Annotated in this window: 196 protein-coding genes, 1 tRNA gene and 2 pseudogenes (1 of these 199 running past the window's edge); 91 read left to right on the forward strand and 108 right to left on the reverse strand. The window is 37.4% G+C overall.

All coding sequences use genetic code 11. The features are described 5' to 3' along the window. Window positions 1-1676 carry the 3' portion of an acyl-CoA dehydrogenase family protein gene (locus JKA74_RS02715; RefSeq protein WP_317193548.1) on the forward strand. Its footprint begins 568 nt before the window's first position, so 1676 of the gene's 2244 nt are visible here — the last part of the coding sequence; the start codon falls outside the window, past its left edge; the stop codon is at window positions 1674-1676. A 614-nt stretch (window positions 1677-2290) separates the two neighbouring features. Here JKA74_RS02715 and murA read toward each other — a convergent pair. Then, entirely contained in the window at window positions 2291-3598 is a 1308-nt protein-coding gene (gene murA, locus JKA74_RS02720) for a UDP-N-acetylglucosamine 1-carboxyvinyltransferase (RefSeq protein WP_201429621.1), read from the reverse strand. Between the two features lie 3 nt (window positions 3599-3601). Continuing rightward, window positions 3602-4240 (reverse strand): DUF4290 domain-containing protein, encoded by a 639-nt coding sequence (locus tag JKA74_RS02725; protein WP_201429622.1) that lies wholly within the window; start codon window positions 4238-4240, stop codon window positions 3602-3604. A gap of 234 nt (window positions 4241-4474) precedes the next feature. Between JKA74_RS02725 and JKA74_RS02730 the strand changes: the two genes are divergently transcribed. From JKA74_RS02730 to JKA74_RS02755, 6 genes and pseudogenes are all read left to right on the forward strand, one after another. After that, window positions 4475-6334 (forward strand): M1 family metallopeptidase, encoded by a 1860-nt coding sequence (locus JKA74_RS02730; RefSeq protein ID WP_201430168.1) that lies wholly within the window; start codon window positions 4475-4477, stop codon window positions 6332-6334. Window positions 6335-6430: 96 nt separating this feature from the next. After that, window positions 6431-7525 carry an MFS transporter gene (locus JKA74_RS02735; RefSeq protein ID WP_201429623.1) on the forward strand — a complete coding sequence of 365 codons (1095 nt, stop codon included), beginning with the start codon at window positions 6431-6433 and terminating at the stop codon, window positions 7523-7525. A gap of 86 nt (window positions 7526-7611) precedes the next feature. Continuing rightward, complete coding sequence (locus tag JKA74_RS02740) at window positions 7612-8106, forward strand: GNAT family N-acetyltransferase (RefSeq protein WP_236587480.1); 495 nt, start codon at window positions 7612-7614, stop codon at window positions 8104-8106. An 88-nt stretch (window positions 8107-8194) separates the two neighbouring features. After that, on the forward strand, window positions 8195-9100 hold the full coding sequence (locus JKA74_RS02745) for an AAA family ATPase (RefSeq protein WP_236587481.1): 906 nt from the start codon (window positions 8195-8197) through the stop codon (window positions 9098-9100). Between the two features lie 5 nt (window positions 9101-9105). After that, window positions 9106-10431: a hypothetical protein gene (locus JKA74_RS02750; RefSeq protein WP_201429624.1), complete on the forward strand. Its 1326-nt coding sequence runs from the start codon at window positions 9106-9108 to the stop codon at window positions 10429-10431. A gap of 395 nt (window positions 10432-10826) precedes the next feature. Further along, window positions 10827-11200: pseudogene (locus tag JKA74_RS02755) on the forward strand (endonuclease domain-containing protein). Between the two features lie 127 nt (window positions 11201-11327). Here the strand turns inward: JKA74_RS02755 and JKA74_RS02760 are convergent. From JKA74_RS02760 to JKA74_RS02785, 6 genes are all read right to left on the reverse strand, one after another. After that, on the reverse strand, window positions 11328-12380 hold the full coding sequence (locus JKA74_RS02760) for an acyltransferase family protein (RefSeq protein WP_201429625.1): 1053 nt from the start codon (window positions 12378-12380) through the stop codon (window positions 11328-11330). 25 nt (window positions 12381-12405) lie between these two features. Further along, window positions 12406-12999, reverse strand: a complete 594-nt coding sequence (locus tag JKA74_RS02765) for an ankyrin repeat domain-containing protein (RefSeq protein WP_201429626.1) — start codon at window positions 12997-12999, stop codon at window positions 12406-12408. 378 nt (window positions 13000-13377) lie between these two features. Continuing rightward, on the reverse strand, window positions 13378-14025 hold the full coding sequence (locus tag JKA74_RS02770; RefSeq protein ID WP_201429627.1) for a hypothetical protein: 648 nt from the start codon (window positions 14023-14025) through the stop codon (window positions 13378-13380). 1 nt (window position 14026) lies between these two features. Then, on the reverse strand, window positions 14027-14545 hold the full coding sequence (locus JKA74_RS02775; protein ID WP_201429628.1) for an RNA polymerase sigma factor: 519 nt from the start codon (window positions 14543-14545) through the stop codon (window positions 14027-14029). A gap of 373 nt (window positions 14546-14918) precedes the next feature. Beyond that, window positions 14919-15125 carry a helix-turn-helix domain-containing protein gene (locus tag JKA74_RS02780; protein WP_201429629.1) on the reverse strand — a complete coding sequence of 69 codons (207 nt, stop codon included), beginning with the start codon at window positions 15123-15125 and terminating at the stop codon, window positions 14919-14921. Window positions 15126-15128: 3 nt separating this feature from the next. Further along, entirely contained in the window at window positions 15129-15683 is a 555-nt protein-coding gene (locus tag JKA74_RS02785) for a DUF2975 domain-containing protein (protein ID WP_201429630.1), read from the reverse strand. Window positions 15684-16030: 347 nt separating this feature from the next. Here JKA74_RS02785 and JKA74_RS02790 point away from each other — a divergent pair, with 347 nt between their 5' ends. The 10 genes from JKA74_RS02790 to map all read left to right on the forward strand — a co-directional run bounded on the left by JKA74_RS02790 (window position 16031) and on the right by map (window position 25059). Further along, a complete protein-coding gene (locus tag JKA74_RS02790; protein WP_201429631.1) occupies window positions 16031-17791 on the forward strand; it encodes a DUF6119 family protein in 1761 nt (586 codons plus the stop codon). A 128-nt stretch (window positions 17792-17919) separates the two neighbouring features. Then, window positions 17920-18711 carry a hypothetical protein gene (locus JKA74_RS02795; protein ID WP_201429632.1) on the forward strand — a complete coding sequence of 264 codons (792 nt, stop codon included), beginning with the start codon at window positions 17920-17922 and terminating at the stop codon, window positions 18709-18711. 66 nt (window positions 18712-18777) lie between these two features. Further along, window positions 18778-19674 carry an SRPBCC family protein gene (locus JKA74_RS02800; protein WP_236587482.1) on the forward strand — a complete coding sequence of 299 codons (897 nt, stop codon included), beginning with the start codon at window positions 18778-18780 and terminating at the stop codon, window positions 19672-19674. A 205-nt stretch (window positions 19675-19879) separates the two neighbouring features. After that, window positions 19880-20296 (forward strand): hypothetical protein, encoded by a 417-nt coding sequence (locus tag JKA74_RS02805; protein WP_201429634.1) that lies wholly within the window; start codon window positions 19880-19882, stop codon window positions 20294-20296. A gap of 564 nt (window positions 20297-20860) precedes the next feature. Then, the gene (locus JKA74_RS02810; RefSeq protein WP_201429635.1) at window positions 20861-21406 is read left to right on the forward strand and encodes a hypothetical protein; all 546 of its coding nucleotides are present in this window, start codon (window positions 20861-20863) and stop codon (window positions 21404-21406) included. Window positions 21407-21691: 285 nt separating this feature from the next. Further along, the gene (arr, locus tag JKA74_RS02815) at window positions 21692-22135 is read left to right on the forward strand and encodes an NAD(+)--rifampin ADP-ribosyltransferase (protein ID WP_201429636.1); all 444 of its coding nucleotides are present in this window, start codon (window positions 21692-21694) and stop codon (window positions 22133-22135) included. A gap of 305 nt (window positions 22136-22440) precedes the next feature. Then, a complete protein-coding gene (locus tag JKA74_RS02820) occupies window positions 22441-23109 on the forward strand; it encodes an FMN-binding negative transcriptional regulator (RefSeq protein ID WP_201429637.1) in 669 nt (222 codons plus the stop codon). 37 nt (window positions 23110-23146) lie between these two features. After that, window positions 23147-23596, forward strand: a complete 450-nt coding sequence (locus JKA74_RS02825) for a GNAT family N-acetyltransferase (protein WP_201429638.1) — start codon at window positions 23147-23149, stop codon at window positions 23594-23596. A 126-nt stretch (window positions 23597-23722) separates the two neighbouring features. Further along, window positions 23723-24205 (forward strand): Gmad2 immunoglobulin-like domain-containing protein, encoded by a 483-nt coding sequence (locus tag JKA74_RS02830; RefSeq protein WP_201429639.1) that lies wholly within the window; start codon window positions 23723-23725, stop codon window positions 24203-24205. Between the two features lie 89 nt (window positions 24206-24294). Continuing rightward, window positions 24295-25059 (forward strand): type I methionyl aminopeptidase, encoded by a 765-nt coding sequence (gene map / locus JKA74_RS02835; RefSeq protein WP_201429640.1) that lies wholly within the window; start codon window positions 24295-24297, stop codon window positions 25057-25059. A 49-nt stretch (window positions 25060-25108) separates the two neighbouring features. On the opposite strand, the gene JKA74_RS02840 is transcribed toward map, so the two are convergent. Next, window positions 25109-25480 (reverse strand): hypothetical protein, encoded by a 372-nt coding sequence (locus JKA74_RS02840; protein ID WP_201429641.1) that lies wholly within the window; start codon window positions 25478-25480, stop codon window positions 25109-25111. Window positions 25481-25729: 249 nt separating this feature from the next. Here JKA74_RS02840 and JKA74_RS02845 point away from each other — a divergent pair, with 249 nt between their 5' ends. Then, window positions 25730-26983, forward strand: a complete 1254-nt coding sequence (locus JKA74_RS02845) for a porin family protein (protein ID WP_201429642.1) — start codon at window positions 25730-25732, stop codon at window positions 26981-26983. A 198-nt stretch (window positions 26984-27181) separates the two neighbouring features. Then, window positions 27182-28519: pseudogene (locus tag JKA74_RS02850) on the forward strand (IS5 family transposase). A 393-nt stretch (window positions 28520-28912) separates the two neighbouring features. Here the strand turns inward: JKA74_RS02850 and paaD are convergent. The 5 genes from paaD to JKA74_RS02875 form a co-directional block, all read right to left on the reverse strand. Then, complete coding sequence (gene paaD, locus JKA74_RS02855) at window positions 28913-29398, reverse strand: 1,2-phenylacetyl-CoA epoxidase subunit PaaD (protein WP_201429643.1); 486 nt, start codon at window positions 29396-29398, stop codon at window positions 28913-28915. 815 nt (window positions 29399-30213) lie between these two features. After that, a complete protein-coding gene (gene paaC, locus JKA74_RS02860; protein WP_201429644.1) occupies window positions 30214-30969 on the reverse strand; it encodes a 1,2-phenylacetyl-CoA epoxidase subunit PaaC in 756 nt (251 codons plus the stop codon). A 3-nt stretch (window positions 30970-30972) separates the two neighbouring features. Further along, complete coding sequence (locus JKA74_RS02865) at window positions 30973-31611, reverse strand: phenylacetic acid degradation b (RefSeq protein WP_201429645.1); 639 nt, start codon at window positions 31609-31611, stop codon at window positions 30973-30975. Between the two features lie 46 nt (window positions 31612-31657). Continuing rightward, complete coding sequence (gene paaA / locus JKA74_RS02870; RefSeq protein ID WP_201429646.1) at window positions 31658-32656, reverse strand: 1,2-phenylacetyl-CoA epoxidase subunit PaaA; 999 nt, start codon at window positions 32654-32656, stop codon at window positions 31658-31660. Window positions 32657-32680: 24 nt separating this feature from the next. Further along, window positions 32681-33265, reverse strand: coding sequence for a TetR/AcrR family transcriptional regulator (locus JKA74_RS02875; protein ID WP_201429647.1), 585 nt, complete (start codon window positions 33263-33265; stop codon window positions 32681-32683). A gap of 752 nt (window positions 33266-34017) precedes the next feature. On the opposite strand from JKA74_RS02875, the gene JKA74_RS02880 reads away from it, so the two are divergent. Next, window positions 34018-34485: a nuclear transport factor 2 family protein gene (locus JKA74_RS02880; protein WP_201429648.1), complete on the forward strand. Its 468-nt coding sequence runs from the start codon at window positions 34018-34020 to the stop codon at window positions 34483-34485. Window positions 34486-34534: 49 nt separating this feature from the next. Here JKA74_RS02880 and JKA74_RS02885 read toward each other — a convergent pair whose 3' ends face one another. The 4 genes from JKA74_RS02885 to rpsF all read right to left on the reverse strand — a co-directional run bounded on the left by JKA74_RS02885 (window position 34535) and on the right by rpsF (window position 36604). Further along, entirely contained in the window at window positions 34535-35338 is an 804-nt protein-coding gene (locus JKA74_RS02885; protein WP_201429649.1) for a metallophosphoesterase, read from the reverse strand. A 172-nt stretch (window positions 35339-35510) separates the two neighbouring features. Continuing rightward, window positions 35511-35954 carry a 50S ribosomal protein L9 gene (gene rplI, locus JKA74_RS02890; RefSeq protein ID WP_201429650.1) on the reverse strand — a complete coding sequence of 148 codons (444 nt, stop codon included), beginning with the start codon at window positions 35952-35954 and terminating at the stop codon, window positions 35511-35513. A gap of 24 nt (window positions 35955-35978) precedes the next feature. After that, a complete protein-coding gene (gene rpsR, locus JKA74_RS02895) occupies window positions 35979-36236 on the reverse strand; it encodes a 30S ribosomal protein S18 (protein WP_188459759.1) in 258 nt (85 codons plus the stop codon). Beyond that, window positions 36233-36604: a 30S ribosomal protein S6 gene (gene rpsF / locus JKA74_RS02900; protein WP_201429651.1), complete on the reverse strand. Its 372-nt coding sequence runs from the start codon at window positions 36602-36604 to the stop codon at window positions 36233-36235. The genes rpsR and rpsF overlap by 4 nt, the downstream gene beginning before the upstream one ends. Window positions 36605-36748: 144 nt before the next feature. Here rpsF and JKA74_RS02905 point away from each other — a divergent pair, with 144 nt between their 5' ends. The 3 genes from JKA74_RS02905 to JKA74_RS02915 all read left to right on the forward strand — a co-directional run bounded on the left by JKA74_RS02905 (window position 36749) and on the right by JKA74_RS02915 (window position 39559). After that, window positions 36749-37195, forward strand: a complete 447-nt coding sequence (locus tag JKA74_RS02905; RefSeq protein ID WP_201429652.1) for a hypothetical protein — start codon at window positions 36749-36751, stop codon at window positions 37193-37195. Between the two features lie 48 nt (window positions 37196-37243). Continuing rightward, complete coding sequence (locus tag JKA74_RS02910; protein WP_201429653.1) at window positions 37244-37546, forward strand: hypothetical protein; 303 nt, start codon at window positions 37244-37246, stop codon at window positions 37544-37546. A gap of 159 nt (window positions 37547-37705) precedes the next feature. Beyond that, complete coding sequence (locus tag JKA74_RS02915; RefSeq protein WP_201429654.1) at window positions 37706-39559, forward strand: PAS domain-containing protein; 1854 nt, start codon at window positions 37706-37708, stop codon at window positions 39557-39559. Between the two features lie 147 nt (window positions 39560-39706). On the opposite strand, the gene JKA74_RS02920 is transcribed toward JKA74_RS02915, so the two are convergent. Further along, a complete protein-coding gene (locus tag JKA74_RS02920) occupies window positions 39707-40927 on the reverse strand; it encodes an acyloxyacyl hydrolase (RefSeq protein WP_201429655.1) in 1221 nt (406 codons plus the stop codon). A 165-nt stretch (window positions 40928-41092) separates the two neighbouring features. Between JKA74_RS02920 and JKA74_RS02925 the strand changes: the two genes are divergently transcribed. Then, entirely contained in the window at window positions 41093-43693 is a 2601-nt protein-coding gene (locus JKA74_RS02925; RefSeq protein WP_201429656.1) for an ATP-binding protein, read from the forward strand. On the opposite strand, the gene JKA74_RS02930 is transcribed toward JKA74_RS02925, so the two are convergent. The 4 genes from JKA74_RS02930 to JKA74_RS02945 form a co-directional block, all read right to left on the reverse strand. Further along, window positions 43668-45038: a sigma-54-dependent transcriptional regulator gene (locus JKA74_RS02930; RefSeq protein ID WP_201429657.1), complete on the reverse strand. Its 1371-nt coding sequence runs from the start codon at window positions 45036-45038 to the stop codon at window positions 43668-43670. The genes JKA74_RS02925 and JKA74_RS02930 overlap by 26 nt on opposite strands. A gap of 77 nt (window positions 45039-45115) precedes the next feature. Then, a complete protein-coding gene (locus tag JKA74_RS02935) occupies window positions 45116-45448 on the reverse strand; it encodes a PepSY-like domain-containing protein (protein ID WP_201429658.1) in 333 nt (110 codons plus the stop codon). 658 nt (window positions 45449-46106) lie between these two features. Beyond that, the gene (locus tag JKA74_RS02940) at window positions 46107-46472 is read right to left on the reverse strand and encodes a hypothetical protein (RefSeq protein WP_201429659.1); all 366 of its coding nucleotides are present in this window, start codon (window positions 46470-46472) and stop codon (window positions 46107-46109) included. A gap of 737 nt (window positions 46473-47209) precedes the next feature. Then, a complete protein-coding gene (locus JKA74_RS02945; protein ID WP_201429660.1) occupies window positions 47210-48139 on the reverse strand; it encodes a coiled-coil domain-containing protein in 930 nt (309 codons plus the stop codon). A 90-nt stretch (window positions 48140-48229) separates the two neighbouring features. On the opposite strand from JKA74_RS02945, the gene JKA74_RS02950 reads away from it, so the two are divergent. Next, window positions 48230-48859: a TPMT family class I SAM-dependent methyltransferase gene (locus JKA74_RS02950; RefSeq protein WP_236587483.1), complete on the forward strand. Its 630-nt coding sequence runs from the start codon at window positions 48230-48232 to the stop codon at window positions 48857-48859. Here JKA74_RS02950 and JKA74_RS02955 read toward each other — a convergent pair. Both JKA74_RS02955 and apaG read right to left on the reverse strand, forming a co-directional pair. Beyond that, the gene (locus JKA74_RS02955; RefSeq protein WP_201429661.1) at window positions 48843-49622 is read right to left on the reverse strand and encodes an O-methyltransferase; all 780 of its coding nucleotides are present in this window, start codon (window positions 49620-49622) and stop codon (window positions 48843-48845) included. The two genes, JKA74_RS02950 and JKA74_RS02955, sit on opposite strands and share 17 nt — an antisense overlap. Before the next feature lie 3 nt (window positions 49623-49625). Further along, entirely contained in the window at window positions 49626-50012 is a 387-nt protein-coding gene (gene apaG / locus JKA74_RS02960) for a Co2+/Mg2+ efflux protein ApaG (RefSeq protein ID WP_201429662.1), read from the reverse strand. A gap of 91 nt (window positions 50013-50103) precedes the next feature. On the opposite strand from apaG, the gene ung reads away from it, so the two are divergent. Next, a complete protein-coding gene (gene ung, locus JKA74_RS02965) occupies window positions 50104-50778 on the forward strand; it encodes a uracil-DNA glycosylase (RefSeq protein WP_201429663.1) in 675 nt (224 codons plus the stop codon). A 2-nt stretch (window positions 50779-50780) separates the two neighbouring features. Here the strand turns inward: ung and JKA74_RS02970 are convergent, their stop codons facing one another. Continuing rightward, window positions 50781-52235, reverse strand: a complete 1455-nt coding sequence (locus JKA74_RS02970; RefSeq protein WP_201429664.1) for a leucine-rich repeat domain-containing protein — start codon at window positions 52233-52235, stop codon at window positions 50781-50783. Window positions 52236-52416: 181 nt separating this feature from the next. Here JKA74_RS02970 and gyrB point away from each other — a divergent pair, with 181 nt between their 5' ends. From gyrB to JKA74_RS03025, 11 genes are all read left to right on the forward strand, one after another. Then, window positions 52417-54378: a DNA topoisomerase (ATP-hydrolyzing) subunit B gene (gene gyrB / locus JKA74_RS02975; RefSeq protein WP_201429665.1), complete on the forward strand. Its 1962-nt coding sequence runs from the start codon at window positions 52417-52419 to the stop codon at window positions 54376-54378. A gap of 312 nt (window positions 54379-54690) precedes the next feature. Then, the gene (locus JKA74_RS02980) at window positions 54691-55476 is read left to right on the forward strand and encodes an SH3 domain-containing protein (RefSeq protein WP_201429666.1); all 786 of its coding nucleotides are present in this window, start codon (window positions 54691-54693) and stop codon (window positions 55474-55476) included. 281 nt (window positions 55477-55757) lie between these two features. Further along, window positions 55758-56471, forward strand: a complete 714-nt coding sequence (locus tag JKA74_RS02985) for a Crp/Fnr family transcriptional regulator (RefSeq protein WP_201429667.1) — start codon at window positions 55758-55760, stop codon at window positions 56469-56471. Window positions 56472-56623: 152 nt separating this feature from the next. After that, window positions 56624-58111 (forward strand): copper-containing nitrite reductase, encoded by a 1488-nt coding sequence (gene nirK, locus JKA74_RS02990; protein WP_201429668.1) that lies wholly within the window; start codon window positions 56624-56626, stop codon window positions 58109-58111. A gap of 5 nt (window positions 58112-58116) precedes the next feature. Beyond that, complete coding sequence (locus tag JKA74_RS02995; protein ID WP_201429669.1) at window positions 58117-58911, forward strand: formylglycine-generating enzyme family protein; 795 nt, start codon at window positions 58117-58119, stop codon at window positions 58909-58911. Between the two features lie 11 nt (window positions 58912-58922). Beyond that, entirely contained in the window at window positions 58923-59540 is a 618-nt protein-coding gene (locus JKA74_RS03000; protein WP_201429670.1) for an SCO family protein, read from the forward strand. Between the two features lie 111 nt (window positions 59541-59651). Then, window positions 59652-60107 (forward strand): OsmC family protein, encoded by a 456-nt coding sequence (locus tag JKA74_RS03005; RefSeq protein ID WP_201429671.1) that lies wholly within the window; start codon window positions 59652-59654, stop codon window positions 60105-60107. Between the two features lie 184 nt (window positions 60108-60291). After that, window positions 60292-61029, forward strand: coding sequence for an iron-sulfur cluster repair di-iron protein (gene ric, locus JKA74_RS03010; RefSeq protein WP_201429672.1), 738 nt, complete (start codon window positions 60292-60294; stop codon window positions 61027-61029). A 336-nt stretch (window positions 61030-61365) separates the two neighbouring features. Beyond that, window positions 61366-62325, forward strand: coding sequence for a quinolinate synthase NadA (nadA, locus tag JKA74_RS03015; protein ID WP_201429673.1), 960 nt, complete (start codon window positions 61366-61368; stop codon window positions 62323-62325). Then, window positions 62322-63851, forward strand: a complete 1530-nt coding sequence (nadB, locus tag JKA74_RS03020; RefSeq protein WP_201429674.1) for an L-aspartate oxidase — start codon at window positions 62322-62324, stop codon at window positions 63849-63851. Before nadA ends, nadB begins: the two co-directional genes overlap by 4 nt. Before the next feature lie 101 nt (window positions 63852-63952). Then, entirely contained in the window at window positions 63953-64423 is a 471-nt protein-coding gene (locus JKA74_RS03025) for a hemerythrin domain-containing protein (RefSeq protein WP_201429675.1), read from the forward strand. Between the two features lie 43 nt (window positions 64424-64466). On the opposite strand, the gene JKA74_RS03030 is transcribed toward JKA74_RS03025, so the two are convergent. Next, window positions 64467-64901: an RrF2 family transcriptional regulator gene (locus JKA74_RS03030; RefSeq protein ID WP_201429676.1), complete on the reverse strand. Its 435-nt coding sequence runs from the start codon at window positions 64899-64901 to the stop codon at window positions 64467-64469. Between the two features lie 30 nt (window positions 64902-64931). After that, window positions 64932-65348 (reverse strand): 6-pyruvoyl trahydropterin synthase family protein, encoded by a 417-nt coding sequence (locus JKA74_RS03035; protein ID WP_201429677.1) that lies wholly within the window; start codon window positions 65346-65348, stop codon window positions 64932-64934. A 358-nt stretch (window positions 65349-65706) separates the two neighbouring features. Here JKA74_RS03035 and JKA74_RS03040 point away from each other — a divergent pair, with 358 nt between their 5' ends. The 7 genes from JKA74_RS03040 (at window position 65707) to ccsA (ending at window position 75587) form a co-directional block, all read left to right on the forward strand. Then, the gene (locus JKA74_RS03040; protein ID WP_201429678.1) at window positions 65707-67818 is read left to right on the forward strand and encodes a ribonucleoside triphosphate reductase; all 2112 of its coding nucleotides are present in this window, start codon (window positions 65707-65709) and stop codon (window positions 67816-67818) included. 145 nt (window positions 67819-67963) lie between these two features. After that, window positions 67964-68137, forward strand: a complete 174-nt coding sequence (gene nrdD / locus JKA74_RS03045; RefSeq protein ID WP_201429679.1) for an anaerobic ribonucleoside-triphosphate reductase — start codon at window positions 67964-67966, stop codon at window positions 68135-68137. Further along, window positions 68118-68813 (forward strand): anaerobic ribonucleoside-triphosphate reductase activating protein, encoded by a 696-nt coding sequence (locus JKA74_RS03050; RefSeq protein WP_201429680.1) that lies wholly within the window; start codon window positions 68118-68120, stop codon window positions 68811-68813. The genes nrdD and JKA74_RS03050 overlap by 20 nt, the downstream gene beginning before the upstream one ends. A 105-nt stretch (window positions 68814-68918) precedes the next feature. Continuing rightward, a complete protein-coding gene (nrfH, locus tag JKA74_RS03055; protein ID WP_201429681.1) occupies window positions 68919-69575 on the forward strand; it encodes a cytochrome c nitrite reductase small subunit in 657 nt (218 codons plus the stop codon). Beyond that, window positions 69572-71065 (forward strand): ammonia-forming cytochrome c nitrite reductase, encoded by a 1494-nt coding sequence (nrfA, locus tag JKA74_RS03060; protein ID WP_201429682.1) that lies wholly within the window; start codon window positions 69572-69574, stop codon window positions 71063-71065. Before nrfH ends, nrfA begins: the two co-directional genes overlap by 4 nt. A 23-nt stretch (window positions 71066-71088) precedes the next feature. Beyond that, window positions 71089-72432, forward strand: coding sequence for an alginate export family protein (locus tag JKA74_RS03065; RefSeq protein WP_201429683.1), 1344 nt, complete (start codon window positions 71089-71091; stop codon window positions 72430-72432). Continuing rightward, the gene (ccsA, locus tag JKA74_RS03070) at window positions 72432-75587 is read left to right on the forward strand and encodes a cytochrome c biogenesis protein (RefSeq protein ID WP_201429684.1); all 3156 of its coding nucleotides are present in this window, start codon (window positions 72432-72434) and stop codon (window positions 75585-75587) included. Before JKA74_RS03065 ends, ccsA begins: the two co-directional genes overlap by 1 nt. 553 nt (window positions 75588-76140) lie before the next feature. Here ccsA and JKA74_RS03075 read toward each other — a convergent pair. The 8 genes from JKA74_RS03075 to JKA74_RS03110 form a co-directional block, all read right to left on the reverse strand. Continuing rightward, window positions 76141-76590: a hypothetical protein gene (locus tag JKA74_RS03075; protein WP_201429685.1), complete on the reverse strand. Its 450-nt coding sequence runs from the start codon at window positions 76588-76590 to the stop codon at window positions 76141-76143. Between the two features lie 66 nt (window positions 76591-76656). Continuing rightward, window positions 76657-76911, reverse strand: coding sequence for a cytochrome C oxidase subunit IV family protein (locus JKA74_RS03080; RefSeq protein WP_201429686.1), 255 nt, complete (start codon window positions 76909-76911; stop codon window positions 76657-76659). Window positions 76912-76936: 25 nt separating this feature from the next. Further along, window positions 76937-77536, reverse strand: a complete 600-nt coding sequence (locus JKA74_RS03085) for a cytochrome c oxidase subunit 3 (RefSeq protein ID WP_201429687.1) — start codon at window positions 77534-77536, stop codon at window positions 76937-76939. Then, a complete protein-coding gene (locus tag JKA74_RS03090; protein ID WP_201429688.1) occupies window positions 77527-78492 on the reverse strand; it encodes a DUF438 domain-containing protein in 966 nt (321 codons plus the stop codon). The genes JKA74_RS03085 and JKA74_RS03090 overlap by 10 nt, the downstream gene beginning before the upstream one ends. Window positions 78493-78494: 2 nt before the next feature. Further along, complete coding sequence (locus JKA74_RS03095; protein ID WP_201429689.1) at window positions 78495-80258, reverse strand: nitric oxide reductase activation protein NorD; 1764 nt, start codon at window positions 80256-80258, stop codon at window positions 78495-78497. Window positions 80259-80433: 175 nt separating this feature from the next. Further along, window positions 80434-81210 carry a CbbQ/NirQ/NorQ/GpvN family protein gene (locus tag JKA74_RS03100; protein WP_201429690.1) on the reverse strand — a complete coding sequence of 259 codons (777 nt, stop codon included), beginning with the start codon at window positions 81208-81210 and terminating at the stop codon, window positions 80434-80436. Between the two features lie 122 nt (window positions 81211-81332). Next, on the reverse strand, window positions 81333-82715 hold the full coding sequence (locus JKA74_RS03105) for a cbb3-type cytochrome c oxidase subunit I (RefSeq protein ID WP_201429691.1): 1383 nt from the start codon (window positions 82713-82715) through the stop codon (window positions 81333-81335). Between the two features lie 36 nt (window positions 82716-82751). Next, window positions 82752-83204, reverse strand: a complete 453-nt coding sequence (locus JKA74_RS03110) for a c-type cytochrome (protein WP_201429692.1) — start codon at window positions 83202-83204, stop codon at window positions 82752-82754. Between the two features lie 417 nt (window positions 83205-83621). Here JKA74_RS03110 and JKA74_RS03115 point away from each other — a divergent pair, with 417 nt between their 5' ends. Further along, entirely contained in the window at window positions 83622-85433 is a 1812-nt protein-coding gene (locus tag JKA74_RS03115; RefSeq protein WP_201429693.1) for a hypothetical protein, read from the forward strand. Window positions 85434-85546: 113 nt separating this feature from the next. On the opposite strand, the gene JKA74_RS03120 is transcribed toward JKA74_RS03115, so the two are convergent. The 8 genes from JKA74_RS03120 to JKA74_RS03155 form a co-directional block, all read right to left on the reverse strand. Next, window positions 85547-88579 carry a TonB-dependent receptor gene (locus tag JKA74_RS03120; protein WP_201429694.1) on the reverse strand — a complete coding sequence of 1011 codons (3033 nt, stop codon included), beginning with the start codon at window positions 88577-88579 and terminating at the stop codon, window positions 85547-85549. A gap of 76 nt (window positions 88580-88655) precedes the next feature. Continuing rightward, on the reverse strand, window positions 88656-89843 hold the full coding sequence (locus tag JKA74_RS03125) for a FecR domain-containing protein (RefSeq protein WP_201429695.1): 1188 nt from the start codon (window positions 89841-89843) through the stop codon (window positions 88656-88658). 130 nt (window positions 89844-89973) lie between these two features. Continuing rightward, a complete protein-coding gene (locus tag JKA74_RS03130; protein WP_201429696.1) occupies window positions 89974-90543 on the reverse strand; it encodes an RNA polymerase sigma factor in 570 nt (189 codons plus the stop codon). A 300-nt stretch (window positions 90544-90843) separates the two neighbouring features. Then, a complete protein-coding gene (locus tag JKA74_RS03135; RefSeq protein WP_201429697.1) occupies window positions 90844-91818 on the reverse strand; it encodes an alpha/beta hydrolase family protein in 975 nt (324 codons plus the stop codon). A gap of 19 nt (window positions 91819-91837) precedes the next feature. Beyond that, the gene (locus tag JKA74_RS03140) at window positions 91838-92314 is read right to left on the reverse strand and encodes a GNAT family N-acetyltransferase (RefSeq protein WP_201429698.1); all 477 of its coding nucleotides are present in this window, start codon (window positions 92312-92314) and stop codon (window positions 91838-91840) included. After that, the gene (locus tag JKA74_RS03145) at window positions 92311-92682 is read right to left on the reverse strand and encodes a hypothetical protein (RefSeq protein WP_201429699.1); all 372 of its coding nucleotides are present in this window, start codon (window positions 92680-92682) and stop codon (window positions 92311-92313) included. Before JKA74_RS03145 ends, JKA74_RS03140 begins: the two co-directional genes overlap by 4 nt. A 12-nt stretch (window positions 92683-92694) precedes the next feature. Further along, on the reverse strand, window positions 92695-93312 hold the full coding sequence (locus JKA74_RS03150; protein WP_201429700.1) for an MFS transporter: 618 nt from the start codon (window positions 93310-93312) through the stop codon (window positions 92695-92697). Continuing rightward, on the reverse strand, window positions 93309-93656 hold the full coding sequence (locus tag JKA74_RS03155; protein ID WP_201429701.1) for a PadR family transcriptional regulator: 348 nt from the start codon (window positions 93654-93656) through the stop codon (window positions 93309-93311). Before JKA74_RS03155 ends, JKA74_RS03150 begins: the two co-directional genes overlap by 4 nt. A gap of 123 nt (window positions 93657-93779) precedes the next feature. Here JKA74_RS03155 and ppk1 point away from each other — a divergent pair, with 123 nt between their 5' ends. Together ppk1 and JKA74_RS03165 are read left to right on the forward strand one after the other, a co-directional pair. Continuing rightward, window positions 93780-95894: a polyphosphate kinase 1 gene (ppk1, locus tag JKA74_RS03160; protein WP_201429702.1), complete on the forward strand. Its 2115-nt coding sequence runs from the start codon at window positions 93780-93782 to the stop codon at window positions 95892-95894. A gap of 49 nt (window positions 95895-95943) precedes the next feature. Then, window positions 95944-97830 carry a DUF4139 domain-containing protein gene (locus JKA74_RS03165; RefSeq protein WP_201429703.1) on the forward strand — a complete coding sequence of 629 codons (1887 nt, stop codon included), beginning with the start codon at window positions 95944-95946 and terminating at the stop codon, window positions 97828-97830. A gap of 114 nt (window positions 97831-97944) precedes the next feature. Here the strand turns inward: JKA74_RS03165 and JKA74_RS03170 are convergent, their stop codons facing one another. The 7 genes from JKA74_RS03170 to JKA74_RS03200 form a co-directional block, all read right to left on the reverse strand. Beyond that, the gene (locus JKA74_RS03170; protein WP_201429704.1) at window positions 97945-98370 is read right to left on the reverse strand and encodes a hypothetical protein; all 426 of its coding nucleotides are present in this window, start codon (window positions 98368-98370) and stop codon (window positions 97945-97947) included. A 92-nt stretch (window positions 98371-98462) separates the two neighbouring features. Then, a complete protein-coding gene (yidC, locus tag JKA74_RS03175; RefSeq protein ID WP_201429705.1) occupies window positions 98463-100316 on the reverse strand; it encodes a membrane protein insertase YidC in 1854 nt (617 codons plus the stop codon). Window positions 100317-100326: 10 nt separating this feature from the next. Next, on the reverse strand, window positions 100327-101961 hold the full coding sequence (locus JKA74_RS03180; RefSeq protein WP_201429706.1) for a CTP synthase: 1635 nt from the start codon (window positions 101959-101961) through the stop codon (window positions 100327-100329). Between the two features lie 143 nt (window positions 101962-102104). Further along, window positions 102105-102848 (reverse strand): hypothetical protein, encoded by a 744-nt coding sequence (locus JKA74_RS03185; RefSeq protein ID WP_201429707.1) that lies wholly within the window; start codon window positions 102846-102848, stop codon window positions 102105-102107. 9 nt (window positions 102849-102857) lie between these two features. Beyond that, entirely contained in the window at window positions 102858-103481 is a 624-nt protein-coding gene (gene rsmG / locus JKA74_RS03190) for a 16S rRNA (guanine(527)-N(7))-methyltransferase RsmG (RefSeq protein ID WP_201429708.1), read from the reverse strand. A 2-nt stretch (window positions 103482-103483) separates the two neighbouring features. Further along, window positions 103484-104098 carry an RNA polymerase sigma factor gene (locus tag JKA74_RS03195; RefSeq protein ID WP_201429709.1) on the reverse strand — a complete coding sequence of 205 codons (615 nt, stop codon included), beginning with the start codon at window positions 104096-104098 and terminating at the stop codon, window positions 103484-103486. Next, window positions 104089-105207, reverse strand: a complete 1119-nt coding sequence (locus JKA74_RS03200; RefSeq protein ID WP_201429710.1) for a glycosyltransferase — start codon at window positions 105205-105207, stop codon at window positions 104089-104091. The genes JKA74_RS03195 and JKA74_RS03200 overlap by 10 nt, the downstream gene beginning before the upstream one ends. A gap of 89 nt (window positions 105208-105296) precedes the next feature. Here JKA74_RS03200 and tgt point away from each other — a divergent pair, with 89 nt between their 5' ends. Genes tgt through JKA74_RS03220 form a run of 4 tightly spaced genes read left to right on the forward strand, consistent with a single transcriptional unit; the run spans window position 105297 to window position 110280 of the window. Next, complete coding sequence (gene tgt, locus JKA74_RS03205; RefSeq protein ID WP_201429711.1) at window positions 105297-106427, forward strand: tRNA guanosine(34) transglycosylase Tgt; 1131 nt, start codon at window positions 105297-105299, stop codon at window positions 106425-106427. A gap of 13 nt (window positions 106428-106440) precedes the next feature. Next, a complete protein-coding gene (locus JKA74_RS03210) occupies window positions 106441-107514 on the forward strand; it encodes an LptF/LptG family permease (protein ID WP_201429712.1) in 1074 nt (357 codons plus the stop codon). Then, window positions 107511-108422, forward strand: coding sequence for a DMT family transporter (locus tag JKA74_RS03215; RefSeq protein ID WP_201429713.1), 912 nt, complete (start codon window positions 107511-107513; stop codon window positions 108420-108422). Before JKA74_RS03210 ends, JKA74_RS03215 begins: the two co-directional genes overlap by 4 nt. 13 nt (window positions 108423-108435) lie before the next feature. After that, a complete protein-coding gene (locus JKA74_RS03220) occupies window positions 108436-110280 on the forward strand; it encodes an AAA family ATPase (RefSeq protein WP_201429714.1) in 1845 nt (614 codons plus the stop codon). A 29-nt stretch (window positions 110281-110309) separates the two neighbouring features. On the opposite strand, the gene ispE is transcribed toward JKA74_RS03220, so the two are convergent. Together ispE and JKA74_RS03230 are read right to left on the reverse strand one after the other, a co-directional pair. Continuing rightward, the gene (gene ispE / locus JKA74_RS03225) at window positions 110310-111104 is read right to left on the reverse strand and encodes a 4-(cytidine 5'-diphospho)-2-C-methyl-D-erythritol kinase (RefSeq protein WP_201429715.1); all 795 of its coding nucleotides are present in this window, start codon (window positions 111102-111104) and stop codon (window positions 110310-110312) included. An 80-nt stretch (window positions 111105-111184) separates the two neighbouring features. Beyond that, complete coding sequence (locus JKA74_RS03230) at window positions 111185-111994, reverse strand: enoyl-ACP reductase FabI (RefSeq protein WP_201429716.1); 810 nt, start codon at window positions 111992-111994, stop codon at window positions 111185-111187. Between the two features lie 294 nt (window positions 111995-112288). Between JKA74_RS03230 and JKA74_RS03235 the strand changes: the two genes are divergently transcribed. Further along, a complete protein-coding gene (locus JKA74_RS03235; RefSeq protein WP_201429717.1) occupies window positions 112289-113071 on the forward strand; it encodes a DUF4197 domain-containing protein in 783 nt (260 codons plus the stop codon). 96 nt (window positions 113072-113167) lie between these two features. On the opposite strand, the gene JKA74_RS03240 is transcribed toward JKA74_RS03235, so the two are convergent. Next, on the reverse strand, window positions 113168-113665 hold the full coding sequence (locus JKA74_RS03240; protein ID WP_201429718.1) for a hypothetical protein: 498 nt from the start codon (window positions 113663-113665) through the stop codon (window positions 113168-113170). Window positions 113666-113686: 21 nt separating this feature from the next. Beyond that, on the reverse strand, window positions 113687-114838 hold the full coding sequence (locus JKA74_RS03245) for a zinc-dependent alcohol dehydrogenase (RefSeq protein ID WP_201429719.1): 1152 nt from the start codon (window positions 114836-114838) through the stop codon (window positions 113687-113689). Window positions 114839-115014: 176 nt separating this feature from the next. Here JKA74_RS03245 and JKA74_RS03250 point away from each other — a divergent pair, with 176 nt between their 5' ends. The 3 genes from JKA74_RS03250 (at window position 115015) to JKA74_RS03260 (ending at window position 118709) form a co-directional block, all read left to right on the forward strand. Then, entirely contained in the window at window positions 115015-115731 is a 717-nt protein-coding gene (locus JKA74_RS03250; protein WP_201429720.1) for a DUF3891 family protein, read from the forward strand. Window positions 115732-115932: 201 nt separating this feature from the next. Further along, the gene (locus tag JKA74_RS03255; RefSeq protein ID WP_201429721.1) at window positions 115933-117879 is read left to right on the forward strand and encodes a hypothetical protein; all 1947 of its coding nucleotides are present in this window, start codon (window positions 115933-115935) and stop codon (window positions 117877-117879) included. Beyond that, window positions 117879-118709 carry a DUF2490 domain-containing protein gene (locus JKA74_RS03260; RefSeq protein WP_201429722.1) on the forward strand — a complete coding sequence of 277 codons (831 nt, stop codon included), beginning with the start codon at window positions 117879-117881 and terminating at the stop codon, window positions 118707-118709. The genes JKA74_RS03255 and JKA74_RS03260 overlap by 1 nt, the downstream gene beginning before the upstream one ends. A gap of 111 nt (window positions 118710-118820) precedes the next feature. Here JKA74_RS03260 and JKA74_RS03265 read toward each other — a convergent pair whose 3' ends face one another. Both JKA74_RS03265 and JKA74_RS03270 read right to left on the reverse strand, forming a co-directional pair. After that, window positions 118821-119303 carry a DUF4293 domain-containing protein gene (locus JKA74_RS03265; protein WP_201429723.1) on the reverse strand — a complete coding sequence of 161 codons (483 nt, stop codon included), beginning with the start codon at window positions 119301-119303 and terminating at the stop codon, window positions 118821-118823. A 251-nt stretch (window positions 119304-119554) separates the two neighbouring features. Then, a complete protein-coding gene (locus tag JKA74_RS03270; RefSeq protein ID WP_201429724.1) occupies window positions 119555-120055 on the reverse strand; it encodes a DinB family protein in 501 nt (166 codons plus the stop codon). A 232-nt stretch (window positions 120056-120287) separates the two neighbouring features. Here JKA74_RS03270 and JKA74_RS03275 point away from each other — a divergent pair, with 232 nt between their 5' ends. The 3 genes from JKA74_RS03275 to JKA74_RS03285 all read left to right on the forward strand — a co-directional run bounded on the left by JKA74_RS03275 (window position 120288) and on the right by JKA74_RS03285 (window position 123212). Continuing rightward, window positions 120288-120824 carry a DinB family protein gene (locus JKA74_RS03275; RefSeq protein WP_201429725.1) on the forward strand — a complete coding sequence of 179 codons (537 nt, stop codon included), beginning with the start codon at window positions 120288-120290 and terminating at the stop codon, window positions 120822-120824. A 59-nt stretch (window positions 120825-120883) separates the two neighbouring features. Then, window positions 120884-121852, forward strand: coding sequence for a helix-turn-helix transcriptional regulator (locus JKA74_RS03280; RefSeq protein WP_201429726.1), 969 nt, complete (start codon window positions 120884-120886; stop codon window positions 121850-121852). 157 nt (window positions 121853-122009) lie between these two features. Then, window positions 122010-123212 (forward strand): Gfo/Idh/MocA family protein, encoded by a 1203-nt coding sequence (locus JKA74_RS03285; protein ID WP_201429727.1) that lies wholly within the window; start codon window positions 122010-122012, stop codon window positions 123210-123212. A gap of 109 nt (window positions 123213-123321) precedes the next feature. Here the strand turns inward: JKA74_RS03285 and JKA74_RS03290 are convergent, their stop codons facing one another. The 13 genes from JKA74_RS03290 to JKA74_RS03350 all read right to left on the reverse strand — a co-directional run bounded on the left by JKA74_RS03290 (window position 123322) and on the right by JKA74_RS03350 (window position 135158). Then, window positions 123322-124926 (reverse strand): PepSY-associated TM helix domain-containing protein, encoded by a 1605-nt coding sequence (locus JKA74_RS03290; RefSeq protein ID WP_201429728.1) that lies wholly within the window; start codon window positions 124924-124926, stop codon window positions 123322-123324. Further along, a complete protein-coding gene (locus tag JKA74_RS03295; RefSeq protein ID WP_201429729.1) occupies window positions 124923-125234 on the reverse strand; it encodes a hypothetical protein in 312 nt (103 codons plus the stop codon). Before JKA74_RS03295 ends, JKA74_RS03290 begins: the two co-directional genes overlap by 4 nt. A 2-nt stretch (window positions 125235-125236) precedes the next feature. After that, on the reverse strand, window positions 125237-125566 hold the full coding sequence (locus JKA74_RS03300) for a hypothetical protein (protein WP_201429730.1): 330 nt from the start codon (window positions 125564-125566) through the stop codon (window positions 125237-125239). Window positions 125567-125571: 5 nt separating this feature from the next. Continuing rightward, complete coding sequence (locus tag JKA74_RS03305) at window positions 125572-126306, reverse strand: DUF4198 domain-containing protein (protein WP_201429731.1); 735 nt, start codon at window positions 126304-126306, stop codon at window positions 125572-125574. Window positions 126307-126545: 239 nt separating this feature from the next. Continuing rightward, a complete protein-coding gene (locus JKA74_RS03310) occupies window positions 126546-127523 on the reverse strand; it encodes an ion channel (RefSeq protein WP_201429732.1) in 978 nt (325 codons plus the stop codon). A gap of 30 nt (window positions 127524-127553) precedes the next feature. Further along, window positions 127554-128570: an SDR family oxidoreductase gene (locus tag JKA74_RS03315; RefSeq protein WP_201429733.1), complete on the reverse strand. Its 1017-nt coding sequence runs from the start codon at window positions 128568-128570 to the stop codon at window positions 127554-127556. 2 nt (window positions 128571-128572) lie between these two features. Next, window positions 128573-129184: a hypothetical protein gene (locus tag JKA74_RS03320; RefSeq protein WP_201429734.1), complete on the reverse strand. Its 612-nt coding sequence runs from the start codon at window positions 129182-129184 to the stop codon at window positions 128573-128575. A 33-nt stretch (window positions 129185-129217) separates the two neighbouring features. Continuing rightward, a complete protein-coding gene (locus JKA74_RS03325) occupies window positions 129218-130498 on the reverse strand; it encodes an amylo-alpha-1,6-glucosidase (RefSeq protein WP_201429735.1) in 1281 nt (426 codons plus the stop codon). A 51-nt stretch (window positions 130499-130549) separates the two neighbouring features. Then, entirely contained in the window at window positions 130550-132118 is a 1569-nt protein-coding gene (locus tag JKA74_RS03330) for a vitamin K epoxide reductase family protein (RefSeq protein ID WP_201429736.1), read from the reverse strand. 9 nt (window positions 132119-132127) lie between these two features. Continuing rightward, window positions 132128-133246, reverse strand: coding sequence for an NAD-dependent epimerase/dehydratase family protein (locus JKA74_RS03335; RefSeq protein ID WP_201429737.1), 1119 nt, complete (start codon window positions 133244-133246; stop codon window positions 132128-132130). A 331-nt stretch (window positions 133247-133577) separates the two neighbouring features. Further along, entirely contained in the window at window positions 133578-133940 is a 363-nt protein-coding gene (locus tag JKA74_RS03340) for a hypothetical protein (protein ID WP_201429738.1), read from the reverse strand. A 168-nt stretch (window positions 133941-134108) separates the two neighbouring features. Beyond that, window positions 134109-134912 (reverse strand): SDR family NAD(P)-dependent oxidoreductase, encoded by an 804-nt coding sequence (locus JKA74_RS03345; RefSeq protein WP_201429739.1) that lies wholly within the window; start codon window positions 134910-134912, stop codon window positions 134109-134111. 172 nt (window positions 134913-135084) lie between these two features. Then, window positions 135085-135158, reverse strand: a tRNA-Pro gene (locus JKA74_RS03350). A gap of 240 nt (window positions 135159-135398) precedes the next feature. On the opposite strand from JKA74_RS03350, the gene JKA74_RS03355 reads away from it, so the two are divergent. The 7 genes from JKA74_RS03355 (at window position 135399) to JKA74_RS03385 (ending at window position 155030) form a co-directional block, all read left to right on the forward strand. Further along, the gene (locus JKA74_RS03355) at window positions 135399-135992 is read left to right on the forward strand and encodes a YciE/YciF ferroxidase family protein (protein ID WP_201429740.1); all 594 of its coding nucleotides are present in this window, start codon (window positions 135399-135401) and stop codon (window positions 135990-135992) included. A gap of 62 nt (window positions 135993-136054) precedes the next feature. Next, complete coding sequence (locus JKA74_RS03360) at window positions 136055-136498, forward strand: PA2169 family four-helix-bundle protein (RefSeq protein ID WP_201429741.1); 444 nt, start codon at window positions 136055-136057, stop codon at window positions 136496-136498. Between the two features lie 87 nt (window positions 136499-136585). After that, the gene (locus tag JKA74_RS03365; RefSeq protein ID WP_201429742.1) at window positions 136586-138418 is read left to right on the forward strand and encodes a flavohemoglobin expression-modulating QEGLA motif protein; all 1833 of its coding nucleotides are present in this window, start codon (window positions 136586-136588) and stop codon (window positions 138416-138418) included. 29 nt (window positions 138419-138447) lie between these two features. Next, window positions 138448-139497 (forward strand): glutathione synthetase, encoded by a 1050-nt coding sequence (locus JKA74_RS03370; RefSeq protein WP_201429743.1) that lies wholly within the window; start codon window positions 138448-138450, stop codon window positions 139495-139497. A gap of 280 nt (window positions 139498-139777) precedes the next feature. Beyond that, window positions 139778-144445 (forward strand): hypothetical protein, encoded by a 4668-nt coding sequence (locus JKA74_RS03375; protein ID WP_201429744.1) that lies wholly within the window; start codon window positions 139778-139780, stop codon window positions 144443-144445. After that, window positions 144442-146418: a fibronectin type III domain-containing protein gene (locus JKA74_RS03380; RefSeq protein WP_201429745.1), complete on the forward strand. Its 1977-nt coding sequence runs from the start codon at window positions 144442-144444 to the stop codon at window positions 146416-146418. Before JKA74_RS03375 ends, JKA74_RS03380 begins: the two co-directional genes overlap by 4 nt. A 137-nt stretch (window positions 146419-146555) precedes the next feature. Then, on the forward strand, window positions 146556-155030 hold the full coding sequence (locus tag JKA74_RS03385; RefSeq protein ID WP_201429746.1) for a T9SS type A sorting domain-containing protein: 8475 nt from the start codon (window positions 146556-146558) through the stop codon (window positions 155028-155030). A gap of 66 nt (window positions 155031-155096) precedes the next feature. Here JKA74_RS03385 and JKA74_RS03390 read toward each other — a convergent pair whose 3' ends face one another. The 3 genes from JKA74_RS03390 to JKA74_RS03400 form a co-directional block, all read right to left on the reverse strand. Beyond that, the gene (locus JKA74_RS03390; protein ID WP_201429747.1) at window positions 155097-155384 is read right to left on the reverse strand and encodes a hypothetical protein; all 288 of its coding nucleotides are present in this window, start codon (window positions 155382-155384) and stop codon (window positions 155097-155099) included. Window positions 155385-155410: 26 nt separating this feature from the next. Next, window positions 155411-156274 carry an SDR family oxidoreductase gene (locus JKA74_RS03395; protein ID WP_201430172.1) on the reverse strand — a complete coding sequence of 288 codons (864 nt, stop codon included), beginning with the start codon at window positions 156272-156274 and terminating at the stop codon, window positions 155411-155413. A 469-nt stretch (window positions 156275-156743) separates the two neighbouring features. Beyond that, window positions 156744-157988, reverse strand: coding sequence for a sensor histidine kinase (locus tag JKA74_RS03400; RefSeq protein ID WP_201429748.1), 1245 nt, complete (start codon window positions 157986-157988; stop codon window positions 156744-156746). 413 nt (window positions 157989-158401) lie between these two features. Here JKA74_RS03400 and JKA74_RS03405 point away from each other — a divergent pair, with 413 nt between their 5' ends. After that, entirely contained in the window at window positions 158402-158800 is a 399-nt protein-coding gene (locus JKA74_RS03405) for a PRC-barrel domain-containing protein (protein ID WP_201429749.1), read from the forward strand. A 269-nt stretch (window positions 158801-159069) separates the two neighbouring features. On the opposite strand, the gene JKA74_RS03410 is transcribed toward JKA74_RS03405, so the two are convergent. Next, complete coding sequence (locus JKA74_RS03410) at window positions 159070-159594, reverse strand: CinA family protein (RefSeq protein WP_201429750.1); 525 nt, start codon at window positions 159592-159594, stop codon at window positions 159070-159072. A gap of 259 nt (window positions 159595-159853) precedes the next feature. Here JKA74_RS03410 and JKA74_RS03415 point away from each other — a divergent pair, with 259 nt between their 5' ends. Next, on the forward strand, window positions 159854-160357 hold the full coding sequence (locus tag JKA74_RS03415) for a hypothetical protein (RefSeq protein WP_201429751.1): 504 nt from the start codon (window positions 159854-159856) through the stop codon (window positions 160355-160357). A 750-nt stretch (window positions 160358-161107) separates the two neighbouring features. Here JKA74_RS03415 and tnpA read toward each other — a convergent pair. Next, entirely contained in the window at window positions 161108-161560 is a 453-nt protein-coding gene (gene tnpA / locus JKA74_RS03420) for an IS200/IS605 family transposase (protein ID WP_201430173.1), read from the reverse strand. A gap of 606 nt (window positions 161561-162166) precedes the next feature. Between tnpA and JKA74_RS03425 the strand changes: the two genes are divergently transcribed. Further along, complete coding sequence (locus tag JKA74_RS03425; RefSeq protein WP_201429752.1) at window positions 162167-163570, forward strand: sigma-54-dependent transcriptional regulator; 1404 nt, start codon at window positions 162167-162169, stop codon at window positions 163568-163570. A 96-nt stretch (window positions 163571-163666) separates the two neighbouring features. Continuing rightward, entirely contained in the window at window positions 163667-165004 is a 1338-nt protein-coding gene (locus tag JKA74_RS03430) for a cation:proton antiporter (protein ID WP_201429753.1), read from the forward strand. 132 nt (window positions 165005-165136) lie between these two features. On the opposite strand, the gene JKA74_RS03435 is transcribed toward JKA74_RS03430, so the two are convergent. Beyond that, window positions 165137-165580, reverse strand: a complete 444-nt coding sequence (locus JKA74_RS03435; RefSeq protein ID WP_201429754.1) for a hypothetical protein — start codon at window positions 165578-165580, stop codon at window positions 165137-165139. Window positions 165581-166092: 512 nt separating this feature from the next. On the opposite strand from JKA74_RS03435, the gene JKA74_RS03440 reads away from it, so the two are divergent. The 5 genes from JKA74_RS03440 to JKA74_RS03460 all read left to right on the forward strand — a co-directional run bounded on the left by JKA74_RS03440 (window position 166093) and on the right by JKA74_RS03460 (window position 169321). After that, complete coding sequence (locus JKA74_RS03440; RefSeq protein WP_201429755.1) at window positions 166093-166287, forward strand: hypothetical protein; 195 nt, start codon at window positions 166093-166095, stop codon at window positions 166285-166287. 99 nt (window positions 166288-166386) lie between these two features. Beyond that, window positions 166387-167331, forward strand: a complete 945-nt coding sequence (locus JKA74_RS03445; protein ID WP_201429756.1) for a manganese catalase family protein — start codon at window positions 166387-166389, stop codon at window positions 167329-167331. After that, window positions 167328-168041 carry a DsbA family oxidoreductase gene (locus tag JKA74_RS03450; protein WP_201429757.1) on the forward strand — a complete coding sequence of 238 codons (714 nt, stop codon included), beginning with the start codon at window positions 167328-167330 and terminating at the stop codon, window positions 168039-168041. The genes JKA74_RS03445 and JKA74_RS03450 overlap by 4 nt, the downstream gene beginning before the upstream one ends. Window positions 168042-168268: 227 nt before the next feature. After that, window positions 168269-168646, forward strand: a complete 378-nt coding sequence (locus JKA74_RS03455) for an SPW repeat domain-containing protein (protein ID WP_201429758.1) — start codon at window positions 168269-168271, stop codon at window positions 168644-168646. 147 nt (window positions 168647-168793) lie between these two features. Beyond that, window positions 168794-169321, forward strand: coding sequence for a YciE/YciF ferroxidase family protein (locus JKA74_RS03460; RefSeq protein ID WP_236587484.1), 528 nt, complete (start codon window positions 168794-168796; stop codon window positions 169319-169321). Between the two features lie 324 nt (window positions 169322-169645). On the opposite strand, the gene JKA74_RS03465 is transcribed toward JKA74_RS03460, so the two are convergent. The 6 genes from JKA74_RS03465 to JKA74_RS03490 form a co-directional block, all read right to left on the reverse strand. Beyond that, on the reverse strand, window positions 169646-169873 hold the full coding sequence (locus JKA74_RS03465) for a hypothetical protein (protein ID WP_201429759.1): 228 nt from the start codon (window positions 169871-169873) through the stop codon (window positions 169646-169648). Window positions 169874-170303: 430 nt separating this feature from the next. Continuing rightward, a complete protein-coding gene (locus JKA74_RS03470; protein ID WP_201429760.1) occupies window positions 170304-171260 on the reverse strand; it encodes a succinylglutamate desuccinylase/aspartoacylase domain-containing protein in 957 nt (318 codons plus the stop codon). A gap of 96 nt (window positions 171261-171356) precedes the next feature. Beyond that, on the reverse strand, window positions 171357-172772 hold the full coding sequence (locus JKA74_RS03475; protein ID WP_201429761.1) for a type III PLP-dependent enzyme domain-containing protein: 1416 nt from the start codon (window positions 172770-172772) through the stop codon (window positions 171357-171359). Window positions 172773-173061: 289 nt separating this feature from the next. Further along, complete coding sequence (locus tag JKA74_RS03480) at window positions 173062-175254, reverse strand: ATP-binding protein (RefSeq protein WP_201429762.1); 2193 nt, start codon at window positions 175252-175254, stop codon at window positions 173062-173064. A 154-nt stretch (window positions 175255-175408) separates the two neighbouring features. After that, window positions 175409-175855, reverse strand: coding sequence for a response regulator (locus JKA74_RS03485; protein WP_201429763.1), 447 nt, complete (start codon window positions 175853-175855; stop codon window positions 175409-175411). Between the two features lie 28 nt (window positions 175856-175883). After that, window positions 175884-176450, reverse strand: coding sequence for a helix-turn-helix domain-containing protein (locus tag JKA74_RS03490; RefSeq protein ID WP_201429764.1), 567 nt, complete (start codon window positions 176448-176450; stop codon window positions 175884-175886). 599 nt (window positions 176451-177049) lie between these two features. Here JKA74_RS03490 and JKA74_RS03495 point away from each other — a divergent pair. The 3 genes from JKA74_RS03495 (at window position 177050) to JKA74_RS03505 (ending at window position 179666) form a co-directional block, all read left to right on the forward strand. Further along, a complete protein-coding gene (locus JKA74_RS03495) occupies window positions 177050-177205 on the forward strand; it encodes a lmo0937 family membrane protein (protein WP_201429765.1) in 156 nt (51 codons plus the stop codon). Window positions 177206-177415: 210 nt separating this feature from the next. Further along, window positions 177416-178309, forward strand: a complete 894-nt coding sequence (locus JKA74_RS03500; RefSeq protein ID WP_201429766.1) for a YihY/virulence factor BrkB family protein — start codon at window positions 177416-177418, stop codon at window positions 178307-178309. A gap of 187 nt (window positions 178310-178496) precedes the next feature. Continuing rightward, window positions 178497-179666 (forward strand): baeRF3 domain-containing protein, encoded by a 1170-nt coding sequence (locus JKA74_RS03505; RefSeq protein WP_201429767.1) that lies wholly within the window; start codon window positions 178497-178499, stop codon window positions 179664-179666. 406 nt (window positions 179667-180072) lie between these two features. Here the strand turns inward: JKA74_RS03505 and JKA74_RS03510 are convergent, their stop codons facing one another. Next, window positions 180073-181044, reverse strand: coding sequence for a type I phosphomannose isomerase catalytic subunit (locus tag JKA74_RS03510; protein WP_201429768.1), 972 nt, complete (start codon window positions 181042-181044; stop codon window positions 180073-180075). A 153-nt stretch (window positions 181045-181197) separates the two neighbouring features. Between JKA74_RS03510 and JKA74_RS03515 the strand changes: the two genes are divergently transcribed. The 7 genes from JKA74_RS03515 (at window position 181198) to JKA74_RS03545 (ending at window position 191289) form a co-directional block, all read left to right on the forward strand. Continuing rightward, window positions 181198-181617: an HYC_CC_PP family protein gene (locus JKA74_RS03515; RefSeq protein ID WP_407659037.1), complete on the forward strand. Its 420-nt coding sequence runs from the start codon at window positions 181198-181200 to the stop codon at window positions 181615-181617. A gap of 102 nt (window positions 181618-181719) precedes the next feature. Next, on the forward strand, window positions 181720-185541 hold the full coding sequence (locus JKA74_RS03520) for an efflux RND transporter permease subunit (protein ID WP_201429770.1): 3822 nt from the start codon (window positions 181720-181722) through the stop codon (window positions 185539-185541). A 150-nt stretch (window positions 185542-185691) separates the two neighbouring features. Beyond that, window positions 185692-186045: a four helix bundle protein gene (locus JKA74_RS03525; protein WP_201429771.1), complete on the forward strand. Its 354-nt coding sequence runs from the start codon at window positions 185692-185694 to the stop codon at window positions 186043-186045. Further along, on the forward strand, window positions 186042-187517 hold the full coding sequence (locus JKA74_RS03530) for a TolC family protein (protein ID WP_201429772.1): 1476 nt from the start codon (window positions 186042-186044) through the stop codon (window positions 187515-187517). Before JKA74_RS03525 ends, JKA74_RS03530 begins: the two co-directional genes overlap by 4 nt. Window positions 187518-187626: 109 nt before the next feature. Continuing rightward, window positions 187627-189408 carry an efflux RND transporter periplasmic adaptor subunit gene (locus JKA74_RS03535; protein WP_201429773.1) on the forward strand — a complete coding sequence of 594 codons (1782 nt, stop codon included), beginning with the start codon at window positions 187627-187629 and terminating at the stop codon, window positions 189406-189408. Window positions 189409-189652: 244 nt separating this feature from the next. Beyond that, the gene (locus JKA74_RS03540) at window positions 189653-190309 is read left to right on the forward strand and encodes a DUF3347 domain-containing protein (protein ID WP_201429774.1); all 657 of its coding nucleotides are present in this window, start codon (window positions 189653-189655) and stop codon (window positions 190307-190309) included. A gap of 209 nt (window positions 190310-190518) precedes the next feature. Further along, window positions 190519-191289: a PepSY domain-containing protein gene (locus JKA74_RS03545; protein WP_201429775.1), complete on the forward strand. Its 771-nt coding sequence runs from the start codon at window positions 190519-190521 to the stop codon at window positions 191287-191289. Between the two features lie 27 nt (window positions 191290-191316). Here JKA74_RS03545 and JKA74_RS03550 read toward each other — a convergent pair whose 3' ends face one another. The 13 genes from JKA74_RS03550 to JKA74_RS03610 form a co-directional block, all read right to left on the reverse strand. After that, entirely contained in the window at window positions 191317-193332 is a 2016-nt protein-coding gene (locus JKA74_RS03550; RefSeq protein WP_201429776.1) for a sensor histidine kinase, read from the reverse strand. Window positions 193333-193816: 484 nt separating this feature from the next. Beyond that, complete coding sequence (locus tag JKA74_RS03555; protein ID WP_201429777.1) at window positions 193817-194188, reverse strand: hypothetical protein; 372 nt, start codon at window positions 194186-194188, stop codon at window positions 193817-193819. 11 nt (window positions 194189-194199) lie between these two features. Beyond that, window positions 194200-195642 (reverse strand): SusD/RagB family nutrient-binding outer membrane lipoprotein, encoded by a 1443-nt coding sequence (locus JKA74_RS03560; protein ID WP_201429778.1) that lies wholly within the window; start codon window positions 195640-195642, stop codon window positions 194200-194202. 12 nt (window positions 195643-195654) lie between these two features. Next, the gene (locus tag JKA74_RS03565; RefSeq protein WP_201429779.1) at window positions 195655-198876 is read right to left on the reverse strand and encodes a SusC/RagA family TonB-linked outer membrane protein; all 3222 of its coding nucleotides are present in this window, start codon (window positions 198874-198876) and stop codon (window positions 195655-195657) included. Window positions 198877-198890: 14 nt separating this feature from the next. Beyond that, complete coding sequence (locus tag JKA74_RS03570) at window positions 198891-199880, reverse strand: phosphotransferase (protein WP_201429780.1); 990 nt, start codon at window positions 199878-199880, stop codon at window positions 198891-198893. Between the two features lie 16 nt (window positions 199881-199896). Further along, window positions 199897-200817, reverse strand: coding sequence for a nucleoside hydrolase (locus tag JKA74_RS03575; protein WP_201429781.1), 921 nt, complete (start codon window positions 200815-200817; stop codon window positions 199897-199899). A gap of 41 nt (window positions 200818-200858) precedes the next feature. Then, window positions 200859-201602, reverse strand: a complete 744-nt coding sequence (locus JKA74_RS03580; RefSeq protein WP_201429782.1) for an ABC transporter ATP-binding protein — start codon at window positions 201600-201602, stop codon at window positions 200859-200861. Continuing rightward, entirely contained in the window at window positions 201602-202375 is a 774-nt protein-coding gene (locus JKA74_RS03585) for an ABC transporter permease (RefSeq protein ID WP_201429783.1), read from the reverse strand. Before JKA74_RS03585 ends, JKA74_RS03580 begins: the two co-directional genes overlap by 1 nt. Next, on the reverse strand, window positions 202365-203219 hold the full coding sequence (locus JKA74_RS03590; protein ID WP_201429784.1) for an ABC transporter permease: 855 nt from the start codon (window positions 203217-203219) through the stop codon (window positions 202365-202367). The genes JKA74_RS03585 and JKA74_RS03590 overlap by 11 nt, the downstream gene beginning before the upstream one ends. After that, window positions 203209-204432 carry an ABC transporter substrate-binding protein gene (locus tag JKA74_RS03595; protein ID WP_201429785.1) on the reverse strand — a complete coding sequence of 408 codons (1224 nt, stop codon included), beginning with the start codon at window positions 204430-204432 and terminating at the stop codon, window positions 203209-203211. The genes JKA74_RS03590 and JKA74_RS03595 overlap by 11 nt, the downstream gene beginning before the upstream one ends. Window positions 204433-204496: 64 nt before the next feature. Beyond that, window positions 204497-205195, reverse strand: a complete 699-nt coding sequence (locus tag JKA74_RS03600) for a TIGR04282 family arsenosugar biosynthesis glycosyltransferase (protein WP_201429786.1) — start codon at window positions 205193-205195, stop codon at window positions 204497-204499. A 173-nt stretch (window positions 205196-205368) separates the two neighbouring features. Next, window positions 205369-206391 carry an endonuclease/exonuclease/phosphatase family protein gene (locus tag JKA74_RS03605; RefSeq protein ID WP_201429787.1) on the reverse strand — a complete coding sequence of 341 codons (1023 nt, stop codon included), beginning with the start codon at window positions 206389-206391 and terminating at the stop codon, window positions 205369-205371. Window positions 206392-206406: 15 nt separating this feature from the next. Further along, window positions 206407-207411 carry an endonuclease/exonuclease/phosphatase family protein gene (locus JKA74_RS03610; protein ID WP_201429788.1) on the reverse strand — a complete coding sequence of 335 codons (1005 nt, stop codon included), beginning with the start codon at window positions 207409-207411 and terminating at the stop codon, window positions 206407-206409. Between the two features lie 149 nt (window positions 207412-207560). Between JKA74_RS03610 and JKA74_RS03615 the strand changes: the two genes are divergently transcribed. The 3 genes from JKA74_RS03615 to JKA74_RS03625 all read left to right on the forward strand — a co-directional run bounded on the left by JKA74_RS03615 (window position 207561) and on the right by JKA74_RS03625 (window position 213455). Next, window positions 207561-210275: a TonB-dependent receptor gene (locus JKA74_RS03615; protein WP_201429789.1), complete on the forward strand. Its 2715-nt coding sequence runs from the start codon at window positions 207561-207563 to the stop codon at window positions 210273-210275. Between the two features lie 61 nt (window positions 210276-210336). Next, window positions 210337-211344 (forward strand): choice-of-anchor J domain-containing protein, encoded by a 1008-nt coding sequence (locus JKA74_RS03620; RefSeq protein WP_201429790.1) that lies wholly within the window; start codon window positions 210337-210339, stop codon window positions 211342-211344. A 2-nt stretch (window positions 211345-211346) separates the two neighbouring features. Continuing rightward, window positions 211347-213455 (forward strand): choice-of-anchor J domain-containing protein, encoded by a 2109-nt coding sequence (locus tag JKA74_RS03625; protein WP_201429791.1) that lies wholly within the window; start codon window positions 211347-211349, stop codon window positions 213453-213455. 126 nt (window positions 213456-213581) lie between these two features. Here JKA74_RS03625 and JKA74_RS03630 read toward each other — a convergent pair whose 3' ends face one another. From JKA74_RS03630 to JKA74_RS03670, 9 genes are all read right to left on the reverse strand, one after another. After that, window positions 213582-213956 carry a methylglyoxal synthase gene (locus JKA74_RS03630; protein ID WP_201429792.1) on the reverse strand — a complete coding sequence of 125 codons (375 nt, stop codon included), beginning with the start codon at window positions 213954-213956 and terminating at the stop codon, window positions 213582-213584. Window positions 213957-214061: 105 nt separating this feature from the next. Next, on the reverse strand, window positions 214062-215273 hold the full coding sequence (gene argJ, locus JKA74_RS03635; RefSeq protein WP_201429793.1) for a bifunctional glutamate N-acetyltransferase/amino-acid acetyltransferase ArgJ: 1212 nt from the start codon (window positions 215271-215273) through the stop codon (window positions 214062-214064). Between the two features lie 9 nt (window positions 215274-215282). Continuing rightward, entirely contained in the window at window positions 215283-216317 is a 1035-nt protein-coding gene (gene argC, locus JKA74_RS03640) for an N-acetyl-gamma-glutamyl-phosphate reductase (RefSeq protein ID WP_201429794.1), read from the reverse strand. A gap of 61 nt (window positions 216318-216378) precedes the next feature. Beyond that, complete coding sequence (locus tag JKA74_RS03645) at window positions 216379-217578, reverse strand: aspartate aminotransferase family protein (RefSeq protein ID WP_201429795.1); 1200 nt, start codon at window positions 217576-217578, stop codon at window positions 216379-216381. Between the two features lie 81 nt (window positions 217579-217659). Next, the gene (gene argB / locus JKA74_RS03650; RefSeq protein WP_201429796.1) at window positions 217660-218478 is read right to left on the reverse strand and encodes an acetylglutamate kinase; all 819 of its coding nucleotides are present in this window, start codon (window positions 218476-218478) and stop codon (window positions 217660-217662) included. A 181-nt stretch (window positions 218479-218659) separates the two neighbouring features. Then, window positions 218660-219664 carry a ligase-associated DNA damage response exonuclease gene (locus JKA74_RS03655; RefSeq protein ID WP_201429797.1) on the reverse strand — a complete coding sequence of 335 codons (1005 nt, stop codon included), beginning with the start codon at window positions 219662-219664 and terminating at the stop codon, window positions 218660-218662. Window positions 219665-219674: 10 nt separating this feature from the next. After that, window positions 219675-220130 carry a MarR family winged helix-turn-helix transcriptional regulator gene (locus JKA74_RS03660; protein ID WP_201429798.1) on the reverse strand — a complete coding sequence of 152 codons (456 nt, stop codon included), beginning with the start codon at window positions 220128-220130 and terminating at the stop codon, window positions 219675-219677. 56 nt (window positions 220131-220186) lie between these two features. Further along, entirely contained in the window at window positions 220187-221410 is a 1224-nt protein-coding gene (locus tag JKA74_RS03665; protein WP_201429799.1) for a chorismate-binding protein, read from the reverse strand. Window positions 221411-221412: 2 nt separating this feature from the next. Further along, window positions 221413-221838 (reverse strand): hotdog fold thioesterase, encoded by a 426-nt coding sequence (locus JKA74_RS03670; protein ID WP_201429800.1) that lies wholly within the window; start codon window positions 221836-221838, stop codon window positions 221413-221415. Window positions 221839-221887: 49 nt separating this feature from the next. On the opposite strand from JKA74_RS03670, the gene JKA74_RS03675 reads away from it, so the two are divergent. Beyond that, window positions 221888-222562: a histidine phosphatase family protein gene (locus JKA74_RS03675; RefSeq protein ID WP_236587486.1), complete on the forward strand. Its 675-nt coding sequence runs from the start codon at window positions 221888-221890 to the stop codon at window positions 222560-222562. A gap of 169 nt (window positions 222563-222731) precedes the next feature. Next, the gene (locus JKA74_RS03680; protein ID WP_201429801.1) at window positions 222732-222998 is read left to right on the forward strand and encodes a hypothetical protein; all 267 of its coding nucleotides are present in this window, start codon (window positions 222732-222734) and stop codon (window positions 222996-222998) included. A gap of 39 nt (window positions 222999-223037) precedes the next feature. On the opposite strand, the gene JKA74_RS03685 is transcribed toward JKA74_RS03680, so the two are convergent. The 3 genes from JKA74_RS03685 to JKA74_RS03695 form a co-directional block, all read right to left on the reverse strand. Next, complete coding sequence (locus JKA74_RS03685; RefSeq protein WP_201429802.1) at window positions 223038-224387, reverse strand: short-chain fatty acid transporter; 1350 nt, start codon at window positions 224385-224387, stop codon at window positions 223038-223040. Then, window positions 224388-225395 carry an acyl-CoA reductase gene (locus tag JKA74_RS03690; protein ID WP_201429803.1) on the reverse strand — a complete coding sequence of 336 codons (1008 nt, stop codon included), beginning with the start codon at window positions 225393-225395 and terminating at the stop codon, window positions 224388-224390. It abuts the gene before it with no gap. A 173-nt stretch (window positions 225396-225568) separates the two neighbouring features. Beyond that, on the reverse strand, window positions 225569-228058 hold the full coding sequence (locus JKA74_RS03695) for a DUF5686 and carboxypeptidase regulatory-like domain-containing protein (protein WP_201429804.1): 2490 nt from the start codon (window positions 228056-228058) through the stop codon (window positions 225569-225571). Window positions 228059-228400: 342 nt separating this feature from the next. On the opposite strand from JKA74_RS03695, the gene JKA74_RS03700 reads away from it, so the two are divergent. Together JKA74_RS03700 and JKA74_RS03705 are read left to right on the forward strand one after the other, a co-directional pair. After that, window positions 228401-228751 carry a 4Fe-4S binding protein gene (locus JKA74_RS03700; RefSeq protein ID WP_201429805.1) on the forward strand — a complete coding sequence of 117 codons (351 nt, stop codon included), beginning with the start codon at window positions 228401-228403 and terminating at the stop codon, window positions 228749-228751. Window positions 228752-228868: 117 nt separating this feature from the next. Further along, window positions 228869-230665, forward strand: a complete 1797-nt coding sequence (locus JKA74_RS03705) for an SLC13 family permease (RefSeq protein ID WP_201429806.1) — start codon at window positions 228869-228871, stop codon at window positions 230663-230665. Window positions 230666-230686 lie beyond the last annotated feature (21 nt).

The following is a 230686-nucleotide window of genomic DNA, read 5'->3' on the forward strand; positions in this document are numbered from 1 at the left end:
GCTGGGCATTCCCTAAAGCATATGGTGGCAAAGAGGATATGGAAGGCTATTTCACTATTATGGAAGCCTTGAGCTATCATGATTTGAGCCTGGTGATCAAGTTTGGTGTGCAGTTTGGGCTTTGGGGTATGAGCATCTATTTTTTAGGTACAGAAAAGCACCATCAGAAATATTTAAAAGATATCGGTACTTTGGAATTGCCCGGTTGCTTTGCAATGACAGAAACCAACCATGGATCCAATGTTCGGGGATTGGAAACGACAGCTACCTATAACCATCAGGACCAGACATTTACCATCAACACACCACATAAGCTGGCGCGAAAGGAATATATTGGTAATGCTGCTATGCATGGTCAAATGGCCACTGTTTTTGCTAAATTGATGATTGACGGAGAAGATTTTGGTGTTAACACATTTGTGGTGCCACTTCGGAGTAAATCAGGTGAAATTGTAAAAGGGGTAAGCATTGAAGACTGTGGGCGGAAGATGGGTCTCAATGGTGTGGATAATGGACTGATTGGATTTAATGAGGTGTTGATTCCTAAAGAAAATATGCTGGATCGTTTTGCAAAAGTAAATGATGCGGGAGAGTTTGAAAGCTCTATTTCAAGCGATAATAAACGTTTTTTTACAATGTTAGGGACTTTAGTAGGAGGGCGAATTGGTATACCACGCTCAGCGTTATCAGCTGCTAAATCAGGACTCACTATTACTATTAGGTATTCCAACGAACGCATGCAATTTGGCCCCGAGGGAGGGAAAGAGGTGCCTATTCTCAACTACCGCATGCACCAGCGCAGACTGATGCCACCCCTGGCTAAAAGTTACGCTTTGCACTTTGCATTAAAATATGTAACAGAACGCTTCTTAAACAAAACTGAGGAAGAAGCCAAAGAAATTGAAGCCCTCGCTGCGGGAATAAAAGCCTATACAACATGGTTTACAACAGCCACTTTGCAAGAGTGCAGGGAAGCTTGTGGTGGTAAAGGCTATCTGTCGGAAAATAGAATTGATGACCTGAAAAATGATTCTGAGATATACACCACCTTTGAAGGGGATAATACAGTTTTAATGCAACTGGTTGCCAAAAGCAGGCTTTCCGAATTTAAGGAGGAATTCAGTGATATGAATATCTTCACCATGTTCAATTATGTAGTCAGTCAGGCAAGAACCAGCGTTACCGAAAAGAATCCAATTATTGTGCGCAGCACTGACGAAGAACACTTGCTTGATTTTGACTTTCATATGAAAGCTTTTACTTTCAGAGAGCGGGAAATAGTAGCTTCTTCGGCCAAGAGGTTGAAACGGCATATTGATGAAGGTATGGATTCCTTTGATGCATTTAATGTAAGTCAGCACCACCTGGTAAATGTAGGCCTGGCGTATATAGAAAGGGTTGTGTTGGAGCAATTCCAGTTGCAGATAAATAATACCAAAGACGAAGGTTGTAAAAAAGTCCTGACCCAGCTTTGCCAATTATATGCACTACATACCATCGAACAAAATAAAGGTTGGTACCTGGAGCAAGGCTATATGGAGGGTGTAAAAACCAAAGCAATCCGCAAAACTGTCAATCAACTATGCTGGGAAATAAGGCAGGAGTCTATAGCACTTACTGATGCTTTTGGTATTCCTGAGAGTTGCTTAGCTGCCCCAATAGCTATGAGGAAATAATTGGTTTGTAAAATACTTAATTCCTCCTGCGTTTGTAACACAGGGGATTTTGATTCACAATTTTATCGGACTTAGCAAATGCCAAAAGTCGTATTTCGCATCTCCGGAAAGCATTGTAAAGCCGTGGTTTGTGATTTTTAATCCAGAACAGACCTAGGCTGTTTGCGTCATAACCAACAGATTGCTTCTCATGAATTCCGTGGACACGGAATAACATGCTCGCAATAACCAGTGGAGTTGAGCCTTGGTCGATATTAAAGACCTAAGCTGTTATATTTCCCTTAAACGAGCTCCCTCTCCTTGGGAGAGGGTTGGGGAGAGGCTTGATTCAGGATTAACACCTTAATCCTCTCTTTTCCTTTAATAATATTAGCAAACACTTTGTTATTGGGAATAAAAGCTTGGAACCTGATGCCTGACGTTTTCAACGTACCAACATCGAGCGCATTGCTCACGCACTAATACAATACTCATACAAAAACCCAGTCGTAATATTTTAGAAAACTGAAATTAGAGCGTATTTGCGAGCGCAGCAAACTTTCTCAGCTTCTCTCACAGCCGTGGTTCGTGTCTCACGAACCACTTTTATTCCTTCCAAATACTAACCACTTTAATTAATCCACCCTCTCAATCTTGGCACCCAAAGCATTCAGTCTTTTATCAATGTTTTGATATCCCCTGTCAATTTGCTCCACATTGTGGATGGTACTTTCCCCATCAGCGGATAAAGCAGCTATTAATAAAGAAACACCGGCTCTAATGTCTGGAGATGTCATAGAGATACCCCGTAAATTAATTTGTCTGTTGAGCCCGATAACGGTGGCTCTGTGCGGATCACAAAGAATAATTTGCGCACCCATATCAATTAATTTATCTACAAAGAATAAACGGCTTTCAAACATTTTCTGATGCACCAGCACCGTGCCTTTAGCCTGCGTGGCAACTACCAATACTATACTGATTAAGTCAGGTGTAAATCCTGGCCAAATAGCATCGGCTATGTTCATAATTGAACCATCAATGAAAGTCTCTATTTCATAACTTTGCTGGCTCGGAATGAAGATGTCATCACCTCTGAATTCCATCTTAATGCCCAATCGCTTAAATGTATCAGGAATTATTCCCAGATGCTCTAACCCCACATTTTTAATAGTGATTTCTGATTGGGTCATAGCTGCCAGGCCAATGAAACTACCAATCTCAATCATGTCGGGCAACATAGTGTGTTCCGTTCCTTTCAGTTCACTTACTCCTTCAATATGAAGCAGGTTAGAACCAATTCCTGTGATTTTGGCTCCCATTCGGTTCAGCATTTTGCAAAGTTGCTGCAAATATGGTTCACAGGCGGCATTATAAATAGTGGTTTTTCCCTCAGCAAGACTGGCGGCCATCACAATATTGGCTGTTCCGGTCACAGAAGCTTCATCCAAATGGATGTAGGTTCCTTTTAAGGCAGAAGCATCAATATGGTAGAAGCTGCTTTTATTATCAAACAAAAATTTGGCGCCTAATTTCTCGAAACCTATGAAGTGGGTGTCAAGCCTTCTTCTTCCAATTTTATCACCGCCCGGTTTGGGTATCATGGCTTTACCAAATCTGGAAAGCAATGGACCCAAAAGCATAATGGAACCTCTTAATGAAGCTGCTTTTTGGGTATACTCTTTTGTTCCGAAGAATTCTAAATCGATGTTTTCAGCTTTGAATTGATAAGATTCCTCACTGAGTTTTTTGACTTCCACACCTAAATCACCTAAGAGATCAATCAGTTTTACAACATCAATGATATTGGGTATTTTATGGATGGTGACAGTTTCAGAAGTGAGTAAAACAGCACATAGAATCTGTAATGCTTCATTTTTTGCGCCCTGAGGGGTGATTTCACCGGAAAGCTTCAGCCCTCCGGTAATTTTGAATGATGCCATTGATTAGTTTCTTCTTTTTTTGTAATTCTGTTTTTTGCCTTTGTGGTTGCTACTGACAGGTCTTGGTCTGCTGGTGTCCTTATAGATCACATCAAAAGCATTGTTTTCTTTTACTTCTTTAATGTCCACACTCAATCTTCCTTCAGAAAGTTGCTTGATATTGTCTGCTACAGCTTCTTCCGTTACATTGTCACGATTCCAGGTGCTATAGAAAGTTTTCATCAACCGGCCAATATATAAAATGGCTGCATTTTTTTCTTCCCCTTCTTCCAGCGCAATCGCTTTTTCCACCAATAACTCCACGTTTCTACCGTAATGCTTAAATTTTACTTCGTTGGTGGTATATTTTACTCTCTCTGGTTTTCTTCCTAAAATATCTTTGGCAGGCATGGGGTAGGGACTTTCCACATCCAGGTCGAAATTCGACATGATGAATAAGTCATCCCAATACTTCTGCATATTTTCCTGATTGACATCCTTTGGGCCATTGCTCAGTTGTTTAATAAGGTCTACTACAGTATAGGCCATCTGCGTCCTGGTTTCTTTATCTTCTACCGTATGAAGATGTTTCACCAGCATCTGAACATTGCGTCCATATTCCTTTAATTTCATATCAGGTCGTTGCGTATTGTAATCTAACATAGTTTTTTCCTGTTAACTTTAACAAAGTTAGAAAAATAGAAATAAATAATAGCCTAAACAAAGGTGGACTTTCTTAATTAAAGTAACTTATTCCTATTATTTCTGAATCATTAACGATAATTTCATAATTTTTTTATCTGTTCATCAGGTAAATAGCCATACTTACATAATTTTAATTGGGGAATTAAATGGAATTGTTCATTTTTAAGTTTTAAAGAATATTAAATAATTATGATGAAAATAAAAATAGCAGCATTGATGGTATTGAGCGTGTTGGTTGCTAACACTGCAACAGCTCAAACTGACAGATGGCAACAGGCCATTAAATATGAGATGGAAATAGACATGAATGTTGAAACCCATCAGTTTACAGGAAAACAGAAAATTAAGTACACCAATAACTCACCGGATACATTAACAAGGGTGTTTTATCATTTGTATTTTAATGCTTTCCAACCCAATAGTATGATGGATGTACGTTCCAGAACTATTATGGATGCTGATCCACGTGTTAGCTCAAGAATTGCAGGCCTATCCGAAGATGAAATTGGATACCAGAAAATTAATCAATTGAAGCAGGATGGTAAAAAATTAAAATATGAAGTAGTAGGTACTATTTTGGAAGTGGAACTTGCCAAACCTATAATGCCAAATTCTACGGTTGATTTCTCCATGGATTTTGAAGCTCAGGTTCCTGTACAAATCAGAAGGACTGGAAGAGATAATGCAGAAGGTATTGCCTATTCAATGGCACAATGGTATCCTAAAATGGCAGAATATGATTACCAGGGATGGCATGCAAACCCTTATATAGGTCGTGAATTTCATGGTGTATGGGGCGATTTCGATGTGAAAATCACTATTGATAAAGATTACATTTTGGGCGGTACCGGTTATGTTCAAAATCCTAACGAAGTAGGACATGGTTATCAAAAAGAAGGCGTGAAGCCCGGAAAAGGAAAAAATGACAAACATACATGGCATTTTAAAGCCCCTAAAGTAATTGATTTTATGTGGGCTGCTGATCCTGATTACACACATGAAACCGCACAAGTGCCGAATGGACCTACATTGCACTTCCTTTATCAGAAAAATGAAAAAACTACTGAAAACTGGGAAAAACTTAAGGATTATACCATTAAAGCATTTGAATACGCCAACAAAACCTTTGGTAAATATCCTTATGAGCAATATTCTGTGATACAAGGTGGTGATGGTGGTATGGAATATCCTATGGCTACATTAATCACGGGAGAAAGATCCTTGCCTAGTTTGGTAGGTGTTACAGTGCATGAAATGTTCCATAGCTGGTATCAGGCAGTTTTAGCCACCAATGAATCATTGTATGAGTGGATGGACGAAGGGTTCACTTCTTTCGCTTCTTCCGAAACGATGAATGTAATTATGGAGCAGGGACAGGATAATCCACAGGCTGGAAATTACCGAGGCTACAAAGCTTTGGCAGAAAGTGGCTATGAAGAGCCTATGAGCACCCATGCAGACCATTACCATACAAATTTCGCCTATGGAAGAGCTGCTTATTCTAAAGGTGCAGTATTCTTAGGTCAGTTAAGGTATATTCTGGGTGAAGAAGTATTCTATACAGGAATGCGCAGATATTTTAACGAATGGAAATTTAAGCATCCTAATGATAATGACTTCATCCGTATTATGGAAAAGCAGTCCGGACTGGAATTGGATTGGTATAGGGAGTATTGGGTAAATTCTACCAAAACAATTGACTACGGTGTTAAATCTGTATTGGATGCTGAGGGCAAAACATTTGTGACTCTGGCGAAAATAGGAAAAATGCCAATGCCACAAGAAGTGACAGTAAACTTTAAAGATGGTAGCAGTCAGTTGTACTATATTCCTTTACGTATTATGAGGGGCAACAAATCTTTTTCAAAAGACAAAAATGTTAAAATATTAAATGATTGGCCCTGGGTGAACCCGTCATATACTTTTGAAATAGACCGTGCTGCTTCACAAATTGAAAGTATTGAGATAGATAAAAACAACGGAATGGCCGATTTAGAACCGGCTAATAACACCATTAATATCGAAGAGCATTTAAAAGCTACTTTTGAGTAAGTAGAATAGAGAGTATTTCAATAAAAAGTCTTTACCTGAAAATCCGGTAAGCGCATTCATTGCGTAACTTGGTCGAACGGTAAAGACTTTTTTATTATGGTACAGGTACAAACACAAAATACTACTATTCAGTGGAAGCAAATGGCCAGCTTATTGGCTTTATATGCTTCAGTAATTATTGGTTGGATCGCCTATCATCGCTATCAACCAGCATTACTGGCTTCCTTTGGTTTGCAACAATACAGCTCATTTTTGGTATGGGCACAGGGAATTATCCTGGTACTTACACCACCACTTGCTGGAAAGCTGGGTGACATGTATCGCAATAAATTTGGCAACAGATTAAGGATTATTACGCTGGGAGTGAGCTTTGCTGCCATGATTTTTATGACCGTTGCCTTTACGCTATTGATCAATCCCGGGGATTGGGTGTTGTTTGTTTTACCAGTATTAATTGTTTTATGGCTCTTTGCCATGAGCCTTTTCACCAGTCCGGCTATTTCCATGGTGGAATTATTTTCTCCCTCCATCAAATTGCCACTTACTGTTGCTGCTTTGACTATCGTTGCAGATTTGCTTTATTCATTGGAACCGATAATTGTCGACATCATCGATTTTCTTGGAGGCGCTTTAACTTTCGCTCTTGGTGGTGTAATTGTCTCCATTTCTGGTTATTTGCTACGGAAAAATTCACTGGATTCCTTTAGTGAAAATAAAGAGCAAAGGCCTGACGAAGTAAAACCAAAATCCAATTTGTGGATTGTATTGTTGGTGGGAATGGGCTTAGGCTTGGTATCCGGCATTGTGATTGAAATCTTCCCGGAATTTCTGGATAAACTAAACACAACAGTAGGCATTAGTGGCAAATGGTTAGTGTCTGTTTTATTGATAGTCACCGCTGTTTTCTCTATTCCGGCCAGTATTTATGTGCAAAATAGAAGTCTTTCCAAAAACCTGGTCATTTTCTTATCATTGACAGCTTTGACATTGACAGGAATATTTCTGATTGAAAATAGAATGGTATTACTGGTCTTGTTGTTTGTTTTTGCTATATTTTATGCGGTAATCAACGTATGTTCATTGCCATTGGCATTGCGCAATACAAGTGTTGAACATAAAGTGTTTGGAGTGGGGATCTTTTTCTGCGGATTTGAAATACCAAATAGCATTATTGATATAGCGATGATATGAAAATGGATTGGATTAGCAAAAACTGCTTCAAAGGGGAAACGCTTTTAGCTTTGAGAGCTTAGCCGAATGACTGTTCAATAAAGTGGATGAATAATATGATATATAGAGATGCTACTATTGAAGATATAAATCACTTACAGATTATCAGGAATTCTGTAAAGGAAAATATTCTATCTAACCCGGATCTGGTGACTATTGATGACTACAAAGAATATTTATCAGTAAGAGGGAAAGGCTGGGTCTGCGAAATTGATGATTTGATAGTAGGATTTGCAATTGCAGATCTTAAGGATAGCAATATTTGGGCTTTATTCCTTAGATCGGAATTTGAAGGAAAAGGTATTGCTTATGAGCTACATAAACTTATGCTTGATTGGTACTTTTCCAATGGGAAGGAAAAAGTGTGGTTGGGGACATCACCTAATACCAGGGCAGAAAAATTTTATAGAAAAAGAGGGTGGAGAGAAACTGGATTGCATGGTGAAAGCGAAATTAAATTTGAGATGACCAGAGAAGATTGGTTAAACAAAAAGCTTAAAGATGTTTCTGGAAATGCTGCACCTGATCAGGCGGAAGCATAAAATCACCTCGAACCCTTGAACTTCCGTCAAACAATTGGATATTTGTCCATTAATGAACTAAAATTGTAGCAATCAGTTTTATTACACTATGGCAGAAACAACTCATTGGACAGGATCAGCTAGATACCTATGCGATCCGGCATTGGCCCAGGCATTTCACATGGCAAGATCACTTGGAATGCCACTTTTGATAGAGGGTGAACCCGGAACCGGTAAAACCGATTTACCAATCCATTATGCAAAAGACCGGGGACTTGATCTGGAAGTATATCCTGTAGGTTCCAAAAGCAATATTGAGCAATTTGTAGCACGCTTTGATCATGTAAAGTATTTGCGGGATTCTCAGATTGAAATATTGAACGCGCAACGGGAAGAAAAAGGATTGTCAAGTAAACTCACTACTGGCGATCGAAATCCTGAATCCCTGGCAGATTATGTAGTAAAAGGACCGGCCGCTATCGCCTACAGCAAACCTCATTCGGTTTTGCTGATTGATGAGATCGATAAAGCACCCAGGGAGTTTCCCAATGACTTATTATATGCCCTGAGTCATCGAAAATTCATCATGCCTGAATCCGGTGAGGTAATTGAAATTTCCGAAGAGGAGATGCCGGCTATCGTGATTACCTCCAATCGTGAACAGGAACTCCCTACTGCCTTTAAAGGTAGATGTATCTATCATTACATTGATTTTCCGGATAAGGAGGTAATGGGAAAGATCATTGAAAAACACCATCCCGGACTGGATGAACAAGTGGTTCGGGTGGCACTGGATGTTTTTTACCATTTACGGAGATTGGGCTTGGAAAGAGCTCCTACGACACGTGAAATACTCAACTGGTTAAAATACATGGGTGATATCGCTCCAAAGGAGGCCGTGAAAAAAATTGAGGGACTGGAAGGAATAGGTGCCTTAATCAAAACACAAGCCGATATGGAGAGGATTAATCGTATGATTGGTGCTGACAATGCTGCTTTTGGAAGTCTTAATTAATTGATATGCTAAGTTCCCTTCCTGAAAAATTTCGAGCTCATGGTTTAAAAGCAGATTTACGCACTTTGCTTTTACTTCGGAAAGCCATGCAAAAAGGGTTGATCAAGACATTAGGAGATATTTATAATGTCTTAAAGGGAATTATTGTAAAAGAACCGGCAGATATTGGTCCGTTTACAAAGGCTTATTACGAATACTTTCTTCATGTGCCGATTGCACCGGGTCAAACGCTACAGGATGCCATCCTTCGCTCTGAGACATTTGCCCAATGGAAAACCCAGTTTTTAGATGAGGCCGATCGTGATTTTACGGATGAAGAGCTGGTCAATACTTTTCTGGACCAGGTACACCTTACAAGCTACGATATAAAAGAGGTCATCTCAGGCAAGGAAATATGGGACAAGGACAACCCCGATCAGGTAGACAGCGATCCTGAGGATAATGATAGTGAACCCACCGAAAGAGTGCTGGATAAAATGGCTGACTATTCTGATTTGTCGCTGGAAGAGTTGCTTGAGCGAATGGAAAAAGTCCGCCAGCAGCAGAAAACGCAACATGGAGGAGGAAGTCACTGGATTGGTACAGGTGGTATTTCTCCCTACGGCCATGGAGGAGCTGCCAAAAATGGTGTCCGTGTGGGAGGCCAGGGAGGCGGAAAAATGGCCAGGAAGGTGATGGGTGACAAAAACTATTTCCCTATTGACAGAGATGCTTTGCTTAATGATAATAATGTAGATGCAGCTCTGGCTTCCATTAAGGGAGTGATAGAAGAAAGTGCCACAGAAAAACTGGATGTGCCTCAAACGATTAAATCAGGTTTAAAACGTGGTGGATTATTTATTCCGGAAATGTCCAGCGAGAAAAATGAGGAATTAAAAGTCATCGTGCTTATAGATAACGGAGGCTATTCTATGGCTCCTTATGTGAGAAGTGTGCAAAACCTTTTCAGGAAAATGAAGACACGCTTTGCTCATGATTTAGAAGTGTACTATTTTCACAATACGGTTTACGATCGGGTTTTTACAGATGAGCGAAGAACTAAATCCATATCGATTGAAAAGCTTTTAATGCACAATAAGTCGTACAGGGTCTTCATGATCGGTGACGCTGCCATGGCACCATACGAGTTAAACTCTTTAAGTATTCACAATTTAAAAGCTATAGCACATAAATTTAAAAAGTGCGTTTGGCTTAATCCTGAACCACTTAGGTACTGGCCACATACTTACACAATTCAGGTCATGAAGCAGCTAATTCCCATGTTCCCTTTGACTCCTGCGGGAATAGAACGTGCCGTAAGAGCAATGAATGCTAAAAGTACTGAAGGGTAAGCTACTTCAAAATAAAATTTTCAATAACCATCTGGACTGTGTCTTTTTTATCAAGTACTTGCAATTTTTGAACCGAAGATCAAAAGGAATAATTTGAAACTGATATTTTGATAAGACTTCGGATTTTCTAACTCATCCCGACCCCCGCCAACTGGCGGGGCCCACCCTTCTCTTTTACTGAAGAGAAGGGAATACTGGAAACAATCACTGTGAAATCTTAAACTTTTTAAATAATAGAAAACACGTTACTCGATAGGAGATTCCTCCCCTCTATTCTCGGAAGAGAGGGGAAAATTTATCTAAGATAAATTAGGGGTGAGTTCATATTCTGAAATTTGAATAAAGGTTTGTAAAATAAGACAATATTAATACATTAGTATTTTAATATTTGCGATATGGTTCACAAAAGAACAATTTTATTAGCAAGAGAATTACGGAAAGCCCCTACTGAAGCAGAGGATATTCTTTGGAAATATTTAAGAGGTAGAAAATTAAATCAACTTAAATTCTTAAGGCAACATCCTATTGTTTATGGTGGTAATAGTAATAGGGAAGATTTTTTTGTAGCAGATTTTTATTGCCATGAAAAAAAATTAGTGATAGAATTAGATGGAGGAATTCATAAAGAACAAAAAAATATGATAAGGGCAGAGATCAAATATTGAGTGAATTAGGAATTCATGTATTAAGAATGAAAAATGAGATCATGGGAAAACCTGAAGAGGCCTTAAAATCAATAAATGAATTTATCTTTTATAATAACTTATAGTTATTGCTGATTAAAGTTTTTAAATACAAAACAACCATTAATCCCCTCCTCCTCTTTTACTGAAGAGAAGGGGATATTAGCCTGCCAGCCTTAGTTATTGAATTACAAAAAATTCTAACAAGCCCTATCACTTCATTCTCAATCCAAATAAAGGCCTTAGGAATTTCACTCTTCTGATGATAAATTCATAAGTAACAAAACAACCCATTCCTGTGAACAACAAAACCAAAATGAATTGTAATCGGCTGTCAATATCTAATGGAAATATTAACAATGAGCCAAGGAACAGAAATATCATATGAAGAATATATACCGGGTAGGCAGCCTGGCTTAAATAGTTGAGCACTTTTCCGGGTCGGTTGAGGTATTTATAACCGAACGCAAAAACCGAGATGATCCAGAAAATTGACTCAATCGACAACAGAAAAGCAGGAACCCGCATCTGGAATTGGAACAATCGGTAGGAGTAAAGCCAAACAGCAGCAAGGATAAAAAGCCATCTCCATTGAAGGAGCATCTTCCAGAAAGTGTCGCCACTCAACACAAAACAAAAGCCAAAGAAAAATGCCAGCAGCCCCAGGAAAAATCCGTGCCAGGTCATAGCATACATTTCGTATGGAGTGGGATTCACCCACAATGCCTCTGCAATGAAGGTAGCAAAGACAAAGATTAAACCTAACGGATTGCTGAATACCTTTTTAATCAGACTGACTAGCCTTCCATTTTCATGAATTTTTAAGTAAAAGAAAAGTGGTGATAATATGACTACATACACAAAGATGTTGCCCAAAAACCATAAATGCCCCGGGTTATCACTGTAGTTCAACTCCCAATGGTAGTAGTATTGCCAAATGAATACACTGATGGGAACAATGAAAAACATCCCAAACAGAAAGGGAAGCAGTATTCTGCCTGCACGTTCCTGCAATAATTGTTTCCAGTTTCGCTTTTGAATAGCAAAATAGACGCCCATACCGGATAAGAAAAACAAAAGCGGTATTCTCCATACATTCAACATGGACATAGGAATCCAGAGTGATTCCCAGGGGTTTTCATTAGCAATAAATCCTATCATAATTCCCCAGGACTGGAATCCTATGGCTACATGATAAACTAAGAGTAATCCTATGGCGATCACTCTTAGCCAATCGATGTCATATCTTCTGCTTATTGGTAACATATTTGGGAAGTTGAGAGCTCAAAAATTATTTAAGCATGGCGGCTATTTCAGGCCTGGTTTTTTCAATGTAAGCGTAGTCCAGTTTGAGTCCCATAGGCGCGAGCATTTGCCCCATCATGTCATAAGAACTCTTCAATTCGCTGAAAGGACCTGCTACCGATTCATAAGCTGTACTTTCATATTTATTCCTGATTGTTTTATCAGCACCTTTGTCCAGTAACATTTTGACAATTTCCGGTCGGCAGAAGAATGCCGCTGTATGAAGTGCAGTAGATCCTTCATTATTTCGGAAATTGATATCTGCATCTGCTTCAATGAGAATTTTGGCCATTTCTGTTTTTCCAAACAAAGCAGCACTGATCAGTGGACTTGAACCTCCATAGGGATCCTTTTCATTCAGGTTACTGCCTGCTGCAATATGTTGCTTCAGTGCATCACTGTTATCCGTAAGCACAGCCGTATGGATATCAACTGCCGGGGCTTTGGTTTCCGAATCCGAGGATTGTTTTTGTTGAGTAAAACCCTTTTGATCGCTACAGCCCAGGGTTACTAATAATGTCAATAAGCATACAAGCTTGAATGATGACGTTTTTACAGAATTGTTTTTGTTCGTTTTCATAATTTTCAGTGTTACATATTATTTATTAATTGGATTTATTTGTGTCAATATTTATTGTTATGCGATAAGAATTCACTTCATGAAAAAATGTATTTTTTATGCATGATGCATACCCACTCGTCCCCAAGGACGAAAGCGGGTGGGCAGACAAAAATCCGGGCAGAGTTGGGTTTGTGTGGTGAGGATATTTTTGTTCCCGCCATGCGGGAAAAAAAGATTAAAAGGAAAATCAGATGGCTCAAGGTATAAGAAAAGTACAAATACCTGCTACTAAGGTACGTTTCTGCGATTTTCATAATAACAGTTTCTATTGTTAATTAAAGCTTATTTTTTTCTTGTAAAACCGGACGATAGATAGTGAGAATGAGCACGTGCTCATTATTTATCTTCTTTTTTATAGTCTTCAATCTCCTTTAAGAAATCCATTGCCTTCTGCAATTTCTCAGCACCAAAATGCTTATTGGACAGTTTTCGCCATTTGTCCGAAGGGTTTTTCATGGACAGTTTCCGGAAAAGGTAAATTGCCAGGAAGCTGAAAAACGCGACTACTACGATCTGAATACTCCATAACACCACTCCACCATTTTGCACCAGCTCCTCAGTGTACCACCAGGTGCAGAAGAAAGGAGCTTGCAGCAATAACACCCGACCAGCTTGTGTATAGGAAGTGTAGACTTGGGCCAACTTCTGCTGTGTTGCAGTAATGCTTTCGCTGATATCAATCTGGCTGAGAATAATAATGTGCCGTAAATAAAGGAGCACAGCAAAAACATTGAATAGTATAATAGCTCCTACGGATATCGTAAAGTAAATATTGTCGCGGGTGTGGTAAACTAGAAAGCTCAGGAAGAAAATCCAGACCAGGCCAAGCAGCATCACCAAAATGTGGTTTCGGATGAAGGATTGTATTTTAGAGCCGGCTTTTTCAGACTGCAATTCATGCAACTGTTGTTTATTGATGGCTAAAACCTTTTCGATTTTGCTATCGTACGATTTCCATATATTTTTTAATTCTGATTCGTTCATGTCATTGGTCGGTTAATAAGAATTTCCTTCTCAATTTGTCTTTAATGCGGGCGATTTTAGTAGAAACATTGGTTTCGCTAATCCCCAGAATTTCACCTATCTCCTTTTGATTTTTGTCTTCCAGGTAAAGGATCATCAGTGCCCTGTCCATCTCTTTTAGCTCAGCGATAAAAGTTTGAAGCTGATGGAACTGTTCCTCTTTTTCCGGAGGCTCATGTTCAGCAATGATATCTACCAGGCTTCCCGATAATTCAGTAGTGAGTTTTTTCCGCGTGACATCTTTCCTGTAAAAAGATATAGCCACGTTTAAAGCTACTCTGTAGGTCCATGTAGAGCGTTTGACAGAATGATTGAAGCTGCTGAAGGATCTCCATAGCTGAATGATAATCTCCTGTACGAGATCTTTTCTATCCTCCGCATCTCTGCAATAGGAATTTGCTACTTTGAAAATAATTCCTTTATTGCCCTCAATAAAAGTGTCAAAATCGAAATTGTCCGCTGTGTTGATTGTATTCCCCATATTTAACTAAGGCTTAACAGCAGTCTTTGTGTGCATAAGTAGCAGCCGAAGATTTCTGGTAGTGGATTGTTGAGTTCTGAATACTTCATATACTTCCATTTGATTTATTCTATTATTCGCAGCTACTCACGAAATCTCACACTTATCACTAAAATATTTTTTAATAAGCCGATTAGGACTGAGCCAATGCTATTAAGTTAAGACAATTTTCCTTCTCCCATCAGCTTGTCCCGACCAATCGGGAGAGAAGGATGAAAGGTTGAGGTTTAATAAAAGCTTAACTTAATAGCATTGAGGACTGAACAGAAAGCTATCTCAAGGTTTATGAACAAAGTATAATCCCGCTATTAGGTTGTAATTTTGCATCTGAATATTACTCTTCCGAATACTCTAATAAATCCCCCGGCTGGCAATCCAGCACTTTGCAAATAGCTTCCAGCGTACTGAATCGAACGGCTTTTGCTTTTCCGGTTTTAAGGATGGAAAGATTGGCCAGCGTTAAATTCACTTTCTCTGAAAGTTCATTCAGTGACATTTTCCGCTTGGCCATCATCACATCCAGGTTGACAATAATTGGCATGATTTATACAGTTAATTCGTTTTCAGATTGGATTTCAATTCCTCTTTTTACAATTTGGGCAATTACAAAAAGAATAACCGCCATAAAAAGCCATACATCAGCTCCTGCCATGTGTAATGACTGCAGATCGGCTGTTTTTAATCCTTGTTTAGTTAACCATACATAATAATTAATCCCGGAATAAGAGAACAAGCCGATAGCTAAAGCCAAATAAGATAACTGTAGCATGAAACGCCTTAGATCTAAACTAAAAGGTTGAGATAGATTGAGCTTCTTTTCCGTAAACAATTTTACAATTAGGTAAAACATAATGGCCTTTAACACTGCGACAATAGTCATTGTAAACGTAATGACAAAGAAATGTCCGGAATCATAGTCGTAAAGCCTTGATAAATCTGCTCCTTCCCAAAAATTATTTGCACCAAGCGGATTTATCACAAGTGTAATAAAAGTATTGACAGCAATTCCGCCTGCTTCAATACATAGGCCAATAAAAATGAGCCACGAAAGTATTTGCAATACTTTCAAAATCTGTTGGGTTGTGATTTTAATCTCCATATTTATTCAGTAGTTTAAAAATTATAATACAAATATCAATTAATATTTATTGAAAAACAATAAATTTAGTCTGAATTTCGATAAATTTATTTTTATTAAGGTGTTTTTAGCCACAATATGCCAAACCACTACCTACATTTAGGTATTTTGCATTGCCTTTCGATGAAAAGTTAGGATATATTAGAGAAAGGAAGTAGGTTGAAAACTTTAAGGTGCCTGGCACAAGAAGAACTGTTTGTAAGCATTGATAAACGTTGTTGTCGGGTGTAGGAAAAATATAAAGGAGATATATTTACCTTGAGGTGCACGTATTTAAATGTTATGCTCAATAGATAGACACAAATAATATGATTCATTCAAATCATCACGACATAAAAGTCTATCAGATTAATACGAACTTTTACGAGTTCAATAACTTATCTAGCTCCCAAGAAATAGTAGAGCATATAATTAAGGATCACAAAGAGAGATTCGAAACCCCATATGAACTGGAAGATCAGCGCTCAAGTTTGGAAATTGAGCCAATAAATTATTCACTGTATGTTTTCAATGAAGTAGACAAGGAGTCTATATGGAAGAACTTTCTTCCTAAGGAAATTACAGAGCAACATGATTTTAGTATACAGAGTACTTCCTTCGCTCTTTTTATTCTGATTGAATCGGAGATTTTTGCTCTTATTGGTGGTAAGGGAATTTCTGTGATCAAGAAATTTATAAATCACTCCTTTGGTCTTGACTTATATGAGAAAATATCTGATCCAGAGAATGACGTTGTACATTCTCAAATGTCACGTGGGGTTACTGGTAATTTAACCTCTGAACAGAAAACCTACAGGAATGAGCAAAAGCTTATCGATTCATTATCAATAGGAAGAGTTCCTAACAAATTTTACTTGTTGCTCAGGCAAGATTTAAAAGACTCAGTATTTGATTTTATTGATTTTGATGATGAAAGTGTTTATTTGGAAATCGGGTCTTCATTTTGTCTTAAATGGAGATTGTCGTTCAAACAGACTCATGAATTAATATTAAAATTGGTTGAAATCCAGAAAAATGGAACAGGTAAACCTTTAAGTAGATTTGAACGTGTCAGAGATCCTAAATTTTGTAAGGATAGCTTAGAAATGGCTCTTTATGATCATTTAAGGAATGATATGGTAAGGATAAGTACGACAGGATCCACAACTTCAAATAACTTGGATTTTGACTTTGTTCATCCGCAAAAGCTAAACCTGTTTTATGAATGCGATATTTATTCAGCTTATACAAAAGGAGCTAAAACTCCATTTTTCGAGACACGAGATCGCACAAAATTGTATTATGAAATTCTGAAATATCTCTATGACATTGTTGATCAGCATGACGCTTGGAGTTTTATAAAGCATTTGTCGGGAGTTAGAATAAGGGGTTTTGTAGGTGAAGAGAAAAAAACAGAGGCAATGTTTATTAATCATCTAACTTGCGAGATTTCTGTAAATAATAGTCCTTACTTTCTAATTGACAATATTTGGTACAAGGTTAGAGGAGATTTTATAGATACCATTAATGATCAATGCAGTTCAATGCTTCAATCAAATGAGTTGAGTCCCAACCCGATGACCAAAATCTGGTCTAAAGATATGGATGAAGGAACGTACAATTTAGAATATCTAAAAGAAGAAAATTTTACTGTTCTCGATAAGATGCTAGGTCAAAATATTGAGTTATGTGATTTACTTTATGAAACAGATAGTAATATCTACTTGATCCATGTAAAAGAAGGTTTTGATGCCAAAATCAGAGATGTAACTAATCAAGTTTCTATTTCTGCTAATAGATTATGGAACGATGTGAAATCTGATTTTCATTTCGTAGATGCAGTCTACAAGCGGTATTCGGAAAGTGCTAATTTTGGCTGCGATCCCATTTCTAGAGACGATTTTCGTTTAAAATTCAAAAAAGACATTGTATATGTTATTGCCTTTTGTCACAACAAAATCAATAAAAAGGTTGCTGAAAACATTCAAGATTTCAAGTCTAACATTGCTAAATTTTCAATCATTCAAAGTGTCAGAGACATGCAAGGCAATAACTATCCTTTGAAAGTAATAGAAGTAAAAAGAGCATAACATATGCTAAAATCCCTAGGCCCATGAGCTACTTGCAAAGGACATTTGAATCAGATATTTTTAAAGAAATTAATAAAGGCCAAGCCTACGGATTTTAACTTGGCGTTATGGTGCATACGATTTAATAAATGACTAGACCTAAGAATTCAATAGAAGAAAGTAAAACTGGGCATGACCTTCTAAATCTTTTAAAAATTGAGGATCCTGATTCAAAATTTATGGAAAGAGAATTAGCAGATAAGCCTGATCTATCGTTTCAATTCAAAAATGATACAATAGGCTGCGAATGTACCCAAATTCCTCCAGGAAGGATTTACAAATATGTTCATACTAGATTCAAAGAATTATCTAAAAGCAAAGAAGCAATTGCTATACGTGTCGTATGGCCGCAAGAGCCACATGAATGGGTTAAGGAAGCAATTTTAAAAAAAGTTTCCAAGATTGAATCATATAAAAAGAATTCTAACTCTGACAAAATTTGGCTTTTGATTCATACACCACTGTCAGAAAAAGACAATACTGTGAGATATAAGAATCCTTCAATAATAGAACTAATTTTTTTAGCAGCTAACAATACCAAACATAAGTTTGACCGAATTTATTTTTGGAATCCAATTGATGGAATAAGGTGGATTTTCCCCTCTAGCCATCACATAAAAGATTTTAAAATTAATTTGAAAAATGGGTATCCTACTGACAATTTCTTAATTGGAAGGGCCCCGTTTACAACTAACAAAGAAGGTGAGGAATCAAAGACATATGATTATGGTATTGTAAAACCAAAGGTTATAATTATACCTCCTAAAGATAAAAACTTTAAAAAATCTAGACCGAACTATAGAAACCAATTCGTAAAAATGAAAATTGTAGCTTCTTCAAATTCAGCCCAAATGTTTTTTGAAAATGTAGAAGCACCATAACAAATGCTAAGAAATCATAGCACCCTGCGGGATGCTACGCCACATATACTTAATGTTACCTGCCATATGAAAAGAGAATTCACCATATCAATAATAATTAGTCTGACATTTTTGTCTTTAGGCTTCGCATTGCTTCACTACGAACTAATTGGATACGGATTGTCATTCTTTGTTTTCTTGCCTTTTTTACTTGGATACATTTTAGGGAAATCAACAATTAAGACAGTTAGCTTATGGGGACTTATCATTTCTCTTGCCATTTTCTTCATTTCACTTTTAGCTGGTGGACTTGAAGGTATGGTATGTGTTTTAATGGCAATGCCTTTGGTATTGATTGCAATAGCCCTTGGAGCATTTCTAAAATATTTAATTAAGAAGTATCAAAACTCCGACAAGCAAGACAATTTGATTAAAAGCTCAATTTTACCGTTTTGCCTATTCCTGACTTTTGCATTCATAGAAACAGAACTGACAAAAAATGAGCAATTTGTAACTGAAGTTAAATCAGAGGTAATTCTTCCATACTCCCCCATTCAGGTTTATGAGACAATAAAGTCAGTTGACACACTTGACGCTGAAAAGCCTTTCTTAATGAAACTTGACTTACCAATCCCGCAAAAGTGCGTGCTTGAAGAAGAAAAAGTGGGCGGGATAAGGACATGCTACTTTAAAGGAGGACAAATAGTTGAAAAGATAACCGAGCTTGAAAAAGGCAAAATCCTAAAAATGGACGTAATTGACTATCAGTTAACAGGAAGAAAATGGCTCGGTTTTAAAGAAGCAATCTACCTTTTTGACGAGTTAGAGAACGGACAGACAAAAATGACAAGAATAACGACTTATACCTCCGAACTGTATCCGAGGTTCTACTGGAGATCATTAGAGAAAATTGGGATTGAACAGGAACATGAATACGTATTCAGCAATTTGAGAAAAGACTTGAAAAATAAATACAGTGGGTAAACATCACCTATGAATGAATGGGGTTTCATCAGTCAGGAAAGTTTGGTGAGGGCAGATGAGAGAGCACTTTGAAAACTACCACCAAGCCATATGCTTAACGAACAGTTTGCCAGAAAATAATCATAGCTCTTATTGATCAGAAACTTATAGAGTATATAAATAATATTAGAGAAATTTAATAAATTACCAGAAAAAGGAATTAGGTATGGTTGAACTCCCTTTAGAATACTGGAACGCACTTGCACATCAAATACTTTTAACAACAGCATTGCTGAGCGGCTTTTCCATTGCTGTGGTAGCAAATTTATTGGTTTACGAATCAAAGAGCCGTATTGTAATCAATATACTTAGAATAGCAACAGTTGCCGCAGGTTGCTTTCTTATTAATGTTTTTTCTATGACCAAAATAATAATGTTGACAACTGATGGCTATCCATTAGAAGTTGTTGATAGTGATATCAATTTAGCTAGAATTATAGGTGTTTTGTCATTCTTTCTTGGTATCATTTCTTTAGCCGGAATAATTTCTCTGTCTGGGTTTACAAAATCAAGAAAAGCGGGAATATTTACCACTATCGTTGGTGTTTTAACGCTTTTAGGGATATTATTCATGATTACCTAAATAGCATGAAAAAGCAACTAATCCTATCTTAAAACCTCATTGTTTTCAATGATAATTTAAGATACATTATAATTCAAGTTCCTGTTAATATTATCTCAATTCCTTTACTTTGTGGCCAAACTAATAACCTGAGTTCAATTTTAAAATTGTGCTAAAAACTTATTAGAACGTTCCCGCTCGTGCGGGACTGGCTATTTCGGTCCCGATGGATCGGGATTACATTTTCATAAAAAGAAAATTATCCGTGATCTCATTAAATATTTAGCATGAGATATGCCGATGGGTCGGCACAGGCAGCATAAATTAAGACTTTTTGAAAAGGTAAGTCTTAATTTTCCGGCATGACGGTATTCAATAACAATCGAACTCAGGTTAATAACTATATGTAGGTATTTTGTTTTGCTTTTCGATGATTTAGGGAATGGAATTACAAAGGTATTAACACATCTTGCACAAGAAGAAGAAATTGTAAATATTTGTAAGCGTTTGATCTCGGATAAAATATAAAGCAGATAAGCGTAATTAATGAGTCACTTGTTGAATGGTTAGCAGTAATTGAAGAAAATGGACGATAAATTTATCATCACTAGCATAATAACTGTATCATTAGCCATTTCAGGTTATTTAGCAAAATATTTTAATGATATAAGACTGGCCAAACGGAAAGACAAACTGGATAGAATAAATCGTCAGTTGAAAGAATTTTATGGACCATTATTCAGTCTGACAGCTTCATCAAATGCCTCCTGGATTGAATTTAGAAAGAAAAACAGAACTCATGTTAAGGGTTATTTTGACCAAAGCGAACCACCAACTAAAAAAGAATTGGAATTATGGAGAACTTGGATTTGTACAGTTTTTCAACCAATTAATAACGAAATTTATCATTTAATCCTGAAAAATGGGGACTTAATCATCGAGAATAATTTTCCGAAACCATTAAGTGACTTGTGCGCACACTTCGAATCATACAAACCCATTATTTCCCAATGGTCTAGAAATGATTTTAGTGAGCATCTATCATTACTCAATTACCCAACCAGTATTTTGGAATATGCAGAAAAATCATACAATAAATTAAAACAAGAACAGAATAAATTAATTGGATAAAAACTACTGTCGCTGTTACTGGTTTGATAGATACCCTTCTTTTTTCCCGATGGGACAGGTTCTGTAGAGAAGGGAAAATCAGGAGCAGCCATTTTAAATTAGTGATCGAAGTGCCAATAAAGATTTAAAAAAATATGGATTTGTCGAAGACGAATCAGGAGCCTGCCAGCCTTTGGCTGGGTGAGTCTGAAAACAGGCTTAACAACGATTAGCAGCCTTTATTTCTAACAATATAATTTAAAGTCGGACAGTAATAAGTAAATAACCCATTTAACAAATAAAGCTATGACAAAGAGTGTCAACAGTAATTCAAGTGCTACTATCCAAAGCCCGTTTCAGCAAACTTACTTTCACGGAACAAAGGCAGATTTAAAAGTTGGAGACCTCATTGAAGTGGGTTTCAACTCGAACTATGGGCAAAAGAAAAATGTGAAATACATTTTTCTGACCGCAACATTGGACGCTGCTATTTGGGGTGCTGAACTTGCTTTTGGTGAAGGGCAAGAAAGAATTTATTTAGTAGAGCCCACCGGAGCAATTGAAGATGACCCTGACTTGACAGATAAAAAATTCCCGGGTAATCCCACTAAATCGTATCGTTCAACCCATCCGTTTAAAGTGGTAGGAGAAGTTACAATTTGGCAAAGACACCCGGCAGAGCAAGTTAAAACCATGAAAGAACATCTTGAACGGCTTAAAGAACAAGGCATTAATTCCCTAAACGATTAAATTGAAAATGCTAAAATAGAAATCAAGAAGTGACTGTAGTTTCCCATCTACACAAAATTCATGAGATTGATCGAAGATCATGTAAGGAATAATTCCGGTAAATTTGTGAAATAAACAACGAAGCACTCACAGACTCATCAACTATAGCGGCTTTGCATTGATTTAAATATTCCCTCTTTTTGCTATCTTTATCTAAGATGTCTAAGAGTGCATCTTTGTTCAGGCTATAAGAGAAAAAACGAACCGATAACACGACCATTAGCGGTCATAGTAAACAGAAATACCATCAAAATAATCATAATAGAATGTACAATTTTTCATACTTTAAGGAAAAAGACAAACAAACAATTTTGCACTTCATAGAAGCTCATCCCTTTGCCTTCCTGACAGGAAGTAGTTTATCAGGTAAGCAAGTTGCCACACAGATACCCATTCTGTTAGAAGAAAGAAATGGTGACTTGTTTTTACAAGGACACATCATGCGAAATACCGATCATCATAAATCTTTTATGGAGAACCCAAACGCTTTGCTGGTGTTTACCGGCCCCAGTGCTTACGTAAGTGCTTCCTGGTACACCAATCCACAAACAGGCTCAACCTGGAATTACATGAGTGTTCATATTAGTGGTGAGATGAATTTTATGACCTCTGAAAAGTTAATTCAGTTTATGAGAAAATTCACCCTGAAATTTGAAAAGGGAAACACACAGTCATTAACTATTTACGATAATCTACCTAATTCATATTCAAGCAAAATGATGCCTGCCATTGTTGGTTTTGAGATCAAGGCAGAGAAAATGGAGAACGTATTTAAACTCAGTCAGAATAGAGATGAGAAGAGTTATTTAAACATTATTTCAAAACTTGAAGAACAAGGTGGTGATAGTGGTTTAATTGCAGAAGAAATGAAGAAAAGAAAATCAGAATTATTTCCGCCCGGAGTGGAGTGGGATGGTGCTAAATTTGACTCCTGATTATTTGTTAATCAACTAGAAAATTACCTATAAGACAATGGAAATAAAAAGACTTAATCAAAACGAAACGAAGGATTTTATAAATTTAATAGAAATCTTTAAGGAAGTTTTTGAGAATGATTTTCAGACACCTGACCCGCAACATCTAAGTGCATTACTCTCTAACCCGAACTTTATCGTTTTTGTTGTTCGAATGAACGACAAAGTGATCGGGGGGTTGACAGTCTATGTTTTGCCGCAGTATTACAATATTAAACCATTAGCATACATCTATGACGTGGGGATTGCACCAGACTTTCAAGGGAAAGGAATGGGCAAGGCACTAATTAAAGAAGTATGTAGTTTTTGCAAAGCAAATGGTTTTGATGAAGCATATGTGGAAGCAGAAAGTGACGATATTGAAGCTGTTAATTTTTACAGAAAGACTGATTTCACAAATGAAATGAATGCAATACATTTCACTTATTCATTTACCGATAAAATTTAAGAGAAGAGAACCATGCTAACAATATAAGCGTAATGTGGGGGAAGTGCTTGAAACAAATTGAACATTCACCAACATATCGTCTAGTTAAAAATGAAGTCTTTGGCCAGGGAAAATTATAAAAAACAAATGAATCAAAATTACCAAAATATACTGATGAAAGGCGCTTGTTTAATGATAGCCATTACTTTTTTGATAGGATGTAATGCTAATCAATCACAAAAAGAATCAACCACTAGAACGGATAGTGTAAATGTTCAACCTAAGGTAGAACAGGATATTGAGGAACCTCTTTCCTCAGCTGAAGAAAAGGTTTTTTCTAATGAAAGGTTTAAAGATGTTACTGTTGAAAGAATAGGGGAGCATAAATTTACTATTGAAGGTAAGGCACAAATATTTGAAGCAAATTTTGGATGGGTAGTAGAGGATGGTCATGATGAGCTTCAAAAGGGACATGAAATGACTGACGCGGGAGCTCCGGAATGGGGAGATTTTAAGTTCACTATAGATGTTAAAAAGAAGCGGGAAAACTCCAGCTTGCATTTAATATTGTTTGAGTCAAGTGCAAAAGATGGCAGTCGTCAACACGAATTATTTATTCCACTTTATTAATTGTTTGCAAACGATTATAAAAAAGGTAGGAGAACTATACGAAATTTTAATAACACCAGGTGTCGTAGTCAAATAGAAAAAACTTAAAAATGTCAATTACAAAAGAATCCGAACTCATAGGAATGCAAAAAATTAGTGAAGTGGTGGGAACCACGCTTAAACTGATGAGAGCATATGCTAAAGTGGGTATGTCCACTAAGGAATTAGATGAATATGGCGGCAGCATTTTAAAAAGCTATGGCGCTAAATCTGCACCTTACGAAACTTATGGCTTTCCCGGTTATTCTTGTATTAGTGTAAATGAAGAAGCGGCTCACGGCATACCATCAGCCAAGAAAATATTGAAAGAAGGAGATTTAATTAATATTGATGTATCAGCAGAACTCAATGGTTTTTGGTCTGATAATGGAGGTTCTTTTGTATTGGGAAAAGACATTCATCATCATCAACCTCTGGTGGATGCATCAAGACAAATTTTACAAAAAGCCATTCAAAATATTAAAGGAGGAGTTAAGATCGCGGATATTGGCGATATAATAGAAACAGAAGCTAAAAAATCAGGATTTAAAGTCCTTAAAAATTTAGCTGGTCATGGAGTGGGCAGAAGTTTACACGAAGAGCCTGAAAATATTCTGAATTATAGGGTAAAAGCCAACCGCGAGAGATTTCAAAAAAATACGACTGTTGCTATTGAAACTTTTATTTCCACCACTTCTTCCTATGCAGTAGAGTTAAATGACGGATGGACACTAGTCGGAAATAAAGGAGGATATGTAACGCAACATGAACAGACAATCCTTATAACAGATCACGCTCCGGTTATATTAACAGCTTGTAATGAAATTTGGAGGTAAGAGTGCTTTTTTAGTCAATTGCATACTTACCTTCAATTAATTTCATCTCTTATTCCACAGGTGCCTCATCTATAATCTCAAGGCATGTAATTATCACCGGCTTTCCTTTCATGCAAATGCTACCTACGTCATTAGCAGGTTCAAATCCTAGCCGTACGCGTTGACCAGCTTTATAGTTGAAATTCCATAAAGAATCCTCCGTAGCACCTTCAGGTAGGGGAGGTGTTCCACAGAACCCCCATCGCCATACAGGCTCAAGATAATCTCCATTTTCCAGCTTAAAGAGGTAACCGCAACCATCCAATCCGGTAAGGTCTTCCACTGTAGCAACGTAGACACAATCTTTTGAGATGTAAGCTGATTCTGGTTCACAAGCCCAGATGCTTATTAAAAAGAGTAATCCAAATAATATCGATTTCATAAAGAAAGATTAAGGTTTGATGTTTAAGACACCTTCTTGATTTAAAAAAGTTGGAAGTGAGTGATTAGCCTTCGTAAGCCGGAATATACGTAGTATACTTATACCATCATCAGCTCTGTCGACAACACTTTATCATCCTTCTTTCTACCTCCAACTTTCAGTAATAAAGACAGGGTTCTTATCCATTTTATTTTTATTATTGTGCGATTATAAAAATGCCTTACTATTATATACCATAAAAATGAAGTAATGAAGAGATTAATAATAATTGTACTAGTTATAATGGGGATTTTAAAGTGGCATATCGTATCTGCTCAAGAAAATTTTATTTCAGGCTATATTATTAAGAATAGCAACGATACAATCTTTGGTCTATTGGATTACAGAAATTGGAAAAAAAACCCTAATAGAGTTACTTTCAAAAATAATCTTAAAGGTAATCCAGTTACTTATGAACCGACTGAAATACTTGAATTTGCAATGGGAAATGAAATATATGTAAGGGGGATTGTTAATACTGAAATTTCTTCTGTACAAACCAATAGTCTACAACATAGCCCTCAACTTGAAATAATAGTGGATACTACCTTTTTACAGGTACTTATAAGGGGCGAAAAAAGTTTATATTATTATCAAAAACCTGAGGGTCGTGAAAATTTTTATATTAAACAAGGTACAGGATTTGAACTACTAGTTTACAAAAGATACTTAAAACAAAAAGATGATAAAAATGTAATAATTGATAATAAAAAGTATTTAGGTCAGTTGAGTCTTTATCTAAAGGATTGTGCAACAATAAAATTGGAAAAAACTCAATATAAATTAAATAGCTTAATGGAATTATTTCAAGATTATTATAATTGTACACAATCCGATATTTCTTTTCAAAAAGAAAGAGAAAAAATTGATATAGAGTTTGGGGCACTTTTAGGAGCTTCTTTAACTTCTTTAAAGTTCGGTAGTAGTGCTTTTGATTATCTTGTTGATGCAGAATATAATTCATCAATTGATTTCACAACTGGGCTATTTTTGGATGTTCTATTACTGAGAAACCAAAGGAAGTGGTCAATTTATAATGAACTTTTATTTACAACTTATAAGGTAAAAGGTAAATATGAGGTGTTTAGGAATGAAAGCTACTATACAATAACATCAACCGAGATAGGATACTCTTATTTGAAGGTTAATAGTTTGTTACGTTTTAAATATCCAATTGGTAATCTATTTTTATTTATTAATGGCGGAATATCTAATGGATTGGCTATAAATGAAAAAAATTATAAAAAGATAGATTCAAAACTTTATGCATCAGAAAGAGTTGTTGAGGAATCAGCACTCGAAGGTTCACGGCGTTATGAGCAAGGCTATATTTTAGGGACAGGTATAAAACATAATAAATTATCCTTTGAGATTCGTTATGAAGGAGGAAATGGAATGTCAGGATACGCGAATTTATCGTCCTCAACAAAAAGGTATTTTTTGTTGTTAGGCTATAAATTCTAAAATTACCGAAAACCTTGTAATAAGTAAATATATGAGCAGAAGTGCAAGAATGTTAAGCTCGCATCTTGTCAATAACTAAATAGTTGACCCTTAAAAACTATTTAAATAGCTGATTATCAAAGCTTTTATTAAGTAAAAGCTTTGATTTTTCTGCAAGTTTTCGTATTTCCCTGACAGAAACCTTGCAAATACTGACGCATGAAACCCGTTAAAAAAGCTCAAACCCAAACCAGTCTGTTCTTCTCTTTTGAGAGTACTTTGAACCATAAACATCCACTATTTATTTTGGCAAACCAGATCAACTGGTCGCTTTTTGAGCAATCCTTTGAAAATCTGTATTGTAAAAACAATGGTCGTCCTGCCAAGCGTATACGCCTAATGGTTGGGTTGCTGATACTTAAACATTTGCGTAATATTTCTGACGAGAGTGTGGTAGAGCAATGGAGTGAGAACATTTATTATCAATACTTCTGCGGAGAAACCTCTTTTGTGTGCAGTGCGCCCTGTGAGCCGTCTGAGTTGGTTCACTTCCAGAAGAGGATTGGGGAAGCAGGGATAGAATTGATATTGAAGGAGAGCATCAGGGTAAATGGAAGAGATAAGGATGATGACCATGTGAACATAGATACCACTGTTCAAGAAAAGAACATCACTTTTCGCACAGATGCTAAATTGCACAAAAAGATCATCCATAAATGCAGGCAAATAGCTGATAAGTAGCAGTTACCTGTTCGCCAAGCCTATACCAGGACATTAAAGGCACTAAGCCGGGATCAACGCTTCAGGAACCATCCAAAAAACAAGGCAAAGGCACGCAAGGCAGACAAAAAGATAAAAACAATAGCAGGTAGGCTTGTGCGTGAGCTGGAAAGAAATCTACCTCCACATTCCATGTATCAAACAGACTTGGAATTGTTTAAAAGAGTGTTGGCGCAAAAAAGGATAGACAAAGATAAAGTATACTCTCTTCACGAACCAGATACCTGCTGTATCTCTAAGGGTAAAGAGCATAAAAAATATGAGTTTGGCAATAAGGCGTCCATCGTTAAAACAACCACTGGAGTAATTGTTGGTGCGATGGGCTTTAGGAATCCTTATGACGGACATACATTAGAACCCGCCTTGCAACAAGTAAAAAAGATGCTCGGAAAGCTGCCGAAAATAGCAATAGTAGACAGAGGGTACCGAGGCGTTAATAAAATTGAGGCAACTCAAATACTAGTGCCAAAAGCCACACCTAAGAACCAAAGCCACTACATGACCGCTAAATTAAGAAAGGCACATCGCAAAAGAGCAGCTATTGAACCAATAATAGGTCATGTAAAACACGATCATCGAATGGTTCGACACTTCTACAAGGGAATAGTGGGCGATAATATCAATATTATGCTTGCAGCAGCTGGATTTAACTTCAAAAGGATGATGAACATATGGAAATCATCTCTTTGGCTCTATTTACAAAAGATATATCAGAGCTGTTTTATTTATTGTCAAATTCTTTTCACCCCTAAAAGGACTATATTATGGGGGTTTTAAGGATTGACTAAATAGTTAGTGAATTAGCATTGGTTTGAGAGTTTTATCTATTAAGACTCTAGATATACGGAACACCTACAGTCTTCATTTTAGACTCAGCTGAGCGCTCTCTAAAAGTAATCCAGTTGGAGAAAGTTTTATTGTATATACCTGAAATACCTATAGGCTTTTGAAACGTCCATACTTCAGATGTTGAGCCAACACAAGTAGAGAAAGACTTTTGTCTATCATGTTTCCTTGATCGGGAAAAGACAATAAAAGCTTCTTATTCCCTAATTGGAAATCAAATCATAATACATTTGATTATCCGTAAATTGAAATCCAATTTGAAGATACATTGAACCTCCAAACTTATCCAACCCCAACACCTAAAAACCTTTTCACTTCAACACTTTATATCGGCTTAAAACTCTCAAAAGCTTCACCACAATTATTGCAATGGTGGAGTGAGCGACAAAGAGTAGGGCCAAAAGGAGATTTTAAAGTGGTGTTGGTGCTATCGCAATTGGGGCATTCAGCGTGCTCAAGAATATCAAGGTCTTCAATGAGGTTACCATGGACAGGGGGAGGAGCCAGACCAAATTTTTTCAAAGCTTGTTTGCCTTCAGTGGAGATCAGATCCGAACTCCAGGTTGTTTTCAGGTTTAAATTGACTGTATGGTTGGTGATGCCATGTTTGTTTAAAACTTCTGTCACATCACTTTTCATATAATCCATAGCCGGGCATCCGATAAATGTAGGGGTCATGTTGACTGTTACATGATCTCCCTCTATTTCAATGCCGGTAATTACACCCAGGTCAACCAATGAAATCACCGGAATTTCAGGGTCTTTTACTTCTTTTAGTAAGGATAATATGTCTTCTTTGCTATGTTTCATTTTAATCCTTCTTTGTTTTTGTTCAATGGAGATGGCCTTTGTAATATTTCTTATTCCGTATCAGGCGTCTGATGGTTGTTTGTCTTCTCATATAACCATCTGACGCCTCCCCACATTCGTCATAGTTTCAAACCTTTATACGTCATGGATGGTTGTTTGTATTCTCGTATAACCCATCTGACGCCTATTTACTTGAAGCTTTGGTTCGTGTCATAAACCTATCAATGCTATTAAGTTATGCTTTAATTAAAACCCCTTCCTTGCATCCTTCCCCAAAGAGAGAAGGAGGATTGTCTTAACTTAATAGCATTAATAAACCCATCCAAGGCCATGGTTCGTCTCTAGGCCATGGTTAGTGTCTCCACTAACCATTCTCTTGCCGTGGTTCGTGTCTCACGAACCACTATTTAGTCTTGCAAACCATCATATCCACTTTTCACAAACCTTTACTAAATGTAGCTAGCAAATAGTATAGATGCTTTTAATTTTTCTTTTTTCTTGACAAAAAAGAGACAAAAAGTCAAGACAAAAATATGCTTCCTCACACATGGCTTCGCACCCCTCGCATTTTTACCGACCTGCCCGCCCTCTTCGAGTAGACATTGTGCTTATTTGAAGATTTGTAGTATCAATAGCATCGAAAAATATTGCTTCAATAGCCTTGCCTTAATCAATACAAACTGAACTAATACATCTGATGGTTGTTTGTCTTCTCGTATAACCATCTGATGCCTACTTATGCGAAGCCGTGGTTCGTGTCTCACGAACCACTCATTGTGTGCTATAGTTTTGTGTTCCCACAAACCATCCTCATTTTACCAATCCGCAGTAGGGTCTACATTAAACACTTCAGTCATTTCACTAAGCAAAGGCTGAAGATGCTCCGTATGCTTTCCATATCTACCACCATACACAGCTTCAATGCTGTCCCAGGCTGGCAGAGTTAAACCAGCTTCTGTTAAAATTTTACTAATATTTTCTTTCCACTTTGTTTCAATGGCTTTTTCTCCCGGGTAAATACCTGCTTCTATAAAATCATTTTCAAATTGAGAAGGTTCAAAAATTCCTAATGCATAAGGCAAAGCATAATTAAGTGACTCCTGCATACGAGTATGTGCTTCCTCATTGGCATTGGAAAGCTGCTTAATCCATGTATTGGCATGCATTACATGGTATTTTACTTCTCCTTTGAGTTTTTTAGCCACTTGCGCCACCTCTTCTATTGGGCATTCAGCCAACATCTGAAACCTGATCAGCTCCGCATGGTCAAAAAGAAAATGCCTGATTAAGCTGAAATTATATTCACCAATAGGCAGCTCCACAAACTGGCAATTATGAAATTGCTCCGCATTGCGGGTAAAAGCCACTGTATCTGGTTCCTGCTCACCTAAGTCGTGCAAAAGAGTGTAAAAGGCAAGGCTTGAACCCACTTTGTCCTGAGCCATTGAAGAAAAAGCAATGTCTTCCTCCAAAAGAGGACCCATTCCTGTCCATTCTGAATTGCGGTGTCCTAAAATCAGTTGGTCATCGGCAATTTTATATAATAAATCTTTTAGTGCTTCCTCAGTCATAACTTAGGCTTTTTGTTCTTCTTTGAATTTCTTTATTTTCTCTGTTGCCTTGTAATCCATGGCATCACGGTATTTCTTGTCTGGAAGTGTTTCCCAGATATCGCTAAACTCTTCACCCTCAATTTTTAAAATAACGCTGTCTTTCACTATCCACAGATTGAAAGCGGGCTTGTCGCCAGCAAATTTGTTTTTAGCATTCCATAAAGCTTCTTCCGGTGAATGTGCATCAAGTTCGCCTGCATGAATATGTTGTTTCCCTCTCTTCATCAACTGGAAAACCTGATACTTTTCATTTTCCCCTTTGGCAGCACCTTCCATTATCTCTTTGTTGATATAATCATAGATGTCTTCTCCGTTTTCAGTGATAGGGGAGACCTGGATATCAGTCGTTTTAATCACCCATATACCTGAGCAATTCATTCCTCTTCGGCTAAATTGTTCTTTGGCAAATAAGAAAGCCATTTCCTCCGTAGGGGCATGCACAATGCCTTCATGTTGAAAAGCTTTGTTTTCCTTAGGCTGCACAAAAACTTCGTAGGTGATAAACTGGTCTTTTTCTCCCTGTTCAGGAAAAGAAGCACCAAATTCCGAAGGAATTGATAAGCGGTTTATTCTTGGATCTAATGAATTAATGAATGACATACTTTTTAAATGTATTTTGTTAGTGACTTTTTAATTCAACAGCTGCTTAAGCCATTGGAGCAACATATTCTTCTCCTTTGGTTTTGGAAGCCAATGCTCTTCGTACCCAGGCACCACGTTCTTCAGCAGTTCTTCTTACCGCCAAACGCTCTTTATTACATGGGCCATCACCATTGATCACTCGTTTAAATTCTTCCCAATCAGGCTCAGTAAATTCCCATTCCCCTGTTTGCTCATTTCTCTTCAGGTTCTCATCTGGAATAGTCAAGCCCAGTTCCCATATTTTAGGCACATACATATCTAAAAACTGCTGACGGCATTCATCATTTGTCGCCATTTTTACTTTCCATTTGGTCAGGATTTCTGTATGGGTAGATATTTTATCTGAAGGACCAAAAAAGTGCATCATGGGAGCCCACCACCTGTTCACAGCTTCCTGCATCATTTCTCTTTGCTTAGGAGTTCCCGTAGCTAAATGGATCACACAGTGATGGCCATATTTTAGGTGGAAAGATTCTTCTGCACAGATTCTGTCCAATGCCCTGCAATAAGGACCATAACTACCTCTTGCATTAGCTAACTGGTTTACAATGGCACCGGCATCTACCAACCATGAAATAAAACATGAGTCAGCCCAGGTAAAGGTAGGGTAGTTAAAGATGTTGGAATATTTGGATTTCCCGGTGATCAGGTCCTGGATCATTTGTTCCCTGGATTTGCCTAAAGTTTCGGCAGCACCATACAGCAATTGTGCATGGCCTACTTCATCCTGAACCTTAGCCATTAAAGCCAGTTTTCTTTTAAATCCCGGAGCACGTGTTATCCAGGTACCTTCAGGCAAAGCACCAATGATTTCAGAATGCCCATGTTGCTCAATCATCCGGATGAGCTGCTTTCTGTAAAGCTTCGGCATCCAGTCTTTGGGTTCTATTTTTTCGCCACGGGCAATCCTGGCTTCAAATTCAGCTAATTTTTTCGGATCCTCATCTTTTAATAAGTCATTATTAGTTGAAGAGGGTTCAAATACTTGTCCACCACCGTACATAATTATTTTAGTTTAGATTTAACATTATCTTACTTTAAGCCCGTTAATGAAAACATCTGTTACATTTTCAGCAATTTCCCTCGGACTTAATTTGCCATTTGGTTTATACCAGGCTGGCATCCAATTAACAGAAGAAAGCAAAGCCAAAACAGTGAACTTCGCATCCAATGCTTTAAAAATACCAGCTTTATTTCCATCAATTAATATCTGTATAAATTTGTTTTCATATTGATTGCGCATGCTCAGGAAATCCGACAAATAAGGTTCACTTAAATGCCTCCATTCCGAAACAAACACTGCACTTGCAGCGGTGTCTCTGGTTAAAACCTCCACATGCGAAACCACAGCTTCTTTTAGTTTGACATCAGCTTGCTCGTTGGCTAGTTCACAGGCATCCAATGATTGAAAAAAGTCTTCTGCCATCTGAAAACAAATGGTTTGCAGAATTTCTTCCTTGGATTTGATATGCGAATACAAACTTGCCGCTTCAATACCGATAAATCCGGCTAAATCGCGCATGGATGTAGCAGCATAACCTTGCTTTTGAAACAGCTGTGTAGCTTTTTCAATGATCTGCTGTTTACGGTTTAACTTGATCTTGGTAATCATCGTATAAATGTAACGAACTAACGCTAGTTAGGAAAATAAAGTTCGGAATAATTTTATAGTTGTAGCCAAAAATACCATTTAATTATAAATTAGTATGAATTTATAAAAGAGATTAATTTGACAATCTGTGAAATGGCTATCTGGTTTAATTCGTATAGGTCGCAGTTAACAAAATCACAATTGACAAAAGGGCAAGTCACAAAATTTTGCAAATAGCCGATTGGCTATTGAGCCTCAAGCCAACTCCGGTACCGACCTGTGGTCTGACCTAAACTTGCCCGCTGCCACCATCGGTCAACGCTGTCCACATTGTCCCTTAAGAAGATCAACCTGATCTAAAATTCAGAGAAATTTGGTTTCAATATATCCATCACAACTCCAGAGGAGTTTCATCTTAATAGTGTTGGTTTTAGCATCAGATTAGCTCCAGAGGAGCGACATACAATGTTAATATCCTGTTCCATAAGCACGAAATTTTTAATGGTAGTTTAGATTGGATGCCTTATTCCTGTCTTTTTATGCTCGCTGTGAGACACAAGTCGAGAGCTGGTAGCGGGTGTTGGCCATCTCCGGTACGGCTAAAAGCCGTCCTTCATTTGAGCCATTTCAGGAGACGAATACATTTTCTGCTAAATTAATGGGAAGAATTTATTATAATTACATTGATCAGTAAATAACATTGAAGGAATCCCTTTAGTGCATACCGCTAAAGCGGTACAAGTTGTGACAACTTAAAAACAAATTATACACATATGAATACTAACGAAGCAGTTATTAATCAATTTTATTCTTCCTTTCAAAAAAAGGATTACCAAAGCATGCAAGCTTGCTACAATGAGAAAGCCACCTTTTCAGATCCTGTTTTCAGGAATTTGGATGCGAAGCAAGTGCGAGCTATGTGGGAAATGTTATGTAAAAACGGCAAGGATTTATCCATTGATTTCAAAATTCTATCATCTGACAAAGATGCGATTACTGCTGAATGGCGGGCAAATTATTTATTTTCTGCGACAGGGAAGCATGTAACCAATATCATTACGGCTAGTTTTTTAATCGAAGAAGGTAAAATTATCTCCCACCGTGACCACTTCAATTTTCACAAATGGGCCAGCCAGGCTTTGGGGTTTAAAGGGGCTTTATTGGGATGGACTTCCTTCCTTAAAAACAAAGTGAGGCAACAAGCCATGAAATCGCTTAATCGGTTTATGAAGGAGCGCTAAAAGGATAACTTTATTGCTCTTTTCTTTTTTTATTAAAAAGAAGGACTCTCTACTCCGCATTCTTCTTACTCTTCTTAAATATTTTAGCAGGTTTACTATAAATTTCCTTTGCTTTTACGGAAACTAATTCATTTTCAGGATAACGCAAAGCGGTGAGATGTCCCCCATAAACACAGCCGGTGTCAATATTGATCGTATTGTTGACCCAGTCGGTTTGAGCTACTGGTGTATGACCATAGACTACTTTGGCTTTTCCTTTATATTCTGAAGCCCAATCATACTTTTCAGGTATATCGGATTGATCAAGTTTGTCCTTGGATTGTCCGTAAATACAGAATCTACGTACCTCTTTGGATGTATCTCCCAGCATATGTTCTTTTATACCAGCATGAGCTATTGCTAATTGACCATTATCAAAGACATAATGACTGGGTAGGGAATCAATGAATCCATCCAGCTGAAGGATGAATAGTGACCTCTCATTATTGAGTTGTTCGGTAGTTTCTTTGAGGCTGGGCTTTCTTTCAACACCTTTACCCTTAATAAGTCTATGTAACTTAACTTCGTGATTTCCCTTTACGCACCATGCAATCCCGCTATTGATCATACTCATGGCCAATTTGAGTACAGCCACGGAATTGGGGCCTTTGTTCACCAAATCACCCACAAATATCACTTGCCTGTTTTCGGGATGACTCACTTCAATGCCAAAATTGAGGTCTTCATTCCTCATCTTTTTAATGAGATAACCGAGCTTGCCCAACAATTCAATAGTTTCTTCATAGCATCCATGGATATCTCCTATGATGTCAAAAGGACCCCTTATTTCATTTTTAATATGTTCGGATTTCATTCTCTTAAAAATGAGTATTTTTTTTGAATTGCGTAGTGAATATTTTTATTTTATCTGCTCAGGACATTAATTAACTAAAAAATACAAGTGCATTGGAATAGGAGAGGAGGGCAATAAAAAAGCCCTGACAATTTCTTATCAGGGCTTTCGGTATTATGTTGAAGGAATTTATTTAATCTGTAATAACAGAAAGGGAAATTTCCTTTTTCACTTCTTTGTGTAAATCGATGATGGCTTTATACTCACCTAATTCTTTGATATCGCCACTGATAGCAATTTTCTTTCTATCAATATCGAAACCTTTTTCTTTCAAACCTTCAGCTATTTGAACAGTAGTTACTGCACCAAATATTTTACCGCTTTCACCGGCTTTGGTTTTGATAGTCAAAGTCAAATCACCAATTTTGTCGGCTACTTCTTGAGCATCCTTCTTCATTTTCTCAGCTTTATGAGAAGCCTGACGGATGTTTTCCTCTATTTTCTTTTGGTTAGAGTTATTGGCAATGATAGCAAAGCCCTGAGGAATCAAATAATTTCTTCCATACCCGGGTTTTACAGTTACTGTATCATTTTTATAGCCCAAACCATTTATATCTTGTGTTAAGATTACTTCCATTTTTGATAAAATTTATTGGGTTAATTATTTCAATGAATCAGTAACATAAGGCAACAAGGCAATGTGTCTTGCTCTTTTTACTGCTTGTGCTACTTTCTTCTGATATTTAGCACTTGTACCTGTAATACGGCTTGGCAATAGTTTACCTTGCTCATTTACAAATTTCAACAAAAAGTTAGGATCTTTGTAATCGATATACTTGATACCAAACCTCTTGAATCTACAATATTTCTTTTGATTATCCTGCTTTTTAGCGTTAATCGGCTCGTTATGAAGTGTCATTTGGCTACCTCCTCTTTATTTTCTTTGTTTTTATTAAATGCGCCATTTCTGCGTCTTTCTCCGTACTCAATAGCATACTTATCTAAAGATACTGTTAAGAATCTCATCACTTTCTCGTCCCTTCTGTACTCTAATTCTAACGCTGCAACAACCTCAGGCGTGGCCTTAAACTCGATAAGATTGTAAAATCCAGTACTTTTGTGTTGAATAGGGTAAGCTAACTTTTTCAAGCCCCATTGCTCCACATTGATGATTTCTACCTTCTTATCTTCTAAGATTTTCCTAAACTTGTCGACAGCATCCTTCATCTGAGCATCAGACAAAACGGGAGTTAAGATGAATACCGTCTCATAATTTTTCAATTCCATTCTTTAATTGTTTTTAAAATTGGTCTGCAAAAATAGTGCTTTGTAATTAATTTACCAATCTTTTTGTGAAAGATTATAAGATATTTGCTTTCGGTTACAACCTTTTTCAATTTTATAATGTCTTATGGGTTGAGAATTAAATTTATGAAATACATATTTACTGTCCTTTTACTACTTATCTTATTTTCTTGTTCCGACCTGGATGATGCCAATAAAGATCTTTGTGTAGCTACTTTTTGTGGTGAAGTAAAGGCCAATCAGGTAAATCTTACAGTGTACAATAATACTGGTGTTGATTTTGAACCATTTTACTGGGATATTGGAGGAGTAAGAGATACTGTAGAATTTTTCCCTTTGGAACAATTTGCTTGCTGGACCAATCATGACAGTCTTACTACTAACTATTTCTACGCCATTGGCAAATCAGAAAACCAAATCTACGAATTGGATACTATTTGGGTGGACAGTACGGATATAAGGATTATCCGATCGGGTAACTTCTCTCTTGAGCTTTATAGAAACGATACGTCCAGCGATTTGCTTTCTGCCCTTATTGAAGATTACTCCGGGGAGTGTCGCGATTTCAGATAATTTCCTTCCATTGAGACAACCTTCTGGTCCGGTTGGTGTTTTTTTATTATGATAAAGAAACTAATTTTAATTATACTCCTTCTATCTATTGTATTTGTGTGGTTGGTTCCTAAAGAATCGGATTACCTCAGCAGAATTGCCTTGGATTTGATTAATATACATGAGTACACCTCAGTAGCACCAGCCGACCTTCAAAAAATGGGAAGTTATAGGTTCGACCATATGCTCTTCTACAGTAAATTTACTTACAGGTATGGAAACATTTCAATAAAGTATTATGGTTTTTTAACTTTTATATTCTTTTCAGAGGCCCAAACTGTGGAAGAGTTACCAGATGAAGTAATTGTTTAAAAAAAAAAAATCAGGCGAATGTAATTTTACTTGATTATATGACTTTTTCAATCCATTTAGATTGCATTTCTTTGGCCTCTAATAATTCATTTAACTGCTTTCTTCATTATACTGGGAAGCTTTCAAAAGGATTCAACTTTATAAAATCAGACTTATTTCATGACATTTTTTTCCCGCTTACAGAATATTGGCGTACGGACTTCCTATCCTAATTACGTCAATAATAAGATTGTACTTAGTAATTTATTGGCATTTTTCATTATTATATTGGTGGCATTGCCATTCACTATAATTGCCGCTACCTATGCAGCATTTCTTGTTTTTATTCCTGTGTTAGGTATTGTGGCCATGTCTTGTGTTTGGTTACTAAACAAGTCAGGAGGTGTTTATCTGGCTAGAATCCTCTCAGCTGTCACGCCTCTTACTTTGGCTGTTTGGTTTACGGCATACCTCACCTCTCCACATACCAGTCCACCATTGGTAATGGTTTTAATTTGTATGGCATTTGCTATTCTGCCTTTTCTGGTTTTCGATATCAGGGAGAAGCCTTACCTTATATTTTCGGCCATACTGAACTTTGCACTATTTCTGAGCCTAGGGAAACTCTCCGAAATATTTATTAAAGAGGTAGATGTTAGTTTCATCTCTTCAGGTTTTCTGTATCAAATGAATTATGTAATTGCTATCCTTTTAGCATTTACTATTGTATTCATGCTGGCGTTTATTGGTTATCGTGCTGAGCTAAAAAGCCAAAAGTTAATAGATGATAATAAGAAACAAACAAGTGAACTACAAAAATCTGAGGAGGTATTAAAGCAGAATTTGGATGAGGTGCAAAGAGTACAGGAAGAAGAGAAAAACCGTGCCTGGGTAACAGAAGGACTAGGGAGAGTGAACAATTTGACAAGGGCGCAAAATGATCCTGATAAACTAAGTAAAGAAGTGATTAGTGAAGTAGCCAAATATTTGGGAGCCAACCAAGGGGCTATTTATTTGGTTGAAAAAGGTGATACAGAGAGCGAAGAGCCTTATATGGAAATGAAAGCTGCTTTCGCTTTTGGTAGGAAAAAAAACATGAGCGATAAAGTGAGGGCCGGGGAAGGGCTTATAGGGCAATGTTTCCTTGAAAAAGACATGATTTTCCTTACCGAGGTGCCAGAGAATTTTGTAAAAATTAAAAGCGGATTGGGAGATGCTACACCTCGAAATATTGTAATTGTGCCATTATTGGCCAATGAAGAAGTTGAGGGAATTATTGAGGTGGCTTCCTTTGAAGTACTTGCAAACCATAAAATTGATTACCTAAAGAAATTAGGGGAAAGCCTGGCCACATCCTTCAACTTGAACAAGGTCAATGCTAATACCAGACGTTTATTGGAGCTTTCACAGGAGCAAGAAGAACAAATGCGTTCTCAAGCAGAGGAGTTGCATCAAAATATGGAAGAGTTGCAAGCCACACAGGAAGAGATGGAACGGAAAAGTAGGGAAACTGAAGAGCAAAACCAACAGCTTCAGCAGCAGGAGGAGGAGCTTAAACAGAATATGGAAGAAATGAGCGCTCAGGCGGAAGAGATGGAGCGAAATATGAATAGAATGGAAACCCTTCAGCAGGAGATGCAAGCCCGTGAGAACATACTCGATGAAACCACTATTATTTCCGAAGCAGATTTATTTGGGAATATTATTTATACCAATAATAAGCTGAGTGAAGTATCCAAGTACAGCAAAGAGGAAATGATGGGCAAGCCCCACAGTCTTTTTCGCCATCCTGACATGCCCAAGGAGATTTTTAAGAGCGTATGGAATACCATACAATCAGGTAAAATGTTTCGAGGAATTATTAAAAACAGGGCTAAGGATGGATCAGTTTATTGGGTAGATGCTGTAATTTCCCCTGTAATGAATGAAAATAATAAACCCATTAAGTATGTTGGTGTCAGGTATGTGATTGAGGAAGAGAAAATTGCTCAACAGCTATTCGATAAGCAACTTAAACGAATGAAATTAAAATGATAATATACGGATTCTAAAAATAAATTATACAAATGTTAGTCATTTCCGATAGCCCCGATAGCTATCGGGCGGCTTATTTTCAAGTAGTTACAAATGATTCTCTTGTAATTGCTTAATAGGCTCTATTTAATTGAAGCTCAACCCGATCTAAAAATTATAAATATACCCCATACTAATTTCCGAGAAATCCGCTTTGCCTAAATTGGCATTTAAATAAGGTGCCAGATAGAAGTTATGTTTTGGTTTGTCAGAGGTGTTGAATAAATACAATCTTAAACCTAAACGTGTCAGGAAAATTTTTCTTAAATGATATTTGATTGATTCCTGTGATTCAAATTCTCTGGAAAAGTGTTCATAAAAAGGTTTGTAAATATTAATTCCCCCTTCAATGGACAGCCCTATATGGTGGATCAAAAATTCTGCACCCATCATAAAATAGAAACTTTCCGGGCTTACTTTCAGGGCTTGCAGTTCAGGGCTATTGGCTATTGAGTCAGCAAAATGCTCGTAATGCCTTATTCCAAAACCTGCATACCATCTAAACTGATTGTTTAATATCACACCACCTGCTATTGAACTGCTGTAAACGAGTTTCTTGGGGCCACCAACGGGTGCTGAGGTTCCTCCAAATTCATGAAATCCTACACCGAAATTTGCAGTAATGAATACTTGCATTGGCGTCTTTTGTGTATTGGCTGAAGTTTTGACAGGTCGCGAAATGGCAGGCTTCTTATAAAGACCAAAGCTTAGAGCTGCCGAATTAAGGCCAAAGTTAGGAAGTTGGGTATGGCCATTGGAACCATGTAAATAACCAAACCCGATTCTTAGTGATTTACCGGAAGCCAATAGAAAATTTCTGTAATAAAAACTCTGGAAGCACCATGTGATATGGCTTCCTACTGCTTTATTGAGAGGATTGTCCCTGTAGGTTTTCGTAAAATATGAAACCCCAAGCCCAAGCTGTATAATTCCTTTCTTTAATGGGAAGCCTACTACCGGTAATAGATTCAACTCATTTCCAAAAAGGCTGTTGTTCCCTAAATTATGGAAGCTTACATTCAAGCCAATCAGGGGATTATTGTAATAATGGTTAACGGAGTTTTTTTCATTGGATTGTCGGTACAAGGTGGCACCTATTCCCCATCGCAAATTGGCTTCCGGATAATTTAAATAATTGGGTACAATTCTACCTGCGTAAATTTCAGGGATTACAAATACTTCCTCAATAACAGGGCTGTCTTCTTTTTGTTGGGCTTGCAGAGGAGTGGTCTCATACAACCCAGCCAGTAATATCGATAAAAACAGACTTATTCTTTTGCAATAACTACTACTGCATCTACCGGTAATGTTGAACAAAATTCTAGTCACTATAAGATTAAAACCAAAACTACTTGATCTGCTAAATAAATCCTATATTTTTAATTATTTTAGCTTTAATAAATTTATTGGCAGGCAAAATAATTTGATTCAATAGAATTTTTTCTTTGGTTTTATTCGTTACTCTACAATATTTAAAAATAACCCAGATCAATTGTGTCTTACAATTCTCCTAAAAAGAACAGAAGCACCTCGGCCCTCACAAAATTATGGATCGTTCTGATAATAATTATTATTACGGCAGGATCTATCCTTTTTTGGGGTTATAATAACTATGATAAACTACTCCAGTCGCTCAACCAAATTACAGAGCCCAATCAAAAGGCGGCACTTATTAATGAATTGTTTCAAGAGATTGTAGAAGCTGACAACCATTTTAGTTCCTATGTACTGACGGACGATACTTCAAGTGAGAGAATGTACATGGAGAAAATTTCTTCTGTGCAGTACAAACTGAATGAGCTTGAAGAGCTATTGCAAGAGGACAGCGTTCAACGTGAAAGAATTGATTCACTTCAAAGTACGATTGAAGCAAAAAACAGCTATTTAACTACTTTTCTTAATTTGAAAAAAGAGAAAGTTTCCGCTCTCTTTACTAGTGAGGCTTTGGCTCGTATCAGCAATCAAATTCAGGATTCAACTTTTGTTGAAAAAGAACTCAGGAGAAAGCAAAGGATAGTGGGGAGCGTAGAGCCTGTGGAAAAGGAAAAAATCGTGATTAAACCGGATGATTATGAGGGGATAAGTGGTTTCTTTAGAAAACTTTTTGGTAAGGAAAACATGGAGCTTGATACTATCAGGACGATTGAAGAACAGATTAATTACAGTCTTGATTTGTCTGTGGATACCAGTATTGTAAGAGATTATTTCATTGATACCACCCTTTCAGCGGTAAAGAATATTTTGGTAGAAGTTTTGGCCGAAGAAATGGAAATGCAACAAAAATTGAATTCCATTGAATTGGAACTCATTAGCCAGGATCAGAAATTTATCACCATTATCCGCTCAATTATATCGGAATTGCAGGCTGAAGAGTACACAAAGAATGTGAGACAGCAAAATATGGCAAGAATTCAGGCTCAGAAATTAACCCGTGAACTGGTAATTATTGGGGTAGTTGGCATAGCATTGAGCAGTATATTTATTTTCCTTATACTCAGGGATATCACAAGGGCGGGACATTACAGAAAGAAATTAGAAGAAGAGAAAAAACGTGCGGAGCAATTGGCTAAAGTGAAAGAAGAATTTCTTTCGAAAATGAGCCATGAAATAAGAACCCCGCTCCATAGTATTATTGGTTTCTCAGATTTAATGAGGCAATCGAAGTTGGACGAAAATCAGCAGAAATATTTAAATGCAATTGCTGAATCCAATAGTCATCTGAAAGAGTTGATTGATGATGTTTTGGATCAGGCAAAAATAGACGCTGGAAAGTTAACGCTTGATAAAAAGCCTGTATTTGTACCGCAATTGGTGGAAGAGTTGAAACTTATTTTCATGCAGAAATTTGAATCCAATAAGTTGAGGTTTGAAGTAAGTGTCTCGGATTTCTTAAGTACCCATATTTTTATTTCAGATTTGTTTAAAATCAAACAGGTATTGATGAATTTGATAGGCAATGCCATCAAATTTACTGAAGAGGGGTATGTTAAAGTGACTTTTGATCAGGTAATCCTGACGGATGAATCCTGCCAAATACATATAGAGGTTTCCGATACCGGAAAAGGCATTAAGGAAGAGGAGTTTAGTAAAATATTTGAACAATTTCAGCAAGGGACTTCCGGTAAGTTAATAGGTATTGCGGGAACGGGACTCGGGCTATCTATTACCAAAAGCATTGTTCAACTGTTAGGTGGGAACATTTCCCTGGAAAGCCAAATAGGAAAAGGATCCATTTTCAAACTCAACTTCCAGGCTCCCTATGAGACCTGCCCTGAACAATTCCTTGGCCATACTGATATTAAAGTAGAAGAATTGTTTGATCAAACACAGCATTTCCCAATCCGGATAGTGGTGGTTGAGGATGATCCATGGAATGCCCAGTTATTAATGGAAACACTCAGACCCATCACCGATAGCCAAACATTATTTTCAAATGCTGAAGATGCTGTTGCTTACTTAAGCTCCGACCCTGAAGTGGATATTATTTTCACGGACATCAATTTACCCGAAATGAGTGGAGTACAGTTTCTTCAGCATTGTAAAAGGGAAGGATTGAATGTGCCTATAATTGCTCTTACGGCTCATATCCAGCAAAGTAAAAAAGAAGAATTTCTCAGGGCCGGATTTGATGCTGTTTGTATCAAACCTTTCACAAAAGAGGATGTGATGAAATTGCTGAATGATTATTTTGAAGCGGATACTGTTACTATTAACCGGCCGGTGAATGGTGAAATAAAGCAAGCAATCACTACTTTGGATACTTCCGTGTTGAAAGAATTTGCGAATAATGACCAGGAAGCTTATAATGAATTATTGATTTCTTTTTCCGAGGAATATTCAGCTAAAATAAAGAGGCTTAAGCGTGCTTTTGAATTCAAGGATATTTCGGCAATAGGAGGGATTTGTCATCAGTTGAAATCTGCCCTGGAACAATTGCACTATAATTCTTTAAGTGAGAATTTGTTAAGTATTGAATTATTTGCTGATATGAAGAAAAACCAACGGGTATTAGAGGAAATAGAGCGGATATTACCAGTTCTCAATGAGATTGAAAAAGAGCTAAAAGATATTAGGCATCAATCCCATATTCTTTAATTTTCTTGTACAAGGTTGATCTATCGATGTTGAGCAGTTTGGCAGCAAGTGATTTGTTGTACTTGGTTTCGCTCAATACTCTTTTGATAGCTTCTATCTCCTGGGATTTTTGAATTTCCTTTAAGTTTTGATGAGAGACACTTTTGATGTTTTCTGCGCTGTCTTTTGTGCCGGTTTCCTTTTGCTTGAAACCTTCGGGTAGCTGGTCAATAGTAATATATTCATCTGTAGCCAGTAAAACTGCCCGCTTGATTAAATTTTTCAATTCCCGGAGGTTTCCGGGCCAATCGTACTTCTTGAAAATTTCAACTACTTCATTAGATAATATTTTAGGGGGTTTATTTAAATCCCTGCAAGCTTCTTTCATGAAAAAAGCACAATATTCTTCCAGATCTATTAGTCTTTCCCTAAGAGGAGGCACTTTGAGTTCAAATTCATTTATCCTATGGTAGAGGTCATTCCGGAATTCTTCTGAATTTCTGTTGTCAGCCAGGTTTTCATTGGTGGCTGATATGATCCTCACATCAACAGGTATTTCTTTCTCACTTCCTACTCTCTTGATAATGCTTTCCTGTAATACTCTGAGTAGCTGAACCTGTACTTCATAGGGAAGGTTGCCAATTTCATCCAGGAACAAGGTGCCTCCATTGGCTACTTCAAATTGTCCTTTTTTATCGTTGATTGCTCCGGTAAATGCACCTTTCACATGGCCAAATAATTCGCTCGCGGCCAATTCTTTTGAAAGTACACCACAATCCATAGCTACGAAAGGCTTGGCGGCCCTGCTGCTTTTCTGGTGAATGATATTAGCTACATATTCTTTTCCTGTGCCACTTTCCCCTAAAATCAATACGCTCATTTTAGTAGGGGCTACCAAATCCACATAGTCCCACAGCTCCAGCGATTTTGGCGTTTTGCCAACAATAAATTCCAGACTGGTATCTTTCTCTTTAGGCTTGTCTTCTGAAGATGAGCCAGCTTGTGTTGGTTCTACAGTTAATGCTTTTTGAATGGTTTTTAACAATTCATCGGGTATCACCGGCTTGGTTACAAACTCATAAGCTCCTAATTTAATAGAGTTTACAGCTGTTCTTATATCCGAATAATTGGTGATAAGAATAACGGGTATATTGTTATGTACTTTCTTTATTTCCTGCATGAGTTTAATACCGTTCATGTCAGGAAGTTTAAAGTCGGTAAGAACTAAATCGAAAGTATTTTCTTTAAGAAGCGCTAAGGCTGATTGGGGGGAATGGGCAGACTTTACCTCGTAGTTGTTCCTTGAAAGGAAACCTGTAAGCATTTTATTGAAGGAAGGATCATCATCAACTACTAGTATGTTCATAAAATCATTAAATATAAAAAACTCCCCGAAGGGAGTTTCTTAATAGTTTAATCCAAAGTTAATGAAATCCTTAAAAATTACATATCATCTTTTTCTTTTGTTTCCAACAATTTTCCGTTGGCATCATACTTCAAAGCCCATTTTTTGTTATTTGCATCAACAATAACTTTATAAGCTTTTCCAGTGGCCTCATTTACTTCATACACTTCTTTCACATCATTTTCAGTGTAATTAGATTGTTTGAAAGCGTCTTGCACTGCTTGTGGTGCTTCTGAAAGGTTTATCTTTCTCTTATCGTCTTGTCTCTCAGTTTGTTGAGTAGATTGTATGTCTCTATCCTGACCTGTTTGAGCAAAAGAGGCTAAAGATAAACCTGCAACTAGCCCGAGTGTTAAAAATAATTTTTTCATGATTTTAAAGTTTTAGTTTTTTATTTTATTGTTGTTTAATTACTTATAGTCCAATAGTATGCCACTAAAATGATTACTGTTAAATTACTGATAATAAGGGATTTATGTTTTAAGGTCTTTCTTTCTAAGTGTAGTAAGCCACCACAAAGTGTAGATTTGTACGACAGTTTGTAGCATTAAAAGATATTGATCTACTCACCTATCACAGAGTTCCGCAGGACTCTACGGATTTTCCATATTGATAGTCTTTAACTCGGGCTTTTTGTATAGCTTATCAAAAAAAGCTTCAAATACTACTCCCCGGAATTATTGATCCATTGGACCTGCTATATTTGAATGGATAGAAAGTTAAGCTCATAGGTAATTGCGAGCCTGCTATTCCGTGCCAACGGAATTCATAGGAGGCGGCAATCTGTTGTGTATAAACTTCACCACCCCCGTTACGCAATGCTATTAAGTTAAGACAATCCTCCTTCTCTCTTTGGGGAAGGATACAAGGAAGGAGATTTAATTAAAGCTTAACTTAATAACATCCCCGCTACGCAAGGGAGCAGGAAAAAGCCTGAAGTGCGATTAATAAGTTTGCCACCATTCATTCATAAGAATACTTTATTTTAATGGAAATTCCCAGCGTTGGTATTTCTCCGATTGAAATGGTTTACAAACCGAGGCTAAAGTGGTTTTTCAATTGGTATGAATCCAGCAACTGACCATTTTCAGTATACTTTAATCGCCATTTCTTATCATTTGTTACCACTGTAAATTCGTATACTTTCCCGTCATGTACATTAATTTCTTTGGCCTGTATAATGTTTCCATTACTAAATTCTGACATTTTAAAAGCACTGTGGACTGCTGAGGGGAAGCTATTTGAATCTATTGGAGAGGAGAGGAGGTTTGACTGAAAAGCAATTAAATCTTTGCCTGAAATTTGATTTTCGACAGTTAATTTAGTTTCGCCAAAAGACACCAAAAGGATACCTATTCCTACTATAATTCCTAATGTTAAAAATAGCCTTTTCATGTCTGTCCTTTTTAGGGTGATAGCTATATTGCCTTTTCTATAAGTAATAGTCAATAGGGAACTTCCATTAACTACTGAAGAGTTATTTTGAAAATGAAAGAATGGCACTCCTTACTTTGTATACAAAAGGAAAAAAACTCCCCGAAGGGAGTTAAGAAGCTAAAAATAAAATAAGAACGAGCTATTTTGCTTCTTTCTATTAACAGAGTGCCATTTCTACCGAATTTCAGGACCCTACTTTTAGCGTCTTTACTTTTATTCGATAGTTTCTTTCATTCTCTACATATTCCCCGTACGTTTCACCTCTATCTTATACACTTAGGGAAATATGCCTGAACTATAGTATATGTTTTATCTCCATCACTTTGGAAGATGCTAAGTTGCTGGTTCTGGTCTTCTTACTTTGCCTTTATGCAAATTCCACCATCTGAAACAAATACTGTTAGTTCAATCCTTCTCTGCTCTTCTTTTAGAGCTGATAAAGTTTAAGGTTGATAGCTATAGTGACTATTGCGAAGAATATGCCATATAATTAAAACGAGTTAAATAGTTGATGTTTAGGGGATTGATTTTTTCAGAATGAAGTGAAGGTGTAGTGAACAACCACAGACTGTGGAAAAAAACTACAAAAAGAGGCAGGAAGAGTGATTAAAATGCAGGTCAAAAAAATGCCCCGAAACTTAATTATAAGATTTCAGGGCATTTTAGTTTAGCTCAACTAACTCTATCAGAAAAATCTATTTCACCACAAATTTAGATTTGCCAATGACATAATCGTCAGCGTATAACTCTACCTCGTAAACACCCTCTTCATACTCTTCTCCCCGATTGTACACAAAAGAGAGTTGCTGTTGTGTATTGTCAAACAAAATTTCCTGTTTGGCAGTATAGAACATTTCCTTTCCATCTCTCATAAAAGAGCCGGAACCGGTAGTTACATCAAATAATTCTTTTCCTTTAGGATTCAGCACTCTCAGGATGATATTCTTGCCTTCCGGCTGAGCTACGTTATTTTCTGCAAGGTTAAAAGTTACTTTTATTTTATCAATATGCCTTGGCTTGAATTCATCTTCTCTTTCCTTTCCTCTTGAATTAACCGCCAAAACTTTGATGTTCTCTGCTTTTAGCCTGGAAGCCTTGGCCACCTTACTTACCAATTCCTCTCTTCTGCTTTTTAGCTCATAGATACTATCATTCAATATGTTTTTCTCTGTTTTAAGAGTGGTATTTTCACTAAGTAGCTTTTTATTGACTTCTTCGAGTTTCTTTATTTTTTCATCCTGGATAGTCAGTAGTTCTTCGTAGCCACCTACCTTGTCCTGGTACTTTTTGATTTGATTGGCAGCCCAATTATTAGATTTGCGTAATTCTTCTTTTTCATCTTCCAGTGTTTTCCTGATCAATTGCAGTTCTGTTACATCCCCTCCCAATTTCTCAATGTCCGCTATTTTCTCATCCAGTTGTTTACTTATGCTATCTAATTCACCATAGGTAGTTTCCAGTTCAGTTTGTAATTCATCATTTCTATTGGCTTCATCCAAATAAAATTTAATTCCTACAACAGCAGCTATAATGATAATAAAGGCAATTATTATCGCTTTTTTATTAGTGTTTTTCGTGGTATTCCTAAATTCTTCAGACTTGTTTCCTGATGATTCTGTAGTCATAATTTCAAGATATTTTAAAATTTTCTATCCTTTTAAAGATATATCCCTAAACTTGTGCGATAAATAACGTAAAATTATCGTTTAAATTTAATGCGCGAATTTAAACATTTACTTTACACCAAGCTAATGGAGTTAAATGAATCTTATTGGACGGAACGATATTTATCGGGAAATACCGGTTGGGATATTGGCTATGCTGCACCAGCCATTATTCAATATACAGATCAACTAAAAAATAAACATATCAAAATATTGATTCCCGGCTGTGGAAATGCATATGAAGCCAAAAGTTTGTGGGAATCCGGTTTCACTAATGTCCATCTTCTGGATATTTCAGAAGCTCCGTTGAAGCAATTTGCTGAAGAAGTTCCTGATTTCCCTAAGGACCAACTTATTCAGCAGGATTTTTTTCAATTAAAGGGCCAATATGATTTGATTTTAGAACAAACATTCTTTTGTGCACTTCATCCCACACTTCGTCCGGCTTATGTAGATCAAATGCATCATTTATTATCAGAAAAAGGTTGTTTGGTAGGAGTGCTTTTCGATGACCCGCTCTTTGATGACCACCCACCTTTTGGGGGAAACAAAGAAATATATCAGCCTCTTTTTGAGAAAAGATTCTATATTGATAAAATGGAGAGATGCTATAATTCTATACCTCCCAGACAAGGCAGGGAACTGTTTGTTAAATTGAGACCTATCAATATTCCAGGATGAAATCCTGCTTTCGGAAATCCGGATTGAAAAACACCATACCTGCATCAAAAATATCTACAGAAGTGGAAACGGCAGTGTGGGACTTGATTTCATTCCATGCTTTTTTCATTTCTTTTGACCAATGAATATCATCAAAAATGAAAATGGAATGGGGATGATGATAAGCAAGGAGTTGATGAAAGTAATTAATAGTAGCCTTGTAAGTGTGATTGGCATCTATATAGACCAAATCTATTTTATTATTCCTTAAGCTTAGATGATCGGCTAAAGTCTGATCTATGTTTCCGGCTATGAAATCCACATTAGCCTCATTTTTTAATATTCCTTTAGCGACTTTGATGAGGTTTTCATCACCTTCAAAAGTGTAGACCTGCGCCTGTGGATTGGCTTTGGCCATATAGGCAGTATTTATGCCCAAACAAGTGCCTAATTCTATTATTTCCTTGAACTTAAAATGTCTGATAAGGGTATATAAAAGTTGTGAGAATCGGGGAGAAGAAAGACTGTTTTTGGCAATATCCTTTACTTTTCGTTGGTTAGAAACCATTACTTTTGATCCCGCGCCATAATCTTTCAGCCTAAGCACTTCTTCAGATGCCAGCAAATTGCTCCTTTCATGTTCTATTTCTTCCCATAATGGGATTTTAGGTGAAGAGTGAAGGAAATCTTTGTAAAAACGATAAAAAAATGGAGAATGAAGTGAATGCTCATCTGTCTTCAGATGGAAATGTATGAGCCACTCCTTTAATAGAAAAAGATTCAATTTTTAATTCAATCTAAAAGGGGCAACCATAACAAATTCGGGAATAGAGACTTCTATATGTTCGCCATCTACCAGACGCTCCATCGTAAAATGTCCGTGCATCTTACCGTATGCAGATTTTAAGTTGCAACCGGAAACGTAAGTATGAATTTCTCCTGGCTCAAGAACAGGTTGCTGTCCAACTACACCTTCTCCTTCCACTTCTTTCATGGTGGTGCCTGCATCATGTATATACCAATGCCTTCTAAGAAGTTGCACAGTATGCTCACTTTTGTTCTCTATTACTACTTTATAAGTAAAAACATAGTGAAACTGAACCGGACTGGAGTACTCCGGTTGGTAATTGGTTTCGATGCAGACGCTAATTCCTTTTGTATTCAGCTTAACCATATGGTAAATATATATTCTTTTTTAACGATTTAATAAATTGAATAGTTTAAAAAAACGATAAACTGAAAAATATTTTTTTACTTTGGATATTATGGCAGCATCTACCAATGTTAAGATTCACCCCAGTTGGAAAATTCATTTGCAGGAAGAGTTTTCTAAACCTTACTTTTCTTCTTTGGTCAATTTTGTAAAAGAGGAAAAGAGGACAAAGACTATTTATCCGGAAGGGAGTTTTATTTTCAATGCATTTGAGAAATGCACTTTTGATCAGGTGAAAGTGGTGATTTTAGGACAGGATCCTTATCATGGTCCCGGACAGGCCAACGGGTTGAGTTTTTCGGTTAATCCAGGTGTGCCAATGCCTCCGTCACTAGTGAATATATTTAAAGAACGTAAAGCTGATTTAAACAAGCCCATGCCACCTAATGGTGATTTAAGTGGATGGGCCAAACAGGGAGTACTCTTATTGAATGCTACACTGACGGTTGCCGCCAAGTCTCCCGGCTCACATCAAAATAAAGGCTGGGAAGAGTTTACTGATGCAGTAATAAGAACCCTTTCTCAAGAAAAGGAGAAATTGGCTTTCATCCTGTGGGGGGCTTATGCTCAGAAAAAAGGTGCAGTGATTGATAGAGATAAACATTTTGTGATTGAATCAGCACACCCTTCTCCCTTTGCCGCACACCGCGGTTTTTTTGGCTCCAGGCCCTTTAGCAGGTGTAATAAATATTTAATGGAAAATGAGAAGGAGCCTATTGAGTGGTAAGTTTACTTAGCGGTTTCATCTATAGCTTCAATGCCTACTTTTACACCTTTTTTTTGTAAGTAGGCGATAATATCCCGAATTTCTTCAGCTTGTTCCTTGCCGTTGGCTTCAAAAGTAATACCTCTTATCCACAGATATTGAAGCGATTTCAGTTGCTTTAATTCCACAGGAATTGTACTTATTTTATTGTTGGAGATATCAAGGTCTTCCAGTTTTGTAAAAGACAATATGCAGTTCGGGAATTCATGAAAGTAGTTATTATTAATGTGAAAATCAGTGATGTTTGTTAGCCGACAAATGCTTTTTGGAAGATAGGAAATACGATTATGATGTAAGTATAGCTCTTTTAACGCAACTAAATTTCCAATGCTTGCGGGCAAACTAAAAATGTTGTTATTGGCCAAAAATAATCTTTCCAGTTTAATTAAACTCCCAATGGATTCAGGTACTTTTTCTATTCTGTTAAAGTATAGATCCAGTTCCTTTAGCTCGGAAGAATGGAACAGGAATTCAGGCAATTCAGTGAGATCATTTTTATAAAAAGACAGCATTTGAAGTCTTTTCAAATGACCTAAGGCAGGGTCAATATTAGCACTTACAATATCGTTTTCAGCTAATTGTAAATCAGTGAGGTTTTTAAAATAGCCTATTTCTTTTGGAACAGCAGTAAGTCCATTGAATGAAAGAATTATATTCCTGACACTATGAGCTGTATCAACTGCAAGGTCTTGGATCTTTAAGGAATTGTGTGATAAATTGATTTTCTTCAGCTGCTTGAGTTTGTTTATTTCTAAATTGGGGGTGTTACGGAAATCATTTCTTACAAAATCAATTTCCTTTACATTTTTTAATAGTTGGAAATTCTCAGGAAGAGGGGAGAAAGGATTGTCACGGTATACAAGGTTTTCAATATGTGTATTTTTGGTAAATTTTAAAGGTTTCATCGTCTCATGGTTGTATATTTTCAGAGTTTGTAAACTGTCGAGACCAAATAAATTCCAATTGAGCAACCATGGTATTTTTTTTATTGAAGTGCCTGTTAATTCTATTTCCTTCAGGTTTTTGCATTTCAGAATCTGCCAAATAGGTAGTTTGTTAATTGCCTTTCCTGATATTGAAAGGTGAGTAATCGTATCTTTCTGCTTACTTGATTGTAATTCCTCAAGAGTGGAATATCCTTCAGAGGGTTCATGAGTATATAAGGTAAATTTAGGTATCTGACGGATCATTTTAAGGGCAGAGTCTCTAGAAATAGTGCTTTCCATGTAGCTACTGTCTATAATAACAAGTTTAGCCTTGCCGTTTTCCACTGTAATTCCATGGCCTCTTTTTAAAATAAGATCATAATGCCTGTGCTTGATAGAATCTTCCTCGCTATAAAATTTGTAATTTCCCCTTTGGGCTGAGGAGAGTAAGGGTAGTATAGTTGATAGCAAAAAAATGACAATAAATTTCATAAATATGTTCTTTGAACTAAAATTATAGTTAATAAATAATTTATCCAAACTTTTCCAAATAATTCAAAAATTACATAAGTAGCACTTTTTTGCCCGAAACTTAGAGAATTAGATAAAAAAGCATATTTATGCTATCATTATCCATATAAAAAGACTATTTTTGGCATTTGGTAAAAGCATTATGAGTAAAGGAAAAGATAAAAACAATCAAGATTATTCAGCAGGTAATATCACCGTTTTAGAAGGACTGGAAGCGGTAAGGAAAAGACCTGCCATGTATATTGGTGATATAGGGGTAAAAGGTTTCCACCACATGGTGTGGGAAGTAGTTGATAACTCCATTGATGAAGCAATGGCAGGTTATTGTACTACTATCAAAGTTGAAATTAATGAAGATAATTCGGTTACTGTTACCGATGATGGTAGAGGTATCCCTGTTGATATGCATGAGAAAGAAGGGAAATCTGCTCTTGAAGTAGTTATGACCGTACTCCATGCAGGGGGTAAATTTGATAAAGATACTTACAAAGTTTCCGGAGGACTCCACGGTGTTGGTATTTCGGTTGTAAATGCACTTTCTACTGAATTGAAAGCTACTGTTTACAGCAGGGACGGAAAAATATACGAACAGGAATACTCTATTGGTATTCCTAAAGGACCTGTAAAGCCGGTGGGTGAAACAGATATTACAGGTACTAAAATTCAATTTAAGCCTGATGCATCCATATTTTTGCTGAATGAATTTAAATATGATACCATTGCCACGCGTCTAAGGGAATTAGCTTTTTTGAATGCCGGTGTTCGTATAGAACTGGTGGATCATAGAGAAAAAGGTGATGATGGAGAAGATAAGCAGGAAGTTTTCTTAAGTGAAGGTGGCTTGCTGGAATTTGTGGAATATTTGGATGCGGGTCGTGAAAAACTGATTCCAAACCCCATTTATATGGAAGGTGAAAAGAATGGTGTACCAGTACAGGTAGGCTTGAACTATAATACTTCCTATACTGAAAATGTGGTTTCTTATGTGAACAACATTAATACTATTGAAGGTGGTACACACGTATCAGGTTTCAGAAGGGCTTTAACCCGTACATTAAAAGCTTATGCTGATAAATCGGGTATACTTGACAAACAGAAAATTGAAGTGGCCGGAGATGATTTCCGTGAGGGTTTAACCGCTATTATATCTGTAAAAGTAGCAGAACCACAATTTGAAGGTCAAACTAAAACCAAATTAGGTAATTCGGATGTAATGGGTGCCGTGGAAACCTGCGTATCTGAAACCTTGCAAAACTATCTCGAGGAAAATCCAAGAGAAGCTAAAATGATTGTTCAAAAAGTTATTTTAGCAGCTCAGGCACGTCATGCGGCTCGTAAGGCACGTGAAATGGTGCAGCGAAAGAATGTCATGAGTGGTTCCGGTTTACCAGGCAAACTGGCAGATTGTTCAGAGAAGGATCCGGCTATTTCAGAACTATACCTGGTAGAGGGTGACTCTGCAGGTGGATCAGCCAAACAGGGACGTAACAGAAAGTATCAGGCTATTTTGCCTTTAAAAGGTAAAATCCTCAATGTTGAAAAAGCCCAGATTCATAAAATTTATGATAACGAGGAGATCAAAAATATCCTGACAGCCCTGGGGGTGTCTTTTGGAACTGAGGATGACGAAAAAGCTTTAAATATTGCCAAATTACGTTACCATAAAATTGTGATCATGACGGATGCGGATATTGATGGTTCCCACATTAGAACCTTAATTCTGACATTGTTTTTCCGCTATATGCGTGAATTGATCGAGAGAGGTTATGTGTACATTGCCCAGCCACCATTATACCTTATTAAAAAAGGCAAAAATGAACGATATTGCTTTACCGAAAACGACCGTGTAAAAGTAGTACAGGAATTGGCTCCGGAGGGAAAAGAAGATTCATTGCACATTCAACGTTATAAAGGTCTGGGTGAGATGAATCCTGAACAGTTATGGACAACTACCATGGATCCTGAAACCAGAAACATGAAGCAAGTTTCTGTAGAATCTGCTGCTGAGGCCGATCATTTGTTCAGCATGTTGATGGGAGATGAAGTGCCCCCTAGAAGGGATTTCATTGAGAAAAACGCTAAATACGCTAAAATAGATATCTAATAACATTTATTAAGTTTATAGAAAGCCTGTACTAGCAATAGTATGGGCTTTTTTTGTGAATAGGTCATGTAAATTTTCCTTCGTCATAAGGCTAAGGGATACGGGCTTGTTTTTAAAGTCTAATACTTTAACTAAGTTTAAAGCCTGTAGAGTGTTATTTGGCAGGGTTTTTCATGTTAAAAATAGTCATGTCAGTAATACTATTATTCTTTAATTTTCATGATAAGAATGTAAATATCCTCATTTTTTATTTCCTAGCTTTTCAAAAACAATTACATTAGTCCGATACTTCAAAACCAAAAAAAATAAACTATGAAAAATTATTACTATGTTTTATCCTGTACATTTCTAGCTTTAGGGCTGTTTTCTTGTTCAGGAAATGAAAAAACAGAATCTGCTGAACAAACTTCTGTTTCTGTTCAGGAAGAAGCACCACAAATGGTAGATGCCGTTTCTATTTGGGACGGAATTTCTGTTCGAGAAGAGCCGTCATCAGATGGAAAGTGGATATCATCTGTAAGTTTGGGTGAAAAAGTATTGATGACAGGAAAAACCGCTGTAGATTCCTCTGAGAAGAACAGAGAATATGTTGAAATTAAATTAGGTGATGATAAGCAGGGTTGGGTTGTGAGTGATTTTGTAGTGGAAGGAACGGCAGTAGCTGCTGTAACGGACGCACAGATTTTTAAGAGACCTGATTTGTTAACCAAAACGGACAAGAGTTTTAAATCGATGGATGTATTGGCTTTAATAGATACTCGGGATGACTGGGTTGAAGTAACAGGTAAAAAACAAGGAGACAAATGGTTCTCTTCCGGATGGATTAAACGTACTGACTTATCTGATAATGAAGTAGACATAGCCGTTGCAGTGTATTCTCAAAAGGCTTTAGCAATTGAAGATGAAGAAGAACGTAGTAAAGCTATACAAGAAATTTTAGAAAACGGGTCATTTACATCTTCTCAGTTTATTGTGGATTTAAAGAATGAACTGAATGAGTTACAAAGTGAGGAAGAATTGATAGCAGAACCAGCAGAAGAAATGGATAGTGTAGAAATGGATAAAGAAGTTGTTGCTGAGACAGAGGAAGCTATATAGTAAGTAATTAATAATATAAGTTGAATCATAAAATAGCCACCAATTGAGTGGCTATTTTTGTTGATGTGCTACGCAAAAGGAAGTGAGAGGACGGATAGGGAAACAATTCCTAAGTTTTGCTTAGAATAAAAGTATGTTTGCAAAAATATACCTTGATTAGCAGAAAGTTTGTGAGGGCACAAACTTTGGCAACTTGGGTGCTATTGGAAGACAAAAAGAAGGAGTCCACCTTTTTTTGGAAATATTGATTTTCCCCGAACTTCTTTTAAATTTGTTTGACCATGCCAAATAGGGGAATAAAAATAAGTTGTGAAGAATGCACTACCTTTAACTGTTTTGTTAAACAGGCAAGTCCTGAATGGCTTGCTAAAATTAGTCAATTCAAAAACCAGGTAGTTTATCCCAAAGGTCAGTATATTTTCACTGAAGGCTCACCTGTGTTTGGTGCATATTTTATTCTGTCAGGTCAGGTGAAAGTAGTCAGTAGTGTGTTTAGTGGCAAACAAAATATTGTGCGCTTAGCCAGTGATGGCCATATGGTAGGACACAAAGGTATAGGTCACGAAACCTACAATATAGGAGCAGTAGCCTTACAGGATTCCAGAATCTGTTTTGTAAGCAATGAGTTACTTTATGATGCTTTTCTAAACAATCCTCATTTCACTATTGAGGTAATGATGTTCTATTCCAAAGAACTAAGAAAAAGCGAAACAAGGAGTAAGTATTTCGCGCAGATGACAACAGAGGAGAAAGTAGCTTATGCAATTCTATATACCTATGAAACCCTCCAAGACCATGATGAAGACGGGTTGCCCTGTATCTTTTTGAGCAGGCAAGAACTAGCCGAGCTTGCCGGAACCAATGCCGAGCAAGTGAGCCGCTCTATTACCACCTTTAAAAATGATGGTTTGATCAGCCCGGAGGGAAGATGTGTTAAAATTCTTCAATTAAAGGGTTTTCACCAATTACTAAGTCCATACGATCAATTCATATAAATTTATAAACTGCATTTTCGCAGGTTTTTTTCTGCATTCAAACTTATTTCCATCTGACCTGGAGCATTTTATGTAATTATTTCATTGTGCATCTTTGAGGTAAATAAAAAAGGATAAAAACATCCGAATATATTAACCTAAACAATAAAACGATGAAAACGCACAAGAAAAACTACAAACATCTCAAGCAGCTCTTACTGTTGATGACGGCTGTGTTTTTTATTTCTGCCTGCCAGAAAGAGATAGAGGTGAAAAAATCCCACTACAATAAAAATGCTGACATAAAAACTTTAGGAGTAATGAAAGCTGAATTAACTGCTCCGCCATTTGTACCGGCTCCTGTAGGGAAAAGGGTGGCTAAAAAACTGATTGTTGATATGGAAATAATCGAGGAAGTAGCTGAAATGGACAATGGAGTAGAGTATGTTTACTGGACTTTTGGTGGTAGTGTACCAGGTTCTTTTATCAGAACAAGAGTAGGGGATGAAGTGGAATTTACTTTGAAAAACCACCCTGACAATAAGCTCCCTCATAATATAGATTTACATGCTGTTACAGGACAGGGTGGAGGAGCTGAAGCTTCTTTCGTGGCCCCTGGTCAGCAAAGAACCTTTACTTTTAAAGCCATCAACCCGGGCTTGTATGTTTACCACTGTGCTACTGCTCCGGTAGGAATGCACATTGCCAATGGTATGTACGGATTGATATTAGTTGAACCCATTGGAGGACTGGATCCTGTTGACAGGGAGTTTTACGTAATGCAAGGTGATTTTTATACCAAAGGCAAACATGGAGAAAAAGGATTGCAGGATTTTGATTTACAAAAAGCGATAGACGAAAATCCGGATTATGTGGTATTCAACGGTAAGGTAGGTTCGCTTACAGGAGATAACGCCATCAAAGCCAAAGTAGGGGAAAGCGTAAGAATTTTCTTCGGAAATGGTGGCCCCAACCTGGCTTCTTCTTTCCATGTAATCGGTGAAATTTTTGATAAAGTGTATTTGGAAGGTGGAAGTAAAGTGAACGAGAATGTGCAAACCACTTTAGTACCTGCGGGTGGCTCGGCTATGCTTGAATTCACTGTGGAATCTCCCGATAACTTGGTACTGGTTGATCACTCTATATTCAGAGCATTTAATAAAGGAGCTTTAGGAATATTGAGCGTGGAAGGTGAAGAAAACGAAAAAGTATTTGGTGGGGTAATAGCCGAAGGGCCTTATAACCCTGAAACTAAAATTGATGATGGAACACCTCCAATTGAAACTGAAGTGGTAGTGGATGAAAATCCTGGAGAGCCTGTAACCACAACTCAAAATATAGATGAAGTAATGGCCAAAGGTAAAAAGCTATACGCTCAAAATTGTTTAGCATGTCACCAGCCTGAGGGGCAGGGTATAGCGGGAGCATTTCCTCCATTGGCTAAGTCTGACTATCTAAACAAGGATACTGATCGAGCAATCAATGTTTTGCTCAATGGCTTGAATGGTGAGATAACAGTAAACGGTGACACCTACAACAGCGTGATGCCAGCACAAAGATTAAGCGATGAGGATAACGCTGCTGTATTGACCTACATCTATAACAACTGGGGCAATAATGGCACGGTAGTTACTCCTGAACAAGTGAAAAAACAAAGATAAAAGTCATGCTACGTTATTTCAAAATCTTCTTATTCTTCGTGATCGTCCCCTTTAATATCTGGGCTCAGGAAGTTGAAATGCAATTGGTAAGCGGGGGTATTTATACCCCGCTTTATGGCAGCACTGAAGAAAGTCAGGTAGAAATACCAGGCTTTTTCATGGATGCTAAGCCGGTGACTCATGAGCAATTCCAGCTTTTTGTTCTGCAGTATCCTGAATGGAGAAAGTCCAATGTGAGGAGGCTCTATGCAGATGAAAGCTACCTGAATTCATGGAAAGGAGATTTTGGAGTGCCTCGACAATTAAAAAATAGTCCGGTAAATAATGTTTCCTGGTATGCAGCCAAGGCTTATTGTGAATGTCAGGACAAACGCTTACCAACAACGGATGAGTGGGAATTTGTCGCTATGGCCAGTGAAAAATCTGTAGATGCAAGGGAAGATAGCTTATTCAATCAACGCATTGTTTCCAGCTATGAAAAACCCAAAACCTTTTTGAAAGAGGTGGGTAAAACTACTCCTAACTATTATGGAATATATGATCTGCACGGATTGGTTTGGGAATGGGTGTATGACTTTAACAGTATCATCATCACAGAGGAATCACGAAGCAATAACAGTACAGATAATAATTTATTTTGTGCCGGAGGGGCAGTAAGTGCCAATGATTTGATGAATTATGCAGCTTTTATGCGCTATGCTATTCGCTCCAGTGTAAAAGCTAGAAATACAATGAGCAATATGGGTTTTCGATGTGTAAAAGATGATACAAAAGTCCTCTCATCTAAATTGATATATTAAACAATGTAATTATGAAAAAGCTGATTATATTATTCGCAATATTAAGTTTTTGGGCATGTAATAGTGCGCAAAATGAGGCTGAAAGCAATACTAACAAAGAGAATGCAACTTCCGGCATTACATCAAGGGAGGAATTCAATGATTTGTCTATTTATAATATTTCGACAGTTTGGAATACACAGCATGGGGAAGAAATAACTTTCAAAGATTTAGAAGGACACGTATTGGCGGTAGTTATGGTTTATACTTCCTGTAAAACAGCTTGTCCCCGTTTGGCGGCAGATATGAGAAATATTGAAAAGCAGGTAAGTGCTAAAAATAAAATGAATGTAAAATATGTGCTTATCAGTATTGATCCGGAAATGGATACTCCGGAAAGACTAACACAATTCGGCAAGGATTATAAGTTGGAAGGAGACCAATGGTTGTTCCTTCAAGGCACAGAAGAAACGGTGAGAGAATTTGCCAATGTGGTGGCTGTAAAGTACAAAGAGATATCTCCTATGGATTTTTCCCACTCTAATATCATCAGTGTATTTGATGCAGAAGGAGTGATGCAACATCAGCAGGAAGGACTGAATGTAGATAATAAAGAAACGGTTGCCAAAATAATTGAACTAAGTAAGTGATGATAAGCCTGAGAAACTGTAATAACATTAGGAGATAAGTGGAAAGCATTTATTTCAAACCCGTTTCTAATGAAGAGAATGAATTAAATAGCCAATTTTAAATGCTCAGTTATGGAAAATAAACACATATATCAATTAGACATCAAATGGAAAAAAGACAGGATAGGGGAAATGAACTCACCTGATTTAGATGACAAAATCACAGTAGCTACTCCCCCGGAATTCCCTGGTGGCGTACCAGGAATCTGGTCACCTGAACATCTTTATACAGCCTCTGTTTTAAGCTGTTTTATGACCACCTTTCTGGCCATTGCAGAATATTCAAAAATAGATTTTTTAGAATTTGATTGTAAGGCAGAAGGTATATTGGAAAAAATAGAAGGGAAATTTATTATGAGTGAAATACACTTAAAACCCTTTGTGAAATTTGCTGAAGGAGTTTCTATTGAAAAAGGGAGTAAAATATTGGAAAAAGCCGAAAAAGCCTGCCTCATCAGTAATTCTATAAAGACGAAGGTTAGTCTGAATCTTTCAGAGGTTACTATAGCTACCGTTTTTGGTGGTTAGTAATCGAAGATTAACCTTTTTAAATTCGAATTCAGGCTATAACTAGATGTATGTAAAAAAATGTAAAATTTAATTCAAATAAAGGATAAAATTGTCCGAATTAAATTATTATCTTTACAATACATTAAGGAAGAGGTTGATAATACAGATACTCTTTAGCTAACAACATATAAATTAATCTGTTATGAACGTATACGATCAAAAAACCATAGGTCAGTGGGTGGCGGAAGATTACCGCGCAGCTGCTGTTTTTAAATCCTTTGGCATAGATTTTTGCTGCAAAGGAAACAGGACTATCAAAGAAGCCTGCGAACCGAAAAATATTTCTCCCAGAGAGGTGGAAATCGCCTTGGCAGAAGCCATTATCAATAAGTTTGATGGAGAAGGGGTCAATTTTAAGAATTGGCCAATGGATTTGTTGACGGATTACATAGAAAAAACTCATCATCGCTATGTAGATAAAGCAATCCCTGTATTGCAACAATATTTGAATAAGATATGCAAAGTACATGGAGATGCCAATCCTGAGTTGTTTGAAATAGCAGAACTTTTTAATCAATCAGCAGGTGAATTAACGGCACATATGAAGAAGGAAGAATTTATTCTCTTTCCGTATATTCGAAAGATGCAATTTTATATTGAAGGCAATGAAGCAGTAGAATCTCCACATTTCGGAACTGTTAAAAATCCTATCAAAATGATGATGGCGGAACATGAAACAGAAGGTGGAAGGTTTGAAGAAATAGCTAATCTTGCCAATCAATATCATCCTCCGGTACATGCCTGCAATACCTATATGGTCACCTTTTCTTTACTGGAAGAATTCGAAAATGATTTGCATAGACATATTCACCTGGAAAACAATATTCTATTCCCTAAGGCAATTGAAATGGAAGAACAATTAGGAGTGCTCACAGAATGATTAATGAGTAGAATTGAAAGACTTATAGTTTAGTTTTATTGGTTAATAATGAAAAACAGCTTTCCTTAAGAGCTCAATGTTGTTAAGTTAAGACAAACCTTCTTCTCCCTTTGGAGAAGGATAAAAGGTTGAGGTTTTAGTTTAAAGCTTAACTTAACGACATTGTTGAAGAGCTAGCTCCAAAGGAAGGCGTTTTTCTTTAAGAGCCATGCTTTTCATATTTTATGATATTTATCACCTTATTGTTTGATAATTCTTGTCATTTTAGATTCTAATAGGCTGTAATTTTATACTGTTTTACATCAGTTGGAATGGTGAAATTTTAAAGAGAATAGTATGGGAGATGTTGTTGAAACGGTTCAACTTTCGTTGTCAGAAAAGATAATAGAATTAAAGAAGCGAAAGAATGCAGTACTTTTGGCTCATTATTACCAGTATCCGGAAATTCAGGAAATAGCGGATTTTGTGGGGGATAGTTTGGCCCTGTCAAAAAAAGCTTCGGAAACAGACGCTGATATCATTGTTTTTGCCGGAGTACATTTTATGGGAGAAACAGCTAAATTGTTAAACCCGTCAAAAAAAGTTTTGATACCTGATCTGGAAGCAGGTTGTAGCTTGTCTGATTCCTGCCAGGCGGTAGATTTTGCTCAATTAAAAGCTCAGTATCCTGACCATGCCACAGTAACCTACATTAATTGTAGTGCAGAAGTGAAGGCATTAAGTGATTATATATGTACTTCCTCCAATGCCGTAGCGGTCATTAATTCCATTCCAAAATCAAAACCTATTTTATTTGCCCCGGATCAAAATTTAGGCAGATATTTAATACAGGAAACCGGCCGGGAAATGTTGTTGTGGGACGGGGCTTGTGTAGTGCATGAAGCTTTTTCTTTTGAGAAACTTCTAGATGTTATAAAGGAAAACCCGATTGCTGAAATTATTGCGCACCCTGAATCCGAAGAGCATATTTTAAAAGTGGCGGCATTTGTAGGTTCTACAGCGGCTTTATTAAAGTATGTTCAGGAATCCAAAAAGAAATCTTTTATTATTGCTACGGAGGTAGGTATTTTGCACGAAATGCAAAAAGCCGCTCCTGAGAAAAGACTTATTCCGGCACCCGCAAAGGAAGACAATACCTGTGCCTGTAGCGAATGTGCATTCATGAAGGTTAATACACTACAAAAGGTATTCGATTGCCTTCAAAATGAAGTACCGGAAATTCTCATTCCTGAGGAAGTAGCGGAACGTGCAAGAAAGCCTTTGGTTGATATGCTTACATTATCTTTTGGCAAATGAAAACGACAGATTGTCTTATTATTGGATCGGGTATTGCCGGCTTATCTTTTGCACTAAAAATTGCTGCCCGTCATCCTCATTGGACTATTCTGATAGTGACTAAAACCAAAGGAATGGAGTCCAATACCAGGTATGCACAAGGCGGTATTGCAGCGGTGTGGGACAGTATAACTGATGATTTTGAAAAACATATTGAAGATACCCTTAAAGCCGGTAAGTATTTATCTGATCCGGAAATAGTGAGAATGGTTGTAGAAGATGCTCCTGAACGTGTAAGAGAGCTAATTACAATGGGCGTACAATTTGATACCAACCCTGAAGGGCAGTTACAATTGAGCTTAGAGGGAGGTCATTCAGCTCATCGTATCCTCCATCATAAGGATTTTACCGGATTGGAAATTGAACAAAAATTATGGAAGACTGTACGAAAGCAACCCAATATCTCTGTGTGGGAATATTATATGGCTATTGATCTTTTAATGAACAACGATAATGGTGTGAGAAAAGTGGTGGGCGCAAGGGTTTGTCGTACAAAGGAAAAGAAAACATTGCATGTTCATGCTAAGCTGACAGTGTTGGCAAGTGGGGGCATTGGTCAATTGTTCAAGCATACTACCAATCCAATTGTTGCCACGGCAGATGGTTTGGCAATGGCTATTCGAGCAGGTGCAAGTACCAGGAATTTACAATATGTACAGTTCCATCCTACCATGTTATACAAAACTGACCGATCAATTTCTTTACTTATAAGTGAGGCATTACGCGGTTTTGGAGCACATTTGCTGAATCATGCAGCTCAGCGATTCATGTTTCAATACGATGAAAAGGGCGAATTGGCTACCAGGGATATTGTTTCAGATGCCATATTTATGGAAATGAAGAAAGAAAATAAATCTCATCAATTCCTGGATTGTCGGCATTTGGCATCGCAAGAATTGGAGGCCCATTTTCCTTTTATCCTCAAATCGTGCAGGCAGGTGGGAATTGATCCTGTTGTCGATTTGATTCCCATCGTACCGGCAGCGCATTATCATTGTGGAGGTATCTCTGTAGATAAATTTGCCTGTACCAGCTTACCTCAGCTAATGGCTTTGGGGGAATGTGCTGAAACCGGTCTTCATGGTGCTAATCGATTAGCTTCCAATTCATTGTTGGAGGCCCTGGTATTTGCTCATATGGCTTCCTTAAAAGCTGCTCAAGTGGTAGAGTTGGCGACTTTTGACGTACAAAAGGAGGAATTTGCAACACCAAAAATTAATCCTCCTAAGCTGAAGGAGTTTAAAGAAAAGCTTCAGGAAACTATGGCCGGTTATGCGGTTTTCAAGAACTCCACAGGGGCGTTGGCAGAGGCATTAGAAGAAGTAATAAAATTAGAAGAGGAAATGTATGGTATCAACTCAAATAATATTGCTTTTCAGGAATTGCAAAATATGCTGGTTGTAGCTAAAAGTATTCTTTTAAGCGCTATGGAACAATTGAAGAATGATTCGGTTAATTCCATTGATAAGGTATTATTGCCTTTATAAATTGATATTGTAATGGTAGGAAAGCCTCGTCTATAAGATGGAATTGTGTAACTATCTTACTTTTCTAATTAACAGAAATTAGTTAATGAAAGATCGGAATTATGGAAAATGAAAAGAAAAAACCACTGAAAAGAAGTCCTTCATTAGTTGCTTTTAGCAGGGAACATCATCATTCTTTATTGTTGTGTTGGAAAATCAGGATGGCTTTCAGAAATGGAATAGATGTAAATAGAATAAAAAAATATAGTGATTGGTTCTATAAAACGCATATGATATCTCATTTTGAAGTAGAGGAAGAGTATATATTTTCTGTTTTAGGGAGGGATGACGAACTCGTAAAGCAGGCCATGACAGAGCACAGGCGTCTGAAAAGACTGTTTGAGGACACTACAGATCCTGAAAAATCCTTAAGTCTTATCGAAGAGGAACTGGAAAAGCATATTAGATTTGAGGAAAGGGCATTATTTCAGAAAGTGCAGCAAATTGCTAGTCCGGAACAACTTGAAACAATAAAAGAGCATCATAGGGGATTAGATTTTGTTGAAAATGAAACGGATGTTTTTTGGAAGTAAGATGAATCATCTGATCCAGGTGAAGAGAAATAATAGGTACAGCTTATAATCTCAAAAATGTTTCGCCCTTTTCCAGTTTCTCTATTAAATCAGTGATGTTGGTATTCTCCAGCATCGATTTCAACCTGGTTCTTACTTCTTTGAATTCAAAGTGAATAGGGCAAGGGGTGGCTTCAGAGCATTCACTCAATCCTAAACCACAGCCATTAAAGGTTTGTTCTCCATCAATGCAGCGCACTACATCCACCAGATATACCTTTTTCTGCTGTTCAGGACTTACGCTAAATCCGCCATGAGGACCTTTGATCGAGGAGATGATATTATCTTTTACCAGTTTCTGTAAAATTTTGGCTGTAAATGCTACAGGGGAAGCAATGCTTTCGGCAATATCATTAAGCCCCACATTTTTACCCTCCTTCGATTGGTTGCTTATATAAATGGTTGAGCGAATGGCGTATTCACAAGTTTTAGAGAACATCTTTAAATGCTTTTTTATAAAAAAGTGAAATTACGGCTTGTTTTCCCATTCTCCAAAAGAGGAAGCGGTTTCATATAGTTTCAACTTATACAATTGAACAGTTGTAGGTAAGGCGTGTATCAAAGCATCCCTGATAAATAACAACATACGCTCTACAGTCGGTTCATGTTCAAACCAGCATATTTTCTGATCTGTTAGAGCTTGCAAAGCTTCATTTGGTTTATTTCGTTTTAAGATTAGCACATGGTCAAAATGATTGAGTACCTGCTCTTTTACTATCGACTTTAATAATTTGAAATCAATCAGCATGTCTTGCTCATCCGGTTCTTCCGCACTGACAGTTACGTATAAAATATAAGAATGCCCGTGCAGGTTTTTACAATCTCCCCCATGGTTGGAAATACGGTGTGCAGCCTCAAATCGAAATTCTTTGGTAATTGATAGCATAATAGGATGGTGGTTTCGTATTGTAAAGATACAATATTTTGTAATAAAAGGATATATTAGTCCGAAAATATTTATGTCTGACAGATAACTATCCTGTGGATAACTTTCCCACCTCATCTCCGCTTGCCTTGATTTACTTTTAAGGAAGCGCATCAAGCAAGCATATGTAATCTATTCAAAATCAGTATTATATAAAATATACTCTTCTTTTATTGCTTGGTTTTCAGTTAATTATGTGGAAAAATAATTCGGATGTTTACCTCTTTATATTTTGATTACCCATTAAACTCTCTCTATATTCGGATATCGATATCCTTTAATAAGGTAGCCAATTATATTAAAAATAAAACTGAAGCCCATGGAAAATTATGTAATCAAAAGAAATGGGGAATACCAACCCTTTGAAATATATAAAATAGAAGATGCCATCAAGAAAGGTTTCAAAAGCCTTTCGCTTACCTATGATGCAGCGGTATTTGAAAAAGTACTGAATTTGCTGGAAACAAGGACTACCTGGACCGTGGAAGAAATTCAGGATGTGATAGAAAAACAACTTTATCACGATGGCCATTTTGAGGTAATGCGTTCTTTTATGCTCTACCGACATACCCGAAAATTGCAGAGAGAACAAAGCGGAATAAGCAATGAAACCACTTTTGTCGACAGTACCCAAACGATTGAGGAGTATGTGAAAAAAGCTGACTGGCGCATCAAAGCCAATGCTAATACAGCCTATTCCAATGCCGGATTGGTCAATAATGTGGCCGGAAAGGTAATTGCCAATTATTGGCTGGACAAAGTGTACAATAAAGAAGAAGGTTATGCTCACAGAAATGGTGATATCCATATTCATGATCTCGATTGTCTTACAGGCTATTGTGCCGGCTGGAGTTTAAGGGTGTTGTTAAACGAAGGCTTCAATGGTGTAAGAGGTCGCGTGGAAAGCAAGCCTCCCTCACATTTCAGAGAGGCTTTGGGGCAAATGGCCAATTTCCTTGGGATTTTACAATCTGAATGGGCAGGTGCACAGGCCTTCAGCTCTTTCGATACTTATTTGGCACCTTATGTTTTCAAAGATCAACTGGAATATAAGGAGGTGCTAAAAGCAGTAAGAAGCTTTGTGTATAATCTAAATGTTCCTGCACGCTGGGGCCAGTCGCCTTTTACTAATATCACCCTGGACTGGGTAGTGCCTGATGACCTGAAAGATCAAATTCCAACCAAAAGGGATGTACACCTTTTTAAAGGATTACAAGAGCAGCTATTGTTGAGATTAGCTGCTGAAAGAGGAGTTAATAAACCTGAAAATCTGACTTACAAACATTTCCAGCCTGAAATGGATATGATCAATAAAGCCTATTATACTGTAATGACTGAAGGAGATGCCAATTCTCAACCATTTACTTTCCCTATTCCTACGGTGAATATTACAGAGGATTTCGACTGGCATGGTGAGAATACCGACATACTTTTTGAAAATACGGCTAAAATAGGATCTTCTTATTTCCAGAATTTTATCGGCAGCCAGTATATGTATGATGAAGACGGCAATAAAGTAGATAATCCCTTAGCCTACAAACCTAATGCGGTAAGGAGCATGTGTTGCAGGTTGCAGCTGGATTTAAGAGAGCTATTAAAAAGAGGCAATGGTCTGTTCGGAAGTGCGGAAATGACTGGTAGTTTAGGTGTGGTCACAATCAATATGGCCAGGCTCGGCTATTTGTACAAAGGCAATAAAGAAGGCTTATATGAAAGGTTGGATTTCCTGCTGGATTTAGCTAAATCTACCTTAGAGAAAAAGAGGGTGTTTATACAGGAAATGTACGACAGGGGATTGTACCCCTACACCAAAAGATATTTAACTCATTTCAGAAACCATTTTTCCACTATAGGCGTGAACGGAATGAACGAAATGTTGCGCAATTTTACTGATGATTCCGAAGATATAACCGGCACAAAAGGAATGGCTTTATCAGCGGAAATACTGGAATTTATCCGGAACAGAATGAAGCAATATCAGGAGGAAACGGGTAACTTGTATAATCTGGAAGCAACTCCTGCTGAAGGCACTACTTATCGCTTTGCCAAGGAAGACTTAAAACGCTTTCCTGATATATTGCAGGCCGGTAATGACGGTAATATTTACTATACCAACAGCTCGCAAATCCCTGTTAATCATACAGATGATCCTTATGAAGCATTGATGTTGCAAGATGATTTACAATGTATGTACACAGGCGGAACAGTACTTCACCTATATATGAGGGAGAAAATAAGCTCGGCTGAAGCATGCCGTAATCTGGTCAAAAAAGTCCTGACTAATTTTAAATTGCCTTATATCACTGTTACACCGGTATTCAGCATTTGTCCTACCCATGGCTATCTGAATGGCGAGCATGAATACTGCCCAAAATGCGATGATATCCTGAAAGAGAAATTGGAAACCACCGGAATGGAAGAGCAGGATTAAATCTGTGGGGCAATAGAGGTTATAAAATTTAAGGTGCTACCTAAATTTAGATGTTTATTTAAAGGATGGGCCTTCTGAAATCGTGGTAGAACCAAATTTAATATTACTCAAATCAAAATCAATCGAAAACTAAAATTAAGAAAACATGGAAACACAAATCAAAACACAATCAACCGTAGAAGCACATAGTGAAATGAGAACAAAATGTTTGGTCTATACCCGCGTAATGGGCTATCACAGGCCGGTAGAAAGCTTTAATATCGGTAAAAAAGGGGAACACCAGCAACGTACGCACTTTGATGAAAAAAGAGAGAAATAATCCTATTTATGATATAACACCTTTTACCTTATTGGATTATCCTGATAAAGCAGCCTGCATTCTTTGGTTTGCAGGCTGTAATATGCGATGCGGCTACTGCTATAATCCGGATATAGTCTTTGGTAAGGGAAAGAAAGGAACAGCTGAAGCCTTGTCATTTTTGCAGAGTCGTAAGGGTTTGCTGGATGGAGTAGTAATGAGCGGGGGAGAGTGCACGCTTCATAAAGAATTAATTCCGCTGTCGCAACAAGCAAAAGCCCTTGATATGTCCATTAAAATAGATACTAACGGCAGCAGGCCCAAAGTATTAAAAGCCTTGGCCGATCAACATACATTAGATTATGTAGCCCTCGATTTTAAGGCCCCGTCCCATAAATTTGATTTACTAACACGATCAAATCTTTACAAACCTTTTACAGAAAGCCTGGAATTTTTAATTGCCTCCGGTATTCCTTTTGAAGTACGGACCACCGTGCATTCCGCGCAATTGCAGACAGCTGACATTCTGAACATGAGTGATTTTTTAACCTGCAAAGGTTATACGGGCAATTATTATCTACAGCATTTTACCAACAACAGCAAAACCATAGAAACACTACCTGATTCAGTTAAGAAAGAATTTGAAACTGACTTTTCAACTGATAGTATTCAGGTAATGATAAGGGAAAGTATATAGCTGGTAGTTATTTGCGCCTTTGTAAATAAACAGCTAATTTAATGACTTATGTCATGAACAGTCGTAGACGTATACATTACATTTGTTTCGGAAATATAAAAGAAAATGCATATTCTTGATCCTATAAAGAGATTTCTTACCCGCATAGGCCTGGAGCCGGGACCAAGATGGAAAAAAGTAGCCATTGTTTCTTTTGCAGCGCTAGTAGGATTAGGATTTTATATTTTAAGGGTTAGTCACGCAGTATCCTATCTTTCTGATGATCCGCAGGCTTGCGTCAACTGCCATATCATGATGCCTCAATACGTTACATGGAACCACAGTTCGCATAGGGAAGTAGCCACATGCAATGGTTGCCATGTACCGCACGATAATATTTTCAATCAGTATTTCTTTAAAGCCAAAGATGGGTTATACCATGCGTCAGTTTTTACCATGCGTGCAGAACCACAGGTCATTCATGCATTGGAAGCTTCACAGGCAGTGATCCAAAGTAATTGTATCAGATGCCATGTAGATCAGGTAACGGATGCTAAAATGGATGCCTTTGTGACGGACCATCATTCCAAAAGAACTGACAGAACCTGTTGGGAGTGCCACAGGGATGTACCGCATGGCAGGGTAAAAAGTTTATCTTCAGTAGGAAGCCAGATCGAACCTATTAAAATGCATGTGCCCGAGGACAGGGAGATTATTCCAAAATGGCTTAAGCAATCTATGAAAAACCAAAATTCGCAAAAACCTAAAACTATATCACCATGAAGAACTGGATACTATTTGGCGTAACGGCTATAGCAGTATTTTTACTGGCAATGCTGGCCTATACTATTATTGACAGAAAAGCTGAGGCAAGATTTGCCTACCAGCCTACAGTTGAAATAGAAGGTATTGAACCCAGGGATTCTGTTTGGGGATTGAACTATCCGAGGCAATATCAGTCATACATGCAAACGGCAGACACCACTTTTAAAAGCATGTACAATACCAGCGGTTTTGCAGATATACTGGACGAACAATCGGAATTAGTAGTGTTATGGGCAGGATATGGCTTTGGTAAAGATTATAATCAGCCTCGAGGCCATGCATATGCAGTAGCTGATATTTTAAAAACTTTAAGAACCGGTGCTCCTTTAAAAGAAGGAGAGGGGCCAATGCCGAGCACTTGCTGGACTTGTAAAAGCCCGGATGTGCCCCGTTTAATGAGTGAAATTGGGGTAACAGAGTATTATAGTAAGCAATTTTCGGATTTTGGTAGCCAGGTGATAAATCCAATTGGCTGTGCGGATTGTCATGATCCCAATACAATGAATTTAACCATCACCCGACCTGCTTTAATAGAAGCTTATGAAGCCATGGGAAAAAATATCAATGAGGCTTCACACCAGGAAATGCGATCATTAGTATGTGCCCAATGCCATGTGGAATATTATTTCGATAAGAACAAACCTGGTGCTGAAGGCGCCAATTACCTTACTTTTCCATGGAAAGATGGAATGGGCGTGGAGGCAGTGGAAGCTTATTATGATAAAACAGATTTTGCCGATTGGGTGCATCCAATTAGTAAAACCCGCATGCTGAAAGCACAACATCCTGATTACGAATTGTATACGGAAGGAGTTCATGCTAAACGTGGAGTGAGCTGTGCCGATTGCCATATGCCTTATAAATCTGAGGGCGGACAAAAATTCACGGATCACCATATAGGATCTCCTTTGGAGAATGTGGAGAATTCATGCTTTGTATGCCATAGAGAAAAAGTTTCTGACCTTGTAAATGATGTGTACGAGCGCCAGAGAAAAGTGAAAGAAGGAACTTCTCAATTACAGACTTTAATAGCCAAGGCGCATATTGAAGCAGGGAAAGCCTGGGAATTAGGTGCCACTGAAGAGCAGATGAAGGAAATTTTAATGGGTATCAGGCATGCGCAATGGCGATGGGATTACTCAGTAGCCTCCCATGGTGCAGCTTTTCATGCGCCCCTTGAAACCAGCAGGATAGTCACTTCCGCCACAAGGATTATCATGGAAGCCAGAATAGAATTAATGCAACTATTAAATACACTTGGTCATTCCGGAGATGTAGAAATGCCTGATCTGAAGAGCAAAGAATCCTTACAGGAGTATACCGGAATAGATATAGAAAAAGAGAGGTATAATAAAGAAAAGTTTCTGGAGGAGATAGTGCCAAAATGGATGAAAGAGGGGAAAGAAAGGGAAGCAAAAATGAATGTTAAAAAAGTGGGCTCAAAATAAGTAGTCCTAAAAAAGCAAATTAAATGAAAAATTTAGTAAAATTCGGATTGAGCCTCATGCTGGCTTTGTCCGCTCAGCTTTCATATGCCCAATTTTCAGTAGACGGACAACTTGTTCAGCGGGCTGAAGTCAGGAATGGAGCAGGTCGTTTAATTGGTGTGGACCAGGCTCCGGCTGCTTTTATAGCCCACAGAGTGAGATTGCAAACCAAATATGAAATGGAAGGGTTTACCTTTTATGCCAGCATACAAGATGTACGAACCTGGGGCAATACACCTCAAACCAAAGCTACAGACCCTTTTTTATCTTTGCATGAAGCCTGGGCAGAAACTTCATTAGGGGAATTCTGGAAAGTGAAACTGGGCAGGCAGGAACTTAACTATGATAATGTACGCTTCCTGGGAAATCTCGACTGGGCTTTACAAGCTCGTGCACATGATTTTGCCTTAATAAAATACGAGAAGGAAAGCATGAAATTACATTTTGGCGGTGGCTTTAATCAAGATGCACAATCACTTTCAGGAAATATCTTTTTCAATCCCAACCAATATAAAGTAGCTCAGATGATTCGATATGAAAATCAGTGGGGAGATTTTAAACTTTCAGCTCTTTTCTGGAATGATGGACGACAGTTTATGGAATCAGATACAGCAGGGAATGTTTTGAATGATAAAGTCAATTACCGTCAGACAATCGGTTTGCCTACTATAAAATATCAAATGGGAAATACTTTGCTGTCAGGTTTCTATTATCATCAGACAGGAAAAGATGTTGCAGACAGAAATGTCAATGCTTATGATGTAAGCGCACAAATCACTCAAACTTTTGCTTCCAATACCGAAAAAGGCAGCAGCTTTAAAATGACTGCAGGATTTGAAATTTTGAGTGGTACTACAGATAATTCAACCGGAGAAAACAATTCTTTTAGTCCTTTGTATGGTACCAACCATGCACATAATGGGTATATGGATTTCTTCTACGTAGGTGGGAGATTTGAAAATAGTGTTGGATTGCAGGATTATTATCTTAAAAGCAGGTACCAATTTAATCCAGATTTTTTTACTCAGTTAGATGTACATACGTTTGCTGCCCAAACAGAGGTGAGGCAATTCGGACCAGGAGGACCTGCTATCACACCGGTACCTGAAATACTGGATCCTTATTTGGGAACTGAAATTGATTTATCTTTAGGATATATATATAATCGTGCCGTTTCTGTTCAAGGCGGTTACAGCCAGATTTTTGCTTCCGATACTTTTGAAGCATTGCAGGGGCAGGCTGAATATAAAGACACACAAAACTGGGCATACTTAATGGTAATTTACAGGCCCACCATGAAAAACAGATTTATAGGAATTTTATTCTGATGACGAAGATTTTTAAAATATTACTCTCGACCAAAGTCACGCTGGTGTTGTTATTGGCATTTGCCATTTCAATGGGTGTGGCTACTTTTATTGAAAATGATCATGGTACGGAGACGGCTCGTGCTATGGTATATGAAGCCTGGTGGTTTGAGCTGATCATCGTCTGGATGGCCGTCAATTTTCTGTCTCACATACGTAAATACCGCTTGTTCAGCAAAGGGAAATGGCCTGTTGGTTTGTTTCATCTGGCTTTTGTAATTATAGTATTGGGAGCTGCTATTACACGTTATTTCGGTAAAGAAGGAATGATTCATATCCGTGAAAAGCAGGAAGAAAAGACTTTTTATACCAATGAACGCTATCTGCAGCTGGAAGCTTTAGGCCATGAAAAATCACATCAGTTTAATGAAAAATTAGCTTTTACACCGAAAACCTTCAGCCCATTTGAAACCAATGTTGAATTGGCAGGAAAAGAATTAAAGGTGAAAATAGCAGATTACATTGCTGCCGGAAAAGAAAGTTTTGTTGATGGTGATAAGACCTATATTTCCCTTGCTGTAACCATGGGAGAGGGCAGAGAAGATTTTCTCTTAAAAGAAGGGCAGCAGGTTAAGTTGGAGAAATTATCTATTGCTACCAAAAGAGATACGCAGGCCGAGATCAAAATTTTCAAAGAAGAAGGTGAGTGGATGATTGAGTCAGCCAGACACCTGACAATTATGGAAATGGCTACCCAACAAATGGGCACTTTGCATAAAGATGAAAAGCAACCTCTGAAATACATGACATTATACCAATGGGAAGGTGGTGCATTTTTGGTAAAATCAATCAATGAAAATTCAGCCTTAAGTTATAAATCCGAGCAGGATGAAAAGCTGGCTGAGAATATGACAGATGTGGCTCATTTAACAGTGGAGGATAAGGAAGGCAATAAGCTGGCCGATGCCTTTGTTCATATAGTCAGCATAGAACCTGCATGGACTAAGTTTGAATATGAAGGCCAGGAATATGGCATTACATATGGACCTAAAGCCATGCAGCTTCCCTTCAGCTTGTACCTTTCCGATTTTCAGTTGGAGCGATATCCCGGAAGTCGAAGTCCTGCCAGCTATGCCAGTGAAGTGGAAGTGAGGGACGGTGAAAACAGCTTCCCTTTCCGCATTTTTATGAATAATGTCCTGGATCATGCCGGCTATCGCTTTTACCAGGCTTCTTATGATACAGATGAGCAAGGAACTGTACTTTCCATTAATCAGGACAGGCCAGGTACATATATCACTTATCTGGGCTATACTTTATTGACGTTAGGCATGTTATTGACGCTTTTTGCGAAAGGAAGCCGTTTTTCTTTGCTTAATAAAAAACTGAGCAGAATGCACAATAATAAAAAGCATCAATTAAAGCAGAAAGCAACTCTGGTTTTAGCTTTATTTTGCTTTAGTGTGTTAGGATTGCAGGCACAGGATCAATCCTCCATTGAGCATTCATTGGTACCCAAAGAAAAGGCAGCCGAATATGGTAAACTGATTGTTCAGGATATGGATGGGAGAATGAAACCGCTCAATACACTGGCGCATGAAATTGTGCGTAAGTTGAGCGGGAAATCCTATATGCCTGTATCTTTAGAAGATGGTACAATTAAATTGACTCCAGAGCAATTTTTGCTGGCTGTTCAGTTGGATCCCATTACTTATGGTAATCTGCCTTTGATTAAGATCGATAAGGAAAAATCGCTTGATGCTTTTAAAGCTTTGGGTATAGAGCCTACAGATCGTTTAAGCTTCAGACAATTTTTGGCTGATGATGGAGAATATAAACTCAATCATTTGGTGGAAACGGCCAATAAACTCAAACCTTCGGAGCGAAATGAAGGTCATAAGGAATTGCTGAAAACGGATGAGCGCTTTAATATATTCTATGCCTTGCTTTCAGGAGATTTCCTGCGCTTATTTCCTCTTGAAAATGAAGAAAATAACACATGGTTCACCAAAAATCAATTTAATCAGGGCTTTGGTGAAGAAGATGGACGTTTTGTGAAAAATATTATTCCGCTTTACCTACAAAACCTGGATAAAGGTATTAGAGAAGGTGATTGGAAAGATGCGGAGGAAGCATTAGATTATATCACCCTTTATCAGCAAAAAGTAGGAGCAGAGGTTTATCCTTCGGAAATGGAAATAAAAGGAGAGTTGCTTTATACTGAATTGAATTTGGGTAGCCGTTTATTCGGGCCGTTTTGGTTGATAGGAATAGTTATGTTGGTTTTGGCCATACTTTTTCTTTTTTATGATAATAAATACCTCAGGATCGGCTGGAAAACAGGTACAGTTTTAAGCTGGATAGGCCTATTGGTTTTCACCTTTCATTTAGGGTTACGCTGGTATATAGCCAAACACCCGCCATGGAGCGATGGCTTTGAGATGCTGGTTTTTGTGGCATGGGGAGTTTTGTTCTTTGGTCTGATGTTTTCAAGGAAATCCCGTTTTACATTGCCTTTGGGGCTGTTGTTTTCAGGCACCTTGTTATTTGTAGGTTTCCTGGACTGGCTCAATCCTGAAATCACCAACCTGATGCCTGTACTGAACTCCTATTGGCTAAAAATTCATGTGGCTATAATTGTGAGTGGTTATGCACCTTTGGCATTGGCGGCTGTTATCGGGCTGTTAAGTTTGCTGTTATTGATTTTTAAACCTAAAAACCCTCAGGATCAGTGGTGGAAGAGCATGGAAGAACTGACTATAGTAAATGAAATGTCGATAACCATTGGTTTGTTCCTACTGGCGGTGGGTACGTTTTTAGGCGGTGTTTGGGCCAATGAAAGCTGGGGCAGATATTGGGCATGGGATCCTAAGGAAACCTGGGCACTGATTTCAGTGATCGTATATGCTATAGTATTGCATATCAGGTTAATTCCCAATTTGAGAGATCATTTGATCTTTAATTTAGCCAGTTTATGGGCTTTTTCTTCTATAGTCATGACTTCTTTTGGAGTAAATTATTACCTCTCAGGTTTGCATTCCTATGCAAAAGGAGACCCGGTGCCTATACCTAACTGGGTCTATTGGTGCGTTGGAATATTGCTGGTAATTTCCATAGCAGCTATTATCAGGCACAAACAAATGAAGTCTCAGGAGAAATTGAATGTGACTGTTTGATTTTCCAAGGTCTGTGGCTCACAGAACTTTAACCGAAACTGGCCTGTGAGTCACAGGCCTTGGAGTAAAAAGTTTGTGGGACACAAACTTTGGCGACTGTAGTGATAATTGCCAACTTATTAGACGCGCTTTGGAATAGCTCTAACCAGACTTCTGACGGTTCAAAACCGTCTGATGCCTCCCGATAATATCTGGTGTCAGAAGGCTACAAGCCGTCTGACGCCTTTTGGTTGATCCAAGCGGGGATCAGAAGCTAACTACCATGCCCGCCCTCGTCCTGTGTCTCGCACTACAGCTTTTCTGCTCCTTGATGGAGTCACTTCTCTAAATTCAAGTTTTTTGGCCAATAGACCTTCAAATGCAATCAACAAAAATCAGTTTGAGATTAGGCTTCTGACGGTTTTTTAGCGATCCATAGAACTGCCTGACGCATGTAGACGCCAATTCAATACAGATTTGGAAAATTTGTGAGGACACAACTTTGGTGAATGGCGATTAATATACTTTAAATAACTTTTCCTAAGTTCAAAACTTTGGAAAAGTTGAATCACTCTTATTGGAAATACTGATGATAAATATTATAAGATTCCTCCAACTGATTAATAATAGCTTCAGCCTCTTTTTCTGTCCCTGCATTTTGTAGCGCCTTTACTAATTGAAGGTGCGGATGAAGCCATTTATGTAGCTCATCATGACTTTTACCCTTCATTGTGCAACTTGAGATAAGCTGATCGTTTTGCTCTTTTAACTGCCCGGCAAGTTCCAAATGGTTCGTATCATTTGAAGAGGTATATGATTGAAGTATCGCTTCTGATTTGTTTAAAAATGGCTTCATTTCGTCATTGACTATCCATCTTTCTCCATTCTCCAATTCAATTTTATTCTTTTCATTTTGTTGGTCCAGCTTATTATGAGTTTCTTTGTTTTCCTCTTTTTTTTCACTGCAACTAAATAATAGGGCGCTTAAAAGAGTAACCGTCAATATTGATTTGATGTAATTCATTATGTTTTATTTTTAAAGTAAAATAGAGGTCAAAGTGTTTAGCTTCTACATAAATGGATAATACTATTAAATTTGCACTCCCCCGAAAATACCCACTATTAAAGCGGCTATTACAGCCATAAATACAATACTAAATTTCCAAATGCCATGGGCTTTCCGCATTTCCATATACTCCATTACCACCAAGATAAACTTAAATGCAGCAAGAGCCATCACTATGCCTGCAGGAATCCATACCTGATCCATTTCCATTCCTGAAGCATAAGCACTTACTATTGTTAAAATTATCAATCCGAGGTAAACTAAAATCAATCTTTTCATTTTATTAGTTTTTAGAATTTAAATTTTAAAAAACAAGGTAAAGAGCAGGAAAAAGCAATAGCCAGAGGAGATCGCACATATGCCAAAAAGCCGCTCCTGCTTCAATATCTTCTGTTTTAGTTGTGGTATTGCTGTTTTTTACTTTCAATAAAATGATCAGCAAAATTGCCAGGCCTACCACTACATGTATAAAATGGAAGCCGGTAAGCAACCAGTAAAAAGTGAAAAACATATTTTCTTCCAGCCCTAAACCTACTTCCAGTTTTTCCCCGTACTCATGCCATTTTATCACTATAAAGGCACAGCCGGTTATTATGGTCGCCAACATAAAATTAATGCCTGCACTTCTATTTCCCTTTTTAAAATAATGTACTGCAGAAGCCATAAAAAAGCCACTGGTTAACAATACCACGGTGTTAAGGCCTCCTAAGTAGGTGTTGAGCATGGCTGTGGATTGTGCAAAAAGCTCAGGCTCCTGAATTCTGTAGTAAACCAATCCTGCCAATGAAAGACCGAAAGTAAATACTTCCAATAAAATTAATATCCAGAGCAATATGCCTCCCGGAGGGGAAGAAATGCTTTTATAATCAATCTTTTGCTCCTCAATTTTTGCTGTTAGTTCCATTCCAGTAGTCTTTTTTCGCCTTTAATATCTTTTATATCTGTAATGTCCTGCGACATCTCTACAACACCTCGGTAATTCTTTTCCTGATCGCGTACAGCAAAGTACCTGATGTAAATGGTGTGTCCCTTAAAATTGATCCAGAAGGAAGCTTCATTTTTAGTGCCTTCCCTAAATGCTTCCAGTATTTTTAAAACAGTGCCCACGCTTTTTGGCGGATGACAAAATTTAACTTCTCTACCTATTATACCTGCACTTCTGGGAAATACTCTGTCTTCACCACGGTTGTAGAAAATCACTTTGTCATTTTCATCCACATAAGTGAGGTCCAGCGGAATGGTACGGAATAGTAGGTTGACCTGCTCGACCGTCATATATCCTTCATCAAAATGATGACTTTCTTTGTGTGCAAAGGACAAGTCTCTTGATGTGGTGTCATTGGAGGGGTGGATGTAAGCCTCTGCTTCAGTTTTTTCAGGCGCGCAACCAGGCATCCAGCCTATTTCTTCTTCTCCGGATTGCATTTCTTTCCAGTCATTCTCTTCCAACAGCTTTAGGGCATTAGGAAATAACACGGTTTGTTCTACAGCCATTAAATTGTTGATGCCGTCCAGCAGATAGTGAATGTTTATATCTGCTTTTTCAAATTCTTTTTCTTCAACAACCTTTCTCAAAAGCCTGATTTGTTCCCTCAGATTATCGTGAAACGACCACATATTTTGTGAGGGGCCGTTCCATCCGCGTTTCTCCAGATAGGGGAAAAGCTGATTCTCCTTTCGCTCAAATCTCTTGTCGATAGTGCTCAGTTTATTGAATAAGTTGTAGAACAACTGATGGTCTTCTGAAGCCTTTAATGTGCGCAATTCCCAAATGATTTTCTGTAGCAAATCAATCTCCTTCATATAGTGGTTGATGGGATGCCAGGCAGGCAAGTTGGTTATATCGTCTCTTGTTTGCATGATTACTGATTTTTAATTTTTGTGTACAATTTCACTAGTGAATGGATTAAATCCTCCGGTTGAGATAATATTTGGTAATGGTTTTGCCCGAACATTTGGGGCAGATAGTATTTTGCCTGCGACTCAATGGCCACCGCATAGGAATTGATATTTTTCAGATCGAATTCCTTCAATGCCTGCTTCACATCTTGCACTCCATATCTCCCTTCATAGCGATCATAATCGTTGGGTTTTCCATCGCTCAGCAAAATCACCCATTTATTTTGGCTTTCCCTGCTTTGCAAGCGGGTGCCGGCATGACGAAGCGCAGTGCCAATTCTTGTATAACCACTTGGAGCAATGGCACCTACTTTGTGTCGGGCCTGTGCCCATTTCTCATCGAAATCTTTGATAGTAATATAGCTGGAGTGATTTCTGGTTTTGGAATAAAATCCATCTATACAGAAATCGATTCCGAACTCATTCAATATTTCACCAAAAAGTATAGATACTTCCTTTTCCACATCCAATACCTTTCGGTTGTTCACAAAACTGTCAGAGGAAAGGCTTAAATCCAGTAATATCATTAAGGAAAGGTCTTTCTCTTTTTTCCTGTTATCGATATAGATATTTTCATTGGGAGTTCTTTTGGCGTGAATATCTGTATAGAAATCCACCACAGCATCCAAATCGAAATTAGCACCACTGGAAAGCCTTTTCTGCTGTTGGGCTTTGTTATTGATGGAAGCCACCATTTTCCGCAGTGAATTCAGTACGCTTTTATTTTTTTGGATAGTATTTTGATAATAATTGACATCAAGCTCATGCTGAAAATCAGGAAAGAGTTTGCAGAAATCTTGTTTATAGCTTTTTGATTTATAGTCCCATTCATCATAAGCAATAAAGAATTTTTTACTATCCTTTTCGGCACTTTCCGAGACCGTGGCTTGTTCCACAAAATCTGCTTGATATACAGAATGAACAGTTTCATCTACCCGTACTGTTTGCCGCATACGCAATTCTTCCAGGGCATCCTGGTGTTTTTCCAGTTCATCAGATCCGTCAAAATCACGCCATACCCCATCATGCTCTTCCGCAGTTTCTACTTTTTCAAAATTATGCAGCAGTACATAATCCTCCTGTTGTTTTTTATCAATGCTGAGACTTTTAATTTCCTCGACAGCCCGGGCTTTCAGTATGGTGTTGGCTTTATCAGTCGGTTTTTGGACCTTTTCATCAAAGTTTTTTAAAAGCTCATTTTCCTGTGCAGTATTTTGGTGCAGCATCCATTTGCCATAAAGCATGCTGAAATCCGCAGCCTTGTCATCCTCTGCCTTACTTTCGAAATGTTTATAGAGTTTATCATGTAACTGTTCTGCCAGGGGAAATTGCTCATAAAGGACGGGCAAAATTTCTTCGGCACTTTCTAAAGCCATTTTGCGTGATAAAATGACATCATCTTCAGGATAGTTCCAGTTGATATTTTTTTCCTGCTGTATACTTAGATAAAGTAGCCTGAAAAAATAGAAAGAGAGGTTTTCTTCTTTAGTGGGCATTTCCGAAAATACAATTGGCATAAAAAAATTATTGCCTTTATAGCCACCCTCTGCCTCTGCCGGAAATATTTCTATTGCTTTGCCGGTGATAGCGCGAGTCAACAAAGTGAGTCTGGGTTTAATATCTTCCAGTGCTACTTTCTGAGGCAGGCAATTGTTTGTTTTATCTTTCTTGTTTTTCAGGTATTTGGCTACTTTGCCAAAAATCCATTCATCCAGATCAAGTCCCATGATTCATTCATTTAGGTGTTGACTTATATTTGAGTGTTTTTTCATTAATCCCCCAATGCTATTAAGTTAAGCTTTAATTGAAACCCCATCCTTGCATCCTTCCCCAAAGAGAGAAGGAGAATTGTCTTAACTTTATAGCATTGAAACCCAACTCAGCAGGAGAGGGATTAAGACTTTAAATCATCAAATCACATAAATCTTTCAATGAAGTAGTGGTATGTTCATCATCGGTAAGAGGTTCCACCACTGCTACATGCATACTCTGTCTTTTGCCCAGTCCGCTATGGATTAAAATTGAAGCATCCACTAATAACCTTGTAGAAACAGTTTCAGCAAGACCTAATTCTGTCAGGTTTCTTATCTTATTGCCTATAGCCACAATTTTTTTAGCATTGCTATGGTCGATTCCACTTTCTTTTTCTAAAATATGGGTTTCTGTTTTGGCTTCCGGATAGTGGAATGAAAGTGCAATAAACCTTTGCCTTGTAGAAGGCTTCAATTCTTTAAAGCCTTTTTGATAGCCAGGGTTAAAAGAGGCTACCAACATAAAATTAGGATCTGCTTTTATAGTTTCGCCCAGCTTATCAATAAAGAGTTCTCTTCTATGATCAGTCAGGGAGTGAATAGCCACTACCACATCCGGACGGGCTTCCGCCAATTCATCCAGATAAAGAATAGCCCCTTCTTTAATGGCAGTGGTCATTGGCCCGTCTACCCAAACTGTTTCAGCTCCTTTGATAATATACCGGCCGATTAAATCCGTGGCTGAGGTTTCTTCATGGCAACTAATAGTAATTAATCTTTGACCTAGTTTTTCTGCCATGAACTCCACAAAACGGGATTTCCCGCAACCTGTAGGCCCCTTTAATAATAAAGGTAATTTATTGCGCCAGGCATGTTCAAAAATCTCTGCCTCATTATTTATTTCCTGATAAAATGGTAAGTTTTCCATCTTTGATATTTTTAGATTTGTTTCTGATTGTCATTAAAAAGTGATGTGGCCGGAAATCATCTTAACTATGAAAATTAATAAGCTAACCAAAGCTATTTCCGGCCTTTTACATCACGATTCAACTAACTGACCAATTGTGGTTTAACCGGTTCATCGTTATTTACACCAAGTTCATTTTTCTCCATGGCTTCATCTGTTGGACGGCCAAATTTTATGAATTCATAGATGTAAATACCTATGCCTGTGGCAAACATAGTGGCGCAGACCAACATCACTGCGAAGTGAACCACTACCTCATCCTGAACGACCATAAAGTCCATCTTTAATTTTCTTTCCAGGTAAACCTGCACTACACCTGCTACTCCCATTGCTGTAACCATTCCCAGCATCCCGATATTGGAAAGCCAGAAAGCAAGATGGCCGGCAGTATTGTTAAAGCGTTTCCTGCCCGTCATATTAGGCATACTGTAACTAATAATTGCCAGAACAATCATTGCATAAGCTCCCCAGAAAGCATAGTGGCCGTGCATGGCAGTAACCAAAGTACCATGGGTGTAGATATTAGTTTGCGGAAGCGTATGGGCAAATCCTAATAAACCTGCTCCTATAAAGGATACGATGGAAGCTCCGATAGTCCAGAACAAAGCGATTTTGTTGGGGTGGTTCTTTTCGCCTTTTCTGTACATATACACAGCAAATAAGGCCATTGCCAAAAATGCCAGAGGCTCCAGAGCAGAGAAAATACCGCCAACTATTATCCAGATTTTATTTACTCCTATATAGTAGTAGTGGTGACCTGTACCTAAAATACCTGAAAGGAAAGTTAAACCTACAATTACATACAGCCATTTTTCAATCACTTCTCTGTCCACACCGGTCAGTTTGATCAAAAGAAAAGCAAGTATACCACCCATAATCAGTTCCCAAACACCTTCTACCCATAAATGGACTACCCACCAGCGGAAAAATGAATCTGTTACCTGGCTGTCGAACCAGATCATACCAGGTAGGTACAATAAAGCAGCGAAGAGTAAACCCATCACCAATACCATGGCCGTGGTGGTTCTTCTTTTACCTTTATATAAGGTGGTAATGATTATACCGAGGAAAAGTAATACATTAATTACTACCAGGTAATCCAGTTCCCTTGGGATTTCCAAAAATTTTCTCCCTTCCCAGATATTGAAATGATAACCTGTGATGGCGGCAACTCCCACCAATGCCAGGGAGATTAATTGTACATAAGCCAGTTTTACGCTCACCAGTTCTCGTTGGGCTTCCTCCGGAATTATATAATAGGCTGCCCCCATAAAACCACTGAGCAACCAAAGTACCAATAAATTGGTATGGACCGCACGTGCAGTATTAAACGGAGCAAATTCATGTAATACATCAAAACCGATACGTGCAAAGCCCATAATAAAGCCGTACACTATTTGTAGGGAAAACAGCAGCATACACAAGGCAAAAAACCAGTAAGCTACTTTTTGGGATTTATATTTCATCTTTTTATTGTTAAGGTTAGAGAAATCACTGTCAATTTATTTGTTCTTCATTTTTTCCATTCTGTCTTTTGCCAGGGGAGAGACCATATGGTCAAACCCATTGAGATCCAGTTCTCCTATCCATTTAAAATATTCAATCATGGCCTCAGCATCTTCCTCGCTCATTTCGTAGGCCACCATTTTTCTTCCGTTCGGGGCCCATGGTACCGGGGACATCAGAATTGCCTTTATGACAGGCTCACCTTTTCTTTCCACTACTTTAGTGAGCTCAGGCGCGTAATAGCCGCCTTCGCCCATAATGGAATGGCAACCCATGCAGTTATTCGTTTCCCACAGGTGCTTGCCTTGTATTACTTCCGCAGTAATATTTTCATGGTTTGTCTGGTCGTTGGACGGCATCATGGAATAGATTGTTAAGCCAATAAAAATCAGGAAGGTGACCAGTGTACCTCCGAGAAAAAAAGCTTGAGCTTGTGATTTTGATAACATGACAATTTGCTTTAGGTGTATGTTTGTAAATAAAGGATAAAAATGTCTTTTATTATCTCAAATGTAAATCCTGTCCCTTATATTTTAAAATAAATTACAAAATATTTTCATGAGGGATAAGAAGTAGTTTAGTTAGAAAGTGCTTATAAGTGTATTTATGTGGGTTTTTTAGATTTAATACTGCAATAATACATTCTATAAAGTGATAAAAGTCAGCCTTTTTCGGAGGGGTATTGTCAAGCTATTCTAATTGTTGGAAAGCATACTATAGCGATTTATAAAACCACAATAAATATCATATTAAAAGATGACCCTTCACATATTTTACGCTACTTCATCCTCCTACATTTGACTTTAAGAAAGTCTTTATTCCTGAGACCCACTAAATAACACTTATCGATAAATTATTCGCATTTCATGACTTACCACAATAACCTTCATTCATTCCATATTCCAGTAATGGGACTTGCTTATACCATTGATACACCTATCAGACTCGCACATTTGGGGATTTCCTCCGTGTTGTCTTTGGGAGATGACATCCTTATTGAACGTGTCAGGAAATTTTATAGCAGCAAATTCAATCTTTCATTTACGCCCATTGAAGCAGATGAAGATGATGCCCGTGCCAGAAGAATTACGGCCTATCTTGATATGGTGCAGGATATAGTACAGAAGAAGTTTGAATTGCACAAAAACCGGCTGATAGAGAGTGCTTCTTATATGAATAGTTTTCGTGAAATGTTACCTGATTGTTCCAAAGTGAAAAAGGAACTTGAAAAGGTTTGGCTAAAATATGAGATGAGTGATTTAAAAGCATGGCTAAATGAACATCTGAGGCCGGGAAAAATTGATGTGAATATTATGACCAAGCTGGACAATGTAAATTATAAAGGAGCTGAACCTTTAGCGGCTAAATTCAATGATGGACACGCTTCACTGAGAGGTTTTGCGGAAAGTAAAATCTCCTCTTCAGTGGTGTTGTCTGCTGGTATGAATCCACGCTTGTATAGCTATTTTGAAAATTTAAAAGATTTCTATCCTGATAAAGAAGGGCAATTGAATAAGAAGATAATACTTAAAGTAAGTGACTACAGATCGGCTCTTGTTCAGGGGAAATTTTTGGCCAAAAAAGGAATATGGGTATCAGAATATCGTATGGAATCAGGTTTAAATTGTGGAGGTCATGCATTTGCCACACAAGGAAAACTGATGGGTCCTATTTTGGAGGAGTTTAAAAGGAATAAAGATGAATTGATAGCCTCTGTATTTTCTCTCTACAAAACAGCACTTGAAGAAAAAGGTTTTACGGTAGGTGAACAAGCCCCGGAATTACATATTACAGCACAAGGTGGAGTGGGAACTTCCGAAGAACATAACTTTTTATTACAGAATTATGAATTGTCTTCTGTTGGATGGGGAAGTCCGTTTTTGTTGGTCCCTGAAGCAGTTAGTATAGATGAAACCACCAGGAATTTATTATCTGAAGCCAAGGAAGAAGATTTTTACCTGAGCCAGGCCTCTCCTTTGGGAGTGCCTTTTAATAATATTAAAGGCTCCTCACGGCAAGTTGAAATGATGAAAAGCAATGTAAAAGGAAAAACAGGGAGCCCTTGCACCAAAAAATTCCTAAAGCTGAATACTGAGTTTACTGATAAACCAATTTGTACGGCATCTACTAAATACCACAATTTAAAACTGGCTCAAATGGAAAAAGCAGGGTTAAGCAAACAGCAATACCAAAAGGAACATAACGAGCTGATGGAGAAGGAATGCCTTTGCGGAGGTTTATCTACTCCTTTTTTTCTTGAGAATGATATGGATACTAAAATAGAAGGGGCTGGAGTAACAGTTTGTCCCGGGCCTAACCTAGCCTATTTTAGCGGGAAAATCTCCCTTAAAGAGATGATAAGCCATATTTATGGTAGATTGAATTTAATTGATACTGGCTTGCGGCCACATATGTTTATTAAGGAGTTGGAGCTTTACGTTAATTATTTATTCAAAGAACTTGATATGTATAAGTCAGAGCCTAACAATAAAAAGGTAAAATATTTAAAGAATTTTCAGGTTAATCTCTTGGAGGGTATTGACTATTATAAATCTTTGTTTCTTAAAAAGGAAAGCTTTCTTTCCCAGGGAATCAATAGCCTTATAGAACAACTGAATAATTTTGAAAATAAGCTCAAAACAAATCATGTTTTACAAAAAATGTCCGTTTTGGCCTAAATTAGTAATGATTTCAAACGTGTAATAATATTACCATTAAATTAGAGAACAAACTAAAAAAAAGAGAGCACAATATCTGCGCTCTCTTTTACAATTAAATTTTAATAAAATGATTAAAATCTGAAATTTATATCAGCAAAATATCGTCTTCCATCTATACCAAACTGAGTTGTTTGCCATGGATATTTAAACCTTCCTACAAAGTCTAAATTTCTATCTATGGGATGTCCTTCCCTGTCTGAGTAGGCTTCACTGAAAGTATCTGGATATACATTGGCTATATTATTTACACCCAAAGTAAATTGAACATTATCATTCATTTCATAAGAAACGCTTAGGTTGACTATCGTTTTACCTGAGTAGGTTGCATCATCTACCTCATTATTGGACAAGTAAGTAACAGCACCATAATATAAACTTGAAAGAGAAGTAGAAAACTTATCCAAATTATATGTTACGGTTCCTACTACCTTTTCCTGAGGTCTCCAGGTTTCCATTCTTGAAACATCTTCTCTTGAAAAAATATTGTTTTCCAAGTCATTTTCAACAATAAAGTTGGGTAAATTAATAGACTCTACGGTTGTTTCATTAAAGTTTGCAGAAATACTTCCTTCAAAATATCCTTTACCAGCTGTAATGTCATCAAAAGTAAGTACAATGTCCAAACCTTGGGTTTTAGTATCAATGGCATTAAGAAAAAAACCTGCAGACCCTACGCCCACATCTGATAATACCTGGTCGATAGGTGATGCTGGGTCACCTGTTGCTGTCACCTGTCCTGATAAAACTATTCTATCTTCAACAGTTATTTGATAAACATCTGCTGTTAATCCTATATTATCTGTAATCCTGTAGGTTAAGCCCGCACCAACATTAAAAGATGTTTCAGCCTGTAATCTTGGGATTCCTAAAGCACGAAGGGCTGGATTTTCATTTTCTAATATACCATTTTGAACTACACCATTTTCTGTTAAGGTTGTGGTCACAGCTGTATAGTAAATTTGATGCAGCGAAGGTGCTCTAAAACCATTGCTAACAGAAGCTCTGACATTAATTTTATCCTCATATAACTTTACCCTACTGTTTAATTTCCAGGAAATATTTTGGCCAAAATCACTGTAGTTTTCGAAGCGTGTAGCTCCTCCAATCAAAAAGGCATCTGTTATGTCGGTTGTTAATTCAGTATAAAATCCTAGATTACTTCTGTAATTATTAGAAGCATTTTCTGGTTTAAACCCAGGAAAAGATTCCGAACCTGTCCTGTCGCCCTGTGCATCTGGTGAGCCTCCATCTCCATAAGAGGCAAATTCACCAGCTTCAATTTTAAAATTTTCTGTTCGATGTTCAGCACCAAATGCAAGTGTCAGCGCCTTTATTCCAGCTGGTTTGAAAGCACGTGATACATCCAAATTATTAACTATATGACTGAATTCATGAGCACCATTATAAAAATTGGAAGGACTTGTTCCTGCAAAAGATTGGTTAAATGAATTAATGATATAATAGTCAATTCTGTTTTTACCTAAAGTAGAGCTTAAATCAAAATTCCAATCATTGAAATCGCTTCTGAAACCCAATGAAAAAGTATTGTCCAGAATTTGTGGGGCCATTTCAGCTAAGAAGAACTCCTGATTGGGATAAATAGCCTGAAAACCCGGCACCCAATAAGGCACTCTTGCAAATTGTGGTGCTGATCCTGTACGATTTGTTAAAGTTCCAAATGAATATATTTCCGTATTTGATTCTTCACGAAGTGTGTAGCCTGTATTATAGGCAAAGCTTGTGATGGTCATATCTGGCAATCCAACTTGAAAACCAGCTGATGGGTTTCTTGTGAGAAAACCATCTAAGTCAGATAGTGAGTAGTCAGAGGTTTCTGTCACCCCCCAATAGTTGGCTTCATCTTCTAAACTGGTAATTTCTCCTGCTCGTTGCGTTCTTTGCTGGTCAATGTAACTAAAAGTAAAATTGGCATATCCTTTGTCCAAAATATCAACCCCAAACCCTGTATCAAAATTATATTGTTGACCATCACCTTCGGAAGTAACATTATACCCCATATTTATAAAAGGGTCAGATTTCTTTTTGAGTACAAGGTTTATTACACCAGCCACGGCATCAGAGCCATATTGAGCAGCTGCACCATCTCTTAATATTTCTACTCTATCAATCGCAGCTGTTGGGATTGCTTTCATATCCACACCAACTTCACCCCGTCCCGGAGTAACATAACTGTAAACCAATGCGGAACTATTTTTTCTTTTTCCATTTACTAATACTAAAGTTCTACTTGGCAATAAACCTCTTAATCCAGCTGGACTAAAATGAGCTGCCGCATCTGAAATGGGCTGTTGTGTGGCATTATAGGATGGTACTTTGAACATAAGTTGTTGATCCAATACATTTTGACCACTTGTGCTCAATTCAGTGGCAGAGATATTGTCAATGGGTACTGGCGATTCCATTGTAGTGCGTGGAGTTGTACGGCTACCAACAACAGTCACCAAATCCATTGAGCTCACTTCCTTATCAAGGGTAATATCAATTTCTTTGTTTTGTCCTGGAAGTACTTCTATTGATATTTTTTTGGTTTTATAACCAATATAACTAATAACCAAAGTATATTTTCCAGGTTCTAATTCCAGATCAAAATTACCATTTACATCTACCACAGCTCCTTTGGAAGTGCCTTTTACAGCTACAGAAGCTCCAATGAGTGCTTCTCCGGTTTTGCTATCTCTAATTGTGCCACTTAAGGTTTGGCGAATTGTAACGGTATTTTGAATTGTTTTTTTGGCTTCTTTAAGAATAACAATTTGGTCTTTTATACCATATTCCAAATGAGTTCTTAAAGAAAGTTCTTTGAGAAAAGCCGTGATAGTGGCATCCTTTATGTCAATATCAATAGAGCCAACCTGGTTAGACAAGCTGGAATTATAAAAAAACTGATAATCAGTTTGTTTCTCTATTGCATCCACAAGCTCATCTATTGTGGTATTTGTTTTTTGTATGGAGATGCGTTCTTGCGAAAAGGCTCCTGCAGATACAGAGAATAAAGAAAGAAAGAGCAGAATACCTGTTAAATTCATGATTAATAGTACATTTCTTAACTGTCTCCAGCCGATTAGTTTGTCAAATAATTTCATAGTTTTGTATAGTTAGAGTTAAACATTTGGTTTTATTACTAAATAGTTTGAAGGGAATGTTGCCGCATTCCCTTTTTTATTCAATAATTACTTTATTATTACTACTTAAATAAAATTTCACGTCACCTGTCATTTCAATTAATTTTATTACTTCTTTGAAACTACTATAGCGTTTTAGCGTCCCGGTAAATCTTATATTTTTTTTCTCTGGATTTTTATAAACCACTTCAATTGAATACCACCGTGAAAGCACTTCCATAATATGGTCAAGTGGCTGATCCTTAAAATAAAACAAACCGTTTTTCCAGGCGATGAAATGCTCTACATTCACCTGCTTTTGAAAAAGCTCTTGTTTTTTGGGGTGATAGATAGCTTGATTGCCAGGGAAAAGTATAGCGGTATCGTTTTTATCCGTTTCAATTTGAATTTTACCTTTCAAAAGGGTAGAGGTTGTTTCTTCGTTAGGGTAGCTTGTTACATTAAATGAAGTGCCTAAAACCCTAATGGTTTGATTTCCTGTAATGACCTGGAATGGTCTGTTGTTTTCGTGAGCTACTTCGAAATATGCTTCTCCCGATAATTCTACCACGCGACTCTCGGTTCCAAAATTAGCTGGATATTTAAGAGTTGACTCTGAATTTATCCATACTTTGGTTCCATCTGAGAGTATAAGCATAAATTCACCTCCGGTTTGGACTTCCAATAGATGCTGATTTGATGGTTGATTATCAGAGTTGAAATCACCTTTTTTGTATTCTATCGATTCTTTATTGAGATTTAGAAACTTTTTAAATTTCCCATCTATTTTTTGTTTGGAGGTCGATTGCTCTCCCAAAAGTATTTTTTCTCCCCCTCCAAGATGAAGGACAGCCTGCCGTTTGCCAGGCTCTGGATAAATGGGAGTTTGTTTTGCTTCTTCTAAGTGAAATAATTTATCATCTGTTTCATTAAAAAAAGAAATAAAGCTAAAGACGAGTATCAAAGAAGCAGCTACTGATATAAATAACGCTAACCCCAACTTTTTTCTTAAAGAAGGCTCTTTTCTGATTGCTAAGGCTTTTCTTAAGGCTGGTACATCCGCTTTTACCAACTTAATTTTGTTATGTTCCAGATGTTCTTTTGCCTTTGCGTAGTAAACACGATTTTCATGGTCTTCTTCAAGCCATTTATCTAAAAGATATTGCTCATTATCAGTTAAATTCCCGTGAATACTTTTCCAGATAATTTCAAAATCTAATGATATTTTTATTTTTTTATTTCCCATTTCCTTTTCTTGTCAATAGTGTGACAATGTGTTAAGGAAAATGGGTGACAAAATATTTGGATTTTTTGTATTTTGATAAAATTAAATAATGTGATTCTGGCTTAAAGCAGTATTGGCTACTTGTTTTTCATTATATTAATGCTAGAAACAGATTGAGGATTTTTTTATCTAGTACATTTTTCAGTTTCTTTTTTCCTCGTTGTAGTTGAGTTTTAACAGTGTTTTCGGAAATCCCTAGCAATTGGGCAATTTCGTGCCTTTTATTCCCTTTAAAGTATTTTAAAACTAATACATTTTTTATTTGAGTGGGCAACTTTTCTATTTCCACCATTAGCTGTAACTCTAATTCTTGTAATTGCCTATTTTGAGTGACTACTAATTGGCTTTGTAGATTAGCTTCAATATATTGTAGTTTTTTTCTATCTGTAATGTTTAGATTTTTAATATGATTTAAACATCTGTTTTTTATAGCAGTAAAGAGATAGGAGTGTATAGAGCTTTCTATCTTGAATTCTGAAATTTTGAGCCACAGATTTATAAAGAAATTCTGAACCAGTTCTTTACTTTCATCTAAGTCATACAAATAACCATTAGCAAAGCTTACTAGCCTAGGATAATATTCAGAGTAAAGTTGCTCGAAAACGACTTGATTTCCTTGGTTTAGTTGTTGGATAATTAATGATTCTGTTTGCGCAGACAAATTGATTTTTTAAGATAGACTAATTCAATTTAGTAAAAAGGTGCTTAAAATAATAGAAATTATTTAGTAAAACCTCTGCACATTGTTTTAATACAAAGTATTTTAAGATTTATCGCATAATTTATCACAATATTTACTAGTTGGTTTGAAAAACTGGGCTATTGATGGAAGACTAATGTTGAAATCATACTCAAGACCGTTAATAATCCAAAGTTGTTAGTATAAGGGGTTACTTATACAGAATTGGTTGTGACTGTGGAATGCATAATACCACTCCACATTCACATCTCCATAAATGCACTATAAACTATTGTTTTTCGTTTCTGTCGCCTCACTAAATGCATTCAAAATGGTTGTTGTTACGTATTCCCTATTGGCGGTTAACCCATGGGTATCATCCTCAAAAAGATGAAAATCAACTGAGTAATGGTGCTTTTTTAAACTATCAGCAAGAATTTCAGCCTGAGAAAAGTGAACATGTTTATCTGTTTTACTATGAAAGATTAGATAAGGGATCTTGGGCAATAGCTGGGGCCAGTAATTGGCTGATCGTTGAATGATGGATTCTTCCCTTTGTTGATTAAAATCTGGGATTAATTCTTTACAAACTTCTTCAATTTCAGGATGATATTGCATAGTAACTCCCAAATCAGAAACCCCTCCAATACTTGCTACAGCTTTAATATTACTGCCCTGATATTTTTTAAGTGTTAAATAGTTCATCATTCCACCTCGGCTTATTCCCAAAAGTGCGATATTGGCAGTGTCTGCTTTTGGGATTTCGCCCAAATGCTTGATGAGGTTTAAAATATCATTGACATCAGCTCCTCCAAATTCTTCTTTTCCCTCACTGCCACTATTACCACGGTAATTAGAAGCCACCACAACAAAGCCTTCAGCCGCAAATGGCGCCATTATTTCAACTGCGGAGGCTATCAATAGTCTACCTAATTCCTGGTTACCACCTCTGTTGAAAATGATGACAGGGTATTTTCCGGGTTTTTTAGGCTGTACCATAAAACCGGAAATCATCAGGCTGTCACTATTATAAGCCATGGAATGAATTTCTACCTGATCCAAGTAAGTGTAATTTTCCGGATGATGCTTGATTCTTTTTGCAATAGGTGCATTTTGATAGTCTACAGAATGCAGTAAAATGTTGCTTCCGTTGAATTCTCCAAATGTATTCCTTATACTTTCAGGTGCTTTTGGGCTATTGCAACTAATTGTGCAGAAAAAAATTAGAAGTAACGAACTGAACTTGAAATGTGTCATGATTAAATATTTAGTGGGTTTATAAGAATTTCTTAAGGATGATCAGACTCCTGTATTGGATTCCATTTTCCATGATGGGCTCCTTATAGTGACGGACAAAATAATCTGTCTCGGTAGCAACAATTTTAAACCCTAATTTTCGGTAGAGTGTCAATTGCCTCAAACTTGAATTACCGGTACAGATTGTTAGTTCTTTGATGTGATTGGATTTTGCTTTTTTGAAGGCGTCATGAAGCAATAAAGTGCCTATTCCTTTTCCCTGGTAATTTTCAGCTACAGCAATATTTTTGATTTCCCATTCATTTTGTGCTAAATCGAGAAGTGCATAGCATCCTACTGTTTCTCCTTTATAGATGGCAATGTAAATAGTGGCCTTGTCAATGTATTCCTGAACTTTATCTATGTCAGGATCAGCCAGCAACATAAAGTCTATAATGGCTTGTGTAATTGTGTGTGCTTTCTTTATTGCTAGTGTATAACTATTGATGGTGTTCATATTTCCAACAATGATTGCTTGTACATATTATGGAAAAGTAGTGGAAGAAATATGAATCCGAAAATGAAAAATGAACCGCTAAATAATATGTTTGCCAAAAAATCATTGATGAACCTGGCCCAGGTAGAAAGTACAAAGATGATCAAAAATGATTGGCCACTAATCCATTGATACAAAAGTTGTTTGTGTTCCAATTTCTTTTCTTTCCACTTATAGTATAGAATGATGGGGAAACACAAAAGGCCTGCACCGGTTTCTCCTATATAAAGCAGTTTGATAGCGTATGGTAGTCGTAGTATCAGGAATAAAAGCCCGGTTACGAATATAAAACTGAAAATCCATGCCAATAAGTATATTGTTTTTTTCATTTTAGAGATTGTTTAATTGGATACCTCTGACTGACTTGATTGGTACATTCTGAAAAATAAGAATGGTAAAAAACCAATACCAAAAACTAGGAACCCAACTCCCAATAAAATACCTGCTCCCTGAAGGTGAAGTAATTTAAACAGACTGGCAGTTATAATGATCATCAGGCTTAATGTTCCTAAAACCCATTTCAATTTCTCGGAGAGTACAGAGAAAACTTTGTTTTTAAATTTATTGATTAACAAGAGTGGTAGAAAGATAAATGAAATCCCAAGCATACCGCCTAACAATAAAACTGTTGCTCCGGGTAAGTGCATTACCTTGAAAAACGCTCCTGCTGTTGTAGATAAAGCAAAAAGATAGCCTGTAATGTAAGTGAATTGTTTCATGATAATTATTTTTTTATGATTTAGTAAAAAAACTGTTTCTCTTTGAATTTCCTCAAACCCATTGGGGGTAGTTTGTTGGTATGCCTTTTGGAAAGCTTCTTCGAAAGAAGTGCCATCCTGCATTTTCATTTCCACCAGGCAGCAAAAATGGTCGATCAAATCCTCTCTAAGTGCTTTGTTTTTGATGGCACTTCTATTAATCATATCGCTGATATAATCAAAATGCTCGTCTGATATCATATCGCTGGAAATGGTTTATTGCTGTCAAATACAATTTTCTGAAGAGTGGAGATGAAATCTGCCAGCTCATCCATGACTTCGTTTTTAGCTGTTTTCCCTTTGGGAGTCAACCTGTAATACTTCCTGATTCGTTTACCCATACTCACTTCTTCAATGGTTACAATGCCATCACTAAGGAGTTTGTGAAGAGTGGGATAGAGACTGCCATCTTTGATCAAGATTTTTCCCTCAGAAATTTCCTTTACTTTCTGGCAAATTTCATAACCGTACATTCTATCATTCTCTTCAAGCAATTTCAGAATGATTACTCCCAATGTGCCTTTTAATAATTCTTTTGAATACATATTACAAAGATACATCATAATCCGATATATCAAATTAAAATGGTAAAATATTTTTTTAAATAACCTATTCCGTTTATTTATAATTTAAAGCTTTTATATATTGAAACTTATTTCGAATGAGTTATGGCAATAGATAGAATTAATGATTTAATAAACAGAAGTAACTTAGTTAGTAGGGATTTGAGTTGGCTCCAATTTAACTACAGGGTATTGGACCAGGCTCGGCAAACAGAAAGGAATGTATTTGAAAGATTAAAATTCCTGGCCATTACTGCCTCTAACCTGGATGAATTTTTCATGATCAGGGTAGGCTCCTTATATAATTATATAGACTACGGCAGAGAGCGTGTAGACTATTCCGGATTACGTGAATTACCTTTCAGAAAAAAACTACTTACTGAGTGCCAGGATTTTGTAAAATCACAGAATAAGCTTTTTTCTGAGATTTTGGAACCGCTTTTTGAAGAGAATGATTTTAAAATCGTTAAAATGAGCGATTTAAAAGAGTCGGAAATGAAGCGGGCCAGATCTTTCTTTGACAAGATTATTTTTCCAATGCTTACCCCAATGGTGTATGATAACTATCATACGTTCCCCATACTCATGAATAAATTACTGATTTTTTCAGTAGTTACCCGCAACCACGGAGATAAAAAAGATAATAAAAAACTATCTTTTATTCAGATGCCTCAAAATATTCAGAGGTTTTTTGAAATAGAGAGGGATGGAAAAATATTATTTCTTCCAATAGAAGAATTGGTGAGGGCCAATATTGATCAACTTTTCAGAAACATCGAAATTCTTTCGGTCAATATGTTTAGAATTACCAGAAACGGGGATTTCACACTTGAAGAAAGCGATGATATAGAGGCTAATTTCCTGGAAGAAATGCGCAAAAAGCTTAAAACACGTAAAACAGGCCGTGTTGTGCGTATAGAGATAGACAAAGACTATGACAAATGGATGATGAAAGTCCTTTCCGACAGATGGGAAATGGACAAAGACAATATTTTCAAATTTGGCGATAACTCCTTATTGGATTATGCAGCTCTCTGGCAGGTAATTAAACACAATGAGTTTAAGGATAAAATACCTGAAACCCAGGCTCCGGTTCCTCCTTTAACCTTTCCGGAGCACAAATCAGATTCTGACAATATTTTCGAGATATTAAAAGACAGGGATATCCTCTTACATCATCCTTATAATAATATTGAACCTGTTTTGGATATGATAGAAAAAGCCTCGGATGATCCCAAGGTGCTTTCTATTAAATTGACTATTTACAGATTGGCCAGAAATTCCAGGATTGTGGATGCTTTATTGAAGGCAACAGAAAATGGTATCCACGTATCAGTGCTTTTTGAGGTGAAGGCACGTTTCGATGAAGAAAACAATATCAGGGAAGCCAAACGATTGCAAAAAGCCGGCTGTTTTGTGATTTATGGTATTAGCAGGTTTAAAACCCATACCAAGCTGTTAATGATTGTCCGCAAAGAAGGGGAGAAGGTTACACGCTATTTACACATGGCAAGTGGTAACTACAATGAAGAAACTGCCCGGCTCTATACCGATATAGGCTTAATGACCACGGATGAAGTGTATGCTCAGGATATCTCTGAGTTTTTCAATGTAATTACCGGACATAGTCACCCTCAGGAATACGAGCGATTGATTACTGCGCCCAAGGATATGCGTAATAAGCTGATTGCCCTGATTAGAAATGAAGCAAATAACGCCAGGGAAGGTTTGCCATCAGGGATATGCATTAAAATCAATTCATTGGAGGATAAAGAGGCCATTGATGAATTGTATGCGGCTTCACAGGCGGGTGTGTCCATCAAGCTAATTGTGAGGGGGATTTGTTGCCTGAGACCCGGCAGAATAGGCTTAAGCGAAAATATATCTGTTTGTTCTATTGTAGGCAATTACCTTGAGCATTCAAGGATTTATTATTTTCACAATAATGGGGAACCCAAAGTGTATGGTGGTAGTGCTGATATGATGGTGCGGTCGTTTGAAAGACGTTTGGAATCTCTTTTTCTGATTGTAGATGAAACATTGAAGAAACAAGTAATGAATATCCTCCGGTATAACCTGAGAGATAATGTAAACTCCTACATAATGAATGAGGATGGCAGTTATTCTCTTAAGAAAAACAAAGATGTGGAGCCGTTCAACATACATAAGGAATTTTATAAGCTCACTCCTGAAATCATTGAGGACGTAAAACTATTTTGAATAATAATGGGAGAAATGGCCCGTAAATAAATTCAGTTAAACACAACTTATGAATATCAAAACAACGCTCATTAGCTCTTTTTTCGTGCTGTTCCTTCAACCCTTACTTTTTGGGCAGGTACCTTTAAATGTAACCATGAAGACGGAGATCAAAGAAGCAACTGTTTTCCTTCAAGGAGCTCAGGTTTTCAGATCTGGAGCAACTACTATTGAAGCAGGAAAATCAAGTATCGTCATGAAGTCGCTGTCCCCACATTTGGATGATAAAAGTATTCAAGTGAAAGGAGAGGGGGATTTTACGATATTATCTGTCAACAGGAAATTCAATTATTTGAATGAACTGAGCAAGGATAAACAAATAGATAGCCTTACTGGCAGAATTGATATACTTGAAAAAAAGCTATCCAATCAAGCAGCAAGGTTAGAGGTGTTAAAAGAAAAGCAAAGTGTGCTTGATCAAAATAAGGAATTGAAAGGGAACACCAATTCCCTGCAACAACTGAAGCAAGCAATTGAATTTTATGATAAGGAATTAACAGCCATTAAATCAGAAGAACTTAAGATTTATCTGGAAAGGGAACTCCTGGAGCAAGAAAAACAAAAGCTGCAGAGTCAGGTTAATTCCGTAAAGAAGCAAAAAGATTTCCCTTCAAGTGAAATAGTAATTCAGGTAGAGTCCGTTAAAAAGGTTCAGGCAAATTTTACCATTTCCTATTTTGTGCAAAATGCAGGTTGGTATCCTAAATATGATGTGAAAGTAACTGATGTAGAGAGTCCAGTTAATATTAGCTATAAAGCCAGTGTGTATCAAAATACTGGTGTTGATTGGGATAATGTGAGGTTGAAATTTTCAAATACCGAGCCTAACAAAGGAAATTTGGTGCCAAAACTTGAGCCGTGGCTTTTGAATTTCAACAGGAATACCCATTTCCGGCAAAAGATCATGGATGAAAATTTTTCCAATAATATTGGTGATGTTTATGGGATAGTAACTGATGAAGAAACAGGAGAACCCCTTCCAGGAGCCAATGTGATGGTTAAAAGCTCTAATATTGGTACAACTACCGATTTGAGTGGCAGGTATAGCTTAACCTTACCTCAAAATGCCCAACAATTAGTGATTTCTTTTATTGGAATGGAAACTAAGGAATTACCTATTAACTCTCCCCAAATCAATGTCTGGCTAAGGCCGGATGTTCAGCAATTATCGGAAGTAGTGGTTACAGGATATGGATATAGTGCGAGTCAGTCTTCTCGTGAAGTTAAATTAAGAGGTGTATCATCACTAAAGAAAGCTGAAACCATTACAACTCGAACTATTGAAAATCAGAAAAGTGTGGAGTTTGAGGTGGAAGAACCTTATACCATCAAGACTAATTGGGAAGCCCTTACCGTTGATTTGAAGGATATAAACGTGGAAGCTATCTACGAGTATTATGCAGTGCCAAAGCTGGATAAGAATGCATTCCTGATGGCTAGAATCATTAACTGGGAACAGTTTAACCTTTTGGAAGGAGAGGCCAACCTTTTCTTTGAAGGAGGCTATGTAGGAAGAACTATCCTTGATGCCAATATACTTTCAGATACATTGGATATTTCGTTAGGTAGAGACAAAAGCATAATGATTAATAGAGAGAAAGTTGATGAATTTACCAAAAGAAGGTTTATTGGCTCTAATCAAACAGAGAATGTAGGATTTAACATTACTGTACGTAATAAGAAAAGCCAGGCAGTGAAATTGATATTATTTGATCAGGTGCCTGTTTCAGCGAATAGCAATATAGAAGTTATTGCTACCGATATTTCCGGAGGAAAACTAGAAGATAAAACCGGGGAGATTAGCTGGGAATTGAAGTTAGCACCTCAAAAGCAACAGGAACTTAAACTACAATATGAAGTGAAGTACCCTAAAAACGAACAACTGATTTTGGAATAATTTTTTAGATTTAGTGGTCAAAAATAGTTGGTAAAAACACGCCAATTTTCACTTGTCACAATGGATTGTGGATTAAAGTAACCTCTCGATTACTGGATTAATGATTATCCATCATTAACAATTCAGGAACCATTTCATGGCAAGACTATCTTCTTTGAATATTTTGGTGACGAAAGGTAAATTATCGTCATCGGTATGATAATCATCCACTTTATTGGAAGCAAACTGGGAAATGGGTGCAATTACTGCCTGGTGCGTAAACCCCAATTGCTCATATTTAGGATTGATTTCCTCATTGAGCCAGGTAATATCTTCATTTCTTATAAGCTCCAACTCTTTGGTGTCTGCAAACAATAAAAATTTGGTTTGATCCTCCATTTTAATTTTGGGAAGCTCTGTCTTATAAATTTCCAGAGAGTTGCCAATCAAATCCCTAAAAACAATCGGGTTGAAGATTCCCCTCCATACTTCTTTAATATAAGGCATCCCCCTAATTTCCTCTATGGTGATTCTCAATTTTGGGTGAGTATAAAGTCTCATAAATGATATTTTGTCTTAATTTAGTATAAAAAGAAAAGAATCAAAACTCCAAAGTGAATTTTGATTCTTTTCGTATAAGCAAAATATGGTATTTATTTACTTTTTTTGGACTTGTTTTTTTTAGCTTCCTCACTAGCTTTCATTGCTTCCTGTAATCTCTGCTGAAATTTGGAGGTCTTTTTATTCACATTCTTCTTCTTGTTTTCTTCCAGTATTTGCTTGATTTTATCTTCATCAATCATTTTCCTGATTAAAGCCTGTTGTCCATAAGTAATAATGTTGGCTACAAAATAATAGAAACTCAATGCAGCGGCAAAACTGTTCAACACAAACATAAATACCACAGGCATAATATACTGAATATTCTTCATTGGTCCCTGTACCGAACTAACCTGCCCCTGAGACCATGTGATCAATAAAGTGGAGAGCGTCATTAATATGGTAAAAAGACTGACATGGTTACCATAAAAAGGAATAGTGAAAGGTAAAGTAGCAATGCTATCATAAGTAGATAAATCATTGGCCCATAAAAATGCCTCCTGCCTTAACTCTATAGAACTAGGGAAGAAATAGAACATAGCAAATAGAATGGGCATTTGAAGTAATAATGGAATACAGCCTGAAAGCGGATTCACCCCCACTTTTTGGTAAAGCTGCATCTGTTCCGCCTGAGCTTTTTGCATATCTCCACCATGTTTTTCTTTTATTTCATCCAGTTGTGGTTTTAGTACCTTGGTTTTTGCCATCGATACGTATGACTTATAGGAAAGTGGAGATAATGCCAACTTAATAAGAAATACAAGAATGATAATGATGATCCCATAGTTACTAATGTATTTCTCCAGTACATGAAATACATTGATAATTACGTATTTATTGACTAAACTAATTGGAAACCACCCTAAGTAAATGTTTTCTTCAAAATCTGCAGCAACAGTTTGAAGTATTTTGTAATTGTTAGGTCCGTAATAAAATTTAAATTCTCCTTTTTTGTCTTTTACTTCCGAAAGAGCAATTTCAACTTTCATTTCCCCGTCTTTCACAAACTCATCTGATAAACCTTCCTGGGAAACCTTCGCATGCGCTCGCTGCATAGGAATATCAGTAATTAGAGCTGAGTTAAAGAAATTTTGCTTAAAAGAGAACCATTGAATGGGCTCAGTTAAAATTTCCTCATCTGTATCAGCACTTTCACTCAAATAGTCCATACCGTCTTCTACCGAATAGTAGTTGATGGTAGCCTTTCTTCTGCTTTCTGTAAGATCTTTTTCGAACTTACGCATCTTTTTATTCCAGATAAGAGTGAAATTTTCACCGATTATTTCATTTTGAAATCCATTTAACGCAAGTTCATAACCTACTTCATAGTGCGATCCGGAAAGTGTATAAATTTGTTCAATGCTTCTTCCATTACCAAAATCAGCCTTAAATACAACTCTGGAGGTATCACCTGCTTTTAGGATGGAGTTTGGTTTTTCTACTAATTCATAATTCAATTCGTAAAGATCCACTGCGCCAACAGCGGCATTCACTATTAATTGTTGTTGATCCAAACTTTCCTCTGCCAAAACCAATGGTTGACCATCGTAGGTTTCAAAATTCTTTAATTCCAATTGGCTGATGATCCCTCCCTTTTTGTCAAAGGTTATTTCAATAACATCTGTATTAAAAGTGATTAATTCAGATGTACCATTGGCCGCAGAGGCAAAAACACCATATTTTGATTTCAGAGACTCATTGATCAGTGAATCACTTTCCAAATTTTCCGCCCTACTTCCGTCATTGTTGCCCAATGTTGATGTATCCCGAGATTCAGGAGATTCTACTTGTTCCGTTTGATCATTGGTTTCATCGACTACAGGGCCTGGTGCATCTGCAAAAAACCAGAAATAGGCAATTAATAATATTGAAATAAGGATAAGTCCCGTTGCTTGATTTTTTTCCATTTATATTATATTAATTCGATTCAGATAAAATTTTATGCTCTAAACTAGCTTTCACAAACCTCACAAACAAAGGATGTGGATTGAGTACTGTACTTTTTAATTCAGGGTGAAATTGGGAACCCACAAACCATGGATGATCTGGAATCTCAATGATTTCCACCAATTGAGAATCAGGATTGATACCACTTGCAACCATGCCCCCTTTTTCAAATTGTTGCAAATATCTGTTATTAAATTCGTATCTGTGCCTATGTCGCTCATTAATTTTGGTTTTTCCATAAGCCTGGTAGGCTTTTGTATTTTTTTTGAGCTCGCAAGGGTAGGAGCCTAACCGCATAGTGCCCCCTTTCAAAGTAATGTTTTTCTGATCTTCCATTAAGGCAATCACCGGATGCTTTGTCTTTTCATTAGTCTCTATAGAGGCGGCATCCTTTAGTCCAAGTACGTTTCTGGCAAATTCTGTTACAGCACATTGCATACCTAAACAAATCCCGAAAAAGGGAATTTTATTTTCCCTCACATATTTAATAGCAGCAATTTTCCCTTCAATACCACGTTCACCAAAACCTGGGGCTACCAATACTCCATGCATATTTGAAAATAATTCTGCTACATTTTCATCATTTACATCTTCCGAATGGATCCACTTTAAGTTAACTTTTGTTTCGTTTTGTGCCCCGGCATGGATAAATGATTCTGTAATGGATTTATAGGCATCAGGTAATTCAATATATTTCCCTACCAAAGCAATATTCACTTCAGACAGAGGGTTTTTTAACCTCCCCAGAAATTCTTTCCATTGGGTAAGTTCAGGTTCAACTTTATGGGAGAGTTTCAATTTGGCTAAAACTCTTTCATCAAGTTTCTCTTTTCGCATCAACAAAGGCACATCATAAATAGATTCAGCATCCATTGCTTCAATGACAGAACTTACATGAACGTTACAGAATAGGGCTATTTTCTTTCTGATTTCGTGAGGTAATTTATGCTCTGTTCGGCAAACCAAAATATCGGGTTGCACTCCTGACTCAAGCAGTTGCTTTACAGCATGCTGGGTAGGTTTGGTTTTAAGCTCTCCGGCAGCTTTCAAATAAGGCACCAAGGTTAAATTGATGACCAAAAAATTATTATGGCCAACATCCCATTTTACTTGTCTTATGGCCTCAATAAAAGGCAAGGATTCAATATCTCCAATACACCCGCCTATTTCAGTAATCACAATATCATACTCTTCCTTTTCAGCTACAGCATAGATATTCCTTTTGATTTCATCTGTGATGTGAGGAATTACCTGAACCGTTTTACCCAAATAGGCACCTTCACGTTCTTTAGTAATTACGTTATGATAAATTCTGCCGGTAGTTACATTATTGGCTTGTGAAGTACTGATATTAAGAAATCTTTCATAATGGCCTAAATCCAAATCTGTTTCAGCTCCATCGTCAGTAACGAAGCATTCCCCATGCTCGTATGGATTTAAAGTACCCGGATCAATATTGATATAGGGGTCTAATTTTTGGATGGTTACAGAGAAACCGCGTGCCTGCAAAAGTTTTGCCAATGAAGCTGCAATTATCCCTTTACCTAATGATGAAGTAACACCTCCGGTAATGAAGATGTATTTTGTTGTTTTTTGAGATGCCATAAGATTTGTTCAAGTCGCCTTAGTACTTATGGGATACAAAGGTAAAAGAAGCAATTGAAAAATGAGTCATTAATATGAATAAATATGAATGTATTATTTCCATAAATGATCAAACCACTATTAATTAACGATTTGTAATGTTTTTATTCTAAAATTTTGAAAATATCCCCTTTTTCAAACTCATTGATGGTTTTATAAGTATGGATATTATTAATATTAACCTTGATTAATCCCTGATGCTCGCTGGCTACCAATGCACCAGTCTCTGTTTTTATCCAGTTTTCCCAACTGAATTCCACGCCCCCCACAGGAATAATCTGCACCCACATTTTAACGGATCGGGGTAGCCAGGTGGTTTTATCTACCACCCAAAGATAGGAATCTCCCGGTGTAACTCCGCCAGAAGTATATTTTACAAGTAGGGCCTCTGTTTCTTCATTTTCTGTTTCAACATAATACCTTTCCGTACCAGAATCCCTGATTTTAGTGATTGGGTTAAGCCAAAAAGAATCATTGGCCCAGTATTCATAGGCATCCTTGACAAATTCTACAGTTGCTGCGGAATCCCGAAGTAGCTTGCCTTTTACAATGGCTTTTCCAGTAATATTATTTAAATTGATAAAAACCTCATAATCATCCCAAACCACCTGGGCATAGTGCCTGTTTTTATCCCAAACGTGTTGATGTTCTCCTTTGAAATCCCAGCTAACAACATCAGTAGCTTGCCAGGCAGAATCATTTACTGCATCTAAAATTTTATCTGCCAATGCCTCAGCTTTTTCACCTTTTTGCCCTTCTGGCAATGGCTTGTCAATAACTAAATAAGCAATATACCCCACTATTGTCAGGGAAACCAATATTATAAATAGCCACTTTAAAAATTTCATAACGATTTGTCAAAAAGGAATATAAATCAATTTTTTAGTTTCAAAAAAATCTTCTTTAAAATAATCGGAAAGAGAAATTTCCTGGTAAGGTCTTTTAATTTCTTTCATTTCCTCATCTAAATCGCCACCTTTAAGTGCCAATATGGCTGCTTCTCCTGTAGGTGTTTTTGCAACTATTTTTTGCTGTACCCAGGGGATGAAGTTATTCATTCGGGTTACAGCACGACTTACTACTATATCAAAGGTTCCTTTTACTTTTTCAGCCCGTTGGTGTAATGAAGTAATATTCTCCAGCCCAAGGCTTTTGCTTACTTCTTTTACAACTGTTATTTTTTTACCAATGGAATCCACCAGGGTGAATTTAGCTGTAGGGAATAGAATAGCAAGGGGTACGCCCGGAAAACCACCTCCTGTACCCACATCAAGAATTTTTTTGTCACTCAAGTCCATAAACCTGGCTATTGCCAGCGCATGTAAGACATGGCGTTCATAAAAATGCTCAATATCTTTTCTGGAAATAACATTGATCTTTTCATTCCACTCTTCGTACAACGGCCCCAATGCTTGCAATTGATTTTTTTGTACTTCCGATAAATCCTGGAAATACTTCTCAATAATATCGCTGTTGTCCATACTTAAAAATTCTTTTCTTTTCCCTCTATCAACTCTCTCATAAGCTCTCGTGAACGGTGCAATTGCGCCTTGATTGTACCGAGGGGAGAATCAAGTTCCTGCGCTATTTCCTCATAAGAAAGTTCCTGGAAATAGCGAAGTTTCACCAACCTTTGATATTTAGAGGGTAATTTGTCCACAAACATGCGCATGAGCTCAATCCGTTGTTGCCTTATGGCACTGTCCTGGGGAGTCAAATTTCTGTCTTCAATGTCTATGCCCACGGCATCTCCATTGTCATCAGTATAGGAAGAATGGATACTGATGGTCCTTAGCTTTTTCTTTCGGATAAAGTCAATTGCATTATTAGTTGCAATCCGGAAAAGCCAGGTGCTAAAAGTATAGTCTTTCTTAAATCTATGTAAACTTTTAAAGGCCTTTGAAAATGCTTCAATGGTTAAATCCTCAGCGTCATCTACGTTTCTAACCATTTTGAGGACCATATGATAAACAGGTTTTTTATATCTTTTCATCAATTCAGCATAAGCCATTTGATTTTTGGCTAATACGGCCTGATCTATCAATCTAAAATCCTTTAATGCCTTTTCTGAAAAACTTCTGTTTTTATTTATTTCCATTTAACTTTTTTTGACAGTAGTGCATTGGTTCCTATTACCCAATAGTAAATATTAAAAAGTATTTCCAATAGGGGGAACAACCATAATTTATTTATATCTCCAAACTTGGTGCTAGTTTTCCGGAACACGACACATTGTCCTATCATTCTTAATGCCATTAAAAGCGAAACCAATAGAATTTCCTGCATTTGACCAACACCAATTACGAAGATAAAGAATATCCATAACATTGTTTGTGAAACATGATAGAGTCCGAGAAGGAATTTATCTTTCTTCCGATAAAATTTACCCACTGAAAGATGTCTTTTTTTCTGAGTGATAAAATCTTTCCAACTTGTTTTTGGTTTAGAATAGAGGGTAGCCTGCATATCTGTGCAAATTGCCGTATTCGTGCCATTAGCATGTTTGTTTACAAATAAATCATCATCGCCACCTGTTATATTCAAATATTCCTTGAATCCTTTATTTTCCAAAAACAACGACCTTTTATATGATAGATTACGACCTATACCCATGTAAGGTTTTCCTGATAAGGCTAAAGAAAGATATAAAATGGCAGTTTGCAATGTTTCATAGCGTATAAACTTGTTCAATAAACCTGTTGATTTTTCATATTGGGAAACTCCTAAGACAATTTTTGTATCCTTGCCATAGCAATATGCCATTTTGGCAATCCAGTTTTTGCTGATGGCCTTGCAATCAGCATCGGTAAGTAGGATGGTTTCATATTGAGAAGCTTTGATGCCGATAGTGAGGGCGTATTTTTTGTGGTTAATATGCAGAGGAACCTCATCAATTCTAACCACTTTCAAAAAAGGGTAATCATTCCTGATGCTTAGGAGCCAATCATAAGAACCATCGTGGGAGCGGTCGTCCACTACAATTACTTCAAAAACAGGATATTCCTGTGTCAGGATACTTTGAAGTCTTTCCCGAAGATTGTCAATTTCATTATGTGCACAAATTACTACAGATACTTCCGGTTGGGAGTGAGAGGGAGTAGGTTCAGGGGCAAAAAAAGAAAGTTTTAGAAAATATCTGATTAAAAAATAAAGTTGGATGCATAAGAAAAAGCAGAAAATATAAAAAAGAGGGTGGAAGTTTGTCATGAATGAGAAAAGTCTTTTCTTGGTGTTTTGACAAAGATATTGGAAAATAAAAATTATAAATTCTTAAGAAGCTATATTTTTGCACTTCTATGACATTTACCATTTCAGATAAAGATAAAAACTCCAAAGCCAGGGCAGGTTTGATGCAAACAGCCCATGGAGCTATAAGGACTCCCATATTTATGCCGGTGGGCACTGCAGGTTCAGTAAAAGCAGTACATCAACGAGAACTGCATGATGATATCAAAGCCCAGATTATATTGGGCAATACTTATCATTTGTACCTTAGGCCGGGATTGGAAATCCTGGAAAAGGTGGGAGGACTGCATAAATTCAATGGATGGGACAAACCTATTTTAACAGATAGTGGGGGGTACCAGGTGTACAGCCTTTCCGGAACGCGCAAGATTAAAGAGGAGGGCGTTACTTTTAAATCGCATATTGATGGTTCGAAACATGTTTTCAGTCCTGAGTATGTGATGGATATTCAGAGAAAAATTGGTGCAGATATAATGATGGCCTTTGATGAGTGTACACCTTATCCTTGTGACTATGAGTATGCCAGAAAATCTATGGACATGACGCACCGCTGGCTGGACAGGTGTATCAACAGGTTTGATGCCACTGAAGGAAATTATGGGTATGATCAAACGCTTTTCCCCATTGTGCAAGGCAGCACTTATAAAGACTTGCGTAAACAATCAGCTGAAGTAATTGCTTCAAAAGAACAGCAAGGAAACGCAATTGGTGGATTATCTGTTGGGGAACCCGCTGAGATGATGTATGAAATGACTGAACTGGTTTGTGATATTTTACCTGCTGACAAGCCGCGTTACCTGATGGGAGTGGGGACACCTGCCAATATCCTGGAATGTATCGCCTTGGGAGTTGATATGTTTGATTGTGTGATGCCTACACGAAATGCAAGGAACGGAATGCTTTTTACCACTGAGGGTATTATCAACATCAGGAATAAAAAATGGGAGGATGATTTTTCAAGTATTGATCCGGGACTTACGGGTTATGTTGATACATTTTACTCGAAAGCCTATTTGCGCCATTTAATGATTTCAAAAGAAATATTAGGCGCACAAATCGCCAGTATTCATAATCTGGCTTTTTACCTTTGGCTGGTAGAAAGTGCCAGAAAAGAAATTATTTCAGGCACATTTTACGAGTGGAAAGAAAAAATGGTCGGAAAATTGATGCAAAGGATTTAAGTAAGAAAAGCCTATGAAAATTTTAGATAAATACATCATCAAGAAATTCCTTTCCACTTTTATTTTCGTGGTAGTAATCATATTAGCCATTGTGGTAGTAATTGATTACACAGAGAAAAATGATGATTTTATGAAGCACAATCTCACTTTTATGGAGATTTTGCCTTATTATGGTGGGTTTATTCCATGGATAGCCAACCTTATTACCCCTATTACTATTTTTATAGCAGCGGTTTTTGTTACGTCCAAAATGGCAGGCCATACTGAAGTTATAGCTATGCTTGCCGGAGGAATGAGTTTTAGGAGGTTTATGAGACCTTATTTTATTGGTGCAAGCATCATTGCATTGTTTAGTTTTTTTCTAAATTCTTATGTCATTCCAAAAGCCAATAAAACCCGGATAGCATTTGAAATAGCTTATACAAAGAAGCCTTTTTACTTTAATGACAGAAATATTCACCTCAAAATTGCGCCTGAGATTTATGCTTATATGGAAAGCTATAACAATCAGCGGGATGTTGGCTACCGTTTTACTTTGGAAAGAATTGCAGATAAGGAGCTTAAGGAAAAATTAAGCGCCAGGAGAATAGAGTGGGATTCGGCCAAATCGAGCTGGACGATAAAGGATTGGGAACTTCGGAAGTTTGATGGTTTTAAGGAAAAAGTTACTAACGGAGCAGAAATAGATACAGTACTTAATTTTACACCCAATGATTTCGCCAATAGTCATGGTTTGCAGGAAACCTTGACGATGGCGGAGCTGAACGATTATATTTCCCTGTTAAGGGAACGAGGTGCAGATAATGTGAAGGTATATCTCATTGAGCGATATATACGCTATATGTCACCTTTTGCAGCTCTCATTCTTACTTTCATTGGTGTTATATTATCTTCCAAGAAAACAAGAGGAGGAACAGGTTTTCAAATTGCTTTAGGTTTTGTGATTGCCTTTGTCTTTATCATCTTCTTCATACTGAGCAAGGCTATAGCTGAGAATTCCACGATGAACCCGATACTGGCCGTTTGGTTGCCCAATATTACATTTACCGTTTTAGGGTTGATTTTATATAAATTTGTTCCACGATGAACAATGAATTAAAAAGCTATTTCAAGTTGCACTTTATTGTCCTCATTTGGGGATTCACTGCAATTTTAGGCTTACTAATAGCCATTCCCGCAGTTGAAGTAGTATTTTACAGAACATTATTGGCGACTGCGGTATTAGGTATTTTGCTGGCAGCTAGGAGAAAGCAATTCGCCATTGGCAAATATGAAATCATCAAAATTGTTGCTACAGGGTTTATTATAGCTGCTCATTGGATATTATTCTTTGGAGCTGCACGTGTGTCTACAGCCTCTGTATGTTTGGCAGGAATTGCCACTTGCTCTTTTTGGACTAGTTTGATTGAGCCTTTGATGACTAACAGAAAGGTGAAGATCTACGAAGTAATATTGGGAATTGTGGTGATGTTTGGCTTATACGTTATTTTCCGGTTTGAATTTCAGTATGCTCTGGGAATAACAATGGCCATTATTTCAGCCATGCTGGCCAGCGTATTTACAGTGCTAAATGGTAAATTTACCCACAGGCATAATCCCTATACCATTACTTTCTATGAGATGTTGGGGGCATTTATCGGTACAGCTATTTTTATACCTGTTTATGCTACTTATTTCAGCAATACAGCTTTTGATTTGATGCCAAGTGGGTCAGATTGGTTTTATTTAGTTATCCTGGCAGGTATTTGTACAGTGTATGCTTTTTCTGCTTCTGTTAAAATTCAGCAGGTTTTGAGTGCTTTTGTTGTAAATCTTACAGTGAATTTAGAACCAGTGTATGGAATTATAATAGCCTTTCTTATTTTTGGGGAGAAAGAAGAAATGTCCACCGGATTTTATATGGGAACATTTATTATTTTACTTTCTGTTTTATCGTATCCACTGGTAAATAAATTGGCCAATAGAAAGGCACTACAAAGCGATACTCTACGTTAAATATTGTGTGATTGTGAAATACTATTTTTTATTTATACTATCTCTATTTTTTGGTTTTCAGGTATTTGCACAGAATGATGTAAACATTTATGCCCCTGAATTAATTGAAGAAGAAGTTGGCAAACAGGTGGTTTTTAAAGTGGATTGGACCGCTATCAATAAAGACCAATATAAGCTCACATGGAAAAGTGATGCCCCGGATGCAAAATTTGATCTCCAGGAAATGGAGTTTTACTGGCAGCCAAAAAGCAACGAATCAGGTTTGTACAGAGCTACTTTCTTTATAAAAGACTCAGCCGACCAAATTGTGAAGAAAGCACAAACACTGATTAAAATACAAACACCAAAGCAGCTTCCGCGCTTCTACATGATTCCGGATTCATTGAATCAAAGGCCTTATATTAAACTTTTGCAGGGAGAACGTTACCGGATGGAATTTGTGGCCACCAGTCCCACAGCAACTGACGAAGATTTGATTCTTAGTTACATACTGGATAGCAATACAGATCTTAAGAGTTTCGATAATAGTGATTTGCATATTATTGGTAACAGGCTCATGTTGGATTGGAAGCCTAGCCAGGAGCAAGCAGAAAGAAAGTACTTTGAAATGGAGCTTATAGCCGTTGATGCCAACAATACTGCTGGCAGGAAGAAGTATCGTTTTCAGATTATTGATCAAAATTTACCACCACAATTGAGGAACAATATAAATGCTACTTACATTATTACTGCCGACCAACAACTTGAAATCGATTTTTCTGTAACTGACCCTGATAATGATCCCATTGCATATAATGTTGAAATACCGGTAACCGTTGGCAATCCAAATATCAGTAATTCTGGTCGTTTTACATGGAGCCTCTCCACCAGTGAAATGGCAAAAATAAATTCAGTTTTCCCACTGGATGTAAAGTTGACGGCCAGAGACTTACGACATCCTGAAGATTTTGTAGAAAAAAACATTACTATTCTGAAAAGTGATAAAAATGACCCTCCTGTTATTACCAAGCTTACCAATCTTTCTGTAAGGGAAGGATATGCTATTAAAAGAAGGGTTTTTATCAGAGACAACAATCATAATACTTCTGATTTGCGGTTTGAGCTGGACAATGAACCGGATTGGCTTTACCTGCAACAAGAGGGAGAGAGGTTGTATTTAATGAGTGATACCATTGATTATGATGTAGTGAAAGCTGATGGTATTCCCGTTCAGTATGATGTGTTATTTACTGTAACTGATCCGGATGGGGCTTCAGATAGCCAATTTTTTAATGTCACTGTTAATCAGGGAGTTAATACAGTGGAAGTGTACCGTGATCTTGAGCACTACCATAAAGAAACTGATGCTTTATTGGTGGGATTGAGAAAACAGATAAAAGAACTGGACAGAAAATCACAAAAAAAACGGAATTTGAAGAATGCCTTATTGTTTTCTACTTTCTTTTTAGGAACCTTCAGTGCCACCGGTTCATTTTTTGATGATCACACTATTGCGCGCCAGTTAGTGCCTTATGCAGGGGCTTTATTGGCTATTTCCAGTAGTGTAAATGCTTTGGCTTTTAATCAGGAAGGAAAAATCAATTCCATTAAATTTCAATTAGAAGATATAGAAAAAAGTATAGTAAGAAATAAAAGTTACCTGCAGACTTATTCTGTACAAAATGAAACTGATGATGAATTACGAAACACTGAACTGGTGAATCGTGTGCAGAATTATCGCCAGTCACTTATAGAACAGCGGATAGAACTTCAAAAACTGGAAGCAGAATACCGTGAGTTAAATTATGTGCAACGCAGAATCAAACGCTTCAGAAGAAAAGGTAAGCTTGATGAAGTAAAATGGAATTTCCTTCATTAGAAAATGAAGGATTATTAAATATTTTGCTTTTACAAGTTATATAATTGATCAACTATTGAACCTTCAGGCTTCTCTTTAAATATTCCGTACATAGTGGAGCCACTTCCTGTCATGGAAGCATAAATGGCACCGGAATCATATAATTTATTTTTGATTAAGGCTAAAGTAGGGTGTTGCTTAAATACACTTTCTTCAAAATCGTTCTTTAAATTATTTTTCCAATCTTTCAGAGGGTGGTTTTCTATGATCTCCTTAATAGGAGTTTCAGGGTTTTTCGGATGAATTCCATTATAAGCTTCTTTAGTTCCTATATGGATACCCGGGAAAACCAATCCTACGAAATAGCCCTGTAAATCAACAGCGATATCTTCAAAAATTTCTCCCCGTCCGCTTACTAATTTTGGTTTGTTTTGGATAAAGAAAGGGCAGTCACTTCCCAGTTTTAAAGCGTAATTTTCCAGCTTTTCCGTGGATAGGTTTAGTTTGAAATAATCGTTAAGCAATTTAAGCATAAAAGCCCCATCTGCGGAACCACCACCAATACCAGCACCCATAGGAATGGCTTTATGAAGTACAATTTCAACCTCCGGCAAATTAAATTCCTTGTTCAGTAAATGATAGGCTTTCCAGACCAGGTTTTCCTCGGGCTTCCCAGGTATTTTCAAGCCCGTACTTTCAAAAGTTGTTCGTTGAGCAGGTATAATTTCCAATGCATCTTTTACAGGAATAGGGTAAAAGCAGGAAGATATATTATGATATCCATCCGCTCTTTTGGAGAGGATGTTTAACCCTAAATTAATTTTGGCATTGGGAAATGAAATCATCTAAGATGGGAGGAATAGACCTGGCAGGTTTTTAAAATCTGCCAGATCTTATTGTTTAATTTTAATTTCTCAATTTTGTCTTATTTCATTTGGTCTATCATTTCCTCAGAAATACCTGTGAAGGAATAACCACCATCATGGAAAAGATTTTGCATGGTAACCATACGTGTGAAATCAGAAAACATCATGATAATATAATTGGCACAATCTTCGGCAGTGGCATTGCCTAATGGTGACATTTTTTCTGCGAAATTGAAAAATGAGTCAAATCCACTGATTCCTGATCCTGCTGTAGTAGGTGTGGGAGACTGGGAAATAGTATTTACCCTTACATTTTTAGTAGTTCCGAAGCGGTAACCGTAACTTCTTGCAATGGATTCTAATAATGCTTTTGCATCAGCCATGTCGTTGTAAAACGGATACGTTCTTTGAGCAGCTATGTAAGACAAGCCAACAATAGACCCCCATTCGTTAACTACTTCCATTTTATCAGCTACCTGCATCATTTTATGGAATGATACTGCTGAAATATCATAAGTTTTTTGTAACCAGTCGTAGTTCAGGTCATGATAAGCTTTCCCTTTACGCACATTTGGGCTCATGCCGATGGAGTGAAGGATAAAATCAAAATTTCCGCCTAAAATTTCTTTGGACTGGGTATAAAGGTTAGTGATATCTTCCACTGAAGTGGCATCTGCAGGGATTACCTCGGTATTACACTCTTTGGCCAATTCCTGAATACCACCCATTCTCATGGCTACAGGTGCATTTGTCAATACAAATTTTGCGCCTTGTTCCTTGGCTTTTATTGCTGTTTTCCAGGCGATCGAATTTTCATCCAAAGCTCCTGTGATAATTCCTTTTTTTCCGGCTAATAAATTATTTGACATAGTTTTGTTTCTTTTTGAATAAGCAAAAATAGAAATTTATTTCAGTAAGGAATAATTAATAAGTAATAATGCTTTCTGAATGATCAATTCGGGAGGAAGGTGCCTCTATTCAGCCTCCAGGCTGTAGTGGGCTGGGCTTTAATTTGCGTGGCAAGAATCAAAATAACCGGTTTCAATGATAAATATTTTCATTCATTTGGCCATCTATCAACATTCCCTTGCTATATTTAATATGAAGTTGATTGTGTGGCAGGATTCTTGTAATATGCAACATCTTATTTTAATAGACTAAATATGAAAATCAGAAGTGTTTTATTGAGCCTTTTTGTAGTTTTTTTACCCTTTCAATCATGCGATGTAGTACAACAGGTTGCTAATGATTATGGCATTGATACAGGCACAGGCTTGACTGAAAAGGAAGTAATTCAAGGATTGAAGTCAGCCCTGGAAGTAGGTACCAATGCCAGTGTACAGACTTTGTCAAAAACAGATGGATATTTAAAGGATGCGGCCATCAAAATTTTATTGCCTTCAGAAATTAATTCAGCTATTACCCAATTGAAGTCTACCTCGGCAGGTAGGAAAATTTATGACAATTTGATCAAAGACATTGAGGAGGATATGGTTATTAGTTTAAACAGGGCAGCCGAAAATGCTGCTGTAAAAGCCAAGCCTATTTTTGTAAATGCCATCAAAAGTATGACTATTCAGGATGGTTTTAATATATTGAAAGGGCAGGATGATGCAGCAACCTTATATTTAAAGAATAAAACCTTTAATCAATTAGTGGATGCTTTCAAACCTGAAATTAAAACTGTGTTGAAAAAACCTTTGGTTTTTAACAAAAGCAGTGAAGCTATTTATAGCCAATTTGTAAAATCTTACAATGATGTGGAAAGAGCTGATGTCATTAATGCTTTAAAATTAAGTCCCATTGAAGAGAGCGATTTATCGGCATTTGTTACTCAACGGGCACTGAACGGGATCTTTCAAAAAATAGCTTTGAAAGAAAAAGACATCAGGGAAAACCCATCGGCAAGGATAAATGATATTTTGAAAAAAGTATTTGGAAGTTGATGCATTTGCTGACTTAAGTTGCCTTTGTCTGAATCCGTTTTCCTGTTCAGAAGTTTTAATCAGGGAGAGAATCCTTAATAATCCAATGAGTTTGGTTTAGAAATATTTATTTCTTTTGCCTGATAACATGATAGCTATACCCGCTACAATGGCCGTACCAACAGTGATTTTTTTGATCATTGTCTTGCGGTCATGCTTCCATTGCGCTCCCCAACCTTTTTCTGCTATAATGTTGGGAAATTGACCTTTTTTGATGTCATCTACCAACCCTTCCAGTTCATTTACTCTATCGGCAAACAAAAGGGACAACCAGTGGGTATGTTCATTTTCGCTGTATTTAAAGGCGAAACGCCTGATCATTCCACTTAAACCGGAGGGTTCAGGGGCAAGGCCGAAAACAGCACTCACATTGGGCCTTTCATTTGAATGAAGCACCTCCCGATCTACAGCTTGTTGTTTTGGTCTCTTCCAGTTGTAACCTTTGTGTTCACCATTCGTGCGGTTTTTCATCGGATAAACGGGATCGTTTTTAGGGTCGGCATCTATAGCCCACCCCTTAATATGAGAATAGTCTTTATTTGATTTGTTTTTCATAATAGTTATGATTTTAAAGTTCTATGCTGATGGTGGAATAAGTACAGGCTTGATCACATGATCCAATTTTTCAGAGAAAATACGATAGCCATCAGCTACTTCTTCCAGTGGGATTCTATGTGTGATTAATTCTTTTGGGTTGAGCACGCCTTTCTGGACATGCTCTATTAGCTTAGGCAAAAGCCTTTTTACAGAAGCCTGCCCGGCTCTCACAGTTATGCCTTTATTCACTACATTTCCTATTGGTACCAGGTTACCGGTTGGGCCGTAAACGCCCACCACTGATACAATCCCTCCTTTTTTCACCCCGTTTATTGCCCATTGAAGTGCAGTGGCTGATCCTGCCTGCAACAGCAGTTTTCTTCCGGTTATTGTTTGTAAAGCATCGCCTGCGGCTTCTGCTCCCACAGCATCAATACAAACATCAGCTCCCAACCAATCTGTGGTCTGTTTTATAAATTTAACAGGATCTTCCAATGAATTGAAATTATAAACTTCGCAATCAGCGTATTTTTGAACAAAATCCAGTCTGTATTCTTCCTGATCAATGACTATTACCCTGCCTGCTCCAAACAGCCAGGAGCATTTTGCTGCCATTATTCCTACAGGACCAGCCCCAAAAACCACTACTGTATCACCTTTCTGTATGCCACCCATTTCCGCGGCCTGGTATCCGGTGGGGACAATATCTGTCAGTAAGACTGCATCGTCAAGGTCTAAATTATCAGGGATCACCATAGGGCCCACATTGGCGTAAGGCACCCTTACGTACTCTGCCTGACCGCCCTCATGTCCCCCGGCAATATGCGAATAACCAAATATACCACCCAGGGCCGTAGATTGCGGATTAGATTCATGGCAACTTGCATACAATTCTTGTTCACAAAAAACACATTGTCCACATGCAATATTAAAGGGAACAATGACCTGATCTCCTACCTTAATGTTTTGAACATCTGTGCCAATTTCTTCCACTATTCCTACAAATTCATGTCCGAAAGTAGAGCCTATTCGGGTGTCAGGTACATTGCCATTATAAAGATGTAAGTCTGAACCGCAAATGCATGAGCGCGTGACTTTTATAATAGCGTCTTGAGGATGTTCAATTTCAGGAATGGGTTTGTCATGGTCGAGCCGGATTCTCCGGGTTCCCCTATAGTTCATAGCTAGCATAGCCGTAGGTTTTAAGTTTAAAAAATATCATTTCTGATTTTAGCTAAAAAAGTAATCATCTCTCACTTTTCTATTTGATTACGTTTTCATATAAACGTAGTTTCGAATCATGCCGAAAACCTCATTTGTAGAGCACCGTTAATTTTACTTGAATGAATGTTAAAGTGCTCAAATAAATGATTGTCAACCACACTTCTTCTGGCTGGTTAATTATTACCCAAAGGTCACATGCGTTGCTGAGTGCTCAAATTTGTGCTCAATGGAAAAAGGATAAGCAACCTGACAGGTGGATTGACACCTTGATGGCCACAGCGGAACATGATGATGCTAACAATGAGTTGGAAAAGCAAGATATCCTGGAAGAAAATGGTACTCCTAAAAATTACAGGAAGAATTCTTTTGATAAGGGCTATTGCGATAAACTTCTTAACATGGCCATGACCAGGGGTCGCTATATCACTTTGCTTATTTCCCGGCATATCCAGTTTTTATATGGAGATGAAAGAAATGCTAAATCTTATTGTAAGGGATTGCAAAAACTTGAAAGCTCCTGGCTAAAAGAGGCAAATTGCACGAGAGATGAAATAAATAAAAGTTATAAACTATTAGAATTCTGTGATGCTTTCTCTTTGTTGATTTGTGAAAATGTCATACAACCGGAAGAACGAAAAATTGAAATTAGCAATGGGCCGGATGGAAAACCCTATCAAGTTTTTTTAAGGAAAGGGGAAGGATTGATCGTTTCGCCCTGGCCCTTTGAGGTGGAAAATTTCACTGTCTATTATGAAACGAGATTGCTTCAACAATTAAGCTTTAAGAGTGCTTCGGTATTTAAAAAAGCTTTTCATTCAGTTCCTGTAAACATGTGTAAAATGCTGATTTCCAAAAGATAATCTGTAGTGATGTTCAGATGAAATAGAGTCAACTTCTGTTTTTAATGGTTTCATTTTAATGAATAATAAAAAATCCTTTACTTTACTCTGAATAATTGCTGAAAACAACAAGTCCAATGGGTTGTTAATTCATTGGTTATGTCCTAATGATATTTGGAATGGCTATAAGAATCCAATATGTTTTATAAAATCCTAAATTAGATGAGAAAGGTTTTCTTAATTGTTTTTTTGCTTGTTTCAAGTGCTACCCTCGCATTGGCTCAAAAAACAGAAAAATTCAAAGGCGAAATTAAAGTCAATAAAGAAGAAACTGCAAATGCACGTTTTGACTATATACAAAATAAAGAAGAAAAAATACTTGATGGGGAATATGAGATAGAATTTAGCAAGAGAGACAGTCTTTTTGATTTGGATTTCACTAAAATATTGTGGTCAGGGAAGTTCAAAAAAAACAAGCGCGTAGGCGAATGGACCTTCCGTCAGGATGATCATTTACTCACCATCAATGATGTCAGGGATTTCAATGTGAATTATGCTTTAATTACAAACAGGAAAGTTTTAAATGCACAATATTCCCAATCTGTTAGAGAAGGGGACTGGCGCTTTAGTAAACAAACTTTTATAGAGGGTGGTTTAGAAAAACAAATTAGCGATAGTAAAATGAGTTTTAAGAATGGTCACCTTATCTCATATTTTAATTTGGATTCTAAGGAAGAGGATACTTTCCGGGTGGAGGGTAAATTTGATGAGAAAGGTTTCCTTGACAATGAATGGGTCTTTGTTTACTGGCAGGATAGTTTGAAAATAACAGAAAAAAGATTGTATGAAAATGGATTTCTTTTGAAAATTCTAAAGACCTCAAATAATGATACCATTCAGGAAGTGAACTTTGAGGATGCAAAAGAAAAATTAGCCTTACTAAAAGAGAACCCGGATTCAAAAACCATCAAAGTAGCGGATAAAGGTTTTCCTTTATTATTTGATCTGGGCTATCACCCTTCCAATGAAGCAATTTTGGCCCAGAAACAAGCGAATCAATTGCTTTATGACAAACTGATGCAAATGCTTAAAATGGATACGGCCATAAGCAGGAATAAACCCAATTTATTAAAAACAGCCAGGTTTGAATTTACTATTACAGAGGAATTTAAGAAAGATATAGAATTAGCTAAACAATACACTGATAGTATCAAAAATATTATTCATACACCGGATATGGATAATTTTTTTGAAATAAACAGTCAGAAGACAGATTCCATGTCGTGGATTTATAATTATTTTTCATTGGTGGATCAGCATATAGATTCTATTGGAGAGGTATTAGATATGAATGAGAAGGATTTTAAGTACATTAATACATCCATTTACTTTAGTGATCATCTTAAGTTTTTGAATGAGGCAGATACTATATCCTACCAATTTGGTGATGAAACAAAAACGAAAATAATTAACTATCAAACCTTCAATATAAATGATATTGCTTATCTGAAGTTACGCCTGGAGGAGGAGCTAAAAAAAGTAGAGATTCTTGCTTGGAGTGTGCAGGAAGAGTTGGATAAGAGCATGCGTTCCCAAAAGCTGGAGCAGTTAGATAGAAATATTTTGAAAGCCAAAGGGGAGGTTGATTCTATATTTCAAGAACATGACACGATTCAATTATCCCATGTACTTGGTAAAATAAGAAAGGAATTTGTTGAGAGAGGTTTTAACCAACATATGCAGCATTATTCCAATGCCAAAGATTTTGATCAAAAAATAGAAGTAGGCTATGAAATATTGAATTATTTAGATGAATTACGGAATATTCCACAGAGAATCAGGGATATTGAATTAATGGAGGAGAAAATTGAAGAAGCTTATACAACCACTAAATTTGATCCATATACCTTCAATTATGATTTTGAAACCAAGATTAAGCGTAGAATATATGATAAAGCAGCTGTTGACCTGTATAATTATTTAATACTCCTTTTACAGCAGGAAAAGAATTTTCAAAGTTTAAAAAAGCGACTTGATTTGATTGATGCTTTACAGTTCAGATTATTAGAGTTGCTCGGAGAAGATACTCGCAGACTGGAACGGAGGATGAAAAGAAAAAGCAATCCTGAAGAAATAATTGAGCTTTTAGAATTAAATGAAGAAATATAATGCATAAATATTTCATATTGTTTTGCATAGTTTGGGTATTACCCATCCTCTATTCAATTCCAATTATTGCACAGAATGATGGCACTCCTAATCCCAACCCTGACGTCCCTGAGAGAAAGGAAATCAGGAATGTTACGGAAACCTGGATTGGTTTATATACTAAATACCGGATAAAAGAAAGACTATTTTATTATGGGGAGTACCATCTAAGAAGGAGGGATCAGTTTTGGAATGAAATGGGACAGATTTACCTAAGATTTGGCTTGTCCTATTTAGTAAATAAGAATTTTGAATTTACTGCAGGAATTGTTAATCCCTACTATTGGGCTCCTGGTGGTGACAGTGAAGGAATTGATAAAGTAGTGTCTCAATTTAGGGGGTGGCAGCAATTTCTTTTTATCATTCCATTTGATCGTTTAAAAATTTATCATCAAATCAGAACTGAGCAAAGGTGGAAGAGGGACTACACAGAAGGCTCTGAGTTCAAGCTGGATTTTCGGTTTCGGTATAAATTACTGGCCTATTATCCGCTAAATAAGCCAACACTTGATCAGGGAGCTTTGTTTTTATCTACCTATAATGAAATATTTATTCAGGCTGGAAAAGGTGTTATATATAATCATTTTGAAGATTTTCGATTCTTTGCCGGTTTAGGATATATTCTTAACGATCAGGTTCAGTTTCAAACAGGATATCAATGGACTTATCGCCATGATGATTCACCATTTTTGTATCAAAGTAGGCATATAGTCAGATTTAGCATATACCATAACCTGGATTTCTTTGGCAGAAAACAAAAAGAAAACAGGAGTATACCTGTTGGACAATAAATGCTTACTCCAATAGCTCGAGGTATTATTTAAAATCAATTTCTCAGAGTAGCCAAAACAGTTTAGAAAATAAGATACTATGGCGAAATTGAAATAGGTACACTAAAAATCTTATCGTAACCGATCCATTGATCGTACCAATTTTTCATCTTTACGGATAAATCTTCCTGCCAGTGAGTTGAATACTAAGGCGATAGCTGGTAGAAATAAGCCGTACTGGTAACCGCCTTGTGCTTCTCTGAGGATATTGCCTTCAGCCTGTGAAGCCCAATAAGCTGAGAGGCCTAAAGCCACTCCAATGACTATGGAATTAACAGCACACAAAATGATTTGCTTCATCCTTTTTTTGTACAAACCAATAGTAATAAAAGCCAGGCAAGTAGCTATAAGTCCTAAAATGCCGGGAATAGCGTAAGGCATAAAAATGTTATTGACACCTTCTTCTGCGGAAGGTACAGTTTCCATGTAAAAAGCTGTTTGAGTATAAGAAGCACCGGTTTTCACTTCCTCTTTTTGCCAAATTGGGGCAAATAAAAATATCAACATTGAAAGGCCCACTATCAATAGAAAAATAGTTTGTATTCTTTGGATCATCGAAAGTTCTTAATTTGTGTTATGCAAAGATAATTGAAAATTAATTGGATGCTTTATTTTACATGATTAAAGATGAATTTTCTTAATAGTGAAGAAAAAAGAGGTGCTCTTAAAGAAAATTTCTAAACCAATTTTGTGGATTTTTCGATGGGGACTAATCAAGAGAGTAAAACAGGGATTAATCCGTATTATGATAGCAACCGGATTAATCCCATTAAATGAGTTTATATTTTCAAGATTTGTTTCCTCAACTAGCGTTCCCAAAATGCAGGAGGCTCAACTCCCAATGCTCGTAAATAAACATAGCCCTGACCTCGATGATGGATTTCGTTGTCAATAAAATATAAGATGGAAGATTGAACAGTGCCTTCGTATTCTCCAAAAGTTTTAATGGTTTTATGAAAGTCTTTCGGTTTAATTTGGGGCCATAATCTATTAATTTCCTCAGTAGTTGCATCCCAGAGTTCAAGTAGCTTAGCTTTTTTGTTTCCATGTTCAATATGTTCTTTCAATTCTGAGGTTTTTCCACTCACAATTTCTCTAAGTCCCGGACCGGCAATTGCCAAAAGTTCCATGGTCATTTCTGCAAAAGTGCGCATCCCACCAATTGAAAATTTGAAAAATTGTTCTTCAGGAAAGGCCTCAATTACCCTTCTGGTTAGTCCTCTATGTCCTTGCCAGTGTGCCAATAGCTCTTCAGGAGTTATTACCTGGGAAATTTCAGTAGTTCTTTGTGCTGTTTGTGTGTTCATGATTAAAAAGTTTAAAATGAAAATTATTTGAAACAAAACTAATGGGCGGAGATGACAGCCCTGTGTCAGTAGTAAAATGGAAATTGAAATTTCTTTTTTTGTTCCTAAAAAGAGCCCTTTAACCTAGGTAAAAAGAGTATTTTTTAAATTTTAAAATTTAGAGAGATTCTGTTGACATAAGGTTGTCATCAGCCGGTTGTTTCTTTGTATTATCATTAAAACCAAAGAAACCATGATAGATACAGTAACTCAAAAACAAACGGTATTTCAAACTTTAATAAGTGATTATGCCAATTATAACTATTGGGCCAACAAACAATTAGCCGATTGGTTGATGACAAAGCCTGAAGAAAAGATAGATCAGGAAATTCCCTCCAGTTTCTCAAGTATCAGGAAAACACTTCTTCATATGAAGGATACCCAGGAATTTTGGTTGAATGTACTCAGGGAACAGCAAAATATTGAAAATGAAGTGAGTAAGGGATTTGACATTGAAATGAGTGTTTCAGAAGTATTTGACAGTATTATTGATCAATCCGGGGTAATGGCCAGTGTAATCGAAAATTATAGTGAAGCAGCTTTAACGGAAGAGGTGATAACTATAACACCCTGGTTTGAATCCACTCAGCCACGTTATGAATTAATACAACATTGTATGAACCACAGCACTTACCATAGAGGGCAAATAATTACTATTACCAGGAATTTGGGGATTACGGATGCTCCCATGACCGACTTTAATTTTTATTTGTTACAAGTAAAAGGATGATTAAATTTGGAATAAGTCTTCGGGTGAAGTCTTATCTATTTGATATATATCATTCCCTTATGAGTATTGATACTGTTAAACGCTTCGACCGGATCATCGCCATTTTTATTCAGTTACAATCCAAGAGAATTGTGAAGGCGCAGGAATTGGCGGATCGGTTTGAAGTAAGTCTGCGAACTATTTACAGGGATATTCGAACGCTCGAGGCATCGGGTGTGCCTATTTCAAGTGAAGCGGGAGTAGGCTATACCATAATGGAAGGCTACCGTTTGCCACCGATTATGTTTACCCGCGAAGAAGCGGGTAGTTTTGTGGCTGCTGAAAAACTCATGCAGAAATTTACAGATAAAAGTCTTGGTGCCTTTCATGCATCTGCGATGTACAAAGTGAAATCCGTTTTAAGGGGAAGCGAGAAAGACTGGATTTCCGCTTTGGAGTCGCATGTACTCATTAATCCTGCACAAACCCTTTTTAATGAGAATATTCCCAATGCACTGGAAATTTTATTTGAAAGTATAGCAGAAAAAAAACAGGTCTTTTTGAAGTATCAATCACTCCAATCTGATAATAGCTCTGACAGAAGGATTGAACCTGTCGGACTTTTCCATGAAAACAATTTTTGGTATGTGCTGGCTTATTGTCATTTACGCAATGATTACAGACAATTTCGTACCGATCGTATGATTAGTATAAAAGCAACTGAACAAAAATTTACTATAGTACATGGTACCATTGATGAACACAGAAATAATAATGATGCGGACTCCTCACCAAAAACCAAAGTGAGAATTTCAATTGATAAGAACATTGCCAAGCATATTAAAAATGATAGAAATTTCTTCGGATTTGTATCAGAGAAAGCGGTAAAAGATCAAATAGAAATGACTTTTATGACCACTAATATTGAACATCGCTTTCCACGGTGGTTTTTAATGTTTGGCCAATACGCAACCATCCTTGAGCCTGAAAGCCTAAAAGATCAGGTGAGGGAATTGCTGAGAAAAACGGAGGAGAGACTGAACAGTTAAATTTTCATATTGAACTTGAGAGAATAGCTATTCATTTTCTGTTTTATGGCAATAACTATTGTTCCTCATAGAAAAATGAATTTTGCTGCAACAATCCTTCAGTAAAATCATATACTCTATAATAGCAGTAGAACTACCACCTTTAACCTTCATACCCATGAGAAAGCGTTTCGTAAAATTAGATCATGAGAATACATCCAGACGTACCTTCATTAGAAAACTGAGTATGGGCATAGGTGCCACTACTTTAGGCCTCCATGGACTTTCTGCAATGGCTGGCGGGACAAATCCTAGTCCTTCCCCAGAAACGCTGGAAAAATTGCAAAATGGGCGTAAGTTGGGAATTGCATTGGTAGGTTTAGGGAATTATAGTAGGGGACAGCTTGCACCGGCACTACAGGAAACAAAGCTTTGTAAATTGTCCGGTATTGTGACCGGCTCACCCGAGAAAATTCCTGAATGGAAAAGGAAATATAACATAGCTGATAAAAATGTTTACAACTATGGAAACTTCGAGAACATCAAAGGAAACGATGACATTGATATTATTTATATAGTGTTGCCGAACGGAATGCATGCGGAATACACCATTAGAGCTGCTCAAACCGGTAAACATGTGATCTGTGAAAAACCAATGGCTACTTCTGTTGAAGATTGCCAGCGCATGATAGATGCCTGCAATAAGGCAGGAGTGAAGCTTTCTATTGGATATCGTTTGCACTTTGAACCTCATAATCTGGAAATGATGAGGCTGGGCCAGAATGAGGTGTATGGTAATGTAGAGAAAATTATAGCTGAAGATGGTTTCAGAATCGGTAAGGGCGGCTGGCGACTGGATAAAGAATTAGCCGGGGGCGGGCCCTTAACAGATGTGGGGATTTATTGCATTCAGGGTGCTATCTATACGAAGGGAGAAATGCCTGTTTCTGTTACAGCACAATATCATGAAGTAAAGAATAAGGAGAAATTTGATGAAGTAGAACAAGGACTTGACTGGCAAATGCAGTTTAAAGATGGCACTGTGGCAGATTGCAAAACCAGTTATGCGGAAAACTTGAATTTGCTGCGTGCTGAAACGGATACAAATGAATGGTTTGAATTAAGCCCTGCTTATTCCTACAGTGGCATAGAAGGAGAAACCAGTAAAGGTGATTTAGATTTTAAGCAAGTAAATCAACAGGCTTTGCAGATGGACGATTTTGCAGATTGCATCATCAATAACAAAAAAACACCTCTGCCGGGAGAAATGGGGCTAAGAGATGTATATATCATTTATGCTATTTACGAAGCGGCTGATACAGGCAAAAGAGTATCGATTGACCAGAACAAAAAGATGCTGGATTGGCGAATTGGCGATTAATAGTAAACCCCATTCTTCAACCTTTACTAACCTCAGTCCGATTAATAAAGAAGCGTAGTCCTTGCAAAACGGGGAAGGATATCCTGAAAAATCATACAGGATTGAACTACTATATTGCGTATTCAGCTTTGGCCTTTTTTACTTTAGCTTGCTCTAGCTTCCCTTTAGGTTTAAGTTTTAAGAATATTAATAAACTGATTATGGAAGTACTCAACCAAAAAGCATCTACTACAAAAATTTGTAATTGTTGCTCATTAAAAGTTTTCCAGATCCAGTTGCTACTTATTACCCCATTCGTAACAGGTACCAAAAAGCCCAATATACTTCCCGATAATAAGCTATACTTATTGGTAAAATAATTATCCTTCTTGATTGAAAATATGATGGTGAGAATCAACCAACTGATGAAGAATGCTTTGTAAATAAGTAAATGAGGTTGAGGATCATTCACATCCTTAAAAAGTTTAACTACGGAGAAAGTAAATGCTGTTACAGGATACATACTTAAGGAGATCGCTAGAAAGATAGCAGAAACCCATTGATTCGCCTTTCGTTTAAACGGTGTATTGCTCTTTTTATCTCGCGCTTCCACCCAAATAAGTACACCTGATAGAATTATAAAACAAGTGATGATTCCAAAAATGAAATAGATTATTTTTAAAGGGTATCCTCCGAAGTTGCCATAATGTAATTTAATAAGAAAGTCCTGTGCACCTGCTATATAACTTGTCTCTGTGTATGGGTCTCTTTCGAAAACTACCTCTCCTGTTGATGCTTTAAAAGCCATTTGTCCTAATCCTGCAAATTTTTTGTCACTTTCAGGTTTTACATCCACTACCACATGCATATTGGCATCCCCATAATTTTGTAGTACGACTTGAGAGGCATAAACTCCTGCCCAATTTTGTTCAGCCTTCAACACCATTTTATTAATGTCTAACTCATAATTTTGCGGTTTATTAGTAAATGGAAATGGTGCCACATCAGTTGACAAGTCTTTGAACATTTTATCTGAATTCCCATCGTACAAGAGGGAGGTTACAGGGCCCAACATTACGGTACTGCCAATTATTAGTACTGCACCGGTAACGGCATAAATGAATTGAAATGGTAAACCGATAAGTCCCAGGGCAGTATGCGCATCTGTCCATACAGTTTTAAGCTTTGCCCAGGGCCTAAAAACATAAAAGTTACTGATGATTTTCTTCCAGTGTACAATAACTCCTGTTACAATAGCGAAAAGGAAAAAGAACGCTACAAAGCCTGATAACAAATAGCCATAGGGGTAGGGGATTTGTGCAAAAAAATGTAATCGGTACATAAATTCTCCCAGAGTAAAATCCTCAAAGTAAGAATATTGCTGTTGTGTGGCCGGATCAAGATAAAAGAATATCCTGCTTAAAGCTGATTCAGTAGCCGTGCTGTCTTTACCAGGTGTAGCACTCACCATTACTCTTCTTTCCTGATGGATTTGGCGGATAGTTACATCTCTACCATATAAATGATGTTGATTTTCTATAGAGTCTAAAGCTAAGTTAAAATCAATATCCATCTGGGAGTTTTCTTTGATGGGTTGTTCTCTTTCCCAATTGATGATGTCATCTCTAAAAAAGCTTATTGAGCCTGCAAAAAATATCACAAACAGCGCTACACTTATTACTAATCCGCTGACAGTGTGGGTATGAAAAAGCACGTTGTAGATCCGATTGCTCATAAGCCAGAATAAAGTTCAGGTGATTGTATTTTAATAAGTAACAGGAGGGATGAAAGTAAAATAATAGCTAATAGATAAATTCCCCATGCTTTCCATCCATTTTTAAATAAAAAAGGAATAATCATTAATGTGCCCCATACAATGAAGCCTGCAAACTTTAAGGTAAATAGAACAATTACAGGATCTGTTAAAATAGCAGGTACAAGAAATAAGGTAATTGTTATCATAAAACCACCAATAAAACCTGCAGTGATTTTAGCAAATCGCTGGTGGAAGCTTGGGTCAAGATGTTTTTTATTTGCTGGCATTTTTATAAGGTTATTTCCAAAAGGAAGCACAATAATAATGTAGGCACTATGTTCCATCGATTAATATAGCCTAATGGAGCCAGTACTATAACAAGGCTAGCCACAATAATCATACTTATGGTGTAGACAAAGATGCCTGAGCCTACACCATAAACTATTAGACTAAATACAAATCCCACAGTAAGACTGGCAATTCCTATAACTGAGGCCATTTTTTTGTTTTTGCGCAGATATTCTTCCCATTTAGTGGGCGAAGGCAGCTCGGCACGTTCAGATTTTTGATAGCAAATCCAAAAACCTAATAATATAAATAATATACTAAAAGTGGCCATTTCTTTTAAAGAGCTATACAATAAGTGGCACAATGCCAGATGAATTCATACTCTTCTCCTTTGTAACTACCCGGAACTTCTTCTTTTTTGGTCGTTTCCACAGTATATTTCGTGTTCCATGGTAAGTTAAAAGTGACAATTCCGTCTTTATCAGTAGTCAATTTTTTACTCCAAAGGTCAGCTACAAAAATAGTTACTTCCTGATCTGCAATGGGTTGTCCTTTGTATAATACCTTTAAAGAAGCGTCTGATCCCTTTACAGCTTTATTTTTTGAGGCATTTACTACCACCAAACCTGCTTCATTATCGGCAGCGGAATTTGTAACATTTTTGCCTACCACTACTTTTGCGGTGGAATGATAGTGTGTTTTGAATATCCCAAAATCATATTGTGTATAATCGATTACATCAATTTCATTGTTGTTGAGTACTACGGTGTAGGTACCATCCTCAGTAGGTATAAAGCTCCCTTCAAATGCATTTCCATTAATAGCGGTTTCAATAGCTTCTTTTTTTCCAGAGGGCGCAATTATCCAAAGTTTAAAATTTTTGACGCCAGCAAAATTTTCTCCGTTTGGGTCTTCAATCACGCCATACGTATATTCTCCGAAGTGGACTTTGATTACATGTTCTTCTCCTTTTTTACCTGCTTCATTTGTTTCTACCCAAAGGTAATGGGCAAAAGAAGTGCTTGTAATGAATAAAAATAAGAGAGTGGTGATTATTTTAAGATGTTTCATAATTGATTTTTTAATTCACTAGATATAGCCTTTATATAGATTCATTCTAATTTAGCGCGAATTTAGAATCATTCTATTTAACATCAAAATTATTTAGAATAAGTTTAAATAAAAATAATATGAAAGCCCCGATGGCCTTACAGCTGAATTAAGCTTGTATTTAAAAATCACTATTTTTCAGATAGGGTGGGGTTATTAAGAAACTGGAAATAATCGTTCTTCAACTAAAGATAAATTCATCAATTAGAATACACATCCTCCCAAACGAAATTCTCGTTTCTAAGGAGTCCTCCTAAAATCTTTCTTCTTTCATATAACTTAATATGGTTTTCTGGAAATTCCACTGACATTTCACCTATTTCAGGAAGATTGTCCTGAGAAATATTAAACTGTTTAATTGTCTGCGGATAATTTTGTTGCATATGTTTTAAGAAATGAGTGAGAGAACTTCTCAGTGGCATAAGTTCATTGTGAAATTTTTGTGCTTGTAAGCTACTTAATAATTTACTTATTGCTTCATCAAGCGAGGCAAGGTGTAGGTTAAATGAGCTTGAAATATCAGCATTTCCATAATAGTGGAGGACTGGATAGGCTTGATGGTTGACAGTATGTCTGTCGATCATTTCCTGTAGAACGGAAAATTTTTGATAACAAAATGAAGTATCTTTTTCTAAAAGGTTGTTAACGATCTCTTCAGGGCTGTTGCCTAAATTCCGAATGGAGAGTGCTAAAGAACGCTTGTGAATTACAGCTGATGATACTGAAACCAGATAGGTCATTGAGGTAGTAAAGAAAACAAATCCAAAAAAGGAGAAGCAACTTGTTAAAATTTCATAAAATGGGGAAACCGGTTTAAAATTGCCCAGTCCCAGGGTTGAGAGCGTATAGCCGGTAAAGTAAATGCGTTCTGTTGCGTTGGCTATTTTGCCATTGTCGTTTACGATTGCTTCTGGAGTATAGGAGAAAAGCATGAAAAGACCAATCCATACTAATACAACCCATCCACTAAGAACTATCAAATTTACTATCATTCCACTTAAAGCAAAGACTCTACGCCCAATCAATTTTACGCCCACTTGAAGAATTCTATAACTGATGAGCGATAAAAACCTTGTAATAAATGCTGATCCGCTTCCTGATAATGTCGTGAAAAAGAAATCATACATTACCAGAAGCAATATTAAAGTGCCTACAATTAAATAAAATATATCTATCATCAGGGAAGGGATTTCATCATGTTCTTAAATTTAAAAGAGCCATCCGATTATAAGAAATATCAATAATATTAACAGAACCAGAACTATCAAAAAACTTATCCAATGTTTGCTAATTCTCAATTGAATACTGGATGATTTGGCTTGTTTTCCAAATTCTCCATGTGCTCCATGGTCGCCCGGAATGGGTTTCCATAAATTATGTCTTTTATACGGGTTTTCGGGCTTATCTGTTTTTTGGCCTTCAAAAGCATTTCTGGCAAGAACAGAGTCAGCAAACCATGGGGCTATTTTATTGCCTATTATAGCTTTTAATGTTGAAAAGCCAACCATTATTTCTCTTCGGTTGTGTTCTGCAGCGTAAACAATGGCATCGGCTGCCACTTCAGGTTGGTAGATGGTGCCCATTGGCCGTGGCTTTTTCGGTAATCTGGATTTTACAAAACCAAATTGTGTGGTATTGAGGGCAGGCAATTCTACCATAGTGATTCTTACCTTGCTTTTATCATGTTTCAACTCTGTACGAAGTGAATCAAAGAAACCTTGAATAGCATGCTTAGAAGCGCAGTAAGCAGATTGTAATGGGATGCCTCTGTAAGCCAAAGCTGATCCCACAAACACGATTGACCCTTTGTTACGTGGAAGCATCCTTTTTAAAGCAGCAAGTGTACCATTCACCTGGCCCAAATAAGTTACCTCTGTTACTCTTTTGTATTCTTCGGCTTTCATTTCTTTCACAGGACTGAATACGCTGTTCATAGCATTGTTTACCCATATGTCAATGGGACCAAGTTCCAGTTCAATTTTCCCGGCTGCTTCTTCCACGGCCCTGGCATCAGCTACATCAACCGGATAAAATAAAGCTTGCCTTCCCATATTCTCAACTTCCTGTTTAGCCGCCCCCAATCCATCTTTTCCTCTGGCTAATAGTGCTACATTATAACCTTTTTTAGCAAATGCCCTTACGCAAGCCCTGCCAACTCCAGCAGAAGCCCCGGTAATTACTACAATACCTTTTGGAAGATTTATTGCCTTGCTTTCCGGCTTCATTGCTATTTTTCGATTTCAACTTTATGAACAAAATAATCTGTTAGCTTTTCCCATTGAAATTTTTGGAAACCAGCCCAGCCTCCTTCAGCAATAAGTGTATTAACCAATTTTCTTTCGCCAGCTTCTTTGCCCTGATTATTGATCCCTTCATTCTTCCCTACTTCGTAGCCAAAAATGGTATTGTCTACTTTTTTAACTCTGAAAGTACTGGTGGCTTCATCTATAAAAAAGTGATCAACTTCCTCCTGTCCCTCTCCTTTGTCTGTAGGATTAGAGCTTGGGCTAACAGTAAATTCCGCTAAATTTTCTTCTTCTTTTATATCTGTAACTACCACCCAATTTTCTGGGAAAGGCCCCGGTAACTCAATTTTTATATAATCATTCACTTGCACTTTAACAGTGTCTTTTCCTTCCCCTCTACGGTTATACAATTGAAATGTGGAAGAAATACCGGGAAGCCTTGTCCAGCGGTTTACATTAAAAAGCTTTTCTGCCGCTCTTTGATATGCTTCAGTGGCTTTTTGTTCATCCGAATATTGGTTTTTACTAGAGTAAGTCTCGTTTTTGGATTCCTTTCCTTCAACGATTTTTTTTTCTTTCTTTAGATTTTCCATGTCTGTTAGTTTTATCTTTTACATTCTGCCTTCTCATGCCGACTTATTCCTTTTTTCCATCTGAATCATATCAATTACCAGTCCTGCCCAGGTGAAGTCTTTAGCTCCATAACCTTCTCCTGTAAACGGATTATAGTATTCCCTGAAGCCACTTTTTGCTATTAATTTTAAAATACTGTCGATCATTTTCTTAGATTCCTCTTTGTATCCTGACTCCATCAGAAACTGATGCATAAACCAGTTATGAGCTATCCATGTAGGGCCCCGCCATATATACAGAGATTCTTCCGGGTTAAAGGATGGGTGATTTTTAGCTACTGATGGTAGAGGAAAAGAGGTATCGAATTCTTCTTCATTAAAGAAATGAGCTTCCATTACCTTTTTGGCTACTGAATGAGGAATGCCATCTATTACTACAGGGTAAAAAACTGTAGGGGTCAGTATTTTTATTTTAGTATTCTTCTTTCCATATACATCATAAAAAGCAGCATCTTTTTCATCATACATTATCTTTAAAATGCTTTCCGTCACTTTATCGCCCAATGATGAGTAATAAGCATCATCATCATCATTTGTTACATGACACAATCGTGACAGTGCCTGAAGATTTTGAGCATAAATGGTATTAAAACCCACATCTTTCACTCTAAACAGCGCCTTTTTATTAATTTTTTCCAGATTATAATTATTGAGAAAATTTCTGAAATCAATCCATACCACTTTCAGAAAGAGTCTCCAATCAGCTTTTTTCTCCGGGAAACCCAAAGCCACATCATAGGTAGGTTTCCAGTCTATACCCGATTCAAAGGGAGAAATGATGGTGAGTAACCCATCTCCATCAAAGTCCCTGTTTTTGGCTAGCCACAGGTAATACTTCTTTAGTTTTGGTAGCATTTCAGCTAAAAAGTCTTTATCACCTGAATTTTCATAAATTTTTGCTACTGCCTGAGCCACAAGAGGAGGCTGGATAAGGGCACTCATATGGCTTTTATATAAATTACTAATTTGCGGTTTCGACTGGAAGAAATCCGCCATTCGTCCCGGTTTTAATCTGTTCCAATAAATCATATGACCTACAAATCCATCATCTTCCTGCATGGCAAAAAGACTTATCAGATGTTCCCTGGCCATGTCATGTTCACCCAAAGCAGAAAGTATAAAAACGTGATAACAGGTATCCCAAAAGAACTGGAAAGGATACCTTTCAGGTGCAGGTTTCGTATAATGAAATTTTTTCCCATTTTTGCTACGTCCTTTGATCATATTTTCATAGATCAGTTTCCTGGTTCTTTCAAAAATTTCCTTCTCAGTCATCGAGTGTGGTAATTAATTTGATCGCTGCTTATAAGAACAGCATAATTAACATCATTTTATATATTTATCCCATAAACCATAATCTTCTTTTTTAGGTCCCATAGGTATAGAAAGTGCTGCCACAATAACTCCTGTTATGGCACTACTGATGTTTAATGCCAAAGTGCTGTCCTCTACAAACCATGGCCAAATTGCTACTGCCAAACCCAAAAGGATGTTTAAAAAGCGACCCGCTCTCATTACCTCAGCCATGCAGATTACGGCTACCACTACTATGAACGCACCACCCATATGGTTTATATCGGCAGAAGTGGCATTGATAGAAACTCCAAAAGCTCCGGGAGCAAACATTAACCAAATGCCTAAAATTGTAGACAGAGTTAAGGTCCATGGAAAGCTCATCCCCCAGATGGATGCTTTAAATATTTTAGCGGGCTTTTGCGGAAAATTGAGGATTTCAGGGGAACGTTCATCATTCTTAGTAGTGACAGGATCGCCACCCTTCCAGAATACTTTCCACATTGAATCCCCCTTTCTTTTTCTTTGTACCATATGTTGTCCCATCGCAATTACTTCATCAATTTGAAGAGGGATCATAGGCAACATCAGAATAGCTGTTAAAAGGCAAAGTGTGCACCAGGCACCTACAGTTAAAGGTTGGGAAATGACTAAAAAGATACTTACAAAGCCCAGCGGTATCACCAAAATACCAAAAAAAGTAACCATCCATGGCATAGTACGCCAGCGGGAAGTACTACCCATCCATCCCATTAAAAATTCAAGGGTATAAGCCAAAGTACCCAAAGCTGCATCAGAGATAGGCCAGGAATGTGACATATCAGAATTTAACACCTCCATCGTGCTGTCTCCAAAAAACGGATCCCAGGCAAAATCAATATAGCCTAATTGGAAAGCTCCTAAATAACGTGAAGCAATCATTCCCAAAAAGGCCAGGGCAATCATAATGGCTCTTTGTGGCCAGCTGGAAGGGTTATAGCTCCATGCTGCAGGGAGATCACCACCCATTTTCATAAACATAATCATATTAGGCATGCCTGGAATTAATACAGTTAGCGCAATAATTATGGCTCCCACTAACATTCCATTTAAATAGGCTATTCCTGATGGCGACCAAAAAAGCAGAGGTGCCATACTGATCCAGATACCAATAAAGCAGCAGATCCACATGCTGTAAGGGCGGTTAGGAGTTAATGATCGCCAGCCGAAAAATATTAGCAACAAGCCACTGATGATATCGCTCCATTTCATGGCAGCAATTCTCTCGCTCATAGAAAGCCACACATCACGCCCGCCACTCGGTTCTACTGCATTCTTGGCATAATCGAACGAAAGTGGGGTGAAAACCATCCAAAATCCTAGTAATACTATGAGCCAGTAAATCCAAAGTGTTTGTTTGTGATGCATTTGCAACATTTCTTCCCTTTGCTCCTGGGTCATTTTATGGCTATGTCCTTCCTCTTTATGGTCATCTTTATCTTTTTCACCACCTCCTTTGCTCAGTTTCATTTCGGCCATAGGACGTGTAACACCACGCATTTCCATTCCTCCGTGTTGGTGTTTATGTTTACTGTCTTTGTTTTCAGGTTTTTTATTTTTCATAATACCTGCTTAAGATTGTTCCGCTTTCTCCTTTTCTTTTTCCCTTACTTTTCTGGGAGGGTCAAGGTTATTTTCCTTATACCATCCGGCAGGGTCAGCTTTAAGCTTTTCAATCATTTCGGGTAGGGTATCTAGGAGCGAGTATTTTGGTTGCCAGTCAAGCAACTTATTGGCACGTGAGATATCCAGTTCATAATGATCATCTGCACGATCTATCATCCATGGTTTAATGAAAGGGTCTCCGAAAATATCCATTATATAAGCACCTGATTTAGCTACTGGAGCAGGTACTTCATAAGTGTCCCATTCTTCCCCATGAATTAATTTTCCAATTTTGTTTTGTATCTTCTGGTAACTTGGGGTTTCTGGCTCCCCAATGTTAATGGCAATTTCCTCATCAAGTTCTTTACGCTTATCCACTGTTTTTTCCACGGCATTCAGTAAATCCTTCATATGAAGAAAAACATTTCCATGGGAAGTGTCCCCGGAATAAAAGTGGCTGGTAAATTGCTTTTCATAAATTCGCTGAATCTGATGGCTGATGGGTATTGAGTGACATTCTTCATCATATAATCCGGCCAACCTCAAAAGCACTGCCTTCATATTGCCGCGATTGTCCCTGATAATTTGCTCTGTATCTACTTTTGATTCCGGGTAGTCCCAGTTAGGAGCGAGTGGGCAATCTTCATTGATCTTTTGTCCGGGTTCGGTAGGTTTGTAAATGAGGTTGGTACTGGAAAATATAAATTGCTCCACCTCAAAATCTTTCAAAACATTTAGGAAATTTTCTGTTCCTTGTACTGTCACTTTTTCATACAGAGGACTTGGTTCACCGGAGAAATCATAGTATGCAGCCAAATGAATTACAGAAGCTATTTTATCTCCATATACATATTTTACCCTTCCCATGGCAGCTCTAATACTTTCTTCTGAAGTGATGTCAAAACATATCCATTCAGCTTCAGCAGGAGGGTAGGGGTTTCCTACTTTATCCAGTCCTACTACCGTATATTTTTTAGAAAGTAACTTTATAATTTCAGTACCAATAAGGCCACTGCTTCCTGTCACTATCACTACATCTTTGCCAGATTTGCTTTCTTCCTTATTTTGATCAATTGATTTTTCCATCTTAGAATAGTTTGATTTGAAATAAACTGTTACTACTAAGGTTTTGCATAAGCACTGCTAGAGAATTGAATCTGACTCACTTAGTGTTACACAAGTATATAATATGCAACGGCTGTCTTAAGAAGGAAGTTGGTATTTTAAGTATGATCTTTATCCATACTCTACACATTGCTTAAGTGCTTATGGCATAGCTTTATCAGTAGCTTTTATAGGGATTCTAAAATAAATTACATAAATGTTGGTCATTTCCCCGCTAGCCCAGATAGCTATCGGGGGGCTTATTTTCAAGTAGTTACAAATGATTCTCGTGTAATTGCCTAATAGGCTCTATTTAAATAAGCGCCTTCTTCCTGATTAAAATTAGCCAGCTAATCAACAGTATAAGCTGAGCAACTGCATCTAATAAATATACATCCCATATTCTGTCAACTAGTGCATAATAAGTGTCAATGAGGATAAAACCCATGGCTGATGCTATGGCCATAAAAGCAATTTCTTTAAAGGGTTTTTTTCTCCTGGAAAAATAATGAACCAGCATAGTGGCTCCAATTACTGTAATTAAAACCCCAACCGTTTTCACCAGCCAAATATCTTGCTTGGGGCCGGAAACAGCTACAAAACTCTCAATATGAAGAATAGGCCAGATTCCGGTAAAGAAATAGTAGAGGCCTTGAACAAGCACTAATTTCATCATTTAAATTTGTGATAACAGTTATTTAAACTGAGATTGACCCTTAATTAAACCTTCAACTTTCCAAATTTGATGTTTGCCTATTGATGATGAAATGTCCACCAATCGAATAGCCTAATCCTTTGAAATTTGGAAAGTTTTGCCCCATCTGTTTTACAGTTAAATCTGAACTTACTTGGATTGATGTTCTTCTTCTTTTGGCTTTTGTTGTTTGCCCATCATATCAGCGGATTTATTATCGGGCATCATGTTGCCCATTGCTACTTGCATTTTGTTTTTAAATCCTGAAATGACCATTGCTTCTCCGTTCATCAAAGCCTTGTATCCATCTTCCGCTGCCTTGGCCGGATCTGCTAAATCCTGTTCCAATATTTTTGATGATTCCATGTCTGCCTTGTTGAAGAAATCAGTGTCGGTGGCACCCGGCAATAGGGCGGTCAGGCTAATCCCTGTATCTTTCATCTCACTTCTCACAGCCTCAGTGAAAAATTGGATAAAGGCTTTAGTACCATGATAAACCGCTTGATAAGGACCAGGAACCTTTCCCGCTATAGAAGATAAATTAAGAATTTTGCCCTCGCCAGCTTGCATCATATCCCGTATGAAATATTTGGTTAAGGCTACTGTAGCAACTATGTTGAGTTGTATAATCTCTAATTCGTCCTGCAGATTATTTTCTATGAATTTACCGAATTCTCCCTGGCCAGCATTATTCACAAGGACATTGATTGTGATGCCCCTATTCTTTACTTCTTCATATATTTCTGAGGCGGCTTCCTTTTTAAACAAATCTTTGGTGATTGTCTCCACTTTCACGCCTTCCTTTCTAAATTCTGATGCTGCTTTTTTCAGATCAGCCTCATGACGGGCTACTATCACCAGGTTATACTGATCTTTGGCAAATAACTTTGCCAGCTCGTAACCTATTCCGCTTGTTGCACCGGTGATGAGTGCGTATTGTTTTGAATTTTCCATTATGATGTCATTTTTGAATAGTATACTTATGTATCTTTTACGAATTAGGAAAAAGCATGGTTGGTACTTAAGTACATTAATTCAAAATGAACTGTAGATGGTTATTGATTTTTGAGGGAAGCACACCACTGAAGGGAATTAAAGAAAAACAGAGAAAATCAAGTGGTTTTTGTCGGGATGACAGGATTTGAACCTGCGACCTCTCGCCCCCCAGACGAGCACGCTACCGGGCTGCGCCACATCCCGTAATTAATACGATTGCAAAAATAATTGATTTCTCTTAATAATGAAAATGAGAAAACAGTCCGGATATTATTTATCATTTATTTCATTGGAAACCTGGTTTTTCATCTGAGAAAATAGGCTTTGAATATGGAATGTTGTATCACTACAGAATAATTATGTAAGAAATCAGCCTGATCTTTTACTCAATTTTGTAGTGAACCATTACCAACCAATAAACGGGTAAGCTTAAATCTTAAAATAATGAAAAATCCATCTGATGAAAAAAAGATAGGAACTGAAAATCCAGTTCCTATCACTGCTAAGGAGGAAGGTTTATCTGTACAGGAAAAATTCGAACCTGATATTTCTGGTGGCTTAAATGAATTGTTTGAAGACCAGTTAAAGCAAATTTATTGGGCTGAGAATGAATTGACAAAAACATTACAGCAGATGATTTCCAAAGCTACTTCTTTGGAATTACATAGTGCTCTTTCCGAACACCTGGAAATTACAAGGCAACAAATCATTAGATTAGATGAGCTTTTCTCTAAACTTAAAATGAAAGCGGAAGGTGAAAAATGTGAGGCTTTGGCAGGCTTAATCCTGGAAAGGGAAAAAACTATTAATAGAATAGAGGAGGGGGATTTATGTGATGCAGGAATTATTGCTGCAGCCCGAAAACTTGAGCATTATGAAATGGCTTCTTATAGTATACTGATTTCATTTGCTAAAGCTTTAAAGCTAAAAGATTCCTTAAGACTTTTGAACAAATCTTTACAAGAGGAAAAAGAGTGTGACGAAGAGCTCTCAAACCTATCATTAGAAATTAATATTGAAGCTACATCATCGTCATGATGGGTCTGCCAATCATTATTATAATTCAAATCCAATAGTATCAATGCAAAAATAAAACTGAAATGAAAAACTCCAATCAAACTACAATAAATTATTTAAATAAGTTGATTTCAATAATTGAGATGGGCAAAGAAAGTTACCAGCAAGCTGCTGAGAAAGTTTTGGATCCAAGGCTTAAAGAAGAAATACTGAAGATTTACCAGGAAAAACATGAGTTTTCAGTTCAGTTACAACAGGAAGTTATAAAACTCAACGGGGTGCCAAAAAAGGATATCAATCAGGTGGAAGCTTTGCGTATTTTGGGACCTGATTTAAAATCTGCCCTTACCTCTGGAGATCGTTTTGCAGTTATGAATGTCTGCATTTCAGTAGAAGAAATTGCCATTGAGGAATATAAAAACACCTTAGAAAATCAGGAATTTCCTCTTAGAATAAAAGAAGTCATCACACAACAATTAGATGGTATTGAACGTGCTTTTTTGTTTATGGCAACACAATTTGTCTGAAATTTATCAACTCTAACGGTTAAAACTGTGTAACATATACAATGGGATTATTTTAATCCAAATTTTGCTATACAACAATTGTAGGAAATGAAAGAAGGTATTTATCAGTCTCTCATTCAGTCGATCCAATCAGGAGAGCACCTGAATATGAAGTTAGGAAAAAGTGGGAAAATCAAAATAGAACGCAAGTTACCATTCCTGCTTATCCATAGAAATACTGATCCTAAAAATAAAATGGTACCCAGATTGATAACAGGTGAATCTTCTTTTTTACTCACTACCCCTGACGAAAACCATACCGGCAAATTAGCTAAAGGCATTAAAACAATTGGTAAAAAAATATCCCGGGAATTTGGGGCAGTAATGATAATAGAAATCTGGATCGGAAAACCTGACAGTAAAACCTTTAGGATAAAGGCTGCCAAAATAAAAGCTCCTGCAACCATTGATACACTTACGAAAGGTTTAAATGACTATTGTGTTAGAAATAAAAGCCTTGATGTAAAAGTTGAACGAACCACTGACAGACACCCACCTGATATGGAACCCATTTTGACCATTGAGCAGTGCCAGGAAATGGGAGCCTTTTTAATAGGTTTGGAAATACCTCCTTTTTTTAAAGATGAGTCTGAAAAGGAGTTTTACTTTATGGAGTTCAGACAATTCAAAACAGCTTTTTCAAAAATCATCAGAAAAGCACTATATGAATTTATAAGAGTACAAACTACTTTTGAAATTTCCAGCTTCAATATGTTGGGAAGCACTAAAATCAATAAGCTCGTCTGGGAAATAGATCAGCAATTGTTCGACATACAAAATAATTTCCAGTTTTTGCTTTTGATATCGCCTACCAATGTGAATGAGGCTCTGGTGAAATTTACAGTCAATAACTATAAAGGGAATCCCCAATTTCTATACAGGTTATTGCCAATAGATCCGGATTATCTGAAAGAAGAGTTATTTAAAATTAAAATCAGAGATATAGAAGACCCCACATTGGCTTTTTTGTTTATGGACAAAAGGGAAGAGATAGAAAAGCAGGTAACGATGTTAAAGGAACGTGGGACAGTCAATTTTAAATTTAGTAGCATTAGGCTCTATAGCGCGGTGGATAAACAGTTGTATGAAACAGCAAGCTCTTTGTTAAATGAGGTTTCGCCCGAAGAGGAATACAAGGGAAAATTTCTGGATTGTCGCGAAATGGCGGATTTGTGCAGAAAAGAAATAGATTATTACCGGCAGTTTTATCATGAAATGGATGCCAGGGTATATGTAAAGCCGGATATAATTGGCATGTTGGTTTCAAAAGGCCAACTATATATAGGTGAAAAATATCGGGTGCCGGAAAACCGTGTGGAGGCATTAATACATCATGAAGTGGGTACCCATGTACTTACCTTCTATAATGGGAGTGCTCAACCCTTTAAACAATTGTGTATAGGTTTAGCCGATTATGATGAACTGCAGGAAGGAATAGCCGTTTTAGCAGAGTACCTGGTTGGGGGACTTACAAAAGGAAGGCTCCGGCTTTTGGCAGCAAGGGTGGTGGCCGCCCATTGCCTTACGGAAGGATTTAATTTTGAGGAAACCTTTCATGAACTTACAGGCAGGTGTGGGATGGATGTTGAAAATGCTTTTCAAATCACTGCCAGGATTCATCAGGGTGGAGGCTGTACCAAAGATATTATTTATTTAAGGGGTTTGATAAAATTACTGAATTATATCAAAGAAGGAGGAGAGATCGAACCTTTGTTTATAGGGAAAATCGATTTGAAGCATGTTTCATTAATAAATGAACTTCGTGCCAGAAAAATATTAAAGCCGATGCCACTCTTTCCACGATATTTTAAAACAGATGAAGCCAAAGAAAGGTTTGAAAGAATAAAAAAAGGAATAGCATTGAAGGAACTGGTAGATTAAATTATTTTTTAAAAAACTAACAACCAAAAATGAAAATAGGATTTGTAGTGAACCAGATTGCCACTGAAGAAGCATGGTACGATACCACATTATTATCTTCCAACGCTGTACAACGAGGCCATGAAGTTTATGTAATGGAAGTGGGAGATTTAATGTATTTGGAAAATGGACACATGGGTGCTCCTGCTATAAAGGTTTCCAACTCAAAATTCAGAAATCTGGAGAATTACCTGAAACATATACAAGATAAAGAGGCTGAAAGGATTAAAGTTTCATCAAAGGAACTTGATGTGTTATTTTTGCGCAATAATCCAAGTGAAGAAGAAAGGGCAAGAAACTGGGCCAAAACGGCCGGAATGATATTTGGTCAGATAGCTGTGGAAAAAGGAGTACTGGTGCTGAATGATCCATATTCACTCATGACCTCCTATAATAAAATGTATTTCCAACATTTTCCAGAGGAGGTACGGCCAAGGACAATCATTTCAAGAAATATCGATGAAATAAAAGAGTTTTATAAGAAGGAAGGAGAGAAAATTATTCTCAAGCCGCTGCAGGGTTCAGGGGGTAAGGATGTATTCCTGATAGACAATACCACTAACATTAATCAGATAGTTGAAACAATTAGTAGATATGATTTTCTGATAGCGCAGGAATATTTACCAGAGGCAAAAGATGGTGATACGAGAGTAATTATGATAAATGGCAAAATACTGGAAGTTAAAGGAAAACCTGCTGCCATGATGCGCCAGAATAAAGCCGGAGATATCCGTAGCAATATTCATGCTGGGGGAGTACCCGTTAAAGCACAAATGACTGATGCCATCCGGAGATTATGCGCCATGGTGGCTCCCAAACTGAAGAAGGACGGTATGTTTATGGCCGGAATTGACATAGTAGGAAATAAAATCATGGAACTCAATTTGGATAGCCCCGGTGGTATAGTCAGTATTGAAAAGCTTCAAAAGGAGAAATTTGCTGCAGAAATCATTATAGCCATTGAGAAAAAGATTGAATATCAGCGATACTACCAGGGTAAATTGCCAAATGCTTATTTAGCTACTTTGGATATAGCGTAAGAGGAAATAGTAGACATAAATAATTTCAGCAGGAATATAAATGTAATTACATATAATGAGAGAGTGGATGATGATTAATATTCATCCTGCCACTATTAAACACATATTTTGCAAAAAACCTTCCTTTTAACCTGAAAAACAGAGAATTCCGCTTTGACTTTCATCTAAATGATCCAGTGATTAGTCGAAGAAATTTATGTTTTTGAATTTTAATTGTTGCATTTCGTAGAAGGTTTTGTAGTTTTGGGGTCTGTTTGACTGCTTTTAAAAATATATTTGCTTGAAAAACTTCTACCAATTCCTTTTAGCCCTTACTATACTCATACTTTATTCTGGTTTTGCTGAAGGCGCAATAACCCCAAGTAAAGACGGTGATAAAATTATTAGGTTGTCAAGAATCGAAAAAAGGTTAACGAACCTTGGTTTTTTTTCAGCAGCAAATTCATCTATAACTATTCCTCAACGGGAAATCTTGTCAGTAGAAGGAGCCTCTATTCAATTTGAAAGGAATTTTGGAGAGGAGCCCACTTTCCCTGAATATTCAAATGAATCTCTTTACTGGGGTGACTTCCGGCCGAATGAAAATATTAATCAGGATTCTGTTGATTTCCACATTGGAAGTGCTTTGCAAATGCTTGAAAAAGTAACAGGAGAGGGCAGGTTAGTTGAACAGCTTACCTTAGACATGACGTTTCAATTACCTGTTGGTATAAAAAAAACTATTGGTGAATTAGCGTATACCGTTATTTTCCATAAAGTAAGGCTTACTGAAACCAATGCATATGTAGATGCCTATTTAACAATCGAAATTCCTGAATCGGAACAGCCATTGGTTTTTATGGGTAGGGGCATAGAGTTTTCTGCCGGAGGAGGTATTACAGGAGCAGGGAAATTAGAATTACTGGGAGATCGTAACATACCTTTATCAGATAATAAGATAATTATTACTTTATTAGGAGGATCACCCACTGAGCCAGGATTAACCTTTGCAGAATTTGATTGCTATGGTTTTAAAGAATTGTCTATTGATGCAGAAGTTACTTTTTCCAAAGGTTTATTTATAAGAGAAAACCCCGATGGAAGTTTATCTGACAAAGAAATGGTAGTTTCCTTTAATACGAAGGTTGCTGACTGGAATAATATTATGGTGGATGTGAGCTTACCTAAATTTCAATTAAGCAAATTAAAAGGGTGGAGCTTTGAAGTTAAAAATGCTGTATTAGATTTTTCCGATGAACAAAATGCTGCTTCCATTAAATTTCCTCAAGGTTATGAGTCTCCATTTTTACAGGAGGGTTCGGAAAAACTGTGGAGAGGATTTTATTTAAATGAATTAACTATTACCCTTCCTCAGGAATTTAAGAAGAAAGACTCCGCACAAAGAACTACTTTGAAAGCCTATGAAATGATAATTGACGGAACAGGCTTTACAGGAGGTTTTTCTGCTAATAATATTTTAGATTTAAATGAAGGAAATGCGGATAAATGGAAGATGTCTGTAAATTCCATATCTGCTGAGTTTGTACAAAATGAGTTTGTAAAAGCAAGTTTTGATGGAGAGCTTTTAATACCAACTTTAAAAACTGACGAACCATTAAAGTATAGTGGGCTTATTCAAACAGGTGGTAATTATCAAATTACTGCCAGCCTTCAGGATAGCCTGGCATTTGATTTATGGAAAGCAGATGTTGAATTGCTGCCTAATTCATTAATTGAGCTTAAAGTTGTTGAAGGTAAATTTAGACCTAAAGCGGTATTACATGGTAACATGAATATTACCCCCACGCTATCAAATGGTGAAAAAGGAGCTTCTTTGTTAGCTATTGATTTCCAATCTTTAACCATTCAATCACAAGCACCTTACCTAGATGCTGAATATTTTGGTTTTGGTTCCGAGCAGGTAAGCCAGAAAATGGCAAAATTCCCTATCACCATTGAATCAATAAGCTTTAAAAAAGAAGCCAATAAAGTAGGCTTATATTTTCTCTTTGATGTAAACCTTGTTAAATCTAGCGATAATGGTTTTGGTGGAGGCGCAGGCTTAACTGTTTGGGCTAATTTAACTGAAAACGATGGGATCCAGAAATGGAAATATGATAAACTTCAGATTCATGAAATAAGCATTAATGTTAAAAAAGACCCGGGCTTTTCTTTCAATGGAACTTTAACATTTTATGAGGACGACCCTACCTATGGAAGAGGCTTTAGAGGAAATGTAGATGCTACATTAGGAGGCATAGATGTAAATGCTACTGCTATTTTTGGGAATGTGAATAGCTTTAGATACTGGTATGTAGACGCAATGCTGGTTTCACAAACTGGAATTCCGGTTGTTCCACCATTTTCCGTGAATGGTTTTGGAGGTGGAGCATATTACCATATGCGACAACAGGGACTTAATGAGAATATAGGATCTGCAATAGGGAAGTCTTCATCAGGAATTGTTTATGTGCCTGATGAAAATACATATCTGGGCATAAAAGCTTCAGTTGCTTTTAGTCTTGCAGGTTCGCAAGAAGCTTTAAATGGTGATGTTACCTTTGAAGTTAATTTTAATAAGCATGGAGGAGTTAACCAAATAGCTTTTGAAGGAAATGCTAAATTCATGACTACTAAATTCTCTGCTGAAATAGATAAAATTAAGCAAGTAGCCTCTAAAATGAATGAAGGTGGTAATCCAATACCGGAAGACAACAGTAGTTCTATTCGTGGAAATGTTAAGCTGCTATTCGATAATGAAAATGATACTTTCTATGGAAATATTAAGGTTTTTGTCAATGTAGGAGGTGTTATACAAGGAATTGGAGCAAATGATTTAGCCGGGCAAGCTATCATCTATTTTGCTCCGGATGAATGGTATGTTCATATTGGAAGCCCCACTTCTCCGGTAGGTGTTGAGTTTCTTGGGATTGCCAGAACGGAAAGCTATTTTATGGTAGGACATAATTTGCCGGATAGCCCGCCACCACCAGATCTGGTAACCGAAATTTTAGGAAATAAAGATTTAGATTATAATAGAAATTTAAATGATTTAAATGCAGGAAAAGGAATTGCATTTGGCTCAAGGCTTATAGTTGATACAGGAGACATGTCATTTCTTATATTCTATGGAAGATTTGCGGCTACTGCTGGCTTTGATATAATGTTAAAAGATTATGGGAACGTTTCCTGTGTAGGCCGTTCAGGCCCAATTGGTGTGGATGGCTGGTATGCTAATGGACAAGCCTTTGTTGGGATCATGGCTACTATTGGTATTAAAGTAAGGTTGAAATTCATAAAGAAAAATATAGAAATTTTTCATGGTGCAGCAGCTGCAGTTATGCAGGCTCAAGGGCCAAACCCTTTATGGATGAAAGGTGTAGTTGGAGGAAAGTACAGAGTGCTTAATGGATTGATAAAAGGATCTTTTGATTTTGAGGTAACAATAGGTGATAAATGTGAAATTGAGCAAAATGGTTCTCCATTGGATAATATTGACATTATAGCCGATCTTACTCCTCAGGAAGGAAGTAAAGAAGTTGATGTTTTTACTACTCCTCAAGCTATTTTCAATTTACCTATTAACAAAGAATTTGAATTAGTGGATGTTCAAAGTGTAAAGCATGTATATAAAGCCGAATTAGAATACTTCAGAATAAAAAATGGTGGTGCTTCTTTGCCTGCAAACCTTATTTATAATGATAACAATGATGTATTAGGGCTACAGACTATTGATGTTTTTCCCTCAGAAAAAGAGTTGAAGCTCGAAGTTCAAATAATATTTAAAGAAAAACTTAATGGAAGCTGGAATGCCGTTTTAGAGGGAGGACAGCCTGTAAAAGAGTATAAGTCAATTAAATTTATGTCAGGTATTGAACCGGATTATATTCCTAAAAATAATATAGCCTATTCTTATCCTACAGAGGGCATGGTTAACTTTTATCAGAATCAGGTAAATGCGGGTTATGTTAAGCTTAAACAAGGTATGGAAAGGCCGTTTGAGAACGATGGAAGTTGGAATTTTCAGGTTTCGTTTACTGATGAGGCAAATGTGAAGAAAAGAAGTAATTTTTCTTATGATGCTTCAGCCAGACAGGTTAACTTTTCTATTCCTAACAATATAGCTAACAATAAATCACTAAAATTTGATTTATTGCGTGTTCCTAAAGCAAAAGCAGGCGCTATAGATAGAAACGTTGATAGTGTAGTTACAAGTACAGCTATTGCAGGGGGTGAAAATCTATCTCTTGAAATAAAAACTAACAGTGCTGAAGGAAGCATTGAAACGCTACAGGAGAAATCTATTCTTGCCTTCTATATACGTTCAAGTGAATTCAATACGCTGGCGGAGAAGTTCACTTCAACAAAATATACAATCAATACTGGCTGGAGGTATCCTATTCGCCCGGGAATTCATGAACTTGGTTATACCTTAAAAAATCTGACAGAAGAATTTGATCAATTAGAGATATCTGGTGACCGGAGTACCGGACCTTTGGTTTCTTTTCAAGCTGATTTTAGTGGAAATAGCTGGTATAACAGTCATATCTATCCTGTTATATATGATGATTACCCAATTAATAATTCTATCACCGTTGCTAATGACGAGGAAAGAAATCAATATAGCGTACCACCGGCTGAGGCTATTTATATCAGGCAATTAAGGGATGATTTCAGTATTGATCAAAGTACCGGGTTTCAGCAATCAATTCAGTTTAGCAATGCTTTAGCTATAATATATAATATTGCTGATGTGGCTGAGAGAGATTTTATCACCCTAAGAAATAAAGCTGCCAATTATTACCTGAACAGAACCAAAACTACAAGAGTAAATCTTTTACTCAATTCTGACTTTCCAGTAGTGAGAAAGGGCTATTATAAAATTAAAGTTAATTACAATCTTCCTGGTAAAGAAACGCCTATAAGTGCTTATCAATTCCAGTTATATAATCCAGTAGGTATAGAATGATTCATAGATTAATATTTATATTGTTATTAAGCATTTCCTTCAGTTTGAATGCGCAGGATGAAGATGCTTTTGTGGCAGTTACTGCTTCAGTGGAAGGAAATGATGTTTTGCTCCGATGGGCACCTTCTACCCCTATATTATGGTATTATAGCAATATTTATGGCTATACTCTTGAAAGATATACCTATAAAAGAGGAGGGGAAATCCTGGAAAAAGCTGAGAAGATAACTTTAGGCACTGATTTAAAACCTTCTGAATTGGATGAATGGGAGTATTTAGCTAATCGTGATGATTTTGCTGCCGTAGCGGCACAATGTATATACGGAGAAAGCCTTGAGGTTACTGATGGTGCGACTGATGTTTTTTCAATTGTCAATAAATCCAAAGAAATGGATTCGCGTTTTTCATTTGCCTTAGTAGCGGCAGATCAGAATGTAGAAGTGGCTAAACTGAGTGGTCTTTACTTTAGAGATGAGAATGTAAAGGAGGATGAATATTATCTATACAAAGTTTATGCTAATGTTCCTGATAAAATTGAAAGAGCAGATACCGCTATTTTATATTATGGGTTAGCTGAGTTCAAAGGACTACCAAAACCACAATTGTTAGATGTATTGGTTCAGGATGAACAGGTGCTTGTAGCATGGAATACCGTTGCCTTCGACCATATATATAATTATTATCAGATAGAGCGATCTGAGGATGGTGAAAATTATAAAATACTCAATGGCCTGCCAGTAGTAAATGTAGAGTCCGGACCTCGGAAAAATAAAACCACCGGTATGTATGTGGATACTACCGCCCATGTGGGTAAACACTATTATAGGGTGGTAGCCAGAAATGCTTTTGGCCAGACTAGCCCTGCTTCCGATTCACTCACAGTGGAAGTGCTTCCTGCTAATCAATTACCACAGCCTGAAATTATTGAGGGAGAAAATGTAGACAACCAAAGTATTGCTATAACATGGAATATTCCTTACGAAACGGAACTTATTGATGAAGTTTATTTGGAAAGAGGAAAAAGTGCTAAAGGGCCTTTTAAAAAAATAAAGACAGTTTCCTTAAATGAAAGACGAATAGTAGATGATGCACCTTATTTTAACAATTATTATCGATTAGTGGTAGCAGATAAATATTATACAAAAGCTTCATTTCCATATCTGGTACAACTAATTGACAGCATACCACCAGGTCCTTCAGAGATTATAACTGCTACTGTGAAGGATAGTCTTGTAACAATTAACTGGCATCCAAATCCTGCTAAAGATTTAATGGGCTACAGACTTTATAAGTCTAATTTTGAATCCTCCGAGTCCTCTTTGTTAACCGAAGAATTAATTACTGATACAGTTTATCAAGAGGTAATTGCTTTAAATAATTTAACGCAAAATGTTTTTTATTATTTGGCAGCTATTGATCATGTAGAGAATCAATCTCAATTAAGTAAAGCTGTAAAAGTTGTAAAGCCTGATAGAATCCCACCATCTCCAGCTGTTATTTCTGAGGTAATTAGCAAAAATGATAGTATGACGATCAATTGGAAGCCTAGTGGAAGTTCTGATGTGAAGAATTACCTGTTATATAGAAAGACAGGCACTACTTATACTTTAATAGGTGTACTTTCTTCCGATAAAAGTCAATATGTTGATACTTACAATAGCGACCAAAAGACTACTATTACTTATAGACTAATAGCAATAGACCATGCTAATAATGAGGGGATATCTAGTCCTTTTTCTACTATTTACTTACCTGAAAGTAGTTCTGAAAAAGTGAAATATAAAGTCATTGAAGAAGAAGGGGTTCTTAACATTTATTGGGAGACGGAAAAAAATAATAATAGAGAAGTAAATATCTATCTGAATAATGGAGAGCATTTTAATTTGGTTAAAGTGGTGAGTTTTGAAAAAGGCACTTATAGTTTAGCCAGAAAAGGGATTACTGAAAAGGATTTAAAATTAATTTTTAGATGAGGTCAAAAAAATATTATTGTAAGTATGGTATTATTGCCCTTTAATAATCAACAAGATAGCCTGTGTGAAATTGTAGATTTTAGAGGAAATTTTTATACAAAAAGGAAAATATTAAAGTCATATTTCAATAACAATTTATGAGAAAAATTTACGTGCGATATGTTTTAATTATAGTTTTATTTACAATACTGTCAAATAAATTATGGGCGATTGATTATTTATGTATTGGAGAAAATTTAACAATTTCTGCTGGGAGTATAAAATGTACAAAAGATTATACCGATTTCTCATGGAATACTGATGGTGGTAGGAAGCTTGGAGGAGGTGGCATGAAAGATGATTACATTACTGTTGACTTTACTTCACCTGGTGATTATACTGTAAGTGTTTCAATTGTGTATAATACTCATGGTGGTTCTGCTGAATGTAACCCATCATCATATACCGAAACAAAGGAATTTGATATTAAAGTGTTAGCTACTCTACCTACTCCTTCTTTTGAATTTCAGCCTTATGAACAGCAGTCAAATTACTGTACTGGAGACGTATTAAAAACTCGAGTAAAGATTACCGATGGTGAAGTTCTTACTTATCGTATTGTATACAAAATAGGAGGGAATTATACTTATTCATCTTGGCAATCTATATCTATAAACCAATGGGTAAATATCAACAAAAATATTGGAGAGCTTAACGGTATCAATAGCATTTCAATTCCCTCAGAAATTGATATGACTGCTCAAGTGAGAAGCAGAGGCAAAACTTGCTCAATTAAAAGTTATGATATTGTAAAATCAGATTATTACCCCAATCCTCCGACTTTTAGTGTAAATGACTTTAGTGTCCCAATCTGCCCAGGTGGTAATGACGGCTTTATCAAATTAAATGTTGGCGGTTCCACTGATATTACTAAATTCATATTAACAAGGAGTAGCAGGTTAAGTGAAGGAGATTTTGATAATATTAATACCACGACTTTCAGTTTTTATGAAGGGAGTGATATTTGTCCCGATGGCTGTAGAGGGATTGAGTATTTCAATGAAGAAGTCACTTTAGAGGCAGATGGTACTTTGAAGATAGAGGACCTTGAAACAGGTATTTATGAGTTAGTTATTGAATCAAGCCAGGTGGATAATAATTACTCTCCATGTTATAGTAATTACTATTTTTACTTGCCCCCCGCTCCTGAAGTATTGATAGTAAGCGATTTATCACCATTAGAGGAGGAGTTGTCCTGTAGTAATAGTGCAAACGGGAGTTTGACATTTTCGGCAGTTCGTTCCAACGGAAGTGTGGCAGATAATTTAACCTACAGGTTATATAAAAAAGGCACTGATAATAATTATCCTGCTACTTCTTTACAAACCAAATCCAATGAGACAGAGAACAGCCAGATAAGCTTTGAGGACCTGGGCTCGGGGACCTACCGAGCGACAGCGCAATACGGCAATTGTACAGCAATTAACAGCCGGGAGGTCACCATCCGTGTCCCTGATGTTTTAGAAATTTCATCAGCTCCACCAGTAGCCCCCGACTGTTATGGAGGGAGCAATGGCAGTTTACCCGTATCGCCCATAGGAGGTAAATCAAGCGAGGACATTAGTGTAAAAGTAAGCGGGCCTGACTATGAAGTTACAAAGGTTTTCGACAGAAACGGCACAGGCGATGCCCTTAACTTTACAGGCTTAACAGGCGGTCTTACCTATACAATAAGCTTGTCAACTTCTACAGATTGTTCAGTATCAGAGACCAGGCTAATCCCCAATCCATCTGAAATAGCTTTAAGTAACCCAAGTCCGGTAGCCCCCAGCTGCCCTGGAGGTTCAGACGGCTACTATGTTTTCAGCCTGACAGGAGGTACAGGGACCCTGAGTGTAGGCGATGTTAAAGTGAATGGAACCACCACGACCAATGTAACAACAATTTCCCCCTATAGAGTAGGAGGTCTATCGGAAGGGGATGAGCTTGAAATCAACGTAACAGATGGCAATGGTTGTCCTAAAGTTTTTGAAGATATTATTATTCCCAATGTGACAAGCCCGGTCAATCTAACAGTTTCTTCAGTACTCCCCGGGGAGTGCTATACAGATGATGCCTCAGCAACAGTAACTATTACAGGGGGCACCGCCCCCTATGAGTTAGAAGTAGATGGCAGCCGCTACCCGGATGCCTTAACCACCTATAGTGCAACAGATATGCCTATCAGCGTATCAGGTCTTTCACCCCTTGACAGCCATAGCTTTAGCGTAACCGATAATACAGATAATGGGTCAGGCTCATCAAATAAATGTTCCGATACCGAGCCTATTGGCCCCATAGATGAATTATTTACAATAACGAGAGGTGCTTTACCCACCCCTAACGGAAATACTACTTACCAGGTGCAGTGTAAAAATGGTACCGCCAGGGTTGATTTTACTTTAACAGGGGCCAATGCCTCCCAGCAAATCAGAGTTTATGACGCTTCAGACAATGAGCTTCCCACATTGCATAAGTCAGTCACCAATAGCGGTTTTATCAATTTTCCAGCCGGCAGCTATAAAGTAAGGGCAATAGATGAACATTGTTCATCAGACAATACGCTTGCATTTACCATCAACGAAGTTCCCACCTCCTTTGCTTTAACCTCAGCTTCGGCCGATGAAATGTTCAGTGATGGCGGCCTTTCCTATCATACTACCTATGCAGGCTCGGCAGAAGGGGGTATTAGTATAGTAATGGAAGGAGGCCTGAAGCCCTATACAGTAAGGCTTGAAGCAGACGGTACACAAAAAGAGTTAAAAACCTTAGGTTCAAGTGATGCCACTTATACCTTTGAAGGATTGACAGCAAAAAATGGCAGTGGGGCCACGATTAATTATGTAGTAAAAGTGAGAGATGCTTTGGGCTGTCCCAAAACATCAGGTACTATTACGCTCAGAGAGCCGGAAGCACTTGAATTGACAGACAGCTATAACAGCTATGCAGGAGGCTACCAGATCAGCTGCTTTGGCAGCAGCGATTCGATTTTTTTCAGTACCACAGGAGGAATTTACCCCCATCAGGTAAAGTTGCTTAAAGGAGGCACCTTAATCTCGCAAATGACCCTTAGCAGTAGCTCACCGAGTGGTTTTTTTAAAGACGTAGCCATAGGTACCTATAAGCTGGAAGTAACAGATAAGTCAGACCGGAGCAGCAGCCTTCAGCACAGCATCTGGCAGGACGACATCCCCATGACATCCCCCTCAGAAGCAGTAGACTTCAGCTACAGCATGGACAACCCGCTCTGTTTTTATAGTACAGACGGGACCTTACTGGTCACCCCTAGAGGAGGAGTGCCTTTTGCCGGAGGTACCTATGATATCACCTATTATGACCTTGAGGATAATGAGTTAATGAGCTCCCGTTCCACAGAACTTTTACTGACAGATTCAGCCGGCCTGTACCATGTTCTCATTGCAGATGCCAATAATTGCATCAGGGATACCCGGGAGAGCAATAGCCCGCTGGAAATTGAGAACATCCCCCAGTTGGAGATAGCCTCAGGCTCTCCGTTGAAGTCAGCATGTGCCAATTCCCCGGATGCAGGCATCGCCTTTTCAGTGCAGGGCGGTAACCTTCCTTATACCATAGAATTGCTTGATGAGGAAGGCTCCCCGGTGCCGGAAGGAATCCTTAGCGCCATTGACACCACCTACATAGACCAGGATGCTGTTACAGGTGATATACTGGAAAATTTAAGCTACCAATTTGAAGGACTTACAGGAGGGAATACCTATACCCTCTCAGTCACCGATGCCAATTTTTCCACAGAGGATGCCAATGTATGTACCCTCACAAAAACCATTGAAATTGAGCGCACCGATTCCATCACCTATAGCCAGGCTATCACAGATGTGGTATGTTTTGGGGATAGTACAGGAAGTATCACTGTTCAGCCAAAATATGGAGAGGATGTGAACCCTGCCAACTTTTTGTTTGAGTGGTATGATTCCTCCGATGAATTAATAGCCACAGGAACAAATGTTTTGACAGACCTTCCTTCCGGCCTTTATAAATTTAAGATAGGCAATAAAGACGTGATCAACAGATGCCCTATTTTCCTTGGGCCCTTCACTGTAGTCGTTAAATCACCGGCAGCGCCCTTCCACCTGGAGTCGGTGAATGCCACTTCCTTTAGCTGTGCCGATGTTGCGCCAGTGAATATAAACGCAGCACTTTCCGGAGGCTGGCTGACCAGCTCGTACCATTATAGCTTCGATAATGTTAATTGGGAAAGTGTTTCAGCTAATGATGACATTGTACGCCTGCAGGAATTCCTTGATGTAGGCGTTCATACCCTTTACCTGAAAGATAAGTCAGGCTGCCTGCAAAGTGCAGACTTTGAGATAAACTATGAACAGCCGGCACTAATGGTGCTCGATCAGCAGGAAGTAAGCTGTTATAATGGAGCCAATGGCGAGTTGTTGGTTAGCAGTAACTATGGCAATATGGACTTTAGCCTCTGGAATGAAGAAGAAAGTTTTACCTTACAAAAGCAGGATACCGTTTTGTTCCAGGGGTTACAGGCAGGAAGTTATTTACTTGCAGGCTCTTTGGACAATTGTTTTTCCGATACCCTGTCGGTGGAGATCTTCGAGCCCCTGCAACTGTCAGCAGAAGTCAGTATTGACCAGATGGCCGGTTGCACCCATGCAGATGGTATGGCCTCCGCCACAGTATCAGGAGGGGTTCCCCCTTATGAGTTAAACTGGTATAATATAAATGAGCAGTCAGTCAGTGCAGATGCCCTTTCAGTCGGCAAGTACAGGCTAAAAGTAACCGATGCCAATGAGTGTGTTTTATATCAGCAGTTTGAGATAGAAGAGAACAGCCAGCTTGTACTGGAAAACATGAGCATTGAAGCGGCAAGCTGTGAGCAAAACAATGGAGCGATCAGTTTTGAAGTAGCAGGAGCCATTCCCCCTTATACAGTAGACTGGTCCAATGGGAGTACAGGACTGTCAGCCAATGGCCTTAGCCCGGGAGCTTATTATATTACAGTAACTGACGCCTTTAGTTGCCAGCTGACAGATACCCTTATAGTAGCGGAAATCCCTGTTTTAGAAGTATCGGTAGCCTCACAGGTAAATGCCTTTTGTGGCCTTTCCAATGGAAGTGTCAGTTTATCAGTAAGCGGAGGATCAGCGCCTTACAGTATAGAGTGGCCTGATACAGTTCACAACATCAGTGAACTGGAAGCAGTGGATTTATATGGCGGACTTCCTTACCAGGTAATCGTTTCCGATGCCACAGGTTGTAGTGTGGACTTTGGCTTTTCCATAGACAATCAAAACGGGCCGGCTATAAGCATTAACAGCATCCAACCCTTGTGCGGAAATACCAATGGGAGAATAGAAGCAAGTGTTTCAGGAGGATTGCCCCCCTACAGTTTTGAGTGGATTGGCCAGAACAACCAAAGCAATGTTCTGGAGCATATAGCGGCAGGCGATTATTCTTTAAAAGTAACCGATGCCAATGATTGCTCGGCCTACAAAACCATTGCCCTTAAAGACGATACCAGCAATTTACTGGCAGTAAGCTTTGATGAGCTGAATACCTCTTGCGGAGCCAGTAATGGAGCGATAGATTTAAGCATAACAGGAGGATCCTCTCCTTACCATGTGGAATGGAGCGATGGGCCGGTGAGTACAAGCCGGGAGGATTTATCCTCAGGTTTGTATGAGGTAACTGTAACAGATGCCCATAATTGTACCATAGAAAGAGCAATTGAAATCATAGATATTCCGGTTCCCGAACTTACTTTAGCAGGCAAAAGCAATGCCAGTTGCGGGCAATCCAACGGCAGCATTACCTTAAATGAGAGAGAAGACTTAGCCCTGAGCTACCATTGGTCTCATGATGCAGGACTCAGCGGACCGTCAGCAGAAAGCCTGGCTGCCGGTATATACACTGTTTACGCCCTTAACAGCACAGGATGCTCCACTGATACCCTCACATTTACCATTGAAAATGATGGGAGCGATCTTTCTGTTCAGCTGCAGCAAATTACCTCGGCCAGTTGCTTTAACAGCAGTGATGGCTCTGCAGAAGTAGTGGGAGTAAATGGCAGCGCCCCTTACAGTTACCAGTGGAATGATGCGCAAAATCAAACTACGGCAAAAGCCAGTGGTTTAAGGGCGGGCACCTATATTGTCTCGGTAAGGGATGCCGGTAATTGTGTGCAATTCCGGTCAGTGACCATCAATACCTTAAACCCTGTTTATATAGCAGGTTTTGACAAAGTATCACCTGCTTGTAGTGGGGCATCCGATGGGAGCTTAACAGTAAATGTAGCCGGAGGCGTGGGAAACTACACCTACCTGTGGTCCGATGGCAGCACAGGCAACAGCCTGGATAATATTCCTGCAGGCAGCTACAGCGTAGAGGTTTTTGATGGCAGCATGTGCATGGACGAGCAGTTTGTGGAGTTAATTGCCCCCGACACCCTCACTTATGATTATGAAGCATTTGCACCTGCACGTAGCGGGGAGAATAGCGGAAGTGCTTTAGTGGAGATAAATGGAGGCAGCCCACCCTATACATTGAGTTGGGAAGATGGCGTATCTGTAAAAGACAGGTTTGACCTGAGTTCCGGTACCCACCAGTTAAGCGTAACAGACAGCAAAAATTGTAGCAACACCTTTGAGATTATTGTTCCTGCAAAAGAGGAAATAAGCGCAGAAGCCCTCTTCACCCAACCGACTTGTTCAGGAGGTTCAGACGGTAAAATTGAGCTTGTCAATATCCATGGTGTAAGGAATCCACTGATCCAATGGTCCAACGGGCAGGTAGGAAGCACCTTGAGAAACGTAGCCGCTTCAGATTATACCTATAAGATCACGGATGCAGATAATTGTGCATATAAGCAGACTGTTACACTGGAAGAGAAAGCCCCTTTATCTATTGATAACCTTAAGCTGAGCCATGTGAGTTGTTATGGGTCCAGAACAGGAGCCATAGACTTTGATATAACAGGAGGCAATGGAGGCTATCAAAGCAGCTGGAGCGATGGTCCGCAGAGTAAAAGCCGGGAGAATTTAGCCGTAGGCACTTATCAGCTCACCATCAGGGATGCCAAAGGCTGCAGCTTTACCAAAAGCTTTGAAATAACAGGGCCTGCACAGCTGAGTTTAGAGAAAGAGATTGGAGCTGTAAGCTGCTTTGGCGGAAATGACGGCAGTGTTGCTTTAACAGCCAAAGGAGGGACCCCACCATACAGCTACCACTGGACTGATGGCTACCAGGGAGCTGAGAGAAGCAATCTTCCGGCAGCTACCTACTTTGTGAAAGTAGTTGATTCCAGCAGTTGTAGCGTTGACTTTTCCTTTACGATAAGCCAGCCCCTGCCTTTAAACCTGGCCGAAATAGAGAAAACCATGCCTGGCTGCTATGGAGCCTCCAACGGTAGCCTCACTGTTTTGCCTGAAGGAGGGACAGCACCTTATGAAGTGATCTGGAACAATGGCAGCTCAGGAGTGACAAGTGAAAACCTTGCAAGCGGGGACCATCAAGTGACAGTTACAGATGCCAAAGGCTGTCAGCTTATCCAAACCATAGGCCTGGATGAGCCCAATCCACTGGTTGCAGAAAAAGTGACAGCTACCCATCCGCTTTGTTACCAGGAGCCTTCAGGAAGCATAGAAGTATTGCCCGGGGGAGGAACTGCTCCGTATCAGGTTTTTTATAATGGGGCTTCCACAGCCCGGTCCGTGTTAACGGATGCCATGGCAGGAACGCACACTTATATTATTGAAGATGCCAATGGCTGCCGGGTGGAAGGGGAAGTGAGTTTGGAAGATCCGGCACCGGTGCGGTTAAGCAACCTTCCTGAAACAGTTTACCTCTGTGAAGGGGGCAGTGTGATATTGGATGCCGGTAATTGGTCTACTTATCAGTGGACAGCAGACAATGGGTTTAAGAGTAGCCAAAGAGAAGTCAGCATAACGGCCACAGGTCATTACCAGCTGAGAGTGAGTACAGCTAATGGTTGTACAGACCAGGCCGTCATAGAAGTGTTAAAAGGAGATGATGTGATGGAGTCAGACTTTTTGCTGACCACCGAAGCAATAGTAGGAGATACGGTGGTGTTTGTGGATGTAAGCTGGCCTATGCCTGATTCAGTGTCCTGGAATACCATGGATGATAAAGATGTGTATGTAGTATCGCAGCAGGGGGCCTACCAGGAGATTATCTTTACCAGGACGGGAAGTTTTGAGATGGGCATGTACGCTTACCTTGGTCTGTGCCAGGATTACATCCGAAAGGAAATAAAAGTAGTATCAAAAGAAGAAGCTGCCAGGCAAAAGGAAGAAGCCCTGGCCAAAGGTTATGATAAACTACACCTGAGTGCGCAGATTTACCCGAACCCCAATGATGGCAGGTTCAGGATAGAGATCCTTGGAGAGCAACCCTATGAGGTGAAGCTAAGGCTTGTCTCCCTGGACAAACCCCAGAGCCTGTATAACTTTTCCGGGAAGAAGAGCAAACACTATGTGTTTGAAGTAAGGGATGAAAAGCTGTCACCGGGAATATACATGGTGGTCATAGAAGCAGATGGTCAATTAATGAATAAAAGATTTATTGTAAGGTAATAGCCAGAGGTACGCCTCTGGCCATTATCATTAAAAAGAAAAGTAATACCTCAAGGAGTTAAATAGCTACTTTTTCTTCTTAACACTATCGCTTTCATCGGTATTTTGTTTTTTGGCTTTTTCGCTTCTGCCCATGCCTTCCTGTTCGGTTTTTTCTACTTTATTGGGCATGGTTTTTTCATTGGGGTCTTTTTCAATATACTCTTCATCTCCCTCATGCCTCTTGTTTTGTTTTCTCCTGAGTTCTTCCTCCTCTTCCCGCTCTTTCTTCTTCGAGTCTTTTTCATTGAGATTAGCGGACATTCCATTCCTATATATATTAGTTGGGTGCGTAGTTAAAATTGACTTCTTCATGATTTTTTTGGTTTAGCTTTTAAATTTTAAGTGTTAATAATTTCGCCTCCATTGGGATGCAGAAACTGCCCTGAAAAGTAACTTGAATCTTCCGAGGCAAGAAAAACATAACTTGGAGCTACTTCAGAAGGCTCACCGGGTCTTCCCATAGGTGTATTCAAGCCAAACTTATCTACCTTCTCTTTCGAAAAAGAAGAAGGAATTAACGGTGTCCAGATAGGGCCGGGAGCCACACCATTTACCCGAATTCCTTTTGGGGTAAGGTTGGCAGAAAGCGACCTGGTAAAAGCCACAATAGCTCCTTTAGTAGACGCATAATCAATCAAATGATGACTGCCCCTGAAAGCCGTAACCGAAGTACTGTTAATAATGGAGGCTCCTTTTTTTAAATGAGGAAGGGCAGCTTTAATGATAAAAAATTGGGAAAAAACGTTTGTCTCAAAAGTTTTCCGAAGTTGTTCTTCTGTTATATCTTCAAAATTGTCCTGTGGGTATTGTTGGGCAGCATTGTTGACTACGATGTCCAACTTACCAAACTCCTTCATTGTTTCATTAATTATTTTCTGGCAGTGTTTCATTTTACTGATGTCACCTTTAATGATTTTGGCATGCTTCCCTGCTTCCTCTACCATCTTTTTGGTTTCTTTGGCATCTTTGTCTTCCTCAAGGTAAGAAATCACCACATCAGCACCTTCCCGTGCAAAGGCAACTGCAACAGCTCTGCCAATACCACTGTCGCCACCTGTGATGATAGCCACTTTGTCTTTTAACTTTCCACTGCCTTTATAGCCGGGAGTTTCTTTTTTGGCTTTTGGTTCCGGAGACATTTTGTGCTCTTTTCCGGGTTGCTTTTCCTGCTTTTGAGCCGGTTTTTTCTTCTTTTCTGTCATGTTGATAGCTTTTGTAAGTCCATTATTGAAAGCTCCTGTCAATGGTATTCCCATAGCGGGAACACTTTCAGATCCTAATCTTTCAGGAGACTAATTTATCGGCTATTAGCTAGCAAATCCTTACATGTTTTTGAATAGGTATTATATTATTAGGAGATTTTGGAAGGATTTATAGGAGAATACTATTGTATGATTAACAACCCTATTGTACTTAAGTTTAAGTAAATTCAGAACCCCTGATCTGACCTTTAGTATTTGACAAAAAGCGCACTTTGCTCGCAAACTTGAATTGCCTCAAAAAACTTTAATAGCATGGGACGGAACTATAATGCTATTAAGTTAAGGCAATCTTCCTTCTCTCTTCGGGGAAGGATACAAGGAAGGGGGTTTAATTAAAGCTTAACTTGATAGCATTGAGGGGTGTAGAATAATACTGCGACAAAATATTTACTTAGGGTGAGATCTGAGACTATCTGCGGTCAGGTGGATTGGAAAGGATGATAAAAGAGATTTTGGCTCCTTCTCCGAGAGTGCCCTTAGCTTCTATGGTTCCTCCATGATTCTCTACTATGCTCTTGCAGATGGCCAGGCCTATTCCTGTTCCGGAATATTCCAACTTACCATGTAGCCGTTTGAAAATCAGAAATATGTTTTCTGCATCTGACTGGTTAAAGCCAATTCCATTATCTTCAACGGAAATTTTAATGAGTTCCTGTTCCTGTTTTGGGGAAAATTTTTCTAATTCCTTTGTGTTGGGTTGCTCATTTTTGATACTAATCACAGGCGCAATATCTGCTTTGGAATACTTGAGCGAATTATTGAGCAGGTTAACAAATAGTTGCTGTATTTGAAATGGAATCACCTTCCCAAAAGGCAAAGGATCTATATTGATGACTGCTTTTTTTTCTTCTATGTCAAAGGAAATTTCATGTAAGGCATCTTGTAAAATGCCCTGTAAGGAAGTATATTCAAATTCTTCTTCCGATTTGGATATCCTGGAAAAGGCTAAAAGATCTACAATCAACATTTGCATCCTGTTGGCAGTAAGCTGTATTTTACTGATATAATCACCTACTTTTGGGGAGAGGCGCATCTCTTCCATTTGCTCCAGCCGGGAGATAAAAATCTGAATTTTCCTAAGAGGTTCCTGTAGATCATGACTGGCAATCTGGCTGAAAGAAGCTAGTTCCGAGTTGCTCCTCATAAGCTCCTGGTTTTGCTCCTCTAAACTTAAAGTTATGAGTGTTTCGGTAGTTACATCCTTGATAGCTACCATGATGATGGTATTATCCGTTTCTTCTAAAAGTTGGTTTTTCAGGCTAATGTATTTAATCGCATTTTCTTTTGTTATTATTCTGATTCTACTGGCACCTATTTCCTTATGTGTATTGTGTGTACCTATTTTAGTAACTCCTTTCAAGTGTCTTATATCATCCGGATGTACCAACTCAAAGATTTTTTTGACGGTGGGAGTAAAGCTGCCAGGTTCAAATCCCAATATGCGGTATAGGTTATCTGAAAAATTAATTTTTTTTGAAACCAGATTAATGTCACAAACTCCCATGTCGGCAAGGCTTTCAGAATAATGAAAGAAGTCCTCCTTATTGATTACATTTGCATCTAAATCAAGCGCCTGCTCTTTCCTAGCTGCAAATGTATTGAATTTTTCATTGCCCAAAATAGTCACTTTGCTTTCTTCACTTTGCTGTTTCATTATGTGAGGAATTTAAAGGTTTTTGATTCACTAAGGTAGGGGATTGCTTAGCGAAAGAGTTAGTTATTTTTATATTTAAGAATTATCTGGTGAAATTCTCAAAAATCACTCCAATTTAGTTTGGTTGTTTATCTTATTGCAAGCTAATAACTTGCAAATGTAATTAAAAATATAAAAGGCATAATATAAATCGTTTTAGTGATTTTTTGATAAGTGGGCAATAGAAATGTTCTTTTACATTTAAATGTGGATTTACAGAAACTTTCATCCCACAGTGGCAAGTGTTGCCTGAAAATCTTTCCTTGATGCTTTCATGATATCCATTAAATGAAAAAAGACAAATTGTTTTGGCATAGATATTGGAAATATTTTTTGCTATAACAATTTTTTTAAACCTTAAATTTTTTAGAACCATGAGAAATCAAAATAATGATCTGATTTTATCTACCTCAACTTTGGAAGGTAGCAAAGTAAAAAACTTATCTGATGAAACTATAGGCGATATCAAAGATATTATGTTAGATGCCGAAACCGGAGAAGTTGCATATGCTGTTTTATCTGTAAATACAGGATTTCTCAACCTTGAGAGCAAGTATTTTGCAATTCCATGGCAAGTATTTTCTTTTAATACTGTTGATGAAGTACTTGTTTTGGATATTGATAAAGAAAGACTGAAAAACTCTCCGGGTTTTGATAAAGATAATTGGCCCACAGGACCTCAAACTGAGTTCATCAATGAAATCAATACCTATTATGGTGTAGAAACTAACCGGATGGGCAGGGCAGAGCCTGAACACAGAACCCCAAGGTAACACCTTTCATTTTTAATTGGTAATTCCCTGAAAAATCTTCGGGGAATTACTTTCTAATTTTTTAAAGCGGCATACAGCAATGTGTTGTCTGCATTGAGTTTTCTTCCCCCAATCTGGTGTTAAATACTTTGCACACTTTTGTGGCACAGTGTGTATTTTATGTTACACTTTGTGTAAAATATTGGCAAAGGTGCATATTGATATTCCCGGGCTTTTTAATGTTTTTAATATTCTATAGCTTACTCAATTCTCCTATTTCTCTTTTCGATTTATATTACACTACTCTTACTTTTGTGTTGCAAAAGATTTTCACAAGCTAGTAATAGTTGATGACAATATTCTGCTTTTACCTCTTCAGGATTTTCTTTCTCGCTATGGATTTTTTTACTAAAGATCACTTCACCATTCAAAACGATAGCTCCATAAGCAAACAATTCAACAAGATCTCGATCAGGTAAAGGGGAAGCATATCCTGTTAAACTCAAGCCTATTTCGCAATTAAACAGTTGGCAAACTCCTAAAGCCATTTTTTCTGCCACACGTTGTGTTACTCCCTTGTAAGGGTTGCATTCTTCAAATGGAACTTGTAGATGTTGCAGTTTTTGATCACAATTATAGGTTGTTATTCCCCCTTCAAAAAACATCATAGCACCTTTTCCGGAACCAACCAAATTTTGCAACAAACCTGAAGAAACACTTTCAGCTACTGCAATTGTAGCTTCTCTGCTCAAACAAAATTGTTTAATGGTTTCCAGTGCATGTTGGATTTCTTCCTTAGGTAATTTGCTTTTCATATTGTTTTGGATTTTATTTTGATCATTATTTAAAAAATAGAGTCGAAAATCATTCCGTTTTATCCAGATGTCGTTTTAGATAATTATTAATGATTTGAATTCAACCTTCAAAAGTATTTGCAGGCTATGGTTTTTAATAAAATTTGTTTGTATAAAATAAGGCGACCTCCGAAGAAAAAAGGAGGAATACATCATTCATTTAAAAGTATTTAACGATTTGCTTTAGTAAATTGGTTGCATTAAATCATTTCTATTTTGTATGACATTTAGTAACTTTTTACTCACCATATTTTCCGGACTTGCCGGCACATTAATAATGACGGCTATTATGTACCTCTATGCCCGGGTATCAAAAAAGGATACCAGAGTAGTTCACGTTTTAGGGACAATGCTTACTGGTAGTTCCAGCCAAGTGTCTCTTGAGAGTAAAAAAGTACTTCTCACTGGCAGTATGGCCCATCTTGGAATAGGTATGTTATTCTCTTTAATGTATTTTCTATTATGGAATTGGGGAGTTTTCGATATTACTGTCACTGATTCTGTCATTATAGGTGCACTGAGTGGGGGTATTTCAATTATTGTTTGGAGGTCATATTTTGTGTTGCACAGGAATCCTCCGGTTCTTTCTCTCTTTCATTATTTTATTGCCCTGTTTATTTCTCACATTGTTTTTGGTGTGGTCACTGTTAATATGTTTAGATTGATTTCAGATGATCCTCAGTTTTGGTATAGAATGAAGCAAGATCTATCCGCTAGTTTATAAATATATAGCTTATAGGGTCAGGTGATGATTTCACCCTTTCAGGGCTCTTGTTATACGCATTTTTATAACGCGTTGCCCGTTCGCTATTGATTTGGTCCTTTCAGGACTGAGGGTTTGACCATTACCATTAAGTTGAAATTTTAGTAACCTACTTTAAGAGAGGTCAAAGTTTTTTACCTTATAATTTACTTCTATGATGTTTACAGATGAAATTCGAAATTCTTCACTTCGTTTAATTAGGTATTTGTTAGTTGAGTAAACAACAGCCCTGAAGGGGCTACATCATCAGCGGAGTGTGTAGCAATTTGTAATTATTATGGAATGAAATTTAGCCTTTCAGGACTGAGGGTTCATGACTATTACTTTAAGGTCAAAATTTTTGTCAATCTATCTTATACTTATAGGAGGGGTCAAAATTTTTTAACTTATAATTTACTTCTATGATGTTTACAGATGAAATTCGAAATTCTTCACTTCGTTTAATTAGGTATTTGTTAGTTGAGTTATAGGGTCAAGTGATGATTTCACCCTTTCAGGGCTCTTGTTATACGCATTTTTATAACGCGTTGCCCGTTCGCTACTGATTTGGTCCTTTCAGGACTGAAGCGTCTCGATCAGAAACTATGTCTATATTAATGAACAGAGTAAATAAAAGCCCTGAAGGGGCTACATCACCAGCGGAGTGTGAAGCACTCCGTAATAATTATAGTGGAATTAGCCCTGAAAGGGTGTAATCAATATTTTGACCATCTAATCCCAAACATAATGCTCATCATATTCAATCTTATATTTCTTTAGAAAAGCCCTATATTCATCCTGAAAGGATCTTTTGCCGTGATGAATCTTCTGATTGGAGATGTATTCAATTACTAAATCGATCTCTGTCGGGTTCACAGAGAAAGCGCCATAACCATCTTGCCAGTAGAACTTTTTATACTCATCTCCCTTTGTCTTCATCCATTTAGAGGAATGGGTTTTAACTTCCTCTAACAATTTCATTAATGCTATTTTTTTGGAGAGCATACATAGGATATGTACATGGTCTTTATAACCCCCAACTTTAATGGGCCAACATTCGAGATTTTTACAGATACCCCCTAAATAACTGAAAAGTTCATGCTCTATCTTATCGGAAATTAAAGGTTGTCTATGTTTCGTACTAAATATTAAATGGATGTAATTTTTCGTAAGTGATTGCCCCATAGATTTATATGATATTTTTGTAGACATTAATCTAATAGGTTTTAAATGTTTAAACAAATTGCTATTATAATAGATTTAATTGATTTCACCCTTTCAGGGCTCTTGTTGTACGCTCTTTTATAACGAAGGGAGTTGCCCGTTCGCTATTGATTTGGTCCTTTCAGGACTTAAACCTCTCGGTCAGAAGTGGTTTAATGCTACTATCTTTTAGGGATAGAAGGTTTTACTTTGTCTCAGTTGATAAACTGTGTTAGCAACAGCCCTGAAAGAGCCTTCTCATCAGCGGAGTGTGTAGCACTCCGTAATAATTATAGTGGAATTAGCCCTGAAAGGGTGCGATCTTTAGATTTATTAAAAAACGTATGATAAAATCTGCTGGAATTAAATTTTGTAACCTTATGCTAAATTGATGTAACAAAGCCGATAGCAATAGTATGTAGCTTTGAGTTCAAACTTTTAATTGAATCTGTATATTAAAAGTTGAAAGCGCATGTATCAATAAATTCTATACAAATTGAGCTGATGAGATATATCTGGTTATCTGCAATAGTTTATCAGCCAAGCTCCGGATTACAATTGTTGTCTAAAAAGTAATTGAATGATTTTATGAAAAAAATACTCATTGTCGATTATCAGTTGTCTTCATGCGAATTATTAAGGAAATTCCTTACGAAAAAAAACTTTGAAGTAGAGACCACAACACATGGCGAGAAAGCCCTATTGCTAATCCAGAAGATAGCCTTTGATGTGGTCATCTGCGACTATCGTTTGCCAGACTTTGACGGGACTGAATTCTTTAACAAAGCCTCTGTCATTCAACCTCAATCAGCCTATATTTTTATCAGTAATGAAGTAAATTTAAGAAATGCTGTTTCCTTGGTTCGAAGAGGGGCATACAGTTATTTGGCAAAACCTCTCAACCCTGATGAGTTGCTTGAAGTAATCAGAGAGGCGATTTCCATTAAAAATAGTATCTCTGAAAACAATGATAAAAGTTCGGAGGTTGGAGCTAACGAAATGAAGTTTGTGGTGGGGAAAAGCGAGCTCTCCCGGGAGATGATTAAACAAGTAAAAAGGGTAGGACCCACCAACTATTCAGTAATTATAGAGGGAGAAACAGGAACTGGAAAAGAATCTCTGGCCAGGATGATTCATAATGAAAGTCCCCGTAGAAACATGCCTTTCATAGCCATAGATTGTGGGAGTATCTCAAAGGAAATATCAGGTAGTGAATTATTCGGGCATGAGAAGGGATCATTTACAGGAGCCATCTCACAAAAAACAGGCTTCTTTGAACTGGCAGAAGGTGGGACGATCTTTTTGGATGAAATAGCTAATCTTTCATTGGAAACACAAATGGCTCTTTTAAGAGCATTACAAGAGAAAGTGATTAGGAAAATTGGAGGAATTAAGGAGATTCCGGTTGATGTCAGAATTATTGCTGCTACAAATGAAGATTTAAGATCTAAATCGGAAACCAGTGGTTTCAGAGATGACTTATTTTTCCGTTTAAGTGAATTTGTTTTAAAAGTACCGGCTCTGAGAGATAGAAAAGTAGACTTGCCTCTTTTCATTGATTTCTTCCTGGAATGTACAGCCCGGGAACTTGGCAGACCAAAACCGGAATTGTCGCAAGAGGTAATTGATCATTTCCAAACTTATACATGGCCTGGTAATATCAGAGAACTGAAGAACGTGATCAGGAGGGCAAGCCTTTTTGTATCAAAGGACAATTATATATACCTGAATGCTTTACCGTCTTCAATACTTGCGAATGAGCATGCTCATTTTCAGGAATTGAGCCTTAGCAATGAGCGAAAAGAAACCCAACTAAATGGGAATTTTGATGAATATACCGATTTGAAATCAACAGCCATCCATGCGGAATCCAAAAAAATTATAGAGGTTTTAAATAAGGTCCACTTTAATAAAACCAAAGCCGCTGAAATATTAAATATCCACAGAAAGACATTGTACACCAAGCTAAAGATGATGAACATACAATACTAAAAGCTATTTCATTTATTGTATGGGGTGGTATGGGGACTGCCGATAAGATTCAAGCTATTGAGCCATATAGTAAGAGGTGCTTTTTAAATAAGTCCTATGGAAGTATTAAAATTACCCGAATTTTTCGATGACTACAGCTTATGGTTGTTGATTATAGGTGTTTGTATATTTATTGCCTCTTTTCTGCCCCGGATTTTATCTTCTGCACCACTCGGTATGCCCTCCCTGATTTTTATTATAGGTTATCTTATCATCAAGTTACCTTTAGGGTTGGAACCCCCTGATATAAAGGAAGAAGGTACTATTGTAGAGCACATTACTGAACTGGCAGTAATTATTACCCTCATGGCTGCAGGTTTGAAAATTGACCGTCCTTTTAGCTTTAAAGGATGGAAAGTCACTTGGTACCTGCTTACTATCACAATGATACTTACAGTAGCTTTAACTTTTTTGGCGGGATGGGTAATTGCGGCTTTTGTGCCGGCAACTGCTATGCTTTTAGGGGCTGTAATTGCTCCAACAGATTCATTAATGGCTTCTGATGTGGAAGTTGGAGCCCCCAAAAAAGGAAGCAAAGATGAAGAAAATGGCCAGGAGGAGATGGAGGATCTGGAAGATATAGACGATATTGAAGAAGATGAAGTTCGTTTTGCAGTTACAACTGAAGCAGGTTTTAATGATGGGCTAGCCTTTCCTTTTACCAATCTGGCGCTGGTGATGGTACTTTTTGGTGCCCATCCTGAAAACTGGTGGGAGACCTGGTTGGTAGTTGATGTACTATATAAGTTGATAATAGGTGCGCTAATGGGGTTGCTGTTGGGTTATGCATGCGCAAAAGCATTGTTCAGCATAGAAGTTAAAAGTGAATTGTCAAAATCTATTATGGGTCTAACTTCCGTGGGCATTACTTTAATAATTTATGGAATAACTGAGCATATTGGAGCATACGGGTTTTTAGCCGTTTTTATTGCAGCAGTTACTATCAGGCAACTGGAACCAACTCATGTTTATCATACTTATCTATATCTCTTTATAGAAAAAATACAGAGGATTTTCATGGTACTTATATTAATAGGTTTAGGGGCAGCAGTTGCAAATGGCCTTTTGGCTCCTTTGAATGTAAGTTTAATATTACTGGCTGTTATTATCATAGCGATAATTCGTCCTGTTGCGGGAATATTAGGCTTGCTTAATATAAATGAAATTCCCTGGAGGGATAAATGGGGGATAACCTTCCTGATAGGAATAAGAGGATTTGGAGCTATTTATTATTTATCATATGCTTTAAATCGGGCGCCTTTTCCTCAAGCTGATGAACTATACGCTGTGGTTGCATTAGTTATCATTATCTCCTTGTTCTTTCATGGAGCTTTATCCAGCCCAATTATTGACAAGCTTGATAAATTGAGGAAGTATGGGAAAGGTAATGCATAAGCGTTTAGGGCAGACCTTTAAAAAGTATTAATACTTCAATTATTTTCATAATTAACCTTTTTTAAATCTGATTTTAAAAAACCGGTTCCTGCTTATGATCAGGAACCGATTTATAGAATATACCCTTAATGTTTACGGATTGTTAGTATTTCTTCTATCTGTTGTAGTTCCTGTTTCTTCCAGGGTAATCTCATAATAGGTATTTCCATTACGAGTGTACGATCTGCTGCTATGAAGCTTCATGTTTTGAAAAGCCTCATCGTTTTCAAGCTTTTCACGTACTTCCCTTGGAAGGTCATTTATTGATCCCTCCGTTTGATTCGGGTTGTCACCGTAGTCATCAGGTATATTCTCGTCTGCAACCCTTCGATCAGTTTCGGCTCCCGTGTTATCTCTGCCACGGTCAGCTCCAAAACGGTTTCTGTCATACTCCGGATCATCAGCGTTTTCATCATAAACACCAGTTGTATCTGTTTGATCGGTAGCATTGTCATTCCTGGTTCCTCTGGTATTATTATCACATGCTACCGAAATAAGAAATCCGGTTGCACAGAAGATCATCATAAGTTTTTTCATAGTCTTAGTTTTAAATTAAAAATGATTAATAGTTTATTTTGATATGATATATTCAAAATACATGCCTGTATATTTCTTCATTGGGACTTGCTGAAAAAGTCTCAGGTGCATTAATTACAAGCGGGTGAAGTGAACCCTATAATACTTCAATGTCATTATTCAAATTGAGTCCGTGAAGTAAATCATATGTTTACCTACAGCACTTGCTTCCGGCAATTAAAACCTGAGTTTAGCCCCAAAACACCTTTAAATCATATTTCAAGTGCAGGAAATTAAAACCACTATCCTTAAAAAATCCCACTCTTTTCCCTTTTAATATTACAGTGTAAATCTGATTCTCAATATAGTGAGTCTTCTTTAGAGCGTCCTAATTTGAAGAATTGGACAGACTGCTCAGAAAACATGAAGATAGATAAGTAGAGTAACTCAGGAATAATTTCGAAATGATAGGCCATATTTTTTGAAGAGAACAGATAAAGCAGGTAACATTTTCACTCCAAAGTGTGGCTAAAATGCACCATAATGTCACGCTCATTTTATTGCATACATGTCCCAATGTGCCATTCTATGGCATTCTTTCAAGTGGAATATATATTGCCTTTATAATTGAATGTTTAAATGAGGAAAGTCAGCAGGATTTTATGAGGTTGTTTATTACAGGCTCATGGAATTTCGTTCAATCATTAATTGGCAGGTGGTTTATTTAGTACATAACTCTTTATAATTTGATTGATTTAGCTTCCACTTCAGTTATACAAAGCTTTAATTCAACTAGTTCAATTTTTAATCTTCTAAAAAACTTTAATATGTTCTATCACGCAAAAGAATTACAATTTAATGCCCGGGTTTCCAAGCCGGACCCCAAATTTGCCCGCTTATTATTGGAACAATTTGGTGGAGGAAATGGAGAATTAAAAGCCGCTATGCAATATTTTGTCCAGGCTTTTTCCTGTAAAAATCCTTATCCGGACAAGTATGATATGCTCATGGATATTGCAACAGAGGAATTTAGCCACCTGGAAATTGTAGGTGCTACCATCCAGATGTTGTTAAACGGAGTGAACGGAGAGCTCAAAGATACATCAGAGAAGGAGGAAATTATGTCATTGTTGGACGGAAAAAGTAGCAGGGATGGCTATATTCATGAGGCAATGGTTAACCCTCAGTTTACTGTATTGTCAGGTGGAGGACCTACCCTCACAGACAGCAATGGAGTGCCTTGGACGGGAGCCTACGTAAATGCCAATGGAGATCCTTCAGTAGATATGAGGTCAAATATTGGAGCGGAGTCAAGGGCAAAAATTGTATATGAGTATTTGATGAAATTTACAGATGATCCTGATGTAAAGGAAACTTTGAAATTTCTGATGACACGCGAAGTGGCGCATATGCAAATGTTTGAGGCAGCTTTATCCGATATAGAAAATGATTTCCCGCCTGGTGTAAGGCAAGCAGATCCGCGATATAGCAATACCTACTTTGATATGTCTTCAGGCTTTAAGCATAAAGGACCATGGAATACTGGTAAATCTTCCCGGTTGGGAGAAGAATGGCAACATATAGAAGATCCATTGGATTATGTAATCAAAACAAATGGTTTAAAGGATGTGGAGCCTACTGGAACCCATATTGATGAGGATGCTAAAAAGGAAAGGGAGAAAAATATAAGCGAGAAAAAATCCAAAGAAATAAAGTCTTCCGTCCCTGATAAGGATATCCAATGGAGTAAGTATGACAGCAAAGTGCTATGATAAGTGAAGCAGAGCCAAACATTCAATTGCTTAAGGAAGAATTAAAGGGCAGTAGTATCGAAATTACTTTCTATACGGATCCGCTATGTTGCTGGAGCTGGGGGTTAAAACCTCAACTCCAGCAATTACTTAATACTTTTGGTGAGGATATGTCCCTTACCTACTGTATGTGTGGTATGATCAAGAATTGGGAATCATCAACTGATTTACTTCATTCCATTAATAAGCCGGCTCAAATGGGACCTATGTGGATGCAGGCAGCAACCAAAATGAATATGCCACTTAACTATATGATATGGGAAAATGATCCTCCTTCCTCTTCTTATCCAGCATGTTTGGCAGTGACGGCAACCCGTTTGCAATCTGAGACAATCGCAGAAAAGGTACTGTTGAAGCTTTGGGAATCAGTAATGGAGAAAGGATTGAACATTTCTAAGCCGGAGGTAATTTATACTCTAGTGGAAGAAATATCTGCTACAAATCCTCAATTATTTGATGTTGACCACTTCAAAAGAGATCTTCATGGTTTAGAAAGCCGGAAAATGCTTAAGGAAGATCTCAAAAAAGCTGCCTTGGATGGGGTTGATCGGTATCCCTCTTTAGTGATTAGAAATAATAAAAGTAAAAGAAGCGTAAAAGCAGTGGGTTACAGAACTTATAAAGAGCTATTGGATTTGCTTTCAGGGCTTTCATCGAGATTGGAATACTGAAGTTGATGTGTTACCTATTGGCTCCAAATTGTGGCACTTTGGTAACAATCAGGAGCTTTTCACATTTGTCCATAAAAATCAACCATTTATTCCCTGGCTTGGTGATGTTTTAAGGAGTTATCCATCAGTCTTTTACACCTAATTTGAACAAGTACTTAGCTGATGGAATTTTGTGCACTCATGGTATCATATTTGGGAGATTTCCTTTCTAACCAAAAGACAAGGCTATGAAAATTATAAGCAGAAAAACCCACGGATATCTTGACTATTCAATTGGAATATTGTTAATAGCAGCCCCCTGGATTTTTAACTTCGAAAACACAGGAAGTGCAAGTACTATACCTATTGTATTGGGAGTAGGTACTGTTATTTACAGCTTAATTACCAATTATGAGTTGGGTGCCGTGAAAGCTATAGAAATGAAAACACATTTATTTATTGATTTTCTGGCAGGCGCCTTCTTAGCTGTATCTCCCTGGTTGTTTAATTTTGCAGATATAGTGTTCTGGCCGCATGTGGTTTTCGGTTTGGGCGAAATGATAGTGGCTTTAATGACTGATGCAAGTCCACGGAAGCAGTTCGAAGGTAATAAGCGTAGTTATTAAATTCAATTTGCCTTTCTGACGATTATAGAGTGCTCAAAAATAAGTGCTGAAATTCCGGAAGAAAAACAAATAGAATATAACCACAACTGCCTATAATTACGTAAATACATTACATAATGTACATTTTTTAACCTAAAAAAAAGAACCATGACAGCAAAAAACAAATCATCCGAAGAAATGAAAAATTCACAATTTCACGAACTTTTTGTTCATGAATTAAAGGATATATACTGGGCTGAAAATCATCTTGCCAAAGAATTAAAAAAGATGAGTAAATCTGCTACATCTGAAAAATTATCCAATGCAATTGAAAAACATCAGGAGGAAACTGAAAACCAGATAAAAAGGCTGGAAAAGGTTTTTGAGATAATTGATGTAAAAGCTTCAGGTAAAAAATGTGATGCTATGGAGGGGCTTCTTGAAGAAGCTCAGGAAATCCTTAAAAGTACCAAAGAAGATACAATGGTACGGGATGCGGGAATCATTATTGCCTGCCAAAAAGTAGAGCACTATGAAATAGCATCCTATGGATCACTTGTTCATTTGGCTAAGCAAATGGGATCTGATGAATGCGCAAAAATTTTATCGGAAACTCTGGAAGAAGAAAAGAAAACAGATGCCTTGCTCACTGAAATAGCTGAATCAGAAGTAAATGAAATGGCTGTTAAAGAGTAAACCAGTCTTGAGAATCTAATCAATAATGAAGAAGGGGGCAGTTGCCCTCTTTTTTTTAGCCTTACTGGTGGTGTTGCAATGGTATTAAGTTAAGACAATTTTCCTCCTCCCATCAGCTTGACCAATCGGGAGAGAAGGATGAAAGGTTGAGGGTTGAATAAAAGCTTAACTTAATAGCATTGAGTGGTGTTGAATTGAGGGATAAAAAAATACCAGAAATCTCACACATACGAATCCATTACTAAAATAGTTCGCATGTAGAAAAAATAGATTCCTGGTATATCTTTTTATAGTCTAATCAGTCTAAAAATGAATTCTAAACAATCAATCTGATCCTTCTACTTTTACAATCTTATTGTAAATTCCCATAATTAAGAGAGGTGCTGCCCATTGACCCACGAACAATGCGGTATTTTTCTGTTTCATTAGTTTTAATGCCAATGAAGCACCCATTGCTGATACAGCAGTCCATAAATATACATCTGATGGTATTTTGGCAGTTTGGCTTTCAATTTCTTTTGCTACTTGGCCTTCTTTAAAATCTTTGTTCATGGCGATAGTTTTTTTAGTTAAAAGTTTATTTAATTACATGGTTCTTTTTCGTATGCGAAATCATACTCCTGATTACAATCAGATACCCAAAATTAGAGGAGTTTCAGTGCGATCTCATTACATAATAATTGTTATAGTTTACATCATTTTCAATAGTCAAAAAGTTAGTGCTTTTATAGTAGCTTAGGTTCTCCTGCGAATTTAGTGGACAATTACATTTAGATACATGAGATAAAAAATATATCAAGAATTTTTTGTCTGTTCTTGCTTCTGTCACTGATACTTTAAAGAATCTTTCCCTTCTTTTTGCTTAATCAAAAAGAAGCAACGCCAAAGGCATCCCTAAAATGAATAAGGCCGATCCTTCTAATCATAGTCAATAATACCGTTAAATTTTAATGGTAGAACCGTAGCTTATAGCAGCATAAGGTCATGAGTCTAATGATTTTACCACAAAAAAGCCGTCACTTCCTTGTTGTTGATAAAGCGGGAGGAAAATGTAGGCATCCCATTCGGAATAAATAGGTTTGTTGTCAGATGTGGCCAAAAGCTCTCCTGTCTTTATAGGTTGGAAATTTTTGAAACCCGGTTCCATTTTAAATATTTCACCCGGGGCAATATTATACCGATAGAAAACCTCATAATTCCCCTTTTTAACATGTGATGATTGTTCCAGTAGTTGCCGTGAATGCTCCACGAATTCATTATCAGGATTAAGTAATAAGCCAGCTTTGGCAAGTGCCAACCATATCACTGCTACATGATGATCAATGGATTTTTCATCGGTATGTTGGCCGGCCTCCAATGTAAAACCTACATGACCCATTAAACTTAAATAATGATCAAAATGTCCCGGAATGAATTGTTCTATTCCCCTGGCTACCGGAAGGGGAAAGGTTTTGGCGAAAGAGAAACTTTTTTCCTGTTTATTGACACTTATATAGGGTGTGGTTTGAGAAGAAGTAGTATGCAAATCCATAAAAAACAGAGGATCATAAATAGGATCTCTTTTCAGACTATTTATTATTTGCAATAGCTCTCTGAACTCCGCCTCTTCTGCAAAATCTGGTGGATGGCCTTTTTCTAACTTTTCTGCCCTTTCAGGTGTGCATATCCTGTTCAGATCCTGATCAATTAACCTAACGCCCTTTTTTAAGGCCTGTAAGTTGCCGGACACACCCATTATCCGGCCTTTCATTTGAATGTTATTCATCTCAAGTTGATTAAAAACACGTATTAATGCTGCTATTCCACTTGGTTCGTTTCCATGGACACCGGCACTTACTAATAAGGCCGGTCCCGGACTTGTATGCACCAAAGGATATTCCCCTATTAATCTTTTAAATTCTGTGGGCTTTAAGGATGCTGAATGGATGAGGTGTTGCATGTTAAAATGTGTTATAGGGATTTTAAAGAAGAAAGATATTTTAAAAGCAATGTATTATTAGATGACTCTCTTTAACTCATATTATTAAGTCATTTTTCAGGAAGCCACTAATTCATATTCCCAATGGGTTTTCTCTTCATTGATGAATATATTTTGTACATAATCAGTAGGCTCCAGTTCATATTCGTGAAGATGAATAGCGTAGCCTGCGGTATTTATCAAGCAGATGATATCATCTATAGCCGGTTTTTTGGGAAGATTAATTTTACGTTTGATGAACAGATTTGGCTTTAAATCAGCAGAATCAATGAGGTAAGCTTTATATGGTTCTTCTTCCGGTGTTTCTTCCTGGCTTACATATAACGGATCAAGAAGATAGTCAATTTTAAGCTTGCCTAACTGTTCCGGCTTCATATCTAACCTTATGATTAAATCATTGTCGTGATTTACCTCTATTTCTGAAATTCGTACCAGGCTTATGCCTGTCTGGTCCAACAAGGCACGGCCGGGTTGCATCATGAACTGAAGTCCCCTGGATCTGATCGCCTGAAACATTAGTTCATGTATGGAAAAGGGTTGCATGAGCAGCTTCTCAAGAAAAAATTCTTTGGGGAATTTATAGAAATAAGGAAATATGTGTTCATCTTTCAATGATGACTCTGGATTATATTGAGTATTTTTTTCCTCAAAATCAAGTCCGGAATAAGTGAGAGAAGAAGTGTTTTTAAGGGCTTTATTAAATTCTCCCCACTCTTTCGGATCTTTCAAATAATTGATGGGAATTGAGCCTCCAATATCTATGTAATCTGTTTTTATTCCTTTCCTGGCCAGGATATCCACTAATACAAGAGTCTGCCTTAAGGCTTCCGCTTTTCTTAATACACAATATTTTTCTATATGAAAATGAAAGCCTTCAAAAACCAAATGACTCCATTTACTAGCTATTTGATCAGTAAGTAATTCAATGGCCTCACCGGGGGGCAGTCCTGATTCTGTTGCTATAGGCGAACCTTCAAAGATAAACCCTCCCAGGCGGAAACCAACATGGGCTTTTTTATTCAATTTGATACATATCGACTGAAGTAGGTCTCCATCTTCTCTATGATCTAAAATTACTCTTATGTTATTTCTTGCTGCATAATGGAGTAATTCTCTGGATTTGTATTTACCGGAGACCACTATTTGATCAGCATCCATATTTTCATTCAGGCATTCCTGAATTTCATCTATAGAGGAGGCAGCTGTTCCAATACCGTGCCTGGCTGCCAATTGAATAAATTTTATACAATTGTATGAACTTTTAGGAAAGAGGATTCTATTCCTGAGTTTGTATTTATTGAAAATTTTAGTGAAAGCGGAATGGTTCTTTAAAAAAGTATTGGAATGGTGCACATTTAAAGGAGAACCATAGCTGTCCATCAATTCCTTTATTTCTTTTTTATTATTCAGAAAAATACTAATCCACTGATCAATGATCGGCCTTAACACTGGATTGTTTTCTTTTAGAGACATATTAATAGGTTCTGTTTTAGTTTTGTTTTTACAGCCTTAAGGTTCAAGAAATGTCCGATGATTTAAATAAGGCAGTTGTATTTAGTAAAGCAATTTCAAATTGAGGACGTGTATGGAAATATATTTCCTCATAAGAAATCCTTTGATTCCTTTTCTGAAATGTATCAACTAATTACCTACAAAGGTAATAATTGACGGAGTTGGAATCTTACATAGTTATTTTGAAAGCTTATATGATTTTGTAGTCGCTTTGAAATGAATAATTGATAAAAGTGGAATATTTTCCTAGTCAGAAGGATCTGTTAACGGGTGTTTTGGGAAAAATGATAGTGAATTTAGAGCCAACTTCAGGTCTTCCCTCTGCAAAAATGCTTCCTCTATGGTTGTGGAGGATTTTTTTACAAATGGCCAATCCTATTCCTGTTCCGCTATATTTTTTTCTATCATGCAAGCGTTGGAAAAGAATGAAAATGACATCTGCGTATTGCTGTTCAAACCCAATTCCATTGTCTTCAAATGTTATTTTCACCAATTCAGTTTCATTATAGTGGGGGAATTTCAATAATTCATCAAATGTTAATTTTTCGTTGCTTATTTTAATAACAGGCCTAATGTTGTGTTTAGAATATTTCAAGGCATTGCTTATCAGGTTTACAAATAATTGTTGAAACTGAAAAGATATAATGGTTACAGAAGGTAATTCATCATAATTGATAATAGCCTGCTTTTCCTGAATATCACTATTAAGCTCGTGAAGTGCACTTTTTAATATTTTATTTAAATTACTGAATTCAAAATTATCGCTATCCTTGGATGCCCTTGAAAAGCTTAAGAGATCAATCACCAATTTTTGCATTCTGTTGGCGGCTATTCTAATTCTGGAGAGATAGTCAACTATCAGGGGTGATGCATTTAAATCATCCGAATCCCTTATTCTTGAAATAAAGGTATGGATTTTCCTCAACGGTTCTTGCAGATCATGACTGGCTATATGGTTAAACGATTCTAACTCTTCATTACTTTTGGATAGTTCTTCATTTTTTTCTTCTAACCGTTTAGTGATCAAAACTTCTTCCGTAATATCTTTAAAGGCTACGATTAATATTTTACTATTGTCTTCATTAAATATTTTTTTGTTTACTGAGAGGTATTTTACATTTCCATTATTATCAATAATTCTGATACGATTGATGTGAAAATTGTTCATAACATTTTCTAGGCCCATTTTCTCAATAAAATCAGCACGATCATCAATATGGATAAACTCTACAAATTTTGATTCAGAAGGTGGAAAGTTTTCTGGTTTAAAGCCCAGCATTTTATAGAGGTTATCAGAAAATTTAAATTCTTTTTTTTCAAAGTCGTAAGAGTAACTTCCCACCATAGCAATGGACTCTGCATACTTGAAAATGTTATTTCGCATTTTAAGATCTGAGTTTAACCTATTCAATTTTTTATTGGTTTCGATTTCATATGTAAGATCTTTATTGGCTCCAACAACCAATTTGTTGCCGTTATTATCATTTAATAATCGGGCCACAAACCTAAGGCATTTTTCCTTTCCGTCAGGAGTAATAATGGTTAAATCAATAGCAGGGGTATGGCCTTCTGATTTTAATTTTTTTAGAGCTGAAAGAAAATTGGGACGATCGTTGACAGATATTATATCCAGGTATTTCTTTAAACTTGGCTTAAAACTATATGGCTCAAAACCTAAAAGCCTGAATAAGTTAGTGGAAAAGGTAATTTTATTGCTTCCGGGCCGATAATGCCAATGGCCTGAACGCGAGATTTGTTCGGCCTGTTCATAAATCATTTGGTTAACCTTCAAAGTGTAAAGAGTCTTCCTTGCTTTTTTAAGATAATAATAGAGCGCTATAAAACCTATTACGAATATAAAAAGTGAAAATAAAACAGTTGTTAGAAGCAGGAGGGGGTTAATTCTATATTTTTTATCCCTCAGACTTTCCTTCTCATTTAATGCAAGAGTTTCTTCAATGATAATTTCTTCAATTAAATCTTCCACATCTTCAACCAGTTTGGCAGAACTAGTGAGGGCACTTTTGTAGATCCCTTGATTTCTTTTGCTATCTAAATATATATGCTGATCAAGGAAGTTAATACGCTGATTGATAACCTTCTGTATAGTGTCAATCTTTGCTTGAACTATATAATCATCTGTTGTAAGAAGCTTTATTTTTTCAATTTGTGGTTGGATATTTAATTTTTGCTCAAAGTAATCTTCAATTATTTCTTTTTCATTGGTGACAATAATCGCCTTATAGGAGGCTTCTGTCTTAATAATGGCATTCAATAATTTTTGCAGAAGTGTCTGAATTTCGTGGGACTTGATAATACGTTTCTGACTCTCAGAATAGGACCTGAACTGTCTGTAGTTTTCGCTGGAAATACCCAATAAGAGAAATATGGCAATAGTGAGTGATACTTTTAACAGGTTCTCTGGAAATCTTAATTGAGTCATATGAATTTATTTATTAATATGCCGTTTGGGAAAAGCCTCATACTATCTTTTCTACAGATTGGAAGATGATACCTGGATGTGTGGTTTCTCTCCAAATGTCCAAAAAGGCTAACAAAACGCACTTTCCTAAACGACATAGCAATATACCATACTCTTACACACTCAATAAAAAGCTCTCTTTATTAAAACTGGTATTTAAATATTGCCAATTGGTACAGATTACTTTTTTCAAAACATCTTTAAGGTCATTAAAGTCGTTAGGTTTATTAATGTAAATATTGGCACCCCTTACAAAAGATTCTTCAATGTCTTTTTCTGAGGAGGATGTAGAATATACCGCAACAGAAATTGATTGAAGTTTAGGGTGTGCCCGTATCTCTGTGAGATAATCAAGACCATTTTTGCCAGGCATATTTAGATCTAAAAATATGACATCAGGCAAGGGCGATTCAGACAATAGCAAGTAGTCCATTAATTCTTTTCCATTTTCTACCATTTTAAGGGAGGTTCTTAAGGGCAAAGCATCAATGGCATCTTCAAAAAATAAGCGATCATCCTCATCATCGTCAGCTAGTAAGATTTTAATAGGGTGGTTGTTCATAAAAAAGTTGTTAGTTTAGTTAGAAAAATTAGTTGTTATCTTTTTGCTTTAATTGCTTTCTTTTTTCAAGTACTCGTTGAAAAGCTGAGGGGGTTAGCCCTATCTTTTTTTTGAATTGATTAGAAAGGTGTGCTACGCTGCTATAATTTAATTTATAGGCAATTTCTGTCAAGGAAAGATCCTCCTTGGTCAACAGCACTTTTGCCATTTCTATTTTCTGTAGAATAATAAAATTTTCTATGGTAGATAAGGTTTCCTCTGTGAAAACATTAGAAAGATACCCATAACTTAGGTTAAGTTTCTCAGATAAATGAATTGAGGTTTTATTGACCAAATCTCCTTCATCCAAATAAATCATTTCAACGATGGCATTTTTGATTTTTTGCACCAACAACTTCTTTTTGTCTTCCACTAAGTTAATACCGTAGTAGTCCAATTCGCTTTTAAGTTTTTCTATTCGATCCTGAGACAGGTCTTCAAATACTTTTACTTCCGAAACTCCTGTATATTCATAGTCTATCCCAAGTTTATCAAGTTTTTCCTGAATAATCTTTTTACAAGTGTAATGTATATCATATTTAAATATAAGGTCCATTTCAAATATTCAAGTTTAGGCTTTATCTTTTAAGGTATATGTTATTCAACCGTTTGAATAAAAATTAAAAATTTATCATTTTATTTGTAGTGAAATGGATAATTTTCACATTTATATTTGATTTTGTTTAACATTTTAATGATAATTTTATCTAAAGAAATCTATAGTTAGTCGAAAATATATTCTAAAGTAGGTAAATATAACTTAATAATACAGGTTATATACAAAAAAAATATGGATATACAAAAACAGTGTAATTCCTAATCCGCTAAAGTATTTAATAGTTCAACAAAATATTTTTTTATCAGCCTCTAACGTTCATGGTGCAATTTTAGTTTCTAATTCGGGGGATGGGAACTTGTGTTTCCATTAGTCCATAGTTGTTGGAGTAGCGCTAGAATAACAAATCTTGTAAAATTATAATTCACAGGGAGTGATTGAGAAATAGAATAGGTAAGTTATATAAAATATGCAAAAAAACATGTAACTACATTTTAGTAGATGTTAGATAATTTTAAGGGATTTTTGGTATTTATTTATTGAATATTTTACTGAATGTGGGTAAAAGTCCTATTACTTGTTTCACTTAATTAAGTTTCATGTCAAGAATATTATATCCATTAGCCCTGATACTATTAATTTTTTGGGCCATTGGTCTATTTATATATAGTTTGGGAGTAATCATCCATTTATTGTTAGTTTTAGCAGTCATTTTCATCATTATTAAAGTTATGAGAAGAAACAGGCATAGCTGACAGATGATTTAGCACAAGAAATAGTAGGCCCACTGTATCTGCATTTATGTTCATTGCGTAGAGGTATATTATTTTAGTTTCTATAGTAGATGTTGAAGAATTTGTAAGCAATTGTAAAACTAGTAGAGCAAGGAGTTAATTGTTTAACTTTTACAATGATATGAACAGCATTTGTTTGATCTATAGAATAAATAATAAAAGCGCTAAATAATGAAATTTAAAAAAGTTAAAGATTTCGGTATAATTTTTAAAAAAGCAGCAGCAAGTTGGTGGCAACGTGATCCTTTCAGACAAGGCGCAGTTATTGCCTATTATACCATTTTTGCCTTACCCGGTTTACTGGTTGTAGCCATCTCAATTGCTGGTTATTTTTTTGGCAACGAGGTGGTAAGTGGTGAATTGCACCAGCAGATAAGTAATACCATAGACACTAATACTGCAGACTCAGTACAAAGATTGTTGGAACGTTCGATGGAAACAGAAGACTCCAGTTGGGCTACTATTCTTGGTTTTGCGACTATACTGATTGGCGCTACTACTGTATTTGCACAATTTCAGAAATCACTGAATGAAATTTGGGAAGTAGAACCTGAAGCACAAAAAGCGGGAATCTGGCCTTTGATAAAAACACGTTTATTTTCTTTTGGCCTTATCATTACCATTGGTTTTTTATTACTTATTTCCTTAATACTCTCTTCTTTTTTATCTGCCTTTGGATCATGGATTCGGGAAAACTGGAGTGATCATCTTTTGACAGTTATAGAGCTTGCCCATTTTGCTTTCTCCTTAGGTATAATAACCCTATTGTTCGCGTTGATGATGAAAGCATTACCGGATGCTAAGATAAGATGGCGTACAGTATGGATTGGAGCATTTATGACGGCTTTATTATTTGTTGTGGGTGAATTTGCATTAGGTCTCTACTTTGGAAATACTGACCCAGGGTCTGGCTATGGGCCTGCAGGATCGGTGATTTTATTATTATTGTGGACTTCCTATTCTTCTATGATTGTCTTTTTAGGTGCGGAATTTACCAAAGCCTATTCAGACCATCATTACGGCAAATCAGTGCCTGATGAACATGCCAAAGAGAAATCAAAATAGCTGCCAATTGAGCTGATGAAACCCGGCAAGCTTACAATCAATTTGATTAGTTCTTCTTTATCTTTTATCCTGTAAACCAAGGAATATTTATTTCATCAAAGCTAAAACTACTCCTGCGGATAAGGTAACCTTTGATTCATTTTTGAGGTATAAAATACTTAGGTACATAACTAAAATCAAACCCCTTATGGAAATTTTAAGAAAAGAAATGTTGGAGGATTTGAAGGCTGAACATACAGCCCCCTGTATTTCACTTTATCTTCCTACTCATAAAACCTCACCCGGAAGGCTTAAGGATCCTATTAATTACAAAAACCTTTTAAAGCAACTTGAACAATCTCTTAGACAAAAATATTCTGTTGATGAAACAAAGTCTTTTCTGAAACCATTTGAAGAATTAGCTGATAATGAGGATTTCTGGATACATACCACTGAAGGACTTGCAGTATTCAGCTCCCCTGATTTCTTTAAAACCATTGTATTACAAATGCCGATAAAGGAACAATTAATAGTTTCGGATAGTTTTTTTACGAAGCCATTGCGCAATTATTTGCAGACGAAAGACAGATTTCAGGTGCTGGCCATTAACCTGTTTGAGATCAGGCTATTTGAGGGAAATCGCCACTCCTTATCCGAAGTAGCACTTCACCCGAGTGTCGCTAAAGATATGGAAGAAGCACTGCTTGATGATGAATTGGAAGATAGAAACAAGCGGTTGACTGTTGCCAGCTATGGAGGTGTAGGCATAGGTAGCGTTGCCATGCGGCATGGTCACGGACATAAAAAAGATAAGTCCGAAAAATACATAGAAAGATTCTTTCGTGTAGTATCAGAGGATATTGAGCTGTATCACTCAAAACCCACAGGCTTACCTTTACTTCTGGCAGCTTTACCGGAGCATCATCATCTTTTTAGAGAAGTGAATAAAAACCCTTTGCTAATGAAAGAGAAAATTGAAATTGATCCTTTTGGCGTTCCGGTAGAAAAATTATCAGAAATGGCATGGAAAGTGATTGAGCCAAATTATCTTTCAACAATAGAAAACTTAATGGCTGAGTTTGAAGAAGCCAATGGAAAGGGAGCGGGGAGTATCAATCTGGAAGAAATAGGAAAAGCAATGGCATTGGGCCAGATCCATAAATTATTGGTAGCCAATGATACCACTATTGGTGGAAAAGTGGAAGATAAAACTACCGGGACTTTAAAAACCGGAGACATAGAAGACCCTGAAGTGGGAGACCTGACAGATGAGATTGCTGAGATAGTAATGGACAAGGGGGGAGAGGTTATTGTAATTCCTAAAGAGAAGATGCCTAATCAAGCAGGTTTAGCTGCTATTTATAGATACAAATTATAGAGCAACAAGGATATATCCTTCATATTACAACCGCAGAGAATCTGCGGTTTTTTATAAAAAGTTAATGTTGGCATCGAAGGCATGACATGTACTCTCTCATGCATCACAGTTCCATCGTAACCTACAATGCCTCCATGTCCTGTGACTCACAGGACATTTGCAAAACCTCGGTTGGTGCGAGTGCAATGTCATTAAATTTAAGACAACCTTCCTTCTCTCTTTGGAGAAGGATCAATACTATTAAGTTAAGACAATCTTCCTTCTCTCTTTGGGGAAGGATGCAAGGAAGGGGTTTTAATTAAAGCTTAACTTAATAGCTTTGGGAGAAGGATAAAAGGTTGAGGTTTTAGTTGAAAGCTTAACTTAACGAAATTGGGTGGGAGCGTTTCGCACCCATACTTAACTCTTACTCAATATAAACCTCCAATAATTCACAGCCCTCAGACTCAATTACTACCTGTTTATTCCTGGCAGGAATCAACACCGTTTCGCCTTTCTGAATATTTTCAAAATTACCATTTATCCCGATTTTGCAGGAGCCACTCACACACATGAAAATAATAAAGGAGTCTAACTGGTTATAGTCCTTATTCAGTTTTCCCTTTACTGGCAAGAAGTTAGTGGTGAAGTAGGGACAACATGCCAAAGAGGAAGATTCATTTTGTTTCTTTTGATAATGAAGTTTAAAATCATCTTTTTTCTCAAAATTGATAGCATCCAGTGCTAATTCTGTATGAAGTTCCCGTCCATGGCCATCTTTATCCTTTCTCCCCCAGTCGTAGATGCGATAGGTAATATCTGAAGTTTGTTGTATTTCCGCTAATAGTACTCCGGCACCAATGGCGTGCACTTTGCCAGTATTGATAAAAAAACTATTACCCTTGCTTACCTCTTCTGTATTAAGCAAATCAGTTATTTTATTAGCTTTTAAATGTTTTAAATACTCGTCTTTAGTAGTGGTTTCTTTAAAGCCGATAAAGATATTCGCTCCTTCATCTGCTTGCATAATATACCACATTTCGGTTTTCCCGGAGGTGTTATGTCTTTTTCTAGCCAGATCATCATTGGGATGTAACTGTACTGATAATGGCTTTTTTGCGTCAATAAATTTAATCAGAAGCGGGAAGTGGTCACCAAAAGCCGCATAAATTTTTTGTCCCAGCAGCTGATCTTTGTAGGTTGACAAAAGCTCATTGATTGATTTTCCTGCTAAACTGCCATTAGCCACTTTTGAAACATGATCAGGCAAGTCTGACAGTTCCCAGCTTTCGCCAATAAATTCTTTATCCGAATGTTTATTAAGAATAGTAGTGAGTTTATTTCCACCCCAAATTTTTTCTACTAAAATGGGAATGAATTTTAAAGGATAATCAAGCATTGTACCTTGGTTCTTGTAATATATACGTGGCGAAATTAAGTTATTACATTTAAACTAAATGCACTTAACACAATTTTTCTTTAACGGAGATTTTTTATTCAAGGAGAACTTTTTTTGAAGAAATTCCGTAACTTAGCATGTATATTCACAGAATTGTTAAGCTTTAGAAAAATATCGGCTCTTTTACTCGCCTTTTTGGTGATGTTCAGCTCAACGAGTTATTCGTTGAATATGCATTTCTGTATGGGAGAGTTGGATAGTATTGCCCTATTTGATTCCGTTAAAGGTTGTGGGATGGAGCATCAAAAGCCGGACTGCCATAAGAAACAGGCTACTCATCAACTGGATTCTAAATCCTGCTGTGAAGACCAATCAATTGAAGTAGATGCACAGGATGAAGTACTACAAACAACTACTATTTCAGTTAGTGAATTCCAGTTAGTAGCTGTAGCTTATATTGTAGTTCCTGAACTTTTCCTTCAGGCTTCTGCACAATACATTCCATTTCAGGATTATACCCCACCACTGATTAAGCGCGATATCCCCGTGCTTATTCAGTCCTTTTTACTATAATTTTCATTCAATTTCACTACTGAAGTTATCCCTCATGAGAGGGCAGCTTAGACAATATTATTGTCTTTTTTCAAATCAATAGTTCAGAAAATTGAATGCAAAATGCTCAATTCCATTATTAAGTTTTTTCTTGAAAACAAACTAGTTACCGTTCTTTTATTGCTGCTAATAGTAGTATGGGGAATAGTAACAGCTCCTTTTAACTGGGAAACCAGCTTTCTACCGCGAGACCCGGTGCCTGTAGATGCTATTCCGGATATTGGAGAAAACCAACAAATTGTCTTTACCGAATGGATGGGTCGTTCTCCACAGGATGTAGAGGATCAAATTACCTATCCACTCACTACGGCACTTTTAGGTATGCCCGGAGTAAAGAGCGTGAGGAGCAGCTCTGCTTTCGGCTTTTCAAGTATTTATATCATTTTTGATGAAGATGTCGAATTCTACTGGAGTCGTTCTCGTGTTTTAGAGAAATTGAGTTCATTATCTTCAGGGCTGTTACCTGATGGAGTACAGCCTAAATTAGGGCCGGATGCCACAGCTTTAGGTCAAGTGTTTTGGTATACTCTGGAAGGTAGAGATAAAGATGGCAAGCCCGCAGGCGGTTGGGATTTGCATGAATTGCGTACCCTACAGGATTACTATGTTCGCTATGGTCTCACCAGTGTGGAAGGCGTGGCAGAAGTAGCTTCCGTAGGTGGCTATGTGAAAGAATACCAGGTAGATATTGATCCTGTAGCCCTGAAAGCCAATAATGTATCCTTGATGGAGGTGATGCAGGCTGTCAGAAATAGTAATATTGATGTAGGGGCCAATACCATTGAAGTGAATAAGGTAGACTACTTTGTAAGAGGCTTAGGCTATGTAAAAGATATTAGTGATTTAGAAGAGGCGGTAGTAAAAGTAGAGGATAATGTGCCATTGCGGATTAAAGATATTGCCATGGTTAACATTGGCCCGCAAGTGAGGAATATGGCAGGAATCCTGGATAAATCAGGTGCCGAGGCCGTTGGGGGAGTGGTTATTGCGCGATACGGAGAGAACCCATTAAAGGTAATTAACCAGGTAAAAGAAGAAATTGAGAAGATTGCCGTGGGCTTGCCTTCCAAAACCTTAAAAGATGGCAGAGTTTCAAAAGTGACTATTGTTCCTTTTTATGACAGAACGGGGCTGATCTATGAAACCCTTGGTACTTTATATGAAGCCATTAGTTTACAAATACTAATTACCATTATAGTCATTATTGTAATGGTTTATAATTTACGAGCCTCCATTTTAATTTCCTCCTTATTGCCTTTGGCTGTGCTCATGTGTTTTATTTTCATGAAATACTTTGGGGTAGATGCCAATATTGTGGCACTTTCGGGTATTGCCATAGCTATAGGAACCATGGTGGATTTGGGCATTATACTCAATGAAAATATTTTGAGGCATTTTGATGAGGCTCCTGAAGGTCAAACTTCCCTTACAACTATTTATAATGCCACTACCGAAGTAGCAACTGCTATTTTAACAGCGGTAAGTACCACTATTGTGAGCTTTTTACCGGTATTTACCTTACAGGCGGCAGAAGGAAAGCTTTTTGGGCCATTGGCTTACACCAAATCCTTTGCTTTAATAGCAGCCCTTATTTTCACTTTGATCATCATGCCTGCTTTTGCACATATTGTCTTTTCAGGAAACAAGAAAAAGAAAGCTAAGTCTGGTGTTTACTGGAATTATCTTATGTTAGTTGCCGGCCCTGTCATTGCATTTACTGTTTGGCATTGGGCAGGATGGCTGCTTTTTGGCTTTGCCATCATTAACTTATTAATTGCTCATTTCCCGGAGAAATTCAGTCCACATAAAAACCTGATGAAAGTTTCATTAACAGTGGCCTTTGTTGCCTGGTTGCTGACAGTGGAGTGGGTTCCATTAGGTGTATCCAATAGTTTATTTGTCAATTTTATTTTCATAGCAGTTATTTTAGGAATTGTATTGGGCAGTTTCGCCCTATTCCTTCGATACTATTCTAAAATCCTGTTGTGGTGCCTGGATCATAAAGCCGTATTTTTGATAACCCCCGTTGTAATCATACTGATTGGAGCCAATGTATGGTTAGGTTTCGATAAGGTTTTTGGTTTTGTTCCTAAAGTGACGGATAAATTAGGCTGGGATATCCGTACAAGCTCGGGCTGGTCGGGTATGGTACACACTTTTCCTGGTTTGGGAGAAGAATTTATGCCTTCTCTGGATGAAGGTTCATTTCTGCTTATGCCTACTTCCATGCCGCATTCAGGTGTTGAAGCCAATAAGGATTATTTACAGAAATTGGATATGCTGGTTACTGCAATACCGGAGGTAGACATTGTAGTAGGAAAAGCTGGCAGGGCGGAAACAGCCATTGATCCGGCACCTATGTCCATGTTCGAAAATACCATCAGCTATAAATCTGAATATGTGACTGACATAAACGGTACTAAGCTTCAGTTTAAAGTGAATGAGGATGGGCAGTTTGAGTTGAAGGATGGTAAGGTGTATGATCCCGCAACTATGTCTCCTGAAAAAATTGATACAGATTTACTGATACCTGATTCGGGAGGAGAATATTTCAGGCAGTGGCGATCACATATCAAAACCCCTGATGATATCTGGGATGAGATAGTAAAGGTGGCCAACATTCCCGGCTTAACATCTTCACCTAAGCTTCAGCCAATAGAAACCAGGCTGGTAATGTTGCAGACAGGCATGCGTGCTCCTATGGGAGTGAAGGTTTATGGCCCTGATTTAAAGACCATTGAAGATTTTGGTCTAAAATTGGAGCAGTATATGAAAGAAGTACCTTCTGTTAAAAAGCAAGCTGTTTTTGCTGATAGAATAGTAGGAAAACCTTATCTGGAAATTGATATTGACCGCAAAGCCATTGCTCGCTATGGGTTAAATGTGGGAGATGTCCAGGATTATATTGAAACAGCTATTGGCGGCATGCAATTAGGCACTACTGTGGAAGGAAGGGAGCGTTTTCCTATTCGGGTTAGATATGCACGGGAGTGGAGAGATGATCCCTCGAGTATAGAAAGAATGGAAGTACCCACCCCTCTGGGTAATTATATTCCGTTGGGCCAGCTGGCAAAAATTGAATATCGTCCCGGACCAGAAATGATCAGAGGAGAGAATACTTTTTTAGTGGGCTATGTCCTTTTGGATAAAATGCCGGGTTTTGCGGAAGTAACTGTTGTAGAGGATGTTCAACGATATTTAAAAGAAAAGATCGATTCCGGGGAATTGGTGGTTCCTTCAGGTGTGAGATATGAGTTTTCCGGTAGCTATGAAAATCAGATTCGTGCCGAAAAGCGTTTGGCCATAGTAGTGCCTTTATGTCTTATCGTGATTTTCCTGATCCTCTATTTTCAGTTCCGAGCGGTTTCCACCACCTTATTTGTTTTCTCAGGAATAGCAATGGCATTTGCCGGAGGATTTATGATGCTCTGGTTCTATGATCAGGATTGGTTCTTTAATTTTTCAGTTTTCGGCACCAATATGCGGGAATTATTCCAAATGGGAACCTATAACCTTAGTGTAGCAGTATGGGTTGGTTTTATTGCTTTGTTCGGTATAGCTACTGATGATGGCGTAGTGATTGCCACTTACCTAAAACAAAGCTTTGAGCGGAATACACCTGAAAATGTAAAGGAAGTAAGGATGGCCGTGCTGGAGGCTGGTAAAAAGAGGGTACTCCCTTGTTTAATGACTACAGCAACTACTTTATTGGCTTTGTTGCCGATTCTCACTTCTTCAGGCAGAGGGTCTGATATTATGATACCGATGGCAATACCTGCTTTTGGTGGAATGACCATCCAGTTGATTACGCTTTTCCTGGTTCCTGTGCTTTATAGCTGGTGGGCCGAGAGGAGAGTGGGGAAGAAAGAAGACAGTTTGGAGTAAGAAGATTGAAGCCGGAAGTCCGAAGTTTGTAGTCGGAAGATAGAAGTCAGGAGTAAGAAGTCAGAAGATGGAAGCTTCGTAGACGGAAGACCGAAGTTGAGAGTTAGAAGAGTTAATAATAGAGAGTTTTAACATTTAAAAGATATAACAATGAAATTCAAATTTGAAAACCTAATTATTTGGCAGAAGGCCATGGATTTTGCTGAAGAGATGAATTTATTATCTGACAATTTTCCCAAAAAGGAGATTTTTAATCTGAGCTCGCAAATACTACGAGCCTCAGATTCTATTGCTTTAAATATATCAGAAGGAGCCATAGGACAGTCAAATCCTGAATTTAGGAGGTTCATGGGATATTCCATCCGATCATTGGCTGAAGTAGTGACTTGTTTGCATAAAGCTAAAAGGCGAAACTATATAACTGAAGAAGTATTTAATGTTCATTATGAATATGCTTTCAACCTGATGAATATGATGACAGCATTCAAACAAAAAATCAAATGAAAACTTTATTCAAAGTGATAAAAATAAGTACAGAATTTTTGTCTTTCGGAACCACCAAATATACTTCTAGCTTCCGACTTCTGACTTCTATATTTATAATTCTACAGCTGTTGCAGACTAATCTATCGCAGGCTCAAAATCTGGAGAGATATTTAGTGGAAGCAGGAGAAAAAAATCCGGAGCTCAAGGCTTACTTTAATGATTATTTGGCCACAATGGAGCAGATTCCTCAGGTGGGAGCTTTGCCTGATCCGGAGCTGACAGTAGGGTTTTTCCTTCAGCCAATGGAGCGGTTTATGGGCAATCAACTAGCTGATATCCGACTCATGCAGATGTTTCCATGGTTTGGCATGCTTCGAACTCAAAAAGATGAGGTGGGTAAAATGGCTTCAGCGAGATATGAAGTATTTGAGAACGCCAAAAACAATCTTTATTATCAGGTTAAAAGTATTTATTATGAAATGTACCAACTGGAGGAAGAAATCAGGATCACTGAAGAAAATTTAAAAATACTCCAAACTTATGAACGGATAGCACTGAGTAGGTTTAAGAGCTCAGGTACCGGAGGTAGTTCCTCTAATATGCCTTCTTCAGGAAGTATGGATTCTCCGACTGGAACTTCATCAGGTTCATCCATGGGTGGTATGAGTTCGGGAGGAAACAATGCAAGGCCTTCAGTAAAGCCGGCTGGGAGTGTTGTTTCTGATGGTGGGTCAATGGCTTCGGGCAAATCTACTATGAGTGATGTGTTAAGGATTCGCATACAGCTGAAAGAACTGGAAAGTAATCTTCTCACTTTACAAGATCAGAAAGCCCTATTATTGACAGAATTTAATAAGCTGCTTAATAGAGAGATGGAAGAAGCAGTCATTTTAACTGATACATTGAGAGAAGCAACTATTCCACTGGACAAAATAGCACTTTTAGATAGTATCAGAATAAATAATCCTATGCTGAAAATGTTGGATGCTGAAGCTGAAGCATACGAAGTACAAAAAGAAATGGCCCGACTGAATGGCCGCCCTATGCTTGGCATTGGAGTCAACTATATGCCCTTTAGTGCTAGGCAGGAAAATGGAATGGACATGGGTGGAAAAGATATGATTATGCCGATGGTATCAGTCACTATTCCTATCTGGAGGAAAAAATATAATGCCCGGCATAAAGAGGCAGAGTATAATCAGTTGGCAGTTAGTCAGAGAAAAGAAGATATGGTAAACCAACTGGAAGTTGAATGGAGCAGAGCTGTTAGGGATTTGGAAGATGCCAGTCGAAAAATTCAGTTATACAAAGATCAGGCAAAGCTCGCTGAGCAGACTGTGCAACTTCTGATGACCAGCTATTCCGGCAGTGGGCAAGGGTTTGAGGAAGTATTGAAAGTACAACAACAATTGCTTGATTATCAGTTGAAATTAGTAGAGGCTATTGTGAATCAGCATATGAGTATTGCGCAAATAGAAGCTTTGATGTGATAAGTAAGAGGTGTAAAATTGCAGAGGTGTTAAGGTGCTGAAGTGCAAAATTATACTTCTGATTTGATTTAATGATGATATATAGATCAGGATTTTAATAATAGAAAAGATGAAAAATATTTTTAATAACAAATACTTTATAGCAGTCATTATTTTGATTGCGGGTATTGCCATTGGCTATTTGATCAGTTCTCCTGATAAGCCACAGGTGACAGAACAATCGGAACATGAACTGGCGGACCATGCAGCTGAGGAAATATGGACTTGTTCTATGCATCCGCAGATAAGGCTTCCTGAGCCGGGCGATTGCCCTATTTGCGGAATGGATTTAATACCTGCCACTTCAAAAAGTTCCAGCGCTTCTCAGGATCCTGTAGTGTATGAAATGACTCCGGAAGCAGTAGCAATGGCGAATATTAGCACCTCAATAGTAACAGGGGTCAGTCCTGATGGAGAGGTTTTATTGAGCGGAAAAATACAGGCAGACGAGCGGAATATCGCTACTATTACAGCTCAGTACCCAGGTAGAATAGAGCAATTGTTTGTGAATTTTACCGGACAAGTAGTTCGTAGGGGAGAAAGATTGGCTACCATTTATTCACCGGAACTTTTGACAGCACAAAGGGAGCTCCTGGAAGCTGCCAGTACAAAAGAGAGCTTTCCGGAATTGTATGAAGCAGCTCGTGAGAAATTGAGATTATGGAAATTGAGTGAAGCACAAATAAAGCAAATAGAGGAATCTGGAAAGGTAAAATCAGAATTTAATGTAATTGCTGATAAAGGAGGCGTGGTAATGCAACGTAATATATCAGTAGGTGATTACGTAAATACGGGTTCAATATTATTTGAGGTAGTAGATTTAAGCCGTGTCTGGATTATGCTGGATGCCTATGAATCAGATTTGTCATTAATTAACAGAGGAGATAAAGTCTCTTTCACAGTAGCCGGAATAGCCGGTAAAACTTATGAGGCTACAGTTGATTTTATAGATCCTATTATTGATCAAAATACGCGATCCGCTTCAGTACGGGCAGAAGTAGCCAACCCTGATATGGAGTTGAAACCCGGCATGTTTGTGAAGGCAAGAATTCAATCTTCTTCCCAAAAAGCTAAACAATCATTAGCCATTCCACGAACGGCTTTGCTTTGGACGGGAAAAAGATCAATCGTATATGTGAAAGTGCCTGATACTGAGTTTCCTGCTTATGAAATGCGGGAAATCACTATTGGAACACGAATGGGAGATATGTGGCTGGTAGAATCAGGACTGGAAGCAGGGGAGGAAATAGTGACTAATGGAGCATTTTCAGTAGACGCAGCTGCTCAGCTTGCTGGGAATTATAGTATGATGACACGCCCGAAAGCCAAAACCATGGAAGTGCCTGAGAAATTCAGAGAACAAATAACTGAAATAGCCGAGGAGTATTTTGAGTTAAAGAATAAACTGGTGGAGAATGATGCTGAGGCTGCAAGAATGCAATTTTCTGATATAAGAGAGGCAGTTAACCAGGTAGAAATGGAATCACTTGAAAAAAATACACATGATCATTGGATGCAGTTGAAAAGGGACATGTTAAGTGCCATTGAAATGATGGAGGCTGCTAAAGGTATTGAAGAACAACGCCAACATTTTGTGATGCTTTCAGATCAGGTTCTTGAAATGACAGAATTATTTGGACTCCAAAAAGATAAAGTTTACAAACAACATTGCCCTATGGCTTTTGATAATGAAGGAGCTTATTGGTTAAGTGAGCAGGAGGAAATTCTCAATCCTTATTTTGGAGATGTCATGTTGACTTGTGGGGAAGTTACTCAAACCTACCGCAAAGGGCAGAGGGTATTTGAGAAGGAGGATGAAGTAAAGCAGCAGCCCACTGGTCATCAACATTGATTATCTGATTGATTAGTATGGAGAAAATGTTTCTCAGCTTCATACTTAATCTTTTGCTTTCCAAAACGCGTTGATTTAAATAAGATAACTAAAAAACTAATTATGAAATGTCCATAAAACTAGCTATACCAACCGAGGATGAATATTAGTAAAGCCTAGAATTTGGAAGTAGATGGTAGAGTATAGACATTCCATAGCCTGCCCCGACTGCATCGGGGTGACCACTAAAAATAAATAAATACTCATGAAAACTCAATTTATTCATTTTAGCACAGCACTTTTATTGGTTGTGGGCCCAGCTTGCCAAAGCTGTCAAAGTAATAACGAACAAAGTGAAAATAATGCGATGAATTCAGATTCAATAGTTGATGATCGTAGGGCCCCTATAAAAAATGAAGACAATCCCAAAGTATTGGGAGCAGACCGATCCAATAATCCTAAAACAACTGGAACCGGAGACGAATCTTTCAGCACTGATACCACTCAAGCGGAAGGAATTAAAAAAGAGAAAGTTCAACAGGTAATTACTTACTACCTGGAATTAAAAGATGCACTTGTCAAAAGTGATAACCAAAAAGCGAGTGAAGTAGCTGCTAAAATAAAGAAAAGCTTAGAGGGACATAATAATCAATTGGCAAAGAATATACTTTTTGAGGCCGAGCAAATTGCACTAATTGATAACCTTGATCACCAAAGGACTCGCTTCAATACACTTTCGGAAAATGTTTATACACTGGTTAATTCAACCAAAGCAAACCAAAAAATACTCTATCGACAATACTGCCCTATGGCTTTTGATAATGAAGGAGCCTACTGGTTAAGTGCCGAAGAAGAAATTAGAAATCCTTACTTCGGTGATAAAATGTTAAAATGTGGAAGCGTGAAAGAAACCCTGGAATAGAACATGATAATTTGATCATCTGGGCTAATCACAGTTGAAGTGTTCTTGGAATGATTTATTGTAAAATATTTTATCCTTTGATTATACTATTTATATTTGAAGGATAATTTTTATTGGCGCTTCTTTATAAATAAAATACTATTAAATGCTGATAGAATTTATTCCAACAGATAAGAAAAAGTAAAGGAGTTTAGTCAGTATTTAGTCAGATGAGGAAAAATAAAAAATACTATATCCGTAAAAGTCACCGCTATCTGGGCCTTTTTATTGGGATTCAATTTATTGCATGGACCATTAGTGGTTTATATTTTAGTTGGACTAATCTGGATGAGATTCACGGTGACCATTTTCTTCAGTCGCCTCAATATCTTTCAGCTGACATTGCCACAGTTTCGCCTGATAAAGTACTGGCCTCACTAAAAGAAAATCATATTGTCGACTCTATTAGCTCATTTCAACTTATAAGGATATTGGATATACCTTATTACCAAATTAAATACTTCTCTAACAGCAGTGAGAAAAAACAAAGTGTAACAACTGAATATGCATTGGCCAATGCACAAACTGGAGAACTACGACCACCCATTACTAAGGAAGAAGCTACTTTAATAGCTAAAGAACAAGTAATACATCCTGCAAAATTAAAAGAAGTAGAATATCTGGAAGAAGCAGGGAGCCATCACGAATTCAGAGGAAGAAGATTGCCTGTATGGGCAGTTACTTTTGAAGAACCGGCTTGTGCTGTGTATGTAAGTCCTGAATCAGGTACATTTCAGACCATCCGACACAGTAAATGGAGAATTTTTGATTTCCTCTGGATGTTTCACACAATGGATTATGCTGGCAGGGACAATTTTAACAACTGGTTGCTCAGGATTTTCTCAGTATTCGGACTGATCACTGTGGTATCAGGCTTTACTTTGTATGTGGCGACTTCTAAAACCTTTAAGAAAACAACTTCAAAAAGACAAGTAAACTAACTTTTTTACATTAAAAGTTGACATACTTTAAATCTCTGCAAATTCATTTTTTTTCAGATTGGGTAGTTTTACCCAAAAAGTACTACCTTTTCCAGACTCACTTTTAAACCCAATATCGCCATTCAGAATTTCAACTAATTCTTTTACAATAGAAAGTCCCAATCCGGAACTACTTTCATTGCCTGTGGGCTTGTTGTTCATTTTCTGAAATTTCTTGAACACCTTGTTATGTTCTTTTTCCATTATACCTATTCCTTCATCCTGAACCTCGAAAGAGAGGAATTCATCCTCTAGTCTTGCCTTTAGGTAAACGGAAGTTCCACTTCTGGAAAATTTAATAGCATTAGATATCAGATTATCAAGAATTCTGTTAAGCAAGCTTTCATCTGTGAAAAACGGATCGGAGAAGGTTGTCAGTTCAGTTTTAATTTCAATTCTTTTTAAAGAGGCGGTACCCCTGTGCTTATCTGCCATCTCCGATAAATACTCAGGAAGTTCAATGGGGGAAACATTGGCTTCTTTTTGAGACTCCATATTATAAAGAATAAGTAAATCATCAATTAGATTTACCCCTTGTTTATTTGATTTTTCAAGGTTTTTCAGAAACACCAATTGATCAGGAGTCAGTCCACCTTCCATTTTTATTAACTGGATTAATCCAAGATTAGTGTTTAGTGGCGATTTAAGATCATGGGCTACCACATGTATCAATCCGTTCTTTTCTTCATTTATACGTTTAAGCTGATGAATACTTTGGGTCAAGGCCTTATTCTGCTTGTCCAGTTGCTTCGTTCGCTCTTTTACTTTTCCTTCCAGTTCAGTATTGGCCACTTTAAGTGCTTGACCTAACTTCTCAACATTTTCATGTGTGCTATTCAATCTGTTGGCCATAATAACTACATGCGAAAATAAATAGAGGAATATGCCTGAAGAAAAAACCAAATCAGCCACTATCCTGTAATGGTGCAGCATTATTTCTATAACAGTGACTCCAAATAACATGATAAAGCCTACTAAAGCCACAATTACTTCCTTGTCACCTTTAATACTTTCCTTTGCAATAAAATATAGCAGGCCTAAACCTGTTAAAATAGTAGTCAGTTGCATGAAAGGAATGAAGTAGGAACTATAGAATAATGGTAGAAATACTGTCAGAATACTAGCGCCAATGGCTATATAATAAGGGGCTCTAATAAAGAATACTGGAATAAATGCAGGAAACATATGGTAAATAAACTTAATGGTAAAGGCCAGAATCAGGAAGAAACTGATAAACTCAATCCGTGTGCTTAACCACCAGGGAAAATTCAGGTATTCTGTAAGTATGTATTCATTTACACTTAAAGTCCTAAGGACTGTCAGAAAACAAACCAATGAAAAATAGAATGCTAATTTTGTTTTGTGTCTAAACAAATTGGAACCGAGGTGGAAGAGCCCCATAAAAAAAATAGAGCCTATCAGAAAGAATGAAATAGCGATCTTCTTTGCCCTGCTTTCAGTAAGGACATCATGTTTTCCCAATAGTGGTGCCCGTACTAGTCCTCCTCTTCGGTAGTGAAAATTTGACACATGGTAAACTATGTCCAATACACCTTCATGGGGAGGTATTTTGTAAATTTTATTTGTGTAAAGAGGTTTAGCTTCCTCTTTATTCTTTCCAACTTTACCAATTTCCCCTAAAAACTGATTATTAATATATAGTCGATAATTAGTACTCGTAACAAGAGCGTTAATGGCTAGGTTTTTCTGGTTCTCATTCACCAAAACTCTTAAGTAAAAAGTGGCATAGCCTGTGGCCGGCAGTTTTTTGCCATCATACTCCTTTCCTGTCCAGGTATTTAATGTATTAATGTAAAATTTGACTTTTTTTGATTGCATTTCTTCTGAAGAGAGAAATTCACCAAATACCATTTGCCACTGATGTTGAAGGGTGTGAATCTCCGTATCTAAATCCTTCCCCCTGAGGTCCAGCACATTCTCCTGTGCCATTACATTGGTGGTCATCAACCCCCAAAGGAATAAGAATTTTAGAAACAGCTTCATTGTCAAAATATTTTATTTTAGTTAGGCTTCACTAAACCTGAATATTATTTCGGGTTGTGGTCATTGTCTTCTACCTTGTTTTTATAAAAATAGGGATTTAAGGTGAGTGATAGTTTGCAAATTTCGAGTAAAAGCTGAAGTGTATGTTTTTGCCTGTATCTGCTAAAAGATTGCTTTTAGCCCTTAAAAAGCAGCAGGGATATACTGAAATGATTTAATCTGAAAATGGATATTGAAAGGAAAAATTAGCGTACTCTACCAATTAACTTGGGTAAGTTGTGTTACAATTTATAAAATCACGCCCTAAAAAGAGAATATTTTCAATACAATAAATTATATTTTTACTCTAAAAATGTAATTTTTGACTTCATTAGAAATTATCTAATTTTGAAAATCATAAGCTTGTAATATCTTCTTTTAAATTAAACAGTTTAACAGATAATTCTTGAGAAAAGGCAGATTCCTGTTAAATGTATTCATTTCTTTACTCACTCATTTCAATTCCGAATTTCTCTGAAATCAACTCTTTTAATTGATTCAAACTTAACCGGTTCATGGTTTCCGGATCTATCCAAACTGAAATTGATCCTTTCTCTTCCAGAAAAATAGCAGGAAGTCCATCCTTTCTGTTGTATTGTTCTTCCCATTCATCTTTATGAAGAAAGCTCATTTTTACCGGTGTTTTTTCCTTAAAAGCTGCCCAGTCTTTATTGATGGAAAACGTATCATAAGTAATGGCGCATAAATTGCAGGCATAGGTTTGTGGTGATAATATTTTGTGCATAATATCCATATAGCCATTCCATTTACCGGAGTTGGCATTGTATACAAAAATGAGTTGTTGGTCTTTTGTCATAATCATATTATTTAATTCTCTTTTTCCCACCAGCCTTTGCTGTTAATGGTATTGCCCCCCATTCTTTCTGAGGCCTCCTGGAAATTAGCATTATTGGTAGCCTGTTCTGATTCAGGATATAAATACCTGACCGGATATTGATCATTATTAAAATTGTCAGGTCCGGGTTTTATGGCCGGTATTCCTGTTCTGCGAATGTTGAACCAGGCTTCATGACCATTGGTATTCAATACCACCCATTTTTGGGTGAGTATTTTAGTAAGATTATCAGTATTGTCTAAAAGTACACCCTCTCTGCCAAAGTAATCAGCTGGCAATTCAGTTTGATAATAATCAAAACTAGCAGCAATGCCATTCTCATAATAAGCTTGTGCATCACCTGTAATGAAATCACGCTCCACGGCTTCTGCCAATGCAAATTGCAGTTCAGCGTATTGCATAAATTGCGCATCTATACCATCAGGAATGTCCCTGAATATCTCCCCAAAAAGGGAAATATCGTTTAAATTAATATTTCTTTCACTAATGGTTTCCCTGTTGAGTCCATTTTGTAAACCTTTGAATTCCGGATTACCATCAGTAACACTTTTTTGAGTGGGTTTATATAAAACATGCACTCTGGGATCATCCCAGGCACTAAGTATAGAATCAACAGTTCGAGTCATTCTATGTTCCTGATAAAGCCCAAGAGCCGATTGTGACATAGGCCATTGGTTAGGAGCGGAGCTTAAATAGGGAACCACTGCATTGTCGGCATTGGATTGCATCAGCTTTCCGGAATTGGCCAAAGCTTGTAATTCACTAAAATCAGTTATTCTTTTGCTGATTCTTAAAATATAGCGTACCTGCAAAGAGTTGGCAAATCGTTCCCATTTCTCCAGATCATTGCCAAACATCATATCTCCCTGTATGAAATCATTAGTAGTTGAAAGCGTGGCAGCTGATCTTTTCAATACTGCCAGAATCCCTGTTTCAGGATCAGTATAAATGCTTTCCTGAATGTCATACTTAGGGCTGTACAATCCTTCTTTGGCCTTTAAGGCTTCTGTATAAGGAACATCTCCCCACATATCAGTTAGTTGGGAAAATAAATATGATTGCATAATATCTGCTACTGCAATATAAGCTTCATTAGTGGCTTCATTTTCTTTAATTGATGCTATATCAGTTAGTAAACCGAAGATGACATTCCAATATTCGCTGTTGGTGCCCATTTCATAACGGTCAATACGCTCAAATTCTACGCTGGCAGAAAATTGTGTAAGATAATTGGACAGCCTAAAACCCTGGTCGTAAGTGTTTTTGTCTGCTGATACTGAAATAACATTGGATAATAAAAATTGAGGTCCGATTTCTTCCGGAGCATTCGGATTTTCATTGATTTCTTCAAAGTTATCTGTGCAAGCAAATGTAATCAGACATAAGCTTAATAAAGTGAAAATTATATTTTTCATGAGGGAATGCATTTAAAATTTTGTTTTAATACTGATACCGTAGCTTCGTGTGGAGGGCAAAGACATATCTTCAACTCCATATGTGATGTTTCTGCCTTGTATAGCATTCAGTTCAGGATCAAAATGAGGGTTTTCTGTAAAGAGTAGTAGGTTGCTTCCTACAAAGCCCAGTTTAATGTCCTGAAAACCGATGGAATTACTAAAGCTTTTTGGCATTGAATAATACAAGCTTAGCTGGCGCAATTTGATGTAAGAGGCATCATACAATGCACTTTCTTCATTGCCTCTGTCAAAGTAACTATTGTAGAAAGTACTTGCAGCTACAGAAGTAGTATTGGTTACATATTGTGGATTATCGTTTGTACCTACATTCATTACACCCTCACCAATTACGCCATTTTCCCTGCCTTCCAGTGTTTCCTGTAAAACACCTGAAGTACTTCCCAGGGCACGGGTTCTTGAAACAATGGTGCCGCCTTTACGCCAGTCAATTAGAACGCCTAACTGTACACCTTTATAACTTAATTGATTGTTGAAACCTGTGATGAAATCAGGATTATAATTGCCTAACAACCTTAGTTCGTTATCCTGAACAGGTAAGCCATTGGGCCCGAAGAGTGTTTGCCCTTCAATTTTTACAAATCCTGTTCCGTACATATCACCCACACGGCCACCTTCTTTTGCTATATAAAACACAGCATTTGAACCACCTGATCCGGCAAAAACACTGGCTACACCAGTTACATATTGATCAACACCTTCCGGCAGTTTGGTAACTACGCTTTGGTAAGTAGTAAAGTTAATGGATGACTGCCATTTCAAGCCTGTGTATCTGAGCAGATCAAATTTTAACATGCCCTCGAATCCACGCGTACGTACCTCTCCACCATTTTCAATGATGTTACTAAAGCCACTTCCAATAGAAATAGGTCTGCCAATAATTTGATTGATACTGGTGTTTTGGTAAGCGGACAGATCCAATTGGATGCGATCGTTTAAGAACCAAATTTCTGTTCCAATTTCATAAGCATTTAGTCTTTCCGGCTTTAAATTGCTATTTTTTAATACGGTCTCATTGGTCACTCTGGTATAGGAACCATAATTCTGATTGAATTGAAAAGTGTTGTTTAATTGGTAGGGGTCAGTATCATTGCCCACACTTGAAGCGCTTAGCCTCAGGTTGGCATAAGAAACAGACTGAGGTAAGTCAAACATCTCGGAAACTACGTAGCTTAAGCCAGCAGAGTAGTAGGCAAATGAATTGTTTTCTGCCGATAAAGTACTACTCCAGTCATTTCTTAAAGTAAGATCAAAGTATAAGGAGGAACGATAGCTGATGTTCCCCAAACCGTACACACTATTAATTCGCTTGTTAAAAATCTGGCTGGATCCGCGCAAAGGCACTCTTGAATTTTCTAAAGTATAAATGCCTGGAACAGCCAATTGATAAGCTTCGGAATAGATGTAATCAATCTTTTGATCCATCCGGTTTGCTCCTAAGGAGAGGTTGTATTTCCAGTGAGTGTTGATTTGGTCTTTAAATGACAAAAGGAAATCAGTATTCATTTCACTAAAAGAAATATTATCTTCCCTGAAGCCACCGAATGGCCTTCTGTTGGTACTGAAGGCTCTTCTGAATTCTCTTTTATCACTATAGGTATCTAAACCGATTCGTACTCTTAGACTAATTTTTTCAGTAAAGTCATAGGTAATGGAGGCATTCCCCAGTACTCTGTTTTTATTGAAATTATTGGTATTTTCAAATAGTGTCAGGTAAGGGTTGGTAAGCCATAAATAGTTGAAATCGTAATGCTGAATTCCTTCCTGACCGGCCTGCCAATAATTGCGCAAAGCAGCTATGTCAGTTTGCCTGCCTGTCCAGTTGAATCCATACATCACATTTTCATAGCCATAGCCCAAATTAGGTTTGTTGTCGCTTCTGGAATTGATGTAATTCGCAAAAGCATCTACACTTAATTTTCGGCTTAGTTGCTGGTCGAGGCTGATGGAAATACCATCTCTATCCAAATTAGTATTGGGCAATATTCCCTCATTTCGAAGATTGCTGTAGGAAAGCCTTGCTGCACCATTTTCGGAAGCTGAACTCACAGCTACATTATGTTGGGAAGTAATGCCTGTTTCGAAGAAATTTTTAACATTGTCGGGACGTGAAACCCAGGGAGTGGGGGTGATTTCAGTAAAGCTTCCATCCGGAAACCTTCTGGAAATAACATCACCGGCTCTCACAGGATTTCCATTGATATCAACAGAAGGGCTATCAAATTGCCTTATCATCAGTCCCTGATCCAGCCGTGGACCATAGCTGCTAATGCCTCCATCATTCAAACCTGCACCAATTCCATTTTGAAAGGAATACTCGACATTGGAGCCACCACCATATTCATTTTGGTAATCCGGTAAGGTCAATAGTGTTTCCAGAGTAAGGGAACTACTGGTAGTTACACCAAAACCGGGAGACCTTCTTCCTTTTTTGGTGGTAATTAGAACAACCCCATTGGCAGCTCTTGTGCCGTATAAGGCTGCGGAACCGGGTCCCTTAAGAATTGTGATGGAAGCCATGTCATCAGGATTTAATTCGGCAGCCCCATTACCAAAGTCAACTTCCTGTATATTTCCTCCATCATTGAATAAATCACTGGTGATTAGCTCATTGCTGATGGGTACACCATCTACTACAAATAAAGGTTGATTGTTGCCACTTAAGGAATTTTCTCCCCGGATGACTATCCTTGAAGACGAACCAACTCCGGATGAACCATTTGTGATTTGAACTCCCGCTACCTGTCCTGCCAAACTGTTGACTACATTATTTAATGGTACATCAGTAAGTTGTTTCGCCTCCACCTTGGCTATTGAAGAGGCCATTGACTGTTTCTCTCTTTCTATACCCAGGGCAGTGACAACTACTTCGGCTAATTGCTCTGTGGATTCCTCTAATGAAATAGTGGCTGGAAGCTCCCCATTTTTTATCTCCAGCCTTTTGGTAGAATATCCTAATGAACGGATTTCCAGTGTCAGATTTTTGGAAGAACTAGTCAGCTGAAAGAAACCTTTGCTATTGCTAAGTGCAAAGTTATCAGTCCCCAATTCATTTACTGTGGCACCTGGAATGGGTTCATTATTGATATTAAGCAGCTGTGCTGAGTAAGTCTGCACCTGGCCATAAACAGAAGTGAGACATAACTGTAATACTAAAATGTAGAATATCTTCATCTTTCAGTTGGTAATTAATTTGATAGTAAATCGTTTTTTGCTTTTTCCAATAAGGCTATGCGCTTCTCCAAATCAATGGAAAGAGGTAATTGTGCCAGACCCAAAATTCTCCTAATGATTTCTCCGGCAGTAAATTTTTTGCGTAAACCCTCATTCAAAGGTGCTTTAGTTGTATAGCTATCCAATGCTTTTTGAATGAGCATTTCAGGTTGTTCTGCCATCAATAAATGGGCGATGGTGACACCTATTTCGAATTCAGCAGGACCAAAAAAGCAAAATTCAGGATCGATAATTCGAATACCGCTTTTGGTTTTAAGCCAGCTTCCGGGAAAATAATCCCCATGCAATAGCTTATCTCCATTCTGTAAGTAGATTTCACCCAGCTTTTGAGCTTCATATTTTAAGTCTGTATTGTGTTTATAAGCTAATGATGCCTCCTGAAGGCCTGGTAATATATCATCTAAGTCGAGGCCATTTTCTTCCAAATAGGGGTAGCTATACATGTGCTCATGATTTAAAGCCCTCATTTCCCGATTAGGTATGGCTTTGGATGCTGAAGCTGCTGAAAAGCTGTTGTGCAATCTGGTAGCAAAATCTATAAGCTCTAATAGCTCATTCTCAGCAATATTTTCACCTTGCTGATAAAGGTTTGTATAATCAGTACCGGTACCTAAATCCTCTAAAATCATTACAGAATTTTCAGTATCCAGTCCCAATATATCTGGCATCATTGCTTTTAAATGAGGCTTTTCGCTGATAAGCTGATAGAAATCAGCCTCTCTCAAAACGCGTTCTTTGGGAGCAGCTACTTGTGGGTATTTTTCTACATACTCACGACTTTGCTTGAGAATGAAAGTTCTTGCAGCCGTTTGAATACGTAAAGTGAAATTCATATTGCCCTCACCAGGTATTTCAACTGACCGAATTATTTCCCCTGCTTGTAAGAAGGATTTCTCCTTTAGGTACTCTTCTAATATTGCTTTATCTGATGATAAATGGATCATATAGCTTAGTATTTCATTATTTCAATAAACTCTTCATCAATTTTTCATGGTAGTCAGGGACAACATTATAACAATATTTGACAGGATACCCTGATCCTTTATCGCATAATAAATATTGTTTAAATACCTCTTGGTTATTTTCCTTTACCGTATCATCAGGGTGGATCTCCAGCCTGGCATTTAAAGGTTCTGAGATTATGTCCTCGGGTGAAATAATGTAGTGACTGGCCAATACATCAAATGGATTGAATCCCTCAGCCCCTTGATCTATCCATTGCTGTAACCATGCTTTTGATTTTTCGGCTATCCACTGGTTGCCTTTATCACTTTCTGCCAATTTTTCTAAATCTTCTTTAGCCAACCATACTTTACTGGAAATTTCAAAAGGGCAGAGGGTGACCGCAATATGGTGCTCAAACATTAAACGAAATGCGTCATTGTCCAAATCAAAATTTAAATCCCTGGCATGATTTCCTTTATTGCCAATAGCAAAATAATCGGTAGGCTTTCTTCTTCCTGCCACTAAAACTACTTCTTCAATTTGGCTGGCAAGTTCCGGATACTTTAATAAAAGCAGGCCCACATTGGTTGCAGGCCCAATTGCCATAATAATCAATTTTTGCTTTTTTAATGTGTTGGCGAGTGCATCTACGGCTTCGTTACTTTCTACTTTTTGAAGGTTGATGGCTTCTCCGGCACCTTTATAAACCGGAATATTGTTGCCGGCAAACTCCTTGCTCATATACTGGCTTAAAGGATAGGAATTTTCAATGAGTGTATTGCCAAACACTGCACTAATGCCATGAATTTGCACATTCTCCGCTTTTAATAGTTGCAATACCGCATAGCCATCATCCACATCACAATAGCCTTCCCGAATGTGACGTTTCATTCCTACAGAGAGGTCTGTATCTATCCAAACTTGTTTTTTTGCCATGATCAATCTACGTTAATTAGTACTATTTAAGATTTCATTTTCTAATGCTTACTTATTGTTTCTTTTGATTTTAAACCATCCCAAAAGCCAATTTCATCTTGAACACCTGTTTCTTTATCATTAATGAATTCGGTTTTATCTTGATAGACTTTAAGCCTGCCTTTTTGCATAAAAGCTATTTGATCTCCCATTAAAATGGCTTCTTTCAGATCATGGGTAACAAATAGTGAAGTAATATCAAATTCTTTGGTCAGCTTCTTGAATAACTCCTGCATGCGCTGACGGGTGCCGGCATCCAGGCTGCCGAATGGTTCATCCAATAATAAAAGGGCAGGGTTAATAATGATGGCCCGGCCAAAAGATACCCGTTGCCTTTGTCCTCCTGAAAGTTGATGAGGCATTTTGCCAGATTGATCTTCCAATTCAAGGCTGGCAATTATGCTGTTTACTTTCTGAATGATTTCATTTTCAGGCAGTTTTTTCAGCCTTAATCCAAAAGCGATATTTTCAAACACATTCAAGTGAGGAAAAAGCAGGTCTTCCTGGTATAAATAAACAATTTTTCGGTGTTTAGGGCTTTGATTAGCTACATTAATGCCATTGAGAATGATTTCTCCGGCATCAGGGGAAAGCAATCCTCCAATAATTTTGAGCATGCTGGTTTTTCCACAGCCGGACTTGCCTAAAATGCTCATGGTGTTTTGTGCATTTAAAGTAAAATTGAGCTCCTTGATTATTTGCTCGCTTCCAAAGCTTTTGACAATATTTTTTACTTCTAAGAACATTAAACTAATTTGTTAAAAACATACCTTTTGTTGAGATATAGCAGTACCACCGGAGGAAAAATAAGCAAACAACAGCTTAATGCTCCGTAATAAAAATTAGCCTCTTTAATAAAAAGGAATACTTTAATGGTTAATGTCTGCACTTTTCCCACTCCAATAATGGAAGTAAGGCCATATTCAAACCATGAAATAAGAAATGTTTGAAAAAAACATATCAATAGCATGCCTTTGGCAATAGGGAAGAGCATTTTAAAAAAAGTCTGTAGTTGATTTCCTCCAAGTGTAGCTACTAAATCCTCCAGATTTTTGGTTCTTTGGTTCCAGAAACTGCTAAAGAATATCAGTGCATAAGGAAAAGTGATCATGAACTGCGCAACAATCACCCCTGTGGCATTACCAAACAAACCCATTCTAAGAAAGAAATAACTCAGGCAAGCAGCAAAAACTACCGGTGCTAAAATATAAGGGAAATAAGTAAGTAAGGTAAGTACCCTCTTTTTAGGATGATAGGATACGGACCGACTAATGAAGAAACCACTCAGTGTCGATACAGTTGCCACAGAAAGAGAAATACTGACTGAAATCAGGAAGCTGTGCAAAAGACCGGTTTCAGAGCCTATGATTTTCAGCCAATTGCGCAGACCAAAATAGGAGGGGAGCAAATCAGGAAAACGCCATTCTGAAGCCAATGACAACAACACCATGTAGACAAAAGGAAACAGTATCAGCAATACTATCAGGGTCAATATGTACGGCTTCCAGTTAAATTTCATTGAGGGTTTTATTTTTTCGTGAGAATAAAGCAGACACAGCTACAGAAACCACTATAGTATAAATAATCGCAATAGCATAACCTTCTGAAATCTTGCTCAGGTCGAACTGTTTTATCTCCCGAATAATCAATACAGAGAGCATCTGTGGAGATTCCTGTCCTAAAAGCAAGGGTATTTCATAGGCACCCAATAAAAAAATAAAATAGAGTGCAATCAAAGTCCAGGTTTTTCGCAGGATTACCGGAAGGCTAACGCGCCATAAAACTTGTTTGGAAGAAGCGCCAAGTGAATACGCCAATTCAGATAAATTTCCCACTCTTTCATTTTTATATACATTGAGAAAAAGCAAGACGAAAAAAGGCATCACTATAGTAATAAAGGTGATAATGATGCCTGTGGCCAATGCATCATTTACCAGGTCAGGAAATTGACTCACCTCATTAATCCATCCCAATTGATAAGCTAAGCGGGAAAAGAAACCAGCCCTGGAAAATAACTGAAAAGTAAAAAATGCAGCGACTACACCCGGAATAGCAAGCGGTAAATAAATGATAAATGATAAAATCTTTTGATCAAACTCTTTGCGAAATTTAAGAGCCAGCCAGAGTGCGAAACTTACCGAAATCACAACAGAAATAGCAGCCACCAAGGCACTGTAGCCAAAGGATTTGAAAACTTCAGAAGAAGCCAGTACTGTTTGCCAATGTTGCAAAGTAAAACCTGAATTAAGTACACCAACTATCCCCAAGCTATAAAGCAGGGCATAAATAAAAGCTGCTGCAAACGGAATGACTCCAATCAGTACAAAAAATACCAGACCGATATGTGAAAACTTATTTCTCAATTACTTTCTTTCTAAAATCTTCATACAATCTGATCATATATTCAGGAGCAGGTTCCTGTATAGCTTTATTGGCCAAATCCGATAGCTGAGCACCATAAATTCTTTTAGGGGAGGCTTCAAATTTTGATTTCCACTCCGGGTCCAACTTGTCAATACTTAAAACAGGGTTTGAATCCATGCCAGTGGGATCTGACTTCTTCAGTTGTGCTTCCGGTGAAATAAGGAAGTTAATCACTTCCATTGCGGCAGCTTTATTAGAGGAATTATAGGTGATCCCTAAATAATTAGCGTTTCTGATAGTACCATTATCCCATGCATACGCCCTGGTGCTTTTAGGGTATAAACCCTGCCTCACTTTGGATTCTACTCCACCTTCGCTAAAGCCAAATGATATTTTTAGTTCACCACTGGCAAACATCTGGTTCATTTTACTGTGTTCTTTAGGGAAAGTAGTGCCTTCCTTCCAGAAATACCTTTTATTGCGATTGATATAATCCCATAGCCGGGTTGATAGCTTTTGATACTTTTCTTCATCAAAAGGACCATCTAATCCTGTAGGTGAACCAGACAATTCTGCCAGAAAACTTTTGAGCAAGGTCATTCCGGAGAAATCATTGGAAATAGTAAAAAATCCGGGATTAGCTTTTATAAAGTTTTCCAGCTCCTGTAAATTTCTGGGAGGGTTACTTATTTGTGCTGAATCGTAAATGATGGCAAATTGATTGATGCCCCAGGGTGCTTCCATATTATTTACTGGCTGTTGGAAGTCAGTATTGATGAAAGAATTATCGAAATCAATATATTGTGCATTGGGAAGCTTTTGCACGAATGGCCCCCATAAACCTTCGATTTTTCTTAGCTGGAAAAATGTTTCTCCATTGATCCAAACTATATCTGCCTGGCCTTTTTTTACTCCGGCTTGCTTTTCCCCCATCACTAATTGCACAATCTCAGGGCCTTGTCCTCCAATGATGTTCAACCTGATATTATACTTTTCTTTTAAAGTAGGAGCCACATAGTTATTGATGTAGTCATTTATATCTGCATCTCCTTGCCACATCATAAAGTTCACCGTGCTACCCTTTGCCTGATCTGAAATATCCTCCCAGGACATTTCCTGAATGTTTAGTGAATCCTGAGTAGGGTCGTTTTCACAAGCTACAATCGTAAAAAGAAGCAACACCAAAAGTATTGACACATTAATATTGTGCATAAAATTTCATTTCTTAAAGTTGTTAATTGATGAATGGGATGCGTTAAAAGCATCAATAGAAGAATTAATAGGAGAGAGGGGGAGCTCTGAAAGGACTGCCAATAAGTAAAGGTGAAGTGATAAATAAAGGCGTTAAGGATACTTTTTCTTCGGTCCTGAGATTGAGGATGTATTGAATGATTTTTTTAAATACCAGATCAATAGAAGCCTTTTTTATAAATAATTTGAGATCAGAATAAGTATTAATGTCTCTGATCCTTTCCAGAATGTGTACCTGGGCTTTAGACTCACATAATTTAGAGAGTTCATCAAATAATTGATGGGTTTGCCAGGGAAGAGAAGCAAACGCCTGTTTATTAAAAGTTTCTTTAGTAAGGCCAATTAAATAGGTGCCACCTCTCAAGCTTGGACCTAAAACCGAATCACCTTTCGATAATTTATTTTGAATATCATTCCAATTAGCATTGGCCAATTCCGGACTGTCATTACCTACAGCTATAATACCTTCATAGCCTAAATTGAAAATTTCCTGGTAAGCATTGGCTAATTTTTCACCAAAAGTATTTCCTGTTTGATTGCCCTGATGGAAATGATAAACAGGAATATTTGTCGCTTCTAAAGTTTGTTGTGTTTTAGCAATGAATGAAGCACTTATAGTTTTATTTTTAACAGACTTTTTATTCGAAACAAAATCCTTGTATCGACCATCCTGAGAGGCTTTCCTGCTGAAAAATATGATAGCTATGTTCTCTTTTGACTGCATTTACTACAATTATAGATCAAATTAATAAAGTAATTTGTCTGATCTACGACTATTGATCTATTCCGGATTTATTTAAAGCTAAATTTAAAGAATTCTATTTTACTTCAAATGCTTAAGGGGAATAAATATAATTACTATTAAGGAGTGAAATTGTTTAAAAAGGAAGTCTGGTATTAGAGAATACTCACCATCACAGGTCTATGATCAGACACATAGTATTCGTAGCTTGAAATGCAATCATCATAAGTGAGTGTTGTGGCCGATTGAATGTCATTAAAAAGCTCATTGGTAATGAGAATATGATCAAGATGACTGCCATTGGGCTCCCATGATGGATAGCTTCTGTATTCACTTGGGCCAATAGCTATTTCCATATCTGCAAAGTAGTAATTATCAGTATCTTCAATAAAATCACTAAAGGTGGTACTGTTTTCATCTATTCCATCATTAAAATCACCTAGAACAATAACTTTCTCATTGGGGAGATTATCATCTATATAGGATTTCAATAATTGACCGGCTTCTCTTCTTCTCGCAATGTTTTCCGCACCGCCACAGCATTTTAAATGGATGTTCATTAACACTACTACCTGACCATTTATATGCTCTATTGTGGTAACAACAGGAGGTCTGTAAAATGCACTGGTATTATTGGGGAAAATAATAGAAAGGTTGCTGATGCTAACAATCTCAGATTCTTTGTATAAATAGCCTAATTCCTGATCACCACGTACATTGTAGTATTTATAACCCCATCCTGGTAATTGAGAAACCAAAGTTTCCAACTGGTTGGGTTCGGCAATTTCCTGTAAAGCTATAATATCAGCATTGGTGTTTTTGATTAGATCAACAACTCTTGTTATAGTGTTATTTTGCCTTTTGGGAAACCATTCTATATTCCATGTAACAATGTCCAGAGTTTCTTCAGAGAGGCTCGTGTAGCAAGTGTATGCCTCAAAAAGATCCCATTCAATTTCCCCGGTGTCATCTCCATCACCATTGTCATCATTATCATCATCCTCAGTTCCGTCATCCTCCTCCTCATCTTCACCGGAATTGTCATCATCTTCTTTTTCATCACCTTGACCTGATCCATCCACTATAATAATATTGTCTGTATCATCACTGTTACAGGCAGAAAATGACAGTCCTAAAATAACTATTATAACAAGTGAATATCTAAAAGATAAGATCATATGGTGAAAAATAAATTATTGGCCTAAAACTATAAAGCTTGGATAGTGATCACTAAATCCGTTTTTAAATACTCCATAAGAAAATGTTCTTAAAGGGGCGCCTCTGTTTTCGCCATCTGCTTCCCTCATCCATTCAGGAGCATATACTTTGAATGAATTATCAATATAATGGTATTTCTCGCTGTTTTGTTCTAAAAGTGATTTGGAAATAATGATTTGATCAAATAAATTCCATGCTCCTTTATAATAAAGTGTGCCAAATCCGTCTTTAAATGTCTTCATTGAAGGGTTATATAAATCCCCTTTTTCTAATTTTTTTATTTTACCATCAGCTCGCAAAACTTTCCTTACGCTTTTGTCGGTTGGATCATCATTAAAATCACCCATTAAGATAATTTTTGCTTCAGGATTAATCTGCTGAACAGAATCTATATTTTTTCTCAATATTTCTGCAGCCATTACTCGCATCTCTTGTTTCCCACCCCTTCTTGAGGGCCAATGGTTCACCACTACATTTAAAGTATCACCCGCATATAATCCTTTTACCCAAAGCATATCTCTTGTTTTGAAGTTGGGATTATCGGGATCTTTAAATACTATCTTTTTTGTATGAAATGGTTTAAATTTGTCGCTTCTATAAATAAGTGCAACATCTATCCCACGCCCATCAGGAGAGTCGAAGTGAACAATTTGATACTTTTTTGGAGCCATTGCACCTGTTTGTACCAAATCTTCTAACACTTTTCTGTTTTCAACTTCTGCCAACCCGACAATATCCGGACCATAGGTCATACTGGAAATCACTTTGGCCATGTTTTCTAATTTGGACTGGTATCGTTCTATGGTCCATTCATTCTTGCCTTCAGGCAAAAATTCTTCATCACTTATAGTAGGATCATCTTCAGTATCAAATAAATTTTCCAAATTGTAAAAAGCCACTACTCCAATAGGCTTTTCCTGAGAGAAACTAGATAGACTGTATAAGAATAATACAATTGTAATCAAATAATTGAGTTTCATTTCCTGATTTTTCTGATTCAAAGGACAAAACTAATAAATTCAGCTTCATTTTAGCTAATATTAAGGAAGTTAATAATTTAGTAATGTTAAGCTATGATATTTTTATATTAATAACGTAGCTTTGCAAGCTCAAATTAAAGATAAGCTTTATGAAAAAACTTTTACTAAGTATTTTTCTCCTTTTTGTACTATTTGAAGTACAAGCACAAACAGGGGAAATAAAAGGCACTATTAAAGATACTGAAACAGAGGAACCATTAATTGGAGCCACTGTTATCCTTGAAAATACTCGTTTCGGAACCACGGCTGATTTACAAGGTGAATTTACATTGCCCAATGTGCCTTCTGGTAATTACACATTAAAAGTCTCTTATGTAGGCTACGGAACCTACACTTCAAACATTGAACTTTCAAGCACTCAAACCGTGCTTAATCTTGGTGTTATTACTATGGAGCAATCAACAGTAGGCCTTAAAGAAGTATCGGTTTTTGCCTCCGTAGTGGAGGATAGAAAGACGCCTGTTGCTATTTCTACCATTAATGCCAAAGAGATTTCTGAGCGCTTTTCTGATTTGGAAATAACTGATATTGTTCAAAATACTCCTGGGGTTTATTCAATTCAGGGAAGTGGTGGATTTGGAGATAATGAGGTATACATTAGAGGCCTCGATCAAACCAACGTGGCTTTCCTTGTAAATGGTATACCAGTAAATGATATGGAAAATGGCCGTATGTATTGGTCAAATTTTGCAGGATTAAGCGAGGTTACCAGACAAACCCAGGTGCAAAGAGGTTTAGGTGCTTCTAAACTAGCCATTAATGCAATAGGTGGAACTGTCAATATGATTACGAAACCAGCGGAAAGAAAAAAAGGTGGTCAGTTGTCCTATCAGACAGGTACAGGTGCATGGAATCAAAGAACCAGCTTCTCCTATAATACTGGTCAAAGTAATAATGGATGGGCTTTAAGTTTTCAGGGCTCACGTACAACTTCCAATAGTGGTTTAATTGGCTTACAAAATAAAAACCAGGGAACCGTTGTACCGGGAGCATTTGTGGATGCATGGTCTTATTATTTGGCAGTTTCGAAGAAAATAAATAAAAAGCACCAAATTATGTTTTGGGGTTTTGGAGCTCCGGTAAATAGAGGCTCAGCCTTTGTAGTAGATGAAGCTACACGTGAGGAATTTGGTATTACTGATCCCAATGCAAATGGTATTTTAGGTACTTATCAAGGTGAAATTTACAATGTAAGACAAAATAAAATCAACAAACCATTAATGGCCATGAGTCATTATTGGGATATAGATAAAAGAACAAGTGTAAGCACGAGTTTATACTTTTCTTTTGCAGATGTTTATTCTGTACAGCCGAGAGATGCTGAAAATTCTTTGTTCTTGCCAACTCGTACAAAGGATATGATTGGTGAAGAGTTAACTTCCGATAACCTGGTGAACTGGGATTATTTGGCTGCTCAAAACAGATTGCCGGGAGATGAAGTGACTATACCATTTCCAAATGGTGATATCAATACACCGGAAGTAACAGGTTTTGCTTCAAAATATTTTGCAGAAGCCAGATATAACAATCATAATTGGATTGGATTAATTTCCAACTTTAACAAGAGAATTGATAACCTGAACCTTTTAGCAGGTATTGATTTGAGACATTATAATGGATCTCACTTTGCAAGGGTACATGAAACTTTTGGAGGTGATTTTGTAATGAACCGAAGTAATTTTGGTGATAACTATAATAGGTTAAAACCTAATAATATAGCTTATCAAGGTGACAAATTTAACTACGATTATGAAGGTGAAGTGAATTGGGCTGCATTGTTTACCCAGGCAGAATACACTTATGATAAATTTACAGCTTTTCTGTCACTGGCAGGAACAAATAGCTACTACACACGCTATGGTAAATTCTGGAATGACAGACCTGCCTTTGTTGATAATTCCCTTGGTAAATCTGAAACATTGAATTTCTTCACTTATACTGCAAAGTCAGGTGTCAGTTATACTCCTACTAACAGACATAGAGTATATGTGAATGTTGGTTACTTTATAAGACCTCCATTTTTCGCAGATGTTTTTGCGGATGCTCGTTACAGTAATACAGTGACAAATAATTTTACTCTGGAAAAAGTAGCTTCTGCTGAAGTAGGATACGGTTATTTATCAAGTAAACTAAGAGCAAATTTCAATGCTTATTATACCAATTGGTATGATCGAAATGTTCCATTTAATGTTACCGGAGGACAAGGTGGAGATCAGTTGGAAGGTATTGACCAGGGTGGATTTATTCCTGTTAATTTGGGAGGAATAGGTTCTTTGTATAAAGGTCTGGAATTTGACTTTACCTATAATGTTCTGCCAAGCTTGGAAATTAATGGATATGCTTCATTGGGAGACTGGAAATATACCAGCGGAAGTGATGTATCAGTGATAGCTGAAGGTGATACAGCTATTATAAGTGTGGACTTAGCTGGTTTTCCTGTGGGAACAGTAGCGCAAACCACAGCAGGTTTGGGGTTACACTATACGGGTATAAGAAGTATGTATATGGGAGCCAGAATGAACTACGCTGATAGGATTTCTGTCAGGTTTGCCCCTTCTGATGTAGCACAAGGTTATATAGATGCTGAGCAAATTCAATCCGGATTTGGTGATTATGCTACTGTAGATATTTATATGGGAAGATATATCAATTTCAGTGATGAGCTTTCCGGTAGATTATCATTTAGTGTACAGAATATTTTGGATACTGAGTACATCAGGTGGTCAAGTTATTTCTTAAACCAATTTCAAAATGGATATGGATATGGAAGAACTTACACAATCGGCCTAAATGTATCATTCTAAACATAAAAATTATAGAAGGCTTAATCTTATAAAAGCCTTTGTATCATAACAATTTATTAATATGAAAAATATTTATTTTATAATAATAGGCCTACTTATAATTGGGACTTCCTGTGAGGAACAACCGGATTATGTAATTAATGAGGGGCCATTTGCTTCTTATTATCCGGTAACTACAGCTGTTTTTTCTGAGAAGGAAGAGGAATCAATGACTGTGTTTATCGAATCGACAGGATCTTTAAAAAGTAATTCAACAGTATATGTTAAAGTTCCTAACGATCCAAGCATCTATACAGAACCGGCTTACGATCCTTTTACTAAAGAGATTCCGGTAGTAATATCTGCTGAGACTCGCATAGGATCATTTATCCTTTCCTATAGGAATAATGCTACAACACAGAAACAAGAGATTTTTGATTTCGAAATAGTAAGAACTACAGGAGAAATCAATGATGTGGCAACTAAGTTATTTCAATTAAAGGTTATTGATGATGAGTTTAGGATTGCTGTTGATACTACAGTTGTTCTTGCAGCACCTTCTCTCGAGGATTTTAATTCTGAAGAGGATGGTTTTTGTGATGCGGATATAACCGCACCTGCGGGATGGACTCCCTATTCGTTGGGCAGTATTAACTCTTGGATGTGTTCGTTCGATGGAAGAGGAGCAAGCGGTGAAGATGGTGATATCGCTATGGAAATGAATAATTTTAATTCCCCTGATGGTGAAGCTGCAGATGATTGGTTAATTACACCAAAGTTGAATTTAGCAGGGTCTGAAAAAGTGTTTTCCTTTAGTTCCGTATTACGTTATGAAGGAACTGAAATGACAATCAAATACTCAACAACTTATGTACCTGGTTCAGTCCCTACAGAATTTGAGTGGATTGATTTACCTGAAGCCACAGCAGCTTTTGATTCAGATACACAGTCTTTTGATTTTGTAGAAAGTGGAGATATAGATTTATCTGATTTACCGGATGAAATTTATATTGCCTTTCACTATACCTCTGTTGGTGCAGGTTCAGGTGAATCTTCTGTTGCAAGAATTGATAATTTTCAAATTAAATAACTATGAAATTGAAAAATATAAGTTTTCTCCTTTTATCCTTTCTCCTTCTTTTTACAGCTTGTAAAGAAGATGAAACGAAAGTGGATAATACGTTAAGGGTTGCTTTTAAAGAATTTAACGGTTCTATTACCGATCTTTCTGAAGTGCAACAGGTGAATATAGTAGCTTCAAAGGCTGCGGAAAGTGAAATTGTTATTCAAATTGATGTTTTACAGGATTGTGGTGGGGATGTATCGGATTACATTTTTAAAGCTAAGGATGGTTCGGAAATCACCCCATCTGCGGAAGGTAAGTTAACATTAAGTATTCCATCAGGAGAAAAATCAACTTATTTTACAGTGCAATCTGAAAAGGATGAAATACCTGCGGGGGCTGAAGGAATGATTTTTAATCTTGCAGAAGTTGAAAATGCTGCTTTGAATGATACCCACCTTAATTTTGAATTAAGAATAGGTACAGAGGCTGGTTTCATAGGTGCTGATTATGTTCAGGATTTTGAAAATTGCGCCAATAGTTCCACCTCTGCTGATTTTTATACATACCATGCAGAAGGTAGCAAGACTGACAGAAGCTGGGGATGCAGGGCTGTAGGAAATGCAAGTACAACCGCAATGGTGGCCAATGCATTTGGTGGCGATGCCGGTACAGTGGATGCATGGCTCATCAGTACCAAAAAGTTCGACTTTACCACTGCAACTGAAAAAGCAATTACTATGGAAATTCAATCTTCATTTAGTGGTAATGGAGAGTTGGAGGTTTTATGGTCGGAAGATTTTTGCGGAGCAGGTAATCCTTCAGTGGCCAATTGGGTAAATCTTTCAGCTTTAGAAAGCCAATTTCCTGCCAAGGGTTCAAAAGAATATACTACCATTTCAACCAACCTTTCTCAGTTATTGGGAAAAACCTTTTATTTGGCATTTCGCTTTACTGGAGCATCTGCTGACAATTCTGTTTCTTACGAAATAGATAATTTAAAACTGGGTAAAGCTGAAGACGGAGGAGATAATGGTGATGGAGATGGAACCAGCTTTTCTACAAAATTCGAAGAATGCACTGAGGATTTTTCTATCCCTTCAGGTTTTATTGAGGAGTTTTTGACGGCTAAAACAGATAGGGGATGGGGCTGTAGAAGTTTTGGAATTGATGATTCCAGAGCTGTTCAGGCTTCCGCGTTTGGTGGAGATGCCGGAGAAGATAATGCATGGTTAATTATAGATCAATCATTCGATTTTTCTGAGTTAACTTCGGTGAATTTTTTATTCTCAATTTATTCAAACTTTTCAGGCCCGGGAGAAGTCATCGTTCAGTATTCTGAGAACTATTCCGGTAGTGGTAGTCCTGAAAGTGTCACATGGACAGCTATTGATCAAATTAATAGCAAAATGCCTGCAGCGGGTAGTAAAGAATGGGTGGAAATCAATGAAAATGTTGATGAGCTTGGTGGTAAAACAGTTTATATTGCTTTCCAATTTGTTGGAGCAAATAATGAAGCTTCATCATCATGGGCTATTGACGATTTAGCCATTAATGACCCTGATTTTAGCGGTGGAGGAGATGACAATGATGGAGGTTCTACAGATGGCATTACCGAGTTTGATACTGATTTTGAAGGTTGTACTGCTGATTTTGCCACACCTGCAGGATTTATAGAAGTTTTCGAAACTGCTAAAACTGATAGAGGATGGGGATGTAGAAGTTTTGGATTGGAAGATTCAAGGGCCGTTCAGGCATCTGCATTTGGCGGAGAAGAAGGCGAGGATAATACATGGTTAATTATAGAAGATAAATTTGACTTTACAGGTCTTAGTAATGTGAACTTCTTATTTTCTGCTTATTCCAATTTTGATGGACCCGGAGAGGTAATTGTTCAGTATTCCACTAATTACTCCGGATCAGGAAGTCCTTCAGCAGCAAGCTGGACAGCTATTAGTCAGATTAATAGCAAAATGCCTGCACCGGGAAGTAAAGAGTGGGTAGCCATCAATGAAGATGTTGCAGAACTTGGTGGTAAGTCTGTTTATATTGCTTTCCAATTTGTTGGAGCTAATAATGGAGCTTCCTCATCATGGGCAATTGATAATTTAGCTATTAACAATCCTTCTGCTTTTTAATAAGTTAAAATATAATATTCAATAAAGTTTAAAGGCTTTGAGATAATCTCTCAAAGCCTTTTTTCATTTACTTAAGCGGGAAAGCTTTTATATGGATTTAATTCTGATTTGAATTATGATCTTCTCTTACTCTTGATGCTTTTTCCATATGGCATCCAAAAGCAACTGTGCTGTGGCCGGATTGGTCGCAATAGGAATATTATGTACATCGCAAATCCTCATCAACATCTGTACGTCAGGTTCATGCGGATGCTTTCCTAATGGGTCCCGGAAGAACAGCACCATGTCAAGTTTTTTCTCAGCGGCCATAGCTGCAATTTGGGCATCACCTCCCACAGGCCCAGAAAGTAGCTTAGTGACTACCAAACCACTATTTTCTGCATACTTTCCTGTGGTTCCTGTTGCAACTAAGTCAACAGCATTGAGTTTGCTTTTATTTCTCATTAGAAAAGCGACCATCTCTGGTTTCTTACCATCATGGGCGATAACTGCTATTTTCATTTTGTTTGATTATATGGATTCTACAAATAAACAAAGGCTAGTCATTTGATTCTGATTTTCAATAAGTCGCCAATGATTCTCTTATAATTGCCTAATAGGCTCTATTTATGTAGTATACTCTGCATTTATTTTAACATAGTCATAAGATAGATCTGATCCCCAGCCAATAGACTTTGCCTCTCCCTGATGGAAGTCAAATTTCACCTTCACATCTCGTTTTGCTAAAATTTGATGAGCTAAATTTTCATCTAAGGTCTTAGGTTGACCTGATTTTAACAGACACAATTCATCATTATCTCCCATGAATAGGTCTGCTTTATCGGGATCGAAATCTACACCAGCTCTTCCGGCTGCAGCAAACAACCTGCCCCAATTGGGGTCTTTCCCGAAGAAAGCTGTTTTAACTAATAAGGAGGTGGAAAGTGTTCTGATAATTTTTCTGCATTCTTCTTCAGTTGGCAGGCCTTGCACTTCGAAAGTAATCATTTTTGTAATTCCTTCTCCATCATCTACTATGCTTTGGCCTAATTTAATACAAATTTCAGTAAGCTGCTCTTCTACTTTTGCATAATCCGGATGTTCAATGCTGTCGATTAAATCATTTTTTGCATCACCATTGGCCAGCACCAGTACGGTATCATTGGTGCTGGTGTCACCATCAATTGAGATCATATTAAAAGACCTGTCAACGGCTTTGTTTAATGCTTTTTTCAGTACCTCCGCTTTAATATTTAAATCTGATATAATAAATGAAAGCATAGTACCCATATCAGGATGGATCATGCCTGAACCTTTTGCAATGCCTCCAAAATGAATGGTCTTTCCATTTAGCTCAAATTGGAGGGAAGCTCCTTTGGGTTTGGTATCAGTAGTCATAATGGCTTCAGCAGTGGCGTGACTGCTTTCTGCTGTATTTTCCAGACCATCCATGGCCAATGTTATTCCATTCAACACTTCAGTGATAGGGAAGGGTCTGCCAATTACTCCTGTACTTGAAATGAAAACATCCTTTTTAGCTACCTTGAATACAACTGAAGTTCTCTTAATTTCTTCATAAACAGCTTTCATACCGACTTCACCGGTACAGGCATTAGCATTTTTCGAATTGATTACTACTGTTTGGATCAAGCCATCTTCCATTTGCTTTTTGCATACCTTTACAGGCTCAGCTACTACTAAATTCCTGGTAAAGGCAGCAGCTGCTGCACATGGTTTTTCTGCATGGATAATGGCCAGATCCAATTGATTATCTTCTTTTAATCCCACAGAGAATCCATTAAAAGTAAATCCTGGTACTGTATGTAAATCTGCAATCATATTTTAAAATTATGGGTTTAGCGGAGCCAGGTTTAGGCCTGCTTTTTCATCAAGATCAAACCGGATATTCATGTTGTGCACAGCTTGCCCCGCAGCTCCTTTCACTAAATTATCGATAACGGATAGAATGACAATTAAATCATTTTCTTCATCATAGAAAGGGAAGATATCAGCAAAATTAGAACCCTTAACATTTTTCACCTGCGGAGGGGAAGATGTTAGCCTAACGAATGGCTGTCCTGCATAGAAATTGCTAAAAAATGCTCTTAAATCATTCAAATCGATTTTTTGACTAGGTTTCACATAAGTGGTGCTCAATATTCCCCGGTCAATAGGTAAAAGGTGCGGAGTGAACCTCACTGAAAAGGGTTTGCTATTTAGTTTTGATAAGATATTATGAATTTCCGGCTGGTGCCTGTGTCCATCTACTTTATAAGCAAAGAAATTGCCATATAAGGAAGGAAAATGGGTACTGCCACCAGGCTTTATCCCTGCGCCTGTGGTTCCGGATTTCGAATCTACTATAATGGTGCTTTCAACATAATTGCCTGATGCAATAATTGGTGCCAATGCCAATATAGCAGAAGTAGGATAGCAACCCGGATTGGCAATTAAATCAGCTTTCCTAATATCCTCTTTAAAAAGTTCTGGTAAACCATAGGCTGCTTTTTCAATAAACTCAGGGCTCACATGTTTCTGGTACCACTTCTCATATAGTGCTACATCATCTAATCTGTAATCTCCTGAGAGATCAATTACTACACGTCCTCTTTCTAAAAATTTGGGTGCAAAATTCATTGATACACTGTGTGGAAGAGCAAGAAAGACCACATCCACTTCCATATCCAATGCCTCCTCCACTTTGACTAAGGGCAATTCCATTAATCCCCGAAAGGCCCCATGCAAATCTGCAAAAGGTTTTCCTGCTGAACTTTCGGAAGTAATATATTCAATGACTGCATTAGGATGATTTAATAAAATCCTGACTAATTCGGAGCCTGTATAACCAGAGGCACCCACTATTCCTATTTTAATTTTTTTCATTTTACTCTTATTTTAAACCACAAAGCACACTAAGGATTTAAATTATTGTCAAAAGGTGTGATCAAGCAGTTTTATTTGAACTGTAAACTTTTTCTAGCGCACGCTTAAAAATCGCCACACCTTCTTTTATTTGTTCTTTGTTGATGATCAATGGTGGAACAAATCTCATTACTGTTCCGGAAGCACAATTGCCGATCAAACCATTTTTCAACATTTCAGTCACTACTTCTTTGCCTTCCATGTTGAGAGCCACACCAACCATTAAACCTTTTCCTCGAATTTCCTTCACAGCAGGGTGTTTCCCAACAGCTTCATTAAGTTGCTCTCTCAGGTATTCTCCCATCTTTGCGGCATTGTCCAAAAGCTTTTCTTCTTCCAATACTTCCATAGTTGCAAGCGCTGCGGCACATACAAGTGGGTTGCCTCCAAAAGTAGTACCATGCTGACCCGGCTGTAGCGTATCTGCTATTTTCTGATTGGTAATGACTGCCCCTATAGGTAGACCACTCCCCATGCCTTTGGCACAAGTGACAATATCCGGTATGATGTTGTAATGTTGATAAGCAAAATATTCACCTGTTCGGCCAAATCCGGCTTGAATTTCATCCACTGCCAGCAGAATATCCTGTTCTTTACATATTTCTGCTATTTTTTGAATGAAATCATCATTGATTACATTAATTCCTCCTTCTCCCTGAATGATTTCCAATATAAATCCAATAGGTTGATTATTTTTAATATAATCCGTCAGCATTTCCACATTGTTGTATTCCAACCTATGGAATCCATCGGGGAGGGGTTCAAAACCTTTCTGGAAAGCTTCTTTGCCCATAGCAAGGTTGGCTATAGTTCTTCCATGAAAACTTCCGGTAAAACTTACTATAGCTCCTTTTTTATCTTTTTTGGCAGCATAATTCCTAATGAATTTAATAGCGCCTTCATTGGCTTCTGCTCCGCTGTTGCAGAAAAATGCTCTTTCCAGACCGGCTGCGTTGACCAGCTTTTTGATCAGTTCAGCCTGAGGCTGGATATAGAAAATATTAGATACATGAATTAATTTGGCAGCCTGGTCCTGAATAGCCTTCACTACTTTGGGATGGCAATGCCCTGTATTACAAACCGCAATGCCTGCCAGCATGTCCAGATATTTGTTACCCTGATCGTCCCACAAATACATGCCACTGGCTTTTTCCGCTACTATGGGCAACCTTCCATATAAAGGTAAATGATAGTCATCAAGGTATTGTATAGTATTTCCCATTTTGTTATAGAGTCTGTTTAAGAATGTTGTAGCAATTTTTTCTCTGAAATTTGGTCAATTATAAACTTATCTTAGGCTAATTTAAGATTTTATAATTTTTGTTCCCAATGCTTCATTGTTTAAGGCCTTGCTAATATTTCCGGGCTCCTGGCCATTGATGATCCTGACATTTGTCACTCCTCCATTTACCGCAGTGAAACAGGCTTCCATTTTAGGCATCATCCCTTCACTGATTTTTATTTTAGTAGAATTTTTTAAAGTAGCTTCATCTATTTGGTGGATAATGCTTTCAGGTTTTTCAGGATCTTCCATTAAGCCATCAATATTGGAGAGTACCAGAAAATGATCCACCTTGAGGGCTGCGGCTAAAGCTCCGGCAAAAATATCTGCATTTATATTGTAAGAATCCCCGGAATCATTCATGGCAATGGAATTCAGGATTAGGAAATAATCATTATCAAGTAAGTAATGATATAATTGTGTGTCTATATGTGCTATTTCACCTACTCTTCCCAATAATTTTTCTCTCCCATTTATAATGATTTTTTTAGGCTGACTTGTAACGGCTCTGCCATCTTTTGCAGAAAGACCAATAGCCTTCATGTTATTTTGCAAAGCCATTTCTGTTAATTGTCCATTAACATATCCTCTTAAAGCGGCTTCCACATAGGGAATGGCTTCATCTGAGGTAAATCTCAATCCCTGAATAAATTCAGACTGAATTTTACCGAATTCCAGAAATTGTTCTATAAAAGGCCCGCCTCCATGTACAAGGATGAGAGAATAGTTTTGGGTGGTCAATTTTTTGATTTCTTTGATGATTGCCCTTTGCAAATCTTTATCAGTCATGGCGTTTCCACCATATTTAATGAGAATGGTCTCTTTTTTATCATTATGCATACATAATTAGACTGATTTCAGACTGTTTTGTTGCAATTGATTTACTAATTGCCGGGAAACAGTATATAGATTTGTCAACACTTAAATAAAGGAATAAAGACAAAAAGAAAAATGATATCTCAACTTATTTCTCAATTCGGTGCTTGCGAAAGAATCTCTGGAATTAGAGATATTGAGAATACTATAACTCCTTATCCAGACTTTCCCCTTCAAATGAAGATTCTACTCGTTTGGCATCCAGTCCCTTTTCCTGCAAGAATTTACTGAAGACATCGGAATAGCCATGGGTAGCATAAATTTTTTCAGCTCCTGTAGCCTCAACTGCCTGGATTAAACCATTCCAATCAGCATGATCTGAAAGCACAAAGCCTCTGTCAGCTGCTTTTCTTCTTCGGGTTCCTCTGAGCATCATCCAGCCTGAAGCAATACCAGTGCTGTAAGGGGTGAATTTCCTCATCCATGGACTACCAATGGAAGCAGGAGTTGCTATTACTAAATTACCAATAAATGCTGATTTTGGTATTTCATTTGTCACTCGGATTGATTCGGGAAGTGCAATGCCACTATTTCTTAATACTTCATTCATGTTTTCTACTGCAGCATGCGTGTATACTTTACCTATGGAATGATCTATGTTTTTTAAAATTCTTTGGGCTTTGCCTAATGCGTAGGCAAAAATAACAGAGGTTTTCCCTTGGGCTTTGTTATTCTTCCACCAGTTGTTAATTTCCTGGTAAAGAGATTGTTGGTCGTGCCACCGATAAATGGGTAGCCCAAAGGTGGATTCTGTCACAAATTCATGGCATTTAATGGGGTCGAAAGGATCGCTCATTCCATCATTTTCCAATTTATAGTCACCGGAAATGACACATATCTGACCTTTGTACTCTATTCTTATTTGTGCTGAACCTGGAATATGTCCTGCCGGATGCAGGCTTATTTTCACCCCGTTCATTTGAACAACTTGGTTATAATCGATTGTTTCTAAAGATATTCCTTCCCCCAAACGATGCTTCATGATGGGGCCTGAAAAATAATGTGCCAGATAGTTTTTATGATGGGGTCTGGCATGATCGGCATGTGCGTGTGTAATAATTGCTTTCGATACCGGTTTCCATGGATCCACATAGAAATCGCCTTTAGGGCAGTAGATACCTGCATCAGTAAATTGAATGAGCGATCCCATTCTTTTATAACTATCCTTTTAAAGGATTGTTTTCACTCACTTTATAAATGATTTGATGAAGAGTTAGTAATTCATCAGCAGATAAATTTTCAAAATGGGAACCCATTTCCTCATTAATTATAGGTTGAACATCCTGGAGCACACGGATGCCTTTTTCGGTCAAGGCAATTTCAGTGTTTCTCTTATCTGCTTCTTGTTTGATGCGATGAATGAAGCCTTTTTCAAACAGTCGGTTGGCTATTCTTGAGATATCGGGCATTGTTTCATTCATTTTGGCTTTTACAGCATTAATATTGAGTTTTCCGGGAAAATTTTCGCTTAATATATTCAAAACTTCATATTGCTGTCGTGTAATATCATAAGGCTTTAACCTTTGTGCTATATGGTAACACAAGTTGTGCTGACATTTAAGAAGGCCTGTAAATGTATCTTCAACTGTTACTTTTTGGGTGGCTGTTAAGTTCATAATTAGATGAATACGGTAAAATGTTCGATGAATATCCCAAATATAAGGATAAAATACTAATCATGAAATATTATGTTTGCTAAAACGTTACATTTGATTTCCGTTTCCTGCCATTCCTTTTCCGGCTCGGAGTCTTCAGTAACACCGGCTCCTGCATAAAAAATAGCTTTGTCCTGTGAAAACTGACAACATCTTAAATTAACAAAGATATTGCTCTTTTGATCCATATGCACAGGTCCAAGATACCCACTGAAATAGGATCTTTCATGGGTTTCATGCTTTTTGAGAAAGTCAAGAGAAATTACTTTTGGCATACCACATACTGCAGAAGTAGGATGAAGTAGTTTTAACATAACTGAAGCCAATTCAGGGAAGTTGAGGGTATTTGTATCTACTTTATAGCTGGTTTTGAGGTGTAATAAATTTCCTGCCTGAATAGTTTTTGGACCTATTTCTTCATATTCCCTCAGTCTGATTTTTTTAAAGCAATTGATGATGTAGCGGGATACATAAGCTTGCTCTTCAATTTCTTTCTGTGTCCAGGCAGTATTGGCTATACTTTTCTCATCTTTTGCCTGCGTACCGGCCAATGCCACTGTTTTGAAGTATTCATTTTTTTTATCCTCAATCAGCGTTTCAGGGCTTGCTCCCATCCATAGTCCTGTTTTAGGGGAAAAAGTTAAGCTCACAAAAGCATCCTCATATTTATTACAGGCCCTTAAATAAGCATCTGCAATATCCAGGTCTTCTTTTATAGGAATGCATTTTATTTTCGAGGGTACTATTTTATAAAGTTCCTCCCTGCTAATTGCAGCAATACCTTCCTTCACCATTTTGATATAATCTTCCTTTCTGGTGGATTCTATTTGTGGGTATTTTTTAAGTTTTAAATGTGGTTGCCGGCTTATATTGATTTGGGTAATTTCCATTTCCTGATCCTCTGTAATATTTTCCCAGGAAATTTCTATAACATTTTCATTAGGTTTGGCTTCTTTCTCTAGTTCAAAATAACCTTTTATATCAGCTTTAAAGTGAATGTTTTGTTGAGTTCCCGCCAGAAAGGGGGCCAAAATAAAGCCTGATTCCAAATCATCAAGGTTTACTTCATCAATAGAGGATCCGCCATCCAAATCACAAAGAATATGAATAATATTGTCCTGTGGCAACTTCCAGATGGCCACCCCGGCATCTTTTAATTGTGCAAAATCCAGTAACTTATTGAGCCATGTTGCCGGAGCAAATTGTTGTGTGCCTTTATTTTTGAGTTGGGTATTTTCCAATTTTATTTTTTTAATACAGCCATTGTAATACGACTAATGCAAACCAATTGTTCTTTTTCATTAATTATTTCAATACTCCATACCTGGGTGGTTTTTCCTAAATGAACAGGAGTTGTTCTTCCATGCACCCATCCATCAGTTACACCGCGGATATGGTTAGCGTTAATTTCCAAGCCCACACAATAATGTGTCTCGGAATCAACCATAAGCATGGAAGCAACACTTCCCAAAGTTTCGGCCAAAACAACTGAAGCCCCTCCATGTAACAAACCATAAGGCTGATGTGTTCTCTTGTCTACCGGCATTTTTGCTATAATATAATTATCACCAACTTCAGTGAACTCCATTCCCAATACTTCGGAAATGGTGTCTTTGCACATTTCATTTAATTTAGCAATATCCGGTTTTACCAAAAATTCCTTGCTCATGTTTTTCAATTTTTGTGAAGTGATAACTAATTTTGCTTAAAATTACATAATGCCTTTCAATTTTGAACATTTCCATTCAATTTTGATTTTTATAGAAAATCCGATTATGGTGAAAGATTTGATAATTGTCCGACATGGGCAAACTGATTTTAATTTAAAAGGTATAGTACAAGGCAGTGGCGTTGATTCTTCCATTAATGAAACGGGAAAGAAGCAAGCTGTTGCTTTTCATAAATTTTATAAAGACTATGCTTTTGATAAAGCTTATATCTCTCAACTAAAGAGAACGCAGGAATCCATCCAAGGATTTATAAATGAGGGCTTACCTTACGAAAAATTAGGAGGGTTGAATGAAATTAGCTGGGGCTCACGGGAAGGGAAATTATTTACTCCAGAAGAAAATAATTACTATCATAGTATGATTGAACGTTGGCAAAATGGAGAAACTTCCTTACCTGTTGAAGGAGGGGAAGCACCCGATGATGTAGCCATTCGCCAATTGGAAGCTATGGATTACATCATGAAACAGTCAAATGAAAAGAAGGTGTTGATTTGCATGCATGGGCGGGCAATGAGGATATTGATGTGTAAATTATTGAACTACCCGCTCTGCAATATGGATACTTTTATACATCAAAATCTTGGCGTTTATCATCTTAGGGCCACTAAAAGTATGTATCAATTGGTGAAACATAATGATGTAAGACATTTGGAAGGTATTTAAAGCTCCCTTTTGTTTCAAATTTTCTCCTCTGGCTGAATCGGTCTATATGCTTGACTTATAAAGTTTTGCACTGATATTAGGTTGATGTTCATTGAATTTTTATTGTTTTCAAAAATATTTTATATAGGTTTGTTCTGAAATAATAGAAGATGAACCAAGACTGATTCATATGGAGAACCAAGAACAAAAAATAGTAGTGGTCAAACAAAAAAGCATGGGTTTGACTATAATACTCAGTTTTCTTTTTGGTCCTTTGGGAATGCTCTACTCCACGATTATTGGAGGTGTAGTTATGTTTGTGATAAGTGTTTTAGTAGGTATTTTTACCTTGGGTTTAGGATTAATTATCACTTGGCCAATTGGTGTGATTTGGGCGGCTCTTGCCACAAATAACCACAATAAAAGAATAATGAATAATTCTATCAATAATCAGTAGACTTCGTGCTATTCCTGAATTCTATCTCAATATTTATTCCTAAAACAGCAATAACCCTCCAATAAAGATCACTGTTCCTATCAACAATATGATAGCGCTATATGGTAAAATATCTTTGGCCTTCAGTTGTGTAATTCCTAACAGTGGCAATGCCCAGAAGGGTTGTAACATATTGGAAACTTGATCTCCGTAAGCCAGCGCCATGACAATTTTCGGAAGGGAAATACCTAAAGTTTGTGCGGCCTCTACTACAATTGGCCCCTGTACTGCCCACTGTCCCCCGCCTGATGGAACAAAAAAGTTGACCAGCCCTGCACTGAGAAAAGTGAGGATTGGAAAGCTCCATTCATTGGAAATGGAAACAAAGAAGTCGGAGATCAATATCACCAATCCGGAATATTTCATAATCCCCATAATCCCGGCATACAATGGGAATTGTATAATAATTCCACTTATTCCTTTGATTCCGGCATGCACTGCTTTCATGAAATTGGCCAGTGAAGCATGTAATGTTAAGCTCAACCCAAAAAGCAGAAAATTGATGTAATTTAAATCAATAAATGAATCACCGGAACGAATGTTTTGAACAGCCTGAATAATGGCAACTAATAATATAAGGCCACCTAAAAGATAAGCCGGCCAGACAGAAGTATCCAGACTTTCTTTATTGCCATCAACTTGTTCTTCTTCATTAACAATGCTTTCTTCAACTAATTGAGAGGAACTATTACCCGTATTGAATTTCTTTCCAATCCAATAGAATATCAAGGGGATAACTACTATAAGACATATACTTATAGCGATGTTCATAGAAGAAAACAAAGTTTCATTAATCGAAATAACCCCTGTTTCATTCAACAAAAAATGGTTGCTTTCAGCCACTTTTAAGGGTGCGGAACCGGATAAACCACCGTGCCAGACCATCATGCCACAATAACCTGCAGCGCCTACCAATCCATAATTGAGAGCTTTACCTTGAGCGGAAAATCTTTCTCCTACCTTTCTGGTGAGGATGGCACCAAAAATTAAGCATAGTCCCCAATTAAAGAAACTCAGAAAAATGGTTGATAAACTCACCAAAAAAGCTGCCTGAGCAGTATTTTTTGGCAAATCTGCAATTTTAGTAATGAGTTTTGAAAAAAAAGGAGTCAGTGCTACTGTGTGACCCAGTAATAAGATCAGTACCATTTGCATCGTAAAAGCCAACAACTCCCAAAAGCCTGTTTGCCAGTAGCCTAAAATATTAATACCATGTGCAAGGGTTGAATCGTTGCTTTTGGTAAAGAAAAAGGCTAATATAAAAGTAAGGCCACTGAGTAAAATAGCAATCATAAATGGAGAAGGCAGGTAGCGCTCTACAAATTTTACATATTGCCGGGTGATGTTCATTTAGATTTTCTGTGTTAAAAACTTCATGGTATCTACTCCGTCTGCATAATCCCATAGCTCGGGAGCTTGTGCATTGCCTGGTGAAACGGCTTGCCCTGTTTGACTGACTGTGCATTGGATCAGCTCTTTATGGGCTTCCAGTTTGTTCGTTAATTCTTCTTCCGTTGAATAAAATTCATAATAAAGAACAGAGATGGGAGAGACCCATGCTTCGGATTCCTTTAAGAGGAAAAAACCGGAATCGAAATGAGGTTCACGGTTAACGAGGTAAATTGATTTATTATAATCGTAGTTATTCACCCACTTATGGTGGTCGGCAATGTGTTCAAAGCTTTCCATACTTTTGATAAAGAACTGAAAATCGTATCCTTGTGGAACAAATAATTTACTTACATTTCTACAGCCCAGGCCATAATACTGGAAGATGTCTTTGCCTAAAGCCTCAATCTCTTCTTTATTTTCTTTGCCGGTAATAATAGCAACAGAAGTTCTATTTTTGCGAATGATGTGTGGATATCTACTAAAATATTGGTCAAAGTAACGGGCTGAATTATTACTTCCCGTGGCGATTACTGCATCAAAATTAGTTAGTGTACCCTGGGTAAGCACTATTTTATCCTGAAAGGCGGGTTCAATTTCAATTAACAAGGCCGTGACCTGTTTCAATAAATAAGGATCCTGGGAACTCAGTTTAGCAATGGCCTGGTGGCCTGCCATGAGCACTGATAGAAAATCGTGAAAACCCACTAAAGGAATATTACCTGCCATAATGATGGCTACTCTTTTTCCCGGGGAATTATCCAGGTCGTAAACAGAAGTCCATTTTTCCAGTTTTTTTTCTTCCAGCATTTCTCCTATGGCACGCACTGCATGGAAAACATTTTCTCTTGTAAACCAATTGTTAAAGCCTGTGGCACGGAAATACCATTCATCTAATGTAGCTTCAGGTAAATCCCTTAGCTGATTGCCTAGTTTAATGAAAGCCTGTAATCGCTCCTGGAATGTCATTTATGATATATGTTTATCGATGTTTGGAATATCTGCTATTGAAAATGCAAAAATAACATAATAGCCGACAAACACCTAAAAGGAGGGAAGGGAGTTTGGCATCAATGAACAATTAAAATTGTAAACAAAATGCTCGAATGCAACTTGCTAACAGTTTAAGATATCGACCTCGCTTAAAAGTTAGTATGCATCATAAATCCATGTAAATTGTAATTATTTCCTTCAAAGCCAAAGAAGTAATTGAACCTAATGGGGAGATAAGACATTGAAAGGCCAACTCCTAATTCTGAAAAGGAATTATAGTCCCCGGATTGAAGGAAATTTGCCATGAAATAAGTATTTAAGCCTAGCTTTTTTAAAAGTGGTACTCTTCCAAAAATAGCATTACCAAAATCATGTTCGAAATTGGCTCCTGCAAAGTAACTGTCGTTGCTGTATTGATAGTAGTCCAATAGTTGGTAGGAAAGCCCATATTGCTTTTGTCGTTGATAGAAAATGGTCTGGTTTCCCATAAAATGAAAATAATCAACAGGCGTTAAGTTGTTAGAGGTCAAAAACTCGCCATAGCTCACACTTATATTGCTTACACCTACTGGGCCAAAGTTGAAATTATTTGAAATGTTGGCCCAAAAACGGCTGTACTCACTTTCCATCACACCAAGATCAAAGCCAACACTTACTTTAGGGTATTTTGAAGTAAGCGGTACTTTCCTGCCTTTGATCAGGTCAAATTTTCTGTTGTGTTGATAGCTTATGGCTATATTGGATTCCCATAATTGATTACTTTCAAAGTCAATATATTCTCCTTGAATGAAAGACTGATTGGGCATATATGCTGTTTCACTCTTTTTATCCCAGTTATAGTCACTATTATTTTCTAGGGGATGGCGGAGGTTGTAATTGCTTCCAATTTTAATATCCAAGCCGTTGATCAATTCCTGTCCCCATTGCAGGGAAATATAATCCCGGCCATAAAGCTTTTGGTAATTCAATTTGCTATCAAGGCTATAAGCCATATTTACAAAATCAGAAACAGAGGTGTTGCCTGATATTTGTTCAATATAACGGCCACCTTCCAACCGAAGCTTACTTACAGATAAAGGGTTTAATTCATAGGAAACACCACCTTTCGCATAAAATTGCCTGCTGGCAAAACCGTAGCGCAAGGCAACATCTGTTTCCAGCTCTCTGCCACTTTTCATTTCTTTTCTATAAACAAAATGAGGCTTGAGAACACCGCCTTCCACCGTGTTGAAAGTAAATACATTCAGCTTCAGAGCTAAATTATCAGTAAGGGTAATATTTCCTGTCCCCAATGCTTGCTGGAAAATTCTAAAAGGGCTTTTTTTGGATTTTGGCAAGCTGTCATTGATGTTTTCTCTCACGTTCTGATCTTTACTTTTCAACCTTAAGGATTGTTGATAGGCTAATTGTTCATCTTCAGTGAGTGAAATAGGACGTTGCTTTTCCCACCATTCATCCGGTTTTTGTAAGCTTGAATCGCCTACAATATAATTGGCTTGTTTATCAATGGTTGGAACTGGCGCATCAAAAACGTAATCATAAAAAATATTGTGATGGTATATGTCTAGTTCACGTGATTTATCCTTCAATATAAAACTGGTTGAAAAAGGAAGCAGCACGTTTTCTTGCTCGTCCGCTATGTAGGTAGTATTAATCTCCATCTTTCCTATGATAGGACTATTGGTGAAAAGATGGGATTTATATACTCTCCAGCTTTTATCCACTATGTAAATTTCTCCAGTAAATGTATTTGTTCCTGTTGACCTGGGAAGCAACTTTATTTTATGCAGAAGCTGATTTCCTTCCTCAATAGAGCCTAAGTAATCATAATCATAAAACCCAAAGGCATCATTGGCAATTGGGGAAATAAAGCGGTTCCTGACAGTTTGGGCAACAACTGAAAAGGGACGACTTTCATATAGTTCAATAAAAACTGATTTGTTCTTGCTGTAATTTGAAGTGTCTCCCATAATAAGAGAGGCTTTCAACTGTTCGTTTTTCTCATGCGCATTATATTTATATAAGCTCGAGACAGTTTCCGAAAGATAGAAAATTCCTTTATGGGGATTAAGCATAGTGCCAAACAGGTTGATGGCACTTGAGTTATTCGTGCCTGATTTCCCAAATAATTTAGTATAAGCTTCATAACTGATATTTTCATGTTCCCGTAAATAGGTTTTGCGCATCTTCTGTGCATTGCGAATAATTTCATAAGCCGGATTTTCAGAACTGGCTTTTACTACCACTGCATCCAGATACACTTTCTCTTCTTCCAGGCTAACATGGATGGGAAGACGTTCTCCTGCTTGAATGGTTACTTCTTTTAATTCGCTCTTGTAGCCAACAAACTGATAGCTGACTTTGTAGGTGCCGGGCTTTAGCTGAAGGCTGTATTCTCCATCAAAATTTGTGGAAGTACCCTGAGATTTCCCAAGAATGATCACATTGGCATAAGGCATGGCTTCTCCTTGAGTAGTAGAGACACTGCCATATAATTGTCCCATTTGTGCCAAGAGGTAATTAGAAGTTAACAAAAAAAGCAAAAGGAAGAAAAGCTTAATAGTAGTGGGCTTATACTGAGTGGCAGGTTGATGGTTGATGGCAAAGTCAAAATCTTTTCTATGGGGTGATTTGGACATTTTGGTTCTTTTTTTAGATGAAAATATTGATTTCCCTGATTTTTCTGCCTCTAAGATAATTAAGCATTTTTATTTTACAATTGTTAAAAATGTGTTTATATCTGTATCAGGAGTTTAAAGATACAATGACTTTCATTCAAGTAGTAGTTATTCCTGAAACAGGATGGGAGAGGAACTTCAACTTTATTTAGAGCTCGCTAAAGCCCGGTTGTATGTAAGGCACCTTATACTTTTTAAACGTGCTTTATTTATTACATTAATTATTTTGTTATAGAAACATAATGTTTCTAACTTTGTTGTTATAACAACTTCTTTAAGTTTTTAAGATAAATTCTTTCGGTTATGGCGATAATGATAACAGATGAGTGTATAAATTGCGGTGCTTGTGAGCCAGAATGCCCAAATACTGCTATTTATGAAGGTGGAGTGGAATGGAATTGGTCCGGTGGCACCTCACTTACCAACGAGGTTAAATTGGAGGATGGCACTGTTGTGGATGCCAATGAAATGCAAGAACCTATTTCTGATGAATTTTACTACATAGTATCAGGCAAATGTACAGAGTGTACAGGTTTTCATGAAGAACCTCAGTGCGCTGCCGTATGTCCTGTGGATTGTTGTGTGGATGATCCGGATATGAGGGAAAGTGAAGAGACTTTAATGGAGAAAAAAGAATGGATGCATCAGGAGTAGCCTTATAAATATGATTTTATATCAAATTAAAAACTGTACATTTTAGAGTGTACAGTTTTTTTTTGCGTTCTAGGAATAGATTTTGCTTTTTGTACTGAACCTTTAAAATTTTATTGCATGGATTACCAAATGATAGTGACCATTTTGATTATAATTGGAGCAATGGTCTTGTTTGCCACTGAGGCACTTCGAATTGATGTGGTAGCTGTAATTATCATTGTTTTGTTGGTAATCACAGGTATTCTTTCAGCGGAACAAAGTTTTAAAGGCTTCTCCAATAGCGCTACACTTACAGTAGCCGCTATGTTTGTTTTAAGTGGGGCTCTGATTAAAACTGGTGTTATAGGCTTAATTGCTCCTCAAATCACTAAACTTTTTGAAAAATCCTACAGTGCGGTTATATTGGGAATAAGTGTAAGTATTGGTTTTTTCTCGGCATTTATTAATAATACACCTGTTGTAGCTACTTTTATCCCTATTATTTCCAATGCAGCTGAAAAAGTAAAAGCAGCCCCCAATAAATTTTTGATCCCTCTGTCATATGCTGCCATCTTTGGTGGTGCTTGTACGCTTATTGGAACTTCCACCAATTTGTTGGTTGCCGGAATTGCCAGGGACAGTGGGATAGAAAGTTTAAGGTTATTTACTATTACTCCTATAGCACTTTTATGTGCTACTGCCGGAATTTTGTATCTATTGTTATTAGGTAAAAAGCTTCTGCCAAAAGAGGATACTATGAAACCGCTAAAGGATGAGACTGAAATCAATGCTTTTCTGACTGAAGTAGAAATCAAGGGCTTGCCAAATGAAAAAGAGGATTCTATTTCCTTAAAAGAATTATTTCGTAAAAAAGATATTACAGTTGAGGTTCAGCAGATAAAACGCGGGAATAAAATTATTGAAAACCCCGGTATGGATATTAGGCTTGAGGCCGGGGATGTTTTGCTTATAAAAGGTGCCATTGAAAAGGTGAAGAAATTAGTAGCAGATGAACATCTTGAAATTCTCAAATCTATTAAGGATAAGTATTTTCCTGAGGAGGAAACCAAAATAGTTGAAATTATTGTGATGCCTGGTGCCCCCATGCTGGAAAAAAAGTTAAAGAATATTAATTTTCTTCAACGCTATCAATCCAATGTGTTGGCCATTAGGCATAGGGGAAAAAGGCAATTTAAAAATCTTACGGAACAGAGGTTGAAGGTAGGGGATGTATTGTTACTGCAAACCAATGAAAGAGGATATGAACTATTGAAGGAATCAGAGAATAGTTCTTATGCACCTTTTATGTTAATGAAGGAAAGTGAATTGGTTAAAAGCAATAAGAAAGATCTTGTTATCGTAGGTTCTCTCTTGCTGGCAGTTATAGTTACGGCTACTTTTAACATTCTGCCTATAGTAGTGGCTGCCTGGACCGCTGTGGTTGTTTTAACACTTTTGAAAAAAATAAGCATGGAAGAGGTTTACAGGTTCATCGATTGGCAGGTGATTTTCCTTTTGGCAGGCTCGTTGAGTTTAGGTGAGGCCATGACACAAAGTGGAGTTTCTACATTAATTGCTAATAACTTGTTTACTTTAACAGAAGGAACTTACGGGCCCTTTATTATTGTAGCTATGGTTTATTTGATTACTTCTATTCTTACTGAGGTCATGTCTAACAATGCCGCTGTAGCATTACTGGCGCCTATTGCCATCGCTTTATCCCACTCTATGAATATTGACCCCACAGCATTATTAGTGGCAGTAATGATGGCCGGAAGTGCAAGCTTTATGACCCCAATTGGGTACCAGACTAATACCATGGTGTACAGTGCGGGAAACTATGAGTTCAAAGATTTTTTAAAAGTAGGAGCGCCTTTGAATCTGATTTTTTGGATTATTGCTTCTATTTTCATTCCGATTCTTTATCCTTTGTGAAATGCTAAATCCCAAATTTTA

The organism is Marivirga aurantiaca (assembly GCF_016679925.1).
Taxonomy (GTDB): Bacteria; Bacteroidota; Bacteroidia; order Cytophagales; family Cyclobacteriaceae; genus Marivirga; species Marivirga aurantiaca.

Coding starts and splice junctions, on each gene's coding strand:
- murA (WP_201429621.1), bottom strand. CDS start 3,598: ATGGCATCATTCAAAATTACCGGAGGGCTGAAGCTTTCCGGTGAAATC.
- JKA74_RS02725 (WP_201429622.1), bottom strand. CDS start 4,240: ATGTTAGATTACAATACGCAACGACCTGATATGAAATTAAAGGAATAT.
- JKA74_RS02730 (WP_201430168.1), top strand. CDS start 4,475: ATGAAAATAAAAATAGCAGCATTGATGGTATTGAGCGTGTTGGTTGCT.
- JKA74_RS02735 (WP_201429623.1), top strand. CDS start 6,431: ATGGTACAGGTACAAACACAAAATACTACTATTCAGTGGAAGCAAATG.
- JKA74_RS02740 (WP_236587480.1), top strand. CDS start 7,612: ATGAATAATATGATATATAGAGATGCTACTATTGAAGATATAAATCAC.
- JKA74_RS02745 (WP_236587481.1), top strand. CDS start 8,195: ATGGCAGAAACAACTCATTGGACAGGATCAGCTAGATACCTATGCGAT.
- JKA74_RS02750 (WP_201429624.1), top strand. CDS start 9,106: ATGCTAAGTTCCCTTCCTGAAAAATTTCGAGCTCATGGTTTAAAAGCA.
- JKA74_RS02760 (WP_201429625.1), bottom strand. CDS start 12,380: ATGTTACCAATAAGCAGAAGATATGACATCGATTGGCTAAGAGTGATC.
- JKA74_RS02765 (WP_201429626.1), bottom strand. CDS start 12,999: ATGAAAACGAACAAAAACAATTCTGTAAAAACGTCATCATTCAAGCTT.
- JKA74_RS02770 (WP_201429627.1), bottom strand. CDS start 14,025: ATGAACGAATCAGAATTAAAAAATATATGGAAATCGTACGATAGCAAA.
- JKA74_RS02775 (WP_201429628.1), bottom strand. CDS start 14,545: ATGGGGAATACAATCAACACAGCGGACAATTTCGATTTTGACACTTTT.
- JKA74_RS02780 (WP_201429629.1), bottom strand. CDS start 15,125: ATGCCAATTATTGTCAACCTGGATGTGATGATGGCCAAGCGGAAAATG.
- JKA74_RS02785 (WP_201429630.1), bottom strand. CDS start 15,683: ATGGAGATTAAAATCACAACCCAACAGATTTTGAAAGTATTGCAAATA.
- JKA74_RS02790 (WP_201429631.1), top strand. CDS start 16,031: ATGATTCATTCAAATCATCACGACATAAAAGTCTATCAGATTAATACG.
- JKA74_RS02795 (WP_201429632.1), top strand. CDS start 17,920: ATGACTAGACCTAAGAATTCAATAGAAGAAAGTAAAACTGGGCATGAC.
- JKA74_RS02800 (WP_236587482.1), top strand. CDS start 18,778: ATGAAAAGAGAATTCACCATATCAATAATAATTAGTCTGACATTTTTG.
- JKA74_RS02805 (WP_201429634.1), top strand. CDS start 19,880: ATGGTTGAACTCCCTTTAGAATACTGGAACGCACTTGCACATCAAATA.
- JKA74_RS02810 (WP_201429635.1), top strand. CDS start 20,861: ATGGACGATAAATTTATCATCACTAGCATAATAACTGTATCATTAGCC.
- arr (WP_201429636.1), top strand. CDS start 21,692: ATGACAAAGAGTGTCAACAGTAATTCAAGTGCTACTATCCAAAGCCCG.
- JKA74_RS02820 (WP_201429637.1), top strand. CDS start 22,441: ATGTACAATTTTTCATACTTTAAGGAAAAAGACAAACAAACAATTTTG.
- JKA74_RS02825 (WP_201429638.1), top strand. CDS start 23,147: ATGGAAATAAAAAGACTTAATCAAAACGAAACGAAGGATTTTATAAAT.
- JKA74_RS02830 (WP_201429639.1), top strand. CDS start 23,723: ATGAATCAAAATTACCAAAATATACTGATGAAAGGCGCTTGTTTAATG.
- map (WP_201429640.1), top strand. CDS start 24,295: ATGTCAATTACAAAAGAATCCGAACTCATAGGAATGCAAAAAATTAGT.
- JKA74_RS02840 (WP_201429641.1), bottom strand. CDS start 25,480: ATGAAATCGATATTATTTGGATTACTCTTTTTAATAAGCATCTGGGCT.
- JKA74_RS02845 (WP_201429642.1), top strand. CDS start 25,730: ATGAAGAGATTAATAATAATTGTACTAGTTATAATGGGGATTTTAAAG.
- paaD (WP_201429643.1), bottom strand. CDS start 29,398: ATGAAACATAGCAAAGAAGACATATTATCCTTACTAAAAGAAGTAAAA.
- paaC (WP_201429644.1), bottom strand. CDS start 30,969: ATGACTGAGGAAGCACTAAAAGATTTATTATATAAAATTGCCGATGAC.
- JKA74_RS02865 (WP_201429645.1), bottom strand. CDS start 31,611: ATGTCATTCATTAATTCATTAGATCCAAGAATAAACCGCTTATCAATT.
- paaA (WP_201429646.1), bottom strand. CDS start 32,656: ATGTACGGTGGTGGACAAGTATTTGAACCCTCTTCAACTAATAATGAC.
- JKA74_RS02875 (WP_201429647.1), bottom strand. CDS start 33,265: ATGATTACCAAGATCAAGTTAAACCGTAAACAGCAGATCATTGAAAAA.
- JKA74_RS02880 (WP_201429648.1), top strand. CDS start 34,018: ATGAATACTAACGAAGCAGTTATTAATCAATTTTATTCTTCCTTTCAA.
- JKA74_RS02885 (WP_201429649.1), bottom strand. CDS start 35,338: ATGAAATCCGAACATATTAAAAATGAAATAAGGGGTCCTTTTGACATC.
- rplI (WP_201429650.1), bottom strand. CDS start 35,954: ATGGAAGTAATCTTAACACAAGATATAAATGGTTTGGGCTATAAAAAT.
- rpsR (WP_188459759.1), bottom strand. CDS start 36,236: ATGACACTTCATAACGAGCCGATTAACGCTAAAAAGCAGGATAATCAA.
- rpsF (WP_201429651.1), bottom strand. CDS start 36,604: ATGGAATTGAAAAATTATGAGACGGTATTCATCTTAACTCCCGTTTTG.
- JKA74_RS02905 (WP_201429652.1), top strand. CDS start 36,749: ATGAAATACATATTTACTGTCCTTTTACTACTTATCTTATTTTCTTGT.
- JKA74_RS02910 (WP_201429653.1), top strand. CDS start 37,244: ATGATAAAGAAACTAATTTTAATTATACTCCTTCTATCTATTGTATTT.
- JKA74_RS02915 (WP_201429654.1), top strand. CDS start 37,706: ATGACATTTTTTTCCCGCTTACAGAATATTGGCGTACGGACTTCCTAT.
- JKA74_RS02930 (WP_201429657.1), bottom strand. CDS start 45,038: ATGAACATACTAGTAGTTGATGATGATCCTTCCTTCAATAAAATGCTT.
- JKA74_RS02935 (WP_201429658.1), bottom strand. CDS start 45,448: ATGAAAAAATTATTTTTAACACTCGGGCTAGTTGCAGGTTTATCTTTA.
- JKA74_RS02940 (WP_201429659.1), bottom strand. CDS start 46,472: ATGAAAAGGCTATTTTTAACATTAGGAATTATAGTAGGAATAGGTATC.
- JKA74_RS02945 (WP_201429660.1), bottom strand. CDS start 48,139: ATGACTACAGAATCATCAGGAAACAAGTCTGAAGAATTTAGGAATACC.
- JKA74_RS02950 (WP_236587483.1), top strand. CDS start 48,230: ATGCGCGAATTTAAACATTTACTTTACACCAAGCTAATGGAGTTAAAT.
- apaG (WP_201429662.1), bottom strand. CDS start 50,012: ATGGTTAAGCTGAATACAAAAGGAATTAGCGTCTGCATCGAAACCAAT.
- ung (WP_201429663.1), top strand. CDS start 50,104: ATGGCAGCATCTACCAATGTTAAGATTCACCCCAGTTGGAAAATTCAT.
- JKA74_RS02970 (WP_201429664.1), bottom strand. CDS start 52,235: ATGAAATTTATTGTCATTTTTTTGCTATCAACTATACTACCCTTACTC.
- gyrB (WP_201429665.1), top strand. CDS start 52,417: ATGAGTAAAGGAAAAGATAAAAACAATCAAGATTATTCAGCAGGTAAT.
- JKA74_RS02980 (WP_201429666.1), top strand. CDS start 54,691: ATGAAAAATTATTACTATGTTTTATCCTGTACATTTCTAGCTTTAGGG.
- JKA74_RS02985 (WP_201429667.1), top strand. CDS start 55,758: ATGCCAAATAGGGGAATAAAAATAAGTTGTGAAGAATGCACTACCTTT.
- nirK (WP_201429668.1), top strand. CDS start 56,624: ATGAAAACGCACAAGAAAAACTACAAACATCTCAAGCAGCTCTTACTG.
- JKA74_RS02995 (WP_201429669.1), top strand. CDS start 58,117: ATGCTACGTTATTTCAAAATCTTCTTATTCTTCGTGATCGTCCCCTTT.
- JKA74_RS03000 (WP_201429670.1), top strand. CDS start 58,923: ATGAAAAAGCTGATTATATTATTCGCAATATTAAGTTTTTGGGCATGT.
- JKA74_RS03005 (WP_201429671.1), top strand. CDS start 59,652: ATGGAAAATAAACACATATATCAATTAGACATCAAATGGAAAAAAGAC.
- ric (WP_201429672.1), top strand. CDS start 60,292: ATGAACGTATACGATCAAAAAACCATAGGTCAGTGGGTGGCGGAAGAT.
- nadA (WP_201429673.1), top strand. CDS start 61,366: ATGGGAGATGTTGTTGAAACGGTTCAACTTTCGTTGTCAGAAAAGATA.
- nadB (WP_201429674.1), top strand. CDS start 62,322: ATGAAAACGACAGATTGTCTTATTATTGGATCGGGTATTGCCGGCTTA.
- JKA74_RS03025 (WP_201429675.1), top strand. CDS start 63,953: ATGGAAAATGAAAAGAAAAAACCACTGAAAAGAAGTCCTTCATTAGTT.
- JKA74_RS03030 (WP_201429676.1), bottom strand. CDS start 64,901: ATGTTCTCTAAAACTTGTGAATACGCCATTCGCTCAACCATTTATATA.
- JKA74_RS03035 (WP_201429677.1), bottom strand. CDS start 65,348: ATGCTATCAATTACCAAAGAATTTCGATTTGAGGCTGCACACCGTATT.
- JKA74_RS03040 (WP_201429678.1), top strand. CDS start 65,707: ATGGAAAATTATGTAATCAAAAGAAATGGGGAATACCAACCCTTTGAA.
- nrdD (WP_201429679.1), top strand. CDS start 67,964: ATGGAAACACAAATCAAAACACAATCAACCGTAGAAGCACATAGTGAA.
- JKA74_RS03050 (WP_201429680.1), top strand. CDS start 68,118: ATGAAAAAAGAGAGAAATAATCCTATTTATGATATAACACCTTTTACC.
- nrfH (WP_201429681.1), top strand. CDS start 68,919: ATGCATATTCTTGATCCTATAAAGAGATTTCTTACCCGCATAGGCCTG.
- nrfA (WP_201429682.1), top strand. CDS start 69,572: ATGAAGAACTGGATACTATTTGGCGTAACGGCTATAGCAGTATTTTTA.
- JKA74_RS03065 (WP_201429683.1), top strand. CDS start 71,089: ATGAAAAATTTAGTAAAATTCGGATTGAGCCTCATGCTGGCTTTGTCC.
- ccsA (WP_201429684.1), top strand. CDS start 72,432: ATGACGAAGATTTTTAAAATATTACTCTCGACCAAAGTCACGCTGGTG.
- JKA74_RS03075 (WP_201429685.1), bottom strand. CDS start 76,590: ATGAATTACATCAAATCAATATTGACGGTTACTCTTTTAAGCGCCCTA.
- JKA74_RS03080 (WP_201429686.1), bottom strand. CDS start 76,911: ATGAAAAGATTGATTTTAGTTTACCTCGGATTGATAATTTTAACAATA.
- JKA74_RS03085 (WP_201429687.1), bottom strand. CDS start 77,536: ATGGAACTAACAGCAAAAATTGAGGAGCAAAAGATTGATTATAAAAGC.
- JKA74_RS03090 (WP_201429688.1), bottom strand. CDS start 78,492: ATGCAAACAAGAGACGATATAACCAACTTGCCTGCCTGGCATCCCATC.
- JKA74_RS03095 (WP_201429689.1), bottom strand. CDS start 80,258: ATGGGACTTGATCTGGATGAATGGATTTTTGGCAAAGTAGCCAAATAC.
- JKA74_RS03100 (WP_201429690.1), bottom strand. CDS start 81,210: ATGGAAAACTTACCATTTTATCAGGAAATAAATAATGAGGCAGAGATT.
- JKA74_RS03105 (WP_201429691.1), bottom strand. CDS start 82,715: ATGAAATATAAATCCCAAAAAGTAGCTTACTGGTTTTTTGCCTTGTGT.
- JKA74_RS03110 (WP_201429692.1), bottom strand. CDS start 83,204: ATGTTATCAAAATCACAAGCTCAAGCTTTTTTTCTCGGAGGTACACTG.
- JKA74_RS03115 (WP_201429693.1), top strand. CDS start 83,622: ATGACTTACCACAATAACCTTCATTCATTCCATATTCCAGTAATGGGA.
- JKA74_RS03120 (WP_201429694.1), bottom strand. CDS start 88,579: ATGAAATTATTTGACAAACTAATCGGCTGGAGACAGTTAAGAAATGTA.
- JKA74_RS03125 (WP_201429695.1), bottom strand. CDS start 89,843: ATGGGAAATAAAAAAATAAAAATATCATTAGATTTTGAAATTATCTGG.
- JKA74_RS03135 (WP_201429697.1), bottom strand. CDS start 91,818: ATGACACATTTCAAGTTCAGTTCGTTACTTCTAATTTTTTTCTGCACA.
- JKA74_RS03140 (WP_201429698.1), bottom strand. CDS start 92,314: ATGAACACCATCAATAGTTATACACTAGCAATAAAGAAAGCACACACA.
- JKA74_RS03145 (WP_201429699.1), bottom strand. CDS start 92,682: ATGAAAAAAACAATATACTTATTGGCATGGATTTTCAGTTTTATATTC.
- JKA74_RS03150 (WP_201429700.1), bottom strand. CDS start 93,312: ATGATATCAGACGAGCATTTTGATTATATCAGCGATATGATTAATAGA.
- JKA74_RS03155 (WP_201429701.1), bottom strand. CDS start 93,656: ATGTATTCAAAAGAATTATTAAAAGGCACATTGGGAGTAATCATTCTG.
- ppk1 (WP_201429702.1), top strand. CDS start 93,780: ATGGCAATAGATAGAATTAATGATTTAATAAACAGAAGTAACTTAGTT.
- JKA74_RS03165 (WP_201429703.1), top strand. CDS start 95,944: ATGAATATCAAAACAACGCTCATTAGCTCTTTTTTCGTGCTGTTCCTT.
- JKA74_RS03170 (WP_201429704.1), bottom strand. CDS start 98,370: ATGAGACTTTATACTCACCCAAAATTGAGAATCACCATAGAGGAAATT.
- yidC (WP_201429705.1), bottom strand. CDS start 100,316: ATGGAAAAAAATCAAGCAACGGGACTTATCCTTATTTCAATATTATTA.
- JKA74_RS03180 (WP_201429706.1), bottom strand. CDS start 101,961: ATGGCATCTCAAAAAACAACAAAATACATCTTCATTACCGGAGGTGTT.
- JKA74_RS03185 (WP_201429707.1), bottom strand. CDS start 102,848: ATGAAATTTTTAAAGTGGCTATTTATAATATTGGTTTCCCTGACAATA.
- rsmG (WP_201429708.1), bottom strand. CDS start 103,481: ATGGACAACAGCGATATTATTGAGAAGTATTTCCAGGATTTATCGGAA.
- JKA74_RS03195 (WP_201429709.1), bottom strand. CDS start 104,098: ATGGAAATAAATAAAAACAGAAGTTTTTCAGAAAAGGCATTAAAGGAT.
- JKA74_RS03200 (WP_201429710.1), bottom strand. CDS start 105,207: ATGACAAACTTCCACCCTCTTTTTTATATTTTCTGCTTTTTCTTATGC.
- tgt (WP_201429711.1), top strand. CDS start 105,297: ATGACATTTACCATTTCAGATAAAGATAAAAACTCCAAAGCCAGGGCA.
- JKA74_RS03210 (WP_201429712.1), top strand. CDS start 106,441: ATGAAAATTTTAGATAAATACATCATCAAGAAATTCCTTTCCACTTTT.
- JKA74_RS03215 (WP_201429713.1), top strand. CDS start 107,511: ATGAACAATGAATTAAAAAGCTATTTCAAGTTGCACTTTATTGTCCTC.
- ispE (WP_201429715.1), bottom strand. CDS start 111,104: ATGATTTCATTTCCCAATGCCAAAATTAATTTAGGGTTAAACATCCTC.
- JKA74_RS03230 (WP_201429716.1), bottom strand. CDS start 111,994: ATGTCAAATAATTTATTAGCCGGAAAAAAAGGAATTATCACAGGAGCT.
- JKA74_RS03235 (WP_201429717.1), top strand. CDS start 112,289: ATGAAAATCAGAAGTGTTTTATTGAGCCTTTTTGTAGTTTTTTTACCC.
- JKA74_RS03240 (WP_201429718.1), bottom strand. CDS start 113,665: ATGAAAAACAAATCAAATAAAGACTATTCTCATATTAAGGGGTGGGCT.
- JKA74_RS03245 (WP_201429719.1), bottom strand. CDS start 114,838: ATGCTAGCTATGAACTATAGGGGAACCCGGAGAATCCGGCTCGACCAT.
- JKA74_RS03250 (WP_201429720.1), top strand. CDS start 115,015: ATGATTGTCAACCACACTTCTTCTGGCTGGTTAATTATTACCCAAAGG.
- JKA74_RS03255 (WP_201429721.1), top strand. CDS start 115,933: ATGAGAAAGGTTTTCTTAATTGTTTTTTTGCTTGTTTCAAGTGCTACC.
- JKA74_RS03260 (WP_201429722.1), top strand. CDS start 117,879: ATGCATAAATATTTCATATTGTTTTGCATAGTTTGGGTATTACCCATC.
- JKA74_RS03265 (WP_201429723.1), bottom strand. CDS start 119,303: ATGATCCAAAGAATACAAACTATTTTTCTATTGATAGTGGGCCTTTCA.
- JKA74_RS03270 (WP_201429724.1), bottom strand. CDS start 120,055: ATGAACACACAAACAGCACAAAGAACTACTGAAATTTCCCAGGTAATA.
- JKA74_RS03275 (WP_201429725.1), top strand. CDS start 120,288: ATGATAGATACAGTAACTCAAAAACAAACGGTATTTCAAACTTTAATA.
- JKA74_RS03280 (WP_201429726.1), top strand. CDS start 120,884: ATGAGTATTGATACTGTTAAACGCTTCGACCGGATCATCGCCATTTTT.
- JKA74_RS03285 (WP_201429727.1), top strand. CDS start 122,010: ATGAGAAAGCGTTTCGTAAAATTAGATCATGAGAATACATCCAGACGT.
- JKA74_RS03290 (WP_201429728.1), bottom strand. CDS start 124,926: ATGAGCAATCGGATCTACAACGTGCTTTTTCATACCCACACTGTCAGC.
- JKA74_RS03295 (WP_201429729.1), bottom strand. CDS start 125,234: ATGCCAGCAAATAAAAAACATCTTGACCCAAGCTTCCACCAGCGATTT.
- JKA74_RS03300 (WP_201429730.1), bottom strand. CDS start 125,566: ATGGCCACTTTTAGTATATTATTTATATTATTAGGTTTTTGGATTTGC.
- JKA74_RS03305 (WP_201429731.1), bottom strand. CDS start 126,306: ATGAAACATCTTAAAATAATCACCACTCTCTTATTTTTATTCATTACA.
- JKA74_RS03310 (WP_201429732.1), bottom strand. CDS start 127,523: ATGATAGATATATTTTATTTAATTGTAGGCACTTTAATATTGCTTCTG.
- JKA74_RS03315 (WP_201429733.1), bottom strand. CDS start 128,570: ATGAAGCCGGAAAGCAAGGCAATAAATCTTCCAAAAGGTATTGTAGTA.
- JKA74_RS03320 (WP_201429734.1), bottom strand. CDS start 129,184: ATGGAAAATCTAAAGAAAGAAAAAAAAATCGTTGAAGGAAAGGAATCC.
- JKA74_RS03325 (WP_201429735.1), bottom strand. CDS start 130,498: ATGACTGAGAAGGAAATTTTTGAAAGAACCAGGAAACTGATCTATGAA.
- JKA74_RS03330 (WP_201429736.1), bottom strand. CDS start 132,118: ATGAAAAATAAAAAACCTGAAAACAAAGACAGTAAACATAAACACCAA.
- JKA74_RS03335 (WP_201429737.1), bottom strand. CDS start 133,246: ATGGAAAAATCAATTGATCAAAATAAGGAAGAAAGCAAATCTGGCAAA.
- JKA74_RS03340 (WP_201429738.1), bottom strand. CDS start 133,940: ATGATGAAATTAGTGCTTGTTCAAGGCCTCTACTATTTCTTTACCGGA.
- JKA74_RS03345 (WP_201429739.1), bottom strand. CDS start 134,912: ATGGAAAATTCAAAACAATACGCACTCATCACCGGTGCAACAAGCGGA.
- JKA74_RS03355 (WP_201429740.1), top strand. CDS start 135,399: ATGAAAAATCCATCTGATGAAAAAAAGATAGGAACTGAAAATCCAGTT.
- JKA74_RS03360 (WP_201429741.1), top strand. CDS start 136,055: ATGAAAAACTCCAATCAAACTACAATAAATTATTTAAATAAGTTGATT.
- JKA74_RS03365 (WP_201429742.1), top strand. CDS start 136,586: ATGAAAGAAGGTATTTATCAGTCTCTCATTCAGTCGATCCAATCAGGA.
- JKA74_RS03370 (WP_201429743.1), top strand. CDS start 138,448: ATGAAAATAGGATTTGTAGTGAACCAGATTGCCACTGAAGAAGCATGG.
- JKA74_RS03380 (WP_201429745.1), top strand. CDS start 144,442: ATGATTCATAGATTAATATTTATATTGTTATTAAGCATTTCCTTCAGT.
- JKA74_RS03385 (WP_201429746.1), top strand. CDS start 146,556: ATGAGAAAAATTTACGTGCGATATGTTTTAATTATAGTTTTATTTACA.
- JKA74_RS03390 (WP_201429747.1), bottom strand. CDS start 155,384: ATGAAGAAGTCAATTTTAACTACGCACCCAACTAATATATATAGGAAT.
- JKA74_RS03395 (WP_201430172.1), bottom strand. CDS start 156,274: ATGACAGAAAAGAAGAAAAAACCGGCTCAAAAGCAGGAAAAGCAACCC.
- JKA74_RS03400 (WP_201429748.1), bottom strand. CDS start 157,988: ATGAAACAGCAAAGTGAAGAAAGCAAAGTGACTATTTTGGGCAATGAA.
- JKA74_RS03405 (WP_201429749.1), top strand. CDS start 158,402: ATGAGAAATCAAAATAATGATCTGATTTTATCTACCTCAACTTTGGAA.
- JKA74_RS03410 (WP_201429750.1), bottom strand. CDS start 159,594: ATGAAAAGCAAATTACCTAAGGAAGAAATCCAACATGCACTGGAAACC.
- JKA74_RS03415 (WP_201429751.1), top strand. CDS start 159,854: ATGACATTTAGTAACTTTTTACTCACCATATTTTCCGGACTTGCCGGC.
- tnpA (WP_201430173.1), bottom strand. CDS start 161,560: ATGGGGCAATCACTTACGAAAAATTACATCCATTTAATATTTAGTACG.
- JKA74_RS03425 (WP_201429752.1), top strand. CDS start 162,167: ATGAAAAAAATACTCATTGTCGATTATCAGTTGTCTTCATGCGAATTA.
- JKA74_RS03430 (WP_201429753.1), top strand. CDS start 163,667: ATGGAAGTATTAAAATTACCCGAATTTTTCGATGACTACAGCTTATGG.
- JKA74_RS03435 (WP_201429754.1), bottom strand. CDS start 165,580: ATGAAAAAACTTATGATGATCTTCTGTGCAACCGGATTTCTTATTTCG.
- JKA74_RS03440 (WP_201429755.1), top strand. CDS start 166,093: ATGCACCATAATGTCACGCTCATTTTATTGCATACATGTCCCAATGTG.
- JKA74_RS03445 (WP_201429756.1), top strand. CDS start 166,387: ATGTTCTATCACGCAAAAGAATTACAATTTAATGCCCGGGTTTCCAAG.
- JKA74_RS03450 (WP_201429757.1), top strand. CDS start 167,328: ATGATAAGTGAAGCAGAGCCAAACATTCAATTGCTTAAGGAAGAATTA.
- JKA74_RS03455 (WP_201429758.1), top strand. CDS start 168,269: ATGAAAATTATAAGCAGAAAAACCCACGGATATCTTGACTATTCAATT.
- JKA74_RS03460 (WP_236587484.1), top strand. CDS start 168,794: ATGACAGCAAAAAACAAATCATCCGAAGAAATGAAAAATTCACAATTT.
- JKA74_RS03465 (WP_201429759.1), bottom strand. CDS start 169,873: ATGAACAAAGATTTTAAAGAAGGCCAAGTAGCAAAAGAAATTGAAAGC.
- JKA74_RS03470 (WP_201429760.1), bottom strand. CDS start 171,260: ATGCAACACCTCATCCATTCAGCATCCTTAAAGCCCACAGAATTTAAA.
- JKA74_RS03475 (WP_201429761.1), bottom strand. CDS start 172,772: ATGTCTCTAAAAGAAAACAATCCAGTGTTAAGGCCGATCATTGATCAG.
- JKA74_RS03480 (WP_201429762.1), bottom strand. CDS start 175,254: ATGACTCAATTAAGATTTCCAGAGAACCTGTTAAAAGTATCACTCACT.
- JKA74_RS03485 (WP_201429763.1), bottom strand. CDS start 175,855: ATGAACAACCACCCTATTAAAATCTTACTAGCTGACGATGATGAGGAT.
- JKA74_RS03490 (WP_201429764.1), bottom strand. CDS start 176,450: ATGGACCTTATATTTAAATATGATATACATTACACTTGTAAAAAGATT.
- JKA74_RS03495 (WP_201429765.1), top strand. CDS start 177,050: ATGTCAAGAATATTATATCCATTAGCCCTGATACTATTAATTTTTTGG.
- JKA74_RS03500 (WP_201429766.1), top strand. CDS start 177,416: ATGAAATTTAAAAAAGTTAAAGATTTCGGTATAATTTTTAAAAAAGCA.
- JKA74_RS03505 (WP_201429767.1), top strand. CDS start 178,497: ATGGAAATTTTAAGAAAAGAAATGTTGGAGGATTTGAAGGCTGAACAT.
- JKA74_RS03510 (WP_201429768.1), bottom strand. CDS start 181,044: ATGCTTGATTATCCTTTAAAATTCATTCCCATTTTAGTAGAAAAAATT.
- JKA74_RS03520 (WP_201429770.1), top strand. CDS start 181,720: ATGCTCAATTCCATTATTAAGTTTTTTCTTGAAAACAAACTAGTTACC.
- JKA74_RS03525 (WP_201429771.1), top strand. CDS start 185,692: ATGAAATTCAAATTTGAAAACCTAATTATTTGGCAGAAGGCCATGGAT.
- JKA74_RS03530 (WP_201429772.1), top strand. CDS start 186,042: ATGAAAACTTTATTCAAAGTGATAAAAATAAGTACAGAATTTTTGTCT.
- JKA74_RS03535 (WP_201429773.1), top strand. CDS start 187,627: ATGAAAAATATTTTTAATAACAAATACTTTATAGCAGTCATTATTTTG.
- JKA74_RS03540 (WP_201429774.1), top strand. CDS start 189,653: ATGAAAACTCAATTTATTCATTTTAGCACAGCACTTTTATTGGTTGTG.
- JKA74_RS03545 (WP_201429775.1), top strand. CDS start 190,519: ATGAGGAAAAATAAAAAATACTATATCCGTAAAAGTCACCGCTATCTG.
- JKA74_RS03550 (WP_201429776.1), bottom strand. CDS start 193,332: ATGAAGCTGTTTCTAAAATTCTTATTCCTTTGGGGGTTGATGACCACC.
- JKA74_RS03555 (WP_201429777.1), bottom strand. CDS start 194,188: ATGACAAAAGACCAACAACTCATTTTTGTATACAATGCCAACTCCGGT.
- JKA74_RS03560 (WP_201429778.1), bottom strand. CDS start 195,642: ATGAAAAATATAATTTTCACTTTATTAAGCTTATGTCTGATTACATTT.
- JKA74_RS03565 (WP_201429779.1), bottom strand. CDS start 198,876: ATGAAGATATTCTACATTTTAGTATTACAGTTATGTCTCACTTCTGTT.
- JKA74_RS03570 (WP_201429780.1), bottom strand. CDS start 199,880: ATGATCCATTTATCATCAGATAAAGCAATATTAGAAGAGTACCTAAAG.
- JKA74_RS03575 (WP_201429781.1), bottom strand. CDS start 200,817: ATGGCAAAAAAACAAGTTTGGATAGATACAGACCTCTCTGTAGGAATG.
- JKA74_RS03580 (WP_201429782.1), bottom strand. CDS start 201,602: ATGTTCTTAGAAGTAAAAAATATTGTCAAAAGCTTTGGAAGCGAGCAA.
- JKA74_RS03585 (WP_201429783.1), bottom strand. CDS start 202,375: ATGAAATTTAACTGGAAGCCGTACATATTGACCCTGATAGTATTGCTG.
- JKA74_RS03595 (WP_201429785.1), bottom strand. CDS start 204,432: ATGCACAATATTAATGTGTCAATACTTTTGGTGTTGCTTCTTTTTACG.
- JKA74_RS03600 (WP_201429786.1), bottom strand. CDS start 205,195: ATGCAGTCAAAAGAGAACATAGCTATCATATTTTTCAGCAGGAAAGCC.
- JKA74_RS03605 (WP_201429787.1), bottom strand. CDS start 206,391: ATGATCTTATCTTTTAGATATTCACTTGTTATAATAGTTATTTTAGGA.
- JKA74_RS03610 (WP_201429788.1), bottom strand. CDS start 207,411: ATGAAACTCAATTATTTGATTACAATTGTATTATTCTTATACAGTCTA.
- JKA74_RS03615 (WP_201429789.1), top strand. CDS start 207,561: ATGAAAAAACTTTTACTAAGTATTTTTCTCCTTTTTGTACTATTTGAA.
- JKA74_RS03620 (WP_201429790.1), top strand. CDS start 210,337: ATGAAAAATATTTATTTTATAATAATAGGCCTACTTATAATTGGGACT.
- JKA74_RS03625 (WP_201429791.1), top strand. CDS start 211,347: ATGAAATTGAAAAATATAAGTTTTCTCCTTTTATCCTTTCTCCTTCTT.
- JKA74_RS03630 (WP_201429792.1), bottom strand. CDS start 213,956: ATGAAAATAGCAGTTATCGCCCATGATGGTAAGAAACCAGAGATGGTC.
- argJ (WP_201429793.1), bottom strand. CDS start 215,273: ATGATTGCAGATTTACATACAGTACCAGGATTTACTTTTAATGGATTC.
- argC (WP_201429794.1), bottom strand. CDS start 216,317: ATGAAAAAAATTAAAATAGGAATAGTGGGTGCCTCTGGTTATACAGGC.
- JKA74_RS03645 (WP_201429795.1), bottom strand. CDS start 217,578: ATGGGAAATACTATACAATACCTTGATGACTATCATTTACCTTTATAT.
- argB (WP_201429796.1), bottom strand. CDS start 218,478: ATGCATAATGATAAAAAAGAGACCATTCTCATTAAATATGGTGGAAAC.
- JKA74_RS03655 (WP_201429797.1), bottom strand. CDS start 219,664: ATGGGATCGCTCATTCAATTTACTGATGCAGGTATCTACTGCCCTAAA.
- JKA74_RS03660 (WP_201429798.1), bottom strand. CDS start 220,130: ATGAACTTAACAGCCACCCAAAAAGTAACAGTTGAAGATACATTTACA.
- JKA74_RS03670 (WP_201429800.1), bottom strand. CDS start 221,838: ATGAGCAAGGAATTTTTGGTAAAACCGGATATTGCTAAATTAAATGAA.
- JKA74_RS03675 (WP_236587486.1), top strand. CDS start 221,888: ATGCCTTTCAATTTTGAACATTTCCATTCAATTTTGATTTTTATAGAA.
- JKA74_RS03680 (WP_201429801.1), top strand. CDS start 222,732: ATGGAGAACCAAGAACAAAAAATAGTAGTGGTCAAACAAAAAAGCATG.
- JKA74_RS03685 (WP_201429802.1), bottom strand. CDS start 224,387: ATGAACATCACCCGGCAATATGTAAAATTTGTAGAGCGCTACCTGCCT.
- JKA74_RS03690 (WP_201429803.1), bottom strand. CDS start 225,395: ATGACATTCCAGGAGCGATTACAGGCTTTCATTAAACTAGGCAATCAG.
- JKA74_RS03695 (WP_201429804.1), bottom strand. CDS start 228,058: ATGTCCAAATCACCCCATAGAAAAGATTTTGACTTTGCCATCAACCAT.
- JKA74_RS03700 (WP_201429805.1), top strand. CDS start 228,401: ATGGCGATAATGATAACAGATGAGTGTATAAATTGCGGTGCTTGTGAG.
- JKA74_RS03705 (WP_201429806.1), top strand. CDS start 228,869: ATGGATTACCAAATGATAGTGACCATTTTGATTATAATTGGAGCAATG.